The following is a 230,686-nucleotide window of genomic DNA, read 5'->3' on the forward strand; positions in this document are numbered from 1 at the left end:
CTGTTTCTCGTTGTCTTAAAGTGCAAGTCATGGTATGATGCTTAACGTATCTTTAAAACAAAAGTGATTTTAGGCATTAACCTACTGATACTAGCCCACTAAATTAAGTCAGTTTCTTTTTTTATTGGGAGTGGTTATAGTGTGAAATAATGAGCAGCATATTTCTTTTGAGTGAAAAGTTGAAAAGTTTGTAACAAAGCAAACTAGGCGAAAAGTTAAATTTATTTTTTGAAGAACAGACAAAGAGCGAAGCAGCAACAAAGGTAACGTCTGTCTTTTATCGAAATGGAAAGTTTTAAAAATTACAATCGGAATTTTCAGAAGAAATATGAAATATTCTTGTAATACTTCTTTGGTTCAAATGAAATATGAGTATGTTAAAATCAGTTTGTCGTTAAAAAAGGATTAATTTTTTGATTAAATAAAAAATGGAAAAAATCAGTCGGAGGAATTAAGAGTGAAGAAACGCATATTTGCATCATTACTGTTATGTTCATTGGCACTTACAACTATAGTAATTCCAGCAACAGCTTTTGCAGAAAGCATTGATGAAAAGATTCAACAAAAAAACAGTGAAATTTCGAATTTAAAAGACCAACAAAGTGATGTTCAAACACAAATCGCTTCTTTAGAGTCTACTATTACAGATATTCTTGATGAAGGTCAGGAATTAAAAGACCAACAAACAGCTTTGGAAACAAAATCAGCTGAGCTGAAACAAGAGATAGAAGACTTAAACCAACGTATTGAAAAACGTTCTGAAGCAATCACGAATCAAGCGCGTGACGTACAGGTGAATGGTCAAAGTACAACGATCATGGATGCAGTACTGAATGCTGAATCATTTTCAGATGCAATCGGTCGTATCTATGCTGTGTCAACAATCGTGAATGCAAACAATGATTTGGTCAATCAGCAAAAAGCAGACAAAGAATCTGTTGTAGCGAAACAAGCTGAAAATGAAGAAAAATTACAAGAAATTGAAGATACTAAAGCTGAATTAGAAGTGAAGAAACAAGACCTTGTTTCTAAGCAAGCTGATTTAACTGTATTAAAAACTTCTTTAGAACTAGAGCAAGAAAATGCGGAAGGCTCAAAAGCAGTATTGGAACAACAAAAAGCAGCAGCTGAAGCAGAGCAAGCACGTATCGCAGCAGAACAAAAGGCAGCAGCTGAAAAAGCAGCACAAGAGAAAGTTGCTCAAGAAAAAGCAGCTCAGGAAGCACAAGCGTCAAGCAGTGCTTCATCTGAAACAGCACCAAGTTCTGAGGTTGCTGATACAACACCAGTAGCTGATACAACACAAAATACTGAGCAATCAACTGCACCGGAAACTGGTTCAGGGACAGGCTCATCATCAAATAATAACACTGGAACTGGAAATACAGGTGGTTCAGCAGGCGGTAGTACGGGAACTCCTTCTACATCCTCCGATGTAACATTGAATGCGTTGAATTCTTTACGTACATCACTTGGCTTGAATCCAGTAAGCTGGGATGCTGGACTTGCAGCAACAGCTGCAGCACGTGCCGCTACAATTAATAGTAACGGCTGGCAAATTCCTTCTGATCACTGGTCTCGTGGCGATGAAGTAATCGCAATGATGTGGGGAGCCGGTAATTCAGTTATCATGGCTTGGTACAATGAAACAGGTATGACAACTGCTACAGGTAGTGGTCACCGTGATTGGGAAATCAATCCAGCAACAACTCGCGTAGGCTTTGGCTATAGCGGAGACGTGATTGTTGGACATTCAGCATAATTTTAATAAGATATTGAAAAGCAGATTCCTTTGAGGATCTGCTTTTTTTATTGTCTAAAAATAATATGTTGCATTAAGGTCATTACTGAAAGGAGTATACATAGTTATATTATTAACAGATAGTTCTATTCTAAGAAGAATCTTCGTTTTTCTGGATTACTTTTTATAAATAGAACAGGCGGCCTAAGGGAAAATGGTTACTCTTGACATTTTTCTTAAATCTTGATAAACTTAATTTCTTTTAAAACGTAATAATTACGTTTTGTGCAGCTGATCATAAAATCAATAAGAGAAGAAAGGAAAGTGACCATGGCAAAACAATCGAAAATTGCTAAAGCAAACAGACAAAAAGAACTGATCGATCAATATGCTTCTATAAGAATAGAACTGAAGCGTAGTGGCAATCGTGAGGCTTTGGCGAAACTACCAAAAGACTCAAATCCAAATCGTCTGAAGTATCGTGACAGGACGGATGGTCGTCCGCGTGGCTATATGCGGAAATTCGGTATGTCTCGCATCAAATTTCGTGAATTAGCCCATCAAGGGTTGATCCCAGGCGTAAAAAAGGCCAGTTGGTAACAATAACAACTGGCTTTTAGAGAGTATAGAAATGTATTTAATAGGAGGTTCCATATGGAAAAAAACAGATTTGTCCAGTGCCTACCGTAGGCTGAAAAGCCCCAATATCAAAACACGAAAGCGGGCGCTTAAAGTTATTAAAGAATATAAACGAAGTAAGCAGAAGAAAATTATTTTTATGAATTAGGTTGTTTTCTGTTATTTTGGGAGATACAAAATGGCAATAATGGTTTTTTTTCATTTTCTGATTATGCTATTATAAAAGGGAGTTGAGGGGTACAACCTTTCAACTCCTTTAATAATTTATGTTATGAGTATACCGTATCTTTTAAAATACATGTATTGGGTAAGAGAATTAAGGTTTTTTGGCTATGCTATAATAAAACCAACGAAGTACTGGACAGGAAAGGAAAATAGTGTGAAGACAACGATCGAAATCATAGATTCAAAAGCCGATGAGCAAGCAGCGTTTAAAATCCATCAGCTGTCACCGACGATCGAGAAGGTCATTGGAATTTTAAAAGAGGATGAGCTCTTTTTGATCGGTGAAGCAGAAAATGCAATGTATAAGGTGCCGTTTGCAGATATTTTTTATATAGAAGTTGTGGATAAGAAAAGCTTTATTTATACTGAAAAGTTGGTATATCAAAGTGCCGATAAGCTGTATCAGCTTGAAGAAAAACTGACGCCTTTCGACTTTATTCGCGTATCAAAGTCGATGCTGCTGAATGTGGAAGGAATCAAGGCCATCTCCCCATTATTAAGTGGACGTTTTGAAGCACTTCTGATGAATGGTGAACGGGTAGCAATCTCTAGGAAATATGTTCCAGCGTTAAAAAAAGGGCTAGGAATGGAGCGGTGATATGGAAGTCAAAAAGTATTTAAAAGAAGCATTTCGTCTGACCTCATTGATATTTACAACCTTGATTGCAATCAATCTGGTTCTTCAAAATGATGTCGCACACGATGTGCTGGAAGTCATGCTGCTAATCTCAGCAGTTTCCGGTGGGTTGCATTTCTTGCTCAATGATAATGGAAAATATTCAAATAGACGCTTGATTTTCAATCAGCTGTTGTATCTGTTCATTATCTTTTTCCAGATCGCTGTTTGTAATGTTCTTCTTCAGTGGGAACTGGATATATGGGGATTGTTGATGAACTATGTGGTCGTCTTGATCATTTATGCTTTCATTCGATTTGTGATGTATAACAATGATAAAAAAGAAGCCGATGAGATCAATCAATTCATTCAAAAAAGAAACCGAGATAAGTCTTAAGTGACACTTATCTCGGTTTTTTTGCATCTTAGTTTCGTATTTCGACCACTTGGGAAAAGCCCATTGTTTCAGTAAAAACTATCCGTTATAGTTGATTTATCAACAACACGAAGGAGAAAATTATAATGAATGAATTAGTAAAAGTAATGAACTTAGCGAAACAATATGACGGTCAACAGGTGCTGGAAGCAATCACCTTTTCAATCAACGATGGGGAGCTGTTCTCGATTCTCGGTCCGAACGGTGCCGGTAAATCAACTTTGATTTCATTGATTCTGGGGCTAACAAAAGCTGATGCAGGTGAGATATTATTGGATGGTAAACTATTGGATTCAGATTCCACGGAACATAAATCACTGATCTCCGTTGTTTTTCAAAACAGTATATTGGATTCAGAACTGTCAGTCAAAGATAACTTGGTCATGAGAGCGTACTTCTATACCAACAATTGGAAAGCTGCGAGAAAACTGGCAACAGAAAAATTGGCAGATGTACAAGGAAGTCATCTTTTGAACAAACGCTACGGTGTTCTATCAGGTGGAGAGAGACGGAAGGTCGATATTGCCAGAGCCTTACTAAACACACCGAAGCTATTGTTCCTCGATGAACCAACAACAGGACTGGACATTGCTTCTCGTGCCGATATGTGGCGATTGGTTCATCAATTAAAAGAGAAATATAAAATGACCGTTGTTTTGACCACACATTATATGGAGGAAGCCAGAGATTCAGATAACATCTTAATGCTTTCAGCAGGACAGATTGTTGCCTGCGATGCACCGGAACAATTGAAAGCAACCTATAATTGCTCGACATTAGAGGACGTATTTTTAGCCATTGTTGATAAAGGAATGCCCGCAATGGCATAAATAAGAACCTAGAAGTAGCGGACATCGGACCACCAAAAAGAAAGAACTGATCAATGACTTGAGCAGTTCTCACAAAAAAGAGAAGGAGTTTTTATCATGAATGCATTAGTATATAGAGGGTTATTATTGTTTTTCAAAAATAAACAGGCGGTTGTGGGGTCATTTATAGGCGCATTGATTATGATCGGCTTATATGTCTTTTTATTGGGGGATAGCTTAGTCAATCAATTATCTATGCTATCAAATCCACAGCTAGTTATTGATACATGGATGTTGGCAGGGGTTATCGGAATTGCTTCAGCTAGTTCGACTCTAGGCTCAGTGAGTCAATTGATTCGTGATAAGGAGCGTAATGTTTATACAGATTTCATGATTTCACCGGTTTCTAAAAGTAAAATCATGCTGGGTTACTTTTTCAGTACCTTCTTGATTTCAACAATCATTACGTTAGCAGTCATCATTGTTTCTGAATTGTACATCGTCTTTCTTTCAGATGGAGCCTTCTTGTCGTTGCCGAACTTTGGCTTGTTAGCTCTTGCTGGGATCTTAACAGTATTTTGTTCTTCTTCATTTATGTTTTTTGTAGCTAGCTTCTTCCGTCGTATAGACACGTTCTCAACAATGACGTCAATCATTGGTCCATTGCTTGGGTTCCTAACAGGCTGTTATGTGCCGATTGGCAGCTTACCGGAGGCAACACAAAATGTGATTCAATATTTCCCATTAACAAGTGGTGTTGTGTTGATTCGCCGTGTATTGACTGAAAATGCATTTGCATCAGAAAACTCAGAGGCCGTACAAGCAATCAAAGAAGAGTTGGGCATCGTGATGAACTACCAACATGAAATCCTTGTGCCAGTGTTGATCCTTATTGTATCTAGTCTTGTATTTTTAGGCATCGCTCTTTGGAATGTAAAAAGAATTGAAATGAAACGATAAAATAATAAAAATGAATGAGTCTGAACAGCTATTGAGAAATTTCTTGATAGCTGTTTTTTTGGTCAAAAAACTCCTAGTTACGCTAGGAACCGAATAGATTCCGGCGTGGTAATTAAAAAACTCCTAAACGGTTAAGATGATGTTGGTTTCCCGACCACCACATCAAAAAGTTTAGGAGGTATCTTTATGAAAAAAATTAACGAAAGTTTTGCACACGCTGTATAGAAATGTAAGCTTCATTATGTGATTACTTGGTGTTCGTATTTAAACTTTTGGATGCTCTTCTTAAAAAATAGAGAATGCCGCAAAGGAAAAAGCTTAAAATCAGAGCTCCGGCAACCCCGGCAATAATCATTGTGGAAGATAAAGGATTCGGATTTTTTGAAATATTATAGATAATTAGAGCCGTGCTGCAAAGGATCGGAATAAAATAGACTGTCTTTGATTTCTTTTTCGAAAGCGCACAATAAAGTGTTGAAATAAGCATTACGAAACTAACAATAGTTGGAGTATCCATAGGTAAACAACCTCTTTCTTTATTTGATAAATAAATCATACCATTCATCGTTTGCCAATCAAACTTACAATCGATGTAGTGATGCTTACGAGTTGGTAAGGGTTCTGCTATATGGATAATATCAATGCTTGCAGCATATGAGTGGATTAGAATAGTAGCGATAAATATGAAGCGAATAAATATTTTGATGCAAAAAAAGTGAAAAAGATATACGATGATTATATAGAGAAAAATTCACAGATATATTCAGTGGTGATGTAGAGAAGGTTCTACTATATTAACAAAGAGAGCACTCTCAGAAAAGCTTCATAATCATAACAGAAAAGATAAAGGGGGAAAAACAGTGAAAAGAAACCTAAGTAAAAAGGCTGTTGTAATACGATTTGGAATTTTAGGTTGGTTGTTATACACAAAAAATGAGATGAAATTCGAAAGAAATCCTAGATATATTTTTAGATTATACTCACTTTCATTTCTTGCTTTCTTCTCACTAATAGTAATGTTAGTACTATTAGTTTCGGTGAAAACTTGGGTTTTTTTGGAATTATTTTTAGTCTTGCTTTCGTGTTTCTATGGATTTTGGGCATCGAAATATTTTATGCAGTATTTCTAATAAGAGACAGTAGTGTCTTATTAGAAATAGAAACTCTCAAAAAGGGTAAATAGCCAGAACCAATAATGTAATCTAAAATCAAAAACGATTAGTTGAATTCTCAGTGAGAAGAGGTTTATTCATGAAAAAAAATGATTTAGAGATGTATAAGGACTTTATTGACGGCATAGTTAATATAAGTCAACGAAACTATCAAAAAGCAATTAAAAATAAAAAGGCTTCTTTTTTTGACAAGCTTACTCCGGAAGAATTAGACGATTTTTTTGAATTGTTAAATGAACAAAGAATAGGAGGAATCCATGATTTATTAGTGTACTTAAGTGATATGCAAAACTTGGAAGAGTTGGTTTTTATAAAAAATGAGATAGAAATTCCGAAAGAACCATTTGGAACAGAATTACACTATGATTATGTTTCCAGATTAAATGGGGATTCATGGCCGGATGCACTATCTCGGTAATGGATTATACTTAATAGTGGTTATGAATAGTGATCGGATAAGTAAAGCAATTTGATTTAAAAGGAGTCATTCAAAAACAGATAGAACACAGAATCAAGTAAAAAGCTTCCGAACGAATAGTTCTGAAGTTTTTTTATCTAGAACAACACAATAAGCTACCAGAGTACAGTGGAGTAGATGCCGGATATAGCGGTGAAGAAAATTATATGTGTATATCAATTTTTGGATAGATATAGTTATTAGGAGCGGTTCTGGTATTCAGAAAGACTGACAAACTTTTAGAGGCACCGATAAAAAGTCAGGATACTAGAGAATAGAAAGGATTCAGGCTGTTAAAAGAACTAAAAATGTTGTCATATAGGGAAAAGATGCATAAGACTCTATGAAAGTGAAATGAAGGTTTATTGGGAGAGAGTTGAAAGGATGAGGGGCCTTTTATTGCTTATACTTTGTTTACTCAATCGATTTGAAGTATGTGATTGAGAATAAAATAGAAAAAGGTGAAGTAAGATGGCAGTAGAAGGATCAGTTTTAATTTCAGGCTCTCAATGGTTACAGGGAAAAGGGGAAGCAGTATATTCGAATGGAGGAAATTATGGCACCTATTACCAGTGTGTTGAATTGCCACAGCAAAGGTTATACCCTAACAAAGGTTGGCCAAGAGTGTATGCAGCAGGAAATGGCGGAGCACAATATATTCCTGAAGGCTCACCAGGATTAACTAGATATAACCCGGGCTCTAAGTATATTCCGGTACCCGGAGATTTAGTTATCGAAACTGGTGGTCAGTATGGACACGTATCAGTTGTTGATTATACTGACACGGAGAAGGGTATCATCTATGCGGTAGAACAAAATGGCTCAAACAATGGGCGAGTTACTTACAGTTACAACGGAAGCAATTATGTTGGCCTTTCAGCTAGCCGTACTGTTAAATGTATTCTTCATGCACCGGGGAATAGCTTTAAAAACCCAACAACAACAAAAACAGATGGGCGTAATAGTATTTCAATCAGTAAAGGAAAAATTCATTTAGAAGGCTGGCATATTGATAGTCGGTTAAAAGCAGGCTTGAAAAGCTATGTTTTTATCATGAATGCTGATACCAAAGCTGAAATAGCGAGATACCAAATCACTCGGACAGCAAGACCGGATGTAGGTAAAATATACCCTAACATTCCGGAGTCAGGAAATAGTGGGTTTGATATCACTGTTGGAATCCCGGCAGGAGCAAGAGGGAAAAAAATCTATGTCTTATCTCGATACATTACTGCAGATGATAAAACTGTAATCAGTGATAAGCACTTTACAGACAACGTTGTATCAGTTCCTGGTAATCAAACAGATGGACGTAATAGTATCACTGTTAAAGATGGAAATGTTCGCTTAGAGGGCTGGCATGTTGATACAAAAGTAACTGAGGGGCTAAAGAGCTACATTTTTATTATGAATGCAGATACGGGGAAAGAAATCTCAAGAACCGTGATAACTCGTACGTCTCGACCAGATGTAGCAAATGCTTTTCCTGCTATTGCTTTGGCTGAGAAAAGTGGGTTTGATCTCACGATTCCAATTCCAACCGGTGCTAAAGGAAAACGTATCAATGTACTGTCTCGGTACATTACTGCAGATGATAAAACATTGATCAGTGATTTTCACTATTCCAAAAATGTCGTTGCTATTCCGTAAATAAAAGAAGAGATCAGTAGATGATTTATTTACAACCAGAAGGACTATGTTTCAAGTAATAAGAAAAAATCTACGAAAAGTGTACCCATGATTCTTGTTATACGCGAAATTGATTTCCAAATTTTTTCTGACTAGGTAGGAATGACTCTACTTTTTTATACCTACCTAGTTCTGTTTCATGTTGATGGTGCTTATCCGTTGTGAATCAGGAAGCTCTCTCTTATAGTAGAGGAGAAAGGGGAGCTTTTCATGAAAGAATGGTATGAACAGTTACCGGGGCGCTGGCTGATTCAAGCAACAAACTTTCCCATGTGGCTGTCCGAAAAACGCAAAAATCCTTCCATCACTTACGGTTTACTGGCTACTGAACCCGTGACGCTATCTGATAGAGTAGAATATCGGAATCGAAAGGGGAAAACGAAAGTAATCAAGGGTGTGGATAGTGCAGTTGAAAATGGAAAAAACTTTAAATGGCGTGGTGAAGGCGTTCTAGTCGTACTAAGCAGCTACTGGAGCATTGTAGCAATGGAAGAGAACATTTTGATTATTCGTTTTGAAAAATCCTTAGTGACACCCAGTGGTATTGATGTGCTTATTCGAGAAGGGACTAGTATCTGTGATTTGAAGCTGGAATTGAGAGAGTCATTGGACACGTATGGACTCACCATTGAAGAGTTCAGGAGCCTGAGTTGGCTGTAAAAAGAAAAGTACGGAAATTGAATACAAACAGAGTCCTCTTCGAAAGCTCGTTACCATGCGGCTTTCGAAGAGGACTCTTTTATGGTTGAACAAGTTGTTGAATAGACGTTTCCAACGTTTCGATCGAAATAGGAATAATACGTTCTTTCGTCAGTGAATCGGGTGTCAATAGGGCGTGTTCGCACAATACACGAGTGTTTTGGGAGGCGGTTAGAGCTTGTACGTCAGTGGTCAATTCTTTGTATATTGTTGGGCTGATATGGACATGACAAGTGCTGACAGCTTCCAGCGTCTCTTTATAAAGCAGGTATTTCACATCAGAGTCTGTCACGATATAGGTCTGTAAGTGCGTCCGATCAAGCCGAAGGATTCCGCTTATTTCGAGAGTAAAACGACGTAAAAAGCTAGGATTGATTGCTAGGTCATAAGGTAACTGTTTTGTCCAAGCCGAGATCAAGTCGTCCAATTCCCTATATAATTTGACCTGGCAAGGAGTCAAAATATGCGGTTTTCCGGGAATAAAAAGTTGGTAGTTGTCCCATGCTGAACGGATGAGATGAATCAGCGCCCTTTCAAAAGCTTTATTTCCTAAAAAAGCTTGTTGGAAATGCTGTTCAAGCTGATCGATCAGCAGTCTTACATCTTCGTTTTCAACAATAAAGGCTTGATGAAGCCGCTGAAAGTCCTCTTCTAACAAATGGAAATTTGAGAAGGAATAATCACAGTAATTGACGACTGCACCCAAAAATAACAGCTCGTTTTCGCTTACATAGTTTTTCAACTCAGTCTGTTGCCACGCTTCTTGTATGTAGTGCCAAACAGGTCGTTCTGCCAGATATTTGGCAAATTTTGGTGTAAAACCAAGAGCTGTATTTTTTCTTGTCATACTGATGAAGAATCCTAAACGCAGGATTTCCAGATTTTCTTCATCATAGATTCTGTCACAACGACTATTTAGATGGTCAATGAACTGTTCAAAAGCATGGATTGCATCAGGCTGAGGGAGTTTTGCTCGCCAGCCAAGACGTAAAGAGAGTGTCAATTGCAAGAGCCGATGCTCTATTTCAGTAAATAAAGGGGTATGGTTTTCAATAGAGACACCGCAATTGGTAAGAAAGTCTAATACTTGTTTTTTTAGACTATAAGCTTTGCTGACAGAGATGAACTCAGCTTCGGTCAGCTTGATATAGTCAGTATCTCCGTTTAAAAACAGCTCACAGGTTCTTAAAAAAAGCGAATGAGCAGCCAATTTTTGAAGAAGCTGATACAAGGGTATTGTAGGAATAAAATAAATAGAATAGGTATCTTTTTTGCGTTTGGCTTGGATGATATCCTCTACCAGCTCTTTTTTTAGGCAATTGATATCATTGAGTAAGGTTGTTTTACATACGCCGAGCAGTTCAGCAAAGAGCGCCAGATCCAATTCCTTTTTTGTATAGAATTGCTCACATAAAAAAAGCTGGCGCAGGATATTTTTTTCGATATATTCTTCGATCATTCAAATCCCTCCGTCTTGTTTATAGATGAACAATATCAAAAGTATTATGCCATGGATGGTGGGAAAAATCATCAAATAAGATTCAATTAGAAAGAAATACATAGTTTATTTTGTTATTAAAAAGGAAGTTATGGCGAAATAACTAGAAAGTTCCTTGTGAGTAAGAAAACATGAAGCAGGTATTTTTCTTTTGAAGGTGGATGAAAATGGTACAGAAATTTGTAATGTTCGTTTTTTATCAAAAAACTAAAAGCAATAATTCTCTTTTTTCAAGTATTTTTCGTTAAAATACTCGGACAAACCAGAAAATAATTTTCGTTCTTTTTCTGAAATTTTCTGAAAAATCATGCATTTCTTTTTTTTGGTTGAATTTTGCTGAATTTCACCTATGTTATAAAAAAAATTTTCTGATTTTCCTGTTGTATAGTTATTCCTGTGATACGGAAGCAGCAGTGACGCTTTTCGTAACCAAGTGTTGGCCGACACAAAAATAACTTGGAGGGAAGAAACAATGGGTAAAGATATGGATATTAAAGCACTATTTATTGGCGATAAAGCTGAAAACGGAGAAGAATATAAAGAACTGCTGAATAAAATGGTCAGTGAACACTTAGGATGGCGCGAAAATTATGTACCTTCTGATATGGAGGCTATTCGTGTAGAAGACAAAGAGACACCAAAATACAAAGCAACAAGAGAACATATGCTGGAGGTATTAGAAGAAGTCGGGCAACGAATGCGCGCGGGTTCTATTCCTTGGCATTCTGCTGGTCGCTATTGGGGACAAATGAATACAGAAACGCTGATGCCTTCTTTATTGGCGTACAACTATGCAATGTTGTGGAATCCTAATAATGTCGCTTTGGAATCTTCTATGGCGACTTCTCAGATGGAAGCTGAGGTAGGTCAAGATTTCGCTGAGTTGTTTAGCTTGGAAGATGGTTGGGGCCATATTACTGCAGATGGTTCTATCGCCAATCTGGAAGGATTATGGTATGCCCGCTGTATCAAATCGATCCCATTGGCTGCAAAAGAAGTGTTGCCTGACAAGGTAGCTGGAAAATCTGACTGGGAATTGTTGAATATGTCTGTGGAGGAAATTCTTTCTTTGGTAGAGACATTCAGTGACGAAGAGCTGGACAAGGTAAAAGCAGCTTCTTCAAGAAGCGGCAGACACATTCAAGAGTTAGGAAAATGGCTCGTCCCTCAAACCAAGCACTATTCATGGGTCAAAGCGCTAGATATTTGCGGCATTGGTCTTGAGCAAATGGTTGCTGTGCCAGTACAGGAAAATTATCGGATGGATACGAAAGCACTAGAAGAAAAAATCCGCGAACTGACAAGTAAAAAAATCCCGATCTTGGGTGTTGTTGCTGTAGTTGGGACGACTGAAGAAGGTCAGGTCGATAGCGTACATGAGGTCGTAGCCTTGCGAGAACGTCTACGTAAAAAGGGGATTTATTTCTACTTGCATGTGGATGCAGCTTATGGTGGTTATGCACGTTCTATATTTTTAAATGAAGCAGGGGAATTTATTCCATATGATCAGCTGACTGCACTTTTTGCTGAACATGAAGTATTCAATTATCCGGTAGTGATCGATAAAAATGTTTATGAAGGCTTTAAGGCAATTTCAGAAGCAGAATCTATCACTGTTGATCCACATAAGATGGGGTATGTCCCTTATGCTGCTGGAGGAATTGCCATCAAACATAAAAACATGCGGAACATCATCTCCTATTTTGCGCCATATGTCTTTGAAAAGTCTGTCAAAGCGCCAGACATGTTGGGTGCCTATATTTTAGAAGGTTCTAAAGCCGGGGCAACAGCTGCTGCAGTTTGGACCGCTCATCGTGTGTTGCCGCTCAATGTCACTGGATATGGCCAGTTGATTGGTGCTTCGATCGAAGCAGCACAACGCTTCAGAGATTTTCTTGGTCGGTTGACATTTACTGTGAAGGGGAAGACGATCGAAGTTCATCCATTGAATCATCCGGACTTTAACATGGTCGATTGGGTGTTCAAAGAACAGGGGTGTAAAGATCTAAAAGCCATCAATGAATTGAACGAAAAAATGTTTGACTACTCTTCTTATTTAGAAGGAGACGTATACACGAATCGTTTTATCACTTCACATACAACCTTCACACAAGCCGATTATGGAGACTCACCAGTTAGATTTGTTGAAAGTATGGGGATAGAGGTAGAGCAATGGCAAAAAGAAAAACAAGTGACTTTACTGAGAGCTGCAATCATGACTCCATACTTAACAGACGATAAAATCTTTGATTTTTATACTGCAGCGATCACAAAGGCAATGGAAGCCAAGCTGAATGAGATTATTGAATGAAGCATACTCGTATAGACTATAGATTTGTAGAAATGAAGCAAATGCTGCTTCATTTCTACAAAATAATAAGAAAGAAGGAATGAATCATGTCGAATACTAAATCGTCCAATCAGATCTCGACAATGACGTTTATTGGGATGACCTGTGCCCTGGTTGCAAGTGTACGAAATATCCCGGATGTTGCGGCTGCCGGTTGGACTATGCTCTTTTATATGCTTGTTGCTGTTCTGCTTTATGCATTTCCGGTGTCCCTGATTTCCGGTGAATTTGCCGGAATGTTTCCAGGAGTAGGGGGACCCGAGCTCTGGGTTTCCAATTCTTTAGGAAAAAAATGGGGCTTTGTGGTTTCTTGGTTGTTGTGGGTTCAAATGTTTCCGGGAATGGTCATGGTAGCTTCTGCATTGGCTCCTCTATTTGGCAATATTATTGATAATGTCCCATTAGGCTTAAGCAGCAAATTCACACTCGTCGTGATCCTTATTGTTTACTGGGGAATCACATTATTAAACTTAAAATTTGATATGGCGAAGCTTGGCGGAAAAATTGGTGTCTGGTTAGGGTTGTATCTGCCGTTGGCAATCATGTTGGTATTGGGAGTGGCTGCATGGATGAAAATTGGTTTGCTGCCAACGGGTACACTTGGTCATTTTTCATGGGACAAGCTGATACCAGATATGGCAACGGCTAAATCCTTACAGTATTTTACGCCGATCATGTTTATTTTTACAGGGATCGAAATGTCTTCTGTTTATATTACTCGCTTGAAAAATCCAGTTAAAACGTATCTAAAAGGTATTTTTATAGCATTGATCTTCCTCTTTATTGTAAATATATTGAATGCCTTTGTTGTAGCAAACGTGATTCCAAGTGGAAAGATGGAACTGAACAACATCGCTCAATCAATAACTATCTATTGCCAGATACTAGGACTGCCACATTTTATAGTAAATCTATTTAGTCTATTGGTTTTCATTGGAGTAGCTGTACAATTGTCCGCATGGGCTTCAGGTCCGGCCAAAACAGTGGTGGCAAGCGCAAGAAAAGGGTATTATCCACCTAAGTTTCGATTTTGGAAAACGAATAAATTTGATGTGTCTAAAGCAGTTATCCTGACGCAATCAACGATTATTTCTATTTTTGCCTTTTTCTATCTATTGATTCCCGGGGTAAATCAAGCTTTTTTGATGTTAGTCAATGCAACAACCGTTTTATATTGCCTCGTCTACATCATCATGGGAATCGCTTTGCTTAAATTGCGTCAGTTGAAACCAGAGCTTGCGCGGCCTTTTAGGATCGGTAAAAAGGGAAGTCAAGGGAATGCTACAGTTTGGATGACTGTAGGTATTCTATTTGCAACGATCATTATTTCTGTTGGGTTGACCCTAAAGGCAGGTTCTTTGGTCAATCTGATTGCAGTCATAGGAATCACCAGTATCATGTTCCTGATTCCATTGGGCATCGAAAAAATCAGAAAACCGGAATGGGAAAGTGAAGTTGCGCAACAGATGGAAAAAGAAGAGAAGTGATTCTTTTTGTTGCTAAATCAATCGTTGTTTCATCAAGAAAACAATAAGTAAAAGTAGTTGGAGTTGATTTTATGAACGAGATGAGCTGCCCGTTATGCGGGAAAAAATTTACGTATGAAGAAGTCAGGATGATCGATAGACATGTGAAGAAGAAGATGCCCATTGTTTGTCCGTATTGTGATCAGGTAGCAAAATCAAAGCTATCTCATGGTTATTTTGTTACGTACAAAATTTTATAGTCTGAGAACCCAACCTGTCAACGTATTGTAAGGGGTCCTTAATGCTGTTACGATCTGGATGGCACAAATCAATTTTCTCGGTAATAAGATAACTTGATCAGAAAATGAAGGAGAGACCATCAAGTCCAATTTTTTATTGCTTAGAAGTTCCTTAGGTCCCACCGTTTATCCGATTTTAGATATAAAAAAGGAGTGTGATATTGCGTTATGTTTCACACTCTTACTCAATAAAAAGATTGACAGACAGCTGCTCCTTGTCACGATAAGGACAGCTGTCTGTTTTTATATAATGAAAATGTAGTAAATAGACTGTACAAATTTTTAGTGTTTTCTATCAACTAACGTATAAGATAGAAAACACTATTTTTGTTACTGATGATAGATTGACTTGAACTATAACGAAAGTGTAGGTTTATTTTCGCCTGTTACAATGTCATAAAATTGTTGAATGCGTGGCGTTGCTTGTTGTCCTTTATTAGTCACTAGTTGCATGCTGTTGAATAGTTTTCCTTCTTTAAACGGTAAAGCAACAAAATCTTCTTGCTGACTGCATTTATCTAACAATAATTCAGGAAGTACTGTGATGCCAAGATTTCCACGAACAGATTCAAGCAGTGCCTGTGAGTTGATACTAGTCAAAAAGGGCTGAGCTTGCACCTGATGGAGTAGCAGCCAGCTATCTAAGGTCTGGCGGATTGCACTGCTCTTATCACGAAGTAAAAGTGGTTGCTCAAGAAACTCACTGATTTTAATCGTCCTCCGTTTAGCGAAAGGATGTTTTCTTGAGACAATGATTTTCATCTCATAGGAACCAAAGGGAATAGCATCAAAAGCTCGTGGGTTCACGACGCCTTCAACCAAGGCCAAATCAAGCTCATGATTGGCTAAGGCCAGCAAAATTTTTTCTGCAGTATCGATGGTGATCTCTGCTTGGTCGTTGGCGGCGTGATAGGTAGTCAGGATTTCAGGTAGACGTTGATTGGCGATGGTAATGGTAGATCCGATTTTCAAGGGGAGGTTTTTGATACCATCTGCGAAAGCTTCCAGCGATTCATATTCCTCTAAAAAAGCATGGATACGAGTAAAAAAAAGCTGGCCGACAGCATTCAGTTTGATTGATCGTCCCTTTCGATCGAATAACGGTATATGCAGCTCTTCTTCCAGTTCATGAATCGTCTGACTAACAGCAGGCTGTGATAAGTAGAGCAGCTTAGAAGCCTCGGTCATATTTTCCGTTTGAGCCACTACTTTGAAAATACGTAACTGGCGTAGATTCATAGTCTCCTCCTTATTAAAATTCTTCTTCTTTATTTTAGCATATCTTCTTCTTTTAGGTAAAAATGTAAAATAAATTGGAATCGTTTCATTTTATTTGCTATGATAGTAAAGGAGTAGAGGAGGAATAGTATGAAAGCAACGATGAAAGATGTCGCAACACTGGCAGGAGTAGGTGTAGGCACTGTTTCTCGCGTGATAAATGGAGTAAAGGTAAAGGATTCCACAAGAGAAAAGGTTTTTGCGGCAATCAAAGAATTAAATTATGAACCCGATGAATACGCCAGAGGGTTAAAAACAAATAAAAGCAATAGCATCGCGCTTATCTTACCTAAAATCTGGCATCCATTTTTTTCAGAGTTTGCCTATTTCGTTGAAGAAGCGCTAAGTAAGGCAAACTATAAAATGTTTTTATGCAATGCGGACGGGAGTGCAGAGAAGGAGAAAGAATACATTCAAATGTTAAAGCAGAGTAAGGTGGATGGGATCATCGGAATCACTTATTCTGATATTGACCAGTACATTTCATCTAATCTGCCATTTGTCAGTATTGATCGTCATTTCTCTGAAAAAGTGGCTTATGTGACTTCAGATAATTTTGTTGGAGGTCAGATTGCAGCGCAAGAGCTGTTGAGTCGGGGAGCAAAATGTCTGGCATATGTTGGTGGAAACTCTCCATATCCCAATGAAACTAAAAACAGAAATGAGGGGTTTAAAAGCTTCTGCGCCTCTTTAGGAATCGAAACCAAGACATTAGATATGTTGGAGCCCATCGAACATATTGAGCAGCAGCTGGACACATTTTTTATGGAAAATCCTGCTATTGATGGGATTTTTACAGTGAATGATTTTATGGCACTGGACGTGATGAGGGCATTGAAAAGAGCGGGCAAAACAGCGCCAAAAGATTATCAGATCATCGGCTTTGATGGTATACGAATGGCTCAAGAGCAAGAATTTTTACTGTCGACTCTTGCTCAGCCAATAGCAGAAATGGCCCAACAATCTGTTGAGTTGCTAATTAAAATGATAGTAGAAAAGCATCCGCCGGAACGGATCGTTCTGCCAGTCAAATTTATAGAGGGAAACACGACCCGTAAAAAAATCAACTAAACAGTTGATTTTTTTATTGACAGGAAACGTTTCCAGTGCTATTCTTTAGCTAGGAAATGAAACGTTTCCAATTTTTAAAAACTATTTTGGAAACGTTTCAAAAAAGGAAGGGGCTTTTTGAAAATGAAACGAAAATTGATGTTTATTGCAAGTGTGTGTGCGTTGATGGTAGGTGGGATAGTTGGCTGTGGTACAAAGGAGAAGTCTGGTAGTAGTGATCCGGGAGAAATCAAGGTTTGGGTTCAATTTTCAGATGAGACACCGGAAGGGAAAGCCTGGCAAGAAATCGTAGAGGGCTTCAATAAAGAAAATGATGGAAAGTTTAAAGCAGTCACTGAATACATTCCACGTAGCGGCAGTGGAGGTGGTTACGAGGATAAGGTCAATGCAGCAATTACTACGAATAGCTTGCCAGATGTTATCACGTTAGACGGACCGAATACGGCTGCTTATGCTCATTCAGGCGTTTTAGAGCCATTAGATGATTATCTAGAAGATGCTGAGATGGATGATGTATTAGACAGTATTATTCAACAAGGAACATATGATGGGAAATTTTACGCGTTCGGTTTTTCAGAATCCAGTGTCGGTATTTATTACAATAAAGAACTGTTTCAAGCAGCTGGAATTACCGAGAGTGAATTGCCAACCCTAGACAAGCCATGGACTTGGAGTGAGTTTCAAGCGATTTGTAAAAAGTTGAAAGATAAGTATCAAACCCCGGCAATCGATCTACAGTTGGCTTCAGGCGATGAAATGCTGACATACGCATATCTTCCATTTGTCTGGTCGAATGGCGGCAATTTAGTTGATGAGACAGGCAAGATTGCAGAAGGATATTTTAATGATGAAAAAACAGCCACCGCTTTGAACTTTATCCAAGAGCTGGTGAAAAAGGAGTATACCACGATCAGTCCAATCGAAAAAGGCTTTGAAACGGGAAAATATCCAATGCTTTTAAGTGGTTCGTGGACAATGGCTGATTTAGCTGAAAATTATCAAGACGTAGAGTATGGGATCTTGCCTTATCCTGTTTCTGATACAACCAAAGAGTTAGTTTCTCCGACTGGCAGCTGGCAGTTGGGAATGACTGCAAATACAGAGAAAAAAGAAGGCGCTGCGGCATTTATCACATATGCAACCAATACCGAATCCAGTCGAATCATCAGCTTGGGAAATAGTGTGCTGCCTATCCGCCATTCAACCATTGATTTGATCAAGGATGAGGTTTCTGATGGCATGCGTATCCTAATGGAACAAAATCAACAATCCGGTCATGCGAGACCAGTAGTTGTTGCTTATCCTCAAGTTTCAAGAGCTTTTCAACAAGCTATCCAGGATGTCAGCTACTATGAAGAAAATCCCGATATCCAAAAAATTGTTGATGCACGAGCAGCAGAAATGCAACAAGCCATTGATAGTTCATTGAAATAGCCTAAGAGTAACAGTCAGACAAAAGGCTAAAGTTGAGAAAGAGGGGAAACCATTGTGCAGCAAAAATCAAGCTTAAAAGAAACGCTCGTGGGCTATAGCTTTTTGTCTCCGGCGCTCATTCTATTGATTATTTTTCTTGTTATCCCAGTAGGAATGGTCTTTTATTATGCATTTACAGATTATTACCTATTGACGCCTGATGCGAGACAATTTATCGGGTTAGATAATTTTAAACGGTTACTGGGAGATCCAGTTTTTATTAAAAGCATTTGGAATACTGCAAAATTTGTTCTATGGATCATTCCTGTACAATTGGGAGCGGCTTTGGGGATGGCATTGATCATTAATAAGAAGAGAAAAGGGAATATGTTTTTCAAAGTAGCCTTCTTTGCTCCTGTAGTTATGTCCCTCGTGGTGATTTCCATTTTATGGTTATATCTGTTGAATCCTAATGAGGGATTGATCAATACGCTATTAGCCAAAATAGGTATTGCCTCACAGCCGTTTTTAACCAGTCCTAAGCAAGCCATGTATACGATTGTGTTTGTTTCTGCCTGGCAGGGTGCCGGGTATCAAATGCTGCTTTTTCTTGGTGGAATGCAAAATATTCCTCAAGATGTATATGAAGCAGCTGAGATTGATGGTTTTTCAAAATTTCAGCAATTTCGCTATATCACCTTGCCGTTACTGAAGCCAACCGCAATTTTTGTCTTACTTACGACACTGATTTCAGCATTCAAGCTGATCGTTCAGCCGATGGTCATGACGCAAGGCGGGCCAATGGGGTCAACGATGACGATGGTTTATTATATTTACCAGACCGGATTTACTGATCGTCTGGTGGGGTATTCCAGTTCTATTGCCCTTATTTTTACAACAATGATTGGTCTGATAACGATTGCGCAAAGAAAACTTGTGAAGGAGGATGACTAAAGATGACTCGAAAGATTGGTCCATTAATGATTATTGAGTATCTGTTGCTCTTTCTGCTAGCAGCGCTATTTATCTTTCCTATGCTATGGATGATTGTTTCTTCTATGAAACCGGAAGCAGATGTTTATACGAATCTAAGCTCCTTCAAAGCCTTTTTACCGAGCTTGAATCCGGCAAATTGGTTTAAAACCTATCAAGAGGTTATTGAGCGATTTAGTATCGGAACGTATCTCATCAATAGTGTTTTCTATGGGTTAACCTTTGCCTTTGGTTCGATTGTGGTTAATTCCCTTGCCGGTTTTGCTTTTGCGAAAATCAATTTTAAAGGAAAAAAACTTCTCTTTGGCTTTTTACTGGCTTTGTTGATCATTCCTATGGAGACGGTATTGATCCCTCAGTTTACGATCGTTAATTCGTTGGGATTGGTAAATAGTAGATTAGCAGTAGTGCTGCCGGCAATGGCAAGTGTCTTCAATATTTACTTATTTAGAAATTTTTTTATTGCAATACCGGAAGAAATCATTGAATCAGCAAGGCTGGATGGAGCAAGTATCTGGACGATTTTCTTGCGAGTGATGCTGCCTATGTCAAAGCCGGCAATCGCAACAGTAGGGGTACTTTCCTTTATTAGCAGTTGGAATGATTATATTTGGCCATTGATGGTGCTTACGGATAGAAGTAAATTTTCAATGCAGGTGGCTATCACTACGATCAACACGACGCAGCCTGTGTATATCAATCAAGTGATGGCTGTTTTAACGATATCAACGATTCCATTGATTATTGTCTATATCGTGGCGCAAAAATATATTCTTCAAGGACTGGGTGGTTCTGGAACAGGGATAAAATAGAGAGTGGAGGCAGGCAAAAATGGATGCTGTACAAAAGGCAAATCAATATATACGGGAAAAAAGAACGGAGGTGGTCGATGAGTATCGCAATCACTTTCATTTAATGGCACCAGTTGGATGGATCAATGACCCGAATGGTTTTATCTATTTTCGAGGAGAATATCATTTGTTTTACCAATTTTATCCTTATGATAGTGTCTGGGGGCCGATGCATTGGGGTCACGCAAAGTCCAAAGACTTGCTGCATTGGGAAGAGCTGCCGGTCGCATTGGCACCTGGTGAAAGCTATGATAAGGATGGGTGCTTTTCCGGAAGTGCGATTGAGAAAGACGGCAAGCTATATCTAATGTACACAGGGCACACTGTTGTGGGAGAACAGGTAAGACAAGTCCAATGTTTAGCGGTATCGGAGGATGGGATTGTTTTTAAGAAATATGCGCAAAATCCGATCATCGCAGAAGAACATATCGCTGATGTTGCACAAATAGATGATTTTAGAGACCCTAAAGTCTTTCAAAGGGAAGGACATTTTTATTCGGTAGTAGCTGCGAAAACAGCTGAAAGCAGAGGTCAGATTTTACTTTTTGAGTCGGAGGATCTTCTAGAGTGGCAGTTCTCTTCCGTATTGTTGGAGGGAGATGACGAGCAGGGTGTGATGTGGGAATGTCCGGATTTATTTCATTTGGATGGAAAGGATGTTCTGATTCTTTCACCTATTGAAATGGATAAAAAAGGGCTGTCTTATTGGAATACCAGCTCTACCGTGGCATTCATTGGCGCGGTTGATTGGCAAACGGGACGCTTCATAGTAGAAAATCATCATGAAATCGATCACGGAGTTGATTTCTATGCACCTCAAACCTGTCTAGGAAAAGAGGACAAAAGAATCATGGTTGCTTGGATGCAGATGTGGCATCGAACCATGCCGACACATGATTTAGGGCATAAATGGTCTGGCTCAATGACATTGCCTCGGGAGCTTTTCGTCGAAAAAAATAGACTTCTTCAAAGACCTATTCAAACACTCTATCAATCACTGGATATAACGCTTCAAAAAGAAAATCTCGAGCTTTCCGAGCAACCGATCATACTTGAAAAGGTCATTTCTGATCAGACCTATGCAGCGCTTTCTATTGCGATGAATGACGCACAAGAAGTTGCACTCCTATTTGGTCACGGAGGAAATACACTGGAATTCCATTATTCCGCAGAGGAATCACTGGTCACGGTCAGTCGCAAAAACTCCGGCTGGAAAATTAGTGGAAATGAAGAAGAAACATATGATTTTCGCTGCATGCGTGTTCCTTTGGTAGATGGGAAATTGAAAGTGGAAATAGTTCGTGATACATCCTCTATGGAATGGTTCTTTAATGATTCGACTGCCATGAGTTTTACCTTTTACGAAAAATCTAAAGGACATGATTTGATGCTTTCCGCCTCAGACAGAGCAGTGCTCACATCAATTAAAATTGGCGAGATTCAATAACAAGAGGAGGTAAAAGCTATGGAGATTTATGGAGCGATCGAAGCTGGCGGAACTAAATTTGTCTGTGCCGTTGGGAATGCAGCATTAGAGATTATTGAGAAGGTCAGCTTTCCAACTGAGACGCCGCAAAAAACAATAGCTGCCGTCATTGATTATTTCAATCAATACAAAAAAGAGCTGAAAAGTATAGGCGTAGGTTCCTTTGGTCCTATTGATGTCCAGCCTAATTCTGCTGAGTATGGGTACATTACTACAACACCTAAGCTTGATTGGCAATACGTTGATTTTGTCGGGCTATTGAAACGACATTTTGCGATTCCGATTGCCTGGACGACAGACGTCAATGCGGCTTGCTATGGGGAATATATTAGTGGAAAAGGGCAAGGTCTAGCTAGTGTCGTTTACTATACAATCGGAACAGGTGTAGGCGGTGGCGCGTTACAAAATGGCCGTTTTGTTGAAGGCTTCAGTCATCCGGAAATGGGACATATGCTTGTTCGCAGACATTCAGAGGATTCTTTTGAAGGAAATTGTCCTTTTCATAAAAGCTGTTTGGAAGGGATGGCAGCTGGACCGGCCATTGAGAAACGAGTAGGAAAAAAGGGGCAGGAGCTGTCTTCCGACGATCCTTTTTGGCAGATTGAAGCGGAATACCTTGCTCAGTGTGCCTATACGACGACGCTGCTCTTTTCGCCTGATATCATCATTTTTGGTGGGGGAGTAATGCAACAGAGCTTATTGCCTCAAGTTCATCAAGCCTTTGCAGAATTGATGAATGGTTATGTAAAGACGCCACCACTGGAAAACTATATTGTACAGCCAAAGCTAGGCAATGATGCAGGAACGATCGGTTGCCTTGCGCTGGCAAAAAATCAAAGGAATTTGTTATAAGCGAGTGGTTCATTTCTCAATGAGTAATGAACCTCCTTATAACCTTTTACTTATCATGGTTATCTATTATATATATTTCACTAATGAACCACCCTCCGCTATACTTGATAGAGGAGGGTGGTTATGAAGTCATCTTATTTACGTTTATTTGGGTATAATTTTATGATCAGTGCGTTTACCTTTGGTGGCGGCTATGTCACGATTCCGATGATGGAAAAGTATTTTGTCACACATGGAGATTTATCGAAAGAGGAGCTATTGGAGCTTTCAACGATTGCACAGACTTCCCCAGGAGCGATTGCTGTCAATCTTTCAGTTTTAGTCGGTCGACGCATACATGGGTGGAAAGGAGCGCTATTGAGCGGACTGGCTTCTACGCTTCCAGCGTTGATCATCCTTTATTTTGTTTCTTTAGCCTATACTTCTTTTCAGGAAAATCCGATTGTTCGCAGTGTGCTAAAAGGGATGGAAGCAGCAGTTGCAGCCATCATCGTTGATTTAGTGATCGATATGACGCAGGCACTGCAAAATAAGAAAAAAAAGATTCTGCTGGTCTTGCCGATTTTAGCATTTATCGGGAATGCCTTTCTCAACATTCATCCACTCTGGCTGTTGGGCGGTTCACTGCTCATTGTCCTACTGGAAGAAAAATGGAAAGGGCGTGACTAGATGGGACAGCTCTGGCAGTTGTTTTTGAGTTTTCTACAAATTGGCTTTCTAAGTATTGGCGGAGGTTATGCTACGTTACCGTTGATTCAGACCGAAATAGTTGATGGCCGCCATTGGTTGAGCCTACAGGAATTCACAGATATCGTCACGATTTCTCAGATGACCCCGGGACCTTTAGCGGTAAACAGTGCGACCTTTGTCGGCTTGAGGGTTGCTGGCATATCGGGAGCTGTCGTGGCCACGTTTGCTTGTGTAATTTCAGGATGTTTGATTGCTTTAGGATTGGAGCGATTCTTTCGGAGCAATCAGGAAAATCAATTGATCCAGACTGCTTTTTCCGGACTACAGGCCTGTGCTGTTGGATTGATTGCCGGTGCATCACTGTCGATGCTGACACTGGCCTTTGCGGGTACACTGAACTGGTATGAAGTCCAGACAATCGAATGGCTGCCGTTATTATTTTTTACGGTATACTTGATTCTTTTGAGGAAAATAAAAATCAGTCCGATTTTGCTGCTTATGCTAGCAGGGGCAATGGGATTCCTTCTTTACAGATAGGAGTAGAAAACAGGATCGTTGACAGCACGCCAAGAAAAGGGTGCTGTCAGCGATCTTTTCTTTTATAATGGAAAGAAAGACGAAAATAAAAGGAGCAGAGGGATGAGATTATTTAGACCAGTTGGGAAAAAAGAACTTGAATTGATTGAACAAAGCGGCTTCAAGGCATTTCCGCCGAGGCTTCCGGACCAGCCAATTTTTTATCCGGTTGTGATGGAGAAATACGCAGCAGAAATTGCTGGACGTTGGAATACTAAGGATAGTCATTCCGGGTATGTAGGGTATGTGACAAGATTTGAGGTAGCGGATGATTTCATTTGTAATTATAAGATGGAACAAGCCGGTTCACGTTACCATCTGCAATATTGGATTCCTAGTGAGGATTTGGCGGCGTTCAATGAAAATATTATTGGACCGATCGAAGTGATCCGAACATTTAAAGGAGAAAAATACAGCGAAGAGTAAGAAAAAAGTAGGAGGTTGGATGTATGTTAAAGTTGGTCGATCAAGAAAACAGTCAAGAACTGTATGAGTATTATTGTACAAATTTAGTTGGTACAGCCCCTTATTATCATGAAGCTTCTAAGAAACAATGGCTGGAAAGTTTTTATGAGGATCGGGATTACGAGGGAGATAAAAAATATAGTGAGCTGGTTACCTATTGCAGCCAGTCAGATGCGGGCATAATCAATGGCTTTATTCAGTTTGGCGTGTCGAGCTATGGGTACGATGAAGAGGGAGAAAAGTCTTTTGAAACGCGGACAGGAGTGATCCGTCAGCTTCATTTTTTAGAGGGTCAAACAGTGGTAGGACAAAAGTTATTCAAGACAGCAGTCGATTATTTTCAAGAAAGAACCGTCCCTTTATCCTATGCATTTTTTCATGCGCTTGGACTGACTTGTACAGGGAATCACGGAAAGCTTCATGAGTCTATGCCGGAAATAGCAGCGTTGTTGCTAAATAATGGTTTTGGTATCGAGCATACAAATGTTTATTATAAGAAAAATTTGCAGGTAGCGAAAGAAAAAATCGAATCAACGCTTCACATCAAGCGAGCTGTAAAGACAGAACATCATACTCAAATGTTTACTTTTTATGAAAATGAAGAGGCGGTAGGGCAAGCGAATATTGCTTTTTTACCGGAGACTTCAATTACCTATTTAAGATGGATATTTATGTTGGATGATCAGCAAAACAAGGGCTTCGGGACACAAGCACTGCAACTGATTTTTGCGTATCTCTCACAGCAAGGAATAACAGAGCTGCATACAGATACGGCTGATGCAAATAGTCGTGCCCAGCATGTTTACGAGAAAAATGGCTTTCAGCATTCAGGTCTAACACGAAGCTACATGCGTGTATGAGTAAGAGGGAGGAGTCGAAAAAAATGTTGGATAAACTGAGAAATTTTAAAACAGCTAATGAACTGCGACAGGCGTTTCTTTCATGGGCAGCGATCGATATTTTATTGGAAGAAGAATATGCTTATCGTGTCTATGATTGGATTCCTGTTTGGACGCAAGGACAGGCTTACGGAAAAATAGATAATGGTGCAGGAGATGAGCTGATTGCTCTATTTGGCGAAAATGACTGTATTATCAAGGGCTTCGACCATGAATCTGCTCTATCGCCTCATGCGCAGGAAGAATTTAAAATCTACGATGGGCTTTATGAGCAAGCGCCGAAAGAGCTCCTTGAACGACTTTTTGATCCCGCCATCGAGCATGAGCATGTGACGTTTTGTATTTGGCAGACAACCGGTGATGACTGGCACAAGGAAGAGACCGCGATTCCAGAGGGAGAAGATGACGGAGAAGAATTCTTGATGGGTTATTTTCATTCAACTGTTGAGGCACACAGTGATTGGATTAAGGATTACTATGAGATAGAACTTGATCAAAGTCTAGTGCTTCTGTTTCGACATTTCTTTTATCGAAAGCCGATCACGCAAACACTTTTGATTCAGCACGGCTTTGGCGAACAGAAGGAGAGAATTTTTGAAGAGTTGGAAAAAATCGGTTATCCAGTAGAGGAAGCCTAGATAGATGGATATAGGAGTATAAAGAGCATAATAAGATTAGCGAGTGAGCGTGGGACATAGTCTAAGTCCTGCGCTCTATTTGCATCTAAAACCAAATAAATGGTGGACAGAAGCTTCGTGCTTTGGGCTCACCTTTTTTTATTTTTAATGTTCAGTTAATACTTTTTGTGTATACGAGAAAGGTTCGTTCGGTATGCTGTACCTGTGAATAAGACAAGAACCTGTGTTAGGTTTGTCAAAAAAATTTAAAGGAGCAAAATGATGTATTTGCGTATTATTCGAAATGATATCGTGCAAAGCAAATTGATTACAGCAACAACGACGGTGTTTATTACGGTTGCAGCTATATTGATTACCTTAGCGACAGTATTAAGTGTGAACTTATCCGGATCGATCGACAACTTATTGGAGCAGACAAAAAGTCCTCATTACATGCAAATGCATGGTGGCGAAGTCGATAAAGAACGGATGCAGACATTTGCGCAAGAAAACCAATATGTCGATCAATATCAGATCAGTGAGTTTCTAAATATTGAAGGCGCAAAAATTCAAGTAGGAGACTATACGTTTTCCGACAATGTGCAGGATAACGGGATTGCTGTACAAAATAAGGCATTTGATTTCCTGCTTGATTTGGAAAATCAGCCGATTCAGGTCAATCAAGGAGAAGTGTATGCGCCGATTGCCTATGTGAAGGAAGGGCTGATCAAAACAGGCGATGTGCTAGTGATAGCGGGTAAAAAGCTGGTTGTTAAAGGCGCAGTACGAGATGGACAGATGAATTCTAACTTTGCCTCGTCCAAACGATTTCTGGTGAATGAGGAGGATTACGCTGCGCTTGTTTCAGAAGGAGCGCTTGAGTACATCATCCAGTTTCGCTTGAATGATGTAACAAAGCTAAATGAGTTTGAAGCATCTTATAGGGAAGCAGACCTTGAAATGAATGGTCCGGCAGGGACATTAGGTTTGTTCAAAATTATCAATGCTCTTTCTGACGGGATCATGATTGCAATTTTGCTGTTGGTCAGCTTGTTAGTAGTAGCGATGGCTTTTATGTGTATTCGGTTTACTTTGTTAGCGAAAATCGAAGAAGACTTCAAAGAAATCGGTGTGATGAAAGCAATAGGCCTTCCAGTGAAAGAGATCAAAAAAATCTATTTAGCCAAATATACGCTGGTTGCACTAGTCGGAGGCTTACTGGGCTATCTGATTTCCATACCGTTAAGCCGGCGTTTACTGCAAGACATTAAGCTGATTATGGGTGAAAGCGGTAATGAAGGCTTAGGACAGCTAATTGGTATGGCTGGTGTGATAGTACTACTGTTTTTGATTCTTCTCTATGTCTCTATATTGTTGAACCGTTTCAAAAAACTATCCGCAGTAAAAGCAATTCGTGCGAACGGATCGGATGAGAAGACATCCAACCGCAAACCGATCAGGCTGAGCTTCTTCAAGGGTTTATCGATCAATCCGATTATGGGCTTTGTTGATGTGATTAGCCGGAAGAAAATGTATGTGACGATGTTAGTGGTGTTTATGCTGGCATCATTCATCATGATCGTTCCGGGACTTACATATAATACAATGTCATCGGATTCATTTACAACATATCTTGGCTATGGTCAGATGGATATGATGGTTAGCCTGTATCAAGATGAGGAGGCAGCAATCCATGAGGGACAGGTGGAGAAAGTAGTAGGCAGTGATAAAGAAATCGAAGTATACAACGAGATAACAACGAAACCTTTCAAGGTCAAAGGGGATGACGGGACAGACAGCATTTTGACCGTAGAGCTCGGAAACCATAGCAAGTTCCCGGTTGAATATACAGAAGGCCGTGCACCGGTCAAAGAGAACGAACTGGCTTTATCGGTGCTGAATGCGGAAGAATACAACAAGAAGCTTGGCGATACGATCATGCTCGTTCAAAATGGGAAGGAGAAAGAACTGGTTCTGTGTGGCTTCTATTCCAACATTTTTAATGGAGGAAAAACAGCAAAGGCAACATTTACAGATACTACGACAGAAACAATGTGGAAAAGCTATTTTGTAAAGCTGGCAGAGCCGGAACAAGTGAAAGAGAAGCTCGACGCCTATAAGGAAGAGTTGCCCTTTGCTAAAATCTACGATGTTTCACTTTATAAGGAACAGATTTTTGGTCCAACTATCGATTCACTGAAGATGATGGCGATCGGTTCAGTGGCGGTTGCTTTGTTGATTACAGGATTAGTGACGTCATTGTTTATCAAGCTGTTGATTGTCAAAGACAGAAAAGAAATCGCTGCGTTGAAAGCGATTGGCTATACCAACAAAGATATCTCTTCGCAGTACCTTTCTCGCAGCCTCATTGTTTTGGTCATTGGGCTGATAGGCGGCACTGTCTTAGCAAGTACACTAGGCCCCGTTCTAGCAAAAATCATGATGGCGATGATGGGCATGACCGCGTTTGATTTGAGCGGCAGTCTACTGATTTATCTCGGCTGTCCGGTTCTAATGCTTTTAGTAACGATTGTTACAACAAAGCTTGTCAATAAACAGGCTGGTAAGATCAATATCGCAGAAAATTTGAAGGAGTAAAAACAATGGATAAATTATTAACTGGAAAAGGAATCGTCAAAACCTTTGGCGAAGCAGAAGAAAAAGTGACCGTATTGAATGGGGTCGACATAGCTATCTATAAAGGTGAATTTGTTTCGATCATGGGCGCGTCGGGTTCAGGAAAGTCTACGTTGATGTACGCCTTGAGTGGTATGGATACAATTGACGCTGGTGCTGTTGATTTTAAAGGGCAGCAGTTGAATGAAAAGCAAGAAGAAGAACTGGCACAGTTGCGTAGAACTCAGATGGGTTTTATCTTTCAACAGCCGACCTTATTGAAGAACCTTTCGATTTTGGATAATATCGTGTTACCGTTGATGAAGGACAAGCATGGGAAGTCCAATGAAGGAATGGAAAAGGCACAACGCCTGATGGAAAAAGTCGGAATCGAAGACTTGGCAGATCGGCGCATCACACAGGTATCCGGCGGACAGCTGCAAAGAGCTGGAATTTGTCGAGCGTTGATTGGTCAACCGGATATTTTATTCGGTGATGAGCCGACAGGTGCATTGAATTCAAAGGCTGCTCAAGAGATCATGAATATTTTGATTCGGATCAATCATGAGGGAACAACGGTGCTGTTAGTTACACATGATGTGAAAGTAGCGGCTCAAAGTGAACGTGTGCTCTTCATGGAAGATGGTTCCATTACAGCCGAGCTTTTTTTAGGAAAATATGGGGAGCGAAATCTGGAAGATCGGATGGAGCAGGTCAACGCGAAAATGCTGGAGACTGAGGTATAGAACGCTTTGGAAAGCCAAAAAATGATAGGCGTCAAAGTGAAAGAACAAGCAAGTAAAAATAAAGAATAGACAGAGTATAGGATAGACGAAAGAAAGTATATCCTGTGCTTTTTCTATTTTTTAAACAACAGGCTTTGTTTTCATGTAAAATAGGAATGATAAGAAATATAGTCGAAAAAGAACAGGAGAGTATCCTATGAGCTATCATATACTAGCTGTAGATGATGAAAAGGAAATCATCAAGCTGTTGAAATTATATTTGGAACGAGACGAATTAACACTCCATGAAGCATACAACGGAAAAGAAGCCTTGGTTGTTCTCAAAGAAAGACAGATCGACCTATTGATTGTGGATATCATGATGCCGGAGATCAATGGGTTTGAGTTGATCAAACAAGTAAGAAAAGACAGCAATATACCGATCATGGTCATCTCTGCTTGCATAGAGTCTTCGGATCGTATTTTCGGACTTGAGCTGGGAGCCGATGATTATATCGTTAAACCATTTGACCCACTTGAGGTTGTGGCGCGTGTGAAGGCCTTACTTCGGCGTTTTAATACATTAGGCTCAAATCAGGAGGCGGTCACTTCTTTGCTCTCTGTTGGTGAGGTGACGCTGGATCTTCATTCTTGCAGTGTGAGAAATGGAGCCGGGAAAATAGTTGAGCTATCGGCTGTAGAATTTCGAGTATTGAAGCTGTTGATGGAAAATCCCGGCAGAGTTTTCACACGTGAACAGATTTACGAGCATGGGTGGAAGGAAGAAATCGTCAGTGATAATAGCATTCGAGTGATGATGAGCAAGCTTCGGGAGAAAATTGGTCAGGATAAAATCAAGACGATTCGAGGCTTAGGCTATCGATTGGAGAAAGAGGCATGAAGGAGCTTAGGAATGCCATATTAAAACGATTTGTACTTTTCTTTCTGTTACTATCAGTCATCGTTTCCTTACTGGACAGCTTTGCTTTTGAATATGGACAGTATTTTCTAGCTGGAGAACATAGAATATATGCTGTGGTTATTGGAGCAATTTCTCAGATAGTGGCAGTTGCGCTCTTTTCTTATTTATTTTACCGCTCGATCGATAAGAAAATCACGGAAAAAAGCCAGCAAATTGCCAAAGAGCAGAATGTTTTGTTTGCAAATATCGCACACGATTTAAAGACACCTTTGACCAGTATTAACGGCTTTTCAAAGGCGCTTTATGAAAATGTAGCGACTACCTCTGAGGAAAAAGAGGAGCTGGCGCTGATCATCCATCAAAAATCACAGGCAGCCAATGAATTGTTGGATTTAATGTTTCAGTATACCAAGCTGCATTCAGAGGATTTTAAGCTGAAGCAGGAATCACTTGATCTTAACTATTTGTTGAAGGAGACTGTTGCGGAGATATATGACACGATCGAGGACTATTCTATCGAGCTAGAGCTTCAGATTCCAGAAGATACAGTCATTCGTTTGATTGATAAAACAGAGATGAAACGCGTATTTATCAATTTGATTGTCAATGCATGCCGCCACAATCCTGCTGGGACGACCTTGATGATCGCAGTGAAAGAGCATGAGGGACAAATGCTGATTATCTTTGCGGACAATGGTACACCGATTCCAGAGGTTCAACAAGAGCAGCTGTTCAAGCCATTTGTCAGTGAGAATCAAACAGAACGGAATTTTCATGGCAGCGGACTGGGACTGGCGATTTCCAAATCAATTGTTGAGAAGCATGGCTTTAGCATTGGGGTAAAGCATGAAATCGTTGGGTATACCAAGGAGTTTGTCATTACAGTATAAGTGATCTTTGGATGATAATGATGTGGAATGTTCCGTACTATGACGAAAAAGGAGGGGAAATAAATGGAACGTCCAAAAATTAGTAAAAATTTAGATGAGCAGGTGTTTCGAAGCTTTTATTATTTGAAGGAAGAGTTGGTTGCTTTTTGCCGCCAAGAAGGAATACAAACCACTGGTAGCAAGGAAGAAGTGACGAATAGAGTCGCTCATTATTTAAAGACGGGCGAGAAGCTTCGAACACAAGCAAAGCCACGAGCTTCAAATAAGGCAGAACGAAGCATAACGCCTGAGAGCACCATTGAAAGTGATTTTATTTGTTCTGAGAGTCATAGAGCCTTCTATAAAGAACAGGTAGGTGAACGCTTCACGTTCAAGGTTGCTTTTCAAAAATGGCTCAAAGAAAATGCAGGTAAAACCTATCAGGAATCCATTGAAGTATATGAGCAATTGGTAAATGAGGCTAAGACCCGGACTACAACCATAGATAGACAATTCGAATACAATACCTATATTCGTGCTTTTTTTGCCGATAACGCAGGTAAAACGTTACGTGAAGCGATTCTATGTTGGAAACACAAAAAGGCATTGCCGGGGCATAACAAGTATGAAAAAGAAGATTTAGCTGCTTTGAGTAAGTAAAAAGGATAGAATAATGGAATCACTAACGGAAGGTCGAGCCTATTGGTCGGCCTTTTTATATACTAAATCTGTATTTGTGAACGGTTTTGATTTACCTTGATGAAACGATGGAGCGTGTTCAAAAAAACTCTTTATCACTAAGTAATATAAATGGATGGCACTTCTCTAATTTCTTTTTTATACTGTGTTTGTATAGAAAACGTATTCAAAAGAATAGGAGAAATAATATGTCAGAAAACCAAAGATTTCCCCAAAATTTTCTATGGGGCGGTGCGGTAGCGGCCAATCAATGTGAAGGCGCTTGGTTGGAGGATGGAAAACTGCCAAATGTAACGGATACATTAGTAGGGATCATGAATGAACACCCAAGTATCCAATGGAACGAGGAAAAGCAGATTTGGGAATTGGCATTGGAGGATTCATTGCCGTATCTTTCCCATGAAGCAGTCGATTTTTACCATCGTTTTGAAGAGGATATCAAGTTAATGAGCGAAATGGGTTTCAAAGCCTTTCGAACAAGTATTTCATGGGGACGCATTTTTCCAAGAGGGGATGAAGAGACACCGAATGAAGCTGGACTTGTTTTTTATGATCAACTGATCGATACTCTGTTGAAATACGGCATGGAACCGGTCATTACTCTCAGTCATTATGAGACACCTTTGGCTTTGGTAGCGGAGTATGGCGGTTGGTCAGATCGTCGGTTGATTGAATTCTTTGATCGCTATGCAGTCACTGTCTTTCAACGGTACCAAGGGAAAGTAAAATACTGGATGACCTTTAATGAAATCAATAATGCTTTCAGAATGCCTTATGCAGCAGCTGGAGTTGTTTCTTTTCCACCTGAGGACCCGAGTGAGCCTGTAAAGTACCTGTCCCATCAAACGATTTATCAAGCCTGTCATCATATGTTTGTCGCAAATGCGTTAGCAACTAAACGATTAAGAGCAATCGATCCACAAGCACAAATGGGGATCATGTGTAGCTTTTCTGCATTGGCAACCTACCCGTATGACTGTGATCCGGAAAATGTATTTGGGGCCATGCAGTTTAGAAGAAACTCATGGTTTTTCTCAGATGTGATGTGTCGTGGACACTATCCGGGGTACATCAAACGCATCTGGCAGGAAGAAAATAGTGCACCGGAAATTCGTGAAGGGGATTTAGAGCTGCTGCAAAATTACACAAGTGATTATATTGCATTTAGCTACTACCGCAGTGCCGTCTATACAAAAGAAGCGGAAATGCGTGTCGATACAGGCGGTGCCAAAGGGTATGACAATCCATTCTTGAAAGAAAAATCGCCGGAGCCATGGAGCTGGCCCATCGATCCATTGGGACTGCGCTATGTGATGAACGAGCTGACAGATCGCTATGAGCTGCCGTTGTTCATCGTGGAAAATGGACTCGGTCTGGATGAAACACCGGATGAAATGAATCGAATCCATGATCCGGCGCGCTGCCGTTACCTGAAAATGCATTTGGAAGAAATTGCTGAGGCAATCAAGGATGGTTGTGAGGTACTTGGCTATTTATGGTGGGGCCCAATAGATATTGTTTCTGCTGGAACAGGGGAAATGAAGAAACGTTATGGGTTTATCTATGTCGATCGGCATAACGATGGCTCGGGTGATCTTCATCGCTTGAGAAAAGATAGCTTTGACTACTATAAACAAATCATTGAAACGAATGGTGAAAATCTGGAAATCATGATTTAATAATTAGAGAACCTCCCGTTTGAAATAAGAACTTTCTCACGGAGAGGTTTTTCCCTATGCCATGTGCTATGATTCCAGATAGTATATAGGAGTATGTGGGTGTGTTTCTTGGAAGCCATAGGTCGTTGCTGTTATTGTAGCTTTTTTTGAGGGGGATAGTCATGGAACTTAGTAGAAGGCAATTACAGATATTGGTCTTTCTGACGAATGAGCGCGGTTGGCTGACCAGTGAGAAAATCGCCGATCATTTGGGCACGAATAAGAAAACGATTCAGGGAGAAATCAAAAATATCATTGATGGATTTGACGGAAAAATCTTGTTGCAGAGAAACAAACGCAATGGGTATTTTTTAGAGTACATCGTACCGGAGCTGCAGCAGCAAATTGCAGATGAAGTATCCAGACATAAAATTTATTCCAGTATGAATTTCCGGGCGTCTGCAATTGTTACATTTTTAACGTTTCAAGATACATATATCAGTATGCAGAAGCTAGCGGATATTTTCTTCCTATCAAAAACAGCTGTGTCGATAGAAATCAAAACGATTCAACGGTGGACGGAACGCAACCCGAGTGTAGAGTTGGAAGTATCTGCAAATAAGGGACTGAAAATTCATGCGACAGAGAATATGCGTCGGATATTTATTTCGTTGATCGGTACAGAAGCGGTGATCGATCAGGCCAATCTGGCAGTTGAAGAAACGGAACGTTTTCATTTTCTGCTGCCGATTATTCAGCAAGTGCTGGGGGATATATTGATCGAATATGATTACATTATCTCAGGAGAAGACTATCTTCGTTATGCGCGTTTTATCACTCTGACGATCATTCGTGAGGAATCAGATCACCATTTGGAAAAAATCGAGCAGCAGGTGACGATCGTCCCTATTGTCGATCGACTTCTGGAACAGCTGTTAGTCCAAACGGGGCATATGTTTTCGATGAGTGAAAAAAATGCATTAGCGAATCGATTGTTGGAATTGAATTACCTTTATGTTGAAACCTCGGATAATTTGGAAATCGAAAAGAAATTACGAGCATTTGAAGAGCAGTTGCTGAATTTTCTGGATATTTCAACAAGTCACTTATTTACCAAATCAGAATTTTTAATTACCCATATCAAGCAAATGACCATGAGAATTGCTGCCGGGCATAATGTGATGAATCATTTCGCACAGAAGACATTGAAAAAATATCCTTTGGAGACCTATCTTGTTCGTCGTTTCTTTCCGCGGTATTTCAATTTGCGTCCGAACTTGGCCGAACTGTCTTACTTGGTTCTTTATGTTGCAGAAGCTTTAGAACCTTATCGAAGACAGGAGAAGCTGCTTCTGATAAGTAATCAACCGTTCAGTATGCTGAATGCGTTAAAGCGAAATCTTGAAAATGTTTTAGGCAATCGTATTACAACCATTCAAATCGAGCCAACGTATCTTTTTGAGCGTAGGACAGATCAGGTAGAGGAGTACGCTGTTTTACTTTCTACAGAACAGGAAATCTTATTTAAGGATTCTCGATTTTCTTATGTACCGAATCTACTTGATGATACTGAAGTAAAGGAAATCGGTATGAGTGTGATGAAAATGCTGGATTTGTTGGAAGAACAACGAAAGCAGCAGATTTTAGAAGAATGCTTTCCCACTGAAAATCGAATCAATGTCGAAAAAAACTTGGCTGAGGTGCAGACCTTACTTCCTGTCAGTCCGGAGCTAGTCATGTATCCGATCAGCTCGGAGACACTGTTCGCTTGTATGATTCGAGAGGATGCACAAACCAAGATTTTGGAGTATAGCTTGAAAGAGCCGATCACTTATCAGCAAAGAAAGATCAAACAAGTCATCTATGTTGAATATGATCAAATGAGAAAAGATATCCTGCCATTCTTCCATGCTGTTTCAGAGTTATTAGTATAAGAAAAAGAGAGAAAACAGAGTCAAAAAACGATGCCAGCAATAGCTGAGAATCGTTTTTGATTCTGTTTTCTGCTTTTTGAACAGTTTCTCAGTACAAATAAATTCCTTAGTAGTGGGCAAATTCATTGAATAGCGAACACTGATTTTTCCACTTATACTAATAATGAAGAAAACGGATTCATGAGAATGGACTGCAGCTGTTCAAAATGAACCAGATGGAGGAAAACAATATGGATTACAATGAATTAGCAAAAGCGGTCATTGCCGGTGTTGGCGGCGAGCAGAATGTGGATAATGTCTACCATTGTGCGACTCGTTTACGCTTTACTCTTAAAGACAATGCGTTGGCGGATAAAGCAAAAGTGGAAGCGTTGGACGGTGTCATTACGGTTGTCGAAGCGGGTGGGATGTTTCAAGTAGTTATTGGAAATACTGTCAATGAAGTTTATGAAGCACTTGTGAATCAGACCAATCTTGGTGTGGTTTCTGAAGTTTCCGAGTCAAAAGAAAAGCAAGGCATACTTAATGCGTTTATTGATATGATTGCCGGTGTATTTGCACCGACATTGGGCGTTTTAGCTGGAAGTGGATTGATCAAAGGTGTTTTGGCTCTATTCAGCAGCATTGGTGTTTTACCAGCTGATTCAGGCACCTATATCATCTTAAATGCAGCGGCAGATGCGTTCTTCTACTTTATGCCGATCTTTTTAGCGTATACGGCTGCGAAGAAATTCAAGACAGATGTATTTATTGCTATGGTATTGGGTGCTGCACTAATTTATCCAACAATCGTTTCTGCGTATACAGACGGTACAGCCCTTGATTTTCTTGGCTTACCGGTCGTTTTAGCTAAATACACTAGTACAGTGATTCCCGCAATTTTAGCTGTTTGGGTGTTGTCTCATATCGAACGATTTGTACGCAAACGTCTACATGAAAGTGTGCGTAATCTTCTAACACCATTCATTTGTCTGATTGTGATGGTTCCATTGACATTGCTAGTCGTAGGACCGATTGCTGATTTTGCCAGTCAGATGATCGCAAATGGTTACTTAGCTGTTTATAACTTCAGTCCAATTATTTCCGGAGCTGTGATTGGTGGCTTCTGGCAAGTTTTGGTTATGTTCGGTCTGCATTGGGGACTTGTGCCAGTTATGACGAACAATTTGAGTTTTTATGGACGTGATACATTGGGTCCAGCGTGTATGATGGCAGTATCGGCGCAAGCAGGAGCAGTTCTGGGTGTATTTTTGAAAACGAAAAATCAAAAAATCAAAAGCCTGTCTCTTTCAGCATTTATCAGTGCATTATTTGGAATTACTGAACCTGCAGTATACGGAATCACGTTGAAATATAAAAAGCCATTTTATATCGCTTGTGCCTGTGGAGCTGTATTTGGCGGTGTAGCCGGAGCAGCAGGATCAGCTGCATTAGCAGTAGCAACACGTAGCATATTGTCTTTCCCGATTTATATCGGTGAAGGGTTTGTCTGGGTCGTTGCAGGCTACTTCTTGTCTATGATCAGTGCGTGTATTTTGACCTTCTTGTTCGGCTATAAAGATGAAGCTGAGGTACTTGAAGCTCCTACAGAACGAACAACCTTGACGCTTGAAAAACCAGTTGTCGGTCAAACAATCGATCTCTCTGCAGTCAATGATGCAACCTTTTCTAGTGGTGCTTTGGGCGATGGCTTTGCAGTCATCCCGTCAGAAGGTAAGGTGTATAGTCCGGTCAATGGTCGAATAAGTTCGGTCTTTCCAACGAAGCATGCAATTGGAGTGATCAGTGATAATGGAGCAGAAATCTTGATTCACATCGGGATTGATACAGTCAATTTAAATGGGCAATACTTTGATATTCTGATACAAGATGGTGCAGTTGTTCGAGCAGGTGAACAGCTAGCTTCCTTTGATCTTGAAAAAATCAAAGAGAGTGGGTATGATCCAACCACTATGGTGATCATCACCAACAGCAGTCGTTTTAGTAATATTAGTCTCGACGAAGAAGATTATACGATGCAGGCACAGCCGATTGGTTAGGAGGATGGCAAAATGAACAGGTTTCCGGAAGGATTTTTATGGGGCGGTGCAACAGCCGCCAACCAAATAGAAGGCGGCTACGATCAAGGCGGGAAAGGTTTATCGGTTTCTGACGTGTATACCTTTGACAGTTCTCTTCCAAAGGAACAGTGGACAGATCAATGGCATATGATGACACACGCGCAAGTAAAAGAAGCGATGAATCCCCAAAGTACGAAGTATTACCCTAAACGTCATGGAAATGATTTCTATCATCATTTTCGCGAGGATATTCGATTGTTTGCAGAAATGGGCTTCAAATGCTACCGGATGTCCATTGCTTGGACGCGGATTTTTCCTAATGGGGATGAAACACAGCCTAACGAAGCAGGCTTGAAATTTTATGATGAGGTATTTGATGAATGTCTGAAATACGGTATAGAGCCAATGGTCTCTTTGTCTCATTATGAAATGCCTTTATACTTGGCAACGGAGTATGGCGGGTGGCCCAACCGAAAGCTGATCGATTTTTATTTGAATTTTGCCACGACCGTCTTTGAACGATATAAAGAAAAAGTAACCTATTGGCTCACTTTTAATGAAATCAATTGTGTCAAGCATCATCCCTATGTCAGTATTGGTGTTGTGGAAGAAAACCATCTGAATATCGAGCAGGCAAAATATCAGGGCGCACATCATCAATTTGTTGCAAGTGCTTTGGCTACCAAGGCATGCCATGAAATCAATCCAGAAGCAAAAGTAGGCTGTATGATCAGCTACCAACTACTGATTCCTTATTCCTGTGATCCGGACGATGTCCAAAAAACAGTGGAAAGTCAACGTACGTCTTTATTTTTCAGTGATGTGCAGGCAAGAGGCTACTATCCGGCTTATACGAAACGGATGCTTGAAGAAAAAGGTGTCACGCTGCAGGTAGAACGTGGTGATGAAGAAATTATGCGAGAATATCCGGTGGACTTTGTTTCGTTTAGCTATTACATGTCAAGTGCTGTCAGTGCGCATCCGGAAAAATTAGAGGGTGCAGTAGGAAATTTGATTACTGGTGGCATCAAAAATCCGTACTTGCCAAGTAGTGACTGGGGCTGGCAAATCGATCCCAAGGGATTACGGATTGCGCTAAATCAGTTGTATGACCGTTACCAAAAACCACTGTTTATTGCAGAAAATGGGTTAGGGGCAGTAGATGTGGTCAAGGAAGATGGAACGATCGATGATGCGTATCGGATCGAATACCTAAAGCTGCATATCGAACAGATGAAGGAAGCGATCCATGATGGTGTTGAGCTATTTGGTTATACTCCATGGGGGTGTATCGATATTGTCAGTGCCTCTACCTCTCAAATGTCCAAGCGCTATGGCTTTATCTATGTTGATCAGGATGATGAAGGGCATGGAACGAAAGAACGGCACAAGAAAAAATCCTTTGACTGGTATAAACAAGTCATTGCTTCGAATGGAGAAACATTATAATTCGTTTTCAAAATAGACGTACATCTTAGCTGATTTATTCAGTTAAAGATGTACGTTTTTATGATTTTATCCTTTTTAATGGATTCGATTTATAAGCGTTTTATTGGCTTATCCGCTTCCTTCGGGCGTACACTGTATGTTACAGATGTGTAAAGGAAAGGAAGGATTTTTATGACAAGCTTTGAACCAAGAAACAGCGCAGAAGATGAATTGTTGTCTCCTGAGAACAGTGTATTGGTCGTAATCGATTATCAACCAACACAAATCAATTCCATCAATTCCATGGATCGTCATGAGTTGATCACCAATATCACTTCCGTTGTAAAGCTGGCGAAGGGATTCAAGGTGCCGATCATTCTTTCAACAGTTAATGTAGCAACAGGAAAAAATAAGGATACGATTCCCCAAATAAAAGAGTTGCTTGCTGATCAAGTGAGCTATGACCGAACCTCTATCAATGCATGGGAAGACAAGGAATTTAACGAAGCGGTCAAAGCGATCGGCAGAAAGAATATTCTAATCACTGCGCTGTGGACAGAAGCTTGCCTGACTTTTCCGACATTGGATGCATTGAAGGAAGGCTATCAGGTATATCCGGTGGTGGATGCAGTCGGCGGAACCAGTAAAATTGCTCATGAAACAGCACTGAGACGTGTCGAACAAGCGGGGGCCAGACTGACTAGCTTTGCTCAGGTCGCTTGTGAATTTCAACGAGATTGGAATCGGACAGAGACCGTTCCTCAGTTTGTTCAAGGAATGGTTGAACGTGGCGTTTTTCTAAAGCTTGAATAAGAGATGTTAAATAAGAGAACACCTTTGGAACACTCGAAGGTGTTGCAAACTGAAAAGCAGAGCGTTCGATCTCAGTGGTTGAACCTCTGTTTTTATATATGTTGATGTTCTTCTAGTTGCACAGGTGTTACACTTGTGTTAATATGTGTGTAATGAAAAGAATACTGGGAGAGATCAAGTATGGCAACGGATAAGAATCGAGTAATGATCAGTTTAGATGATAAAAACTTGGAAAAGCTGGAGCATTTAGTCGAAGATGCCCGTGATCGCCGAGGGCTGCGCCTAACGAAATCACAGGTGATCGAGCTGCTACTAAATACAGTGGAAACATTTGACGATGTGATGGGAAATATCAAGAACTGAGAGAAAGCAGGAGAGGAATCTCCTTTTCTTTATCGATTGGGTGTTGCACTTGTGAATCACTAGTGAAAGGAGTGAGTAGGATGGTTGTCTATATTCGAGAAACACCGGTTCCGACCGAAACCAGTATCAATAAATATAATGCCATGGTAGGCTTCTATCTGCGTGGAAAAGAGATCGTTCGTTATCAGTCAATAAATGAAATTGTGGAATTGCGGAAAGAAGATATTGTGGTTGATTACATTAAAGAAACTCTGGAAATCTTACAATTGATGGGCGTTGATACAAATTTTGAGGATTATCCTTCGGAGCTTTCAGCATTTTATGGTCGCAATATTCGAAAAGGAGTGCTGGGTGAAATTGCAAATATCCCTGAAAATTGGGGGCAGTTCGTCAAGCCGCTTTTGGCAGATAAGGCTTTTACAGGCAGAGTCGTGAATGGAACGAAGGATTTGATTGGTATCGGACTACCCTTTGATTTTCCAGTTTGGATCAGTGAGGATGTCGCGTTTCAAGCAGAGTGGCGCGTATTTGTACTAAATGGGGAAATTTTGGATGTCCGTCCTTATAAAGGCGATTACCATCACTTGAAGTATGATGCGTCACTCGTGGACGAAGCAGTAGCAGCTTGGAAAGCAAGTCCTAGTGCTTATGTGTTGGATGTTGGCGTTACTTCAGACGGCAGAACCTTGATCGTTGAGGTGAATGACGGGTATGCAGTTGGCAACTATGGCTTGATGCCGATCTCTGCCTCGCGTTTTCTGGAGGCACGTTGGCAAGAATTGACTGCACCGTATTTTGAGAAACATGAAGTTTTGTTGATCAACAAAGAGAAGCATACGTTCTAGACTGGCAGTTCGCTAACCATGAAACGATTCTTAAAATTTGAAAAATGCCCTCTTAACCTTTCTAAGATTTCCGGTTTTTTGGTAAACTAAAGTAAGAGAAAAAATGGATAGTTGTGTTTTACTTGTACCTTGCCTATCAATGATTATATAAATTTTTCTTTTGTAAGAAATATATATTAAAAAAGATGGATCTGGGGTATAATTTTGTTAGCGAGGATTTTGTAGCAGCTTCTGTGCTTTGGTGGATCAACAGTGGAGGGGATCTTATGAAATTGCAAGAAGTCAGAAAAGCATATGGACTCAATCAAAACGTTTTTTATCAATGGCTGATCGAGCAGAAACTGATTGAAGAGACAGAGAAAGGCTATGCCGTTGGCCCCAATGCTCTTGAAGGAATGAGGACCTTAGCCATGAGTTATTCGAATGATACAGGACAGACCATTGACAGAACGCAAGTGACGATCGAAGATACTCAGGTTCCCGAGCTGATCATTCGTTATGAGGAGTCGGGAGTATCAGAGTTGTATACGGATGAAAGTGAAACGTCTGATGAGCCGCGTACCTTATCTGAGCTTGCTTCTAAATTGGCTTGGTCGGAACGAAGAATCAATGTTTTGGAAAATCAGGTCAAGCTTTTGACGAGTCAGATGAAGCTGATCATGACTCATCTAAGAACGAAATGATTGATACGTAGAAATGTTTTAGAAAAAAAGGCAAAAGTACGCTAGTGAATGTAAAAAATAAAAGTATGAAGTGTGCATCCAGTGGATTAGTCAGATTGTCTATGCCACTGGATGCTTCTTTGTATCATTTTTAAGAAAACGTTGACATTTCCAGTAGGGTTCGATAGAATGAAGACGAAAATTAGAAAAAAAATCGAATCATGGCGCTGTAGTCGTGATTGTGAGTATGTTACTGAATAAGTCAGGCAGAACTCAAGAAAGTGTACAAAAAGCATGAGGCTTTTTGTAGGCTTTCTTGGGTTTTTTTTCTGGAAAGGAGGAAAAAATGAAGATCAGTCAAATATTAAATAACAATGTTGCTTTGGTCAAAAGAGGAGGATGTGAGGTTTTTGTTGTATCGAAGGGGATCGGCTTCAGAAGAAAAAAGGGAGAGCAGGTCACCGAGGATGAAATAGAAAAGATGTATATTTTGGATTCGTACGACATGTTGGATCATTTCAGCTATCTCTTGTCTCATTCAGACCCAAATGACATTATTTTGATCGATAGTATTATTTCCTATAGCGAGTCGGAGTTGGGGATCAAAGCGAGTGATTATTTAAGTTTGACTCTTCTGGATCACTTGGAATTCCTGCTAAAACGTGTGGAAAAGAAGCAATTTATTAAAAGTCCGTTGATTTGGGATATCAAACGATTTTATCCAAAACATTTTGAAGTAGGGCTCAAAGCACTGGAAATGATTACAGAGCAGAAAGACATTGAGTTGCCTGAGGACGAAGCTGTTTCACTGACCCTTCACTTTGTAAACATGGAAGAGAGTCGGGAAACGAAAGAAGATCGCATCAAGGAAATGAGAGCCTTGAGTGATATCGTCTCAATTATAGAACTGCATTTTCAGGTCAAACTGGATGAAAGCTCAACGAATTATATGCGTTTTACGACGCACTTACAGTATTTTGTTCAACGAATCATCCGAGGCGAAATCCACGAGGATGAAAAGGAGTCTTTGGATCTGTACAAACAGGTCAGCCAACTATATACAGAGTCATTCAAGGCAGTGCAGAAAATCAAGGTTTATGTCAAATCGCAGTTTGATACGGTGATCACTGTTAACGAAGAAACCTATTTGATGCTGCATATCAATCGAGTGACCGAACGACTGGAGGAAAAATAGATGAGTTATGAAAAATTAAATGAACAAATCATCACACTTGTCGGGGGCAAGGACAATATACAGGCAGTTGCACATTGTGTGACGCGCTTGAGACTGACATTAAAGGATCGGTCTGCTGCTAAAACCGAAGAAATCAAAGAGCTGGATGGTGTTATCGATGTAGTTTCTAATGAGGTTGCTTATCAAATCATCATTGGTACGCATGTGATGGACGTTTATACGGAATTTATGGCAATGCTTGGCTTAACACCGACCGATAGTACACCAAAAGAGAACAAACCAAAAGGGATCAAAGGAATTGCCGGATCGATCATGGTTGTCATTTCTGAAACGATGACCTCGATTGTTGAAGTACTGTTGGCTGCAGGGATTCTGGCAGGGATCATGGCTATTTTCACTTTGACTGGTGTTGTTTCTGCGGATAGTCCGACCTATATGATTTTCGATACGTTACGTGGAGCAGTTTTTCACTTTTTACCGGTTTTTATTGCGGCATCCGCGGCAAAAAGACTACATGTCAACCAATATTTAGCAATGGTACTGGCAGTTACATTGCTGTCTGCTAATATTGATGGTGTCGAAGGGTTATCCATTTTCGGACTTCAGCTACAAACAATTGGTTATGCCAATACATTTATCCCAATCATGTTAGGGGTCTGGTTCCTTGGCTTGGCAGTGAAATATTTGAATAAAATTATTCCGAAGAGTCTGCACTATTTCTTGGTTCCAGTGCTATCTCTGGTGATTACATTACCAATTATTTTAATTATTTTCGGACCAATCGGGACTTGGATCGGTGATGGATTGAATGCCTTCTTCAATTTATTGATGACGACAGTTGGAAATTGGATCGTTGTGGCAATCTATGCAGCAACACAGCCATTCCTGATCGTGTTGGGTGCTGCGAACTTTACGTATCCGATTGTGTTGAATTTCCTTGGCACATTAGGCTATGACCCTATTTTCAATGCAGCTGCTACGATTTCTGATGTGGCCGTTTGTGGTGCTATGGTGGGTTACTTCTTGCGTGCGAGCAAAGGAAAAGAGAAACAAACCTTTGGAACGGTCAGCTTTAGTGCTTTGATGGGGATTACTGAACCGGCTATCTTTGGGGTGTTCATGAAATATCGTCGTCCTTTCTTAGCTGTTATCATCGGTGGCGGCATCGGTGGTACGATCGCCGGCTTGGCTGGTGTCAAAACAATGGGCATGGTTTGGGGCTTAGCAGCAATGCCAACGTATCTAGCTGGTGGCGTAAATAACTTTGTTTGGATGCTGATCAGTGTGGTCGTAGCATTTGTCATAGCTACTGGAGTTGCATATGGCCTTGGGATTCCGAAGGAAAAGACTGTCGATGAAACGATAGAAGAGGAAGAATTGATTGGTCGTAGTAACACACAAGGCTTGAAACAGGCGGGAATTGGTAAAATCGCTGAAGGCGAAGTGATTGCCTTGAGTGAAGTGAGCGATCAGGCTTTTGCTTCCGGCGCTTTAGGAAAGGGCTTGGGCATCGTTCCAACGGAAGAATCAACAACGGTTGTTTCACCTGTGGATGGAACGGTCACTGTGGTGTTCCCAACGAAACATGCGTATGGTATTCGAACAGAGACTGGGATCGAGTTATTGATCCATATCGGCGTGGATACTGTCAATCTGAATGGGCAGTATTTTGAAAGCTTTGTGACACAAGGTCAGAAAGTAAATAAAGGGGATTGCTTAGCTGTTTATGAAGTCGACAAAGTAAAGGAAGCAGGCTTTGACCCAACGATCATGGCTGTTATCACAAATTCAAATGATTACTTAGATGTCATTTCAGGAAATACAACTGACGCGGACGAGCTATTGACCGTGGTCTTTTAACAGGAGGTAGGAAAATGAGTTTACCAAAGGATTTTTTCTGGGGCGGCAGTATTGCAGCCCATCAATGTGAAGGAAGCTGGCAGGCAGATGGCAAGGGACCTGCGATCATGGATTTTGTGACGAAGGGGTCAAAGGATACGCCAAGGGATATCACGGCAACAATCGAAGCAGATTTAGATTATCCTTCACATCAAGGAATCGATTTTTACCATCGCTACAAAGAAGATATCGCTCTTTTCAAAGAGATGGGCTTTACAGCGTTGCGTCTATCGATCGACTGGTCACGGATTTTCCCGAATGGGGATGACGAGCAGCCAAATCAAGCAGGCCTGAATTATTATGGTGCTGTTATCGATACGCTTTTAGCAGCTGGAATCGAGCCAATTGTTACTCTGTATCATTTTGAGCTGCCGATTCATTTGGTTCATCAGTATGGGGCATGGAAAAATAGACAGGTCATTGATTTTTATTTACGATTTTGTGAAACAGTCATGCGGGAATATGATGGCAGAGTCAAATATTGGGTGACTTTCAATGAGATGAATCATATCGATCCAGAAACGGAGCATTCGGATATTTTCACCTATTTGGTTGCCGGACTAAAATATAGCGAATTAACGGATAAAGCACAGGAATTGGCGACTGTTGGCTACAATATGACACTTGCCGGAGTAAAAGCTGTACGACTGGCTCATGAAATAAACGCAAAGAATAGTGTTGGCTGCGTCTTTGGCTTGAATCCAATCTACTCCTACAATTGTGATCCTGAAAATGTGTTGAAGGGCTTTTTGGAAAATGATCGAGACTATTATCAGATTGATGCGATGTGCAATGGTAAGTTCCCTCTTTATAAGCTGAAGGAGTATCAGGCGGCTGGATTGACGATAGATATCACGGAGCAAGACAAAGAGGATTTTGCGAATGGAACACTGGATTTTATCGGCTTGAACTATTATTTTTCTAGCGTAGCGGAACCAAAGGAAGCGATCGAAGGGGAAGCCTCTCTTTTCGGAGGTGTTCAAAATCCGTACTTGGAACAATCCAAATGGGGCTGGGCGATCGATGCGGTTGGTATTCGCTATGTCATGAATTACTTATACCGTAGATATGAACTGCCGATCATGATTACAGAGAATGGCTTAGGCGCACAAGATATTGTAGAGGCTGATGGTCAGATTCACGACGTGTATCGAATCGAGTACCTTGAAAAGCATGTTGAGCAAATCAGAAAAGCGGTCGAAGAAGACCATGTGGATTGTTTGGGCTATCTTGTTTGGGGACCGATCGATCTAGTCAGTGCGACGACCGGTGAGATGAGCAAGCGTTATGGCTTTATCCATGTGGATCTGGATGATAAAGGGCAAGGGAGTCTGGAGCGAAAGAAGAAGGATTCCTTCCATTGGTTCAAAAAAGTGATCGAAAATAATAGTGAAGTAGGAGTGAGAGAGAAATGAAACGAGTGATGAAGTTAGGTGTTGTTGGATTGGCTGTGGGACTATTACTTGCTGGTTGCAGCAGTGGGGAAAAGGGAAAGACAGATGCTTCAGATACCAAAAAAGAAGCAGCATCAGAAACGGTTTTATATTTTGTTCGTCATGGAAAAACGATGTTCAATACAACCGGACAGGTACAGGGCTGGTCCGATACACCCCTGACCGATGTTGGTGTGGAAGGGGCAGAACAGCTTGGAAAAGGCTTGAAGGGAACGACCTTCTCGAAGGCCTATTCTAGTGATATGGGTCGAGCTGTTTCGACTGCTGAATATATACTGGAGAATTCTGGAAATAAAGAAGTGGAATTGACCACGCTATCTGGTATCAGAGAGTGGGGCTATGGCGGCTACGAAGGACGAGACAATTCAGAAATGTGGATTCCGCTCTTTGAGCAGCATGGGTTGACCTTTGATGAGGACTGGACAGATTATGGCGAGCTGACAAGAAAAATGTCTGATGAGGAAATAGCGAATACAATTGCTAAAAATGATAAGACTGGAACAGCAGAGACCTACGAAGAAATCACCGAGCGTACAAAAAAGGCTTTGGATCAGATCATTGAAGAAACCTCTGAAAAAGGTGGAAATGTGTTGATTGTATCCCATGGTAGTGAAATTCCAACGATTTTGGAAATCGTTGCCCCAGGATCTTATCAAGGCGAAGATATCGGTAACTGTAGTGTAACGAAGATTCTCTACAAAGATGGGAATTACACGGTGGAAAGCATTGGGGATAAGAGTTATTTGGGCGAATAAATTTAGTGGTAACAAGGAATGGTTCTATTTGAACAATTGACCACCATCTAGTTATTTTTAAGAGTTTTGACAATCAAACGTCAAAACTCTTTTTTTATTTTTTTGTTGAAAACGCTTTTATAATGTGATACCATCTAATTAAATTGGTGCCAACAAATATAAGTGGAGGAGGATAAATAAAATGAAGGACTCTTAATCGTAGTGGTTGTTGTTTTTACACAGGGCATTTGTGAGACACTTTTCAAAAAAAGAAGAGGTGTAAGAAATGAATAAGTTTAATTCAGTTTTAGAAGAAAAGCTGCTGCCGGTTGCAGCGAAGCTAGGTGCAAACAGAGTTTTGATTGCTATTAGAAATGGGATAACCTTGAGCATGCCCCTTATTATCATTGGCTCGCTCTTTCTGATCATCAGTAATTTTCCCATAGATTCTTGGATCAATTGGTTGTCAGAAACAGGTATTATTGATTATTTGAATAAGGGGACGAACGGTAGTTTTGGTATTATGGGGCTGGTCGCAAGTTTTGGGATCGCGCATAGTTTGGCGGATCAATATGGGGTAGATGGTGTCTCTGCTGGTGTGATTTCCTTGTCTTCTTTTCTGGTTGCAACACCTAATATTTTATCTGGAGACGAAGCACCTGCAGAGGGGATTCCGGTAAATTATATGGGCAGTCGAGGACTGTTCGTAGCCATTGTATTAGGTATTTTTAGTGCACTTATATTTCAGTGGTTTATCAAACACAACATTCAAATCAAGCTGCCTGATTCTGTACCACCGGCAGTGGCGAAGAGCTTTAGCGCCTTGATTCCCGGGGCTGCGATCGTTACGCTGTGGTTGATCATATTTGCAGTATTGGATACAGCAAATATTGGGAATATTCATGATTTGTTACTGAAAATTTTTGGTGGTCCATTGGGAATCTTAGGGGCAACGATAGGCGGAACACTCATCTCCATTTTCCTGAACAGCTCCTTTTGGTTTATGGGTATCCATGGGGGAAATGTAGTAAACAGTATCATCAGTCCAATCTGGTTGATGAATACAGATGCGAACCGAGTGATTTACCAGGCAGACCGTACAGCTGAACTGCCGCACATCATTACCTCTTCCTTTATTGACAACTTTGTTTATATCGGAGGTGGTGGAGCGACGATTGGCTTGGTGCTTGTCATAGCGATTGTTGCATTGAAAAAGAATTCCAGTCAACTGACGAAAACCATGGCGCCATTAACATTGACTCCAGGACTTTTCAATATCAATGAACCAGCAATGTTTGGTTTGCCGGTGGTCTTGAATATTAGTTTGCTGATTCCATTCATTCTGGCACCTATGATGAATGCATTGATTACCTATTTCGCTATGTCGTCTGGTCTGGTAGGAAAAACAGTCGGAGTTGCCGTGCCATGGACCATGCCGCCGATCTTGAGTGGCTTTTTGGCAACAGGTGGACACGCCAGCGGGGCGATTCTCCAAGTCGTACTCATTATTCTGGATGTGTTGATTTATTATCCATTTTATCGGACGGTTGAACGGCAAAATGTACTTGCGGAAAATGAGCTAGATACACAAAAATAATTGAAAATAGTGAGGGATGAAACAATGGTAAAACGATTAATTAGTGCCAATACTTCAGATTTATTAAGCATGACAGCAGCTGAGCTCAAACAAAGCATCAAGGCGAGCGAAGGCAGAACAATTGTCTCAGAGAATGTTGCAGGAAGAGAATCATTGGTTGGGGATATCACTAATGCAGAGGTTGCTCGGGCATTTGGGGCTGATCTGATTTTATTGAATGGCGTAGATGTACTAAACCCCGTGATTTCGGGACTGGCTGCAGAGTCAGAGAAGGAATGTATCGCAGAGCTGCGTCAATTAGTGGGTCGTCCAGTCGGTGTGAATTTAGAACCCGTGGATCAAAACGCCCGAATGGCAGAAGACAAGCTGGATATTCCTGTCGGTAGACAAGCGAGTGAAAAAACATTGAAGGTCAGTGATCAGCTAGGCTTTGATTTTATTTGTCTGACGGGAAATCCGGGAACAGGGGTAACCAATAAGCAAATCAATGAAGCAATCAAACGAGCGAAAGAACACTTCAGCGGTTTAGTTATTGCCGGTAAAATGCATGGTGCGGGAGTGGATGAGCCAGTGGCAGATATTCAGGCGATTCAAAGTTTTGTTGAAAGTGGAGCGGATATTATTTTGGTTCCGGCTGTAGGGACTGTTCCGGGATTTGATACTGTTGAGTTAAAAGAAGTGGTGAAGGTCGTGCATCAAGCAGGAGCATTGGTCATGTCGGCTATCGGTACCAGTCAGGAAAGTTCAGATGAAGAAACGGTTCGACAAATCGCGATTCAAAATAAAATATGCGGAGTAGACATCCAACACATTGGTGATGCGGGATATGCCGGGGTAGCACCGGTTGAAAATATTTTTGCGATGAGCAAAGCGATTCGTGGCGCGCGACATACGATTTCAATGGTGGCTCGTTCTATTCATCGCTAAAAAGGGGACTATAGGAGAATGGTAAGAGCAGCTAGTAGGAAATAGACTTTTCTGGCATAATAGTAAAGAGGATGTGTCCAGAAGACGGTGCATGTACGAATACTATTTGGCAGGGGTGTTTTTGAGTGGCGAAATATCATGAAATTTCCACCGAATTAATTAAAGAAATAGTGGACGGAAAGTATAAAGAGCGAGGAAAGCTTCCGACAGAAAAAGAATTGAGTCTGCATTTTAATACCAGTAGAAATACGATTCGGAGTGCCATTAATTTATTGACGGATGAAGGGTATGTATACAAGGTTCAAGGAAGCGGTATTTATTTGCGTCCCGTCAATTTTGATGAAAGTACAAACTTGAATCTGATCAAAGGATTTTCGAGTGAGCACCAAGAAGAAACGAGCAAAATCAAGATTTTAGATCTGGAAATCATACAGGCGACAGCAGAAATTGCCGAAGAGCTGAACTGTAAGATCGGTGAACCGTTATACTATTTAAAGCGTGTTCGTTTTGTAGATGATGAGCCTGTTCGGGTGGAGCGCTCGTATTATCGACAAGAGATCGTACCTTACTTGGGAAAAGAAATTGCTCGTGAGTCTATCTATAATTATTTGACTCAAAATTTGAAGCTGCAGATCGGCTTTGCAGATCGGAAGATCCAAGCGGATTATCTTTCGAAGGATGACGCTCAGTTATTAGGCCTAGCAGAAAATGATCCTGCGTTGATTGTGAATGAAAAAATCTATTTAGCAAATGGTCAGATTGTGATACTTGGCGAAGGTGTTTTGCACTTCAAAAAAATCTCGCTCTTTTCAAGTGCAAAGAATTTTGACTAGTTGCGAAAGAGCTGGTTGCTTCTAACAGAACAACACCACTAAGAAACAACGACGAGTCTGGGATAGTAAAACATTCCAGATTCTTCTTTTACAAAAAATAAATAAGGAATAACAGAGTCGAGGAGTTCAAGTAAGGTCGAATACTTGAACTCTTTTTTAGCGGCTGCAGCTCAAGAATGTGTAAGGAAAAAATTAGTTGATAAACTGTAGCTATAAGAGTTTTTATGTTATATGAGCTAACGATTTCCATTTCAAACTGAAAAAGATACCATTTTAATTGAAGCGCTTTCGCGTTATCTTATTACCAGAGGGGGGACGTGCATGAGGGAAACAAAAATCATCCAGTATTTAAAAGAAGCGACAGGCTATAGCACAAAATCGCAGCTTGCAGAGCAATTGGATGTGTCGCCTCGCACAATTTCCACAGATATCAAAACAATCAACGAGACATCCAAAAAAGTGGGGTTTCAAATCAGTCACCTACGGGGAGCCGGATATCAACTTGAGATTCTTGATAAACAGCTATTTGATGCGTACTTTAAACAGCTCTTTCAAGAAAAGCGACAGGAACTGTTGAATCCGACAGAGCGCAAAACGATGATTGCTTTGCTGCTGCTATTTGCAAATGAGTATGTGACGATCAACCAAATCTCAGAAACATTGGCGGTCAGTGCTTCCACGATCAAAAAGGATTTACAGCAATTAAAGGAAGAACTAATGGCGAATGAGTTGACCTTGCATGCTAAGCCCTATTATGGCTACAAACTTATTGGTGCTGAAGAAAAGCGACGTTCGTTGATATTGCAGCTGTTGCGTAACGAAGTGCCTAAGCCTCAGCTGACGGTTGAATATGCAGCATTTTTAGAAGCGTTTGATGAGCAAAAATTTAGAAATTATTTAATTCAAATGATTCGTCAGTACGATATCAAGATGAATGATTCTGTACTGGATAACATCGTTCTTCACGTGATTTTACTCAGCTTCAGAATCAAGCAAAGTAATTTTATCAAAGAGGAACTGCACCTGTTTCAAGAAGCTGGCAGCTATGTAGAACTGACAAAGGGAATAACGAGCTATTTGGCTGAATATGAAAATATCCTATTACCGAAAAATGAACAGATTTATTTGAGTCAACAGCTTTATGGCAAGATGCTGGCAGTCCATGAGTTTGCACAATATGACAAGCTATATAGCTACATCAGTCAGGCACTTTCTGAAATTGATGAGAAGTATTATACGATGTTCAACGAAGATCAGGAATTGAAGGATGCGCTGACCTTGCATGTGGCACCGTTATTACAACGTTTGTATACAGGACATCAGCTTGAAAATCCGATTATTGAGGATGTTTACACCCGGTATGCCAATGTATTCACTATCACGTATGAATTTATTCAGCTAATCAGTGATACGATCAACGTGGCTGTAAGTAAAGATGAGATGGGGTATCTGGCAATCTATTTTGCGGCAAGCTTGGAAAAGAAGTCCCAAGAAGAAATCAGACGGTATAAAAAAATCGCAGTTATCTGTGCGACTGGCGGAGGGGCTTCCTATTTTCTGAAGACCAAGCTGGAGCAGATTTTCGTTAATGCAGAGGTTCGAACGTTTTCGGTCATGGAAGCAAACGGCATTGATACGACTGTTGATTTAATCATTTCCACTGTTCCGATTGAATTAGCTGGAAACAGAATACCGATCATCTATACACAAGCGTTATTGACAGAAAAGGAAGTCAAAAAAATTCAAAAGGATCTGTTGCTGATTCAGGAAAATCAAAAGCTGACGGCAGATTTGGATAAGCAACTGCTGACACTTTTTTCTGAGAAAAATTTTTTGATAACGGATACAACAGAGTACCTTTCTTTATTGAAGGCACGTGCTGATCGTTTGGAGGCAACTGGAGAAGCCGATAGCGGTTATACAGAGCTAGTGCTTCAAAGAGAACAGCTCGTGGATACTGTTTATCAGAATGGGATTGCAGGTCCGCACCCAATGGAGGCTCGAGCAATCAAAGAAGGAATCGACGTCATCATGCTTCGACCAGCTGCACATTTCAGAGGAAAACAAATAAAGCTGGTTTTTTTGATCAACATCAGCAATGGTCATTTATTTTTACACAAAGAAATCAGTCGGTTGATGATTCGAATGATCGATGATCAACACTTAGATACTAATTTGGACAAAATCAAAAACTATCAGGATTTCTCCCGCTACTTGAGAGAGATGATCAAGAAAGGATAATCAGAATGAACGAACAGGAAAAAAGCATTTTTCAAATCATTTCAGCAGCAGGCGATAGCAGAGGAGCTGCTTTTGAAGCACTGCGATTTGCTCGAAAAGGGATGTTTGATGAAGCGGATCAAAAGATGAAGGAGGCCAAAGAAAGAAGCATCGCCGCACATGAGGAACAGACCACACTGATAACCAAGGAAATCAATGGTGAAAAAACAGAGACGAGCCTGTTGATGGTTCATGCACAGGATCATTTAATGAATAGTCTACTGGCACGTGATCTGATTGAAGAAATGATCGAAATGTTGAAGGAACAGAAAAAATAGTCTTAGGAGAGGAAGAAGAGGATGAAAACATTATTGGTTTGCGCAGGTGGTTTTTCAACCACAATGATGATGGAGGCAATGAAGAAGGTTGTCAAGGAATCAGCAAAATTGGAGGCAGAGGATTACCCGATGGAAGCCATTGGGGTCGATAAGTTGGATCGTTATATCAACGACTACGATGTGATTTTAGTGGGCCCACAATTGAGTCATAAGTATGACTACATCAAGGGAGAGGCTGAAAAAATCAATAAGCCGACTGTCCTGCTTACTTCGGATATCTACGGTTCGATGGATGGGGCAACGGTAATGAAGCAAGCGATTTTGGCTTATCGTAAAAGTCAGCAAAAATAATCATTCAATGAGTTGGAGGAGAAAAAAATGGAACAACAAAAAGTATCCGCTTTTGATAAGGTCGAAGGATTTATTCGTAAAACCTTGGTACCTGTTGCCAATAAGGTAGACAACAATGTATACTTGACAGCCATCAAAAAAGGCATGGTCGTTTTAACACCGGCCTTACTTTTAGGATCGATTGCAGCAATTTTTCCATCGATTCCAGAATTTATCAAGGTATCAGCTATCCAGAATTGGTTCGATCAATACGGCTATATTTTTGGGCTTTTGTCTAAGGTATCCTTGGGCTTGGTTGGGTTATATGCTGTTCTGGCAATTGCGTATTTCCTGAGTGAACAGCTGAAGCTGTATACGATTGGTTCGATGATTTTAGCAGCAATCGGTTTTCTGTTAGTTGCGATGGATGTGGATGAAAATGGCAATATCATTGCGACGCATCTGGATTCTAAAGGGCTGTTTGCCGGTATATTTATTGCTATTATTTGTGTGAAAATTTATCAGTTCTTTACGAAGCATAAGCTTGTGATCAAAATGCCGGAAGGAGTGCCGGACTTCGTTTCCAGTTCCTTCGAGCTGATTACGCCTACTGCAGCCATTGGTGTTTTGTTTATCACGATTCGAGCAATTACGGATGGAATGACAGGCGGTACCCTACTGCCTCAAGTGATTATGGAGATGTTAGCGCCAGCTATTGGCGGCTTGGATTCTATGTGGGTCATTTATCTGGTCTTGGTTTTGCGTCTGGTCTTCTGGTTTTTCGGGATTCATTCAGCAGTTTTATCCCCAATTTTATCCCCGATTGCCGTACAGTATCTATCTGAAAACATTGCGGCTCATGAAGCAGGCGAACCGTTGACACACGTGATCACGGGCGGAACCTTGTCTGCTTTTGCGAACTTTACAGGGTCAGGTGTAACGATTGGTTTAGTTATTGCTATGTTGGTTAGTAAGTCTTTGCGTTATAAAAAGGTGGGAGCGGTAGCCTTATTGCCATCCTTGTTTGGAATTAATGAGCCTGTTTTGTTTGGTGTACCGATCATTTTAAATCCGGTATTGATGATCCCGTTCATTTTTGGCGGTGCTTTCGTCGGAATGATCCCGATGATTTGCATGAAATTAGGTTTGTTGAATTACCCAATCTTTGATCCACCGTATGTTCCGGTATTTATGGAAGGCTTTTTGACAGGCTTCGATTGGCGAGCAATCATCATTCAGGTGGTTCAAGTTGGTTTATCCTTTGCCCTGTATCTACCTTTCTTCAAAGTGTTAGAGCGTCAAGAATTGGAACAAGAGAAAACAGCGAAAGAAGCAAGCACTGTTATTAGTGAAGAAGATGAAGCTTTGATAGCAGATCTGGATTTTTAAAAGTAGTAACGGTTACACAATGGATTTAGCATCTATTTACTAAAAGCATGGTTGGGAAGAAGCGGTGTCAACAAACCATTTTCTCAGCCATGTTTCATTTAGGAGGCAGAACGATGAAAGCACGTATGAAGCGTCTTAGAGAGCGAATGGCTGAGCAGTCGATCGATTATTTGCTTGTAACAGACAAGGCCAATCGTCGCTACTTATCAGGCTTTACTGGTTCGAATGGTTTCTTGCTTGTTGGGCAAAGTAAAAACTATCTGATTATTGATGGACGCTATACAGAGCAAGCACAACAGCAAGTAAAAGAAAGTGAAATTCTGACTATTTCAGCTTCAAAGAATCAATGGGATTATCTCTCTGAGATTACCTCACATAAAAAAATAGGCTTTGAAGTGGAGACGATTTCTTATACGACCTTTAAAGCATTAGAAGCCAAAGCAAAGGAATCAGGGAGTCAACTCATTGAAACAAAGCGTTGGATAGACGAATTGCGCATGGTTAAGTCCGAGCAAGAGCTTAGTTACCTGAGACAAGCTGCCAAGCTTGCGGATCAAACCTTTGCCTATATCACGACGATCATCAAGCCGGGCATGTCAGAGATTGATGTTGCAAACGAAATCGATTATTACAGTAAACGAATTGGCAGTGAAGGTCCGGCATTTGAAACAATTGTTGCTTCTGGCACTCGTACAGCACTGCCTCATGCACATGCTTCAAAAAAAATCATTCAGGAAAATGAATTGATCATGATCGACTTCGGATGTATTGTCAACGGCTATTATTCAGATATGACTCGGACATTTGCCTTGGGCTTGGTAGACGATACAATAAAAAATACCTATGAAAAGGTACTTGCTGCACAGAAGAAGGCAATTCAAGCTGTTCGTGTTGGAAAGGCTGTGAAGGAGCTTGATAAAATTGCTCGTGATTGTCTTACAAAAGAACAGTTGGGACGGTATTTTTCACATGGGTTAGGCCACGGAATTGGACTGACCTGCCATGAGTATCCAGCTGTTACTAGTGAGGCTGAAGAAGAAATCATTTCGGGCATGGTGTTTACAATAGAACCTGGTGTCTATCTTCCCGAAACGTTTGGTATTCGAATCGAGGATGATGTCTATATCAATTCAGAAGGTGTAGCAGAATGTCTGACACAAACAAAAAAAGAGTGGTTGGTGATTGAATGAAGCTAAAGAAACGATTGATCGAGTTGTCGAACATAGATGGAATTGCCGGGAGAGAAGACGCGGTCGGAAAATATCTTGCCACATCGATTTCACAAAACAGCGAGCAAGATGCATTCAAAAATTATTATTTTGGAGACCTAACTACAGAAAAAAAGAAGATTGCCGTGTATGCTCATTTGGATGAGGTTGGTTTTTTTGTACGAGACATCAATCCGGAGGGCTTCATCTATTTTCAGCCTCTCGGAGGTTGGTGGGGACATGTGATGTTGGGGCAATCCGTTCGTATTACTGCGCGGAAAAACAAGCGTGTCGTTCAAGGAATCATAGGAACGTTACCGGAAGGGTCGGTAATGGGAGAAGCGGTTGTTTCCATTGATAAGATGTATATCGATTTAGGTGTAGAGAGTAGAGAGGAGGTTGCGGAGCTAGGCATTCAGATTGGCGATATGATCACACCGAATACACTTGCCAGTGAAAGTGTTAACGGAAAATATATTATCGGTAAAGCGCTGGATAATCGAGTTGGTTGTAGTGTAATGGCAGAGGTGTTGGATTACTTTTACGAGCACCCATTGTCGCAACTAGAGGTGATCGGTGTAGCCACCGCTCAAGAAGAGGTTGGTACTCGAGGCTCTAAGGTGGCCGCACCGAGAGTTCGAGGCGATATCAATATTATTATTGATGTAGCTAATGGGAAGGATACGCCTAAAGCAGCGGCCAGAAAAACAAGGATATTAGGGAAAGGGCCAGGTATCTGTCTTTATGACAAAACAGCTCTCGCCAATATGGAGCTGGCAGATGCCTTACAAGAGACCGCTGAAGAGGAGCAGGTACCTTGGCAATTTGATCAGCTTACTGGTGGCGGAACCGACGCCGGAGCTATTCAACTCTATGAAGGCCAGCCGACAATCGTTTTAAGTATTCCCGTTCGTTACTGTCATTCGTGGCATTCATTGGTTAGTATAGACGATTGTAAGAACACGATAGCGCTGATTTGTCGTTACATTGAAAAGGTAGAGAGAAAGCTGAGGGATTCAGATGACACACTTTGATCGCATCGTATCAAGGTACGGAACTTATTCAACGCAATGGGACTATGTACAGGACCGTTTCGGAGAGAAAGAGCTGTTACCATTTTCAATTTCCGACATGGATTTTGAAATCCCTAGCGGCACAAAAGAAGTACTCGCCCATGCAGTAGAAAGAGGGCTGTTTGGCTATACGCGTTGGAATCACCATGCCTTCAAAGGCGCTATCCGTAGTTGGTTTCAGCGACGTTTCCAAACAGAACTGGAGGAAGAATGGATCAGCTACAGTCCAAGTGTCATCTATAGCCTCTCGGTATTTATTCAACTGCTGTCAAGAAAAGGCGGGAAGGTTGTCACACTGACCCCTTGTTACGATGCTTTTTTCAATGTACTGAAAGAAAATCATCAAGAGCTACTTGCTGTCAGTTTACAAAGAGAAGCAAAGTTCAGTATTGATTTCAATGAGTTAGAGGAATGCTTTAAAAGAGAAAACCCCGAAATATTTCTGCTGTGTAATCCTCATAATCCGACAGGTAGAGCCTTTACGGAAGAAGAGCTAGGTTGTATGGTCGACCTATGCAATCAGTATCAAGTGGCAATTATCAGTGATGAGATCCATATGGATATTTTGCGAAAAGGAATTTCCCATATCCCGATTCTCGCCCTTAAGGATAAAATCAAGGTTCCTGTTGTTCTGCTATCTTCTGCATCGAAAACCTTCAATAGCCCTGGGTTGGGTTGTTCATATACGATTGTTCCAGATGACCAATTGAGAGAGCAGTTTTTGAAGGTGCTCAAAGGTCGAGATGGTTTGTCCTCTGTTCCTTATTTAGGCATGTTGGCATTACAAGATTGCTATAACAATCAGGAAGGATGGTTGAATGAACTGAATCAATACCTTGATGGAAACTTTCAAGTAATGACTGATTTATTAAAATCAACGGATTCCATCATTTCTTATATACCAGAAGCAACCTATCTTGCCTGGTTAGATCTTACCAATGTTCCCTTTTCGATGGACAAGTTGCAGCAGATTCTTGTTCATCAGGAAAAAGTAGCGATCATGAGGGGCGATACCTATGGAGAAGAAGGCAAAAAGTATCTCCGATTAAATTTGGGCGCACCAAGAGAAAAAATTATTGATGGGCTGGAGCGGTTATTAAGAGCTGTTCAATGAGAGTGGCAAAGAAGTGTGCACCACTGAGAAATACGTGTCAATTTATGGAAACTACTTGTAAAGGTTTATGAGATGCCCCCGTTTTCGCAGAAGGTACCATTATTATATGGTCGTGTTTCCTGCATAACGGGTGTTTTTCTAAGATTCTTTAAATGAATAGACTAAGCCGCGAAGTCCTCCTGTCAGATGGGCTTCGCGGCTTAGTCTATTTATTCACTTTTGTGATCGATTCTTTTTAGCATTTTTTCATAGTATTTTTTTTCAATCGCTGCTTTTATATAGCTCAGCTCATCTTCTTGAGGTAATGGTTGAGTATAAAGAGTCGGAAGATCAATTGAATAAGGAGTGTATGTATCACTAATAAGTAGATCGGCTTGTGTTTCATCTGTCACAATTGTGACTGGCACCATACTGAACTTAGTGACCTTTTCTTGCAAATAAGTCGTCGCTAGATAACCGAGTTTCGAAAAAATATGGATGCGAACGGGCTGATTAAAACTTGTAAGAAAGCTATGTATAAAAAAGGTGTATCCTAAAGAAAATGTAGCAGTAAATCCTTTGGGACTAAATGAGTGAAACAGAGGTTCCGCTGTTATCTCCTCAAAAAAAACATCGATTTTTTTATTTAACGCATCATTTTCTAAAATCACTAAATTATAGTCAGACATTCGACGAATCCAATGAACCTGCCCTTTAAAAACGAAACTTACCGCATGAGCATTGAGTATCACTTGATACATATAATTGAAACCAGAAGAGTCAATGGTCAATTGGAAAAAATCAATAAAGTGGGTAATCCACATAAATGAGATCTTCTCAATCGTAGTTTCAAATTGATCTATAGTATCGGGAATAGTAACCTTTGAAATTATCTGTTGATCGGAGAAAAGCCCCATTATTGAGTTGAAGATGACATAGAGACAGTGCTTTTCGTTGGCTAATAGTTCTTCTTCCAAAGCAAATTCATGAAACAACTGTTCAAATATGTTATTCCAAGAATAAAGAAAATCTGATTCTGCGATAGGAAAAGTTTTAATGCTATCTATTTCGTCTCGTTGAGTAATGTAATTTTTAGCATGTAGTCGAAAGTAAGTAATGGTAAGCCACAGATTAGTAAAAGTAGGATATCTTTTCTCCCCATTGACCGTTAGAAAATTGGGGATGCTTAGATAATTTTGGACATCATTTAACAAGTAATAGTAAAATGTCCGAATTTGACGTTCAGAACCACGAAATTTTTTTTCAGATTTTAAGTCTAAATCAATTTGCAGAACTTGAAGGTGTTCTTTTAGCTGAGGAAGCTTTCGATAGACAGATGGGATACTAATGAAATTCTTTTCAGCAAAATCTTCGATCGAGATAAATTGTCCCATTAGAATCTCGATCATCAATTTGAAATTGATGGATCGTTCATAATACATAGCTTTGAAAGCATTTCTGTCAAAATTAAATGGGACAATTAGTGTGATACTTCCTTGAGAGTCCACCTGTAAATCCAGTTTCACTGGTGCGTTTATCTGTCGATTATCTTCCATAATACGAAGCAGATATTTATGAATAATTCTTCTATCTGTACTCAATTTTTTTGAAAGATAAGCAATTGTCAAATCAGGATTGCTTCGCTCTTTTAGCAAAACAAGGAGTAGATCATAAGCTCGGCTGTCATCCTTCTCAAATAATTTCACCTTAAGACCCCCTTGATAGAAACAATGATAAAATGGTAGAACTTTCTTTTTTACTATATCACAATTTATTTTTGATTGTATAATCGATAAATATAATTATTATCGTTTTTTACATAAAAATATAGGAGAAGTGTTATTGTTTGGCGATTAAAAATAGTATAAATTATTTTGTGGGAGAAAAACTTTAATAGAATGTGGAATGAAACGGTGGGGGAAAGATGTTTTTTTCTTTTATGTAGCGCATTTAAGAGAAATAAAGAGGAATTTATCATGCTGTAAAAAAAATATTTTGTTTTAACTGTAAATTTAAAAATATTTCAATAAAACGATTATATTAACATGATAATGCACTTTGTTTATTTAGTCTACAAGGAAAACAATAATATTTTTTCATTATTTTGCGAATAAATAGAAAAAAATGAGAATTTATTGTAAGAAACAAGCTTTTTTTTACGCCGTCAAAAAAATAGTCAAAAATTGAATGCGAATGAGGGAGATTTTTATGCCTAGAAAAGGTGAGAATATTTACAAAAGAAAAGATGGTCGTTATGAAGGCCGATATATAAAAGCTCGATCCTTGGATGGTCAAATCAAGTATGGCTATATCTATGGGAAAAAGTATGCGGATGTAAAGCAAGAGTTGACCTTGCTCAAAGCTCAATTCACGTTTGCACAGAACAAGAGATTGAATGCTTCAGAAACAGTAAGAAGCTGGATGCTTTATTGGATAGAAACGAGTATTAAAAACCAGGTAAAGTTATCTACATATATGAACTATCGTGGTCATCTAGAGCGTTATATACTACCAAGTCTTGGAGAAAAGCAATTGATTGCTTTACAATCCCAAGATGTTGAACGGTTTATAAAATATCTCTCTTCTCTAGAATTATCGCCTTTGACTATCCGATGTATTTTCAATATTTTAAAAAGCGGGTTAAAAAAAGCACGACTTTCTTCTTATATATATGAGAATCCTTGTGACAATGTCAGTTTACCAAAATTTAATCGAAAAAAGGTGACTGCTTTAGATATCGATACACAAAAAGAGTTAGAGCATTTAGCGTTAGAAAAGGGCTGCTTCGCGATTATTCTTTCCTTATATACAGGAATGAGAATCGGTGAAATCAGCGGGCTGAAATGGTCAGATATTGATTTTAAAAATGATGTGCTTTATGTTAATCAGATTGTTGTACGTGTACCAGTACCAGATCAACACTTTAAAACCAAAGTAATGTTGGGTTCTCCTAAAACTAGAGCCTCTATTCGGGCAATTCCGATTGCACCGAATTTGAAACGCTATTTGAAAACGATCAGAACAAACAAATCTGAATTTGTTATTCCTTGTGGCGACAGTTTTTCAGAGCCGCGAATCATCAACTACCATTTCAAAAAAATCGTGGAACAGATGGGACGCAAAGAGATTCACTTTCATATGCTTCGCCATACATTTGCGACAAGGTGCGTAGAGAAAGGGGTCGATATTGCTTCGCTAAGCATGATTCTCGGGCATTCTTCAACAAAAATGACATTGGATACATATACTGATTCTATGTGGGAAACAAGGAAGCAAGCAGTATCTATTATTGATAAACAGCTTCAAGACAACGATTTCTTCAATAATTTTATGAAAAAAGTTAGCTGACTTATTAGCTGATAAAAGTTGGGCAAATGAGGAAATGACCTCTTGCCCAGCTTTTTTATTATTTAAATAACAAAAGTTCTTTATTTTTTCGCCGTCATAAGCCCCGTCAGTATGGGGCAAATAGATTGCTATTTTAATGAAAATCAGCAGTTTTCTTAAATGCGCTACATTTAAGAAAACTGCTGATAAAAAAGAACGATTAAGGTTCTTAATTGACTTTTTATTTTATATTAATATGTTTTTTTCTGCAAATATTTGACACTGAGAAAAGAAAGGAAAAAAAGCATGTTTACACTTAATTGTATTTCACTTATTGACGAGCCATTAGTAGAAACATACATGAACAAATTCACTCGTTTAGGTTACTGCGTAACAGCAAGTAATTCTTTTTCAGAAATAGAGCAAGAAAAAAATGTGGATGGATTTGTTATTTTTGAAGAGAATTTAAGCAATATCAGTGAAATTTGCAAATGTATGATTGAGTGGAAAAAACAATCAGAAGCATTGATTTGGATCATTCTTTCAGGACAAGAGCCTTTCACGAAAATGATTTACCTGCAGGTAGGTGCGGATGCTGTATTCACTTACGAGTCAGAAATTGAAGAAAATATTTTGACTATATCGAATGCGCTTAAAAGATATAAATCTGCTAAGAAGCTTCGACAAGTAAAACAGTCGGTGGAAGACAATAAGTTACTTAGACTGAATTCGATGAATCTCAGTGCCATCATTGATGGCTCAAAAGAAGTTCCTTTGACCAGAATAGAGTATAAGATCATGGAATTGCTGATGCAAAATCCTAACATCGCTATTTCTTATCAAGAGATTTGCAAGGAAATCTGGGATAGTGAATGCGATCAAAATAAGTTTCGTGTATCGAATGTCATCTTTCATTTAAGAAAAAAATTGGAAGATAATCCAATTGAGCCAAGATTCATAAAGACGATTCGCTCAAAAGGGTATCTGATAAATGTGTAACCTGCTTTGAATTTCGTCTGAGTAAAAAGGCTGCTCATGAAAATTTAAGTTTTGAGGAAGGAGCGTGTATGAAATGGGAACAATAGGGATTGTAAACATAACGGGAGAACTCGATGAAGAATACATAAAATTATTAAAACAGGAAGATTATCAGGTTATATCAATTGAACCGGAAACCAATATAAATACTGTTTCGAAGAAAATTGATGGGGTAATTATTTTTGATGAGGAGCAAAAAAATGTTGGAGAGACATGTAATTTGATTCTAAAAATCAAAAATGCTTCGATTCCGTTTGTATGGACTTTTTCAAGAGAAATTCCAGAAGTGAATCGTTTAGTTTACTTGCAACTCGGGGCTATAGGGAATTTTCATACGGAATGTGAACCAGAGGAGATGAGGCTGATTATTCGAAATACGATGATGAGTCGGAATAACACTAGCACTATAGTTGAAAAGAGTGAAATATCAGATGTAAAAAAAGCAGATTTTGAACTTTTGATCGATAACCGAAGTGTAGTGATTAATGGAGATAATGAGGTCAGTCTCACGAGACTAGAGTACCAACTGTTGGACTTGCTTTTTAGAAGAGAAAGAAAAGCGGTCACCTACGAAGAAATCCATGAGGAAATCTGGGGACAAAAGAAACCATTTTCCCGAGCGCGTATTGCCAATCTCATGTTTCATCTAAGACAAAAAATGGAAATTAATCCACTTCGTCCAAACTATATAAGAACAGTTCGCTCGAAGGGATATATGCTCGACTTAGGGAGTTCCTCAGAAAAGTAATATAGAATTTCATTTCCTGAAATGGCTGGATCAAACACACTATGAAATCTAATGATCTTGTTCCTTTGAAGGGAATTGAAATAGATGTATCTTTATCAATCGGTAAGATACACAAATATTGAGGAAAGGAGGAGAAAAATGAAGCGAATCAAAAGATATTCTGTTTTTGTTGTACTTGCTTTTTTATTGAGTGTGGTTGCTTATCTATCGTTGAACAAAGGCACAATTCATGCATCGGAAGATAAGTATTCGATAAGCGTCGGTGCTATGAAAGATGAAGTAAATCCGATAATGATAGAACTTAAAAATGTGGAAGATGAAATGTTTATTGTTGATTTCCAACATACAGACCCTGTTTCAGAGGAAGCGTTACTAGCAAGTGTCAATAAGGATTTTAGTGGAAAGGTCACCGTTACTGATTTAGACGAAGGACAGAAGCAAGTAACGGTTACTGACGGAAATGGACAAGAAAGTCTAATTTTTAGTCTGAATGTTGGTGGGTATGGTGACAGCAGGATTGTGTTGAAAGATATGAAGAATAACATTTTGTCACAGGCAGCTTATTCCTTTGATGACAAATTGGTTGCCCCTCCAACACAAACATTAACTGCTTATCGGACAAATGAGCGGATAGCATTAAGAAACTCTAAGTCTCATGATCTTCCAACTCAAGATGAAATTGATGCAGCAAATGATGCAGCAAACGCACGATTTGGTTTTGATCCTACAGTAAAAATAGCTACTGTTTCTAACTGGTTGGATTTTTACACAGCCTATAATACAGCAGATGTCACTAAAATTGTCCTATTAAATAATATTCAAAAGGATACATCTGGTTCATCAAATCTGAATGCCCGTTCCACATCAATTGAAATTGATGGACAAGGATATACCTTAAATCTTTCTAGAGGAACAACCGGAACGACAGAAACGCTAGAATTAGCTGATAACGGAACAGCGTTTTTTCATATGCATGATATAAAGATAACGCAATATATCAGTCGTGGCTCATTAGCAGCAGGTGGTGATACAGATGCGTTTATCGGTGGTACGGGAGGCTATGCTTCTCGTGAGGTTCTATCTGGTAGAGCTAATTTTGCGTTCCGTTTTGGAAATGTGACAACGATTACTGAAAGTAAGGGATCATCCGGATCTAATTGGGGAATTCATCGTTTATTAAGAGCGGGTAGAGCTGAAGTAACGATGTATGGAGATAATTCCATTGAATCTGCCTCAGAAAATTTTTATCTGGGTAGCTTAATTGTTGAAGAAAAGACACGGTATTTTGGAGAAATATATAGCAACAATTACTCCGTTGTTTGGTATAGAACAAGTGCTACCTATTCCAGTTCAAATGCAACAGATACTGGAGCGTCTGAAGAAGCAACTATGAAGAAGAATAGTTTTGTTTACTTGAAAAATACAAATGCAAGTTCTTATCGTTATCCAGGATTATATGCAAATGTGAAGGACATTGTTTTGGAAGAAGGCTCTACTTACTCGACCAATTTCCCAGGTAATGCAGTTTCACTTTATCGTGAGGGAGCATCTCTTAGGATCAAAAATGGAGCGACTGGTAACTTCTTAACTTATGAAAATTCAGCAGTTATTCAGTTTGCAAATAAAGACACAAATGTAACTGTTGAACCAGGTGGAAATATCTATGTATCTGGAAATGTGGATAATGGTACTTCAGCAACTTCCAGCAACTCTAGCTCTCGTCTAGGATTGATAGACTTTGTTGGATCAGATTATACACAAGAAGGTCAAGCTCCATATTCTAATATTGCATCAAATACGACGAATAATCGAACCTTTATTATGAATAGTCCTGGGTCCTATGACTTTAATAACAAGTTTAATAATACAGCGAATTACCGTTCCAGGGTATTGGAGCTACAGGATGACAGAGGGTTAAAATTTGAGATTACCGATACAGATGTAGATATTTGGAATACTAATATTTTATCCACTAGCCCATCCAGCTTTTCTTATTCAAAAGTTGCTAGTTTTAGCATTGAAGGAGCTAGTTCTAGTAAGATAAGTAGTTCGAATAGTGCGCTACAGGCAAACTTTACCTCACCGAATAATTTCCGAAGAATTTCTGGGTTTAATGTTCCGCCAACAATCGAATGGTTTCCAGTAACAGATGCTGATAAAGGGTATAAAGTTCGTATTTTAGTTGGGAATATGCCAGATAGTTTTGACAGTGTTTCAGGAGAGATTATTTATGTACCTGTGTATGCCGGAGTTGATCAAGTGCAAGTAACCTTTACAGATTCTAGAGGTAATACGGTTGGACCAATCGGAACCGATGCTAATGGCTATGTAGAAGTAACCAATGCAGATGGAGATTTTAATTTAGCTGATCAAGATATTAAAGCCAGTGCGGTTCGTGGTCCTTGGGTAAGTGAACTTACAACGAATGTGATCGATATCACACCGCCCGAGCCGGCAGAGCTCATAGCAGGAAAAATAACGAACGCAACCAAGCAATTGATTGCTGAAAATCTTGAAGCCAATGCAAAGGTATTCTTAACTATTTCGGGAACAACAGCGAACGCCGGGACGCTTGTCCCTGCTGGAACGGTTGGCGCTGACGGAAAATGGACACATAATTTGTCTGAATATCTAAATAGTGGTGATAGTGTAACGATTTATCTACAAGATAATGCCGGAGAAGCTGTAGCTGGTTCGAATGACACACACGAATTACTTCCAGCTGCACCCTCAACAAACAGCGTAAATGGAAATATCAATCCTTATCCAAACGATTTAAATTATCGTGACGCAACATTTAAAAAAGCAGCAAATTATGTCGTTGAAGATGTCATTCCTGATGACCCGAGTCTTACAAAGTCAGTTATTTCCAGTGGTGGCACAACCACATCTGTTGGTGATACTTTAACGTATACATTAACAGGCAGAAATAACAAAGCTGATTCTGAGGATTGGGGGGATGTTGTGTTAGAAGATACACTGCCGGAAGGTCTGGATTTTGATGCGAATAATCATGGGATCACGATCAAAAAAGTGAATGCTCTCGGAGTGGAAACTGAGGTTCCTCTTGAGACAGATTCCTTTGAGTACAATACAACAACACGTCTCTTAAAAATCAAAGTCGGAAATGTTCCTACCATGAATGGCTTTATTGCAACATTCAAGGTTACTGTAAACAATAGCAAGATTGGTCAAGATATTGAGAATTCAGCCGATGCAAAAGGTTTTTCACCACAAGAGGATAAAAGTCCTTTTGTACCTGGACCGATCGATCCGACTGGGCCGTTTAAGCCAATTAATGTAACAACAGCTAATCCTGTTGGAGTACCTGGTGGAGTGATTCACGGAATATTGAAATTAACTTCCGCACCAAAAGTAATCAACTTCAAAGAACATGCAGTTACAATGAAGGATACCCGTGTGGAAGAACCGGAATTGAGTGCTCCGTTGACTGTTTCAGACAATCGGGGTAATCGAGAGAGTTGGACACTCACAGCTACCTTGACAAAGGAAATGGCCCATGCAAATGATTCATCCAAGGTTTTAAGTGATGCAATCAAGTTCAATAATGGATCAACAGAAAAAGAACTGGATGGATTTGCGACAGTAATCAAGACACACACACACGATAGCGCTGGAGATTATGTCGTAAGTAATGACTGGAGTTCGGGGGGGACAGGAATCAAGCTGGAAGTGCCAGTAGGTTCTGTTAAGAAACTTGGACAATATCAGGCAGAAATCACTTGGCATTTAGGTGACACGCCTTAAACATGGGGAGGAGAAACATGAAAAACAACATCATTCATCTGATTCGACTCTCCATGCTCCTGTTGCTGACTACCGCTTTTACAGCTGGTGCACCAACCAGTATTGCGGCAGAGAACGGTGGAGCAGTCCAAACCAATGGAGTCATTCAGTTTTATGAAGAAACAACGAGTAGTACGACAATACCCAGTACGTCTACCTCAACACCAGTCACAGAGCCGTCCTCTTCGGAGCTGCCAGTCACAAAACCTACTGGGAAATATCCTTCTACAGGAGAATTAGTGAAGAAAAGTCTAGCTATAAGTGGTTCTGTACTCGTTGTCCTAGTACTCCTGTTCTTCTTCTGGAAGCGCAGAAAGGATGAAAAGGAGGCAGGCAGCCGATGAAACAGAAAAGATTTTCAGTAGGATTGCTTGCTCTGGTGTTCTTAGGTGTAATTTATTCTGAGACAACTGCATATGCAGATCCGAATGTCACAAATGGCGGAACTGTAGAATTCGAAGGCGACTATGGGAAAGGCGTACGGGACCCTGAAAATCCTGGAACGATTGTAGATCCCGGTCCTAGTCCGAGTATGGATAGTCCATTACGGATTGAATTTGTCCCGCAATTAGGTTTTGGTCAAAATAAGATCACAAAAGGGGATCGTCTCTATGAGGCGAATGCGCAGCTGTTCTTTGGTGATACAGAGGCTAGAGGGAATTTTATCCAAGTATCTGACTATCGGGGAACTGGTGCTGGTTGGACACTTCAGGTGCGTCAAACGACACAGTTTGAAAATCCAAATACTCTCAACAACAAATTGAAGGGTGCGGTCATTTCCTTTGATAAATCCTGGGTCAATTCGACGTGGGATCTATCAGCAGCGCCAAGTGTATCGAAGGATGTCATTCGAATAGATAATATCGGAGATACTTATACCTTGGCGGAAGCATCCGCTGGGAATGGGCAAGGTACTTGGCTGATTACATTTGGTGCCTCAGGAGAGAACACCAGTAATCAGACGAATACCCTAAGTCCTAGGCTGTCTCCCAGTGGAAAACAGATTTTGGACACATCATTTGAGAATAAGCCTATTTATAAAAACAGTGCAGTTACCTTGTCTATACCGGAGGCAACTAAAATCGATCCGGTACCTTATACTACGGTGTTAACTTGGATTTTATCTGAGTTGCCATAAATGCAACAAACAAACTTAAACACATATTTTAGGAGGAAAACACAAATGAAAAACACACACAAATTATGCGGAGCTGCCCTATTAGCAGTTATTGGTTTCGCAGTAGCAGTACCAAGTGCAACAAAGGCGGATACTTCAGTGACAGAAAAAGGAATCGTAGAATTCGAGAAAGATACAACGAAAGATACCATTACACCACCGGATACTGATGGACCAGTATTGCCTTACCCACCAGTAAACCCAGATCCAGCAGATATGAAAATCGTTGCAGTTACACCTCTGAACTTCGAAAAGCATGCAATCCTTACAGACGGAAGCAGCCAGCCTTACAACGTTAAAGCATTCAACGATGCAAGCTTCGGCGACATGGAAAACTTCGTAGAATTCAAGGATGTTCGTTCTCTTGACGAAAACACATACATTATTGAAGCAGAAATGACAAAACAATTCAAAAAAGGCAATAGCGAATTGACTGGTTCTACAATCAAATACAATAACGTACGTGTTTCTCATAACAACTCTGCAGGTGCAATTGCGCTGGCTCCAGAGAATGTCGTTACTAATCCGCCTGCACTTGAGTTGAATCAAAAGGTTACATTCTTAAATCACACAGATGGAACAACAGGTAAAGGATTTGGACAATACAAATTAGCTTTCGGTAACCGTTCAGTTGCTGCAGGGCAAGTTGGTTCACCACAACAATCTGTTGTTTTGACTGTACCAGGTACTGTTGCAAAACAAGTAGGTACGTACACAGCTGAAATTACTTGGTCAATCACTGCTGCGCCGTAAATCGCAGAGTAAATAAAAACGATAGTGAAGCAATGAGTACCCCCGATACTATCGGGGGCTCATTTCTGATTGAAGGAAGGGAATTTATCTTGAAGAAAAAATGGACAGTGTTACTTTGTTTATTATACATATGTTTAGCAACAGTTTTTGCTACAAAGGTTTACGGTGAAGAGGAGTCGGAAGTTCTTAGTGGCGGCGGCTTCAGCTTTGAAGTAATTCAGCCGGAGAATCAGCGAGACAAAAATAAGGGATACTTCGACTTGCGAATGACACCGGGGCAACAACAGACTGTACAAATCAAGCTAGTCAACCCTACAGACATAGAAACAACTCTGAGTGTGAAATTGAATGGAGCAAAAACGAATAAAAATGGTGTTATTGAGTATGGTCCAAGTACCATTGAAAAGGATGCTTCTTTAAAATATGCATTTGAAGATCTTGTTAAAGCTCCAGATGAAATCAAGATTCCGGCAAAGGGTGAGACAACATTAGATTTAGCTATCACAATGCCAGCAGAAGAATATGATGGTGTGATTACCGGCGGAATTGAGTTGCAAAATCTGAATTCAGATGCAGAAGAAAATCAAACCGGTGCAGTCATTAATAAATATGCTTATTTGATTGGAATGGTTTTGTCAGAGACGGATACCGAAGTATTACCTGATTTGACATTGAATAAGGTATATCCAGAATTGAGTAATTATCGTAATTCGATTTATGTTAATTTCTCCAATACCCAGGCAGTGATTATCAATGATATGACCGTTGATGCACAAATCACTGAAAAGGGCTCCGACGAGGTGCTCTATGATACGAAAGTCGCTTCGATGCGTATGGCGCCTAACTCACTAATCGATTTCCCTATTTCGATGCAGGGTGACCGAATGGTTCCAGGGGATTATACAGCTAGAATCGTAGTGACAACTGAAACAGATCGTTGGGAATGGACAGAGGATTTCAAAATCACAGATGACGACGCAGATAAGTTCAATGGTGAAGATTTGAGTCTACTTCAGGAACAGGGTGTTGACTGGAAACTGATTGCCACGATTGTAGGCGGAGCATTCCTTTTAGTAATTATAATTTTTGTATTGATTCGTCGTTTTAGCAACAAAGGGAAAAAGAAGAAAAAAGGTAACAAGAAGCGACCGAAGAAAAAGTGAAGAATAGATGCGGAGGATAGGTAAATGAGTGTTTTGGATTGGCTGTTTATAGGATTACTGTCAAGTGCTATCCTCTTTCTACTGTTTATGGTATTGACTGGTTTAGGTGCTATCTTGACAGGACGTAACCTAAAGAAGCTAACAAAGAAACGTGTTAAGAATAAGAAGAAACGTAAGAGGTTGAAACGAGCGGTTCAGCAACTCCGAGAAAAACGAAAACGTCAATGGGGCAACGTGTTTCTATTGTTGGTTCTAGCGATTGGCTTTGGTGGAGGGGCGTTCTATGCTCGTTATTACCAAGGTAAAACCTTGAATGAAAGAGACTCTGATGGAGTTGTCCAAGGGTATTATTTAGTGGAAGAGATTTCCGGTCAACTAGATAATATAAACGATGCAGAGAGTACAGCGAAGGTCGTTAGTAATATTAAGGAATTGTCCGGTCGTTTGGCTAGCTATGGATCACGTACGGCAAGTGGGCGATTGACACTAGAAAACCAAAGTTTGTTGAATAAACAATACAGCTACATGATGGAGCTAGGGGTCAATCTGAATGGACAAGCAGATTCCATTTTAGACAGTGAAGAGAAACTTACGGATTTTAAAGAGGATTTGAAACGAGTACAGGACCATCAACAAAAGGTTCTGAAACAATTTAAAATCAATGAAAACTCATTAAAGAAAAATGGGTAGGGACTAGGAATCGAACATGAAAAAAAATGAGAAACGAGCACGAAAAAGGGCAAGAATCTCTGAAACGGCCGAGTATCCGATTATTACTACGAAAGAAAAGAAAGCAAAAAAAAGAAAACGCAACCTGAGTAAGAAGAAGCGGATATCTTCTGTTGAGGATAGTAGGCATTCGACTAAACAAGTAGTAAGGCGGAAACGAAAGAAACGGAAAATAGGGCGTAAGAAAAAAATCAAGAAGACCTTTTTTCAATTAGGTGCTAGCCTGGTTTTGACAGCAGGTGTGGTCTACCTAATTTCCTTGTTTACCTTTACGATTCACCGAACAGAAGGGTATATGATGAATCCGGCAGCAGCTGATGGAGATGTGGTGTTTGTCAATAAACGCCAAGCGATTCGACGTTTTGACTTGGTATTGATTAAGGATGAGGAAGAGGACACTCTTTCTATTCGTCGAGTGATTGGCTTACCGTTGGAACGAGTTTTCTATAAAAATGATGAGCTCTTTATTAATGATGTATATCAAGTTGAGCGCTTCTTAGAGAAGAAGCAGTATGACAGCCATCAGATGGGGATGATACTCACGAAAGATTTCACCTTGTCTCAAGTGATTGGAGAAGAGGTAATCCCCAAAGAAGAGTATTTTGTCTTAGGCGACAACCGAATTTACGCGAGAGATAGCCGGGATTATGGGACAGTCAAAAAGTCACAGATTGTAGGCGTTGTTAAGATGCGGCTCTTCCCCTTTCATAAAATGAGTGGATTGTAATTTCTCGTCGAAAGGAGCTGTTTTAAAGTGCAGAAGAGCAAAAGAAGAAATCAAAAAGGTAGTGCCAGCAATAGACAATACGGGAGAAAGAGACACGTACAGAAACAGATATCTAAAGAGCTGCAGTCATGGTTGATCAATAGTCTGCTGGTGGTGTTTCTTGTGGGTGTTCTCTTTTTTTTATTTGCTTTTCGCAAACATACTGTTGACGGGGTTTCCATGGTTCCCTTTTTGAAAGATGGAGATCGAATTGTAGTCAAAAAAACAAAGGAAGTGGAACGATATGCATTGATTACATTTGAACCAAGGGATCAGCCAGGAGAATCGTTTGTCAAACGAGTAATGGGGCTGCCGGGGGACTTTATCAAAGTGGAGGAAAATACTCTGTACTTGAATAGTAACGACTCTTTTGAAGGACAAAAGGGATTACCTGATGGAACGTTGAAGATTACCATCGCTTCTGAAGTACAGCTGATGTTAGCTGGCAGTAGCGAAATCCCTGAAAATCACTATTTTGTTTTGGGAGACAATCGGGCAAAGTCCAATGATAGCCGCAGCTTTGGATTGATTTCGAAGGAGCAAATAGAAGGGATAGTTGTTTTTCGCTATTTTCCCTTTGCTTCAATCGGTTCACTGCGTTAAACAGTTGGCTGCGGAAATGAATGGAAATTGGAGGAGAAAAGGAGAAGTATGATCAAAAAGAGAATGAAGTTTACAAAAGAAACGGGAGTATGGCTGTTATTAGGATTCACCTTGCCAATTCTAATTCTGATAGTTGTATATGGACTGTTTGGTATTTACCCAGGCAGTACGAAGAGCATCATGGCTAGCGATTCCTTCAGTCAGCTAGGCAATTTCTTTGCTAGCTATAATACCATGTTAAAAGGAGAAGAAAGTATCTTTTATACTTGGTATGCTTCATTTGGGCTGAATTACTGGTCATTTATCTCCTATTATTTAGGGGGGATATTTACACCGTTAGTATATTTTTTTAATAACCAACAAATTCCTGAATTTCTCTATTTCCTAACGTTGTTTAAGTTTGGCTGTTCAGGATTAGCATTCTGTTATTACAGTTTGAAGACCTTCAAGCTGCCGAAGTGGGGGCATGTTGGACTAAGTATTTCTTATAGCCTGATGGGCTTTGCTTTGGCCTTTTCAGAGATGGTGATGTGGTTGGATACCTTCATTTATTTGCCATTGATCATCCTGGGGATTCATCGGATACTAGAGAAACGACAACCAACACTGTTGTTTGTTAGTTATGTCTTGTTATTTATTTCCAATTTCTATATGGCTTTCATGGCCGGGCTCTTTACGTTCCTTTATTTCTGTGCACGAGCACTATTGTTGCAAAAAGGGCAACGAAAACAGCCGATTCTTATGTATCTGACGACCTCCTTATTAGCAGGTGGGGCAGCCATGGCGATGTTGTTGCCCACCATTCTGGATTTGAAAAACAATGGGGAAGCGATGTCGAAGGTACAAACGATCTTGACCGATGGCACTGGTCCATTGGACCTGATTGCCAAGAATTTCGTAGGGGTCTATGATACGACGATGTTTGGGGCAGTCCCTTTTGTATTTGTTGGGTTACTGTCTTTGATCCTCTGTCTGTATTTCTTTGTCAGTAAACAGACCACGAAACGAGAGAAGTTGGTTTATGGCGGTTTATTCGCTGTTCTGATTCTCAGCTTCTATTTGGAGCCGCTGAATCTGTTCTGGCATGGTCTGCACACGCCGAACATGTTTCCATTTCGTTATAGCTTTAGTTTCTCCTTTCTAGTTATTGCGCTAGCTGGCTATGGCTGGGAGCGTTTGAATAAACAGGGGATTGATCGACTGCTAAACATCGTATTTGTTTTAGTGTTGCTGTTTACTGGTGTCAAATTGATTGGTTCTTACAGTGATTTGTATAACTATGTGACCTTGTTATCTTTTGGTGTGACAGTTGTTCTATGCTTTGGTTATTTAGGTCTTCTATTTTTGCAGAAGAAACGTCACACGAAATGGCTAGGACTGCTCTTTGTTCTTGTGGTCAGCGTAGAGGGCGGAGTCAACGCCTACAGTATTATTTCCGGCATCGAAGAAGAATGGTCCTATCCCACTGTTGCACGATACAATGGTTCTTATAAAGATATCAAGTCATTGGTCGATCAGACAAAGTCGGAAAACAATTTATTCTACCGTATGGAGACCTTAGATCCAGTGACGAAAAATGATAGTTTGGCTTATGGATACAGCGGAGTAGCCATGTTCTCCTCCATTCGTAATCGCCATTCGTTGTCGTATTTGCATGATCTAGGCTATCGTTCTTGGGGGACGAACTTACAAATCAACTATTTGAACAACACGTTATTAATGGATGTCATCTCAGGAATCAAATACAATCTGACCAAAGAAGATATGCATAAGTTTGGTTTCACGAAGCAAGCTGAAAGCGGGGAGTATTCTTTGTATGAAAATGAGTATGCGATGCCATTAGGTGTACTGACAGATGAGCAGGTCTATGAAGACGGTAAAGTTCGGAGTCAGACATCTCTATTCAATCAGTTAGCGGAGAAAGACGTCGAGTATTACACCTTTATGGAACCGGAATTAATTGAGTTGGACAATGTGGAGCTGGAAGAATCGGAAGGGTTGGTGACCTATCGGGCAGAGGATGAAAAGAAATATTCTGAAAAGATTGTGACATGGGAAGCTGTGATTCCAGCTGGAAAACAAGCGTACCTCAGCTTATTTCCTTATAACTATGATGATTTAGGTGGAGGAAATATTGAGTTGAAAGTGAATGGTACCAGTCAAAAGACACGAATTAACATGACGGGTCAATATTACGATCTGGGCATGTATAAGGAAGAAACAACGGTAGAATTTTCAGTGACACTTACAGGGAGTAAGGTATTCAGCTTCTTGACACCAGATATCGCTTTGTTAGATAGTAACTTGTTTGAAGAGTCTGCCAAAGCAATTCAAAAAAAAGGTGTTACTTTCAAGGTATCTGGTCGTAGAGCAAAGGCCGAGGTGGTAACCAACGAAGAGCAAGTGCTCTTTACCACAATTCCTTATGATCAAGGCTGGACAGTTTTGGTTGATGGGAAACAGTCAGAAATTCCTCGTTTCAAGGATGCCTTTTTGACGGTGAAAATTCCAATGGGAACTCATAGTATTGAGTTTGTGTATCTGCCACCAGGACTGAAGGTAGGTACAATACTAACCATTGGCAGTGTGCTGCTGTTCGGTGGATACCTGTTTGTCTTAAGCGGCCGCAAAAATGATCCATTTTATCAAGTGACAACAGGAAGTACTATCGGGAATGATCCGAAGCTGATGAAGAAAACAGCGGATAACTTGGATAGTGAAGCAAAGGAAGAGTTGATTTTGCCAGCCGAAACGCAGGAAGATAAAGCGACTCTGGACATATCAACGGCTGTAGAAGACAATGCTGCTATTTCTAAGGATTCCAGCTTTGTTCAAGAAAAGGAACCGGTAGATGCTTCAGAGGAAAGTTCATTGATGACGCGCTTCTCCTTCAGCGAGAATGATGAATTTGGGTTCGCTCTCCACACAGAAACACACTTAAAAAAAGAGCTGTCCTTGGATAGCCCCAAAGAAGATAGGCAAGAATAAGCTCTCTTTGCCGAATCAGACTATGAGACATTCACTTGTTGCGTGACATTACTACAGGTGAATGTCTTTTCCTTTCATTTTTTTCCATTTTCAAAGTGGTAAATCTTTTGATTTGCGAATAGTTTCCACTTTAAAAGTGGAAAAGAAAAATTTTAAGTTGGATTGAAAACGTTTTATAGTAAGTATAGAAGAACAAGGAGGTCATGCTATGCTGAAAGAAAATGATTTTAGTACAGAATTAGATTCTATGGCGATCATTCTGCATGCGGGAAATGCCAAAAGCAGTGCTTATGAAGCGCTGATTGAAGTGAAAAAAAACAACGATGCGTTGTTTGATGAAAAATATGCGGAAGCAAAAGAGGAAATAAAGTTGGCTCATAAGGCCCATGCAGAATTGTTACGCAAGCTGTCATCGGAAGAACGGATGAAGGAAGTAGATTTACTACTTGTACATGCGGAGGGACATCTTTCCTCGACAGATATTGCTGTGGACATGATCGGAGAATTAGGTGAATTGTATAAATGGAAGGAGACGGTAAGCAATGGATAAAGATTTCTTATGGGGCGGTGCAACAGCTTCTTATCAGTGTGAAGGTGCTTGGAATGTAGATGATAAAGTAGAATCAATGTGGGACCATTATCTTCATGAGGCAAACTTAGAAAATGGGGATATTGCCAGTGATCATTACCATCGTTATGAAGAGGACATTCGGATGATGAAAGAGGGTGGTCAGAATTCCTATCGTTTCTCATTGGCTTGGCCGAGGATCATCAAAAATAAAGCCGGAGAAAGAAATGAAAAAGGAATCGAATTTTACCATAAAGTTTTGGATGCTTGTCATAAATATGGGATCGAGCCTTTCGTTACACTCTATCATTGGGATTTACCTCAGTATTGGGAAGAAACAGGCGGTTGGCTGAACCATGAGGTGTGTGCTGCGTTTGAACACTATGCAAAAGTTTGCTATGAAAGCTTTGGCGATAAAATCACGAAATGGACGACCTTCAATGAACCAAAATGGTTTGTAGTCAACGGGTATAAAATCGGCAACTATCCGCCAGGCTATCAGGATACTCAGAAAACGATGCTTGCTGCGTACAACGTTATGTATGCGAGTGCTTTAGGTGTAAGAGCTTTTAGAGAGGGAAACTACAAGGGGCAAATCGGGATCGTTCATAGTTATACCCCTGTCAATGGAGTAGATGATACGATTGAAACCAAGATTGCGATGCGGTATGCTGACAACTATTGCAACAATTGGATTTTAGATACAGCAGCACTTGGTGAGTTTCCGATCGACCTGGTGGCTGAGTTGGCGAAGAACCATGATATCAGCTTTATGCAGGCGGACGAGTTGCAAATCATCAAGAATAATACGGTGGATTTCATTGGACTGAACTACTATTCTCGGACATTAGTCAAACCATATACTGAGGGTGAAACACAGTTGACATTCAACCATAGCGGGAAAAAAGGTGAGAGTAAGGTACTAATCAAAAACTGGTTTGAACAAGTCAAAGACCCGAACAATGAAACAACGGAATGGGATACGGAGATCTATCCGAAGGGGTTGGAAGATGGGTTGATTGAAGCATATCAACGTTACCAGCGTCCGTTATACGTGACTGAAAATGGGATCGGTGTTCGTGAAGATGTGACCGTTGATCGAGTCAACGATGATTATCGTATTTCCTTTATGAATGATCATATCAATGCAATCATGAATGCAATAGATACTGGTTGTGATATACGCGGGTATTATGCTTGGGCACCCTTTGATTTGTATTCATGGAAGAATGGTGTTGAGAAACGCTATGGCATCGTAGCTGTCGATTTTGAGAATAATCAAATTAGAAAGCCAAAAGCTTCTTATTATTGGTTTAAGGAAATCATTGAAAGCCAAGGGGCATTGATCAAGCGTCGTCCGTTCAATTAATAGTGATGCGATCGGCAAGGATCTCTTGTGAGATGTTGAAATAGAAAAGTTGGTGTGAGGAGCAATCGTTCCTCTCAGCCGGCTTATAAGGATCAATTTCACCAAAATAGAAAAGGAGCGGAAAGAAAATGAAAAAAATCATGTTAGTGTGTAACGCAGGAATGTCTACAGGGATTCTTGCAAAGAAAATAGAAGCAGCTTCAGAAAATTCAGTAAAAGTCAGTGCTTATAGTGAATCTGAATACAAGGATTATCTATCTGATGTTGATTTGGTCTTGATCGGACCACAGATTCGCTTTCTGCTTCCGCAGATCGAAGCAGCAGTGAATGTACCTGTGCAGGCAATTTCTCCAGTGAAATATGGCATGATGGATGGCAAGGGTGTTTATGAAGATATCAAAAGCTTGATAGGAGGATAAAAAAATGGGGTTTAGTACATTAAGTGGAAAAATGGATCAGTACATTTCTCCAATTGCTAATAAGTTGAGCCAGCAGCGACATTTGAAAGCGACTAGAGATGCGTTTATGTCCATGCTGCCAATTACATTATTCGGATCGATTCCAATCATTTTGAAGGCTGCACCTGTCACAGATGATACAACGAATGGCTTCATTCTGGCATGGGCTGATTTTGCCGAAAAAAACGGGATGATTCTCAATTGGATCAGCGGAGTTACTTTGAGTGCAATGTCGTTGTTCATCTGTGTTGGGATTACTTATTATCTTTGTCGTCATTATCAAGAGGATATTCTGCGTCCGATGATGTTTGCGATTGCGGGATTCTTAATGTTGGTATTAGAGCCGTTGAAACTGGGCTGGGACGGCAAAGAAGTTGAAATCAGTTTTCTGGATGGTCGCGGAATCCTACTTGCAATCTTTGTCGCAATTGTTACCGTAGAAGGCTACCATTGGATGCGTAAAAAGAATATTGGACGAATAAAAATGCCTGACAGTGTGCCCGCTTCTTTATCAGAGACATTTGCGGCATTGGTTCCCGGTCTTATTTTAATGACATTTTTCTCAGTGATTTTCATTATCTTCCATTCTATGGAAACAACAGCTGTTCAATTTTTATATGATATTATGGCTCCAAGCTTTAAAGCGGCGGATAGTCTGCCATTTACGATCCTAATTATTTTCCTGATCCACCTATTCTGGTTCTTTGGTATCCACGATGCAGCACTTGCCGGGATATTGGGACCGATTCGTGATGGAAATCTGTCGATCAATGCAGCCGAAAAAATGTCCGGCTCTGATTTATCGCATATTTTTACAACTCCTTTTTGGACATATTTCGTCATTATTGGTGGTTCTGGTTCCGTTCTTGCTTTGTCGTTCTTGATGATGCGCTCTCGTTCAAAACAATTGAGCACGGTAGGGAAAATCGGCTTCTTGCCTTCGATCTTTGGAATTTCAGAGCCGATCATTTTCGGAACTCCTTTGATGCTGAATCCGATCTTCTTCTTTCCATTCATCCTAACGTCCGTATTTAACGGGATAGTGACGTATTTATGTATGTCTTGGGGAATTGTTGGAAAAACATTTGCCGTCTTTTCTTGGCAAATGCCGGCACCGATCGGGGCTTTCCTGTCAACTATGGATTGGCGAGCAGTAGTACTGGTATTCGTATTGATCCTATTAAACGGACTGATGTATTATCCATTTTTGAAGGTGTATGAAAAAAATCTAGTCGCTTTGGAAGCTGATTCTGATGCAAAAGCAGAATCAACACCCGCAGCAGAAGCGTCTACAAAAGGGGAATGAAAGAAGGAAGGATGAGGTCAGTAAACAGCTGACCTTATTCCCTATTATTTTTCGGGTGTATTGTTATTTAATTGATGGAAATGGTATACTGTAGAGAGGCGAAAGAGTTTCGGGAGGTAAGTATGAATATCTCAAAAAGGCAAACAGAGTTGATTAAAAAACTAATGGGAAATCAAGAGTTGATGACAGCGAATAGTCTTTCTGAGGCTTTGGATGTTTCCTCGAAAACCGTGCGGAATGATATTCAGCAGATCAATAATATGTTTCAGACATCTGTTATTGAATCGAAAGTAGGGAAGGGGTATTTTGTTCATGATCCTCATCATCATTTAGACAATTTTATGATAGAAAACGAACCACAGAATCTACAATTTGAACTGCTGAATCGGATCATCGACGGACAGGATACTGGATTTTATGAATTAGCGGATGAGTTTTTCATCAGTGAGTCCACTCTCGATCGAATCGTTAAGGAATTGAACCGAGTAATTGCTCAACGCGATGAATCTCTTTGTGTGGTACGTAAGCATAACCGTTTATTGATTGAAGGAGAAGAAGAGCAAAAACGGCAAATTTTCAATATATTTCTCAATCAGGAAATAGAGAGTCATAAGCTAAGCTTAGATAAATATGCGGATTATTTTGAGTTTTGTGATTTGAAGCGACTATCTGGTTTAATTGTTTCTTATCATAAAAAAAATCAATTTGCGATGAATGATTATTCTACGATTTCATTTATTCTTCATGTAGCTGTTTTGATTGAGCGAATCAGTAAAGGTAGTTATGTACAAATTGACCGAACAAAACAAATTGATGCGCGTAGCTATGAACTGGCGAAGCAATTCATTGAAGAATTGGAGAAGGAATTATTGATCGTGATCCCTTCACAGGAGCTTTATTATATTGCTCGCCTTTATTCAGGAAAGTTTATAGTAGCAGATCAAGCAAATGAGGAGCAGTTCGTTGCAGTTGTGGATCATTTACTGACCCATATCGCTCTGGTTTTTCACATTGATTTTTCGGCAGATGAACGAATGAAGGACTACTTGATCACTCATTTATCCGCACTATATAAACGAGCAATACAAAAGCAATATTTAACGAATCCGTTGACGGAGGAAATGAAAAATAAATTTCCTTTTATCTATAATGTCAGTGTTTTTGCGGCTGATTTTATTCAGAAGGAATTGGGCATTACTTTTCCTGATGATGAAATTGCTTATATTGCGCTGCATTTCCTCTCCGCATCGGAAAATATCAGCTATGGGAAAAAACGAAAGCTGTTGTTGATCTGTCCATATGGTGTAGCCAGTCGTCGGCTTGTGCGGAACAAGATGAAAAAAATCACAAAATATTCAATAGAACTGATTGAATCGACTTCAGTGTTTGATGTGGAGGATTTACTGGGCGATGAAATCGACTTGGTTCTATCTACCGAACACCTGACACTCTCAAAAAACATCCCTTTTTACCAGTATGATTCCTTTTTCACGGATGAGGATGTTAAAAATATTCAAGTACTCCTTGATGAACGGCACTCATCTGAATCCATCTTAAATCAATTTTTTAAAGAAGAATTGTTTTTTTCAAGACAAACCTTTAAGAGTCGAGAAGAGGTCATCACCTTCTTATGTAAAAATCTTACAGATCATGGATACTGTAAACCGGATTATTCAGAAAAAGTGTTAAGTCGAGAACAGCTATCCAGTACTTCCTATGGCAACTATTATGCGATCCCCCATGCGATTCAACGGAGCGCATTAAAGAATGCGGTAGCTGTTTGCTGTTTAGAGAAGCCCATTGACTGGGGAGGAAATCGTGTTCGCTTGGTTTTACTTTTAGCGATGAAAGAAGAACGAGACAATTCTTTTGAAGAATTATTTAGTCAATTAGTCAAAATTTTAAGTGAAGGTCGCTTTGTGAAGAAACTATCGAAACAAACGGACTTTAAGACATTTATTGAAATGTGCAAGTGAGTGCAACTGTAAGTCTTCTGATACTTGCATGTGTAATATAAAAAGTAGGTCTTCGTATTTAACAGGTTGAGAAGGCGTTTAACGTTATATCATAAAAACTGAATTGCATGGTCATGCCACGTATTTTTGCTGTTTCCCGTAAAAACAAACAGTAAAAATACGTGGCTTTTTTTGTTTAATATTTTTTATAGTAGGAGGTATATATGGAAAAAAATAAACTGGCTACAAGAAAGCTGCTACCATTGATTTTAAGTATGTCGTTACCACCGATAGTATCAATGGTCGTGCAGTCTTTATATAATATTGTTGATTCGATTTTTGTTGCAAAAATCAGCAATGAAGCATTGACGGCACTCTCTGTTGCATTTCCTGTGCAGAATCTGATTTTAGCTTTATCTGTTGGATTTGGTACAGGAGTAAATGCGTATATTGCGAGAAAAATGGGCAATAAGGAAGTACGAGAGGCAGAACAGGCAGCTGTTCAAGGATTGATCCTTTCGTTTGTTCATTATCTAGTTATAGTGATTCTTGGCTTGCTTTTAGCAGAGCCGTTCATGAAACTATTTTCGAGCAATGAAGTGGTCATAAAGCTTAGTGGTGATTATACACTCATTATCATTCTTTTTAGTTTTGGTCAGAGTATTCAGATCACGATCGAAAAGATTTTGCAGGCGTGCGGCAATATGGTTGCACCTATGCTCTTTCAGCTGATCGGAGCAGTAACAAATATTATTCTGGACCCAATCTTTATCTTTGGTTGGTTTGGTTTTCCAGCAATGGGGATTCAAGGTGCGGCGCTTGCCACGGTAGTGGGTCAGATTTTTGCTATGCTGGCAGCTATAAGTTCATTGGTGTTTCGCAAGCAAGTGCTGTCGATTTCTTTTCGAGGATTGAATTGGGATGGACGAATGCTCAGAGAAATCTATTTCATAAGTATGCCATCATTCCTGATGTTGTCGATAGGTTCTGTCATGGTAAGTGGAATCAATCTGATCTTAAAAGGTATGTCTGAAATTGGTGTTGCGGTATTTGGGATTTATTACAAGCTGCAGTCCTTTGTCTATATGCCAATTAGCGGATTGGCTCAAGGTACCTTGCCTATATTGAGCTATAACTATGGCGCAAAAAATAAGGAGAGAGTATTAGAGACCCTGAAGCTTTCTTTCGTTCTATCAACGATTTTCAGTGTAGCTGGGTCGCTGCTATTTTTATTGCTTCCAAAGGAAATCATGGGGTTATTCACTACCGATGAAGCAGTGCTTTCTGTGGGAATCAGTATGTTGAGGATAATGAGCATGAGCTTTGTTTTCGGTGCTTTTAGTTATATTTTCGCTTCTTATTTTCAGGCAACAGGCAGCAACATTTTTTCTCTAAGCATCACTTTGCTGCGCCAACTCATATTGCTTTTACCCATTGCTTGGCTATTTAGCAAATTAATAGGAATCCATGGTGTTTGGCTTTCTTTCGTGTTGGCAGAAACTCTAGTGGCGGCTCTGGCTATCTATTTATTCAAGCTTGACTATGCTCGGAAAGCCATTTATAAGAAAAAGGCAAGCGCTGATCAGAAGTTGCTATCTATGAATAAAGAATACCAAGAGTAAGCAGTAAAAAATAAGCTATTGTTGATTGACGATTTCTGACTAGTGAAAAAATGGAAAGGATAAAGCGTAAGAATAGGTAAAAATCTGTTCGCCTATTAGTGTGCAAAAAAAGAAAGAAAATTTCTCTTTTTTAGGAAATAAGAACCAGATATGTGTGTATTTGATAAACTCTGAAGACCGTTTAGAATGGGATGAATAGCGAGTAGATCGCAAAATATAAGAAGAATTCGACTTTAGTCTGTTGTACAATGTGGTAGATTTTCCTATGATGAAGGTAACGAAAGAAAAGAGGGCAGGGAAGATGAAAAAAGTATTGGTTATTGATGATGATCGTGAGCTAAGAAGCCTGTTAAAGCAATGCTTGACTAAGGAAGGCTATCAAGTTAAAACTGCTGAGGATGGAGAAACAGGAATAGCACACTCTCAGAACGAAGAATTTCAACTGATTATTCTAGATGTCATGTTACCTAAGCTGAACGGTTTCGAGGTGCTGCAGAAAATCAGGCAGTCTAGTGTAGTGCCTATTTTGATGCTGACAGCGAAGGAACATGAATCGGATAAAGTGTCTGGGCTGCGTTTGGGGGCCGATGATTATTTGACGAAACCTTTTAGTATTCAGGAACTACTTGCACGTATCGAGTCACAGATTCGTCGCTCCACACAGTTTAGCCAGATGGAAGTCAAATCTCAAAATGCCCTGACAGTAGGACTTTTTCGAATAGAGCCTGCGCTTCATTCGATCAAAATCGGCGAAATAATGCTTGAACTGACGGAGTATGAATATCGGTTGCTGTATTTTTTCATGCAACATAAAAACCAGGTATTTACTAAGCAACAGCTATACCAACAGGTCTGGCAAGAGGAATATCTGGATTCAGATAACACGGTGATGGCATGTATTAGTAGACTTCGTTTGAAAATCAGACAGGTAGATCCACAGCAGCAGCCTATAGAAACGGTGTGGGGTGTTGGCTATCGCTTCAAGGTAAAGGAGGCATAAAACATGTGGCAGTATATAAGTATTGCTCTTTTTCTGTTTAGCGTGTCGATAGGATTGCATCATTTCGCTTATCGCAGAAAAATCAAGCACCAGTTGAATCGCATCAAGACCATCTTAGTTGAGTTATCGCATACGGAGCATTCACGGCAAAAAATTGTCTTACCACCTAAGGAGCCGTTGGCAGAAATCGGTTTTTCACTCAATCAGCTTCTTGCTGATAAAAATGACGAGATTTATGAATTGCGCCGTATTGAACAATCACAGCGTACCTTTTTGAACCATCTGGCTCATGATGTACGAACCCCTTTGACTTCGCTGATTGGTTATTTGGAAGCTTTTGAAAAAGGCTATTTAGAGAAAGAAAAACTGCAAGAATATTTACCCCTTGTGCTGAAAAAAGCGGAACAGTTAAAAACATTGACGGATCAGTTGTTCTTCTGGTTTAAGCTGGAAGATAGTCAAGAAGCGTTCACAGATCCAGCTCTTTTGGAGACGCTTGATTTGAATGAGCTGACCAGAGAAATCACGATTCAGTGGCTACCGCAATTTGAACAACAAGGACTACATTATCATATAGAGATCGGAGAAGAGCCGCTGCTGTTTAAAATAGATCCAGTGGCTTATACGCGAATCGTTGAGAATTTGCTGAACAATTGTCTGTTACATAGTCAGGCAAGCTGTCTCTCTCTCAGCTTGAACGCGGAATCAGAGGGAATTAGATTAAAAATCGCCGATGATGGTATTGGGATTTCCAAAAAGGATATGCCTTTCATTTTTCAAAAGCTGTATCGTTGCGACCCGGCGCGCGCTCAAACGGGCTCAGGATTGGGGCTTGCGATTACCAAAGAGTTGGTGCGGCGCTTTGGTGGTAGTATTACGGCAATAAGTGAAGGTCAAGGCTGCGTCTTCGAAATCTATCTCCCTAGTAGCAAACACTCCTCTTAAGTAATGTCAGACTCTACTATGATTTGAGTAAGAACTCTGTAAGATTTGGCTGTTATGCTTGGATTATCAGGAAAGGAGTGACGAAGTATGTCAAAATGGATGATTCAAACGAAGGCGCTGACGAAAGAAATCAATGGGCAAACGATTTTGGATCATATAGCGATTCATATGCCTGTCGGAAAAATTTACGGACTTCTTGGACCGAATGGTGCGGGCAAAACAACCTTGATGAAGCTGATTTTAGGCTTACAAAAACCATCGTCTGGTGCTATCTATTTCATGGAAGACAGATTGTCAGAGAAGAGTACGGAAATTTACACGCGCTCCGGATCGATGATCGAAGAACCAGCATTTTATGGAAATCTAACAGCTGCGGAAAATCTCGCGATACTCGCGGAAATGCGTGGGGTCACACGTTATCGGGCAATTGAGACAGCCTTGGAGGATGCCCGCTTGGATACTGCCGAAAAAAAGAAATTCAAGAATTTCTCAATGGGGATGAAACAGCGCCTGGGGATTGCGGCAGCATTACTCCATGAGCCAGAGCTATTGATATTGGATGAGCCGATCAACGGTCTTGATCCGATGGGCATCAAAGAAATCAGAGAGCTACTGCTGTTCTTAAACGAGAAGCATGGAACGACGATTTTGATTTCCAGTCATATTTTATCTGAAATCGAGCAGATGGTCGATACGATCGGTTTTCTAAATAAGGGACGGCTGGTCGAAGAGGTCAGCTTGCAAGAATTACGAGATAGAAATCGAGACTTTATTCGCGTACGGGTTGATGATGTGAAACAGGCAAGTTTTTTGTTGGAGGAAAAGCTGGATCTAACAGACTTTGAAGTTTCAGAAGACGAGTATCTACACATTTATAGTAAGACTTTAGCTGCCGGGAAAATGGCGGAGTGTTTTGTGAAGGCGGGGATCCTTGTCTCCGAAATTTCGAATCAGACCTTTCATTTGGAGGAATACTTTGGTCAGTTGGTAGGAGGTGAAGGCAATGCTCTCCACAATAAAAATTGAATGTTTAAAGCTGCGACGTTGTTCGCTGGTTTTGGTTTGCTTGTCTGGCAGTTTTTTATTTACGCTTTTAGCAGTGATGAAAGATGTTTTACGCAGTGGACCAGTACAACAAGTGCCACAAAGTGTCTGGATAACTGAAAATATGATGATCAACAATTTTATGGTTACTTTCTTTTTGAGTACGATGTTGTTAGGGTATTTGATCCACAGAGAATATGAAGAACGGACAATAAAAAATTTGCTGGTGACAGGTGTCTCGAGAGAAAAGATTCTGTTTAGCAAACTAATCGTCTGGTTGGTCCTGCACTTTTTCATGTATTTAGTGGCTAGTCTAGTCGTATACTTAGGCTATCGCTCTATTTTCGAAACACAAGAGTTTGCTTTTCTCGATATCTTAGGAAAATTCATGTTGTCAGCCGGAACAGCAGCAGTGGTCATGCTGCCGCTGGCTTGGGTAGGGATAAAACAAAAACAATTATTCTATCCAACGATATTATTTGGGATTCTGATTGCTGTTTTAGCTGTGACAGGAATCACGTTTCCAGATAGATGGCCGGTCATAGTTCCATGGTCCGCTGCGTTTGCATTATCATCAATGGAACTTGGGGCAACGGAACAGACGATTGCCCTCGTATCGGTGGGAGGAACAGGGATTATCGGCTTATTGCTGATGTTCTTTAGCTTTAAGCGGCAAGAGATATAACGTAGGAAGCGAAGAGCAAGACAATCATTCAGCGTGATTGTCCTGCTTTTTTTGTTTAAAGAGTATGAAATTGGAGAGAGACAAATCCGACAGTACGAACCTTAGACAGGAGTTCAGTCACTAGCTTTTAGCGCGTACACAGTTTTTCTGACTCAATGTGTTCTGATTTTTGAATGAATAAAACGCCGAAATTCTTCGAAGGTTGCAATATGTTTGAGTTCAGAATAGATTTCAGGAGAATCAAATAAAGAAATCAACGCTTCATAAATATCAGCAAACAATTGCCGATCCAAATCGTTGATAGCGGCAAGCAAGACGATGTGAACTCTTCGTCCGTTCCAATCGATGCCGCTACTTGAAAGCAGAACACCGATTGTTGTTTTATTGGCATCCATATAAACAGAATGAGGGATAGCAATTGATTCAAAGGCAGTAGAAGACGCATTTTCCCGTTCAAGAACATGTCCATAGAATTCAGAGGTTACGATCCCATCTTCTTCCAGTTTCGCACACATTTCCCTAAGTAGTTCATCTCGCTCTTTCTGTTTATTTGGGATAAAGAAAAACGCTTCATCGAAATATGCGTCGAAATTTTTACTTAAAATTTGCTTTTTTTGGTTCAAACGAATGTTTGCGACTTCTGATACCAATGCTAATCGTTGCTCTTCTGTGTAGAACGGCGCAACGTTGATAACTTTATAGCGCTCGTTTTTTGGTACTGGGATTGTGCTTATCAGCAATTCAAAGATCAAGTCTTCAATCGCTGAAAATTGTGAAACGACAGCTTTGATGTTCAGCTCATTACCAAACTGCTGAGAGAGCTTCGCATACAGTTTTTCATCCAGTCCCATATATTTAGGGCATAGGACTACAGCTTTGATTTTAGAAAAATTTCGTTTTTGTCCCTCCAGTTCTGCACCGATATGTAAAGCAATATAAGCACTTTCATCTTCGTTGATCGTAATGTCAAATCGCTCACTCAGACGGAGGGAAACAAAAATCGCAATATCATAAACGATTGGGTACTCCTTTTTCAACGAATGCAGCATTGGATTTTTCAAATAGGACCCTTGCTTGGCTCTGGAAAAAAGCCCACTCAAATGCAAAGCGAAAGGAACCATAAAGCTCTCACTATTCAAGCTGATTCCAAAGGTTCGATGCACATTTAGAAGGACTGATTCCATGGCGGTAAGGATTTCAGCTCCGGCAATGTTTTCCAGTTCTTTCAAATTATTGGATGGAATGTAATTGACATTTGCCTGAAACAGCATATGAATTTCTTCTTTTTCCAGTTCATTCAAGGTGAGCTGGAAATTTTTTTCGATTTCTTCAATCAAACGAGTGACGAGCATCGCTTTATCCTTTCGAAGCCATGAGCTGAACCAATCGCGCGAAATCAAGGATTGCCCATTTCGAACCGATTCAACAAGAATCAATAAATGTAATAAAAGGTTCATAAAAGCGAACTCATTGATGTGATAGTTCGATTCTTTCATGACCAATTGGATGATCGTAGATAGCTGCAACACATCAGCCGGTTTAAAATTTTGCTCAAGGATTTCCTGATCCATGAACTGGTAAGGCATTTCTTCAAAAATAATATAAGAAATCAGCCGGCGCTTTTCCTTCTCCTCACCTAGGATCAAGATACAGTCATTTTTGATCGCAAATTTCACCTTGTACTTTTCAAAGGTCTTATTCATTCGTGATAGATCGGCTTTCAACGTGGAATAACTGATGAATAGCTCTTCTGCCGTATCAAAAGTATCAAGCTCAGCATTTTCGATCAGTAGTTTTTTTATAATATAAAAAGCACGTTCCTTATAGGTTTGCGGGAGGATTACCTGTTCCTCTTCAGCGTTTAGAAGCGTTCGAGCTATCTGTGGATCGATCATATACCCTGAATTAGACGAGAATATAACAGGTTGACTGCTTATTTTATTTAAATCAGCCACATAGCTTTTGACTGTTCGGACGGAAATATCCAGCGTTTGTGCCAATAATCGGGAAGACAGCGGTTGATCCTGCTGAAGCAGGAGATTGAGTAGTTGCTCCTGTTTTTCTTTCATCTTAGACGATCCCTTTCTATGTATATCTACACTTAGTATAAAGGTTGTGAAAACGATTTTAAATAGAAATTTGCACCGGTGCAGTGCAACTATTCAGTTGAGATAAATAGCTGAAAACGGAATAATCAAGGCAGACAAAGCGACTGGCAGACAAAAGAAACTGGCAGTACAAAAAAACATTCTGGAGGTTATGAAAATGGAAACAATCAATATGCTGTTGTGTTGTGGGGCTGGGATGTCCAGCGGGTTCTTAGCTCAGAAAACAAGAAAGGCTGCTAAAAAAAGAGGGATTTCCGGATCGATCGATGCACGGAGTGAAAGTGAGGCTGCCCAGTATCTAGATGCTATCGACATTTTACTGTTGGGTCCTCATTATGCATCATTCAAAGAAGAAATGACGCAGCAGGCAGCACCACATAAGGTTGTAGTAGATGTGATTCCACAGAATATTTACGGCATGCTAGACGGTGAAGGACTACTGGATTTCGCAATAAGCAAACTAAGTAAGTAAAAAACGAAGGGAGTAATAAACATGAAAAAATTCATGGACTGGCTGGCGAATTCCTTTGCGCCGAAAGCCAAAATTTTGACACAAAAGCCAGCGATAGCTGGGCTGTCAAGTGCAATGCAGAAGCTGATCCCCTTTATCATGACAGGATCGATCGTCTTCTTTTACAATGTGTTTCGCTCTTATTTACCTTCATTGCCTGATTTAGGCAATATCTCTAATTATTCTTTTGGGATGATTGGTCTGATTGCGGCCTTCATGGTAGCCAATCAGTATATGGAAAAATTCAAACACCCGAACTACTCAATTACCGCTGGGATCGTCTCTGTTTGTTCGCTAATGATGTTTCTTCATCCAGTCGGTGCAGAAGAAGGCGTTTATGATATGGGACGGGTCGGTCCTACAGGGATTCTGATTGGTGTAATTACAGGCGCAGTAGTCAGTGTGATTTTCCATTATTTCAGTAAATTAAAGCTACTACAAAACAGTGAATTGCCAGATTTTGTTGTTGAATGGATCAACAATATCATTCCTATTTTCCTGAGCTTGGCACTATGGTCAACATTGATTTTCGGCTTGAAGATCGATATTTTCCAAGTAATTATTGGTTTGTTTGAACCTATTCAGAATTTTGGACAATCGTTACCGGGCTTGATTTTACTGGTTTTGATTCCGGCGTTCTTTTATTCTATGGGGATTTCTACATGGTTGTGGTCAGCGATTCAAAATCCGATTTTCATTGCGGGTATTGCTGCTAATACATTGGCTTTACAACAAGGAACAGACCCGATGAATATCGTAACGAATGAAACGGTTTATAGTATTGGTCTAATTATGATGGGCGGAACGGGTGCGACGCTAGGCTTGAATCTCTTGATGTGTTTCTCTAAAGCAAAAAAATTAAAAACCTTAGGGCGAATTTGTATCGGACCATCTATTTTTAATATCAATGAACCAATTGTGTTCAGTACACCAGTTGTAATGAACCCGCTGTTGATGATGCCGATGTGGATCAATTCGATCGTGGGCAGCTGTGTGATTTGGTTTGCTATGCGAGGTGGATTGTTAAATATACCAGCAGAGTTGATGCAGCTGGCGCAAATTCCAGCACCGATTTCAAGTGTGATTTTGACGAAGGATTTCCGTGCAATTCTTTGGTATGTCGTGTTGTTTGCGATATATATGGGCATCTGGTATCCGTTCTTCAAGGTTTATGAAAAAGAAGTGATCGCTGAAGAAGAAAAAGCGGAAAAAGCAGTACAACAACCGGAATCAGTGGTCGGAGCAGAAGTGGTTTCTTAAAAAAATGAGGTGAAAAGCAGAATGGAAAATGAGCGATTTGAAGAAGTGGAAAATGAACTGATTCCTGTAGCAATGCAGATTATCCTTCATGCAGGAAACGGCAGAACAAAAGCACAGGAAGCCATTAAACATGCGAAAGTAAAAGAGTTTGAAGCGGCTAGAGTCTGTTTGAAAGAGGCTAAGGACAACATTGTACTGGCCCATAAATCGCAGACAGCAGTTATTCAAAAGGAAGCAGCGGGCATGAGCTACGCGCCGTGTCTATTGTTTACACATGCGCAGGATCATTTGATGACGATTTCAAGTGAAGTCAGTATGACGAGAGATTTGATTGATCTATTTGAACTGGCGCTGACACAGTAAAGGGGAAGACGAAGGGGTACTAAAAATGAAGAAGATAAAACTATGGTTGATTCTCGTATTGACTGTTGGATTGAGTCTTGCGGCGTGCGGCTCATCTGCAGCAGAGCAAGAAAAAAGCAGCACCTCTGCATCGACGGAGAAGACCGATGAACCAATCACTATTTATCTGGTTCGTCATGGAAAAACGTGGTTTAACACGATGAATCAAGTACAGGGGTATAGTGACAGTCCGTTAACTGAAATCGGCGAGAAGCAAGCAGAAGCAGTGGGCGAGGGCTTACAGGATATTGTCTTTACATCAGCCTTTTCCAGTGATTTGGCACGTCAAAGAAACACCGCTAAGCTGATTTTAAGCCAAAATGCAGAGAAAGCACCTGAGCTGACAGAGCTTGTCGGTTTTAGAGAAAAAAATTTCGGCAGCTTTGAAGGGCAATCCAATGATGCCATGAACATTGCGGTAGCAGAGGACTTGAAGCTGGACTATCCAACCGATAGTGACGAGCTGTGGAATTTTTTGAAAGAGCAGCTTGGTGAAGAAGAGTTAGCTGACCATATTGCCAAGGTCGATCCGGAACAAGAGGCTGAAACCTATGAAGAAATCAAAGCCCGTGCTGCGGCTGTGATGGAAGAAATGATCGAACAGGCAGAAAAAAACGGCGGCGGCAATGTGCTGGTCGTTTCCTCCGGTGGGATCATTCCCATCATCATGGAGGCAATTGCACCTGGCGAATACAAGGGCGAGAAAATCAGTAATTGCAGTGTAACTACGCTGACCTATGAGGACGGAACATATGCCATTGAAAAAATCGGTGACACGACCTTTGCGGACCAAGTGAAACAATAGACCGTGAGAAATCTGAAGCAGTCCGTTATTGACTCATCCTTCAGTTTTTAATAAAAAGATGAGGAGCGAATATTATGAACAAAGAATTTCCCAAAGACTTCCTGTGGGGAGCAGCAACAAGTGCCTATCAAGTCGAGGGGGCAGCAGAGACAGACGGAAAAGGCTTGTCGCAACAAGATATCATCAATAAAGAAAGAAATGAAAAATTTGGCTTTGCGGATGCCAGTGTAGCTAGTGATCACTACCATATGTACAAAGAAGACATCGCCTTATTCAAAGAGATGGGTTTTACCAGCTATCGTTTTTCGATTGCATGGTCTCGCATTTTTCCAAATGGGGACGATGTTGTCAATGAAGCAGGGGTTCAGTTTTACCGTGATTTAATCAAAGAGTTGAAGGACAATGGGATTGAGCCGATTCCGACCTTGTATCATTACGATTTGCCTTGGGCACTGGTAGAAAAATATGGCGGTTGGCTTTCTCGAGAGGTCGTCAAGGATTTTGAAATTTTTGCTAAATATGTCATCAATGAATTCAAGGATGACATAAAATACTGGATCACATTGAATGAGCAAAGTATCATCGTTCAATATTGGACACAAAAATGTTATGTCTTGCCGGAATATCAAGAGAATAACCAGTTACGTTATCAAATCAATCATCACATGAATCTGGCTCAGGCAACAGCAGTCAAGTATATTCATGAAGTTGGCGGCTTAGCTGGTCCGGCTTTAGGCTATGCTCCGGTTTATGCGAGAACCTGCAAGCCGGAAGACCAATTAGCAGCCCTGAATGCCAATGACTTGAGGAACACCTATTATCTGGATGTTTACTTTAAAGGGTACTACAATGTTGCGGCATTGACCTATTTGAAGCAGGCGGGATTGGCACCGGTCATGGAAGACGGCGATGAAGCGTTCTTTGCAGAAAATATTTCTGATTTCTTTGCCATCAATTATTATGACAGTCAGTGCGCACATGCGTGTCCGGAAGGGGCAGAAAGAAGCTGGTCAGGATATAATCTAAGTGGGAAAAAAGGAGATATGTCTGGATTTGAAACACATCCCGGCTTCTATCAAATGTGTCCAAATCCTGAGTTGCGTACAACAGATTGGGATTGGGCGATCGATCCAATCGGGTTGGAATATGTCTATCGCGATTTATACACGCGCTACAAGATTCCTTTCATGATCACTGAAAATGGTTTAGGTGCCTACGATGAGTTGACTGCCGATGAAAAAGTTCATGACGATTATCGGATCGATTATTTTAGAGAACATATCCAGGCTACAAAACGAGCAATGGACATGGGTGTGGAGGTCGTTGGTTACATGCCATGGTCGGCTATCGATCTGTTGTCAACAAGTAACGGTTATAAAAAACGCTATGGCTTAGTTTATGTTGATCGGACAGACGAAGATCCCAAAGCGTGCAGACGTATCAGAAAAGATTCTTTTTATTGGTATAAAAAAGTTATTGCTTCTGACGGTGTGGACTTGGATTAATGAAAAAACTGTTTCGATATTTGCTATCGATTGTCGGCTCTTCAATTGTTGGAATCGGTGTTGGCTTATGCGTGGTCACTGGATTAGGTGCAGATGCTTTAGGCGTTTTATGGGAAGGGCTGGCGGGGCGACTGCCAGTCTCCGTAGGTCAAGCATCGTTACTGGTCACAGGTCTTTGCTTAGTTGCTGTATTTTTCATCAATAAGAAGGAGCTAGGCTTAGCGACGATCCTAAACCCAATTGCAACAAGTATTTTCACTGATCTGGTTATTCGTCAGTTAGTGATCGAATGGCCCTACTATCTAAAGATTGGTGTGGTCATTGTAGGTATCTCGTTGATAGGGATTGGTTCAGGAATTGCCGCAGCCACTGATACTGGGAAAGAGGGATATATTGCTCTGAGCTTTGCTTTGAGTGATACGTTTCAGGTTGATTTGGCGAAGGTAAGAATGGGGCTCGATTTGATCTGTTTTATGGCGGGTATGCTTCTTGGAGGGAAATTCATGTTGGGACCAATTATAGGTGTTCTCCTAATTGGCCCTTTGTTGAAGCTGTCCAGTCAGTACAGTAGCCAAATGATTCGACCGTTGCTGAAAGTAGAATAATAAAAATCTTGAAAGGCATCTTACGCAGCGTAGTGCTTTTCAAGATTTTTTTGTCTATTTTTTAACTTTCCCGTTTTCTTCGAGAGCAGGTATAGATAGAATGTAGAGGTTATTGTCTTTTGCTCTTTCATCATGTCCTAGAGGGACTCACGGTTCGATACGTGTGAGACTACCTTCAAAAAGCGTTGAAGCTCCTTCATTGAGGTAAACACTTGGTATTCTTCACACATCAAATCGAAGATTTTTATGTCTTCGATCGAGAGTGCGGCAGAAAGAGAACGAATGTAATAATACTCTGCTCGTTCTTGCTTATCCAATATCCGATAATTTTCAGCGATTTCATACAATAGCTCAGGCAATCGAGCTGTAGAATGATGAGATAATACCCAATTTTTACCTGTTACTGCCATTTCCAGTGCCTGTATATGCTTGTTCAAATATTTGTAGTTTTTGCTGGCACTGTAGTAGATGATGGCCAGCTCCGAGGGGTGATCCCGAAAAGCCTGATCGTTGATATTGTTGCAGGCCGTCACAAAGAAAGGCTCGGCCTCCTTGTATTTTTTGTCAAGATGCAAAACTGCGCCGATGGAACCAATCAACAAGGTTTCTGTTTTCTGAAAGATTTTTTTCCTAGTAAGAATTTCATGCAGATTTTTGTCCTTTAATGAGAGTGTTTCTGTTAGCCCTAATTTTAAAATATTCAGAGCTTCCGCATTTTCTTTCAAATGGAAGCAGGTGTAGATTCCTTGATAATACAAAAGCCGTTGACGATCTGTCTTTTCGTAAGCCGCGTGCCAAATTGTTTGGTCTGTCAGCAGTCGATCCATTTTTTCATATTCTCGATTCAACATAAGAAAATTGAGCCGTTGAAAGGCCGTCGTTAGCAATTCTATATGATCGATGGATTTTTCTGTGATATCTTCAATCGATATATTCAGCCTACTGCACAGTTTCAAAAGTACATCGTAAGAAGGCGTTCGTTTTCCTTGCTCGATCAGACTGATTTCTGATTGAGAACAAATCCGTTCAGCCAACTCAGCCTGTGTCCAGGCCTTCTTTTTTCGATAAAATTGGATGTGTTCGCCTATTTTCATATACCCCTCCGGAATATTACAAATGTCATAAGACAATCTATATTGTCTATATTATAATCTATTTAGGATATATTGAAAGTGTTTTCCCCAATATATTGTGAGGTGATAATATGTTTGAAATTCTTTTAATTACGTTATTGGAACTTCCTATCTGGTAGTTTGCCGGAGCATCTCTTTTGATGATCAAAGAGGAAATAGTTGATTTTTGAAGAAAGAACAGTAAAAAAGCAACTAAGAGTAACGATGAGCTTTGGCTTCGGTTGTAGAGGTTGTTGTTTTTGATCGTGTGTGTGGCAAAGCTCAGCGAAGTTTCCAGTCAAATGGAGAGCGGTCTGCCAATTTTTTCATCAAAAGTACCATGAATCTTAAGATTGGACGTAGGCAGTTTACTTTAAACTAAGAGTTTTAAGCTTTATCTTCCTACTTTTAATATATTTGTTTAGTGACGTTTCATGCTATTTCGCTTTTTGAAATAGACATAAATACAGTCAAAAATAAGCTGCGGACAGCTTTGTGTCAACGCAGCCCTCATATTACGTCCATGACTACAGGCTCGCTGCTTTTTGCAGTGAGCTTGTTTGTCTTAGTGAACAAGTGAATGAGAGCGGCTCGCTTTCAAATCGTCCGGTGAATCATAGCAGAAGAGTACTACATATTGTCGAAATAAATACCCAAACCAAGTTGACTGATCAATCCATAGTTCTATTGGCGTTGAAAAAGAGGTGGACAAAAAAACGGGTCCATTCTCTTTTAACTAATGGTACTATAAGAATAACAGTAGAAAAAATGATGGGGCGGAGTGGCCTGGCCTCATATGAATGAGAATAGGAGTAAGGATGGGAAATAAAAAGGAAATACTCGAAAAGGCTGTTAAGTTGATTGATTATCATCGCTTAGGGAGATTAGGCGGGGAGGTCATGCCGGAAGACAGCAATCCTCATTATCCGATAGGGAGTAAAGAAAATTATTTATATTTTACTTTACCGATGGCATTGAATTATCAACGGAATGCTTATAAATTATGGGAAAGTGCAAAAAGCTCAGCGCAGGATTCATTCGTTGCGGATGTATTTATTCCGGAGAAAGTGCTGCTTATGAGCGAAGATGAACTGAGAGCAAAGCTGACAAAGCATAAAATTGCTCTACAAAAAAATAAACAGCCAATTATCTGGCAACGATTGTGTTCGACCTTTCATGAAGATTTTTCAGGAGACGTTCGTAACTTTTTTAAGAAAAATGACTACAGTGTGGCAAAAATAAAGGAGTATATGCTCGCTAACAAGAAGTCTTTTCCTTATTTATCTGGAAATAAGATCATGAACTATTGGCTGTATGTCATGCTTCAATACACGGATGTACAGTTCGAGGATCGATGGAATATTTCCGTAGCACCAGATACAAATGTCATTCAAGGAAGCGTAAAGTTGGGTTTGATAAGTGAAGCAGAAGCAAAAAGCAGTAAAGTTCAGCAAATTACAGCAGCTCGTTGGGAAGAGGTATTTAAAGAGACGGATTACGATCCAATTGATATCCATACTCCGTTATGGCTCTGGAACAGAGGGGATTTTCCTTACTCAACTGATTTTTTTGACTTGTAGCAACGGGTGGAACGATGAAAAATGAGCACTTGGAGGAAACTATGTTTAATCAACTGAAAAAACTATTTACTAAAAATGAACGGACTGAAAAGCAGATAGCAGAGGTGGTGCCGAAATGGACACCCTTTACAGGAGAAAGACTGACGACCGCACATGCAACGTATATAAAAGAAATGGTTGCTGCTGCAGGGAGAGTAGACAAAGAGCGCTCAGTTTTTGGTGCAAGTACGCACAAGTATAGATTGAAACCAGTGCTGTCAATGGCTGAGGTTGAAGCTTTTGAAAAGCGCCATCAACTCACTTTACCGAAGGACTATGTGTTTTTCCTGACACAAGTAGGAAACGGCGGTGCTGGGCCCTACTATGGTTTATCTGCGCTGGAAAAAGTAATCAGTTCTGATGAGCATGCTGCTGCAGTGAGCAATGAAGCGCTAATTGATAAAGCCTTGACCAAAGAAAAATGGAAGCGAATCATGGATGAAACCGAAGAAGATGATGACTTATACGATGAGGCGATGGCTCGTTTGTATGGCGGGATGTTGATTGTTGGGACACAGGGATGTACCTACGATAATCTGCTGCTAGTCAACGGATCAGAAACCGGAAAAATCGTTTATATCGATTGGAATCTTGACTCGGATTACGGTCCATATCTAACAGGAATGCCCTTTTTGGACTGGTATGAACAGTTTTTCAAGGAAATCATTCAAGGCAATAGCACTACTTCGTATGGTTATTACAGGTTAGGAACAGAGGACGAGTTGAAACGTGCCTATCCTACAGCTGAAGATAAGGAAAAGCACGATATTTTAAGAAGCTTGTATCGATTTTCAGAAGTAAAGGAGAGTACGATTGCCTTTATCCAACAAAGAGATAACGAAGAACTGGATGTCTTAAGAGTAGAGCTGCTGTTGAAATTTAATGAGAAAGCAGCAATGACCATGTTTGATAGACTGCTCGATGGCGAAAATATCTCTGCGGCAGTTGCTTGTGCCAGACGAATACCGGATGAGCTGAAAGATGAGTATTATGGAACACTGAAGGATTTGTTACGCAATGAAGAGCTCCAGGATAAAGACAGTTTGATTTTCTTTATGAAGGATTGCGAGTTGTTTCGTGGTAAAGATTTGATTGACTTTGCGATGAATGAATCGGTGGAAGAAGCTGACCGGAAAACCGCAGTCTGGGCTATCAGCAATGCAAAGGATCGAATGGATTATCTCGATAAATTTATTCTTTGGATGGATGAAGGTTCTTATTGGGTCGCTCATGCAGCTCTGCAAGGAATGGCACGCGAAGAACATTCAAAACTAGTCGAAGCTTATTATCGAATGTGGGAAAAGTATCATGAAGATCAGATGATGCGTTCGAATTTAGTGACTGCGTTTAAGAACAATGGGGTTCAGATAGAGAAAGGTAGAGGGGGAAAATGATAGTAATACATGAGTAGAGGTGCATATGGTTTATTATGTGGAAGTAGGTAATTTAGGTATGGGCTCTGTAGTTAAGAACTAGCAGGTGATAATCAGTGTGAACAATAGCTTCTCTCTGGAAAGTTATTCAGATGATAAGTTGATTTTTTTATGTTTAATTTAAATTTTGTTTACAAAATAGCAGAACAACAGTAATAATCGTGTGGTATAATTATTTAAAACGAATAAAGGATAATAAGCAATTATCGTTTAGTGAGATGGACAGGAGATATCTATGGATAATAGGGAATTCTTTGATTTTGATTTTGTTGATAGACTTGAAGAACGTGAGATAGCAAAAAAATTTTTAGAAGAGAGTTCGAGTTCTCCACATGTTCTCTGGATTAGTGGAGACAGAGGAGTAGGAAAAACTTATTTTATTGATAATGTGTTTAATAAAAACATTGAGTGGTTTCTTATTCATGTTGAATCAGAAAAAGATGAAAATGATATTAGTTATATCTCGAATTTCATTCAAAAATTACAGGAAATATCTGGAAATAAATTCATAGACTACATTAAGCTTAATTACTCTTCGTTTGTTGAGACAGGTACAAATATTACAAAAACAATTCTAGATATATACAAGATTCCAGACTTTGGGGTTTCAGATATCGTGTCAAACTGTATTCATGGTTTCATTGACTTTAAGCAGCAACAATATACACTTTCAAAAACTGTAGCAAAGTACATCCAATCTATTATAAAGAAAAAACAAAAAATAATTTTTTGTTTTGATAACTTTACTAGATGTTCGCCTTTGTTGATAGATATTATCGAGATGACGATTATAGAAAATTTATCTAACGATAATCTTCGTTTTATTATATGTACAACAAATGAAGATTTAGAACTGGCTCAGTTTCATAAAAATTTTTTGGTTGAAAAAATACCTAATGTTAAGTTGAATATGGAGCCGTTCAAAAAAAATTATTTTTTTGTTGAAATATTAAGTAAAACTTGTGAAATTGATGAAGAAATAAGAGAGTGCTTGAATACTCTCTTTTATCAGTGCGGAGGATATCCGCAAAGATTCAAGCAAACATTGATCAATTTATATACCAAAAATGGCATTATTTGTAGGGAGAAACCTAAAGCATATTTTTTAGTAGATAAATTTAAGCAATTACTGTTAACAGAAAGTGTAGATTTTGATTATGAAAGCACAACATTTGAACAGAAACTTATTTTAACAATTATGTCTGTCTGGAAGATACCTTTTCCTATAGAAATATTGCAATCATACTTGGAATATCTACTTAACGAATTTGGAAATATAGCGTTTTTAACTAGCTCTGAAAGCGTTAGAAAGTCAATTGCTGATTTGATTAATTTGCACATAATAAAGATAGAGTCTTATTGTAAAACAGACTGTTTAAAATTCAAACATGATTCTTTAAACGAAATAATTCTTGATTTAAATGAAGATATAGTTCAAAAGAGTTATTTAGCATTTTTTAACTATGACTTTCTCGAACAAAAGAGAATCCCAAATCTACAAACAGATTATTGGATGCTGAATTTAGATTACATTCGATCTTTTCAAGCTTATTATAGTAAGCGGAGCAATTGGAAGGAAGTTAATTATGAATACGCAGTTAAGTTATATGGAAATGGGCAGTCTTATGAGGCCTTACAAATATTTAATCGATTAAATGATGAAATAGGAACGATTCCTCCAAGATGGTTGATTGTAATAGCAAAAAATTTACTGGATTGTGGGGAATTCAAACGTTCGGAGGAAATGTTAGTTATCATAGAAGACAGGTATCTAAATGAAATATCTATCAAAGAAAAAATAACTGTTTATTCTATGCTAGCACGAACGAAATGTCATTCTTATGACTATGAACAGTCATTTGAGTTTATTGATACAGCCATTCATCTGTCAGAAATTAACCAACTACCTTTTACTGAGTTATTGACACAAAAGCAATCCATTTTTTTTGTGTCACCAGGAAAGTTCGAAGCTGCAAAAATTATGTTTGAAGATCTTCATGCTCGTGATCTGGATCATCCATCAATGATAGGAGTTTACCAGTCTTCCATGGATTTTTACGAAGGAAGAAAATCTATTGAACTACTAGATAAAGGGTATCAGTTAGCTCAAAAATATGATGAGAATGGTCTGTCTTCTTCAAAAATTCTTCACAATAAAGGGTTTGAACATATTAGATGTTCGGATTTTGATAAGGCTATCTTGTTAACTGAAGAAGCTAGAAAAAATTTTGAAAACACTAGTGTTCATTATCAAGCTTATTCCTACAACAATTTAGCAGTTATTGAAATGATCAACGGGAATTGGCAATCTGCAGTCGAGCATTTAATGAATGCATATGTTTGGAATAAAAATAATTACATCTATAATATCATAAATACAAATTTTTTCGTTTGTTATTCAGCATTAAAAGATAGTAAAGCTGTTGTTTATAAAAAAGAACTAGAGGAATTAATCAGTACTAATTCAAATTTAGATGATAGAATCTACAAAAAGATATTGATCAATTTAGCCATAGATTCAAAAAATAATAATGATTTTTATTCAATGGAACGATATCTCAATCTTTATAGACCTCGCTTTCAAAACGATGTCCCTTCTGGAAAATGTCGTTTTATAAGTCTCTATAATAATTTTTCTAGCGAACAACTTTGTATGCCAGATGTTCCGCTTGAAACAGAAAGATATTATAAAGAAATTGAATTTGAACCATGGTTAACGACTATTACTCATGGGTAAAGTGAAACCTTAATTAATCTATTTAGTATTTATACGTAGAACAGCACTGTTGATAACGGCTTCCAAATAGAGTCTTGCTGGAGTTTGTCTTTTCAGAGATATCAGTCCTAATTCAGATGTTTCACTTAATACTGGATTAGGACTAGCTTCTAGAAAATATAGTTGCTTGTTGTTCAGTCTATAATCAAACCGAGCATAGTCCTTCAAATTTAAGCACTTAAAAATTTTATTACTCATTTTTTTTATATATTCTATTTGGTTTTTTTGGAGAATTTCTTCACCTAAAAATTGTTTTCGTACACCAGTTGCCTTTTCTTTTATGCCTAATACTTCCTTATCAAAATAAGTCTTTCCATTTAAACTGCTGATGATTACTTCTGAAACTAGAAAACTGTCCGAATTTCCAATTACCAAGTTAGTGATATCATAACCTTCGATATATTGTTCAATAAGTATTTCATCAAATTTATTCAATAATTTATTTAGATAATATACAGCGGAGGTAAAGTCAAAAGCTACACTTTCTTGTGTAATACCAATTGATGAACCTTCATTATTCGGTTTTATCATGATAGGGTATTCAATGTCATATTGAGAAAAATCATTCAAAGATCTTATGATATGACCATTTGGAGATGTGATTTCTTGAGAGCAGAGGAACTGCTTTGTATAAGACTTATTCGCAGTCATTAATCGAGTAAATGGATCTGAACCAATGTATGGAACACCTAATATTTCAAGTAGAAATGCTGCTTGTCCTTTTCTGCTTGGTTGTGTTAAACCATCTGAAAGATTAAAGAAAAGGGTGTTTTGATATTCCTTTTTTTCTTTACAGGCTGTTATCAATTCTTCAATCCCACCAAAAAAGAAACTTTCAAAACCCAAACAACGTATTTCTGACAATAAATAGTCAATACTTTTTTTGCTTGGATTGTCATTGTAGATAATATTGCTAATATCACTGGCATTCTCAAACTCATCTCTAGTATTTGCAATGATGGCAATTTTAATATTTCTATGCATAGGATTCACATTTCCTTTTCTAATTGTATTAATGTATACCCATCTATCTTATATATAGAAATGCCTTTATTGTAATCGCAAAATAGGGCATCTAATCCATGTTGGTATTCTTTTTTGTCAAGATGTGCAAAAACAGAAATTGATTTTGATTTTACTTTAGCTAAAAATTCTTTCTTTATAGGTTCATTAAGCTTTTGTTCATAAACATTTTCTGATAGAAATCGCCAACCAGCATTTTCTGCCGATTGGATAAGTTCGTCTATTGCCCAAAATCTTTCTTGATCAATAGAAGAAATACTTGGGAAATATTTTAGCCAGTATTTTTTATTTAGTTGAACGGATGATTCGGTACATATTACCAATTTACATTTAGGAGCTGAGATTCGATGCATTTCATTGAAGAAAGCATTCAAATCGGTAACATGATGGATTACATCTACACAATAAATATCATTAAAAAAAGAATCTTTATAATTTAAAGGATAGTTTTTAAAATGAGAAAAACTGATACATGATTTTTTCTTTTTCGCATTCTCAAGCATTTTTTTTGATGTATCAACTCCGTAAAAATTACACTGATAATTCTTTTCAAGTTCAATCAAATAATTGCCTGTTCCACACCCATACTCAAGAATGTTGTTATCTTTCGAGATATTTAATAAACTACTTAATAAATTATATATTTGAAAGTTAATTGTTCTGTTTTTTAAATATTCATCTGCATACAAATCATAGTTAACTTCATAATTTTTTGACAACAGTTTTCCTCCTGTCCATCTCACTAAACGATAATTGCTTATTATCCTTTATTCGATGTAGAAGAAGTTGACAATGTATATTTTTATCAACGCAAAAAAGTTAACCCATGTCGAGGATGCTTATTCAAGAGTACCTTTTTTTGCATTTCAAGGCTGACGTGGGTATATCTTTCGGTTGTTCTAATTGAGCTATGGCCTAGAATATTTTGAATATATCTACAGTCAACCCCTTCATCTAGTAGTGTTGTTGCAAGTGTATGTCTAAACATATGGGGAGTGATGTGTTGAGAAAGTCCGGAACGGTTCGCCGTGTTTTTAATAATCGCTCGAACAGATTGGTCAGAGAGGCGAGCATTTTTTCTGTTTAAAAAAAGATTTTCACAAGTTGTGAGTCTCAGATTTCGATAAACTAGGTATTTTTCTATTGCAGATAGTACTTCGGTATTGGACAAAAAGAGCAATCTTTCCTTTGCTCCTTTCCCTTTAATAAGGATTTGCTGAGTTGCTAGATTGGTATGTTTTAAAGAAAGGTCACAGAGTTCTGAGACGCGAATACCCGTGGAAAAAAGTAGTTCTAAAATGGCTGTATTTCTGCTAGTAATAAATTTTTGATAATCGCTTAAATTTGCCTTCTGTTCTTCGTTATAAGAGTCGATTAGTAATAGCTCCAAGGTGCTCATAGGGAAGATTCGAGGGAGCGTTGACTCTTCTTTTAAACGAAGCCTTATTTTGTTAAATGGATTTTTATCAATATGCTCCATATACTCCAGATAGGAAAAGTAGGTCTTTATCGAAGCGTACTTTCTCTTTATTGAAGAGGTTTTAAATCGTTTTCCCATATGCTCAATGTAACTTTCAATAGTGCTGCGTGTTATTGTTGAATGGTGGTGTTCTTCTACAAATAAGAAAAATTGATTCATATCAATTTTATAAGCTTTCAATGTTTTTTTGTCCAATTTTTTTTGAAACATACAATAGTCAAAATAGGCGTGCAATAGTTGTTTTTCTATCATGAATGATTCCTCCGAGTCTTAGAATAAAGTCAGTATACTTTTTCTGACAGCATATGGAAATAGCTAAGTATCAGCTAAAATTATGTATGGGTCCATCAAAAAAATTATTGACAGCGCTTGATATCCGTGATAATCTTTGTTTTGTATTGCTGATGTTATTACTTCGGGTAAGCATGCGGCAATGAAAAAAGAAAATTGTTGGATGTTATCACGTTTGTGAGCAGGACCTATTTACATCGCACAGGAGAAGTGCAGGTAAATGGGCTTTTTTTGTAGCTAGTGGGGAATTTTTATGATCATAAAAAGAGTGTTAAATAATAATACAATCATGTCTTCGAACAGCAAGGGTGTTGACGTATTGCTGATGGGACGGGGCATTGCCTTTGGGAAAAAGAAGGGTAGCTCTGTTGATATGGAGCTAGTCGAAAAAACTTTTTTACTTCGAGACAAAGCAACTCAGAATCGATTTACGGAGCTGCTGATTGATGTGCCGATGGAGCATATCCTGGTGGCTGAAAAAATCATCAACTTCGGAAAAATCAAGCTTGGTAAAAATCTGAATGAAATCATTTATGTCAATCTAACGGATCATATTCATTCTGCGGTAGAACGTTACGCAGATGGAACTATCTTAAAAAATCCGTTGCGTTGGGATATTGCGCGCTTTTATCCTGATGAGTATGTAGTAGGAGAAAAAGCAGTAGAAATCGTTCGTAAGGATCTAGGTGTTGCCTTTGAAATCGATGAGGCGGCATTTATTGCGACACATTTTGTCAATGCTGAAATGGATCGTGGTGGTGATTTGGCTTATGAAATCGCGGAGATTACCAAGCAGATAGAAGAAATCATCAAAACGCATTACCGGACAGAGTTTGATGAAGCATCTTTGGACTACTATCGCTTTGTCACACATGTGAAGTTTTTTGCCCAACGCTTGTTGATGAGCGATCATTACGATGACGATGATGCTGAGCTGTTGGATACGTTGAAAAAGAAGTATGAATCAGAGTATGAATGTGCGTTGAAAATAGGAGCCTATGTTAATGATCAGTTTGAGTATGAATTGAGCTCGACGGAACTGCTCTATCTGACTGCTCATATTCGCAGAATCACAAAAAATTTATAATGGAACAGGATTGTTATCCATTTTGGAGCATGACCTGAAGCTGTTACTCTTTTTAAGGGGACAGTTTCAGGTCTTTTTCTATGAGGAGGAAAAGAAAATGAAGTATACAGAATCAGCAAAAAAAATCTTTGAACTAGTTGGTGGTGAAGCCAATATTCGTTCAGTTACCCATTGTATGACTCGCTTGCGTTTTGTTTTAAAGAATGAAGGAACCGTAAACGATGAAGCAGTCAAAGCGGTACCGGGTGTTATGGGGGTCATGAAAAAAGGCGGCCAATACCAAATCATTATGGGAAATGATGTTGCGAATTATTATAAAGAGCTACTTAAGCTTGGGAGCTTTAGTAATTCTGAGGCGGAGCCGGAGGAAAAGAAAAACCTGTTTGAAGCTTTTGTCGATGTGATTTCCGGCTGTATGTCACCGTTGATCCCTGCTATGCTGGGGGGCGGTATGATCAAGGTATTATTGATTATTTTACCGTTGCTGGGCATTTTAGATGAAGAATCGAAGAGCTTTGCGGTCTTGACGTTTTTCGGTGATGCGCCATTTTACTTTATGCCGATCATGTTAGCTTATACGGCTGCACAGAAATTTAAAGTAACGCCTATGCTGGCAGTAACTGTTGGAGGAATCATGCTGCATCCGAATTTTGTCAGTCTGGTTGCTGAGGGAGAACCGCTGAGCATTTTCGGTCTGCCAATTACATTAGCCTCTTATAGTTCATCGGTGATTCCGATATTGATCATGGTTTGGTTGATGAAATATATAGAAGCATTCTTTGATAAGATTATCCCAACGGTAATGAAAAGCTTTATGAAGCCGTTGTTTATCATTGTGATTTCTGGAATTATTGCCTTAGTAGTTGTCGGCCCATTAGGTACTTTTGCCGGAGAAGGCTTGTCTGCGGGAATCATCTGGATTCAAAGTAAAGCCGGCTGGTTGGCACTTGGGCTGATGGCGGCGTTCATGCCGTTGATCGTTATGACAGGGATGCACTGGGCCTTCGCTCCGATATTCTTGATTGCGTCTCCAGTCACACCGGATGTCTTGATTTTACCTGCAATGTTGGCCGCTAATTTGGCACAAGGAGCAGCTGCGTTAGCTGTATCTTTGAAAGCGAAGGATAAAGATTTAAAACAGGTCGCCTTAGCTTCCGGGATCTCAGCGTTACTTGCCGGTGTAACTGAGCCGGCATTATATGGGGTCACATTAAAATATAAGAAGCCCTTATATGCGGCCATGATTTCAGGAGCAATCTGTGGGGTATACATGGGAATCACAGGTCTGGAAACTTATGCTTTCGCAGTTCCGTCATTAGTCGCATTGCCGCAGTTTATCGGTGGCGAAGGAAACGGAAATATCATCAATGCCTGTATCGTTGCGGCAGTATCGATTATTCTTACCTTTGTTTTGACTTGGATTTTTGGCATTGATGAAGAACCTGTTGGGACGGATGCTGTAGATATTGAATTGATTGAAGCTGGAAGCAGCGATCCGAAAAAGATTTTAGCCCCTGTAAAAGGAAAAGTGATTCCCTTAAGCAAGGTCAATGACACTGCATTTTCAAGCAAGGTAATGGGTGAAGGAATTGCCATTTTGCCAGAGTCAGATACAATTGTTGCTCCATTTGATGGTGTCGTATCCGCTGTTTTTCCAACAAAGCATGCAATTGGGCTGACTAGTGAGGCAGGATTAGAGCTGTTGATTCATGTTGGTATTGATACGGTGGAGTTGAATGGACAATATTTTGAGGTGCTTATTGAACCAGAGGCACATGTCAAAGTCGGACAGCCTTTGTTGAAAGTGGACTTTGATGGTATAAAAAAAGCTGGCTATGATATTGTTACACCATTGATTGTCACGAATTCTGATCAATTTATTGAGGTTGTGCCGAAGGATGAAATGGTAGCAGCTGACTATAATGAAGCCGTATTGTATGTTGTATAGCTAGGACATAGCTAAAAAATTCGAATGTCTTTGAACTTTTCGAACACGCTCTAGTATAATGAAAGCGATAGGTGGAGGAGGCAGAACAGCTCTCCTCTGCTTGCCTATAAAGAGAATTGAGAAACAATCTATTTAGTTGAGATAAGAAGAATCATAGTTTACCTATTCGCTGAAAGAAGGAAGGAGAACAACATGAGTAATTTTCCAAAAAATTTTTTATGGGGTGGCGCGACTGCTGCCAATCAATGTGAAGGAGCTTATATCGAAGACGGAAAGGGACTGACCGTTCAGGATGTGACACGCAAAGGCTGGCGAGAGGCACCGTCAGAAGAACCCAAAGAAGACAATTTGAAACTTGTCGGAATCGATTTCTACCATCGTTATAAGGAAGATATTCGCCTATTTGCGGAAATGGGCTTCAAAGTCTTTCGACTGTCGATAGCCTGGGCAAGAATTTTTCCGAAGGGGGATGAACAGGAGCCGAATGAAGCTGGCTTGAAGTTTTATGATGATCTTTTTGACGAATGTCTGAAATATGGGATCGAGCCGTTGGTTACGCTGTCTCATTACGAAACACCTCTGCATCTAACCAGAACCTATGACGGCTGGCGCAATCGCAAAATGATCGCGTTCTTTGAGCATTATGTACGAACTGTTTTTAAACGATATAAAGGCAAAGTGAAGTATTGGCTAACGTTCAACGAGATCAATTCGATCACTCATGTTCCTTTTTTAAGCGGGGGCATCAATACACCAAAGGCTGAACTGAGCCAACAGGATATTTATCAGGCCATTCATCATGAACTAGTCGCAAGTGCCAAAGCTGTTAAAGCCTGCCATGAAATCATACCTACTGCGCAGATTGGCTGTATGATTTTAGGCGTGCCGGTTTATCCGTTGACACCTGAACCAAAGGATGTCCTACAAGCTCTGAAAACAGAAAGAGAGAACTTCTATTTTTCAGATATTCAGGTAAGAGGGTATTATCCAAGCTACACCAAACGTTTCTTCAAAGAAAATGATATTCAGCTGGATATTACAGAAGCAGATAAGGAAGCCTTGACTCATACGGTAGATTTCATTTCCTTTAGTTATTATATGAGTGTCTGTGAATCAGCGGACCCAAGTAAGGAAGCAGGAGAGGGAAATATCATTGGTGGTATTCCTAACCCTTATTTGAAAGCGAGTGAATGGGGCTGGCAGATCGATCCGGAAGGGCTGCGCTACTATTTGAATATCCTTTATGATCGCTACCAAAAACCGGTCTTTATTGTGGAAAATGGATTAGGTGCTGTTGACGAGCTAGTGGAATTGGCGGATGGAACGAAAACCGTAAACGATGATTATCGAATTGATTATATGAATGATCATCTGGTGCAGGTGGAAGAAGCTATCGTGGATGGTGTAGAAATCATGGGCTATACTTCATGGGGCTGTATCGATTTGGTAAGCTTCACAACAGCTGAATTGAGAAAACGCTATGGCTTTATTTATGTTGATCGTAACGATGACGGTAGCGGAACTCTTGAAAGATATAAAAAGAAAAGCTTTGATTGGTACAAAGAAGTCATCGGAACAAACGGTAACAACTTAATCAAATAATAACAGGGACAGACAGAGAAAGTTAAAAATCTCTGTCTGTTTTTTTATAAGCAGCGTTAAGCGTTATGTAAGAAGAACCAGTTTTTTTCATAGCTTTCTGAAAAACGTGACCTTCACAGCAAAGTAAAATCCGTATACTAAGAGTATAGCTAAAAGAAATTACAGGAGGAAAACAAGATGAAATGGCATAAATATACAGCAGATGATGCGATACAAACAGTAAACAGTTCAAGAAGTGGATTAGATAATGAGTCAAGGAAGCAAAAACTGGAGCAAGACGGAAAAAATGTTCTATCAAAAAAAAATCAATTGAAAACATGGCAGAAAGTCGGTAAGCATTTCGTGGACCTGTTGATGATTGTCTTAATGGTAGCCGCTGTGCTAAAAGGAATTACCGGCAGTTACGTTGAGATGGGGATCATTTTGGCAGTGGTTATTATCAACGGCTTGATTGGGTATTTACAGGAGCGCAAGGCGGAAGAATCATTAAACGGCTTGAAGCAGATGATGGGGCAAGAAGCAGTCATTCTTTCCGGCGGTGTCAGAAAAACAGTTGCTTCTGAGGACTTGGTTGTTGGTGATATCGTCCTATTGAAAAGTGGAGATGTTGTACCGGCAGATATTCGTTTGATTGAAACCCATGATTTGGTTATTGAAGAGTCTGCGTTGACAGGAGAATCATTACCGGTTGAAAAGCAAGTGAAGCTGTTAGAGGAAGACACGCCTTTGGGAGATAGAACCAACATGGCATTCTCAGGAACGCTCGTACAGGATGGATCAGGAAGCGGCGTAATTGTTGCGGTGGGAGACGAGACAGAAATTGGGCAAATCAATTCTGCTCTACAGTCTGTACAAAAGCAGACGACACCTTTAATTCGGAAGATGAACCAGTTGAATAAGCAGATATTCAAAGGGCTGATCGGTTTCATTGTCTTCCTAATATTTTTTACTACATTGAGACACGGAATGGATATCAATGTGTTGCTTTCTTCTGTGATCGCCTTGATCGTTGCTGTAATTCCTGAGGGACTACCAGCAGTACTGACAATGATTTTGTCCATGGGTGTAAAGGAAATGGCGGAGGAAAAAGCGATTGTCAAAAGCATGCCGGCAGTCGAAACATTAGGGTCAATGACCGTGATATGTTCGGATAAAACTGGGACATTAACAAAGAATGAAATGACGGTTGTTGATATTATTTTGCCAGAGAAGGCGGAAAAACAAGTAGCTATTGAAACAGCTGAGCTGGATATTACATCTATTATGAACAACTGTCAGGATTTAAAGCTTGACGGTAGTCAATCGGTTCATGAGCTGAGTGGTAATCCAACAGAGTTGGCACTGTTGAAGTTTGTCGATGATAAGGAAGTCCCTTTTTTAGAGAAGAAGGATAAGATCCCCTTTAGCTCAGCATACAAATACATGGCAACAGCTCATGAGCTTTCTACCGGGGAAGAGGTTGTCTTTGTCAAAGGTGCGCCGGAGGTATTGTTGGAGCTGGCACAGCTGACGAATGCAGAGCAGGAATACTGGAAGGGGCAGGCGGCAGAGTTGGCGCAAAAGGGACAGCGGGTTCTAGGTTTCGCAATGAAACATGTAACGAAAAAGCATGAGCTGACACACGAGGCATTGACAGGCTTGACGATGACTGGTTTGGCTGGAATCATTGATCCACCAAAGGAGTCTGCGATTCAAGCGGTAGCCGAAGCTCAACAAGCGGGCATTGCTGTAAAAATGATTACAGGTGACCACAAAGACACGGCGATCGCGATTGGAAAACAAATTGGGTTGAACCATACAGCGTATGCGCTAGAAGGGAAAGATATCGACCATTTATCCGATGAAGAGCTGAAAAAACAGGTGAAAACCGTCGATATTTTCGCCAGAACGACACCTGAGCATAAACTGAGGATCGTTACGGCGTTACAACAAAATGGTGAAGTGGTAGGAATGACCGGTGATGGTGTAAATGATGCCCCCGCATTGAAGAAGGCAGATATCGGTATTGCGATGGGTATCAAAGGGAGCGAGGTAAGTAAACAGGCGGCTGATATGGTTTTGGCAGATGATAATTTTGCGACGATCACCAGAGCCGTCAAGGAAGGCAGACGTATTTTTGATAACCTGAAAAAGACGATCAACTTCTTTTTACCAACTGCTTTGGCCCAAGGGTTGATCGTTATCTTCGCCTTGATGACCAACTTGCCGCTTCCGTTGACACCTGTTCAAATTCTTTGGGTAAATATGGTCACAACAATTACTCTTTCATATGCATTGGGCTTTGAGCCGGCAAATAAGAGAATCATGGAAAGAGCACCACGTGATCCGAAAGCACCGATGCTCTCAGGTTACAGTATTTTCCGGATTTTCTATGTCTCACTATTGATCACTGTTCCGGCGTACTTTATTGCTATGCAAGCGGAAAGTCAACTAGTCCAGCAAACGATGTTGCTACAAAGTATTGTATTGGCACAGGCCTTTTACATGTTAAACTGTCGTGAGCTACTTGACCCATCGATCAACAAGGCAATGTTTAAGAATAAAGCGATCTTTATCTCTCTAGCCTGTCTAGCTGTTCTTCAAGGCGTGGTATTGCTTGTACCGATTGCTCAACAAGCGATTGGCCTGACGACTTTAACTACATCACAACATCTTTCAATTCTTTTGAATACTTTTGGGATCTTCCTAATTGTGGAGCTAGAGAAGCTGATTACCAAGAAAATCAGAAAAAAGAAAGCAAAGGAGGTGATGGCGTAAACCGCAACACACAACACAGGGGAAGTATAGGCTCGTCACAAGTGGCACATGACCAAAACGGGACTCTTGAAGGAAGTTACAGGGAAGGGAAACACACTATTTGCACATAAAACATACGAATGCGATTTATATCGATGAGATTGAGGCTGTGACGTTTTTACATAAAACGGGAAACAGGGGCACGGTCACTACTCACTAAAACGCTCAAGGAAACACACACTTCTTGATAAACAGCATCCATGAAGCTTTTCGTGGATGCTGTTTATTGTTTGAGCAAGCTGCGTTAAGTTCTCCTTGATACAGACTAGTTACTGCATTAAACTATACCAAAGAACTATTCATTAGGGCTAGTAAAAAAGGAGGAAGAAGAGCATGGCATATGATAAAGCAAAATGGCATTTCGAGGCAGAAGATTTTCCAAAGGGAATTGAGATTGAACAAGGCGGTGTACATATGGCATTTTTTTACCGCTGGATGCTGGAAAAGGATTTTGCCGGAGAAGATTTGCTGGATGAGATGATTGAAGAGGTGCAAGGTGTAAAATCAGGCAGTTACAGCGCGCTTGATTTGCTGTTTGAATTTAATGATGGGGTGTTGTTAGCTGAAGATTTTAGTGAGACAGGGGTAATGTTTGCGGATCAATATTACGAAGAAGGTAGTGGATTTGCTCAAAGATATGGCTCCTATTTAACAGATTATGGCATGCTGACGTTGAAGCATAAGGACGGTGTGGAAGACTCGGATTATGGCATCCTGTATTCTGATGACAACTATCAAAAGGTTAAAGCCATTATTGATCAGAGATATCAGGAATTTTTGGTGTTCACAGATAGATAGATCCAATGAACGAATCAATGGATAAGTGGGCTACACTAGAGAACTGGGGGAGAAAGATGGAGCTTCATTATTTAAAAGAGGAGCAGGTCAAAGCTGCTGCTGAGTTGTATATTTCGGTTTTCAGCAAAGCGCCGTGGAATGAAGAATATGACTCTTTTGAACAGGTAGAAACGCTAATCAGAAATTTTATGTCTGAATCCTGTTATTTGAATTTTATCGCAGTTGAAGAGACTGAGGTGATCGGACTTTGTTTGGGCTTGAAGAAGCCATGGATCAAAGGAATCGAATACTATATTGATGAGTTCTGTGTGAAAACAGAGCTACAGGGTAAAGGCATAGGGACTGCTTTTCTAGCTCGGATCGAAGCTGAAATCTTGGGTTTGGGTATGGATGGCATGATGCTGAACACAGAAAAAGGGGTACCGGCAGAGCGCTTTTATCTGAAGAATGGTTTTCATCAGCTTGACGATTTGATTGTACTTGGGAAATAGATAGGACGAAACAGCAGATAGTGTTCACATTCGAACATCGTCTGCTGTTTTATCAATTGTTAAGGTCATCTAACCAGTCTAAAAATAAAAGTGCTGAACCAGCTCGCGTATTTCCTGCAGCTCATTTTGAGTAGGAATCGAAGAAATGTAAACGATTGTTTGTTCATATTTACCAGTCAACGGGTAGTTGGAGAGAATCAAATCGTTTGCTGCTAATTGTGACTTATCCAATTCATCTGAATTGATTGCTTTGAGATGGACCCTATTTCCTGTTAGATCTTGCAATTCTCGAAATAAAAAATTTTTCCATGCGGGTTCTCCCTGAAATAGAAAATAAGCGGTAACCTGTTGTGGTTGAACAAGATAGCGTGCTTCCTGTACCAATAATGTAACGGTATTGACCACATAGTTTGAACGAGGCAGATAAGCCAAATCATAGTATGCAATCTCATCGTAAATTAACTGATAAAGCTCCGGAAATCGTTTGCGGCTGAAGGGAAATAATTCTTGGTACTCCATTAAAAATTTATCTGACAAGCGTCTGGATTCGTAATATTTTAGCAAGAAAAGCACAAGATTATCCAACAAATATGCAGTATTAAGCGCTGGTTGGTTCAGTTTGGCGCTGAGCCGCTGTATAAACTCTTGGCAAGTAGAAAAAAGAACGTCATAGTTTTGTGTCAAGAGTGCTCTCAGCTCATCTGTTGGTGGGACACTGTAATTCCAGCTTTCCATGAACGAGAAAAAAGTAAAAAATGATTCTGTTGGAGTCAATTGTATTCCTTCAGAGAAATACAAGGTTTTCAGCTCTTCATGGAACAGCTGAAAAAGTACATCTTCTTCTTTAAAAGGCATCTTTTCTATCAGACAACCCGTTTTTATGCGGATTGTGTTGATAAAGAACCAACAGGTACCGAATATTTCTTCTGTGTCGACCTTTAGCATCGTCCGATCGAGTCGTCGTAAAAAAGAAGCGTAGTTTGCTTGATGGATGGGGTATTCATCAAAAAAGAAATTGTCATGTGTAAATGGCAGCAATAGCCGATGATAAAAAATTCGGATACTCGATTCCTCACCAAGCCATTGAAAAGCAGCCGAGGATACCTTGATTTTCAATTGAAAATCCTTTAGCTCCTTATTTAGTTTTGAAATATGCCGCTTCAATGTCTCAAATGAGATTCCCTGCTCAAAGAGGAAATTCTGAACTGCAACGTTTTTTGAAGAAAGCAATGCTCTGACGATTTGAATGCTGACTGAATCTTTCATGAAAGATTCCCACACCTCATTGGTTGTTGCATGCTCTGTAGAAGAAAGTGAAAGACCATTATTGCCGTCTGCTTCTAATGACCAGCCTTCTGGCAGTTCCATCCGGAGGCCTTGGATGTCATTGAAAACCGTTCGTTGTGTGGTTTGAATTTGTTCAGCGAGTTGTTTGGCTGTCAGTTGCGGATGGTTGACCAGCTTTTCCAGCAGCTCTACCTTTCTGCGGATATCCTTTTCAGTGATCAGTCGTTTGGCTAGTGAGTACATCAGGGTTTGCCCCTCTCGGTTTAGTTACTCAAATTATACGTTTTTTATTAGATTCCCTCAATCATTAGCTGTTAAGACTACCTTGTATGTGAGCAAATCAGTAAGACTGGTCAGACCTGCTCTGTCATCATCTTGGAATCAATCAATACAAATCAAAATTCCCCGTTTTTCGCATATAAAGTTCCCCGTATTTCAAAGTCACAGTCGTTACCAGGACTAAAAAAAGATTGATGCCCAAGAAATACATGGATTCAGTGATAATACTCTGTCCGGTAATCAGTAGATTACGTAATAGGAGGATCGTGTAAGAGAGTGGAAAAATGGAACCAATAAAGCGAACTATCACCGGAGAAATAGTTAGAGGTACCTTTACACCACTAAAGGCTTCCTGCGGTCCTTCTAAGAACACATACAGAATCGTCCCGTCTCTCAAAATTACAAAAAAACTGACGATAAAAGCGCCCCAAATCAGTCCGCCGGTACTTATCAAAACTGCTGAAAGCAACACTGTTAAAAGCCCCTTGATCGATAGTCCCGTATACCAGAGATTGCCGAAAATGAATAGCAGAAGGAAAAACCAAGCGTTGCCCAAAAGCATAGCGGAGGTTCGGCTGTAGAGCCATTTGAGCTTATTGACCGGCGTCATAAAAATTTGGCTGAGTGTTCCTTGTTGCCGTTCGTAGCCCAGTCGCCACGCACTTTGAACGATATTTTGAAAGAATGTCAATGCACAGTAGCCAATAAAAACAAAATACAATAGCTCTTTTTGAGAATGAATACCGGTAATTTTTAACGATTCGATAGGGAAAAGCTGATAGTTATAGCTCAATTGAATAAAAGAGACGATAGGCCATAGAATCATAGAGAAAAGATAGAAACTGTTGATACTGTCATTCAGGAATGTTCGTCGGAGTTCAGTCTTGAACAAGCTCAGATTTTTCATTGTTCCACCCTGCTTTCTTTTGAAGCCAACAAGGCAGATTCCAAGGTTGGATGGACGATTTCTATTTGTTGCAGGTCTATGTTTTTATCAGAAAAGAAATTGATGATTTTCCGGAGATCCGGCTGATTGGTAAATAAGCGCACTTCCAAAGTATCACTTTGCCGAGCTAATTCAAAGGGTTCGGGCCAAGTCGTTAAATAGCTATCGACAACTTCTTCATCCATGAGCGGCAGACGAAAAACAACCTGTTTCGTTAAGTTCAGCTGGGAGAAGAGTTCTTCTTTCGTTCCGGATAGTAAAATCGAGCCATCATCAATGATATAAATATAGTCACACAGCTCTTCTGCTTCCGCCATATAATGGGTCGTCAGTAAAATACCTTTGCCTTCTTTCTTTGCCAATTGTTTGATTGTTTGTCGCAGCTCCTTGGCAATTTGTACATCCAAACCAAGTGTCGGTTCGTCTAAAAAAAGATAGTCTGGGTTGTTGATTAGGCCTTTGGCAATTTGTAGGCGTTGCTTCATTCCTTTTGAAAACTGTTCAACAGGGATATGGCGTTTTTCCCACAGCTCTAGCTGCTTCAATAGCTGTTCAGATCGCTTAGCGATTTCCTCGGCTGATAGGTCATAAAGGGAACCAAAATATTGTAAATTTTCAATAGCATTCAAACGCCAGTAAATATTCCGTTCGCCTCCCGCTATCATGTTGATTCGTTGCCGTGTTTGTTTTAGCTGGCTGTTGATATCTGTACCATCCAGCAAAATCGTTCCTTCGTCAGGTAGAAGCAAAGTTGTCAGCATTTTTATCAATGTTGTTTTTCCTGCGCCGTTTTCACCCAAAACACCAATGATTTTACCAGGTGGAAGAGTTAGTGACAGATTATTTGTTGCCTGCTTCGTTATTTTTTCGCTTTTGAAAAGTCCTAAGCGTGTCTTGGTTGTGTAGTATTTATAAAGATTGATTGCTTCTAACATGATTTCACTCCTATTCGAAAATGTAGCTGATGATTTTCTGTTCTGTTTTTCTATACCAGTAAAGTCCGGCAAATAAATAAACGAGTGAGCTGCTAAACCCTATGGTGATTAAATAAGGAAGACGAGTATAACTTTCCGGCTGAAAGCAAAGGATTCGAAAGACCTCTAATGCTTGTGTAAGTGGCAGCAGCTCTCCAATCAGCTGTAAAAATTTAGGGAGTAGCTCTTTAGGAAAAGTAATACCTGAAACAAGGTAAATAAGGATGAATAAGGTATTCTGACTGATGTAGGTATCTCGCAATTGGAGCATGATATTGGCCAGAAAGATGCTCATACCAAAGGAAACCCAGACTGTAAAAAGAATACCGGCTAGCCAAGCCCACAGGCGGATACCGGAAAAATCAGCACCCAACAGTTGACTGATTCCCAACAGTGCAGCAAATTCCAAAAGGGTTCGCCATAGCTGTTCTAAAAATACACCGGAAAAATACTGAAAGACTTTATAGGGGGTGATCAGCAGACTCATCAAGGTTCCTTCACGGACTTCGGTAATTAGTGCTCGACCGACGTTCATCAAGGTTGCAACGCCCAGGTTATAAAAAAGGATGCCGATCGCTGCATAAGTAAAATAATGATCGGTGGTCATATAGCCAGACATTTTGGGGCTCACCTGATTGTTGAACAGAAAATTGGCAATCAGCCAAATACTGATCAGCTGAAAAGCAGAGCCTAAAATGCGATTGATAAATAAGGTAAATGGGAAATAGCGGCGGTACATCTGCCAATTTCTACGAATAATTGCAAACAAAAAAACACCTTCTTTAATAAAATTAGACAAACATCTAATTAGATGTTTGTCTAATTTTATTATTTAAGCTGTCGAAAGTCAATGCTCTTTTATCTTCATTTTCTCCAAGTAATCTTGTGTCTGGCGGAGAATCCGTTTATTGATACCAAAAAATTTGGTGTTGCCTTCACGATATTCCATTAGTAGGCCCGCTTCTCTTAGCTGTTGGATATGATGGGAGATAGAAGCTGGACGTATAGCCAAAAGCTCGGCCAGGTCTTTTCCAGAGTAGCTTTTTTGAAGTAGTAGCTCGATCAACTCCAAGCGTGTCTCATCAGCCAGCACCTTTAACGTTTTGACAGCTCGCGCACGAGAAATTTTCACTTCTTCCGGACCGGCAAAGGACACTGGAAAGGTCAGCAGCTGTTTAGAAAAGTCATCTGAATGAGCGATGACTGGAATATGATAGGCCTTGGTCGGAATTAGGACTGCGCTTTTCGGTTCTGGAAAATCAGGCAAAGGCTTACCGGTGACCGTTCGAAGCATCTCTATATAACTCGATTTTTCTGTGAGGGTGGTCAACCAAGTTTGAGCAGCTTGAAATTCTTCTGCTGGAATCGTGATACTTTTCAAAAACGCTTTTTGAGAAATCTCTGTCAGCAGCTGTTCAGCTGTTTGGAACATCTCTCTTGGTGCGTGTAAAAATACTTTAAAGGCAGCCTCATTTTTAAATCCAGAGTAGGCTTTTTCGAAAATGAATTGTTCTTGTTCGATTTCTTTCTTTGACAATCCCGGCAGCATTTTTTTCAACAGCTGTATTGTGGAGAGTTTGTTGATTGAGGCAAAAAAAGACGTCAAATCGTTCTTATCAGGTGCTTCACTAAGAAAATCCCAAAGAAAAAGCATTGGGAAGTACATCTGGTTCTGCTGATTCAGAAATGCTTCATAGCGAGTGGACCAGTCAAGAATCACTTCTTCAGAGAATAGCTCAAAAAGCTCGTCTGTCTTTTTTTGTGCTAAATAGGAAGCAGCAATTGCTGCTTCACAAATAAAGGATTGCTCGATTGTTATTTTCATTGATCTGTTCACTCCTGTAGTGTGTCTATGCAATGCTATTTATCTAATTTGTACCGTGGAATAAAGTCTATTTTTCGGGAACCATTCAATTAAGAGTATAAAGTATTTTTTAAGACATTACTATCTTGGTCATTAGGAAAGTAGGAAAGCATCGTTTGATTATCCTGAAAGACTAGAAGAGTCACTTTTCTTTTTGGGTAAATAGTCTGGAATTCTTTTGAGACCCGTTCAGCAGCTTTCGACAACATGATATACTCGATTCAGGATAAAAAATCATCTGCCTCCTTTTGGTGATGATGTGGGAGCAACGTGAAGCAGCTAGAGAAAAATACTGTAATTTCCTTGAAAAAATTAATTGGTCACAACTTGGCAATAACTATTCGTTATTCTTAGAGTATCAGGAAGCGGATTGGCATTACCACAGCTTCAACGATTGAAAGAATATGTTAGTGAGTAGCTGAAATCAAAGGAGGAGAATATTATGAAAAAAATGGCGCTTTGGAAAAAGCTGACATTGGCAACTGTTGTGATTTGTGGATTGTTTTTCGGTGGTATCACACTTGCTCAAAATTTATCAGAGCAATCTATTCTGGCGGCATCAAACAATCAAGAAACTGAGGAAGAAGCAATAGCAAGAACACAGAAGGAATTTGAGCGGATCGACAAGATGTCTGTTCAAGAATATTATATCGACTACTTAGATTATGATCCTAGGATTATGGCAGACTTTGAAGAAAAATATGCAGAGGATGCTAACGAGGTCAAGATCAAAGACCTTGACAATGAAAAATCCAACTATCTAATGGCGTTGACTTCATTTTATGAGAATGGTGATCAGCCGATCTTGGCAAGAAATGAGCAAAAGGAAAATGGGGAAGTTATTATTGGTGCAAATGGAGAATATGCGTATTCTTTGGAAACTTTATCTGGTGATGTGGCAGCACTATCTGATGCTATTGATTCTACTACGCCGATTATCGAAATTTGCGTAAGACATGGAGTAGATCCGGAAGGGAAAATTCGAGACTTGACCCCTGAGATCATTGTGGAGATCGATCGGAAACTATTCGAGATATCTGATCATCCGAAATAGAAGGTAAAGGAAAGAACATATGAAAACTATTTTGATCGTTGAAGATGAAGTGAAAATCAATCAGCTGATATATAGCAGTTTGACTGCTGTCGGTTATCAATGCTTCCAGGCTCATTATGGCATGGAAGCTCTTGCCGTTTTAAAGAAAGAAGCGGTTGATCTAATTATTTTAGATATCCAATTGCCGGATATTGACGGCTTTTCTTTGATTAAAAATATCAAAGAAATCCCGGTCATCTATCTGACTGCTCGTTCTGCGATTGAAGACCGAGTCAAGGGGCTCAATGCAGGAGCCGAAGACTATATGGTAAAGCCCTTTGCCTTGGACGAGCTGATTGCACGAGTTCAAGTGGTTTTACGACGTTTTGATTCTGAAGAGGATGTTTTCAAATGGAAGGATTTGAGTGTGGATTTTCAAACGTATAAAGTAGCGTTAGCCGGGATAGAAGTCGATTTAAAGCCGCAGGAGTTCAGTTTGTTGGAAGTGTTTATTCGTCATAAAAACATGGCGTTGACACGAGAACAATTGCTGCAATTGGCGTGGGGCTTTGATTATTTTGGCGATGAACGAACGGTGGATGTTCACGTCCAAAGACTCAGAAAAAAATTAAAGCTGGAGCAACAGTTGAAAACAGTCTTTAAGCTGGGCTATAGATTGGAAGTGGAATGAATGCAACTATGGAAAAAGAATTTCTTCTTTGTTGTTATACTTTTTCAAAGCTTGTTATTCGCGGGGTTATTTTTCTTTGTCAGTTACAGTTTCCAACAGTCATTGAGAAAGGAAGCAAGGCAATTTAGACAATGGATAGATGACAGTCAGAAGCTGATTAACCAGATTGTGGAAGATCCTTCTTCCGGACTTGCGAGAGAATTTATTCCTGTCATTCATGAACAACAACAGTTTTACTTTAAAATCACGAATAACGGCGAAGAATTGTTTTCATCGATTCCGGAATATCCATTGATAGAGTATAGTCAAAACAAAGAACAGTTTTCAATCACGAGACGAGCCAGGACGGTTTACCTTGCTTGTCAGAAAGACAGAACGATTGGTGGGGTAAATTTTGAAGTGTCTTTCATAAAAGATGCTTCATCCATTTACTTGGAGCAAAGGCAGAGAGTCATATATAGTTTGTTATTCGGCATACTCTTTTCTCTGTTTCTCAGTACGATCATTTACTGGCAGATGAAAAAGATTTATCGACCGATACAAAACCTTTCTCATGAGTTGCGGACACCACTAACTCTTATTTCAGGCTATTCAGAATATTTAATGCGGATGAAAACGACGGAAGAAGAGAAAATGATGATGAGTCAGGAGATTTTTCAAGAGTCCCAGCATTTGCAAGAGGTGATAGAGCAGTTATTGATTATGGGAGATTTGACCGAAGATGAGCTTCAAATGGAAAAGCTTCAATTGAGTGAGCTGATCCATAGTTTGAGTCATAACTATCCTCAGTTAAATGTTTCTATTTTTGAGGAAGCGGAGATTCAAGGCAATCGTGTCTTACTATTGCGGCTATTTGATAATCTTCTGGATAATGCTTCTAGAGCAGCTGAGGAGCTGGAGGTTCAGCTGCGAATCTCAGGAAAAGAAGTGGAGATATCAAATCCGGGAACACAGATTCCAGAGAGTCAATTGAGAAAAATGAATCGTGGGAAAAAGCTGACCCAAGCTGAGTACGAAGGATCAGGGCAAGGATTTCTAATTTGTCGAGAGATTGTCTCACTTCATCAGGGGAAAATAACTATTCAGTCAGATGCACAGAAAATCATTGTGCGGATTATTTTTTAGCTAAAAAGAAGTTCAGCTAGTCAGCTGGAGCAGGTGTGTGCAATTTTGTACACACCTGCTTTTTTCTTGTTCATAGAAAAGAGCAACGGCTAATTTCTAACCAAGTGTTAATAAAATAACAATTTTAAGAAATAACTCACAGAATTTTCTCAGAGATATAATGTATGATATATATCACTATGGTAGAATGATTCTATCTTTTAATTGGAGGCTATTCATGAAAAATACAAATCGAAAAATGAAAAAAGGGTTAGTTGAACGGATTGGTGCGGCCTTGCCGGAGTCGAATTTACTGTTTCTTATTCTTATTGGCATTATCATCATTATCAGCTTTATTGCACAAGGGGAGTATGCAGGCGTTCAGGAAGGAACGTCCTATGAAGTAAAAAATCTGCTGTCTTTTGAAGGGATCAGATGGCTATTGTATAACATCATTGAAAACTTCCGATCGTATCCGCCGCTGGGAATCGTGATCGTCGGAGTGATCGGTTTTGGTTTTGCGGAAAAAATTGGTTTGTTGGGAACCATCATCAAAAAAGTGGGCCATTCCACGCCGGAGAAATTCATTTTGCCGGTTATTATTTTTGTGGGGATCAACTCATCGATTGCTTCTGATGCAGGGTATGTTGTGTTGGTGCCTTTAGCTGGGGCACTTTATGCAGGACTGGGAAAAAATCCATTGATTGGGATTTGCGCAGCGTTTGCGTCGGTATCTGCCGGCTTCGGTGCGGCATTGATTCCAACACCCGGAGATGGCTTGTTGGGAGCAATCACACAAAACGTTGTGGAAGAGACGATGGGGCAAAAATTTGAGTTTAATGCAGTCACGATGAACTTGGTTTTCATGATTGTTTCGACCTTCTTTTTAACTGTCCTGTTGACAGTCGTAACCAATCGATTCATTGAAAAACGTGCCCAACATCATGAAATCGTGATTCCAAAAGAGGATGCAATCGAGGTTGGTGAGCTGACTGATAAAGAACGCAGAGGATTGAAAGCTGCGGGGATCGCATTAGTAGCGGTACTAGTAGTTTTTGCTGTGATGTACTTTACAGGTATTCTACAAAGCTATGAGTCAGTCATTGATGAAGCTGGAACGATCAAAACCTTCAATCCGATTCTGGATAATATCATCGTTATCATGATTTGCCTTTTCCTTTTTCCATCAATCGCTTACGGACGGACCGTAGGAGCAATCACTTCAGGCAAAGAATATATTCAGGTCACTACAAAAGCAATGATGGACATGGCGTACATTATGGTCTTTGCAATTTTTGCCGGAAATTTCTTAGCGATTTTCTCTTATTCCGGTTTGGATAAATTCATCGCGAATCATGGGGCGCAAGGACTGATCAGCTTGAACATTCAGAATGATTTTATTTTGATCTTGCTCTTTATCCTGTTATCCGCTTTTATCAATCTGTTTATGGGCTCAGCAAGTGCGAAATGGACGTTGCTGGCACCGATCTTTATCGTGATGCTGGACAGTGCGTCAAATGGCAGTTTGAAGCCTGATGTCATTCAAGCAGCGTATCGTTTGGCGGATTCATCGACGAATATCATCACGCCGTTGATGACTTACATGGGTGTTGTATTAATTGCGGCGAAGAAATATTCACCGAAATTTGAAATTGGTGATTTAATGTCGATTATGACCCCTTACTCACTCAGTGTTTTAGTGGGGTGGACGATTTTCTTCCTCGGTTGGATGCTGACAGGATTGCCATTTGGGATATAAAAAACAGAAATTTTATTATTGATATGGCAAAAGTACGACTGATTATTCGGATGTTTAGGAAAACAGTATAAAGGCTGTGAAAATACACAGTATTATGTTTCAAGGTTTTGCTAAAACACAGAAAATTTGAGGCCTTGGAGTGTAATGTTTTGTTGTAGCTATAGGTTTTAATAGTAATTATAATAGCCTAAAGCGAATGGTTAAAAAAACTGTTGACGCTTTCAAAAAAATGAGTTACACTCTTCTTAACAAAATATCAGGCGTGTAACTACGTAATAGTAGGCATAACCGAATTGAATCATTCTCATAAGAGAGTGGTTTAGTTCGGTTTTTTTTGTTAAGAAAATGGAGGCGAAAAAAATGGATGAGAAAAGAGTCGCAAAAGAAATTGTAGAAAACATTGGGGGCGCAGAAAATATCTCTCATTTGGAACATTGTTCGACAAGATTGAGATTCACTTTAGTCGATGATAGTAAAGTGAAAGAAGAGGCAATTAAAAATATTCCGGGTGTTCTAGGACTTACACGGACTGCTCAGACGCAAGTCATCATTGGTAGTGCTGTGGTGGAGGTTTATCAAGAGGTGCAAAAGTTGCTATCAGGGACGGCTCCTGTTAATAGTACCGGGCCTAAGAAAAAACAAGATTGGAAAGCTGTTGTCTTGGATTTTGTCATTAGCATCTTTCAGCCATTGATTCCTGCAATTGCCGGCGGTGGGATTCTAAAGTCACTATTAATGCTGTTAAATCTAATTGGTATTTTAGACAAAGCAACACCAACCTATCAAATTTTGACATTTGTAGGGGATGCACCGCTTTATTTCCTGCCACTACTTGTGGCGATTACAACAGCCAATAAATTAAAGGTCAATAGCTTAGTTGCTGTCTCTGCCGTAGGAGGGTTGCTTATTCCGGGGTTAACAGCGATGATGGCAGAAGGGACAGCATTCGTTGGTCTACCAATCCAAAATATCAACTATGCGTATCAAGTGTTTCCAGCCATTCTTTGTGTACTTAGCTATTCTGTTTTGGAAAAATTCTTTACGAAAATTAGTCCGAAAGTAATCAGAAGCTTTTTTGTTCCGATGATGTCTTTACTGGTCGTTGTACCTTTGACTTTGTTAGTTCTTGGCCCTATCGGTTTTACTTTCGGTCAAGGGTTTGCTAGTCTGATCATGGCTATCTTTACTCGATTTGGTTGGATTGCAGTGGCTTTATTAGCGGCATTTTTACCATTCATGGTTGTAACAGGAATGCACAAAGCGATGATTCCATATGTAATCACCTCTTTAGGAGAAACTGGAAAAGAGCTAATTTATAATGCAGCCTCTTTGGCACATAACATTGCTGAAGCAGGAGCATGCTTTGCAGTTACTATTCGAACAAAAGATAAAGGCTTGAAAGCAACAGCTGTTTCTGCGGGTATCTCTGCTTTATTTGGAATAACAGAGCCTGCTTTATATGGTGTTACCATATTGCACAAGCGTGTTTTATATGGCGTAATGTTTGGTAGTCTTATAGGCGGTGCAACATTGGGGATTTTAAGTGTAGAAGCGTATGTGGCTGTAGGGCCTGGAATAGCTAGCTTATCAATGTTCATTTCAGATACACTGCCGAATAATTTGATGTATGCTGTAATCGGTTTGATCGTATCATTCATTTCCTCTTTCTTAGCAGTTTTTGTACTATGGAAAGAGCCCGTTAGTGAAGACGCTGAAAAAGTCGTTGATAAAAATGAAGTGATTTTTAAATCTCCGGTTGAAGGGCAAGTGATTTCGCTGTCAAAAGTGAATGATGCTGTATTTTCAAGTAAGATGCTGGGCGACGGTATTGCCGTTATTCCCGAAAAGGGCGAGCTTTATGCTCCGGTTAATGGAACAATCAAGATGGTTTATAATACCAAGCATGCGCTTGGGATGGAGACGGATGATGGTGTTGAGATTTTGTTCCATATTGGTCTTGACACAGTAAATCTTGAGGGGAAACATTTTGAAAGCTTTGTGACAGAGGGGCAGCGCGTGACGCAAGGTGAACGGCTGGTAGCATTTGATCTTGAAGAAATCAAGAAATTAGGGTTTGATCCAACCACAATGATTGTTATAACAAATCCGAAAAATATAAAGCTGACTATAGCTGCCGGTGAGCAAGTAACGAAAGAAGAACAATTATTTGTGATCGAAGGGATGGGTGAACATGCACTTGCGTAAAGATTTTTTATGGGGAGGCGCTATTTCGGCTAATCAGGTCGAAGGTGCTTGGAATAGTGATGACAAGGGAATGTCAGTAGCAGATGTGGCAGTTTTCAAGCCAAGTATAGATGTAAAAGATTACAAGGCACATAACACTATAACGAGTGAAATGATTGCTGATGCAAAAAATGATCCGGAAACAAAATGGTATCCGAAACGCCGAGGGATCGATTTCTATCACAGGTATCAAGAGGATATTCAGTTATTTGCTGAAATGGGTTTTAAGGCTTTAAGAATTTCGATTGCCTGGACTCGGTTATTTCCAACAGGAGAAGAAGAGCAAGCGAACGCTGCTGGTATTGAATTTTATAGAAATGTATTTGAAGAGCTGAAGAAAAATAATATCGAACCAATTGTTACCCTATCACATTATGAAATGCCATTGGCCTTATCTGAAAAATACAATGGTTGGGTAGAGAGAAAGCTAGTGGATCTTTTTGTAAAGTATGCGGAAGTCTGCTTTAAGGAATTCGGCAGCTATGTAAAATATTGGCTGACTTTCAATGAAATCGACAGTGTAGGTCGCCATCCCTTTATAACAGCAGGAATCGTTGAAGATCAATGTATCGACTATTCTTTAGAGGAGGCTGTTTATCAAGCGTTGCATCATCAATATGTTGCGGCAGCTTTGGCAACAAAACGGTGCCATGAAATAATTCCGGGGAGTCAAATGGGCTGTATGTTAACCAAATTGACCACCTACCCAACAACCTGTAAACCAGAAGATGTGTTGCTGGCACTAGAGAGTAATTTGAACAATTATGCACACGCCGATATTCAAATATTTGGGAAATATCCTCAACTGTATGAGCAACAGTTAAGGAATAAGGGCATCAAAATCATTAAAACTGCTATAGATGATCAGATTTTGGAAGAAAATACGGCAGATTATCTAGCCTTTAGCTACTATATGTCACGTACAGAATCTGCTGATTCCAATAGAGAGCAAACGGCAGGAAACACGATAATGGGGGTGAAAAACCCTTATCTTCCGTCAACTGAATGGGGCTGGCAAATCGATTCAGTTGGGTTAAAAATATCCTTATTAGAGTTGCAGGACCGCTACAATGTTCCTTTGATCATTGTGGAAAATGGTATGGGCGCGAAGGATGAATGTACGTCTGACGGAGAGATCCATGATACTTATAGAATTGATTATTTAAGAAAGCATATCAAGGAGATGGTGGAGGCGGTTGAATTAGGAGTGGATTTATTTGGCTATACTAGCTGGGCACCTATTGATTCAATCAGTGTTTCTACTTCACAGATGAGTAAACGATATGGTTATATTTATGTTGATCAAGACGATCTGGGAGAAGGCACCTTGGAGAGAGTAAGGAAAGAATCATTTTTCTGGTATAAAAACGTCATTAGTAGCAATGGTGAAGTCTTGGAATAGGAGGGTGACTATGATTATCAAAAAAATCCTGAACCCTAATACCATTCTAGCGGTGGATGATGATCAGCAAGAGTTTGTATTTTTTGGAAAAGGAATTGGCTATAGTAGAGAATTGGGGCAGGCTGTTGCTGATGAAGATGTGAATCGTGTCTTTATTCCTGTAGACAATTTACAAATGCAAGAATACCTGCGTCTGTTTGATTCTATACCAGCTGTTTATTTTGATATTGCTCAGCAAATTATAAAGAAAGCCGAAGAAGTATTGGGAACAACGCTTAATACAAGTGTATTCTTTACCTTGAGTGACCATTTGAACTTTGCCGTTGAAAGACAAAAGAACGGGTTGAATATCCTAAACCGAGTATATTGGGAAATCAAAAACTATTACCCGATGGAATTTTCAGTTGGTGAGTTTGCGTTGAAACTGTTGAAGCGAGAGTTAGGTCAGGTATTGCCTCCAGAAGAGGCAGCCAATATCGCTTTTCATGTCATCAATGCTCAAAATGTCGGCTCATCTACAAGTAAAGGGATGGAGTATGCCAAGCTAGTAGGTGGAATATCGGATATCGTTAAATATGAGCTTGGAATAAATTTTGATCGTGAAGATGTACATTATCAACGTTTTATTACACACCTCAAATTTTTTGCAGAGAGATATTTTGAAGGGAAAATGATTACAGAAAACGATGCAGGCCTATTTGAACAAATTGCACAGCTATATCCCAAAGCACTAACCGTTGCTTTTAATGTCAAGGATTATGTGGAGCTGTTGAACACTGAGAAGATTACCAAAGAGGAGATTGCATATTTGACTGTTCATATCAATCGACTAATGTGTAACAAAAAAATCGATGAGAAATAATAGATTAAATATGTGACTAGGGTATTTAAGTTTATCCATTAAATTTTGAGTCCTCCTGATTAAAAATTAGGTGGTAGGTTGGTAGAGCAGAGCCATTTGATAAAAAGAATAAAATGAGGCTCAGCTAAGCGTATCAATTGCTTCTTTTCACAACTTTAAGCATACTTTAGTTGTGAGGAGGAGATTAGAATGATAGAAGCATATAAAGAATATTGGAGTAACATAACGGTAATGGATGCAAGAGCAACTAGAGGGCAATATTGGTGGCCTCAAGTGCTGAACTATCTTGTATTATTCATCTATGGTATGATCACGAATATTTCTCAGTATTATAATTTTGAGACTCAGGAATTTATCAAGCTGAATATCTACGCCTTTATCTTTATGGGGCTGACCTTCGCAATTTGGCTGGCGAATTTTACCGTGCGTGCGCGTCGTCTGCATGATACGAATCGTAGTAACTGGTGGGTGTTAGTTTATCTTATCCCATTATTTGGACCAATCATCATGTTTGTTTTCATGGTATTGCCAAGCAAATCTTATTCTCGTTGGTCTGTGAATCAATCAGAGCTGTCTTAAATTGAATTTATTAAAACCAACATTGACCTGCTTCCTTTTTTATAAGGAGGCAGGTTATTTTCGGCGTCAAAAAATACACGCTTGCTTCCTTCGAGAAAAAGTCCTATTATAAAAGATGACCGTACAAATTTTTGTGGAGGAAAAAAATGGCAGCCAAATACCAACAAATTGCGGATGAGATTCGCACGAAGATTTTAAATGGAGAATACCCAGTAGGCTCTGTTATACCACCGGAGCTGAAGCTGCAGGAAATCTGCCAAGTCAGCCGCCACACGATTCGCCAGGCGATTGCTTTGTTGGCGAATGAAGGCTTCCTTCGTAAGGAAAAGGGATCAGGTACATATGTGGATGATCGTTTTATGACAAGAGAGGCTTCGGAGAAACGGACAAAAACGATTGGTGTAATAACGACCTATCTTTCCGATTATATTTTTCCGTCCATTATACGCGGCATTGAGGAGACTCTTCGAGAAAGCGGCTATTCCTTGTTACTGGCAAGTACTGGAAACGATCCACAGCAGGAACGAAAATGCCTGGAAAGCATGATTGCTCAACAGGTAGATGGATTGATCGTTGAGCCGACTAGAAGCAATCAATACAATCCGAATTTATCCTACTACCTGTCTTTGAAAGAGTCTGGCGTACCTGTAGTGATGATCAATTCTCACTACGAGGAGCTGGACATTCCTTATATTAGTCTGGACGATGTCAAAGCTGGTTTTACTGCGACCAATTTCATGCTGGAACAAGGGCTGGAAGAGCTTGCACTGATTGTAAAAATCGATGATTTGCAAGGCAAGCTAAGGATGAAAGGGTTCATCGAAGCCTTTGAAAAGAAAAAGCGGATGTTTGATTCAGCAAATATTTTTACGTATACAACAGAGGAAAAGGAGCAAGTTGTTACACGGATTGCTAAAAAGCTCTTAGAAAAGGACAATACGATCCAAGGAATTGTCTGTTACAATGATGAAATCGCCAATTCTCTCGCACAATACCTATCTGCTTCTGGTAAACAGGTACCGGAGGATTTTTCGATTATTGGACAGGATGATTCCTATCTGAGTACAGCGGGTGAAATCCCATTAACGACCATCAGCCATCCAAAGGAACAATTAGGTCGAGATGCTGCGCAATGGATGATTCGAGCGATTGATAAGAAAATTTTTGGTGAGAATATTCTTTATGAGCCAGAAGTGATCGAAAGACAGTCGACAAAGAAACTTTGAAAAGAGGAGTGGCGCTTTTTAGCGATAACTGGGAAATATAGAAGGACAGAAGCAAATCCAATTGCTTCTGTCCTTTTGTTCGCTTGAAAGTTGAACGGTCATTTCTGCTTTTCGAGTTGTCTAGTTGTTCAAACTAGCTCCTTTCGACAATAAGTTCAAATTGTCTCATGGTAAAGAACACCATGTGTCAATTCGAAGCTTTTCTAGCTGTCTAGCAGAACAGCCCAACTTCTTCGACAATAAGCCCCCTTGTCTGCACTGGTAAAGAACACCATTGAGCCAAGTGGTCTTATTGCTTGAAAGTTGAACGGTCTGTTCTGCTTTTCGAATTTGAACAACTTTTCTGGATGTCTAGCTTCACGAGCTAGCTCCTCTCAACAATAAGATAAAACATGTCTCATGGTAAAGAGCACCATGTGCCAGTTTTGTCTTATTGTTCGGGAGCTGGGCAAGCTCGTGAAGCTTTTCTAGCTATAAAAAACTTTGATCTTGATGTCTTGGTCGTAGTTTCCGAAGCCGCGTCCGAATAGGGTGCAGCCGCCGACGTTTTTGGCGTCTTCTTTGACTTCCATACGTAGATGCCACGTGTCTTCGTTGCTTGGGATATCTGCGATGGTGATATCAGAAAGAGAAACACCGTCCATGTTTGTCAGATGCTTCGTGATGCGGATCGTTTTCAGTAGTCCGTATTGATTTAGATTATCGGGATACCAATCCGGTGTATATTTACCTCGGATATCGGCAAAATCTCCCGGGCTTGTCCAAGTCCCTAATTCCACCCCATTCAATGTAAATGTGATGTCAGAGGGCCAGTTATCGTTGGCAAAGGGGAATTCAGAAGAGATTTCCATTGAAATTTCCAGCATTTCCAATTTTTCATTTTCAGAAAGAAAATTTGGGGTCTGGTATTCCACAAAGCCCTGCGTGAACCAGAGGATTCGTGCATCCATTCTTCTGGCATCCATAAAGTATTTTGGTTCATCAACATCGCCAATAAACTCATTGATTGTTGCCAGCCCACAGGTTGGTTCAATCAAGTAATTTGTATAATGACCCACAGGAATAAAGGTTTCCTTAAAGTCAAAAGCATTGAATATTTTTTCCGGAAAGTTGATATCGATTTTATCTACTCGTAGACTGGAAATTTTCTTTTGCCCAACTTTTTCAGTTTTGATGATATTGGCTTCCTCTAATTTTTTGATGTGCATAGTAATGATTGCACTGCTTAATCCAAGAGCAGTTGCTAATTCTTTGACGCTCATTTTATTTTTTGACAGCAGTTGAATAATATTGATCCTTACTTTACTAGCTAACGCTTCGTATACAGGTAAGGATTCTTCGTTGACTTCTAATTGCATAATGTCACCTCACGACCTTTAACTTCTATCTCTATATCTTAGCATATATGTTAATTATATAAAATGATATTCTGTTAGTCAAACTATAATTAATAAAAACGTTAATTATAAATGCAAATAATTTTAGTTATTTAATATAAATATTATTGACAGCGTTTGCAATATGATTTATTATTTAGGTAAATATTAAAGGAGGGCTGGTTTTGAAAGCTAAGTTGTCGATTAATAAGCATTTTTCTATTTCTGAAGTAGATCCTAGACTATATGGTTCATTTATTGAGCATATGGGTCGAGCGGTTTATGAGGGGATCTATCAACCGAATCACCCGTCAGCAGATGAAAATGGTTTTAGAAAAGACGTTTTAGAACTGGTAAAGGAATTGAATGTGCCGTTAGTACGTTATCCCGGCGGAAATTTTTTATCTGGGTATAACTGGGAGGATGGCGTTGGACCTGTAAGTGAACGACCAAAACGCTTGGATTTAGCTTGGCGAACGACCGAGACAAATGAGGTGGGCCTGCACGAATTCTATGAATGGGCCAAAAAAGCGGACACAGAAATCAATATGGCGGTCAATCTGGGAACTCGGGGAATCGATGCTGCAAGAAATTTAGTGGAATACTGCAATTATAATGGAGAAAGCTATTGGAGCGACCTGAGAAAAGAAAATGGATTGAACGAACCGTTGAACATCAAGACCTGGTGTCTTGGCAATGAAATGGATGGTCCTTGGCAAATTGGTCATAAAACAGCGGAAGAATACGGACGGCTGGCAGCTGAGACAGCTAAAGCCATGAAGCTGGTCGATGATTCGATTGAGTTGGTTGTTTGCGGTAGCTCCCATAGTCACATGCCGACATTTGGTGAGTGGGAACTGGAAGTTTTAGAGCATACTTATGACTATGTCGATTATCTCTCATTGCATCAATACTATGGAAACCAAGAAGACGATCTTGAAAACTATCTTGCGCGTTCATTGGATATGGATGAATTTATCACAGGTGTCACGGCTATGTGCGATGCGATAAAGGCGAAAAAGCATAGTAAAAAGCAGATAAATCTTTCATTTGATGAATGGAACATTTGGTATCACAGCAATGCGCATGATGAGAAAGTTAAGCCTTGGCAAATCGCACCACCACTACTTGAAGATCATTACAATTTTGAGGATGCTCTTTTACTGGGATGTCTGTTGATCACGTTGCTAAAGCATAGCGACCGAGTGAAGATTGCTTGTTTGGCACAGTTGGTCAATGTCATTGCACCGATCATGACCAATCCCGAAGGGGAAGCGTGGAAGCAGACTATTTTCTATCCGTTCATGCAGGTATCAAACTATGGTAGGGGAACGGTTCTACAACCGTTGATCGAATCGGAGACCTATGCGACCAAGGATTTTGAAAAGGTTCCTTATCTTGAATCGATTGCTGTATTGAATGAAGAAGAAAATGAATTAGTCATTTTTGCTGTCAATCGAGGACGTGAAGCGCTGGATTTTGAAATCGGTTTCGGTGATCTGGCTATTGAAGCAGTCGCAGAATTTTCTCAGCTAAGCGGATTTGAAATCAAAGAGGTAAACACTGAGCAGGATGGGCGTATCAAGCCTGTTCCTTCAGAGGAATATACAATGAATGCTGCTGGTATCACCTGTCAATTGCAACCGTTGTCTTGGAATATGATCAGATGCACACTGAAATAAAACAAGAAAATTCAAGGGGGATTTCCAAATGAGATTTAAAAAACTTTTATTAGGGTCAATGGCACTTGCCTCAGCAGGACTACTGGCAGCGTGCGGGGGAGGTAAATCAGCTTCCGAAGGTGATTCAGGAGATGCAGTCACGTTGACTTTCTGGAACGGTTTTACTGCTTCGGATGGTGAAATATTGCAAGATATCGTAGATGATTTCAATAAGAGCAACGATAAGAATATCACAGTTGAAATGGATGTGATGACTTGGGCAAACTTGAATGAAAAACTGCCGCCGGCAATCTCATCTAAAACAGCACCGGATTTCATTGCATTGAATTATGCGGATTTTGCCCAATATGTAGAAAATGGCGCAGTCCAAACATTGGATGATTTTTGGAAATATGACGGAGTAGATAAATCAGACTTCACCGAAACGGCGGTCGATTTAGGTGTAGTCAATGAACAACAATACTTTATCCCGATGCAGGTACAGGGGATGTACATGTATTGGAACAAGGATTTATTTGAAAAAGCCGGACTGGACACGGCAGAGCCGCCAAGAACATGGGAACAGTTGACAGAGATGGCTCCGAAGCTGACAGACAGCGGTGCGAATGTATCAGGCTTTGTTTTTAATAAGGATGGTACTGCACCTCTATATAACTGGATGCTTGCGAATGGTGGAAAGCTAGTTAGTGATGATTATACAAAATCAGAGTTTGATTCTCCTGAAAATTTAGCAACCTTAAAAGCGATTCAAAAAATGATTCATGTCGACAAAACTGGACCGGAATCTATTTCCGGAGCTGAAATGGATAACTTGATGAATGCCGGACAATTAGCAATCGAGCTGAATGGCCCTTGGCTGAACAATGGATTGAAAGCCAATGAAATCAATTACAGTGTGACGACCCTACCTCAAGCAACAGAGGATGGTGAAAAATCAGCAATCCTTGACGGTGTAGGTTATGCGATCCCTGCAAGTACAGACAGCAATAAGAAGGAAGCAATTTATGAGTTCCTGAAATACTGGAATACGACTGAAATTGGTAAAAAATGGAGTGTGGAAAATGGCTTCCCTGCCTATCTAAACTCTGTAGCAGAAGATGATGAAGTGAAGAATAACGAAATCGTTTCTGAACTTTCAAAACAAATGGACTATGCAGAACCATTCTTACCGGGCTTCGCAAAAATTGCGGCTATTAATAATGACATCATCAACCCGTTGATTGAAAAATTATTGGCAGGCGATGATCCGGAAAAATTGATGAAGGATGCTGACAAAGCAATCAATGACTTGTTGAGTCAATAAGCTTTATGCTTTGTCCCGTTAAATAATGAGAAGCGAGACAGGAGTACTTGGACAGTTTTGAATAATAGGTGAGTGTTTGTGCAGGACCCAGAGTACTTCGAGGATCGGAGGACAGAGAACTGTCCTGCATGAAAGGATTATTCCAAGCGAAAGACTCCTGTCTCTGTTTTATTCATAATCTTTTAAAGAGAGGTGTACACGTTGAAATCATTAGCCAGATATTGGAACAGACCCAGTCGAGCAGCCTATCTGTTTTTAGCACCATCCTTTTTGATTCTTTTAATGTTTACGGTTGTTCCATTGTTAGGAACCTTTGCCATCAGCTTTACTGATTTGAATATTTTCTTTACAAATCGAAATATCGTTGGTCTCGATAATTTTATGCGCATCTTCAGCGACGAACGAGCAATCAATTCACTGATACATACCCTATATTTCACGATACTGGAAACACCTTTGCAGATTATTGTCGGCCTATTTGCGGCTGTGATTCTGTCAAAAAATACCAGATTCAACAGATTTTGCCGATCTACTTTCTATATACCGGTCATCTGTTCCTTGACCTCTATAGCCATTATATTCTCCATGCTGCTGGACCCGAATGTCGGCGCTATTCCTTACCTGTTTTCTCAAGTAGGTTTGCCGATCCCTCAGTTTTTCAGAGATCCTACCTTGGCAATGCCAACTGTGGCAATCATGACTGTGTGGAAAAACTTTGGGGTAACGATGACGATCCTGTTGACAGCGATTCAAGGGATTTCACCGTCACTTTATGAGTCTGCTGAGATGGATGGTGCCACGAATCGTCAACAGTTTTTCAATATCACGTTGCCGCAAATCGTCCCTTCACTGGGTTTTTGTATATTGACGAATTTGATTGGTTCAATGCAGGTATTTGACCAAGTGTATGTAGCAACTGCCGGAGGTCCGCAGTTCAAGACAGAGACGGCTGTACAGTATATCTACAGTCGTGGGTTTACGGCGCCGTATGAACTTGGCTATGCTTCAGCGCTGTCGTCCATTTTATTCGTGATCATTGCGGCGATAGCAATTTCTACCAATCTGTATATGTCGCGTAAAGAAAAACAAATGAAGTAGGAGGGAAAACGAATGGTAACGGAAAGTACACTTGTAACGGTAGAGAAAAAACGAAAAAAAGTCAGTGTGAAAAAAGTTCTGAGTACGATTGGCATGATTTTGGTCCTGTTGATTATTGCCTTTCCTTTTCTTTGGCTGATCATCTCCTCCTTCAAATATGAGAAGGATATCATATCTTTTCCACCGAAAATTTTTGCAGATAACTATACATTGGATAACTATATTAAGGTCTGGTCAACGATCCCGTTGCTGGACTATATCAAAAATACAGTGATCTTTGCTGGCGGTACAGTGATCACCTCGATTTTCTTTGACTCACTGGCAGGCTATGCCTTTGCTCGGATGCACTTCAAAGGAAAATCTGCGTTGTTCTATTTTGTTCTGCTAACCATGATGATTCCGTTTCAGGTCTTCATGATCCCGTTATTCATCGAGGTCAATTTATTGGGAATGCTGGATACGTATGCCGGATTGATCATTCCAAGAATGACGACAGCTTTTGGGATTTTCATGATGCGTTCTTTCTTTATTACATTACCGGCTTCTTTGGAAGAAGCGGCACGAATCGATGGCTTGAATGAATTTGGTATCTTCTGGAAGATCATGCTGCCTTTGAGCAAGCCGACATTACTTTCATTGGCGATCTTCACATTGATGAATAGCTGGAATGACTTACTGTATCCGCTGATTCTAACAAGTAGTTCTAAAATGCGGACGCTGCCAGCCGGATTAGCGCTGTTCTCAGGGCAGAACATTTCGTTTTATGGACCGGTTATGGCAGGAACGGTGATTTCTATGCTGCCATTGTTGATCATCTACATTTTTGCACAGAAATACTTTGTTCAAGGAACCGCAATGTCAGGCATGAAGGAATAGGGTGAGCGCAATGAAATTGGTTGAAACGAAAATCTATGCACAGCTGATCGTACTTTCAGATTATCTGTTACTTGGTCTGCTTTGGGTGATTGCTTCTTTACCGATCGTGACCCTTGTGCCGGCATCAACAGCTGTTCTGTATGTGATGAAGCAGTGGCAGGGCGGAACGACCGGAAGTATTTTTTATCACTTTTTCACTGGGATCAAAAAGCATCTGGTTGTTAACATGTTGCTGAGTGCTCTGACCGTGGCTATTCTTGCTGCCGCGAATCTATTGTTGCAGGAAAACAGCCAGTTGTTGCTGATCAGCGGCTATGTTGTTTCTATTATCTATTTGATGTTTTTACTTTCGTGGATCGATAATTGCAGTCAGTCAGAAAAGCAATCCGCTTTTCGACTATTTGAACAAAGCTCGCTAGATGTAGTGGTTGCATTTGCAGGAAATTTGCTGGGCACGATCCTGATTGTTCTTTTTACACTATTGGTCTTTTTGTTTCCGCCATTTATTTTCCTCTTTGCCGGGGCTGTGTGGAAACTGCTCCAGCTTATACTATCTAGAAAGCGCAGGGTGATCGAATGAATGAATCAAGAATAAAAATACGGCAAGATTTTTTGGTTGGCGACATCAGCCCCAGACTTTTTGGCTCGTTTGTTGAGCATATGGGTAGTGTTGTCTATACAGGAATCTATGAGCCGGGACATCCCGAAGCAGATGAAAATGGCTTTCGCTTAGATGTTCTTAAGTTGATTAAAGAGTTGAATTTGGGCGTGATTCGCTACCCCGGTGGGAATTTTACTTCTGGCTATGATTGGCTTGATACGATTGGTCCGGTAGAAAATCGCCCTAAAAAAATCGATTTGGCCTGGCGCGGTATCGAACCGAACACCTTTGGCATCCACGAATTTTTTGAGTGGCTGCAGCATACACAAGCAGAGCCGATCTTTACTGTTAACCTTGGAACGAAAGGGATCGACGATGCACGGAACATCGTTGAGTATTGCAATTTTCCGAAGGATTCTTATTGGAGCGATTTGCGCAGGGAAAATGGCAAGGAAGAACCATTTGGCATCAAGCTCTGGTGTCTGGGGAATGAATTGGATGGCCCTTGGCAAATAGGTGCAAAAAGTGCCTATGAATATGGACGATTGGCAAATGAGGCATCGAAGGTCATGAAGTTGGTAGACGATTCAATTGAAACGATCTTAGTCGGCAGCTCAACACCACGACTTGCGAGTTATCCAGAGTGGGATCGAATCGCGCTGGAACAAGCCTATGAAACGGTGGATTATCTGGCGTTGCATAATTATATCGATAAGTACGACGAAGATGATTTGACGAAGCCGCCGAAAAATGAGCGGGATGATACGCCGATTTACTTAGCGAAATCGTATCGTTTTGATCGTCAGATCGAAGAGGTCGTTGCCGCCTGTGATTATGTAAAGGGGTCTCTACGAAGTGAGAAAACCATGTATCTGGCTTTTGATGAATGGAATGTTCATTCTCAACCGGAAAAAATGCATGAAGATTTTCAGGTAGGAAGTCCAATCGACTGGTGCTACTTTACAATGGAGGATGCGCTTTTGTTCGGCTCATTGGGTTTGTCGATTTTACGACATGCGGATCGAGTGAAAATTGCCTGTCAGTCCTTGCTGGTCAATACGATTCCGTTGATTTTAACGGATGCTGAGGGCAAAGCTTGGTGTAACCCGACCTACCATATCATGGCTCACCTTTCGAATTATGCGAAAGGAAAGGTTCTGAGACAAACCTTTGAAGGTCCAACCTATGATTGTGAAAAAATAAAAAACGTTCCATTTGTGGATAGTGTGATCGTTGAAAACGAGGATGAGTTGGTCGTGTTTCTTGTAAATAGACGAGATCAAGCCCAGACAGTCAGCTTGGATCATGACTTTGACTTAGTAGAACATGGCGAGCATATTGTACTGAAAAGCGATCAGCTTTCAGATAAAAATTTGCGGGAAACACCAGACAAAATCGTTCCTGAAACCAAGAATATCACGTTTTTAGAAAAGCAACGACTGGTTGTTTCCGTTGAAAAGTATTCATGGAATGTAATCAAAATAAAAAAGGGTTGAGGAAGGCTTATGACAGAAAAGACGACATATAAAAATCCAATTGTTATCGAGCGGGCAGACCCGTGGATCTATAAGCATACAGATGGCTTTTACTATTTTACCGGTTCGCTGCCTGGCTATCAGGCAATTGAGCTGCGAAGAGCAAAAAGTATCAACGAGCTTGAAGAAGGAGAACGAGTGCTTGTCTGGCATGCGCCGGAGACAGGCTTAATGAGCGAGCTGATCTGGGCACCGGAAATCCATTATATCAATAATCGGTGGTATATCTATTTTGCAGCTAGTGATGATGCACAGCTGCGGGATCGGCACCACCACCATCGGATGTTTGTGATCGAGAATAAAAACGTCGATCCAATGAATACGGAGTGGATCGAAAAAGGACAGCTGGTAACAAAATTTGACAGCTTCAGCTTGGACGGCACCGCCTTTCAGCACAAAGGGAAGCTCTATTACGTCTGGGCGCAACAGGACCCGCGTATTCCGGGAAATTCGAATCTCTATATTTCTGAAATGGAGAACCCTTGGACCTTGAAGGGCGAGCAAGTGCTTTTGTCGATACCGGAATATGCCTGGGAAAAAATCGGTTTTTCTGTGAATGAGGGTGCAGCAGTACTTATCAGAAATGGTAAGGTGTTTATCACCTATTCAGGAAGTGCAACCGATGAAAATTATGCGATGGGGCTATTATGGGCGGATGAAGAGGCAGATTTGCTGGACGGGTATTCTTGGCATAAGTTGTCCGAACCTGTTTTTGTGACATCGGAGAAAAACGGTCAGTTTGGACCGGGGCATAATTCGTTTACTAAGAGTGAGAACGGAGAAGAGGATGTATTGATTTACCATGCTCGTCCGGAAAAGAACAAAGCGGGCGATCCGCTGGATAACCCGAATAGACATGCCAATGCGCAAGTTTTTTCTTGGGATGAAAACGGCTTTCCGGTGTTTGGTGAACCTATAGGCTATACAAAAACGATCTAAGCGGGTGAACAGATGATAAACATAGTGGATCAAAAAACAGGACCGATGATCAGCAGGTATATTTACGGGCATTTTGCTGAGCATTTGGGACGCTGTATCTATGATGGGCTTTATGTTGGGAAGGATTCGAGTATTCCGAATAAAAATGGCATGCGAACAGATGTGGTGGAAGCGTTGAAGGCCATTCAGATCCCTGTATTAAGGTGGCCAGGTGGCTGCTTTGCGGACGAATACCATTGGAAAGATGGGATTGGCGCGATTGAGGAACGCAAGAAAATCGTCAATACCCATTGGGGCGGTGTGACAGAGACCAATCACTTCGGAACACATGAATTTTTTGAGCTGATCGATCAATTAGGCTGCGACGCATATATCAATGGTAATGTCGGCAGTGGAACGGTTCAGGAGATGCAAGAATGGGTCGAGTATATGACGATGGCCGGTGAATCACCTATGTCAAGTCTCCGCCGTGAAAATGGCAGAGAGGAGCCTTGGGCGGTCAAGTTTTTCGGTGTCGGCAATGAATCGTGGGGCTGCGGCGGCAATATGCGGCCGCACTATTATGCGGATTTATATCGTCAATACCAGACCTATGTACGTCAGTATGACAAAGAAAAAATTTATAAGATCGCTTGTGGCCCGAATGTGGACGATTATGAATGGATGGAAGAGGTCATGAAGAGTGCCGCACCATTTATGGATGGGATCAGCTTACATCACTATGCCTTGACTGGTGCTTGGGAGGAAAAAGGTCCGGCCTTGAATTTTGTCGAAGAGCATTGGTGGTCGCTGATTGAAAGTGCGGAGAAAATGAATGAACTGATCACGAAGCATACTACGATCATGGATAAATATGATCCGGAAAAACGAATAGGACTGATTATTGATGAGTGGGGTTCTTGGTTGGCGGTCGAGCCGGGAACAAATCCAGGATTTCTTTATCAGCAAAATACAATTCGTGATGCTATGGTAGCAGCTATTACCTTGAATATTTTCCATGCGCATGCAGAGCGGGTACAGATGGCGAATATTGCCCAAACGGTAAATGTACTCCAAGCAATGCTTTTGACAGAAGGCGCTGCAATGGTAAAAACACCGACTTACCACGTATTCGATTTGTATCAGGTTCATCAGGATGCTCAGTATGTAGATAGTTATGGTCAAGGGAGTAAGAACCTCTCCTATACGATTTCCAAAAAGGGCAATCAGTTGAACCTCTCTATCTGCAATTATGCACTTGAAGGCAACCAGCGCATCGACTTTCAGCTAGAATCATTGGTAAAAGGAGTCCAGTCGAGTCGCTACATATGTGGAGAAAAGATGGATAGCCACAATGATTTTGAGCATCCGGAGGACATTGTGATTATTCCGTTTTCCGATTATAAAGTGGATGGACGTGTGCTAACTGTAATGATTCCGGCTAAAGCTGTTTTGACGATTCAGCTGGAGCTGGCAGATTAAATGGGCTGCGTTCGTTGTGAGCAGCAGCAGGCAGCACAAGCAGTGGACGTTGAGCAATTGATCATGGAACAGCTTGCGTTAGAGCCTATGATTGTATCAGCGGAGATAAGGCAGCAGCGAATGAATTGTTGTGAGAGCTGTTCTATGCGTGTCAACGATACCTGCACAGGCTGCGGCTGCTATTATAAGTTCAGAGCATCGCTACCTTCAAAAAGGTGTCCAATCGGCAATTGGTAGTTATTTTTAAAAGTACGTACAAATGTTTTTTAAATCAATTTACATGTACGTACAAAAATGCTATAATTCTTCTTGAAGGAAACATTCTTTCAAGGAGAATTTTTTTTAGGAACAATTGAAAACGTATACAGGAGGATCGATATGGATACGAAAACAGCAAAAGAGTCGGTTATTCAGGGAAAAACATCACTGGGAATCGAGCTTGGCTCAACGCGAATCAAGGCAGTGCTGATCGATGAAAAGCAGCAGCCTATCGCTTCGGGGAGTCATGAGTGGGAAAATCAATTGATCGATGGTATTTGGACATACAGCTTAGAGGAAATCTGGAACGGATTACAAACTAGTTATCAGGCGTTGAAGGTAGATGTTCGAGAAAAGTTTGATACGGAATTAACGAAAATCGGCGCGATCGGGTTTAGTGCAATGATGCATGGCTATATGGCATTTGATCAGTCTGGCGAATTACTGGTTCCTTTTCGCACGTGGCGAAATTCAATTACCGCTGATGCTGAAAAAGAACTGACTGAGCTGTTTCATTACAACATTCCACAGCGTTGGAGTATTGCTCATTTGTATCAAGCGATTTTAAATCAGGAAACACATGTTAAGGATGTTGCGTTCTTTACAACATTAGCCGGCTATGTCCATTGGCAGCTGACGGGTAAGAAAGTACTGGGCGTTGGTGATGCTTCCGGAATGTTTCCGATTGATCCAAAAATAAGAAATTATGATGAACAGATGCTTGCTATTTTTGATCAAAAAGTGGCGGAGCATCAGTACCCTTGGCAACTAAAACAGATTTTACCAGAGGTGTTGGTTGCCGGAGAAGCTGCCGGGATATTGACCGCAGAAGGTGCTAAGCTACTTGATCCATCAGGTAGTCTGGAAGCAGGGATTCCACTGTGTCCGCCGGAAGGGGATGCCGGAACTGGGATGGCGGCGACGAACAGTGTAGCCGTACGGACAGGGAATGTTTCTGCCGGTACTTCTGTTTTTGCGATGATCGTCTTAGAAAAAGAACTGAAAAAGGTTCATCCGGAGTTAGATATGGTAACCACGCCAGCTGGCGATCTTGTAGCGATGGTTCATGCAAATAACTGTTCTTCAGATATCAATGCGTGGGTCAATATTTTCCGAGAATTTGCAAAAGCAAGTGGTTTTGAAATCAGTACTGAAAAGCTATATGAAGTACTGTTCCGACAAGCGTTGACGGGTGATCCGGATTGTGGCGGCTTATTGTCTTATGGCTATTTCTCAGGAGAGAATATCACACATATGCCGGAAGGTCGTCCCTTATTTGTACGGACACCTGACAGCAACTTCAATTTAGCTAATTTTATGCGTGTTCATTTATTCTCTGCCTTTGGTGCTTTGCATATGGGAATGGAAATTCTTGTTGAGGAAGAACGGGTAGCGATCGATAAGGTACTGGGACATGGCGGTATTTTCAAAACAGAAGGTGTGGCACAGAAAATTCTGGCGGCAGCGATGAATACCCCTGTTTCTTTGATGGAAACGGCTGGCGAAGGTGGTGCTTGGGGGATTGCTTTACTAGCCGATTATTTACAGCACGCTACATCTGATTTGAGCTTAGCTGATTATTTAGATCAACAAGTATTTGGGCAAAATGAAGGCGTTGAAGTAGCGCCTGATCCAGCTGATGTTGAAGGCTTCAATCTTTTCATGAAGCGATATGAAGCGGGTCTGCCGATTGAAAAAGCAGCAATTGAATTTTTGAATTAGGTCAATAAAGTCTCGTTAGTAATGAAACAAGGAGGGAACCAAATGCTGGAAGCATTGAAGGAAGAAGTTTTTTACGCCAATCTGGAACTGCCAAAACAAGGACTGATCAAATATACGTGGGGCAATGTCAGTGGAATCGATCGGGAAAAAGGCTTGTTTGTTATCAAGCCATCCGGGGTTGATTATGAAACGTTGAAGCCGGCAGATATGGTGGTCTGTGATTTAGAAGGTAACGTGGTTGAAGGAGCAATGAATCCTTCGTCCGATACACCGACCCATGCTGTTCTTTATAAAAAGTATAGTGAAATTGGTGGAATCGTCCATACTCATTCGACTTGGGCGACGATTTGGGCCCAGGCTGGATTGGATGTGCCAGCGATGGGGACGACCCATGCAGATACATTTTACGGCAGCGTTCCATGTGCGCGTTTTCTTACGCAAGAAGAAATCGATAACGGGTACGAGAAAGAAACAGGAAATGTCATTATTGAGACCTTTGAAAAACGCAGGATCGATCCAATGGAAGTTCCGGGTGTTCTCCTACACGGGCATGGGCCATTTACATGGGGAAAAACAGCGGACAGCGCAGTGATGAATGCAGTCGTTTTAGATGAGGTTTGCAAGATGAATCTTTTCGCTCGTCAGTTGAATCATTTTTCAGAAGAGCTGCCTCAGCGAATTTTAGATAAACACTATTTACGTAAGCATGGCAAGGATGCCTATTACGGACAAAAATAGACAACGAAAACAGGAAAAACAGTCAGCACAAATCATTGCTTAGACCAACAATCAAAAACAGTTGGCAGAAGATAAGGACGACCGTTGACTTAAAAAAGAACCCCATAATAGAAAGGAAGAAAGAGATGTTAACAATCGATCAGAAAGAATTTTGGTTTGTAGTAGGTTCGCAACACTTATATGGAGAAGAAGCGTTACAGGAAGTACGAGCGCACGCAGAGGAAATGGTCAAATCTTTGAACGACAGTGGCACTTTACCTTACCCAATCAAACTACAGGAGTTAGCTGTGACTCCGGACACCATCACGAAAATCATGAAAGAGGTCAACTATCGGGATGAAGTAGCGGGTGTGATCACTTGGATGCATACATTTTCACCTGCGAAAATGTGGATACGAGGAACAAAATTATTACAAAAACCGCTCCTTCATTTGGCGACACAATACAATGAAAGTATTCCGTGGCAAACGATCGATATGGACTTTATGAACTTGAATCAGGCGGCACATGGAGATCGAGAGTACGGTTTTATCAATGCCCGTTTGAAAAAACAAAACAAAGTAGTGATTGGTTATTGGAAACGCTCAGAGGTTCAAAAGCAAATTGCTGAATGGATGGATGTAGCGGTTGCCTTCAATGAAAGCTTCAATATCAAGGTTGCTCGTTTCGGTGATAATATGCGAAATGTGGCCGTGACTGAAGGTGACAAAGTGGAAGCTCAGATTCAATTTGGCTGGGTTGTTGATTATTACGGTATCGGTGATTTAGTGCAATATGTAGATGCGGTCAAAGAGGAAGAAATCGATGCGCTGTTCGAAGAATACAAAGAAGTATATGACTTCGACTATGGTGATTATGCACAGGATAAATGGGAAGCCCATGTCAAGGTTCAGGCTCGTCAGGAAATCGGGATACGTCGTTTCCTTGAAGCAGGTAACTATAATGCATTCAGCTCAAACTTTGAAGACCTGTACGGCATGCAGCAGCTGCCGGGATTGGCTGTCCAACGTTTGATGGCAGAAGGTTATGGTTTTGCCGGTGAGGGTGACTGGAAAACAGCAGCAATCGACCGTTTGATGAAGGTTATGGCTAGAAATGAAAATACTGGCTTTATGGAAGATTACACCTATGAGATGGCTGCTGGACAAGAAGCAATTCTTCAATCACATATGATGGAGGTCGATCCAAGCTTAGCAAATAATAAACCGAAAATCGTTGTTTCACCGCTTTCTATGGGTGATCGCGAAGATCCGGCACGCTTGGTATTTGATGGAAAAGCAGGAGCGGGCGTCGTTGTTTCTATGGCAGATTTTGGCACACACTACAAACTGTTGATCAATGAGGTTGATCTGTTTGAACCAACAGAAGCGGCACCGAAATTACCGGTAGCACGTGTGATGTGGAAACCGAAACCAGATTTCCATGAGGGAATCAAATCGTGGATCGAAACAGGTGGTGGTCACCATACTGTTGTGTCCTTGAATCTGACATCCGATCAGATCGAAACATGGGCGAAGTTGGTTGATTTGGAATATGTAACAATCAAATAGCTTTAACAATGGCGGGGATGTTCGGTGATAGACGGATACCCCGTCATTTTTTATATAGAAGGGAAAGGAAGAGCGGCTGTGCAAAGTGCCAAATTTGATACAGCAACTTGTCTAAGGCGATTGGTTGGTTAAGCCCTTTCATTTCTTTTTGTTGTATAATTACCTTAGTAAAAAGAGAGAGGACGGAAAATATGGAAATCATCAAAAAATCATTCGGTAAGAATGCCCAATTGTTTATCCTGAAAAATGATAGAGGAACAGAGTTGGCTGTGTCAGACCAAGGTGCTCGTGTCGTGTCCTTAAAAGTTATGGTGGATGGGGAACTGCGTGAGACGATTTTAGGTTTTGACTCAGCAGAGGAATATCTGGAAAAAGATCCATACATCGGTTCATCTGTTGGTCGGTTCGCAGGAAGGATCAAACACGGAAAGTTTTCAATCGATGGTGACGAATACCAAGTAACGATCGATCCTGAAACAGGGCATAATCTTCATGGCGGCTACGGCTTTGATAAATATACTTGGCAAGCCTCAGAAGAGGTAAAACAAGACCGCGTATCTGTCATTTTTACTTTAGAAAGTAAAGATGCGGATCAAGGCTTCCCTGGCAATCTGTCAGTAACAGTCAAGTACAGTTTAACTAGTGAGAATGAATGGGTCATCCATTATTCTGCGACAACAGATAAAGCGACGATTTATAACCCAACAAATCATGTCTATTTCAATTTGACAGGTGACCCCTCTCAAGCAATCGATGATCATATCCTACAAATGAATGCCGATCGCTATGTAGAAGTGACAGGAGAGGTTATTCCGACAGGAAAGCTTGTTGAAGTAGAAGGAACAGTCTTTGACTTTACCAAAGGCAAAAAAATGTCAGAACTTTTCGCAGGCGTTGCTTCTGAATCAAGTGGTATCGATGGCTTGGACCATCCGTTTATTTTAACGACTGAAGCCCCTCAAGCGACATTGATTTCTCCTGATAAGAGAGTGACGATTGAAATGACCACAGATGCACCATCCGTGGTGGTCTTCACTGCTAACTTTGGCGCTGGAGGTCCGGAGTTGCATGGGAAGAAGCTTGCTGATCACGGTGGAATCACAATGGAAACACAAGTACCGCCTGGCGTAACAGATTATCCTGAATGGGGTGATGTGGTTCTGAGACCGGGAGAAGTTTTTGAAAGCGAAACAGTTTTTAAAGTGCTTGTGGAAGAGTAAAGTACCCTGTTTTCAGCAAGATTATATTATGAAAAAGTGCAGAACCGTGAGACTATTAAAAATCTCACGGTTTTTATTGAGAAAAAAATTGAAAATGGAAATTTTTTTCGGAAGGAATGATATGATATTCATCTGAAAAAATCCTAGTTGAATATTTTAACTGAAAATCATTAAGAAAAAAGTAAAGACCTTACGTTCCTTTTAGTTTTTGAAAAGAATGGGATATTCGTCTTTTTTAATTGTATATATTTTGTCTTTTTTACAAGAGTAAAAACTTGTTATAAAAGGCATACTTATTTTTTCTTTGTTTTTTTATCAGATAGACGTAGCATGACTTTATTTTCAAAGAAAATAACTATTTTTTTGAGTAATGACTATAATTTGTAAGAAGTCAATAGTATACTTATGAGATAATAGAACGGATTCCCGAACAGTTATTATTTCAATAATAGGACATGCCTGAAGAAATCTAGTGATGAATATCTTTATGGTCATTATGGATTTCATCATCAGAAAAGAGAGTTTCGTAGAACTAGTTTACTTTTATTAAAATGCAAATACCTTTGATCTTTTCAGGATTCTCTAGTTGATTTTCTGAAAGTATAATAAAAAAAGGAAAAATAGAGAAGGAGGGAAGCTATTTTTATGAAATCAATGCCTTGGTTTTGTTGGGTGCTTTTTAGGTGTGATTTCGTTAGCTCAGAATGTATGTAGTCTCTGATTCATTATGTTGTTGGAAAAAGGAGAAAGTATGAACAAAAAAAATTTAAAGGAAAGAACAAGTCTCGGATTGTTTTTAACAGAAAAGAAATTTTATGCATTGTTTTGCTTCTTGATCATCGCACTCACCTATTGGCCTAAAATTGTATTTGAAAATTATTCTATCGATACGGAAGATTTTATAGCTAATGGTAAAGAAAATGGCTTCATGCAATGGTTATCTATTGGTCGTTATGGGTTGTTTCTGATGAAACAATTTATTACCGGCTATGAGTTAAATATAAGGGTTGCCAATGTTGTGACATATACTATTTTATGTGTAATAGTGATTTATTTAGGCTACATATTTTTTCAAGTTTGTGGTGGGCTGTCCGCTTCGGAGCTAAGTGTTATTCCGTTATTGTTCAGTACCTCAGCTATTTTACTTGAGCAGTTCAACTTTGTTTTACAAAGTGTGGAAGTTGCATTTTCTTACTTGCTCATTTTTTTATCTGTCCATTTGATTTATTTGTCAACTGAAAGAAAAAATGGCGCATATTTAATAGGCAGTGTGCTTTTTTGTGTTATGGGCTTCTCTGTGTATCCCTCGAACTATGTCGCATTTGTCGCTTTTTCTATCATGGTGATTCTGTGTTTGCTGATCAATATGGCGCAGCTTAGTTTTACACAATACTTGATTTTTATTTCGCCATACGTAGTAGTTTTTGTTGTCAGTCTTATTTTGAATAATCTTCTATTTCAGTTGTTTCTTACTCTTTATGATGCGCCTAAAATAGATTATGTAGAATCAGGAATTATTTGGGGTAAAAAACCTCTTGGAAAGATCTTTGAAGGGATGGGGACTGAACTTGAAAAAATTTATCTTTCTCCTAATAATGTGTATTATACGTATGCATTACCTTTAGGAATCATTCTAACGATTTTTCTGTTACTTACCAGAACTAAAAATCGATTATGGCTAATGTTTTCAGCCTTAGGATTATTGCTTGTAAGTAATGCCAATATCTTTGTTCTCGGTCAAATTGGACCTGTGCGTACATTGGCTCCTGTTCTACCGCTGTTTACAGCATTTCTCTATCTTTTTGTATCTCATCGGATATCAAAATGGCCTGTTAAAGTAGCTGTTTTTTGTTTCGCGATATTCTTTGGGGGTATACAGATGAAGCAAACCAATCATTTTGGCATACAGGAAAAGAACAAATTTCAAGAAGAGGTAGCGTATGTTCAACAAATAACGGATAAACTAAAAAATCAAGGAGTAACCGATCTATCGGCGTATAAATTAGTTGCTTTGGGTGCAAAACATTTTCCTGTGGATGATGAAGATTACCAAGGCGATGTGCTGGGAAAAAGCTTTTTTGAATGGGATCATGGGTCGTCTATTGGTTCAAGCGGTCGAATCGGAGGATTCCTCAACACTTTAGGATATAAGGTACAGAAAATTAATGCAAAGGATTATAAAAAGGCACAACAGAACGTGCAGGAGCAGCCGATGCAAGTAGATGACGTAAGGGTAGTTGATGATTTGATTATCATAAAAATAAGTGGTTAATAAGTAGTAAATTTAGGCATGCGAATCAGCATGTCTTTTTTTATTGGGCTACATATCCTTCCTGTGATAATAGTCATGCAACAGAATATAATAATTATTGAATTCTTGAAATGAATGATAAAATACTTTGAAGTTGAAAAACTAGTTTTTAAGTTTGTTTTATATTGCATTTATCTATTTGCTATCTTAAACTAAATAAAAGGGGTGTTTTTATGGCATATCATACGTATGAATTTTTGCGAAAACGTCGAAATGAACCTAAATGGCGGGACGCCTATCTGGCTGCAAGAAACAAACGGATTATTCTATTTTTGGTAATGGGGAATTTACTATTTTGGGGTGCTATTGCATGGAGATACATTGAGAACAACGACATAGATATCATGAGTTATATTGAAAAAATGAAACAGGCGATTACGAATGTTTTAGAATAGCTATTTTTATAAAGTGCTGGAAAGATTTCAATAGCAGAGTAAAGTGATGATAGTATATGAGGATTCGATTTAGTAATGAATACTATAAGAATTTTGAGGTATATAAAACCGGGAGATTATTAAAATCTCTCGGTTTTTCGGCTTTGTTTCAAAGGGTGTGTTATGCTAGTAAAGAGGAGCTGAGGATATGGCATATATTGATTCGTTAAATGAATACTTAGAGTTTTACGATAAAAATGGCTATTTACAAGGGAATCTTCTGGTTTTAGACAAGGGAAAACCGATTATTCAGAAAAGTTATGGGCAGGCATCGATTGAATGCGGTATTGAAAATAGCTTGAAAACAAAATTTATGATTGGTTCTTTAACAAAGGCGTTCACTTCTATGTTGGTTTTTATTCTTCAAGAGGAGAAAAAGCTGAATATCAATGATTCGATACAACAGTATATACGTGATTTTTCAGATAGTTCGCAAACAACTATCTATCATTGCTTGACCTGCACAACAGGGATTCCTGACTTTACATCATGCCCTGATTTTTGGGATAAGGACATGCGACTGACTAAAACTCTAGATGAGATGATTGATTGGATCGATAAGCAAGAACGATTGTTTGAAGTGGGGACACAACATGCCTATTCTTCTTCTGATTATCTTGTATTGACGAAAATCATCGAAATTGTTACCGAACTCTCTTATGAAAAGGCTTTACAGCGGTATATTTTGGAGCCATTGGGGATGGCAGACTCAGGGTGCCTGAATGAGCAAGAAATTGTTCGTGGTTTAGCGGATAGTTATAGCTATTGGGGGTCAGAAATCAAGACGGTCAAGACCAATCTATCCTTTCCGTTAGGGGCGTATGGCATGTATTCTACGCTTTCAGATTTACAAATTTGGAATCAAGCGGTACAGGAAAATCAATTGATTGGTGAAGACAGTGCGCTGAAAATGTTTGAACCGTTTCAGGAAACCTATGCCTGCGGCTGGGATATTGGGCTTCTAATGGGTCAAAAATACCGACAGCATATGGGAATCATTGATGGCTTTTTCAGTTCGATCAAGCAATTTCCGGAAAAGGAATTTACTGTGATATTCCTGAGCAATCAAGCAGTATTACCTGTAACAGCTATTACAAAGCAACTAGCTGAGATTCGTTTTGGGAAGAAATATACGGCACCAATAGAAACACCCGCAGTATTATCAAGCGAACTGCGAGAGGAATTGGTTGGTAAATACGTTGCAGAAAATAATAGTGGTTCTTTTGAAATCATCTTGGAAAATGGCACTCTTTATTTACAGATAGCTAAAAGATATGATGTCTTGTATAAGTTTGGGTTGTCCTTGCTTGAATCGGCATCAGGCTCTCGTTTTCTTCGAGCAGATAAAATCGATGAGACGTTGAGAATAACCAAGAATGCGTTGATTTATAAGGATGTAGATGGGGTTCTGTCTCAATTTCGAAAAGTATAATATCAAGCAACTTTACTTTTTAATTCATTCACTTATTTTTAGTAAGCATATTATTTTACTTACTAAAAATAAGTGTGTATAGTAAGGCTATACTAAAAAATTAAAAAAGTAAGGGAGCAATTATCATGAAATTTGGGATTATCTTAGGAAGTACAAGAGAAGGACGCGTAAGTCCACAGGTTGGAGCATACATAAAGAAAATTGCGGGTGAACATTCTGAGCATGACTTTGAAATTGTTGATGTGAAAGAATACGATTTACCATTTTTAGGTACAGGTACACCAAATCCAGCCTGGAATAAAAAAATCGATGAATTAGATGGCTATGTATTTGTCGTTCAAGAATACAACCATGGAATGGCGGCTTCTTTGAAGAACGCTTTAGACAGCGCACGTGACGAATGGTTCAACAAGGCAGCTGGAATCGTCAGCTATGGTTCAGGTGGCGGAATCCGTGCGGCAGAACAGCTTCGCATGGTATTAGCTGAACAAAAGATAGCGGATGTGCGTACCAATCCAGCATTCAACTTATTCACTGATTTTGAAAACTTCTCAACCTTCAATCCGGGTGCACATATGGAAGCTGGTGTGACGGACATGCTGAATGAGCTGATCGAGTGGTCTAAAGCGTTTGAAACGATTCGTGAAACGGCAGCTGTTTAATTTTAGTAAATCTCTTGCAAAATGACATCTGTTCAGTTAAACTGTTTATCAATCAGATATTTCCCTTGGGGGAGTAACCAGCAGCAAATTTTGTTGCGATAATATCAACAGTAAGTCAATCATGAAAATGGTTTTCTGGTATTATATGAAATGGTGAGACCTAAGACAAGTAGCTTTTCTCTTGTCTTAGGTCTCTTTTTTACTTAAGATGAGGGAAAGACACTGGAGATATCAGAGATGTAAATACATTGGAGGGTCATAGAAGTGGAAGAAAAACAGGAGAGTCAAAAAAGTAGGACTTACAAGCAAAGTATCACAGAGGTATTTAAAGAAACAAAGAGTACTGAAAATGGTCTCTCGTCAGCAGATGCTGCAGAACGTCTAAGAACAAACGGCTACAATCAATTGGCAGAAAAGAAAAAGAAATCCAGCTTGCAGCTGTTTCTTGAAACATTCAAGGATGCGATGGTTATTGTCTTGCTGATCGTTGCTGTTGTTCAGATGGTTATGGGTGCTTATGTTGAATCATTAGTCATTTTTATCGTACTACTGATGAACTCAGTCGTTAGTGTGATTCAGACGAAAAAAGCAGAGGGCTCCTTAGAAGCTTTGAAAAATTTGTCAGCGCCCGATGCACGTGTCATCCGTGATGGCAAAGAACAGACCATTGCGGCAAAAGATTTAGTAGTCGGTGACGTATTTTCCTTAGAAGCTGGGGATTATGTGCCAGCGGATGGTCGTCTCCTAGAAGCGAGTTCATTGAAGGTCGATGAAGGGATGCTTACAGGTGAATCGACATCAGCTGAAAAAGAAGTGACGGAGATTGAAGGGACAGTGCCTGTTGGCGATCGAGTGAATATGGTTCATAGCGGAACGATTGTTACCTATGGTCGAGCGAAGGTTTTAGTTACGGCGGTTGCCGGACAAACCGAAATCGGTCAGGTTGCCGGTTTACTGGAATCGACAGATGAGCACAAAACACCTTTACAAAAAGGGTTGGACAGCTTTAGTAAAAAGCTAAGTTTGGCAATTTTAGCTCTCTCCTTAGTTATTTTGGGGATTCAGTTGGCTCGTTTGTTTATGGGTGACCAATCAGGCGATATGACGGAAAGTGTCGTGCAAGCCTTCATGTTTGCTGTAGCAGTAGCCGTAGCGGCTATTCCAGAAGCCTTGCAGTCTATCGTGACGATCGTATTGTCTATTGGAACAAAAACGATGGCGAAAAAGAATGCGATCATTCGTAAGCTTCCGGCAGTAGAAACCTTAGGGTCAACCAGTATTATTTGTACAGATAAAACAGGAACCTTGACGCAAAATAAGATGACGGTCGTTGACTACTATCTGCCAAATGGCGAAACGGGTGACTTTAATCAAGAGCCGTCTAGCTGGTCGCTGGGGGAAAAACGGTTAGTGGAGATCAATGTATTGGTAAACGATGCAATTATTGCAGAGGATGGCAGTAAGCTGGGTGATCCTACTGAGGTAGCGTTGATCGATTTTAGTGAAGCCAATAATCAAAGCTATCGTGAGATTCGTGAGACGTACCCACGTCAAAATGAGCTTCCTTTCGATTCAGATCGTAAACTGATGTCGACAGTACATGAAATTGATGGCGAACGACTACTGATGACAAAAGGTGGTCCGGATATTGTGTTTGATCGCTGTGACCGAGTTTTGCTAGATGGTGAAGTGGTACCGATGACTGAAGCACTTCGTCAAAAGTACCAAGAACAAAACGAGCTATTTTCTACTCGTGCTTTGCGTGTACTGGCATTTGGCTATAAACCGTTGGATCAACAGGAAATTACGTTTGATGATGAAAATGGGTTGATATTTGCTGGTCTTGTTGCGATGATCGATCCGCCGAGAGAAGAGGTCTTTCAGGCGATTGAAGAAGCGCATTCAGCCGGAATCAAGACGATCATGATTACTGGTGATCATAAGACGACAGCGGTAGCGATTGCTAAAGAAATCGGGATTTTTAAAGAGGGTGACATGGCATTGACTGGTACAGAGCTTGATGAGTTGAGTGAACCACAGCTTGTCGACGTGTTGAAAAAAGTCAGTGTGTATGCACGTGTTTCTCCTGAGAATAAAATCAGAATTGTGCGCGCATGGCAAACGATGGGGCACATTTCAGCGATGACAGGTGACGGTGTGAACGATGCACCGGCTCTGAAACAAGCAGATATCGGTATCGCAATGGGAACCGGTACAGACGTTGCGAAAGATGCGGCAGCGATGGTTCTGACCGATGATAACTTTGTTTCGATCGTTAGTGCTGTAGAAGTTGGTCGAAATGTCTTTGATAACATCAAAAAATCAATTGCTTATCTGTTTGCCGGAAACCTGGGAGCAATCATTTCGATCATCTTTGCCTTGATCGCTGACTGGTCTAATCCATTTACTGCGCTTCAACTGCTGTTCATTAACCTAGTCAATGACTCGTTACCGGCAATTGCATTAGGGATGGAGAAAGGCGAACCAACGATCATGAAACGTCAGCCACGTGATCCGAATGCGGGTATTTTTACTGGGAATACCTTGATTTCAGTGACGTATCGGGGCATCTTGATTGCGGTAGCTGTAATTGTTGCACAATGGCTTGGTATGCAGCATTCTGCTGAAATGGGTGTAGCAATGTCCTTCTCAACATTGATTTGGTGTCGTACGCTTCAAACAATGCCGGCTCGTTCAAATACGCAGACAGCCCTACAAGCTGGGTTCTTCTCGAATCAAATGGTCTTACTGGCTATGTTGGTTTGTGCGGTTTTATATAGTGTTACGTTGATTCCGGGCTTGAGAGAAGTCTTTGCTATTCCAGCGGCCTTTGGCTTAGAACAAATCATGATTTGTATTGGGTTAGCTCTGGGCGCAACAGTCTTGATGGAAGCAACAAAACTGATTTTAGTGGCGTTCAAAAAAGAAGGCGCTGAATAAGAGCGTCGTAAATAGCCAAAAAGAAGGAAGAGGTTGGGACCGAAGTGTTCAGCTTCAAGCACCAGGTAGGTACTTTTCATCATCTGTTCTGCTCGAAAGAGCAGTCACAGTGATTCTAAGCAATAAGGCGGAATTCACGAAAATGACAAGAAACACGGAATGTTTCATTCCGATGTTGATTGATTCCTACTTGGTGCATCATCACAAATTTTTGTTGACCAAGTAGGTATTGTTCATCATCTATTTTGCGTACAAACTAGTGATTCTCAACAATTTCGACTTATTGTCGAAGAGCCTTGAAACACAGTGGTTTACCACTGATGCATTCTCGCTTGTGGCTCGTCGCAGTTTAGGGCCTACGAGTGTTGAGCGGACATCGACGCAGCTCGCTGCTAGTAGTTGCTGCCTCTGCGGTTACTCGAGGCAAAGCAGGACACTTGGACCGCTTTTCTGTCCCACCGTTTATTCGGTTTTAGGTGTATAGAGGTGTGTGGGATTGAGTTATGTCCCACATCCTACCACTTTATTAGGTAAGTAAAAGTGATCGATAGACACTGTTCCCCTTATTGTATTAGACAATGGAAGGAGCAGGTAAATCGATCACTTATTTTGTGTTGAACAGCTAGGCTACGGATGCTTTAACCATAAAGTTGGACGGACACCGCCCGTACAACGACCATCACTGATATTACCTTTTAAGATATTGTTTCCTTGAATGCCTATGTTTCCATCTGTCCCATGAATGTAGGCAGCCTTTACATTTACACGACCGGGAGAGCGCAGCCACCACCATTCACCGTCTTTGTCCAATAGCTTGGCTAGCCGCTTGCTGTTATTCGGGTCCTTTCTTTGAAACCAGTAACGCTGATTTTTTCCTGGCCGATAGAGGTTTGTGCTGCTGTCACCGAAATACATACAAGCAACTTCTTCAAGGCTTAACAAGAAAATATGATCTTCTGTCTCTTCACCACCTGTTGTGTTATACCATTCGTTATTCGGATTTTTATTGGTGACCGGAAGGATTCTAGCTTTATCGGCCTCACTGAAGGCATCGTAAAAGGAACCATTCAAATAGCTTCGTAATGCACAGCCTGCCCATGTTATTTCTGTATAGGCATCGTGATACGAGCGTTGTTCAATGATCGTATCAGTAATGAGCAAGAGGGCATCCTTTTTGTTATCTAGTATTTGCCATGTAAATCCACCAAAATTCAAGCTGGAACCGATTGTGTATTCTTTCATCTTACACCTCACTTTTCTTTCCAATAATCGTAGCCTATTTTTCTCGTATAGGAAAGAGCAAATCGAGCTGTAAACGATTCATATCAGAGTGATGTGTTTGGATGAAATTATAGAAATTTAACGTTTCCTCAAAGCCTTGGCCATAAACCGTTTCAGGCGATTCCCAACGAGGCGATCCCCAGTCGTTTTCATATAGCTCGCTTGTCTCCACCCATTCTTTAAGCCAACGCCAATCCGAAAAATCCCAAGAACGAAGGACATGAGCTGCATACAGGCCGCCGCTAAATGCTCGTTTCACGAGTGGTGCCGGTATGTCCAGATCATCTGGAACAGATACCCACGTTTCGTATCTATGCGAACCTTCCCCTACGGCAGTAGCACCTTCAGAACAATCGAAGCCAAAGCTTCGAGCATCAGGTTTCAATGTCAATAAATCCGTGTCAGCGATAAATTGACTGATCATCCCTGCCGTTTTCCCCTCACAGCCTTCTCCTGAGGCATAAGCTGCTGCAATCGTCATTGGTGGCAAATAAATAATACGGACATCCTTATCCTCTAGCTTGTTTAATTTTTCGCTTGCTGTGTTCAAATCATTCATGGATGGTTCCTCCTTTGATTTTTTTAATTGATTATCTGAAAAGGAAAGTGAGTTTACTGCAGAAAGCAGTGCCTCATCGCCAAGCAACTTTAGTTTTACATCAGCTTTTTCCTTTATCTCCTTTGTGAAGCGTTCTAAGATGTCTTTTACTGTAGAAAGCGCTGTGATTTCTTTATCGAGTTGATCGATATTTTGTCTGAAAATTTCAACAGTCTGAATCGCATCAGAATTGTTGAGTATATGGATGATTTGTTTTACCGGAATCCGTAATTTACGTAGTAAGATGATTTGTTGTAATCGAAGGATGGTTTGCTCGTCATAAACACGATAGGCATATCCTTCCTTTCTTTGGCTTTCCAGTAAACCTACTTGCTCATAATAGCGCAGCATTCTTGTGGATACCCTATATTCCTTTGATACCTGACTGACTTTTTTTAGTTCCATACTCAACCTCATCTCTTTTTCTTTCATTCCATCATAAAGTACGACATGGTGTTTGTGTCAAGACGTTTTCATTTTTTCAAACTATTAGGATTATAAAAATATAAGGAGTTTCCAACAGAAAATTTACTGTTTCGATACGGTGAGTTACCAGTGAAGTTCGTGTAGCTTTTCTTAATGTCTAGCTTCACGAGTTAGACTTTTCGGTAAATAGATAAATCCATTGCAAAGATAAAGAGCATCTTTGAATGGATTTCCTAATTTACTTAAAGTCTGATCAAACTCGTGTAGCTTTTCTTAATGTCTAGCTCCACGAGTTAGACTTTTCGGTAAATAGATAAATTCATTGCAAAGATAAAGAGCATCTTTGAATGGATTTCCTAATTTACTTAAAGTCTGATCAAACTCGTGTAGCTTTTCTTATAGGTATAAAGATTGTATAAAGAAAAATGAAAAACCTTGAGACCGTCTTTAGATGGCAGATGTTATTCTTTTTGAAAGAAGGAGCTGGATAGCATGGAAATCTTTTTAGGCATGATCGGTATAGCAACAATGGTGTATTTATTCTGGTATTTATTCAAGGAGGGAGAGCAATGAACAGTACAATGATCAGCGGTGGTGTGTTTTTACTGACACTGTTACTTTTAGCAATTCCTCTGGGAAAATATATTTCTGAAATTTTACAAGGTAGGACGCCACGGTATGTCCGTTTCATCCAACCAATAGAAAAATTAGTATATAAAGGGATTGGTAACGCTGCGAGTGGAAACATGTCAGCGAAAAAATATTTTTTATCGATAGTGTTCCTTTCGTTCTTTTCAATAATCAGTCTTTTTCTTTTACTTTTGACGCAGCAATGGCTGCCACTTAACAGTCAAGCTGTATCAGGGATGTCAGTCACACTGGCATTGAATACAGCTGTCAGTTTTGTGACGAATACCAACTGGCAGGCGTATGCAGGGGAAGAAGCACTCTCTTTGTTTTCTCAAATTTTTGGGTTAACGGTGCAAAACTTTCTCTCTGCTGCCGTTGGAATGGCGGTATTGTGCGTGCTGATTCGGGGCTTTGTTCAGAAGAAAGAAAAGGGGCTGGGAAATTTTTGGCAGGACGTGACACGTGGCATCCTTTATATCCTGCTGCCGCTATCATTGATTGTTTCGCTGCTGCTGATTTCTCAAGGAGCAGTTCAAACTTTTTCAAGTGGTACGGCGTATGAAGGACTAAACGGGCAATCGCTGTGGTTGCCATTAGGGACTGTAGCAAGCCAAGTAGCGATCAAACAATTAGGAACGAATGGTGGGGGCTTTTATGGTGCCAATGCCGCACATCCTTTTGAAAATCCGACAGTACTCAGTAACTTTATAGAGAATATCAGTATCCTGCTGATTCCGGCAGCGCTAATTATTGCTTTTGGCTTCTGGATCAAGGAATGGAAGCAAGGGCGAACGATTGCGATTGTTTCTTTCCTGTTTTTAACGGTGGGATTCTTAGTTATTGCAATCAACGAATTTGCCAGTCCAGATTTTCTTCATGTGTTGACTATGGGGAATATGGAAGGGAAGGAAGTTCGTTTTGGTATCGATTGGTCTGCGTTGTGGGCAGTCAGCACGACCGCAGCCTCGAATGGATCGGTAAATAGTATGCTGGATAGCTTTACGCCATTGGGTGGATTGGTTCCGATGTTCATGATGCAGCTGGGAGAAATTATTTTCGGTGGTATCGGCAGCGGGCTTTACGGAATGCTGACATTTATTTTGCTCACGGTTTTTATTGCTGGGTTATTGGTCGGTAGAACACCGGAGTATCTTGGGAAAAAGGTCGAGCCATTTGAGATGAAGATGGCAAGTATCGTCGTTTTAACACCGTTGCTTTTGACGTTGTTTGGTGCCACTGCGCTTGTTCTTCATCCCGCTGTTTTCTCATGGCTGACCAATCAAGGCGCGCATGGCTTTTCCGAAGTTTTGTATGCTGCGACGTCATTGGCAAATAATAATGGGAGTGCCTTTGGGGGGCTACTGGCAGATACAGATTTTCTGAATAATTTGGGTAGTTTATTGATGCTACTGTCTCGTTTTTTACCAATGGCAGCTGTCATTTTCATGGCGGGAAGCTTTAGTCGAAAACAACAAAGTGCTATTAGCGAAGGAACCTTATCTACAGTAAATCCTGTATTTGTGACAATGCTGGTCATTGTTATTTTAGTTGTTGGTGCATTAAGCTTTCTTCCGGCGGTTGCGCTTGGACCGATCGCTGAGTTTTTTCAAAATAGATAGGCAGGGATAATAATGGAAAAAAATAAGACTATATGGGCGTTGAAGGAAGCAATCAAAAAGCTGGACCCACGGATTCAGATAAAAAATCCAGTGATGTTTGTCGTCTATCTAGGGGCAGCAGCATCAACAATCTTGATTTTCTCTGAACCGAACGTGCCTCGCTGGTTTACAATTGCGGTTGCTTTTCTGTTGTGGCTGACCTTGATTTTTGCCAATTTTGCCGAGGCGATTGCTGAAGGTCGAGGCAAAGCACAAGCAGAGAGCTTGAAGCAAGCGAAAAAGGATGTTCTGACGTATAAGATAAAAAATATAGAGGATGTAAAAAAGAATCAGCTGATTGAAATTCGTTCCTCTGATTTGAAAAAAGAAGATTTGGTTTATGTTCGAGCGGGTGAACAGATTCCAGCGGATGGTGACGTTGTAGAAGGGGCTGCTTCTGTTGATGAAAGTGCGATCACCGGAGAGTCAGCGCCGGTGATCCGAGAGTCGGGGGGCGACCGAAGTGCTGTAACAGGAGGAACAACGGTTGTCTCCGATTATCTGATTATTAAAGTCACTTCTGAAAATGGGCAGTCTTTTTTGGATAAAATGATTGCCATGGTTGAAGGTACTCAGCGGAAGAAAACACCCAATGAAATCGGACTGCAAATCCTTTTGATCATGTTGACGATTATTTTTCTGGGTGTGTCTCTTTCATTGATTCCATTCACTTCCTTTGCCAGCACGCTGGCAGGCTCAGGGGAAGCCATATCGGCGGTCATCGTGATTGCGTTGCTGATTTGTCTAGCTCCGACAACGATTGGTGCGTTGGTCTCTTCTATTGGGATTGCCGGAATGAGTCGGCTGACAAAGGAAAATGTGATTGCCATGAGTGGTCGGGCGATTGAAGCAGCCGGAGATGTGGATATTCTACTTCTGGATAAAACTGGAACTATTACTTTAGGCAACCGACGGGCAAGTGAGTTCTTACCGGTCGCGGGTGTCTCAGAGAGAGAGCTGGCCGATGCTGCGCAATTGTCTTCCTTGGCTGATGAAACAGCAGAAGGCCGGAGCATCGTAGTTCTTGCGAAAGAAAAATTTGAGATTCGTTCAAGAGAATTGGCTGGTGCAGAGGTGACATTTATTGAGTTTACGGCAAAAACGAGAATGAGTGGTATCGATTATCAAGGAGATCAGATTCGCAAAGGTGCTGCTGATACGATCAAGCAGTATGTGCTGAAGCATGGCGGCAGCTATCCGGAGGAATGTGATTTGCTAGTGGAGCAGATCGCTAAGGCTGGTGGAACCCCGTTAGTTGTTGCGAAAAATCAACAGGTCATGGGGGTAATTTATCTAAAGGATATTGTGAAAAATGGTGTGAAAGAACAATTTTCCGATATGCGGAAAATGGGTATAAAAACTATCATGATCACAGGAGACAATCCATTGACCGCGGCTGCAATTGCCGCAGAAGCTGGTGTGGATGATTTTCTAGCTGAAGCAACACCGGAAAATAAAATGACGATGATTCGTGATTTTCAGGAACAGGGACATTTGGTTGCTATGACAGGTGATGGTACCAATGATGCACCCGCATTGGCGCAGGCAGATGTTGCTGTTGCGATGAACACAGGCACACAAGCTGCCAAAGAAGCCGGCAATATGATCGATTTGGATTCGAGCCCAACCAAGCTGTTGAAGGTAGTACAAATCGGCAAACAGCTTCTGATGACACGCGGCGCACTAACGACGTTTAGTATCGCGAATGATATTGCAAAGTATTTTGCGGTTATCCCAGTGCTTTTTTACAGTATTTATCCAGAGCTGACCGCATTAAATGTCATGCAGCTGACTAGTCCGGTGACAGCAATTCTATCTGCAGTAATCTATAATGCGTTGATTATTGTTGCGCTGATTCCATTAGCGCTAAAAGGCGTTCCCTACAAGGAAAAACCAGCCAGCCGTATTCTAAGAGATAATCTGTTGCTTTATGGATTGGGTGGTATTATTGCACCGTTTATTGCGATCAAGGGAATCGATCTACTGTTGACGCTGATTATTTCTTAAGAAAGGAAAGAGACAAATGAAGAAAGAGATTTTAGGAAGCTTACGCTTTTTTCTGATAATGACACTTCTTTGTGGAGGGTTCTATACGTTCGGTGTCACAGGGATTGCACAGCTCTTTTTCCCTTACCAGGCAAATGGCAGTATGCTGAAAGAAGATAATAAAGTAACTGGTTCAGCACTGATTGGACAGGAATTCACCGAAGCGAGATATATTCATGGCCGACCGACAGAGGTCAGTCAATTATCTCCATACTCACCGCAACTAAAAGAAAAAATCGAGAAAAGAACAACGGCTATCAAAGAAGAAAACAATGGAGCGAAAGAAGTTCCAGCTGATTTAGTTATGGGATCAGGCAGTGGCGTTGATCCACATATTTCATTTGAAGGTGCCATTTATCAAGCCAAGCGAATTGCCGATAGCAGAAACGTCGAAATAAAACAGATCAATGATATAATTGAGACAAATAAAGAAACAGATCGACTGACAGGTAATGAGTATATTAATGTATTGGTAGTAAATGCGGCACTTGATCAGTTAACATAGGGAGGGATTTGATGGAGGAGGAACGTGTAAATCCGGAAAAATTACTTTCAGCGTTTGATAAAGAAAATTCTGGGATCGGCAGACTCAGGATTTTCTTTGGCTATGCTGCCGGAGTAGGGAAAACCTACATGATGTTGAAGGAAGCGCAGGAACAGCTGGAGACAGGAAAAGACGTGCAAATCGGTTATATTGAACCGCATGATCGACCGGCAACACTTCGTCTCATGGAAGGATTACCAGTGATTCCTACAGTAAAATCCATTTATAAAGGTATTTCTCTTGAGGAGCTGGCTGTTGATCAAATCCTTGATGTTCACCCGGATATCGTATTGGTAGACGAGTTGGCGCATACAAATAGTCCAAGCTCACGGAACAGAAAAAGATACCAAGACGTAGAGGAACTTCTGAATGCAGGCATTGATGTCTACACAACAATGAACGTTCAACATTTGGAAAGCTTAAATGATATTGTTGAAGAAATCACCGGAATCACGGTTCAAGAAAAAGTACCGGATAAACTATTGAAAAATGCGTCATGGAAAGTGATCGACATCGAACCAGCCGAGCTAATTGACCGTTTAGCGGCTGGGAAAATTTATTCAGATACAAACAGTAAAAGAGCGTTGCAAAACTTTTTCACAGAAGAAAAGCTAAGCTTTTTAAGAGGATTGGCGATCCAGCGAACCTCTGACCACATCAACCAGTGGTCATATTCAAAAAATCGAAAGGTAAAAATCCAGACAAAGCTGCTGACGATCGTTGATGAAGAATACCCTAAAATGAGTGAACGGTGCATTCGTTGGACTTCAAGGTTAGTTCAGGGCTTGAATGCAGAGTGGATCGTCCTGCGATTGAAATCAGATTCAGAAGAGCTAGATACGAGCAGTGACAGTATTCTGGAGCTGGCAGAGAAGTTAGGTGCCGAGACGGTATCATTGGAGAGCGAAAATTTCATTGATACTGTGGTCGAGTATGTCAAGCTTCTGAGTATCACAGACATTGTAATGGGGAAGAATCTACAAAAGACATGGATAAACAAGCTGTTTATTGAAGACACAGAAGACGTATTACTGAAACGACTTCCCTTTGTGGAAATACATCTTATTCCATACAAGGAAAAGCGAAAGCAGACACCGATCAAAAGTCTACAGGAATACTTTCAAAGTCGTACCAAGGATTTTATTGTTTCCATCAGTGCAGTCGTTGGTGCAACCATTGTTACTGAATTGATGCAATATTTACATTTTGGTGATCAGAACTTGATGCTGATTTATATTCTTTTTGTTGTGATCACTGCACGAGCGACGACAGGCTATTTATGGAGCTCACTGACCGCTGTGTTTTCTGTTCTTACCTTTAACTGGTTTTTTGTAGAACCATTGTATTCATTGACGGTTTACAAACAAGGCTACCCACTCACTCTTGTAATTATGTTGATCGTGTCGCTCTTGATCAGTAATCTTGTTGGACAAATTCGACGAAAAGCACGGGTATCTATGGAGAAAGAGCAGCAGTTTGAAATTCTTTATGAGCTGAACAAGCGTTATGTAGCAGCCTCTGAGGTAGAGGATTTATATCGTTCAACGGCCAGCTATTTGTCTGCTCTGTTGAATCGGGAAGTCCTCGTTTATGACGCGACAGGAAAACTAAACAGCTTTCGCTCACCGGAAAAAAAGAAACGACTTCTGGGAACCAAGGAAGAACACGCAGTCGCCTTTTGGACTGGACGAAATCAAAAGGAGGCAGGCTTTGGAACAGACACATTAACGGGTGCCAAAGGCTTTTATCTGCCCGTTGTATTTGAGAAGAGAACCAAAGCTGTCTTAGGTTTGGAAAGAAGTGCGCAAAAAACGATCGATAACAATCAATTGAATTATCTGCGTTTGATAGCCGCACAGCTGGCAACTGCGATCGAACAAATGGAGCTGCAGGAAGAAAAGCAGAAGATATTAGTTGATACGGAAAAGGAACGTGTGCGTGGGAACTTACTACGAGCAGTCTCTCACGATATCCGAACACCGCTCACAGGGATTTCAGGATTGATTGAAACGATCATCAATGATGAAGCAACCAGTGAGATAACTGCAGCTACCCGCATCAAGCTGTTGAAGGATGTGCAAGATGAGTCCAAATGGTTGATTCAAATGGTAGAGAATTTGCTGTCGATCACAAGGATCAGTTCAGATACGACGGCACTCAACAAGACAGAAGAGCCGATAGAAGAAATTGTATCTTCGACGATTCGCAGAGTGCGAAAGGTTTATCCAAAGGTCAATTTAAAAACGAAGCTGCCGGAAGAACTCATCTTTCTGTCCGTTGATCCAATTCTGATCGAACAAGCATTGTTTAATCTGATTGATAATGCTGTCCGTCATGGCAAGGCAACCGAGCCAATTTATATTTCAGTTGAAAATCAGGATGATCAGGTCATTTTTTCTGTAAAAGATCACGGTATTGGGATGAGCAAGGAGCAGTTTGATCGGATATTGACTAACTTGACCACAGAGAAAGAAAAACCAATTGATTCTAAAAACGGCTTGGGGATTGGTTTGACGATTGTGAAGACGATCATCAAAGCTCATCAAGGAACATTTCATGTAGAGAATAATGAACAGGTGACGAAGTTTATTTTTACCATACCCAAACAAAGGAGGAGCCCGAATGAGAGCGAATATTCTGGTGATTGAAGACGATGGGATCATCGCAGAGTTCATACAGGTGGTTTTGGAGAGAGAAAGATATACCGTGTTTCAAGCAGATTCTGCAATGAATGGAATCACTCTTTTTCAGTCACAGGAAATCGATCTGATTTTATTGGATCTGGGGCTTCCTGATATGGACGGGATGGAGCTGTTGAAAATTTTACGTAAGCAGTATCAGACACCAATCATTGTCATCTCCGCAAGAGACAATGAGATAGGAAAAGTTGAAGCACTAGATAACGGCGCGGATGATTATGTCACGAAACCATTTGGGACACAGGAGCTGCTGGCAAGGATTCGAACTGCCATGAGGCATTCTGAAAAAACGGTCAAAGGTAGCCAGTCATTTGTAAATAGCCAGCTTCTAATTGACTATGAAAAGCATCTGGTACAAAAAAATGACCAAGAGATTCATTTGACGAAAAATGAATTTCTGTTACTCAAAGTATTGAGTGAAAACATTGGTAAAGTTGTTACGTACAAACAGCTGATGCGTGCATTATATGGGCCATTTGCTATGGGTGATACACAGGTTCTTCGTGTGAACATGTCGAATATCCGCAAAAAAATCGAAACAGACCCCGTTGAGCCACAATATATTCTGACGGAAATCGGCGTGGGGTATCGGATGAAGGATCTACGAGAATGAGCAAATAAACAACGGTGAAGCGTGTCATTAAATAATCTGGTTTCTGTATATAAGAATGGATGACCACTTGTTATCTAGAAGTTTGGTCAAAACCTTATGTACAGGAACTTTTTTGCTTGTCCTAAGACATATGATTGTGAAATATTCTTCGAATTGGCTATACTTTTCTTGAGCAAAGTATTGATGAGAAGAAATCAGAGTCAGAGGTGGAGCAGGATGATAGAAGAAACGGATAATAACAATAAAACAGGATGGCTGCTAGCGGGGATCACGATTTTAATTGGGCTTGGGTACCAGTTTATTCCTGGAGTCCTTCCTTTTGGAACGACGATCGGCATTTTTTGGAATGCTTTATTATGTGGAATAGCTGGTTATTTGATGCTAAAGGATCGTTTCACAGAGCAGTTTAAACATTTTAAGTGGAAGACCTTGGCTTGGGGCTTACCACTGACTTTTATCGTAGGGATTTTAAGTGGCGTTATTTATCAGCAGCTTTTTGGTGCTGCGTCTCAAAATTCTATTGGTGATGTGATCACACTACAGATGATTTTTCTTCAAGTCCCCTTTATGCTGATAGGAGAAGAACTGTTGAGTACCAACTTGATTTTGGGGTTGGAAAAAGCGGGCATTTCTTTTCGTTGGGCGAGTCTTATTTGTAGTGTACTGTTCGCTTTATGGCATATTCCTGCTTATGGGTTGAATATTGCTCAGTTATTGATCACATTGATGCCGATTCGTTTGGTCTTGAACTATATCTGGAAAAAATCAGAAAGTGTCTGGGTCAGTTGGATCTGTCACTTCTTGTATGATTGTTTAGGATTCGTCCAATTTTTCATGAAATAATAGGAACTGGCAAAGAGGTTGGGCCAGAAGTGTTCAGCTTCAAGCACCAAAAGTAGGTACTTTTCATCATCTGTTCTGCTCAAAAGAGCAATCACAGTGATTCTAAGCAATAAGGCGGAATTCACGAAAATTACCTCATCACAAATTTTTGTTGAATTTCGACTTATTGTCGAAGAGCCTTGAAACACAGTGGTTTACCACTGATGTTGAGCGGACATCGACGCAGCTCGCTGCTAGTAGTTGCTTCTGTCCCACCGTTTATTCGGTTTTAGGTGTATAAAGGTGTGTGGGATTGAGTTATGTCCCACACCCTTTTTTTTACGGCATTTGTTTTACGCTTATATGTTAAGGCATTCAAAGTATAGTAAGCCATCTGTTAATTCGTAAGTTTGAAAAAAATATACCTGACCCAATCTGGATTGTTTCAAGCAAAGGTTTACGATACAATGAATGAAATCAATGAACAAGTTAGCGTTTGGAGGGATGACTATATGGGCGTAAAATTAAACGAATTGTTAAGGCTGCCATCGTTACGAGAGGCGGAGGTTGTTACTGGAAAAAACAGTCTGGAGAAATCAGTGACCTCGCTTTCTTTTTTAGAGGTTTCTGATATGGATTTTTTCTCAAAAAACATTCAAGTCGGCGAGGAATATTATGCGGGAGAATTGTTGATCGGTTCATTTTATTCCATAAAGGATGACCGAATGAAGCAATGTGAAGCAATCAGACATCTACATGATCTTGGTGAAATAGGTATCATTCTCTATTATGTCGGCATCATCCTTCCTGAGCTTGCTCCTGAGGTGATTGAGTTGGCGGAAGAGCTGAATTTCGTCATCATTCAGATGCCGCCAAATGACAGTTCCTTGCGATACAATGAAGTTATTATTGAAATCATGTCAGTCATTTTGGCAAATGACCCCTCTGAGAATATTTTGAATGAGGTATTGGAGAAGGTTTCTCTTTTACCGGAGCATCTTAGAAGTGTGGAAATCACATTGAAAATATTATCTGATCTTTTGAGAACAAACATTGTTTTAGCAAATGCTGATTATGAAATCATCAATCAAATCAAATGGCCGCGAAATTCTTCACGAGAACTGCCGATTTTACTGAACAGCTATCTAGAGCAGCCAAAGCGTGAGGCGGTATTTTATACAGAGGAGCTGGCAATTTACCATCGAGAAGTGTTCCATAAAGATAATGGGCTGTTGAACCTATTTCTGCTCAAAGAGAATGGGGAAATCACTGATTTTGACTGTGAACAAGCGGTGGAACTTTTGCAGGTAGCATTAAATCTGTGGGGCAGAAAACACGGAGAAATCAGTGAGTATGCCCTTGTTCAGGCGATCATCAACGATGAGAGTGAGAAGATGTACCGGTTGGCAGGTATTTTATCGATCGATGTTCATTCGATTCAAATGCTGTGGTTGATTCAATTAAAAAATATTCGAATGGAGAAGAGCATTCGCGAGGAATTGGCTGATCATGTATCCAAGTATTACCAAACCTATGTTATCCAATTTATTGATAATGGGATCGTTGTTCTTTTGGGAAAATATCGGAGAAATCATTCAGAGTTTGAGATCAGTCGTGAGTTTTTAAAAGAAACGAGTTTCAATAACGAGCTGAAAAATATCGTTGTCTGTCCGAAAATGAGAAATACGACGGATGTCCGTAACACCTACCAACTGGTAAATAATGTTCGTCCGATGTTGAAACGGGTATTTCCAGAGAAAAAAACCTTTTCGCTAATCGATATCAAACAGGCATCTCAAGTCATGGCAGTAATGAAAGCAGGAGAACAGGAGCTTTCTGAGCACCTACTGATTCTTGACCCCATTTTGGAAAATGACGAATACTTAGAAACACTCTGTTGTTTTCTTTTAGATGCAGATGGTGATTTTCAGCACTGCAGCGATCTCTTGTATATTCATAAAAATACCGTGAAGTATCGAATAAAAAAAATCAGTGAACAACTTGGATGTGATGTCACTCGGCTTTCAGAAGCTTATGAGTGTTACAAAGCATGTGTCCTGTTTCGATTGATTCATCAGTGATGAAAGAATTTCCAGAATTTTGGCTATTATGACAAAATTCTGGCTATTTTTTTTCATTTTGAAAAAGACGCTGTTGCTCTCCCTTCGATATAATTGTGAAAATGAGGGAGGAAATAGGTATGAAAGAAAATGAAACAAAGCAATCATGGGCAAGTCTGGCGTTTGTTTGGGCCGGTGCAATGATCTGTGTTCCAAGTCTGATCATTGGAGGGACACTGGTTGCAGGGATGTCTTTTGGTCAAGCAATCATCGTTGGTACGATCGGGTATAGTATCATCGTCTTATTTATGATTCTACAAGGAATACAGAGTGCAGATTTAAAGAAGCCGACTGTAAGTGTTGCTTCTCAAGTATTTGGAAAAACAGGTTCGCAGAAAATCATTTCAATCATCCTGGCTATTGCTTGTCTAGGGTGGTTTGGGATTCAAGCAAATGTCTGTGGTCAGGCCTTCAGCAACTTTTTAAAGGTATACAGTATCGAGTTACCTGTTCAGTTATCCTCGTTGATCTGGGGAATAATCATGCTCCTTTCAGCATTGTATGGCATCAAGATATTGAATCTGCTCAATTATATTGCGGTACCGGTGTTAGTGGCTGTCTGTATTTATGGCGTTACTGTTTCATTGAGAAGTACGAGTCTGAGTGAGGTCCTTTCTTTTCAAGGGACGGGTGATTTATCTTTCTTTTCAGCGCTTTCTGTAACGATTGGCTCATTCGCTCTGGGGGCCGTGATTGCTGGGGATTATTCCCAGTATTCTGAAACGCGAGGCGATGTGATGAAGGCGGCTATTTTAGGGATTTTACCCTCTGGTGTACTGATGATTGCTGTAGGAGCAATCCTGACTGTTACGGCTGGAACCGCAGATATTACTGAAGTATTTATGGGTCTGGGTTCACCGATATTAGGTGTCACAGCCCTCATTCTTGCAACTTGGACGACCAATGCAGTGAATGCTTTTTCAGGAGGTCTGGCCATTATCAATGTATTTGATATTCCAAAGGAAAAAGAAAAATTGGCTGTGGCAGCTGCCGGTGGGATCGGTACTTTATTGGCAGTTGTCGGCATATTGAATTATTTTGTTCCGATCATGTCGGTACTTTCTGCAATGATTCCAGCAGTGGCTGGTGTGATGATCGCCTCTTACTGGATTGTTCAAAAAGGCGATGCAACGCGTTGGCAGCCGGTTGAAGGGATGAATTGGTTAGGGGTGATTTCTTGGATGATCGGCGCAATCATTGCTGGAATACCAGTGATCGTCAGCTTCTTCCCAAGTCTCCCGCAGCTGCCAAATCAGCCGTTGATTGGGATCGTGATCTCTTTTTGTGTTTATCTAGTAGGACATAAATGGTTTGCAAAGCAGTCGTCTGGTCAACAGACGCAGACGACTTCAGAAGTGGAGGAATAGAAATGCGTTATTTAAATGAAGAGGCAATAGAAAATATTGCTGTTGGTGCGGCCTTTTTGGGAACTGGCGGCGGCGGCGATCCATATATAGGAAAGATGATGGCTTTATCAGCTATTAAAGAGTATGGGCCGATTCAATTGATTTCAGTTGAAGAGATTGCAGCAGAGGACTACTTTATCCCGGCAGCAATGATGGGAGCCCCTTCAGTAATGGTAGAAAAATTTCCAAAGGGCGATGAATTTGTGCGTGTCTTTGAAAAGCTAGGTAGGTATTTGGGTGTCGAGAAAATTGCAGGTACTTTTCCGATGGAAGCGGGAGGTGTGAACTCGATGATTCCGATCGTTGTGGCTGCAGCACTTGGCTTGCCGTTGGTTGATTGTGATGGGATGGGCAGAGCGTTTCCGGAGCTGCAGATGACGACGTTCAATTTAGCGGGTATTTCAGCTACTCCAATGGCCATCACAGATGAAAAGGGCAATATCGGTATCATGGAAACCATCGATAACAAATGGACCGAGCGGTTGGCTCGTGTACAGACCGTTGAGATGGGTGCCAGTGCTCTTGTCAGTATTTATCCATGTGAAGGGCACGAACTAAAAAATCATAGTATCACGAATATCGTCACGCTGTCTGAGCAAATCGGAGCAGTGATTCAAAGCAACGAAAGAGATGAGCAGGAGAAGCTTAAACAATTGTTGACGCTTATTAACGGTATTCAACTGTTTGAAGGGAAGATTACAGATGTTTTACGAAAAGTAGAAGGCGGCTTCAATTTTGGACAGGCCTGTATTGAAGGGTTGAATGAAGATGCTTCCTCAAACATGACTGTCTTTTTCCAAAATGAAAACCTAATCGCTGAAAAGGATGGTCAGCCGGTTGCGATGACTCCGGACTTGATTTGTATGGTGGATTTGGAAACTTTGATGCCGGTAACAACAGAAGCATTAAAATACGGAAAACGGGTTCGAGTACTAGCGTTGCCGAGTCATCCTAAATGGCAGACAGAAAAAGGGATAGAAACTGTTGGACCAAGATATTTCGGCTATGATTTGGACTATGTTCCTTTAGACGTATTGAACAATGGGGGGAACGCGCATGTATAGAATCGGTATTGACGTTGGTGGAACAAACACTGATGCAGTGATCATTGATGAAAATTTAAACTTGATACATGGTGTAAAAATGCCAACAAGCGAAGACATCCAAACTGGAATAGAACAGGCGCTGCATCGTGTCGTGAAAGAAGCTGGAATCGATCCAGCTAAAATTACTCACGCTATGCTTGGTACAACACAATGTACCAATGCAATCGTCGAACGGAAAAAGCTGGCAAAAGTAGGCGTTCTACGCTTAGGCTATCCTGCGACAGCATCGGTCCTTCCATACACTGCTTGGCCGGAGGATATGACAGAGACATTAGGCGGGGAGTATGCTCTGGCGCATGGCGGGTATGAGTATGATGGACAACCATTGACTGAGCTGAAGGAGCAGGAAATAAAAGAGATTTTGATGGGCTGGAAAGGAAAAATAGAATCATTGGCAATCGTGGGTGTTTTTTCATCCTTAAAGAATGATCAGGAATTTCAAGTAGCGAAATGGGCGGAAGAAATTCTTGGGGAGGATATCCCTGTTTCCTGTTCGTCTACGATTGGTTCAGTGGGTCTGATTGAGCGCGAAAATGCAACGATATTGAATGCTGCGCTAAACAAAGTGATGGTGACAGTCAGTAACGGATTTGAGCAGGCGTTGGCGAATGAGGGCATCTATGAAGCAGCAGTCTATTTATGTCAGAATGATGGGACGCTGATGTCCATTGATTATGCACGTAAATTCCCGATTTTGACCATTGCTTGTGGTCCAACTAACAGTATTCGGGGAGCTTCCTATCTAGCTAAATTAAAGAATGCCATTGTATTGGATGTGGGCGGAACAACCTCTGATTTGGGCGTACTGGCAGATGGGTTCCCACGCGAATCTTCTTTGGCTGTAGATGTGGGCGGTATTCGAACAAATTTCAGAATGCCGGATATTATTTCAATTGGCCTTGGTGGCGGCAGTATTGTCAGAGAAAAGGATGGGCAGATCACGGTTGGTCCGGATAGCGTCGGTTATAGAATCACGACAGAAGCCAAAGTCTTTGGCGGTAGTGTGACTACAGCGACAGATATTGCTGTACGTTTAGGCAAAGCAGATGTGGGTGATGCATCATTGGTTGAGGATATTCCTTTAGTATTTGCAGAAGAGGCCTATCAAAAAATCAAAACGATGACAGAGGATGCTATCGACAAAATGAAAACAAGCTCCGGTGATGTAGAGCTGGTTTTAGTTGGTGGCGGAGGCATCATCATACCTACTGAGCTGAAAGGTGTTTCAGCTATTTATTGGGATGAGCATGGAGGCGTAGCTAATGCAATCGGAGCCTCTATTGCCCAAATAAGTGGGCAATATGAACAAATCTATATTTATTCCCGACTTTCGAGAGAAGACAGCTTGCAAGACGCGCAGGAAAAAGCTTCACAGCAGGCAGTTCTTGCTGGAGCAGTTGAAACTACGATCGAATTAGTTGAAATCGAAGAAACACCGTTAGCCTACCATCCGGAGAACGCTACACGTTTACGGATAAAGGTAGTAGGGAAAATGGATGAGTAATTCTGTATAAGAGAAGAAAAGCTGGGTGACTTTAACGACTTTTTCAGATTCTCTATTTTTCTAATAATTGATGAACGAAAGGGACAGAGCTTTTGCTGATCAAACAGCAGCTCTGCCCCTGTTCTGATTAGTAATGCTTCGTGTATTTGTATTAGGGTAAAGTGTTTTCTATTACTGCCTGTTTGATGGTTCTTTTTATCAAAAGAAGAAAGTAGATGGAAAGTCCAACGGCAAGCAACCGTCCAATTGCTTCACCCAACCAAAATGCATTAGAAGAGACCACTTGCAGTAAGAGGTAGGTAGAGCTGACCTTAATCAGTAAATCACCGATATTGCAAAGCAGATATGCCCGCATCTTCAATGCACTTCTTAAAATACTCTCGTTCATAAATTTGAAAACAGTCAGAAACAGAGTCCCGATAGAGAAGAGTAAATAGGTATTGAAAAAGTGAAAGCCGTCTGGATACTGTTGGCTGTCAAAAAAGAAGTTACACAGTTGCTCAGAAAACAAAAAGAAAATGAGGCTGACTAACACTGCATAAATCAGTGATACCTTTGTAAGAAAGCGGTAAGTTTGATTTAATTCACTATACTTTTTCCCAGCAAATAGTTGAGCAGAAAAAATCGACAGTGTCTGGGCAAAGCCGGAAATCACAATCCGAGAAATAGTTAGTACCTTTGTCACGGCGATAAAGCCGATAATGACTTCATTACCAAAGCGATTGACAAAGGACTGCAAAAAGACGGAGGACAAGGTAACCACAAATTGTTGAAAAATTGAGGGTACAGCGATCGTACTGATTTCCTTCAGTTGAATCGGATCAATCGAAACAGTTAAACGAAAATAGGGATTGGCTAGGCTTTTTTTATAAAGAAGCAATAAGCTCACACACATTATTATACCTTGCGCAAGAATGGTCCCTAAGGCTGCCCCAGCAATGCCTAGATGAAAGCCAAGGATGAACAGCAGGTTGAACAGGACATTTAATAGGGAAGAAGATAAAATCAGGTAGAAGCTCTTTTTGGCATCACCAAGACTGGTGATCATTGCTCTGGAAATATCATAGACATAGATAAACGGCACACCAACCAAATAGATGAAACAATAGGTATTTGTCAGTTCTAACAACCTTTTCGGTACATTCATGAGATCGAAAAGTACGGGCAGAAGGAAAAAACCTACAACAGCCAGAAAAATTCCCAGTACTGCACCGAAAACGATGAGGGCTGTCGTTCCTTTTGCTAGCTTCTCCTGTTCATTTTTTCCGATATAGCGAGAAAAAATGATTTCAACTGCCAGCTCAATACCACCGGAAATCACAATAAACAACAATAAAACAGTTCCGGCATTGCCGACTGCCGCCAGTTCCTCCGCACCGATAAATTGTCCCACGATGATCATATCGGCAACATTATACAATTGCTGTGTTAATAGACTACCGATCATTGGCAGAGAAAAGAAAAATAGTTTTTTATTTAACGTATTATTTTTTATGTTCGCCATGTCGCTCACCTCTCTATTTCTTGCTATACTAGTTATAAAGTATTCCCTTAGGGCATAGTCAAGAGGTGGGAAAATGAAAGAGGAATATACAACAGGAGAATTTGCGAGGTTATGCAAGTTATCAAAGAAAACATTGTTTTACTATGACAGGATCGACCTAATAAAACCGATACGCGTAGATGAAAATGGCTATCGTTTTTATCAGCTCTATCAATGCGATCAGATCAGTACAATCAAGCTGTTTCAGGAAATCGGTCTGTCATTGAAGGAAATCAAAGCAATTTTTCGACAGCAGGATTTGTCTTTGAAATCTGCGATACTTCACACACAAAAAGCGGCTCTGGCAGATAAAATCGAGGAACTGATAGATATGAAGGTCATGCTGGATTTTCTCACAGCCCGCTTTGATCATTTTCAAGAGATAGGAACGGATCAGCTGTACGAGGAAATTGTTTCAGAGGATGAGCAGTATAAGGTGTTTGATAAAAGTGGTGAGTCAGTCTCAGTCAATTATTTGAATTATGGCTATCAATATGGGGTGCTGTTTCAGCGAGATGATTTGCCAAAAGGGGAAGAAATCCCACGACACTCCTATGTTTTTCAGCGAGCAAAGGAAGAAGAAGCCAATTTTATCAAGCCAAAAGGAGTATATCTGAGTAAACTCTATTTGCTAAGGAATGAAGAAATCATGACGTGTATTCCAAAATTTCTACAAATGATCGATCTGTCTAAAACAGAAGGACCATTGTATCATGAGGATTACTGTAGTGAGGTTGCAGGATATCCGGATAAGTTTGTGATCAAGCTGTCGATGAAGAAGAAATAAATGCTTTCGAATCTATAATAGCAGCGCTAAAAAACTGGTTGAAATAAGTAGACTTAGGGAGCTATAAAAAAATGCCACTGTCTTCAAAACGAAGGCGGTGGCATTTTTACTATTTCTCCAAATAACTGAAATCTGTCAGCTCGTCATAGGTATATTCCTTGTCGATCTGACCTTTTTCTTTTGTCCATGAAATGATCTTTTCAAATTGGTCTTTTGGCACTTCCTGAGCATAAGGGTATTTCTCGGTTTGTTGATCCAAATACTGGCTCATCGCGTCAGGGAATTGATACGTAGATAAAATGTCGGCGTATTCACTAGCTTTGTGTTCGTTCATATAGTCGATGGCTTGATTATATGCTGTGTAAAAAGCTGTGACATCCTGTGGTCTTTCACTCAAAACTGCATCTGTAAATTGGAGCGTACCACCTTTGATCCCTTGTGCTTTGGAGCTTCCAAGAACAATCGCTCCTTGCTGCGCAAGCATACTTGCTTGAGGTTCAGTATAAACTGCGCCATCTACCTGATCGCTTAGTAATGCTTCGGAACGGGCGGAAAAGGAAGGGATATCAACAATTTCATAAGTGAAATCATTTTCCTTCGCGAATTCATCCATGATATATTCCAAAATGAAGTTGGGAACCAGTGTCACTTTCTTTCCGCTTAGTCCACTCATTTCTGTGATGCCGGATTTTGGAGAAGCTAAAATTTTGAAATCTTCCAAAATATCTGAAGTGATTGTTAGGTCGATACCATTCTTTTTAAAGGTCGCTTCCGTCATCACATCGCTGATTGTACCATCGAGTTCTTTTGCTTGAATCGCAACATTTCGATCATTTGGTGAAGTGAAGGATTTAATGTCTACAGTCAATCCTTGCTTTTCAAAGAACCCTTCTTCTTTCGCTAAAATGATTGGGATTGCTGATTCAGCGGGCAAAATACCGACTGTCAGAGCTTTGTCTGTAACGGTCGCTTCAGTACTTTCAATAGTAGAGCTGCTAGATGTCGTATCATTTTTTCCACAGGCACTTAAAACAGCCAAGCCTAGTAAAATAAGTGCTCCGGCAGTAACTAATTTTTTCATTTAATTTTCCTCTATTTTCATCATTTTTTTGAATGTTTCGATCGGTAATGTATAGGGAATCACGTCACGGTTCAGCTCTAATGGAGCAGTTTCGCGAGTATTGATTCCTGGTTTTGTGGTAAATGCAAGTGTGAAATCCAACTCTTTCAATACGGAGACAGTCTGTTGGTCATACAGGCCAAAGGGATAAGCAAAAACATCCGTAAGCTCTACGTAATCGTTGCATGCAAGGATATCTTCTTTGAAACGTTCCGGGCTTTCCCACATCGGTCTGGACTGAGTAGTTCCTCGGCGTTCATGAAAATGAGTCGTATGATTCGCATACTCAAAAACATCGATCATTTCAGTTAGTTCTTGTTGACTGAGAACTTTGGAGACCTCTGGCTGATAAACTGAGGGCGTCTGAAACAGCCAACCAGCTGCTACAAATACTGTCGCTTGGAATCCGGCCTCCTTCAATATAGGGTAAGCATACTCCTTCATAGACTGGTAACAGTCATCGAAGGTCAATAAAACAGATTTTTCTGGCAGAGGCTCTCCCTTTTCATAAAATGCACGGACTTCTGAAATACGCAAAGAATGAAATCCCTCTTGCTTAAGATAGTTTATTTGTTCCTTAAAAAGAGGTAAACTATCAAAAAGAGGCAATGGCAACGCATCTTCGTAGCCATCAGCTACAACAATCGGCCGCTGTTGCCCATTCAGTTCCTCCACAGGACGAATCTCGTGGAATACAAGTGTTCTAAACACTGCTTTCACCTTACTTTCTTCAATTAATACAGCTAAAAGTATACCATATCTTGTAGGAACTTGAAGAGCTGTGGCGAGTGCTGCCTAGGAAAATCATTGGTTAACGCAGATAAAAATGAACGGATGATACAAGACAACAGTGCATCAAGCCAAAAACACTTCTATGACGATAGATTATAAAATTTTGACAATAGCGGCTACTAGGCTTTCCATACAAGACCTAGTTAGCCCTAAAGGAGAATGAGGATGGGAATTAGACTGGAAGAGGTGTCCTTCAGCTACGGAACAGAGAAAATCATTGAACAGATAAATACCACATTTGAAAAGGGGAAAACCTATGTGTTACTTGGACAATCAGGCGTTGGCAAAAGCACGCTGCTGTCCTTGTTGAAAGGATTTCAACAACCAAACTCCGGACAAATCGTTTACGAACAGACCTCACAGGAACAGGTGGAGGTGGTTTTTCAGGATCATCAGCTTTTCCCGTGGCAAACGGTTTTTCAGACAGTTGAAATGCCGTTGAAAATAAAAAAAGTGCCGAAAGCTGAACGCAAAATAAAAGTGGAAAGTCTGTTGAAGGAGCTGGCGTTGACTGATCATAAAGCTAAACTTCCAAGTCATTTGAGTGGAGGACAAAAACAACGGTTGGCAATGGCGAGAGGCTTGGTTACTGAACCGGATTTTCTATTATTCGATGAACCGACATCCTCTCTTGATCCAGAAACGAAGGAAAAGGCACAAGCTTTAATTTTGTCTGAGCAATCAAAACGAAAAAATACAGTACTAACAGTGACACATGATGTTGAAGAAGCTGCTTTTTTAGGAGAAACGATTTTGATTATGACAAATGAAGGACTATCCATTTATGAGAATCCGACCTTTCATCAGTCAAAACGCCGTGAATCGGTGGGATTTTATACCTTCTGCATTGAGCTTAGACAGCTCTTGAAAGCGAGGGATGAAGAATGAAACAAAAAAAGGGCACTTCGTTGGTTGTGGGGCTGGTACTGTTATTCCTTTTCTGGCAGCTTTTAGTGATTATGACAAATAATCGTGCTGTTCCTGAGCCTCTTGCTACTTTAAAAACGGGCTGGGAAATGAAAGGACTGTTGCTTTTACACACTGGGGCGAGCAGCTTGCGAATTACCGTAGCTCTACTTCTATCATTGCTCATCGGTGTTCCTTTAGGGATCATTTTTAGTCGCCGATCCTTAGCAAACAAGCTTTTAGGTCCTTTAATCTACTTTTTATATCCTTTGCCAAAGGTCGCTTTTTTACCGGTTTTCATGCTTTTTTTTGGTCTGGGGAATGTTTCAAAGATCTTATTGATTTTTTCAATCATTTCTATTCAGGTCATTGTGTCGATTCGAGACAGTGTGAATGAAATACCGGAAAGCTACTATCTTGTGATGAGAAACTACAACAGTAGCAAATCACAAGAACTAAAATTTTTAGTTTTACCGGCATTATTACCTGGACTGTTGTCCAGTCTGCGGATCAGTACAGGTATTTCATTGGCCTCGCTCTTTTTCGCAGAAAATTACAATACAACATATGGCCTGGGGTATCTAATTTTGAGTGCCTGGTCAAAGATGGATTATGAAGAGATGTTTGCTGGCATTTTGATGATCGGGGTGCTGGGCTATCTCATGTTCAGCGGCTTTGATTATCTGGAACAACGTTTTTGTCGATACTAGAATCGTGTAGAGTGTTGAATGGTAAAAAGGAGTAGACGGACTATTATGAATATAATCTCATTATCAGAGACAGAACCTTCTCCCTATGAAATAGCAATGTCAAATGGTCTGACTGCAGTGTTGATTACGACATTTGGGTTAAGTGCTACTAGCTTGGCCCAGACCGAAACACAAAAACAGCTGACTGTATTTGTACTTGAAAAAGACCAAAGCTGTGTTGGGCGAGGAACGGTTGGTTTTGACCTATCTGAACTGAGCGTAGAACATAACTCGAATCCTACGCTCACCCTGTATCTAGACACGAATAAACGGTGGGCCAGAAGCAACTTCTTCGACAATAAGCTAAAATTCAGCAAAAATTTGTGAAGCAATTTTCGTGATTTCCATCTTATTGCTTGAAGCTTAACACTTCTGGCCCAACCTCGACCTTTGAACAGGACAAGAAATTTCTTGTGCAAGCATTATCAGCGGTCAAACAGGAAATTGGCTGGCAAACGCTAGACTATGAGCCGACAAAAAATATTCTCTTTCCTATAGTCGATCAGCTGATCCTATTGGTCAATGAGCTGACGGAGGAAATGGTCGATAAAGAGGCTGGAATGGAGTGGATGGCAGCGGCAGAAATGCAAGATCCTGTGAGAGTAGAATTTCCGATTTGTGAGAAGCATCAACTATTTCTAAGCTTATATGGCTGTCATGCTTGCAATGACAAATAAATCTGAACAAAAATTGTTCTTTGAAGACATATATCTGAGCTATTTTATAAGAAAAATAGCGAGTTTCATTTTTATTGCTATGATATAATAAAGCTGTAATCATCGTGAGTAGTTTCAAATAGAAAAGGGGAAGTAAGAATGAGGAAAAAGGTTGTTTGCCTTGTTGGTTTGGCGTTGTTTTTAACAGGCTGTACTCCGTTGAACGATAGACAGGATGAATCTGAACAGAAAAAAGAATCGTTGTTAGAGGTTTTTGATCAGGCTGTGGATGAGGCAAAGAAAGATTCCAGTGAAGCGAAAGAAAAGACCAAAGAATCGACAACTGCTTCAAGTAGTTCGACTGCAGAGACAGTGGAAAGCTCTGCACCGGCAACAGCGGTTCCGACAGAACCGACAATCGATAAAAACAGCTATCCATTTGGCGTATCGATGATGGATATCACTGCGACAGGAGTATTTTCAAAAACAGGGATGAATATCCCGCAGACAATCATGCTGTCTTTTGTTACTGAATCAAGTGGTACAGTTGCGTTAGTAAGCAACGGGGGACGAACAGAGTATTATACAGCGCAGTATAAATTGATACCGACTACAGCTATTCGTGTGTTTTCTGCTGGGAGCAACGATGTTCGTACCGTGAATGTCAATACGGAAATCGTGATTGACTATCTGGCAGGCAGTCATGGTGGTTATGATGCCGGAAATTTTTACGTGTTTACCAACTCTAGTGGCACACTTTCCTTGGCAACACCTAATTACGCTGGAAATGTCATGGCAACGGAAAGTGATGTTATGTTGGAGTATTTACCTTAACTAAAGCTATGTTAAAAAAACTGAACTACCCGAAAGTTGTTTGCAAACTTTGAGTAGCTCAGTTTTTTATATACTGTTTTTCGTTGTTAATCAATAATCAGCATATCATTTTCATCAAAGGACCAGTTCTTTCCATAAGCAACTTCCCAATAATAGCCGTCCAGGTCTCTGAAATAACCGCTATAGCCATCCCAGCCTTCAGGTTTTTCAGGTGATTTGACAATGTCACCCCCGTGTTGTTCGACAAGAGTAAAAAATTGATCTACTTCCTCTTTAGATTTCATATTGATTGCTAGTGTCATGCCGTTGAAACCGCCGGAACTGAGGGTAGGAGGATTTTCCTTATTGATATCTTCTGCTAAAAATTTCAAGGGAAAAAGCTCTAGCTTTGTTCCTTGTGTATCGAAAAATACGATTGGCGGAGCTTCTGCAGTTTCGTGAGTTTTGAAGCCCAGTGCACGGTAGAATTTTAAGGCGCGTGCCATATCGCGAACGCCCAGACAAATCAGATTGATTCTATTCATTTCCTTCTCTCCTCGTTGTTTTTATGAAATAAAGAATGGTGCCTAAAAAATGTTTTTGAGACAGGTGACTATTCTTGAGATGGACTAGCTGCATTCGTGTTCTTTATTGTGTTTTTATATACTGGTTGCATCGTTCAGTTCAAACAGGTTTCCTTCGGGATCCCTAAAATAGACACAGGTCATTTCCCACTCTTCGATAAACTGTGGCTCGCCTAAGAATTCTACCCCTGTGGCTTTCAAGCGTTGATAATCTTCTTCTAAATTGCTGGATGGAATCACCCCAACCACTGTATCCGGCTGTGATTGGTGTATGGGCTGTTTATAGCCGGCAAACATAGTCATATTTTCGCCTGAGAAAATTGCAAAACAAGGCGGTGCATCATTAGCTATGGCAAATGACGTGTAAGGGCCGTTACGATCCCCCCAGACAGAAGCTAAACCTAGTTTCTCTGTATAGAAGTCGAAGCATGCGCCATAATTTTTTCTTACTAGAATACGCGTACTTAGTTTGTCAAAATGCATTCTCTTACCTCCGTTTTTTTATTAGCTAATCAAAAAAGACGATTATGATGCTATTCTCTAGATAGAAGTTTTTTTGCATCACCTGATTTTGAAAACCTTTTCTTTTATGCTAACATAAAAATTAAACCTTGAACAAGCGAACAGATAAAAATAGAAGAATGAAAAAAGAAAGAATTTTTTCAACTATTATGTTTAAAATGTTAAGTATATTTATATTAGAAAAGTATTGAAACGTTAATATAGTCTTAATAGCTGAAACTAGCTATTGCTTTCATGCGTGTTACAAAGTAGAATTTAATGGAAGTTGAAATTTTTATTAGTTGTTTTTTAGTAAAGCAAGGAGGAAATAGTTTGTCAAAAGGGAAAAAAATAGTATTGATTGTTACAGGTGTTGTTGCGGTTTTGGTTATTGGAACAATGGCTATAGCTGCTAAACTGTATTCTGATATTTCAAAAACAGCCGCGAAAACGTATGAGACAGTTGAACGACAACAACCGGCGGAAACCAAAAGAGAAGAAGCCGCTGATTTACAGAAGAAGGATTCGTTTTCTGTTCTATTGATGGGGATCGATACAGGTGCAGATGGTCGTGTTGAAAAGGGCCGATCAGATACAATGATGGTCGCAACAGTCAATGCTGATGACAATAAAACAACAATCGTCAGTATTCCTAGAGATACGTATACAGAAATTGTTGGCTATGGTACCTCAGATAAAATCAATCATGCTTATGCCTTTGGTGGAGCAGCAATGTCCATGGATACAGTTGAAAAAATGTTGAATATCCCAATCGATCATTATGTCTCTATCAATATGGAGGGACTGAAAGAGCTTGTGGATGCAGTCGGCGGAATCAGTGTCAGCAATACATTGGAATTTACACAGGATGGCTATACCTTCAATGTGGGAAAAGTTGATTTAGATGGAGATCAAGCACTTTCTTATTCTCGTATGCGTTATGAGGACCCGAACGGGGACTACGGACGTCAGGAACGTCAAAGAAAAATCGTTGATGCGATTGTAAGAAAAATGCTGTCATTCTCTGGTGTTTCTCAGTATCAGGGCGTGTTAGATACTCTTAGTGAGCATGTGAAAACAGACTTGAGTTTTGATGATTTGAAAACTATTGCACTTGATTACCGCTCAGCTTTAGGGTCTGTTAAGCAGGATCAGTTGAAAGGTGACGGCTTCATGCAGGATGGTGTTTCTTATCAGGGTGTTAGCGCAGAAGAAATGCAGCGCGTTCAAACAGAACTGCAAGGACAACTTGGCTTAGCTGAATAAGGACCAAAAAGAATCAGGCTCTGACTCATGTTTCTAACAACGTGCAGTCGAGTCTGATTTTATTCTTGCGCATAGTATGCACGAACGCTTTTTGGAAATGCATGGTTTGACTAAAATTGAAAGAGATGTGAATGGTTTGACTATATTATTTATCATAGAAGATGGTCTTAAAACAACCTTCTATTTGTATGTACTGAGAGAGGGAAAGAAGAGACTGATACGATTTTCTCCGGATCTGTTACTCGCAGATGGGGAAAGCATGGCACAAAAATTTATCACATTATCGATGGAGGAGCTACTAGTCCTTTTTGAAAAACTAGCGAATCTGACCATCAAGAATTATGTTGTTGGCAGTAAAAAAGAAATTGTTGGATTTTTATTGCGTGAGGAACAGAGCATAACTATCAATAACTCGCAAGCCTTCGTTTATGAAGCTGAGGAAATTACCTTTAAGCAAGGTAAAATGGTTGCAGATAGACGGACATTAGAGGCGTTTATCAGTTATCAGGTAGATGAAGGGAATGCGCAGGGGATATATGAAAGACAAGAGCATGTGTTGCGTTTGCTAAAAAATGATCTACTTCGTGATAAGCGAATTACTGCAATGCCTAAACGGTTTAATCAATTGAAAAAGCTGATACGGACGAATATTGGTGTGTCAGACTTACTCAAATTTTTCAAAGCATATAAAGAGCGAGGGCAAGAAAAAACACAACGACTGACTGTATCTGCTGGAGAAGCAGCGCAGGATAGCTGGGTTAAGGAAATCAACCAGTTTTTGTCGGAATAACATATGATTTGTATGGTTCTTAGATGATTTTTGTTGGGTAGAACGTTCTTCAACTTTGTTTGGTCCGTTATATGAGAAATAAAAAGGGGGGAGAATATGCAAGGAAGAAGTAGGAAGCGCTATGCTGTTTTGACGATTGTCGTGATGGTTTCAGGCCTACTCTCAAGAAAAGCAGTCTTTCTATTTCCGGAGGTTGTGACTACCTATCTAGGGGATGCACTGTGGGCATTGATGATTTTCTTTGGTCGGATATAGTTGCGTATACGCTTGGCACATTTGGTGGGGCGTTGATAGATAGGGGCTTGATTCGATTGGATAGGCGTAGAAAGTAATGAGCTTTTAATTCAATAAACACTTCCCAACAAACAGATAACAGTTTTTGTTGAGAAGCGTTTATTATTGAATTTTTGTTGAAAGAATGGTTAAGATCATCGTAGCGACTTCTTTTGGTTCAAGATAGGAGTAATTTTTCAACCAATTTTCAATCAAACCGATCGTTCCATCCACGAAATAAGTAAAATACAGCTCTAATTTATCCGGCGAAGAATCTCCGAAAATCAAAGCAAAATTCTCTAAAGCTTCAGGTTTGACCTTACTGAGCATCGAGCCGATCAGCCGACTGTCACTTTTACTGCTTAGAATAATTGTGCTGGCGTCCTTGTTCTCACTCAAAATCATAAGGATATTGACCAACCAACTGTCCAGCGCATTTTCCTGAATACGTATGTTTCCCATAATATCTTCAATTAAATCATCCTCGATCCTTTGAAACAGATCATAAGGATCAGTATAATGTTTATAGAAGGTGCCACGGTTGATATCGGCGGCTTCACAGATTTCTTTAACTGTGATTTTTGCCAATTCTTTTGACTGTAAGATTTGAAGAAACTCTTCTCGAATCACTTTTTTGGTATACAGAGTTCGACGATTATTTGGCGTGCCGACCATACTACCCCACCTTTCATCTTATTAAGTGTACATATTTTCATTTTCTGTTTATTTAATGACACAACGGACAAAATTGCGTCTTGCTCGAAAGTTACGCAATTAGTATACTAACAACATGTTAAAAAATCAACATCATGTCTAGTTAATCAAAATCGAAAGAGGGATCACGATGAGTTATGTTGAAGTAAAAAATGAATATAGACGTTACAAGATGGGGGAAACCGAAATTGTAGCGAATAATGATATTACTTTCTCTGTAGAAAAAGGAGAACTGGCTGTTATTTTAGGACCAAGTGGTGCCGGAAAATCAACCGTTCTAAATATATTAGGCGGTATGGATTCCCCAGATGCTGGTCAGGTAATCATTGATGGAACAGATATCGCACAATTTTCTGATAAGCAGTTGACCGGATATCGGAGAACAGATGTCGGTTTTGTTTTTCAGTTTTATAATTTGGTCCCTAATCTAACAGCGAAAGAAAATGTAGAGCTGGCAACAGAAGTATCGCCAAATGCTCTGGACCCTGTTGAGGTGTTGACACAAGTAGGATTGGAGCATCGCTTGAATAATTTTCCATCCCAACTATCTGGGGGGGAACAACAGCGGGTATCGATTGCGAGAGCACTGGCAAAAAATCCGAAACTATTGTTATGTGATGAACCGACAGGAGCCTTAGATTTCGAAACAGGGAAGCAAGTACTTAAGCTATTGCAAAATGCCAGTAGAAAACAGGGCAACACAGTGCTTCTCATCACCCATAACTCTGCGATTGCTCCGATTGCAGATCGAGTGATCCATATCAATGACGCGAAAGTTCGTTCAATCGAAATCAATGAATCACCGATGTCGATCGACGATATCGTATGGTAAGGAGTCGTTTGAATGAAGAATAAGACGTATCTAAAAGCAAGCTTCCGCGAAATATGGCAGTCAAGAGGTCGCTTTATTGCGATTATTTTGATCATTCTTCTAGGGACCTTGTTGTATGTTGGTGTCAAAACAACAGGACCGGTTTTGAATTCATCTGGCAGCGACTATTTAGAAAAACAACAGCTAGCGGATATGCAGATCATTTCTACAGGTGGTCTGACAGAAAAAGATGAGTCATTATTGGAAGAAATCCCAGATACGATTGTTGAATCAGGCTATCAGTTCTTTTATGCAGATGAGGAAAAAGGAGAAGTTGTCCACGTTTTTTCTTATGATGAAGTACAAAAGCAAAATCAGTTGGTTCTTGAAAAGGGACAGCTTCCTAAAAAGGAAAGCGAATTGGTCTTGGATGCCGCTGCTGAAACGCTAGGTTATCAGATAGGTGATACGTACACAATTGATGATCCGGATCAGCTGGACAAAAAGGAATACACTATCGTTGGTTTTGTGAACTCACCGATTTTTATCAGTAATAAAGACCGTGGCATGACAAATGTGGGGGATGGCAATGTAGATTATTTTGCCTATGTTCCTGTAAACAACTTTACTTCAGATGTCTTTGGTGTTCTGTATGTGACTTTTGAAAATGTCAAAGGATTGAATACCTATGGTTCTGAGTATAAAGAGTTGATGCAGAAAAATCAGGAGTTGGTAGAAGAGAAATTTAAGGCGCGTCCAAAGCAACGACTAGAAGAGCTGAGAAGCATGATCGAGGAAGAAATTGCTCCGGCGAAAAAAGAGATTGCAGATGGTCAAACGCAAATTTCTGATGCTGAGGAGCAATTGACTACTGCACAGACGGAATTAGACCAGCAAAAACAATTACTGGCACAGCTGCCGGAAGTTCAAGCTGCTGCAGCTTTAGAGCAATTAAATGAAGCACAGGCAACCCTTGATGAAAACAAAAAGGAATTGGCTGATCAAAAGTCAGCGCTGAGCGATGCACAAACTGAAATCAGTGATGCTGAAAAAGAAATGGCTGATTTGAAAACACCAACTTATCTCTTCAATCAGCGAACAGAAAATATTGGCTTCCAGGATTACGGCGATCTTTCTGATCGAATTGCGGCAATTGCCAATGTGTTTCCAGTCTTCTTTTTCTTCATTGCTGCGTTGATCACTTTTACTACGATGACACGAATGGTAGAGGAAAACCGTAAAGAGATCGGGACACTGAAAGCATTAGGATATAGTCGTTACGAGATTTCTCAGAAATATGTCATTTATGCCGTACTGGCGGCTGTTATCGGCGTCGCTCTTGGTGTGGTCATTGGGACAAACACGATTCCAAGAATTGTGTTTGACCTTTCGAGTGATCAATACAATTTCCAAAAAGTCAGTGTGTTCTATGAATGGCAACCGATTATTCAAGCAGGACTGGCGTTTCTGTTTGCCACATTAGGCTCAGTGATCATTGTGTTGATAAAAGAGTTGACAGAAAAACCATCCGCACTTTTACAGCCGAAAGCGCCCAAGCCCGGCAAGCGAATTTTCTTGGAATATATCACACCATTATGGTCAAGAATGAGCTTCAATCAGAAGGTCAGCTACCGCAATTTGTTCCGCTATAAATCGCGGATGATCATGGCGATCATCGGGATTGCTGGTTGTACAGGACTGATGGTGGCGGGATTTGGGATTAAGAACTCACTTGAGGCAGTGACAGATAAGCAATTTGGTCCGATCATCGATTATCAGGCAGTCGTTACTTTAGATGAGGGGACATTTGAACAGACAGAAGCGATTCTTGAAAAGGATACGAAGATAAACAGCATTTTACCAGTTATCAATGAAGTATTGGAACTGAAAAAGGCAGGACAGGCAACGCAAAGCGTGACGTTGACTGTTCCGGAAGAAGTGTCTGATTTTTCTTCTTATCTTCATTTGACTACAAGCGCCGGTAAGCCAATTAAGCTAACAGATAAAGGAGTAGTTATTTCTGAAAAATTGGCAGCGTTGTTTGATATAGAAGTTGGCGACACGCTGACCTTCTATGATGAAGATCAAAATGAGCTGGAGATGCTCGTTCAAGCAATCGCTCAAAACTACCTTGGGCATTTTGCCTATGTCACCCCAGAGTATTATGAAGAAGTGACTGGGCGCGACTATCAGAATAATTCATTCCTGCTTAAAACAGATTCGATGACCACCAAAGAAGAAAATAAATTAGCAGAGCAGCTCCTGGCAACCGATGAAGTGAAGAACACTAGCTTTTTATCATCTCAAATCGAGACACAGAGAGGGATGATCAACAATCTTGATCCAGTTGTTCTAATCTTTGTTGTTCTCTCTGGTTTATTGGCTTTCGTTGTATTGTATAATCTGACCAATATCAATATTTCTGAACGAGTGAGAGAGCTTTCTACAATCAAGGTTCTTGGTTTCTTCGACAAAGAGGTGACGATGTACATCATTCGTGAGAATATCATTTTCACATTGCTGGGAATCATTGTGGGTTATGGGATTGGGTATATCTTAACAGGATTTATCATCCGTCAGGCATCGATGGAAAGTATTATTTTCCCACTAGTCATTCATTGGCCGGCCTATGTGATCTCCGCAGTACTAACGATTACTTTTACAATTATTGTGATGCTCGTTACTCATTTCAAATTAAAACATATTGACATGATTGATTCGCTGAAGGCGAATGAGTAATAGTGTAACTAAAAAATAATGAGAAGAACCCTTCACTTTGACACGATAAAAAGGTCAAAATGAAGGGTTCTATTGTTTCAAATAATTTTTGCTTAAGCCTGAGTAACATAGCAAATGATGAGCAGTTGTGTCTGTTCGTGTTAAAACAACGCTAGCAAAATCAAAAGCAACGTAGTGACACTCGTGATCGCAATCATCCATTGTTCATCTCTCAAGGTACTTTGATAAGGACTTTCTTCGGCTCTGGCATCAACAACAGGTACTGTTGGGTAGGTGCTAGTCAGTAATTTTCTATAGGCTGCAGCTGCAGGTGTTAAAGCAACAGTGGTATTGATTGTTTTTGCTTCTAATTTTTTCTTGAGCTCATCAAGAGATATGACCTCCCAATAAATTGTTGGGTATTTTCGCATTAATTTGCGAAGGTCTTCATAGGTGTAAGGTGGACGATCGTCGTTAATAGGCATATCCTTGACTGCGATGGCCGGAGCTTCTGCCAGTACATAACCTGTGCTCATATTGAAAACAAAACCTGGTGGAGCCATTGATTTCGCAAATTGCTCTGAAGGGACATCTATCAGCTGAATCGTTGGCTGCCATTCTTGAAGCTGCTTTAAGAATTTTTTCGTCAGAGCAGTTACCGCAATTGCTTGATATTCTTGAATCGTCTCTTCTGTCAGTTCAAAAAATGCTTTTTTCTCCCAAGTAAATTCACTGTATTCCAACAGCAAATAATTTCTCAAACGCGGCAGATAGTTTTCGTCCCGCAAGGTATACTGAATCGTATTGTTTTGCTGGATTGACATGGTCAATATAATTCCCTTTTTCATAGTAGAAGTATTCTCCTTTCCAACTATATTAGCGCTGAATAATTGCATCTTGAAGAATGAAACCGACAATGATCAATACGAGAAAGCCCAAGCACAAATAGACACCTGGATCAGCCATGTTCTCTCCTTGACTGTAAATATTTGATAGTCGGTTTGTTTTCTTCAAGGAAATCGCCGTGATCAGAAATCCGCCGAGTGCGTAAAAAATCATAAAGCTGATTTTTTCTTCTCTTAAGATAATTTGTAATACGATTGATAGCAACGACCAATAAAATAACAGAAAGGCAAATTTTCTGGTTGGAGCTGGTTTCGGATTAGGGGGGATCGGTGGCGTAATCATAGGTACTGATTCTCCTTTCAGTAATTCATCCAGTGTTGTTTTATACAGTTCACTAAGCATGATCAGATTCTCAAGATCAGGCTGATTTTTGTCATTCTCCCAACCGGAAATGGTTTGGCGACTGACATAGATTTTTTCCGCCAGCTGTTCTTGTGTCAGGTGATGCTCCAAACGTTTTTCTTTTAAGTTATTCCCAATAGTCATCCTCTTTCCTCCTTGCCCTCAGTATACTAAATCTCGTTTCCGATGTCGTGAAAATGCAAAAGAATTATAGGTAAAAGCTGTTTGACATGCTGATAAATCAACGTTTTATAGAATTTAAAGATGATATAGACTATTTTCTGCTATCACAATAAATTGATTTCTTATAGCCAATTTCTATGGAAAAGAACAAACTTAGTGTCAAAGGTTGAATGGATCATTTTTTTTGAAATAAAAAAAGAGCTGGATAATAGTATACCTCAGACCCGATTGCTATCTATTTACTTCAATTAAAGAACATACTTGTTGATAATATGAAAAATAAATCGAAAATATATTAAATATTAAAAATATCTCATAATGTAATTAATTATACAAAAATAAAAATATAATTATATGATTCTCTATGATACACTCATATGCGATTGCTGTAGCAGAATGATGAATTAGAAAACACATGATCGAATGAGCTTCTTGCAATTTAGCGGATGGTGAGAACAGACTGTTTATTAAAGGATTGTCAAAAAGGGGAGGGGTATTAGTAGAAAAAAAAGCTGCTGAAAGTGACAATAAGCCAGATTCAGAAGTCTTCCATGATAATAAGCATAATGAATATTTAAGTTATAGTTATATCCCATATATAGGATGAGAAGTTCCTAATCATAAAAAAATAATACGCTATATAGTTTCTTGTAACTCAGCATTACAAGAAAACAAAAAAAGTTTTTTCTGCGATATATCCAAAGTATAATTCATAATTATTTAAGAGTCTATATAATAAATGATGAATATTTATCAATTTTTTGGTTTTTTCGCAAAAAAAATGAGAAAATTTTTCTATTTTTTACTTATTGTCAGGTTATTTCGAGATATTTGATTTCTTGACAATGGATAAGTCGTCAAATAAGTCGTCAAACAGGGGTGCAAGTATGAGCAAAAGAGGAGAAAATATTTATAGAAGAAAAGACGGAAGATGGGAAGGACGGTACAAAAAATCAAGAAATAGGGAAGGTCATATTATCTATGGTTACATATATGGAAAGAAATACAATGAAGTTCGGAAAAAGCTCTTGGAAAGAAAGGTATATTATCCGGAGCAGACAGGGGATATTTTTGCCGGTTCTCTCTCCGAATGGCTTGATCATTGGCTTTATGTTGCCATCAAAAACAAGGTTAAGTTATCGACCTGGACAAGCTATGAATCAAAGATTAGAAACCATATCAATCCCTTTTTAGGTAAAATAAAGCTTCAATTAATAGAAAGAAGACATATAAGTACCTTTTTGCAGGAGTTGTCAACACGCCAATATTCTGAAAATACCATAAAAAATATTTTTACTATACTCAGCAGTAGCTTGAATTATGCTGTTGAAAATGGTTGCTTGATAAAAAATCCATGTAAAGGATTATCGCTTTCTTCCCGAGGAAAGCGGAGAGATATCCGAGCGTTGTCCATGGAACAGCAGAAAAAGATAGAGGCATTGGCATTTAAAGAAAATGATTGCTCGGCTGTGATTATCAGCTTAGCTACAGGAATGAGAATTGGAGAAATAAGCGCATTAAAGTGGACTGATATTGATTTTGAGTATGAGATCATCAATGTAAACCATACGCTACAAAGAATTCCGGACCCAAACAATCGAGGGCAAACAAAGGTTATTATCGGTAGTCCTAAAACAAAAAGTTCACTTCGGAAAATACCTTTAGCAAAAAACTTGAAAAAGTATTTACTTGAAAGAAAGAAATTTAGTGACTCAGACTATGTGGTATGCAGCAATCATCGGTTTGCAGAACCTAGGGTCATTAATTATCGTTTAAAAAAATTAATAGAAAAGACAGGAATGGAGTCCTTTCATTTTCATACATTGAGGCATACGTTTGCTACTAGATGCATAGAAAACAATATAGATGTCTCATCATTGAGTCGATTGCTTGGTCATACATCAGTAAAATTGACTTTAGATACTTATACAGATTCCTTATGGAAAAAAAGAAAAGAAGCAATGGAAACAATCGATAGTTTACAATTCAAGCAGCTATAAAGAAAATTTCAAGCCGTCAAAAAAATCGTCAGCCAATACGTCATCTCGCTATCTCATTATGAGGTAGCGGTTTTTTCTTGTAATGCTGAGTTACAAGAAAAAATTTTTTAATAGTCTATCTTTCTAATAATAAATCAATTGCAAAAAAAATAAAATTATATTGATCGTATAGGTAAAAAGGAGGATTTGAGATGTACAACATAGGTGTTAACCAAGTAACGGAAGAGTTTGAGCATACATACATAGAAGATTTAGATAAGGCTAAATGTCACCTAGTTCAAGTGGATGCAGAAAACATAGAGACAATGATCAAGGACTTAGATGGTGTCTTTCTAAAAGAAGATGCCAATCAAAATATCGGAAAAATCTGCGGTTTAATTATGAAGATCAAAGAGAGGTCCAACTCCCTTATATGGGTACTGTCGGAAGGACCTTCTTCTATTCAAAAAAAAGTTTATCTCGAATTAGGAGCAGATGGGGCTTTTACAGTGGAAGATGAACCGGAGGTAATAAACCTCATAATAAAGAATTCACTAAATAGATATCGAAAAGTAAAAAAGGAAAAGAAAATGACTACTAGCTTTGATTGTGTACCGGGAATCGAACTAAACTTGGATACGCTAAGTGTGAAATTTGAAGGATGTTCAGAGGATATATCACTGACCAGACTAGAGTTTAAATTGATGCAGCTGCTTTATGAAAACTATCAAAAAGGTGTTTCTTATCAACGGATTTATGAATATATGTGGGGATGTCCATACAACGATAATAAGTATAAAGTAGCAAATTTAATTTTTCATCTCAGAGCCAAGTTTGAGAAGGTAGGCATAAATCCAATGCTTATCCGAACTGTTCGATCACAAGGCTATATGCTGTCTAATTTGTAAACAACCAAAAATGAAAAGGGATTTTGTTTTTATCCGCAACTAATTGGATTGATTAAGCCAGTTGATAGTCGAAGCTTCTCTTGGATAAAAAGGAGAGAGAATCGCTATTCGCATGCTATAGATGCTCTGCGTATAGGGAACAGGTGGGGGAACAACCGGAGTTATCTGTTTTCTATTTGAAGGGGGGGATGCAGGTTTAATAAAGACAAGGGGATTTGTTGTCAGAGAGGATTCTCTTGTACACCAATAAAAAAGAAAGGAGGTAAAAATATGATGAAAAAAAAGGTCTTTTTTATACTTAGTGTACTTTTTAGTTTAGTGATTTCTTTCATAAGTCCTATGGAAGGAAATGCCTATATCGGTATCTATCCAGAGCCTGCTCCTGTAACAGCTGCAGCAACGCCTCAGGAAGTTAAAGACAGTAAAATCAATGTATTAGATGCGTTTAACTTTCCGGGAGTTTGGTATGCGACTCCGAATGGAACAGATAAGTATAATGCGAATTACGCTTTTTTAAGTGACACGCGTGACAATGTAGCAGTTATCTACAACAGTTTCACTTACAACCAGAAAGGTCAGATGTGGTATAACGAAAAACTGGATTTGAATTATCCTTTTGAGTTTGAAAGCTATGTGTTTGTTGGCGGACGAACCTTTAACTCACTCACACCATGGTCTGGGGCAGGGAATGGACTAGTATTTGTCATGCAAAATGACCCAGCCGGAAATGCCGCAATCGGTGGTCGCGGCGGAGGAATCGGTGTTTGGCCGCAAGCTCGTGGAACCTTTAACTTCAACATGATCTATAACGCTGTTGGGATCGAATTGGATACAACGTATAACGCATTGTCAACAGGGAATTATCGAAATGATTTCGACCTTAGATTGAGAAACCAATTGGGGCTTGCATCTGCTGATCATACGTATCCTCATATGGCTATGGCAACAACGAAAACTACCACAGCAGGCTATGGGACGACACAAATCAGTCAAGCCTATGATAATTTTACGCACATCGGACCTACGTTGCCTACAACGACAGGTAATCCATCTGTTTCCGGATCAGAAGCTAATTCATGGTTCAATCAATGGATCAAGTTGAAAATTTCCTGGGAGCCTAATGGGACGCCTGGTGATGCCGCATCAATTACTACTGGGAACCTAAGTTATACATTTGGACCTGTAGATGTAAATGGGAATAAAATTACTTATCCCACTCAGACTTGGTCAAATATTGATATCGATGGTACATGGAACAGTGCAAACGGCGGTACTTCGTGGAACCGTCAAGTATATTGGGGCTTCACCGGAGCAAGTCGATTAGCCAACAATGGTTCCTATGAAACGACTGGAACGATAGCAGAAAGTGCGTCAAATCCTGCGGCTGTTGCAATCACAAAACTTCCAGCTGAGCCGGAGATCCTAGTAGACAGACAGGTGATCAATACTACTGCCGGCGAAACAGAAAGTGATTATGCCAGTTTTAAAACAGCTAAAGTAGGCGATATTCTTCAATATAAAGTGGAAGTCGCAAATGATCCTATCCCTAGTCATCAGATTCGTTTGAAAAATACGCTTGTGACGGAAGATTTGGAGTCCAACAGTTATGTTGCCAGTTCATTCCAGTATTCAAGCAGCAAATCAGGGACAACTTCACCAACACCAACTATTAATGGGAATAACTTTACTTTTACCGATGCAGTAAACGAGTATCTCCCAGGAGAGAGCTTTACGTATACCTATCGGGTACGAGTTGGGGCGGATACGACAGAGTTCATTAATGATGTTTTACTCGGAAGTACTTATTCCAGTACGACTAATTATGGTGAAACAAATGTAACCGTGATTCCAGAAGGTCTTGCTGTGACTAAGACAGTAAGTGAGAATAATCCCAAAGTTGGTGAAATCGTAGATATTATTTCCACTTCAACCGTGGATTCTGGTGTGATGCTGTTTAAGGATTTTACAGATACTATTCCAGCTGGCTACGAGCTAATTCCGAATACGACTAAATTTGTGATTACTCATAAAGATAGTACGACAACGGAAGAAACGCTCTCAGACAGTGATGTTTGGAGGGGCTCTAGTACGCTTGGTTATTCGCTTTCGATTGAAGAAAGTCAACTAACAAGTAGTCAAAGCAAAGAGCTATATGGGGGAACGACAAGCAATAATTCGTTTTCTGTCAGCTATCAAATCAAACCGATCGAATCAAGCAAAGGCGCTCAAAATGTTTCACTGTCTCAATCCAGTATTTCCGGATGGAACAAGGTGAATAGTATACAGGGGAGTCAGACGTATTCAGCAACGTCCAATGATGTAAAAATCGATGTATTAACGGATATCATCATTTCTTTTTATGATTCATCAGATGTGTTATTGCCTGCATCTTATATAGACAGCAGTGACCCTAAGTTTGATGCGACAAATCCGGTAACTCTCTATTACAACACAGGTGACAGTTATGACTTAACAACTATCGTTGACGGGATATCTGCCCATTTATTTTCTGATTACTATTTAACATTGTTTGAAGTTGATGGTGATGCAGTATCGTTAACAGATATTTCAGGAACAATCAAAAAAGCTGGGAATAAGATTGATCTTTATTATTCACCTGATGGGTCTGTCACAGTGACCTTTGTCGATCGAAATGGTGACGAGCTATTGACACCAGTCATTATTGACGACTATTCAGCTGGTCAAACGATCGATTTAACTGATTCTGTGCAGGGGGCAGATGTTTTGACAGCGATTCAGGCAGTTGAAAATAATCGTTATCAACTATTTAAACGTCCCGATAATGAAAAAAATGTGCCGGTAACAAGTGCAGGCACAACGGTAACTTATACATTTGATGGAACATTGTCGATTTATCAAGCACCAAAGATGATTGATTTCGGTGTTGAGAACGTTGTTGGAAAGGATATCCGTGTGGATACACCAGATTATGACCAAGATTTTATTATTTGGGACAATCGCTATCAACGTACAAATTGGTATTTGACAGCGGAGCTAGATACACCATTGACCAGACAAACAGGTTCAGGCACCGTAATTCCAGATGCGATCCGTTATCGGAAAGTCAATGATGATCCAACGAGTGAAGTGATCCTGAGCTCTGCAGCGCAAGAAATCGTCGATCGTTCTCAAAGTGCTGATACGTATAACATCTCAGACGAATGGCGTGCAGGAAACACAGGATTTAAATTGGAAGCTCCAGCAGGTTCAGTCAAAGGTTTGGGTGAATACCAAGCGACAATTTTATGGGTACTGAGTGATACACGATAGAAAGAGAGGGAAAACATGCGGAAAAATAAAATAGTTTTGTGCGTGCTTGTGGTACTCTCCTTTCTTTCGTTGACTCCTCTTGCAGCTTCGGCGACAAGTGAGAAGGAATCCGAAAAATCTGTGAGCGTACAGACAAATGGTGCCATCACTTTTGAATCTGAAAAAACGATAGATTCCAGCACCTTGCCACCGACCAAGACAGACCCGACTTCAGATTCGACTTCGATGGTGGAAAAGCCAACAGGAGGCACGACAAAGCCAGGCGGCAGCTATCCGTCAACAGGGGAACTGGTGAAGCGGGGCGTGACTATTGCTGGTGCGGTATTCATAGTACTTGCGGGACTTCTCTTCTTTTGGAAACGTAAGAAAGAAGAAGAGAAGGAGGGGGTGAACCGATGAAAAAATGGACACTACTCTCCACCGCAGTCGTCAGTTGTCTCTTGTTTGGGACAGGCTATGCAGTGACGCAAGCTGATGCTACATCAGGTTCGGGTAAAGGAACAATTGAATTTGAAATAGAAGACAAACAACAGGTATATGATCCCGAAAATCCAGGGAATGTTGTTGATCCGGGGGAGTCTCCAAAGACGGAGGGGCCACTTAGAATTGATTTTGTTCCGCAATTTCAATTTGGAACGAATAAAGTAGCTAATGCAGATGCCGTCTACTCCGCATATGCGCAACTATTCAAAGACAATACCAGCGCCAGAGGAAACTTTGTTCAGGTATCTGACTTTAGACCAGAGAGCTCTGGTTGGGAGTTGTCTGTCAAGCAAGAATCTCAGTTTGTTAATGGAAACGGGAAAAAACTGGATGGCGCAGTGATCTCATTGGATCACTCATGGACAAGTTCAGTTAGCGGTTCTGCCGCGGCTCCAACAGTTAAAAAAGACGTGATCAACATGAGCGTTGGAGAAAGTCAGATTCTTGCAACGGCAAAGGCCGGTACAGGAGAGGGAACTTGGGCAGTGAACTTTGGTGCTTCAGCAGCTAATTCTGTCGGACAAAAGGACACATTAACTCCATTGCTTGGAGCGGATGGCAATCCGGTTCTTGACAGTAATTATGGAAATAAACCTGTCTACTTGAATGCAGCTGTTGGGTTGACTATTCCGGGAAGAACCGTAAAGGAACCTGGGACCACTTATAGAACGGTGATAACTTGGAGTCTATCTGAGTTGCCATAAATAAAACAAAGAAATTTAGGAGGAAACACACATGAAATCAACTTACAAATTAGCTTCTGCAGCTTTGCTAGGTGCATTAGGACTTGGCTTGGCAGTAGCATCAGAAACAAAGGCGTACACACAAGATGAAACAGGCAAAGGTAAAATCGAATTTACACAAACAATCAGTGAAAATGAAACAGGTGAAATCACTTCACCACCAGATACAACTGAACCAGATATCACTATTGATGAATCAGATGTCATCACAGGTACAGAAGAACTGCAATTGCGTGTTATTACGTCAATGGATTTTGACAAGCATGAATTAGTTGCGACAGATACAGCAGCAAAAACTTGGCCAGTAAAAGCTTATTCAGCTGACAAGCTAGACGGAACAGGGAAATTCGACATGCCTCACTTCGTACGTTTCCGTGATTACCGTGCAGAAGATGGAAAAGAAAATACGTACAAAATCTCTGCAGCAATGACGAAAGAATTCACGAACGGTACAACTAAATTAGGTGGAGACTTGAACTACTCAGCTGTTCGTTTGACTACAACAACAAATGCGGATACTTTACCTAGCCAAGCAGTGGTAAAACCAACATTTAAATTGGATAGCGACGGAAATGAAGTAGAAGTTGTTAAACAAAACGAAGCAGGAAAAGGTTATGGTTTGTTCGACATCATGTTTGGTGAGTACGACCAAATTACAGCAGATAAAACAATGGATTCAATCAAACTAGATGTACCGGCAAACACGAAAATCGTAAAAGGAACATACACTGCAGAAATCACTTGGACACTTTCAGATACTATCTAATTTGTGCTAAGTAGATTCTATGAAACGAGAAATCACCGATTTCGGTGATTTCTTGTTTAACAGTGAAGAAAGGACAAGTAAAGTGAAAAAAATATATAAATCCAGTCTAGTCATTTTATACATAATTAGTTTATTTACAGCTGTGCCATTGTTTGGTTATGCAGAAGAAACAGGAACTGATACTACAGTGGAGTCTACTGATAGTGGTCCTGCTTTCAGCTATGAGGTGATCCAGCCGGAGAACCAAGTCGATCCTTCGGTAGGGTACTATAATCTGAAATTGGCACAAGGACAGAAACAGACGGTTCAGATTCGTTTGAGCAATCCAAGCTCAGTCGAGGTTACGGTAGAAGTTGCATTGAATGGTGCCGTTACAAATAGTGGTGGGGTCGTTGAATACGGACCAAACAAAATAGAGAACGATGCCTCCTTGAAATTTCCGTTTGCAGAAGTTGTTTCTGCTCCAGAAGAGGTGGTACTGGCACCGAGAGAAGAAAAAATGCTGGATATCATCATACAAATGCCGGAAACATCTTTTGAAGGCTATATCTCCGGAGGGATTCGTTTAATGCGTAAGGGTCAAGAAGAAGAATCAGACTCAATGGTCGTCAATAAGATTGCTTATATGGTTGGGATGCTTCTGAGCCAGCAAGATCCGGCAGACATAGAAAATATAGCAGAAGAAATGACCTTCAATAAAGTTTATCCTGCGACGGCAAATTATCGTAATGCGTTCATCGTCAATTTTTCCAATAGCCAACCAATCTATGTAGATGACATGACGGTTGAGGTTCAAATCAGTAAAGAAGGCAGTGCTGAAGTGCTCTATGATGCGAAGAAAGCACAAATGCGAATGGCGCCGAATACGATGATCGATTTTCCTGTAGAACTAAATGGTGAAGCACTGATACCAGGTGACTATCGAGCAAAAATTTTGGTGAAAAGCGGCAAAGGCGGCAAGTGGGAGTGGGATGAAGCCTTTACAGTAACCGATGAAGAAGCAGAAAAATTGAATGCACAAGATTTATCTTTGGTGCAGGAACCAGGCGTAAACTGGCAATTGGTCGCTCTGATCGCCGGTGGGGTCCTAGGTGTACTTCTTGTGATTTTTCTGATCGTTCACTTTGCGGGAAAGAAAAAGAGTAGAAAGAAGAGTAAAAAGAAAAATGGAAAGAAAAAATAGACTGAACGGCCGCTGAGGAAAGGAGAATTAGTTATGGGGTTGGAACTACTGGACTGGCTGCTGATCGGCTTGATAGCTGCGACAGTGATTTTCCTCGCGTTACTCCTTGCTTATCTGGTTGGATTTTTCTTTACAAGTCGTAAGTTATCTGTGGTAAAAAAGAAACGGCCAAAGAAAAAGAAAAATCGAAGAAAATGGGCAGGTCAGATCAGGAAAATAGAACAGAAAAAGAAAACATATATTAAACTGATCCTTTTATTCCTCTTTCTGAGTGGGCTTTGCGGTGGTGGTGGATACTATACCAAATATTATCAGATGACGAATCTTGCAGAGAAGGATAAAGAAGCATTGGTGCAGGGATATTTTCTGATGACCACGATAGAAGAGCAATTGAATGAAGCAACAGAGACAGACAGTCCTAAGAGAGTGCAAGGAACGGTGTATGATTTATCTGCACGATTGGCGAGCTATGGTGCCACAACACCAGATGGCCGCTTATCTAAAGATGGGTACTTACTATTGAAGCGCTTATATCAATCTATGAAGGAACTGGGCTTGATCTTGACTTCAGTAACAGAGGAAACTATTCAAAAACCGGAAGCTATAGAAGAGTACATGGGAGATATCCAAAAGGTCAAGGCACATCAGAAAAAGGTCTTTGAACATTTTCGTATAAACGAGTCTTCCTTGAAACAAGATATGTAAGAGAGGATTTTCAGCAGATGAAACAGAACAAACAACCATCGGCAGAAAATGGCAAGAAGCACAACCGGACCTCAGGAAAAAGAAAGAAAAAGCAGGTTGCTCGGTCTTCCGACAAAGGGAAGCGGCAATCTGCGGGGTCTGAGAGAAAGAAGCGGAAACCGACAGGTAAAGCGGCGAGACAAAACAGACCCCAAAAGAGAAAAGGTAGAAACCGGCGTTGGCGATCTTTCAAGAGTGTTCTTGTAGAGCTGACGCTTGTCTTGTTTATATTCTGCCTTTTATTGATTCCAGTATTTCGGTTTCTGATTGTCCTACCTGAAGCTGGTGGGTATGCAATGAGCCCAACGTTGCAAGATGGTACACGAACACTCGTCTATCGGCAAGGAAAAATCAAGCGATTTTCTTTGGTTTACTTTACAGTGCCACAACGCAGAGATGGCACAAAAACCATTCGCAGAGTGATCGGTCTTCCAGGAGAACGTGTGGAATATAAGGATGAACGCTTATTTATCAATGGGGAAGAAAAAGTCGAACGTTTTTTGGCTAGTGAATTGTTGTTGGCACAGGAGGAAAAGTACAGGTTGACTGAAGATCTTTCATTGAAAGAGATACTGGGTACAAAAGAAGGGGTCATTCCTCAAGGCTTTTACTTAGTTCTCGGAGACAATCGTGTTTTTTCCGTAGATAGTCGTGAATATGGACTTGTTTCAGAAAAAGAGATCATTGGCGTTGTCGCATTGACTTTCTGAGTGAAAGCAACCAAAAAGCTATAGAGTCGATGCGACAGAACGAAAGCTACATAAAGATTGTATGATCATCTAGCTATAATTATGACAAAAAATAGGATGAGGACACAGTGAATACGAAGAAAAAAACGATGCATCAAGCAGAGAAAAGTAATGGAACTGCTGAGCGAATGCCAAAGAAGCGACGGAAGAAAAAACCATTGACTACTAAAAAGTCAATGATTAAAAGCAAGCGTAGACAATCAAGAGTACGTAAAAATAGGTCAAATCAGCTGTCCAACCAACCCTTTTTTAAAAAATGGAACAATGGATGGAAAAAAATTTATTCTTACCGTGAATGGCTAGTGCTTTTGTTAATGATTTGTGCGTCTATCTGGCTTTTTATCACCTACACGGTTCATCAGGTTTCCGGAGACTCGATGGCACCGACATTGGCTAACAAAGAACGGATCGTTATTCGTAAAACAGACCGGCCGAATCGTTACGACATCATCACGTTTGTTCCAAAAGACAAGCAGGATGAGAATTATGTAAAGCGTGTTATTGGAATACCGGGGGATGCCTTTTATATCCAAGACAATCGACTGTATTTATTCCCTTCAGGCTCCGAGTTCTCAGATATCGGAGAGCTGCTGTATTCTAATAACCTGCCAGACAGCACCATCAGTTTCTATCTAGCAGAAGAAGTCGGAAAGCAATTACTTGGGCAGAATAAGATTCCAGAGGATGCCTATTTTGTTGTAGGGGATAATCGTCGAAATTCGACAGACAGTCGGGCCTTCGCTTTTATTATGAGGGACCAGATAGAAGGGGTATTGTCTTTTCGACTGTATCCATTCAATAGTTTTGGTGTCGTACATTAATCATTAAGTAAATGGAGAAGAACGAATGAAATCAAAAATGATAGAATTTATAAAACAAAAGGGCCTATTATACGGTTTGTTCAGCTTTTTGATTCCTATAGGAGTCATGGCCATCGCCTATTACGGGATTGATGTGATTCCGGCACAGGGACATCGCTCGATCTTAGCCTCGGATGCTTATTCACAGTATTCGATGTTTTTCGGCGGCTTCAATAATTTGGTTCAAAATGGGGAAAGTTTGCTGTTCAACTGGTATGCCTCATTAGGATTGAATAATGTAGCATTTATGTCGTATTACTTAAATAGCCTATTCACACCGTTGTCTCTGTTTTTTGAAAATAGTCATATGGATTATTTTATGTACTACCTGACACTAGTGAAATTTGGTTGCTTAGGACTAAGTTTTTGGATTTACGCATTACAAACATTCAAACTCGACAGATGGAAACAGTTAATCATGGCTGTTAGCTATGCACTGATGAGCTTCTCTGTGGCCTATTCAGAGATCACGATGTGGTTTGATGGCTTGATGTATCTGCCCTTGGTGATTCTGGGGATCAATCGTTTGATGGACAAGAGAAAGCCGACAGTACTCTTTGTCTTTTATTTTTTATTGTTCATCTCTAATTTTTACATTGCTTTTATGATCGGTATTTTTTCCTTTCTTTACTTCTGGGCACGCCTATTTATTCGGCCACGAGTTTATAGACGCAGTGTCTGGCTATATTTGGTGACTTCGTTTGCAGCTGGTGGAGCCTCTATGCCAATCATCATCCCAACTATTCTAGATATTACCAGCAATGGGGAAAGTCTGACAGAAATCAATCGATTGTTTACCAAAACAGCGGCACCTCTGAGTATTCTTATCAAAAATATGGTTGGGGTGTACGACTCGACAAAGTACGATATGGTTCCATTTATTTATGTAGGAACATTGTCGCTTTTGCTGTGTATTTTTTTCTTTCTTACGAAGAAAATCAGTCGGAGAATCAAGCTAGCCTATGGCAGTGTACTAGGCTTCATTTTTATCAGCTTTTACATTGAGGCATTGGATTTACTGTGGCAAGGCTTGCACGCACCGAATATGTTTCTTTTTCGCTATAGTTTTACATTTTCCTTTGTTGTGTTGATGTTGGCCGGGTATGGTTGGGAGAAGTACTCGAAAGAAGATTTTTCCCAAATGGCACACATTATTGCAACGATTTTTATTCTTTTTTTGGGAGTGAAAATCTATACGAACTTTAATGAGGAACAATATGGTTATTTCTATTTAAGCAGTCTTTTCTGGAGCGCAATTGCCTTAATCAGCTTTCTCGGTCTATTTTGGTTACAGCAGAAACAGAAATTACCGCGAATAAGTAACGCATTAATGGTGGGGATCGTAGTTGTCGAACTATGGGCAAACACAACAGGACTTGTCGTAGGGATACTTAACGATTGGACATACCCTAATTATCTTGGTGTTACTAATGTTTATGATGATATAGAAACCTTGGTAGACTATACGAAAAAGGAAAATCCTGATAATTTCTATCGAATGGAAAACCTAACGCCAATTACAATGAACGATTCTTTTTTATTTGGCTATAGCGGTGTTTCCATGTTTTCCTCCATTCGTAATCGTCATTCCTCTCAGTATCTGGATAAGCTGGGTTTTCGCTCAAAGGGCACGAACTTGAATATCCTGTATGCAAATAATACGCTGCTGATGGACAGTCTTTTAGGAGTAAAATATAATCTATCGAAACAGGAAGATTCATTGAAGTTCGGCTATCAGGAGGTAAAAACTAGTGGGAAATATACCCTATTTAAGAATAACTATGTCTTGCCTTTAGGTATCTTGACAGATGATTGGATTTATCAGGATGGAGCTGTAGAAAATCAGACCAAGCTGATTAACCATCTAGCCGGACAGGATGAAAATGACTCAATGTTTACCTTTACAGATGCAGAAGTGGTTGCTAGTGAAAACACTGTATTTGATTCTAAGCACTTAGAAACGAATAATCTTGAAGTTGTTACGTATACGAGAGAAGATGAGGAGGAGCCGATGGAAATCACCTATAAAGTGGCGGTTCCTGCAAAACAGCAAGCATATTTGACTCTTTATCAAGCGGAATCGGATGGTGTGATCGGTGCCCCCAATATGAAAGCCGAGGTTAATGGAACGACGCACTCCTGGATGTTCGGCAGAGTAGGCCAATACATTTCTTTAGGATACTATGAAGAGGCTCAGACGGTACAGGTGAAGGTGACCTTTACGTATTCAAAAGAATCAGATAAAGAAAAATCAATGATTCTGTTAAAACCTGATGTTGCGTTGATGGATACAGATCAATTTGTGTCAACGGTAGAAAAGATACAGAAAAAAGGAGTAGAGATCGATGTTAAAGGACGCAAAGCCTCTACCTCCGTTGCGTTGAAAGAAGATCAAATTTTGATGACGACGATTCCATACGATAAAGGCTGGAAAGCCTACGTGGATGGGAAAGAGGTAGCGATTCCAACCTTTAAGGATGCGTTTTTGACTATTCCGTTGACTGCCGGGAAATATACGGTTGAACTGGTGTACTTCCCTTATGGGATGAGGCTGGGGCTCTGGATTGCTGGTGGCAGTATTCTGCTATTTGGTGCTATAGTGTTCTGGTTGAAGAAAAAACGACAGGATGAGCCGCAACTGATTATGGATATAGCTGAGGAACATAAGGCAAGCAATCCAGGGGATAAGCAGCATGGTTCAGGTGAAAAACAAGAGAGAGCTATCGAACGTCTGATCGATCAAAACGATGTATCTAAAGAAGAAGCATCGGAAAAAACAGAACAACAAAAATCGCTGCTAACAGAGTTTACTTTTTCTCGGGGAGAGGATGAGTCAATCTCATTTAAACTATCTACAAGTGAAATAAAAGAAAAGAGATCGATGGAAGAACAACCTTTAGATGACGGAAAAGATACAGATGCATAGGTAAAATACAAAAGACTTGGTTCATTTGGAATGCCCACAATTAATAGTTTAAAATACTCATTTTTTGAGTGGACAAGTATAACTCCTTCTTTTGAACGATTATCTTTCTACTGTGGCTCTTTTTTTCACTCCGTCAACATGCTAGAATAAAAAGGTAGAGTAAAAATGACAGAGATGATAGCGCATGCGATCGTCCAGATCGATCTGATGGTGAGTCACCATCGGAGAGGAATAAGGGATTATATTCACTGTAAGCTGATCAATGTACGCCCGCACATTTCATGTGCTTCCGCCTTCGGCTTTGTACATCTCACAACTTACAGTATCGAATTTTTGTGTCGTCTCTGTCGTTCTTGCTTATTCGAGCATAAGGAAGCATGGAGTAGGAGACTGCTTATGAGTAGGGATATATGGAAATATATAACAGTAGAACAATGTAATGAGTTCTTGTTGTCATTTCAACTGTTGGGTGAAACAACGCTTTCGAATAAGGAACAAATTACTTGTTTATACAGCCTCAGCAATACTCTTGAAAAACATTATGAACAATATACACTAGTGAAAAGTAATGGTGGGACAAGAAAAATCACGAAGCCGGATGAGCGCTTGAAACTGGTTCAGAAAAATATTTTAGCCAATATCTTGTCCCAACGAAGTGTGTCAATCTATGCGACTGCTTATCAAAAAGGCGTTGGATTGATTATGAACGCACAGCCGCATACGGAGAAACAACAGATTTTGAAACTGGATATTGAAGATTTTTTTGATAGTATTTCTTTTTCGCAGGTCTATGCGTATGGGTTTCCTCGTAGCTATTTTCCAAAAGCTACAGCAGGATTATTAACCAATCTCTGTTGCTACAATCATTGCTTGCCTCAAGGAGCGCCGACCTCTCCGATGATTTCCAATCTAGTTTTAAGAAGCTTTGATGATTCTATTGGTCAGTGGTGTGTGGAAAAAGGAATCAGCTACACTCGCTTTTGCGATGATATGACATTTTCCGGTACATTTGATGCTACAACAGTGAAAAATAAGGTACAGGCCTTTTTAGTTGAGCTCGGATTTTCGCTCAATAAAAAGAAAACTAGAGTGATTTCCAAGCATGAACAACAAACAGTAACCGGGATTGTAGTAAATGAGAAATCTCAAGCGCCAAGAACCTATCGAAAACAGCTGCGCCAAGAAATCTATTATTGCATGAAGTTTGGTGTTTCTTCACATATAGCACGTAAAACGGCTGTTGCTCCGCACTTGATTGAGCAGAGAACGATTGAAAATTATCTGCTTTCGCTATTGAGTAAGACCAATTTTATTTTGCAGATCAATCCTTTGGACGAAGAATTTCTACAGGCTAGAACACAGCTGAAAGTTCTCTTGACTGAACATCGTCAAGTATACAGATAAATAAATGTATAAAGAAAAATGAGAAGTGGTTGAACCATTTCGTGAACTATAAAAATCAAAAACAGGCCTACCAATCATGTGCAAACGATTGGTGGGCCTGTTTTATTTTGGGAAAGCAATTCCAAACTGCTAAGCCCAAGTAAGCTTTCGCTTTAGAATGTATAAGCTAAAACACTGAGCACGACAAGTGTAAAGAAAATGGTGCCGATCATCATAAGTTCAAATTTTTCTACTGTTTCTTTTTTAGAATGTGATTGCTCATCAATGAATGTAAGCTCAGGAAAGGTAACAGATAGATACTTTTTGAAAGGTTGCGTGTAGGGAGTGAGTGCGACAATGACCTCACTACTATTTTCCTCTAAAAGCTCTTTGATCTCTTGAAAAGAAACGATTTCCCAGGAAATATCTTTCCTTGATTCTGTGACGTGTCGAAGCAGGTCGTCCGACAGAGTGGCTTCGTGAGTTGTTGTCAGTTGACTTGATAGTTGGAAATCAATTTTGTCCATGCTTGTTAGAACATAACCCTTCATAAGATACCTCCTTTTATGTGAAGCTTGTCGAAGTAGCTACTGCGAAAATAAGTACGATAAGAATGACAACCGTGTAGAGTATTTTTTCAGATACAGCTTCTAGCTTTTTCATGTATAGTGCGTAAATACCCAGAATCAGCAGTGAAAGAACCGCATAAAAAATGACCACTCCATTGTTGTTTATTTTATGAAAAATAGCGAAGATCACAGTGGTTAATGAAACGATAAATAGAACAACTGTGCTGTTTCTGGCGTATTTTTGCCTCTGTTGATTTGCTTCTTTTTGCATCGTAGAATCAATTGCTTTTTTGAGAATCAACTGCTCTAAAGGAATCTTGTATAACTCGCTTAACATAATCAAATTGGAAATATCTGGAAAAGTCTTATTATTTTCCCACTGTGAAATTGCTTGACGAGAAACGAAAATTTTATTGGCTAATTGCTCTTGTGTCAGGTGATGCTCTTCTCGTTTTGTTTTTAAATGAGCACCAATATCCATTGTGTCCATCTTTGTCCTCTTCTCTTTTTCAAATTTTCCACACCCTTATTCTAAAATAAATACTAAGAAAAGCAAAGAAAGTATGGCTTTCTTCCTTGGTGTTAGTAGGTTTCTTGAACAATTGAAAGAATTGGATTGATGATACACTTCTCTATTTAAGAAAGGATAATGAGTACGATGGACCCTGTGAAGTTAGTTTTAATCGTAAAATGAGACTGGCAAAGTAGCTGATTGTATATCAACTTGCCTGTCGAATACGATAATCTCGCCCACTGAGTTATCACTGTATCTGAAACGTTCGGAGTTATCTAAATAGTTTTAAATGTAATCTATATTATTTGGTTGTTCACAATCACAGTAGCCGACTTTTCAGTGGGATGAAAAGCATTTTATTTATTGCCTTAATAGAGTCTGAAATCGAGCTGAATGAAAAAGATAAAATAACTGTTGAATCTAATTTTTTGATATCAGAAGGTTATTTAATACACAAGGGAAATCGCTATTGTTGCATCTGTAATTACATGATTTTTTCAGTTTCAATAGAACACTTATAAAAAGAAATACAATACAAATATCCTGTATTTATTAAGAAGAGATAAAGAAAGGATTAAGGAAAGGTAAAGGTTTTATTTTATTTACTCAGCCGTTTTTTAACGAGATGAAATGGCTGCGGCCGACTGTTATGATGATCAATAAAAATAACATGAATTATTTTTTTCGAGTACTAGTCATCGGCTTAATATTTGGACGGTTGACTTCTTTTTGCTAACACTTTATAGTCGTGAAGAATTGAATGACTTGTTAGGTGAGGCTCCTATACAAACACAGGCTGCTGCTCAGATTTGTCGAAAGACAGTAATGGGTAGAACAGGGATTGCCGAATTAAGGCTTTTCAAAAAGCAGCTAAAAGCACCGCTTTTTACGTTGTATAGTGCTAAAACTCAACGAAGAGAAAACTGAACGTAGCTGAAGACGGTATAGAACTGTCTATTCAGCCATGCCTTCATTTCCCAGCACTTTCGTTGATCCTTTATGACGAAAGTGATTTTTTATTTTTGCAGAGGATTTTTGAATAGAAGAAGGGGATGGAACAAAAGTGTGTAATTTCCCTCGCCTGGTTTATCAGAAGAAACGGGTCTTGTTAATGCCGAAAACAAGTTTTTCATTCAACGGAACGTTCATAAATAATTGGAAAGAGAGGAAGTTAGAAATGAAGAAAAGATGGCAATGGCTGATTGTTTGTCTACTTTCCCTGTTTTTGGCTGCTGTACTATTTTTTTGTTACTCTGTCATTAATTTTCATAAAGGAAAAAAACAGTCTCAGCTACAAGTAAATACCAAGAAGAATGAATCCTTTTTAGGGGATGAACGCTCAGAAACCGGAGAAATCACTGTTTTACTGATCGGAGATGATGGTCGGGAGGATGATGAAGATGGTGGGAGATCGGATACATTAATGGTGCTCAATTATGATACAACAAAGAAGGAGCCAAAGGTCATCTCAATCATGAGGGATGTATACGTGAATATACCCGGAGTTGGCATGGACAAAATCAATGCTGCGTATGCTTATGGAGGAGCAGCATTGACAAAGGAGGTCATAAACGATTCTTTTGGGCTGCCAATCAATTATTACGCAGCGATAGATTTCAAGATATTTAACCAACTGATTGATGATTTTTTCTCCGAGGGAGTCCAAATTGATGCTGAAACATCATTTGAACTAGATGGTGTAGAAATAAATCAGGGAGAGCAGCTTATGGATGGTTATAGCTTGCTGCAGTATGCCAGATTTCGTATGGATGGTGAAGGAGATTTTGGCAGAGTACGGCGTCAGCAGCAGGTTGCAGACAGCTTGATCAAGCAAGCAAAAAGCGGACTGCCGATTGCAAGATTGCCTCGTTTGCTGGGAGCAGCAATTGGATATGTCGATACCGATCTTCCTTATGATGTTTTATTGGATGTTGGGAAGAATTTCCTGTTTGGACAGATTGGAGAGCTTCAGACTTTATTAGTACCGGTGGAAGGCAGCTGGATGTTCAACGATTACACACCGTCCGGCAGTGTCTTGGAGATTGATACAGTAGAAAATCAATTAGCAATAGAGACCTTTTTGCGTGTCGGAGAAGCACCATGAAGCAGCTGACAAAAAGAGTCTATTTGGATTGGTATTTGTTTCTACCCTATTTCGTTTTATGCGTGGTGGGAATTCTTTTAGTGTATAGTGCAAGTTCTTATCAGTTGATGCTTAATGAGTTGAGCATAGGAAGCAAGGGGTGGAAGCAGCTTTCTTCTTTTATTATTAGTATGATCTGTTTATTTTGTGTTTATCGAGTGAAACTATCGATTTTTAGAAGCAAAGGCTTTCTTTTTTTATTGATGATTCTAACTATTTTTCTTTTGATTTTTACTTTAAGCAAAGGAGTAACCGCCGGTGGAGCTGTTCGCTGGATAGATCTGGGATTCATGATTTTTCAACCATCAGAGCTGGTCTCACTGACATTACTTCTCTATTTGAGTAGAGTTACGTCCAATCGTCCGGCAGACTGGCCATTTTCATTTCACTATTATAAAAAAGCAATCGTTCTTTGCTTGCTTCTTATTGTTTTGGTAAGTTTGCAACCTAATCTTGCCGCTGGAGCGATGATTTTTATACTAGTTTTATTTATGCTACTTGCAAGCGGCTTGTCTCCATATTTTACTATTCTTCCAATCGTTGGTTTCATTGGTGTTAGAGAAGGGCTAAGTCGCTTGTTGTTAAGCGGATCAGTTGACTGGCTGCCAGATAAATTTGCTTATCTGGTCACGCGCTTCAAGGTAATGGAAAATCCGTTTATCGATCCAACAGGAATTGGGCATCAGTCAGCTAGTGCCTATTATGCAATCTATAATGGTGGTCTGTTTGGCCGAGGTCTAGGTAACGGAATTCAAAAAAAGGGGTTTTTGCCTGCATCAGATACAGATTACATTTTTGCAACAGCTATTGAAGAATTAGGGTTGCTTGGCGGGTTACTGCTTCTTTTTCTGGTTTTTTTCATGATTATTCGACTATATCAACTCTCTATTCGTTCGAAGAATCTTTATAACTCTCAATTGTTTCTTGGTTGTGGCACAATTTTGCTATTACAAGTGGCAGTGAATGTTGGCAGTTTATTAGGCTACATCCCACTGACGGGTGTGACGTTCCCCTTTTTAAGTTATGGCGGTTCAAGTCTTTTGATACTGAGCATCACTTTGGGACTAGCCTTGAATGCTCGAGCAACGGAGCTAAGGGAAGAGGGGCTGAAAAGAAAGGGAGGAAAACGAGATGAAAAAAGAGCAAAATGACTGGCTGAATTATGCCTTGTTGTTGCCTGTTTTTTTACTGGTTATTGTCGGTTTTTTTGCGCAGTATGGAGCATTTGAAGCAGATGTAACAGTTGTTGAATCCTTTCCTTTATTGCGTAAACAATTTTTATGGACCATTCTGGGGACCATTTGTATGCTGGTTACATTGTGGATTCCTCTACATGTTTTATGGAAAGCAACACCCATTATTTATGGTATGAGTCTACTGTTGATGCTGTTATTGGTTCGATTTCATGATCCCGTTATGGCATCGATCACGAATACTCGGCGATGGTTAAGGTTGGGGCCAGTGACTTTCCAACCTTCAGAGTTCATGAAAATAGGCTATATTTTAGTACTTGCCATGATTATTACTGCGGACAGAAGAAAAATCGATTCCTCGAAAACAGTGATGCGAGCAGACTTGGAACTATTGTTCAAGATGATAGCGGTGAGTCTACCTGTCTGGGGCCTGATGTTCTACCAAAAGGATTTTGGAACGAGCTTGGTATTTCTTTCTATTTTTGGAGGGATGTTGATTGTTTCTGGTTGCTCATGGAAAATTTTAGGAACAGGCTTTGGACTATTTTGTCTGGTAGGCGGTGGTGCGATTTTACTTATTTTTACAGAGTGGGGACAAAAGTTACTTAAGCTAGTTCATTTTCAACCCTATCAGTTTCAGAGGGTAGAAGTTTGGCTAAATCCATTTGACTACGCGGATGGAATCGGCTATCAGCAAGCTGGTGGAATCACAGCTATCGGTTCAGGTGGTATGCTTGGAAAAGGACTGACGAATCTTGAAGTCCATGTGCCGGTTCGGGAATCTGATATGATTTTTACTGTAATAGGTGAAGCGTATGGATTTATTGGCTCCGCCTTATTGTTACTACTATTTTTCTATCTAATCTACCAAATGTTGGTGTGCACAATGAATGTGAATAAAGAATTTTATGCATATGTAACAACAGGCGTGATTATGTATTTCTTGTTTCATATCATTGAGAATATTGGTGCAGCAGTTGGTTTGCTTCCGCTAACTGGAATTCCGTTACCATTTCTGAGTCAAGGAGGAACTGCCTATGTGGCTAATTTTATTGCTGTAGGTCTGGTGCTATCTATGTATGGACAGAAGAAACTATGTAGGAAACAGCGTTTGACTGTACAGAAAGTGAATGTCAAAGGTCAGTGAGGGTTAAGTGGGGAGTGTAACGAATGAAAGTGATAAGAAGGGCGTGTTCCAATCCTCTTACCACTTTCATTTATGTATAGGTATCGGTCCTTTTTTTCAGAGTCTAAGGACACATATGTCGCCAGCTAAGTATTTTTTTAGTTTTTTTCCTGCAATTTCTCGTTTTAAATCGCAGTCTGGACAGAAAATATAGCTGACTGTGTTGAGTGTAAACAAAGGTTTTTCAAACAGAATGAATTTTTTTTCGATCCGGTGTGCTTTAAACGTAACTGAATTTTTACACTGAGCGCATTTACGTCGGATACTGGTATCTCCCAGAGCAACCTTGATCCTTTTAAATTTAAACATGATAACTATCTCCTTGGAATTTTTTTGCAGTCATTAGAATAACAAATAAATAGTAAGAGTTCAACCTGAGATTTTTCGGAATAGAGAAAAAATCCAACAGTTATTGAGTTTTGATAGTATTATTAAATATTTCACAGATTTAGGGGTGTTATTATATAACGAAAGTTATAGTTTGCTGTCTATAAATTTCTCTCTTTTGCACCCAGAATGGTGGGCATTGATCAAAAAAGGTGCAGTAACAGACTATGGGAAAAGTAAGAAAATATAAAAGAGGTATAAAGGAAAAGTGGAGATATGTTGCTACTGGTTTGCATCGTCTATTTATGCAGGAACGTATCACTCGTGTTATCATGAACCGACTATTATAATAGAAAAAAGGATGTGATGAGAGGGATTATGGAGATCAAACTAAATGTACTGATTGAAGAAGATCGAACGACGATTCAGTTTGGCAATGAGAGCGGGACAATTGAAATCATAAAAAAAGAAAACGAAGAAATCGTGACGAAGCAGCCGGCCGTTTGTTTTTTGCTAAAGCAACGAGCAATAGTTGACATCATTCGGACCAACGAAAAGCTATTAGTTGATAAGGAAGACTTTGATGAGGTAATAGCTGTTACTCCCTCTTGGGAGATCGAGTTGCCATATCTGGAACAGTTTTTGATTGTAGAAGCGAGAAAGAATGGACTGCCTTTGGAGGGAAGCCTGGACGAAGTGAAGGTTCCCGGCAATCGAAAAAAGACAGTGGCTGCTTACGGTGCTCAGCTTCTACAGGTTTTACAGGTCTTTGGTTATAAGTTGAAACCAATAATACAACCGGAAGTAGCGAAGGAAAGTAAGTCAAAGTCGACAAAGGCGAGACATCGTTGGAGTAAAGCTATCAGTGAAATCGAATTTTTCATAGATACGAGAGAAAGCAAAGCAACTGTATTGTGGCAGAAGAGAAATGAAATGCTTCTAAAGGCCGGCGCGCAAATGATGCCGTCAGCACCTTTGAATAAGGACGGCTCTTTAGGATTTGCTGCGAAGATGGGAGAAAAAATTCGAGCAGACCATGCCGGTCAAATAAAGGAGTTCAAAACGACTGAAGATGTCATTTTGAAAAGTGTCAACGAGGTTGGCTTGTTTTTATACTTTGGTGGTACCAACAGCTGGCTGGAAATGGTGGACAAAGAGGGAAAAACGATCAATGAATGGACAGTCATTGACTAGCGTAGCAACAAATCTGATAACGTAATAAAAAGTGATAAGAAAACAGGTACACTACCTGCTCTCTTATCACTTTTTCTGGCTCATAATACCAAGTTCTATGCTTCTATTCAGTTTTTGTTCTGCCACTTATTCAATCCTAGACTGTGCTGAAACTTAGTATTAACATAATTATTTATCGTAGCAAAAAAAGAGTTACTAAGGCCAATAATGCCGGACCGCCTTGCTTCAAAATAATCGACTTCGAGCTGGTCAAGCCGCCATATAGAGCCACGACGACAATAATAGTCAGAAAAACAGCCGACATTTCTAAGGGTGCCGAAGCAAAGAACAGGCTATAGAATAGTCCTAAAGCCAACATGCCATTATAAATGCCTTGATTCTTTAATAGGACAGAAATCGTTGGCGTACGCAATTCATCTGTTGAGACACCAAAGGTTTCGGCTGTTTTTTGAGATGTTGTCGCAATCGTTTCCAGATACATGATGTAAAAATGCTCAAGAGCAACGATTCCGATTAATAATGTAGGAATCAATGAAAGAGACATAGGCTCACTCCTCTAAATTATTTCCAGGTCGTGAAGGTTTCCGGATTGAGACGGAAGGATTCATAGCCTGCTTCTGCTGCTTTGCCGATGGAAAGGATCAATACTGGAACATAACGTTCAGGATCAAGGTCAAAGGCTTTAGCCAACTGATCAGCTTCAAAGCCGCCGATCGCATTTGTATCGTAGCCATGCGCACGTGCTACCAGCATCAGTTGCATAGCGAAAAGGCTGCTGTCGATTTTGATAACATCGTTCATTTTTTCTTTTGAAAAGCTTTGGTAATAAGGGAGAATCGCAGCCAACTGTTGGTCTCTGACTTCGGCGGGCATTTTGCCAACTTCTACGGCAGTGTTATAGATTTCTTCTCCATATTCGTAACATTTCAAGTCGCCGAAAATCAAGATCATCGCAGAGGATGTTTCGTTTTGGTTGGTGTTAAAACGAATTAATGGTTTCAAGGTTTCTTTTCCTTCGTCTGATTCAACGATTACAAAACGCCAAGGCTGCATATTCACAGAGGAAGGGGCAGTTGCTGCTTCCGCAAGCATTTGCTGCATTTCTTCTTTAGATATTTTTACGGTCGGATCATACGCACGTACAGAACGGCGGTTTGTTAATAAGTCTGAAAAATCATTGTTTTTAAATAGTGTCATTGGATAGGTTCCTTTCTTTTTTCAATCGCTTTTGAGACAGCTTCTGCCTGTTGGTTGAAGTCTGTTAAAAATTGCTGAAAGAGCTGAAGCTGTTCGGTAGTGAAGCCGTTAAACAAGCTTTTGCTTAGCTTTGCCTTGTCAGTGTCACAGGAATGGAGGGCCTCTTTTCCGAAGTCACTTAGGTGAACGATGACCTCTCTTTTGTTATCAGTATTTCTTTCCCGAATGATGTAGCCTTTCTCCTCCAGAATTTTTAAGTGTCTGGTGATTGCTGCTTGATCAATTTTCAATTTATCTTGAAGCGTCCGCTGTGTCACATAATCCTGTTTTTTCAACTGGATCAATAATTCATAGCGGGTCAAACTAATCATCATTTGCGTTTCAAAAAGCTGAGTAATATGTAAGTCCGCTTGCTTCAATAAGAAAAAAATATCACTGAAATTTGTATCGCTGGTCATGTTTTTCCCTCCCTTCAATAAATGACATGTCAACAATTGATACGTCATATTATAGTCCTGTCTGTTTTTTTGTCAAAATATTTAGCTTATAACATGAAAATAGGATGAATCATCCAGATTAAATAATGAAAAAGGGATTGTGTACTATTAAGCATAAGAGAAGTAAATACAATCAAATATAGTGATGAATAAATAATTTTTAGCTTGGAAATACCATGAGAATAAGTACTTGAAAAATAACAAAAGTTTTTTCAATATTTTCCCTTGACCTTTTCCAGTACTTTGTCGTAGAATAGTTAGGCAACGAACTATTTGTGAGAGGGATCATTATGAGCAGAAAAACTGCACTAAGAATCAAAATGCTGTCCAATGAATTGAACAGAAAGGTTGCAGAGCTTCTAAAAGAAGAAGGCGAGCCTTCTTCGGCAATTCAGATGCGTGTACTGAATTATATCCATCGAAAAAACAATGGGAATGAACCGATTTATCAGAAGGATCTTGAACAGGAGTTTGATATTCGACGCTCGACTGCAACAGGAATTTTGCAGCGAATGGAGAAGCGCGGATTGATCGAACGGACAAGCTGTAAGGAAGACAATCGCCTGAAGGCGATTTTTTTGACGTCAGCGGGTGAACGTCAGGTAAGTGAGAATATCAGTAAATTGGAAAAGTTTGATGATTTGTTGATTGACGGGATATCAGAAAAAGAGCTCGAAACATTTTTCAAGCTGTTAGACAAACTGTCTGAAAACAGCAAAAAGATAGCAACTAACAAGGAAGGTAGGCGAGATGCATGATAAAAAAATTACTTGCTAATGTAGGTGAGTATAAGAAAGAAAGCTTGATTACTCCTCTTTATGTAACAGGAGAAGTGGCATTGGATATTATTATTCCGTTGATCATGGCGATGATGATCGATAAGGGAATAGAAAAAGGCGATACACAAGCGATTTTGATGTATGGTGGCCTATTGTTTATTTGTGCAGTGATTGCTCTATTTTTTGGCGCAATGTCCGGTCGTTATGCTGCGATAGCTTCCGCTGGATTCGCCAAAAATTTACGTGGAAACCTGTTCTCTAAAATACAGGGATTTTCCTTTTCAAACATCGATCGTTTTTCTACATCGAGCTTGATTACGCGGATGACAACCGATGTAACGAATATCCAAAATGCGTATCAAATGATTATTCGTTTGCTCGTACGCAGCCCGTTGATTTTCATTTTTTCTCTAGCAATGGCATTTAAGATCAACCAGGATTTATCGATTATTTATTTGGCAGTAGTGCCGTTTCTTTTAGTTGGGCTGGCATTGGTCATTTATTTTGCCCACCCGATTTTTGAAAAAGTTTTTCGTATTTATGACAAGTTGAACAATGTTGTCCAAGAAAACTTGCAAGGAATTCGTGTTGTAAAATCTTATGTTAGAGAAGATTTTGAAGATGATAAATTTAAAGATGTGTCAAAAGATATCTACAAGAACTTCTCTCGAGCGCAGAGTATTGTTGCTTTCAATAACCCGATTCTGCAATTTGCTGTGTATACATGTATGTTGTTGATTTCATGGCTGGGTGCGAAATTTGTAGTTGGCGGCACCTTATCTACCGGGGAATTGATCAGTATGTTTACGTATACGATGCAGATTCTAATGAGCTTGAATATGCTTTCTATGGTATTCGTTATGGTGATTATTGCTCGTACATCTGCGGAACGTGTGACGGAAGTATTATCCGAAGAAAGTGATCTAAAGAACAATGATCATCCACTATATGATGTACCGAACGGAACCGTAACCTTCAAGGATGTTTGCTTTAGCTATGCGAACGATCCGGAGAAACTGGCTCTGATGCATGCGAACATGACAATCAAAGCGGGTGAAGTGATAGGTATTGTCGGTGGTACTGGTAGCTCCAAGTCAACGATGGTGCAGCTGATTCCACGGCTATACGATGTGACTGAGGGAATGGTTGAAGTCGGCGGACATGATGTTCGTGAGTATGACTTGAAAACCTTGCGTGATCAGGTCAGTATGGTGCTTCAAAATAATGTGCTGTTTACTGGAACGATCAAAGAAAATCTACGTTGGGGAAATGAAGATGCGACCGATGAGGACTTGGTCAGAGTCTGTAAAATTGCTCAGGCTGACAGCTTTATTCAGGAGTTTCCGGATAAATACGACACGATGATTTCTCAAGGTGGGAACAATGTTTCCGGTGGACAGAAACAGCGTTTGTGTATTGCCAGAGCGTTATTGAAGCAGCCGAAGATATTGATTATGGATGATTCAACTAGTGCGGTAGATACGAAAACAGATCGTTTGATCCGTGAAGGGATGCGTAAAGAAATTCCCGGAACAACGACCTTTATCATCGGTCAACGTGTCTCATCTGTTCAAGATTCTGACCGAATCATTGTGATGGACAAAGGGTTGATCGATGCGATCGGCACACATGATGAATTATTGGCAACGAATGAAATATATAAAGAAGTTTATGAATCTCAACAGAAAGGATTTGGTGAAGATGATGCGTAATGATCCGAAGAAAGGCGCTCGTGGGCCTCAAAATCCTTTAAAAACGTTAAGACGTCTGTTTTCTTATATGGTAAAAAAATATAAGGTTCAGCTAGTTCTGGTGATGATTTTCATTTTGCTTAGTACCTATGCGAACGTGCGTGGCTCTTTGTTTTTACAGGTCGTAATTGATGACCATATCACACCACTGTTAGGGCAAACAAATCCGAATTTTTCCGGTCTGTTGAAAGCCATCACGACAATGGCATTTATCTATGTGACAGGGATTATTTCAAATCTGCTGTATAACCTGATCATGGTGCGTATCAGTGAAGGCACGCAAAAAGAAATTCGCGATCAGATGTTTACGCATATGGAAACTTTACCAATAGGCTATTTTGATTCCAATTCAGATGGCGATATCATGAGTCATTTTACGAATGATACAGATACACTGCGTCAGATGATTTCTCAAAGTATCCCGAACTTGTTGGCAGCCGTTGTCAGCTTTATCAGTGTTTTCATTGCGATGTTTTCAATCAGTGTGCCGCTGACGTTGATCGTGATCGTTTCCGTTGGATTGATGATCTTGACGATTCGTACGATTGCCGGTCGAAGCGGGAAATATTTTGGAAAACAACAGAAAGACTTAGGGCGAGTAAATGGCTATATCGAAGAAATGATGCACGGTCAAAAGGTCGTTAAGATTTTCAATCATGAGCCGACAGTTATTAATGAATTTAATGAAATCAATGAGTCGTTGCGTGAAAGTGCGACGCAAGCCAACAAATATGCCAACAGTTTGATGCCGATCATGATGAACCTGTTGAATATTCAATATGTGCTGTTAGCGATCATTGGTGGATTATTCTCTGTTTATGGTATTTCCGGTTTGACGATTGGGATGATTGCTTCATTCCTACAATTGAGCCGCTCGCTGAATATGCCGATCAGCCAGGTGTCACAGCAAATCAATTTTGTGATCATGGCTTTGGCCGGAGCAGATCGAATCTTTAAGCTTCTTGATGAACAATCAGAGGTAGACGATGGCTATGTTACGTTGGTCAATGTGACTAGAGAAAATGGTCAGCTCGTGGAAAGTGAAGCACGTACAGGTATTTGGGCGTGGAAGCACCCTCATGAAGATGGAACCGTCACTTATACAGAACTGACAGGGGATGTTCGTTTTGAAGATGTATCCTTTGGTTATGTTGAAAATAAACGTGTCTTGAAGGATATTCAATTGTATGCGGAACCTGGCCAAAAGGTTGCCTTTGTGGGGGCAACAGGTGCTGGTAAAACAACGATCACTAATTTGATCAATCGCTTTTATGATATTCAAGAAGGAAAAATTCGTTACGATGGAATCAATGTAAAGAAAATCAAAAAGCATTCCTTGAGACGTTCACTTGGAATCGTCTTGCAGGACACCCATTTATTTACGGGAACGATTCGTGAGAATATCCGTTATGGGAAGCTGGATGCAAGTGATGAAGATGTCATAAAGGCAGCACAGCTGGCAAATGCAGAAGTTTTCATCAACAATCTGCCGGATAAATATGATACAGTGCTTACTGGTGATGGGGAAGGTTTATCTCAAGGTCAACGGCAGCTGTTGGCGATTGCCAGAGCAGCAATTGCTGATCCTCCAGTTATGATCATGGATGAGGCAACCTCAAGTATCGATACTCGTACAGAAAAGCATGTACAAGCCGGGATGGACCGTTTGATGAATGGCAGAACAGTATTTGTTATCGCTCATAGATTGTCAACGATTCAAAATTCAGATGTAATCATGGTTATGGACCATGGACGGATTATTGAGCGAGGCAATCACGACGATCTGTTAGCAGAAAAAGGCGTATACTACCAGCTGTATACAGGTAAAGTCGAGTTGGATTAAAGGAAAAATAAAACTGACCGGATGGGTAAGTTCTGGTTTTCAAAGGCTGATGGATTTTTAGTTGCTTTTGAAAGTCAGGAACTAACTTCCGGTCTTTTTTTGTTGCCGACGACTCATGGATACTATAGAAAGGAAATATAATGCAATCAACCCAAAGTGGAACTCCTAGTGTAACGGCCTGGCTGAGTCAGTGTATTCAGCTTTTTAATTTTGAAGGACAAACAGATTCGTGTAAGAGAGAGGAGTGTGTATGCTTTCTCAAAATTTTTTTCCGGTGCTATAATTCGATTGAAGAGAAGGGTGGTCAGGTTATGACAGAACATCAATCAAATGGGATGTTTGCGGTTCTCGCTGCATTAGGGGCAAACATTCTAGTGGCTATCAGCAAGTTTATCGGCTATGCGTTTAGCGGAAGTGCAGCGATGCTTAACGAAAGTATCCACAGTGTCGTCGATTGCAGTAATCAGATTTTGCTGTTATTCGGCAATAAGCGAGCCGGACGTGGTCAAAGTGAGCTTCATCAGTTCGGAGAAGGGCGCGCGAAGTATTTTTTTAGTACGATTGTTGCGACCATGTTGTTTTTTGGTGGTGGCGCGTTAGGTGTGATGGAGGCGTTTCAAAAGTTGTTGCATCCTTCCCATGATGTAGAAAATCCATGGTTGGTCATTGGAATCTTGGTTTTCGGGATGATCGTTGAAGGAAGCTCTTTGAGAATCGCTGTGAAGGAAATTCGGGTATTGAACACAGAGAAGCTTTCCTTACTTAGATTTCTGCGTGAAAGTCGCCATAGTGAGATATTGATTATTTTCACAGAGGATTTTTGTGCAGTCATTGGGTTGCTTGTAGCTCTTATTGGAACCATTCTGACGATGGTTACTGGAATAGCTGCATTTGATGCGATCAGTGGTCTTTTGATTGGGCTGCTATTAATGTTTGCGGCGATTTTTCTAGCCAAAGAATTTTACAGCTTGATCATTGGAGAGAGTGTGACCGCCAGTGATCTAGTAAAAATCAGACAAGCTTTTGTTCGTAATGAAGTGGATCGCTTGATCGATATCAAAACGGTTCATCTAAGTCCTTCAGAAATTCTGGTGGCTGCCAAAATCGATGTGGAGGATATCTATGAAGATGTCGCTTATGATGTTGTGAATAGCATCGAACGGGAAATACGGCGGGTGCTTGAGGATAAAAAAGTATATATCTATATTGAGACGGATAAATATGATCCAAATTATCGGCGGGAATGAAATGGATAAGCTGAAACAGATGTCTTTTACCATGAAAATAGGTTTATTTTTTTATTCTTTACTCAATTAGCTGTGGAATGAAAATAGAAAGGAAGAAGATACATGAAGAGTCCTAAAACAGATGGGTTTAAAGCATTAAGTGATTTTCTTTCTTCACTGAAAATTAATTTGTATTCAGGGGTTACTGGCGGAGGTGTGATTCATTTCTTAAAATATTTGGGCCCTTATAAAGGGAGCGAGAACAGCGATTCGCCTGCGTTCTTTACTCTCAGTGAATATGCCGCCGGTTTCACCCCTTTAGGATATTATCTTGCGACGGGTCAGGTTTCTGCTGCTGTAGCGACAACAGGAGCCGCTACTAAGTTATTAGCCTGTGGTCTTAGTGATGGGAAACTCCATGATATTCCTTCGGTTTATTTGTTTCCTGTATCAAACATTTCTCATGCAGAAGACGAGGCTTTACAAGATACCTCTATTTATGGGAGTAACATTGTTCAGCAATTGCGAGCAGAGTTTCCGGAACAGGTTTTTCTTTTAGATAATGTCTTTAACTTTAAAGAACAACTAAAGAATGCGGAGCAAGTCTTGATGTCTCGAAAGCCAGTCGTCTTTTTATTGGATAATGAGACGATGATGTTACCCAACTATGAAGCCGTACAAACGACTACTTTCGAAGAACCAGATGATATAGAAGAGATAAAAGTCTTTTTAAAGCAGTTTAAGGAAAAAACTGATGGAAAACGAGTGATTTTGCTTGTTGGAGAAGAAGGGATACATGATGTTGGTATTCGTAAACTCACAACAGCAGTTTGTAAGGAGTTGAAGGCAGCTGCAGTTTGGAGTATGAATGGTGGGAATTGTGTGGAAGCCGATAATCCCTATGGGTACGGGTATATTTCTTTTGGTGGAAATGATCGAGCTCTGGATTTATGGTCTTCTATTAGTGAGGAAGACGTAGTACTTTGTGTTGGAGCTTCACCTGATGAATACACAACAGACCTTAAGAAAATAAAAGCTAACGATGTTTTTTTCATAAATAATATCCCTAATGCCTATGGTCAGATTCGCGGGAGCTTTCAACATGGCGTGGCTCATAATGTGTATCAGATCAGTGCGCCGATAACTGAAGTATTGCAGTCGCTTATTAATGAAGGTCATTACGCAACTGTTGCTTGCCCAAAAGCTCCTGAAAACCTGAACGATCGAGATATCCTACCGCCTCGAAAAGGTTTCGCCGATATGGAAAAAGTCTACAAACGCCTTTACGATTGGTGGCAACCAGATAGTTTGATTATTAGCGATGTCTGTCTTGTTTATAAAGACTATCAATATGTGACCCAAAGACCTAATGAAAATATTACTTATTTTTCCTTCTACAGAGGGTCTGCAATGGGTGGAGCCTATGGCGTTGCAGTAGGTGCAAAACTGGGTGCACCAGATAAACGCGTCTATTTATTCAGTGGAGATGGTTGTTTTAGACTTTATGGAGGAAGTTTAGAAGAAGCTAAAAATTTAGGCATTGTTTTATTTTTAATTAATAACCAAAATTACTCCATTGTTTCTCAAGGTCTGCCTAAAATTCTTCCCGATGTCAAACCTGAGCGTTACCATGATGATTTAAATGGCCTCGATTATTGCAAAGTAGCAGAGGCATCTGGCTGGTTGAGTTATTCTGTCGCGACGGATTTAAGTAATTTTGATGAAATCTTGTCAGAAATAGAAAAAAATGAAACGCGCTCTATTCTTGTCAATATACCAGTAGATCCAGAACAAATTTTAGGTCAAAATCCACGGGTTCGTAATTTATAAAAGGAGGGCATCGTATGGATAAAAATGAGCGGTATAAATTGCTTGAACTGCTTGAACAGTCTTATGAACATTGGACGAAAGGAAGACAATTTCCTGTTCCCAGTCAAGAAAAGCAAAGGTATGTCTGGCTGGATGAGCAAGCACCTTTTGGATTGCTAGTTCAAAATACCAAAGAAGATCCGACCTTTATTTATGCCAATCAAAAGGCACAGGATATTTTCGGTTATACCTTGTCTGAGTTTTTAACGACTCCTTCAAGAAAAAGCGCGCCTACTGCAAATCAGGAAGATCGCAAACAAATGTTGCGAGACGTAGAAAAAACTGGGATTTCTGATAACTATAAAGGAACCAGAGTGGATCATCAGGGGAATTTATTTGAAATATCTAAAGGGAGTATTTGGAAAGTCCTGGATGATTCAGGTAAGACAGTCGGTATAGCTGCGATGATTTTTGTGGATGCTCCGCCGGTAGTATAAGCAAACAGAGCAAACTTTACACGGAAAGTTTGCTCTGTTTCTGTATCTATTGCAAGATATAAACAATCTGAACTGATTAAGCGTCCATGATAAAAGAAATACAAAAAAACTTTGTTATAGAGATATTCAGGATAATTAAGAGTTATTTATAAAGTTTGGATTTACGATGATAGTGAAGTACGACCAAAGATTGGAAATTAGAGCGAATAAAGTAATTAAAGAATAAGCAAAACAGAACGGTAATAGAAACCGTTTTCCCAAAATAATAGTTATTTAATTGTTTTATAGAAAAAAGTAGTTGATTTTATTTTAGAAAACGCTTACTATGGAATTAAGGAAACCGGTACCCAAGGAGTGAATGCAAGTGAAAGAAAATATTACGATTTCAGATGTTGCGGCCCAAGCGGGTGTGTCGAAAGCAACGATTTCCAGATATTTGAATGGCAAGTACAATCATATGTCTGAAAAAACAAAAAAGAAAATCGAGCTGGTCATTGCTGAACTGGACTATCGTCCAAGCAAGCAAGCGCAGCAGTTGAAATCCAAAAAGAGTTCCTTGATCGGTATCATTGTAGCAGATATAGAAAATCTTTATTCCTCTTATCTCATCAAGGCAGTGCAAGAAGTTTGTCTGGACAAGGGCTATCAGATGATCATCATGAGTACAGATAATTCACTGGAGGAAGAACAACGAGCCTTGGTTCAGCTTTTAGATCAAAATGTGGAAGGCATCCTACTCCAACCAGTAGCGACGCAGCTGGAAAGCTTTTCTCTTTTAACAGAAACCAATATCCCTGTGGTATTACTAGATCGTTCGCTGAATACCTTCAAATGGACGACTGTCCGTTCCAATAACTATGGCATTACGAAACAGTTAGGTGAGTTGATTGCTGAAAAAGGGTATGAAAAAATTGTTCATGTAACGGAACCACTGGACAATCTAAGTGTTCGGCTTGAACGATATGAAGCAATGAAGCATAAAGCTATGGAACATGGGATGGAAATAGAGATCGTTGAAATTCGAAAAAACGAACAGCGAGTAGCAAACTATCTACAGCAGCACACATTGGATAAAAAAATGGCCTTCTTTGCGGCAAACGGGAATGCACTCTACGAAGTGATTGCCACGCTTCAAAAGGAAAATATCCAATTCCCTGAGCAATGTGGTGTTTGCGGATATGACGATTGGTTTTGGGCAGAATTGATTACGCCGGGAATCACAACGATCCATCAAGATTCACTAAAAATTGGAAAGCGTTCTGCCGAAATATTGTATGAAATCATTGCAGGTGAGCAAATCGAGGAGCAAATCGAGATTCCATCACAATTACATATTAGAGGTTCTTTATAAGAGCTTCTTTTTAGTCCTTTTGGAAACCGGTTTCCAAAAAGGGGATAGATTAGAAATGGAGGGCAATAAATGACTGAGATTTTTATTAACACGATCGTAAAAGAAGAGGCAATGACTCAAATAGAATTTTTAAAACAATTGGCGGCACTGCAACTTCCAATCAAGGGCGTCGAAATCAGAAGAGAGATGCTTTCAACCGTTCGTGAAAAAAGAGAAGAAGAGTTGAAAGTAATTGCTGAGCTGGCACAAAAAAATAGCTGGGTCATGATGTACTCTGTACCTGAATCGCTCTTTTTAGCAGAAGGTATCAATCCTGATTTTTCGATTTGGATTAAGGAGCTGCAAGCTTTTAACGGAGAATCGATGAAAGTAAATACAGGAGACGTAGCAAGTATCTCGTTAGCAGATGGATCAACGTTGAAAGCAGCATTGGATAAAGCCGGCATTCGAGTGACGATTGAAAACGATCAGACACTTGAGAATGGGACCTTTGCAGCAACGCAACAGGCGTTACGTGAGATTCAAGAGGCTGACCTACCTATTGGTTATACCTTTGATGTAGGGAACTGGTTAGTAATGGATGAATCTCCGGAGAATGCGTATCAGCAGTTGAAGCAAGCGATCGATGTGATCCATTTGAAAAATATGAATGAGCAAAAGCAAGCGGTCCTTTTAGACTTAGGAAAAGCGGACTGGCCACTATTTGTAAGAGGTCAGAAAACTGTGGTACTTGAATATCCAATGAAATTGTCTGAAATAGAAAAAGAAATCGAGCGAGTGACAGAGGAGGGAAAGTAAGTGGGAAAAATCGTAATGATTGGCGAACCAATGGCGATGTTCGTTGCTAAAACAGCTGGCAAGCTCAAAGATGTCCGGGATTTTCAGATGTTTACGGCAGGCGCAGAGGTCAATGTATCAGTGGGAGCGGTCCGACTGGGACATGAGGTGGAGTATATTACCCAGCTAGGCAAAGATCCATTTGGGGAATACATCCAAGAATATCTGGAGCAGGAAGGAATCGGTACTTCATTTGTTCAGACGACGGCAGAATTTCCGACAGGCTTTCAGCTAAAGAATAAGGTAGCGAAGAATGATCCGGAAGTCGTTTATTTTAGAAAAGGGTCTGCCGCATCGCATTTAGGAAAAGAGCTAGTAGAAAAAATTGATTTTTCAGATGTGGATATTTTTCATGTAACGGGTATTTTTATGGCATTGAATGATACAACCTATGAATTGATTAAAGCCTTGATCAAGAAAGCTAAAGAGCAGGAAACCTTAATTACCTTCGATCCTAATTTACGACCAACACTTTGGGCGAGTCAGAAATTTATGGTCGAGCGAATAAATGAAATCGCTTCCCACGCGGATTATGTGCTCCCGGGAATTGGCGAAGGCTTTATCCTGACAGGCTATGCTGAAAAAGAAGAGATTGCCGATTTTTACTTGGACAGAGGTGCGAAGGGTGTCATCGTTAAGGCAGGATCGAACGGTGCTTATGCAAAGTGTATACAGGAAGACGGTCGTATTTTTGAACAAAACAGGTATGGCTTTAAGCTGGCTCAAGTAGTAGATACTGTTGGAGCAGGAGACGGCTTTGCAGTTGGTGTGATCACTGGGCTGTTGGAACAGCTTCCGATGGAGGATATTTTGACACGAGCGAATGCGATTGGCGCGATTCAAGTCAGTCACATTAGTGATAATGAGAACCTCCCAACACGGGAAAAGCTGGCTGCATTTATTGACGGATATAAAACAAATGGAGGGATAGTGTGAAAACTAATCCATCTAGGATAAGAAGCAGTCCAATAAATAAAGCGCACACCAAATAAACGTCAAAAACGACAGGTCCGACGATAAAAAAGTTATTTAGATGAGTGGTGCTAAGTCTTTTCTAACAAAATCATCTGGTAATAAACCTTCTGAAATGAGTAGTTTGGTTGCTTGTTTAAGAGCTTTATCTTTCTGCTTTTGAATAAGATTGTCTGGCATGTCAATCTTATACAAGTCAGTCGGATTCCAAACTTCTCCAGTCGAAAGCATATGGTAAATAGCTGTAAGCATCATCCGAGCGATTGCGATGATCGCGCGCTTTTTACCTCGTCGTTTATAAATACGCTCATATTTTAAACGGTAATAGGGATGCTTCTCTTTCGCTTTTACCGCAGCGTGAGCACACTGGACAAGTGTTGGTTTTAAATAAACGCCAGCTCGAGAGATGCGGACAGATTTCTTTTTACCAGCAGATTCATTACTACTAGGAGAAAGTCCTGCCCAGCAACATAATCTTTTTGACTGTGAGAACTGAGACATATCAATGCCAATTTCAGAAATAATTTGGATAGCTGATTGGCGACGAATCCCTGGAATCGTCTCTAGTAGTTGAATAGCTGGTTCGTAGGGTTCAACCATTTGGTCCAATAGGTAATCAAGGAAGCTAATCGAGTGATCAAGGTAAGTTTTGTGTTCTTCAATCAGTTGAATTCGAATAATCTGTTCATTTGTAAAAGAGTAACCTTCAATTGATTGGATGAGCTCCTGTCCTTTAGGCTTCATGCTTCCATGAAGCAAGTCGAGCACATGATTCGGATCAAACGCTTTACTTGAAATCAAATAATCTCGGACTCTCTTAGAGCTGACACCAAACATGTCAGAAACTACAGAGTCCATGGCAACATTACCAACGGTAAAGGCATTTTGAAGTCGATTTTTCTCGCTAGAACGATGACTGACTAATCGGGTCCGATAACGAGTAAACTCACGCAAGACTCGAACATCTTTTTCAGGGATAAAACTGCCTCTTACCAATCCCATACGGAATAGTTCGGCAATCCATTTGGAGTCCTTCTTATCATCTTTGTTTCCTTTTACTGCACGAACCCATTTGGGGTTCGCAATCGTGACGTTCATCACGTCTTCAAGCAAATTGGAAACGGGGACCCAGTACTTACCGGTACTTTCCATACAAACATCGTAGCACTTGCATTCTAACAGCCAGTCTTTCAATGCCAGAATCTGGTTGTTAAAAGTTGAAAATCGTTTTTTCTGATAATGCGGCGTTAATTCGCCAGCTTTCGTGGTGATGACGGTAGCTATTAAAAAGCTTTTGTGCACATCAATACCACAACAAACGGGATAAACGACTTTCATGATTCTTCGCCCCTTTCTATAAGTAGCGGAGAGGCAGTGACTGGCCGGGGCAGCATTTAACAGAAGTTGTTAAAACAATGATTAGTGTGCGGACTCTAACGTTCCACTCATTTGTGCTTGAATGCCCTGGCCTTACACTGGTTAGAATACTGGTTTAAACCGGAGGTTTCCTACAACTTACCTCACCGTGCTTTGTAGTGTGCCTCTCCTAGTTCCATTATAAACTGAAATCCGCATCAGTTTTCATTACTATTTGACTCGATGAGCGGAGCGAGTCGAGATGGAGGTTAGAATGAAGATTCAAGTAGCAATTGATCGCGTACCACTGGCGAAAGCCAAGGAGCTGACGGAGACGTTGAATACCGCTGATATTGTAGAAATCGGCACCTCTTTGACGAAGGATTATGGCTTAGCTTGTGTTCGAGAGCTGCTTCCTTACAAAGGAGCAGCCAAGCTATTGGCAGATATTAAAACGATTGATGAGGGAGCATATGAGTTCCGTCAGTATTTTGAAGCAGGAGCAGATATTCTAACTGTGATGGGTGCAAGTGCAGTGGCAACCCTAGACAGCTGTTATGAAGTTACACAGGAGTATGGCAGAGAAATGCTAATCGATTTGCTGGAATGTTCAGATGAAAAAATTGCCAAGATCAGTCACTACCCTAATGCAATCTACTCGTTACATTTTTCCAGCGATGCCGGTGGTGAACACGATGTGGTGGCAGAGCTTCAACGTTTTACACAAAAATTCCCTACTATTCAACGACTGGCGTTGGCTGGGGGCTTGACGGAAGCATCCTTGAAAGATTTAAAAGCTACGCCATTGGAAATTGGAATAATCGGTGGAGCAGTAACGAAAGCGGATGATCCTGAAATGGCATTGAAAAGAATAATCGAGGTGATACGGGTATGAAGGAAATGACTCAAATTTTAGATGAAATACATGAAGTGATCGGTCGGGTAAACGAAAAACAATTGGTAACAGTTATTCAGCAGATTCAAAAAAATAAACGGACATTTATTCTAGGTGAAGGACGTAGTGGCTTACAAGGAAAAGGCTTTGCGATGCGGTTGATGCACCTTGGGTATCCGGTCTATGTGATTGGCGAAACGATTACACCTTCTATTCAAAAAGGGGATCTGCTTATTGCTATCTCAGGTTCAGGGACGACAGGAAACATTGTCCAACTGGTGGAGAATGCAACGAAAAAGGGAATTGATATTGTTGGGATTACCAGTGAACCGACATCACCGTTGGCTCAAGCTGCGAAAGAACAACTCATCATACCGGGAGCAACGAAGACCGGCAGTGGGATTCAATCGATTCAGTTATTGAGTAGCTTGTTTGATCAAACCCTGCATATCACACTGGATTATGTTTGCTTGATGATTAGTAAACGAGACCATGTAAGTAACGAGGATGCGAAAAAGCAACATTCAAATATGGAATAAAGGAGCGAAAAAAATGGACTTTATTATTGGCGTTATTTTATTGATTACCTATTTTCTATTGATTCGTTTTGCTGCTAAAGGCGGAAACTTGATGGTCGGATTTTTTGTTATGGCAATTATTTGGGTATTCTTCAGTATTATCGGTGGACAGCTGACCTGGGATCAGGCGATGGTCGATGTATTCCAAGGCGGACCGGAAAGCTGGGGAGCAACAGCAGTTATCGTAATCTTCGGTAGCTGGTTTGGTCGAATTCTGATCGAGACGGAAATCGCTTCAAGCTTGATTAAAAAGACGGTAGAACTCAGTGGTGAGAATCCTTTATTCACAACGATTCTACTTTGTGTAGTAACAACATTGATCTTCACGTCAACTTTTGGAGCAGGTGCGGTTGTGGCAATCGGTATTATCGTGTTGCCGATCCTAATGTCTCTAGGTGTACCCAAGCCGTTAGCCGTAACCTCTTACTTAATGAGTGTCGGTAGCGGAATGTATGTGAATATCGTGTTGTTCAAGCAAATGCAGGGGATTTTTACAGAGTATCAATACGATTGGAATTATCTGCGTTTTGGCTTCACAGCGTTGGGTGTTCAGCTCTTAATGGTCATTCTGATGTTGATTTTCGGACTAAGAAAGAAACGCACCTATAATTGGGCAGCTGTTGCAGCGGATATCGAAGAACCAAAAGAAGTGCCCATCTATGCGCTGATCACACCTGTCATTCCAGTAGTATTGGCAATCTTCTTCGGTTGGCAGCCGATTCCGGCTTTTATCGTAGCGTCTCTATACGCACTGGCTGTCTGTGGCAAGTTACCAAATTACAAGGATGGTACTCGATTGATTACACGTACCTTTTATGAAGGGGTTGTCGATGTAGCTTCTCTGTTAGGCTTCTTGTTTATTTTACCAATGTTCAACAAGGCTTCCGGTATTGCTGCACCATTCTTCCAAGCTGTAATCGGTGACTTCATTCCGACAAGCACGTTGGTATTGGCGATTGCTTTTGCCATTTTGATTCCATTCGGGCTGTTCCGCGGGCCATTAACAATTTTTGGTGCAGGAAGTGCGACAGTTGGGATTCTGATGGGCATGGGTGTTTTCCCAGTAGCATTACTTTTCCCACTGATGTATATTCCAACGATTTCAATGAACCTATCTACTTGTCCAACGCAATCATGGAACCTGTGGGCGCTTAACTACTCTAAAGTAGGAGCAAAAGAATTCATGATGACCGGTGTTCCATGGGGCTGGCTGGCAGGAGCAATCAATGTCATGATCTGTTACTTCATGTTTGGTTGATAAAAAACAAGCAGAAGAGTGACAATCAAAAAGGCCGGAAGACCGTTGGAAAAATGAAAGCGGAGAATAATTACTGAACCATAAAAGATAAATGAAGGAACGACGGATATAGCATATTGATTGAAGCAAGAACGAGAATAGGCACAAGGAGGAAGAAGAATGAACAGAGCAGTTCGAGTAGGAATAGATGTCGGCGGCACCCACACGAAGGCTGTTGCAATCGACAATGACACATTTGAAATTTTAGGAATCGGCTCAGTGAAAACGACCCATGATGATGTATTGGGTGTATCAGCAGGAGTGGTTCATGCTTTTGAAAAGTGTTTGAATGAAAACAATATCGGACCGGAAGAAGTCATGTTCATTGCCCACAGCACCACACAGGCGACGAATGCTTTGCTAGAAGGAGACGTAGCAGTGACCGGTGTTATTGGTATGGGAAATAGTTTTTTAGCGAAGAGACAGTCTGTCATCAAGGATATTATTTTAGATGAAACAGGTAAAAGAAAAATCGTGACCCACAATAAATATATCCCGTTGAAAAAATTTGATCAGACCGTGGCGAAGCGAACAATTGAGGAGCTAGTCGGGGAAGGGGCGGAAGTGATCGTTGCCTCAAAAGCTTTTGGTGTAGACAACAAACGGGAAGAAGAAGCGATTGCTACTATCGGTAAAAGTATGGATATCGAGGTTTCTCAAGCGAGTGATATCAGTAAGATGTACGGACTATCTAAGCGGACACGAACAGCGGTGATCAATGCTTCAATTTTACCGAAAATGTTTGAAACCGCTGACAGTACCGAAAACAGTGTACGACAAGCAGGGATCAAAGTTCCCTTGATGATCATGCGTGGCGATGGCGGGGTAATGGATATCAATGAGATGCGTAAACGTCCGGTATTGACCATGCTGTCAGGACCGGCTGCATCGACAGTTGGTGCATTGATGTATCTGAAGGCATCCAATGCGATTTTCTTTGAGGTTGGTGGAACAAGTACAGACATTGGGGTCATCAAAAATGGACGCCCAATGATCGATTATTCTGTGGTCGGTGGACACAAGACGCTGATTAGCTCACTGGATGTACATGTCTCCGGTGTAGCCGGCGGAAGCATGGTACGAGCGGATGGCCAGAGTGTTGTAGCGGTAGGTCCTCGTTCTGCCCATATCGCTAAATTGCCATATGCAGCATTCTCCAAGCCAGAAGAAATCATCGATCCAAAAGTTATCAGAGTGCAACCGTTGGAAAATGATCCGTCTGATTATATTGCAATTGAAGGCTCAGATGGGAAACGCTTTGCAATCACAGTTACTTGTGCGGCCAATGCCTTGAAATTGGTAAAAGAAGGAGATTATTCATTCGGAAGCTATGAAGCCAGTTATAAAGCAATCAAGGCGTTGTCTGATGAACTGAGCCTGTCTGTTGAGGAAGCAGCAACACAGATTATGGACAAAGCATCTGATGTGGTAATTAAGGTTATCAACTTCCTTGCAGATAAGCACAAAGTTGAACGAAGTCAGATTTCCTTAGTCGGCGGTGGCGGCGGAGCAACCTCTCTACTGCCTTATACAGCCAAACGAATGGGCTTAGGCTATGACATTGCAAAGCACGCAGAAGTTATTTCTTCCATTGGTGTTGCGTTAGCCATGGTTCGGGACGTAGTGGAACGGGTAATCCCGAATCCGAATGCGCAGGATTTAGAAGATATCCGAAATGAAGCGATTCAATCCGCTACAAAATCAGGCGCCTCTCCGGAAACCATCGAAGTACAGATGGAAATCGATGCACAGACCAATAAGGTTCGAGCAATTGCAACAGGATCGACCGAAGTGAAAACCACTGATTTAGTAGCAAAAGTGGATGAAGCAGAAGCTAAAGCCTTAGTCGCAAAATCGATGCAGACGCCAGAAGCACAGGTATATCTAGTGGAAGAAAATGAATTTTTCTATTGCTTTGGTACCATGAAAAATGATCAGCAGGAATTGCGGATCATTGATAAAAAAGGATTTATCAAGATCCAACGGGGCGATGGCGAAGCAGTGAAAACCACAGTCGGCGGTATTCGTAATGTTGTCGACAAGTATTGGGAAGACCTCGCTGTATATAAGAGTGATATCAAGCTAGCTCCAGACATCTATCTTTGTATCGGTGCCAAGGTAGTCGATTATACGGGCATGCTTGAGCTTTCTCAGCTTCATATGGTAATGGATACAGAACTGATGCAGCACGGAGGTAGAGAAGAAGTTATCGTCGTCGGCGCAAGGAATAATCTGTAATGGATGCCTATCGTAGGAAACTCGCCCAGACAACGGAGCAGCAATTTATTACTATTGCGTGCAATAGAGATCGGATCGGCAGGCGATTGTCAGAAGAAAAACAAGAAAAACTTTGCCAGCTGGCTCAGGCTGAAGGAGAACGGCTTGGTAAACAACTGCGACAGGATTTTCCGGAAATGCGTCCTAGCGAAATTGCCGAAGTATTTGGTGTAACGGTATCGTATAAAGAATATACGATTCACGAAAGCTTTACATCTATCGGCTATTTTGAAGTACCGAATCAAATCGTGGTGAATAAAAAGTTAAAAGAAAAAGATGCCTACTTTAAAGAGCAAAAGTTGCCCGAGATGCAATTTGATCGATGGAAGGAAATCGTTATTGCCCATGAACTGTTTCACTATATTCAAGAGCAAACACCAGAGCTATTTGTCAATCAATACCGCGTGGAGCTTTGGAAGCTGGGACCTTACCATCATCAAAGTAGTTTTTCTCTCTTGGGGGAGGTTGCCGGTATGGCTTTTGCAAAATCTTTGCTGGATTTACCATTTTATCCTGGAGTGATTGAATGGTATCTGCTGTACGCTTATTTTCCTGAAAAGATGAAGCAACAGGCAGAGATGCTTTTATAAAATACAAGAAATTCTACTCTGACTTTTTCAGGGATGTTCTAGTAGTAAAATCTCAAAAAAAGGTAGAGTTGCAGTTCCCAATCGTTGTTGGCTGGGAACTGTCTTGGTTGTTGCCTAAGAATCAATAACAGGAGATAATAGATGAATCAAAATGTTTTTAGAAAGGATGAAGAGATGTTTACAGCAAATGAACACCGTTATGACAGTATCGACTATCAAAGAAGCGGGAAATCAGGTGTCCTACTTCCGCCTGTCTCTTTGGGATTATGGCGTGGACACGCGCTTTCGACCCATGAGAAAACCAGAGAACTGGTTCTCGCTGCTTTTGATCAAGGAGTGATTCATTTCGATTTAGCGAATAATTATGGTCTGACACCTGGCGATTCAGAAAAGGTGTTCGGAAAAATCATGACAGAGGATTTGGCTGGTTATCGGGATGAACTGGTTATTTCAACCAAAGCAGGATTTTTGATGGGGCCAGGTCCGTATGGTGAATGGAGCTCGAAAAAATATATCACTTCTAGCCTAGATAACAGCTTGAAACGTATGAATCTAGACTATGTAGATATTTTTTATACCCATCGCCCTGATCCGAATACACCATTTGAGGAAACAGCAGAAGCCTTAGATTTGATCGTTAAACAAGGGAAAGCTTATTATATTGGGATTTCCAACTACAATACAGCAGAAACCAAAGAAATGATCCGTCTGTTCAAAGAACGCCGTACGCCATTCATTATCCATCAAATGTCTTATAACATGCTAAATAGAGAAGCGAGAGATACAGGATTACTGTCATTATTAGATGAGTCCGGTGTTGGAGGGATTGCTTATGGCCCATTAGCAGAAGGTTTATTGACAGACAAATTTAGCTGCCATATTCCAGATGATTTTCCAATCCATCGAACGAATAAGCAATTATTGGCAGGCGCAGCTCGAGTAGAAACACAAAATCGCTTGGAACAGCTTCGTCAAGTGGCAGAACAACGAGGACAAACTCTGTCGCAGCTGGCATTGGCTTGGTTGTTGGCACAAAAAGCTATTACCTCTGTTGTTGTGGGAGCCACGCAGCTGCATCACTTTGAAGATAATCTAAAAGCTCTAGATAATCTGATGTTTTCAGAGGAAGAAATGACTGGTATTGAGACGATATTGAAGTCTTAAAAATAGGAACAGCTCACGAATGAAGAAATTCAAGTTGTGAGCTGTTTTTATTTGTCTGCTGGTATCGTTTTTTCCATCACATCATAGCAGAGGTAGTCTCCGTTTTTAACTGAAATACAGTGAGAGTCAACTTCTCGATAGTTTCGATTTAAATAAATTCGCTTGGATGGCAGAGAGGCATCGAGGAAGATTTGATGACTATGTGAGGCAATAGTCATTTCAGCGAAATCCAGTAAAATACGGCCGTAGCCATGTCCTTGATATTCAGGTAATACAAACAAACGACCAATCTCATTATCTTTGAGCGTCACTGTGCCACAAATTACCTCTTTTTCAATTACATATACTTGCTTTTCTGCTATATCTGCTGCAATTGTTTCAATACTGTGATGTACAAGAAAAAACGCAACGGCTCCTTGAGGATAATAATGGGGATAAATTTCTTTAATTGTTTTGTGCACGAGTTTTTGTATGGTTTGAGCGTCAGTTGGTAGAGCTTG

The 230,686-nt window shown here is 40.2% G+C and carries 198 protein-coding genes and 1 riboswitch (1 of these 199 only partly in view); of the genes, 167 read left to right on the top strand and 31 right to left on the bottom strand.

Features of this window, described 5'->3' with window-relative positions; all coding sequences use genetic code 11:
• The first annotated feature begins 457 nt into the window (after positions 1-457).
• From A5888_RS16385 to A5888_RS16430, 10 genes are all read left to right on the top strand, one after another.
• The gene (locus A5888_RS16385) at positions 458-1,762 is read left to right on the top strand and encodes a PcsB-like coiled-coil domain-containing protein (RefSeq protein ID WP_086350582.1); all 1,305 of its coding nucleotides are present in this window, start codon (positions 458-460) and stop codon (positions 1,760-1,762) included.
• 309 nt (positions 1,763-2,071) lie between these two features.
• Positions 2,072-2,341, top strand: a complete 270-nt coding sequence (gene rpsN, locus A5888_RS16390; RefSeq protein ID WP_086350584.1) for a 30S ribosomal protein S14 — start codon at positions 2,072-2,074, stop codon at positions 2,339-2,341.
• A 31-nt stretch (positions 2,342-2,372) separates the two neighbouring features.
• Entirely contained in the window at positions 2,373-2,528 is a 156-nt protein-coding gene (locus tag A5888_RS16395) for a putative metal homeostasis protein (protein WP_339101716.1), read from the top strand.
• 231 nt (positions 2,529-2,759) lie between these two features.
• On the top strand, positions 2,760-3,203 hold the full coding sequence (locus tag A5888_RS16400) for a LytTR family DNA-binding domain-containing protein (RefSeq protein ID WP_086350585.1): 444 nt from the start codon (positions 2,760-2,762) through the stop codon (positions 3,201-3,203).
• A gap of 1 nt (position 3,204) precedes the next feature.
• Positions 3,205-3,618, top strand: coding sequence for a DUF3021 family protein (locus A5888_RS16405; protein ID WP_086350586.1), 414 nt, complete (start codon positions 3,205-3,207; stop codon positions 3,616-3,618).
• A 125-nt stretch (positions 3,619-3,743) separates the two neighbouring features.
• Positions 3,744-4,487, top strand: a complete 744-nt coding sequence (locus A5888_RS16410; protein WP_086350587.1) for an ABC transporter ATP-binding protein — start codon at positions 3,744-3,746, stop codon at positions 4,485-4,487.
• 96 nt (positions 4,488-4,583) lie between these two features.
• Positions 4,584-5,426: an ABC transporter permease gene (locus tag A5888_RS16415; protein ID WP_086350588.1), complete on the top strand. Its 843-nt coding sequence runs from the start codon at positions 4,584-4,586 to the stop codon at positions 5,424-5,426.
• Between the two features lie 1,251 nt (positions 5,427-6,677).
• Entirely contained in the window at positions 6,678-7,016 is a 339-nt protein-coding gene (locus A5888_RS16420) for a DUF6547 family protein (RefSeq protein ID WP_339101719.1), read from the top strand.
• Between the two features lie 510 nt (positions 7,017-7,526).
• Positions 7,527-8,705, top strand: coding sequence for a CHAP domain-containing protein (locus A5888_RS16425; protein ID WP_086350591.1), 1,179 nt, complete (start codon positions 7,527-7,529; stop codon positions 8,703-8,705).
• Positions 8,706-8,954: 249 nt separating this feature from the next.
• Positions 8,955-9,404, top strand: a complete 450-nt coding sequence (locus tag A5888_RS16430) for a hypothetical protein (RefSeq protein WP_086350592.1) — start codon at positions 8,955-8,957, stop codon at positions 9,402-9,404.
• A gap of 79 nt (positions 9,405-9,483) precedes the next feature.
• On the opposite strand, the gene A5888_RS16435 is transcribed toward A5888_RS16430, so the two are convergent.
• Positions 9,484-10,902: a DNA-binding protein gene (locus A5888_RS16435; RefSeq protein WP_086350593.1), complete on the bottom strand. Its 1,419-nt coding sequence runs from the start codon at positions 10,900-10,902 to the stop codon at positions 9,484-9,486.
• Positions 10,903-11,413: 511 nt separating this feature from the next.
• Here A5888_RS16435 and tdc point away from each other — a divergent pair.
• The 3 genes from tdc to A5888_RS16450 all read left to right on the top strand — a co-directional run bounded on the left by tdc (position 11,414) and on the right by A5888_RS16450 (position 15,017).
• Positions 11,414-13,252: a tyrosine decarboxylase gene (gene tdc, locus A5888_RS16440; protein WP_086350596.1), complete on the top strand. Its 1,839-nt coding sequence runs from the start codon at positions 11,414-11,416 to the stop codon at positions 13,250-13,252.
• Between the two features lie 86 nt (positions 13,253-13,338).
• Positions 13,339-14,778: an amino acid permease gene (locus tag A5888_RS16445; RefSeq protein WP_339101723.1), complete on the top strand. Its 1,440-nt coding sequence runs from the start codon at positions 13,339-13,341 to the stop codon at positions 14,776-14,778.
• 71 nt (positions 14,779-14,849) lie between these two features.
• The gene (locus A5888_RS16450) at positions 14,850-15,017 is read left to right on the top strand and encodes a hypothetical protein (protein ID WP_170924873.1); all 168 of its coding nucleotides are present in this window, start codon (positions 14,850-14,852) and stop codon (positions 15,015-15,017) included.
• A 393-nt stretch (positions 15,018-15,410) separates the two neighbouring features.
• Here A5888_RS16450 and A5888_RS16455 read toward each other — a convergent pair whose 3' ends face one another.
• Positions 15,411-16,295: a LysR family transcriptional regulator gene (locus A5888_RS16455; protein WP_086350590.1), complete on the bottom strand. Its 885-nt coding sequence runs from the start codon at positions 16,293-16,295 to the stop codon at positions 15,411-15,413.
• A 129-nt stretch (positions 16,296-16,424) separates the two neighbouring features.
• Here A5888_RS16455 and A5888_RS16460 point away from each other — a divergent pair, with 129 nt between their 5' ends.
• The 38 genes from A5888_RS16460 (at position 16,425) to A5888_RS16645 (ending at position 58,152) form a co-directional block, all read left to right on the top strand.
• Positions 16,425-17,405 (top strand): LacI family DNA-binding transcriptional regulator, encoded by a 981-nt coding sequence (locus A5888_RS16460; protein WP_086350594.1) that lies wholly within the window; start codon positions 16,425-16,427, stop codon positions 17,403-17,405.
• A 123-nt stretch (positions 17,406-17,528) separates the two neighbouring features.
• Positions 17,529-18,839: an ABC transporter substrate-binding protein gene (locus A5888_RS16465; RefSeq protein WP_086350784.1), complete on the top strand. Its 1,311-nt coding sequence runs from the start codon at positions 17,529-17,531 to the stop codon at positions 18,837-18,839.
• Positions 18,840-18,890: 51 nt separating this feature from the next.
• Complete coding sequence (locus A5888_RS16470) at positions 18,891-19,772, top strand: carbohydrate ABC transporter permease (protein WP_422389754.1); 882 nt, start codon at positions 18,891-18,893, stop codon at positions 19,770-19,772.
• A gap of 2 nt (positions 19,773-19,774) precedes the next feature.
• Positions 19,775-20,623 (top strand): carbohydrate ABC transporter permease, encoded by an 849-nt coding sequence (locus tag A5888_RS16475; RefSeq protein ID WP_339101726.1) that lies wholly within the window; start codon positions 19,775-19,777, stop codon positions 20,621-20,623.
• A gap of 19 nt (positions 20,624-20,642) precedes the next feature.
• Complete coding sequence (locus tag A5888_RS16480; protein WP_086350598.1) at positions 20,643-22,109, top strand: glycoside hydrolase family 32 protein; 1,467 nt, start codon at positions 20,643-20,645, stop codon at positions 22,107-22,109.
• 18 nt (positions 22,110-22,127) lie between these two features.
• Positions 22,128-23,000 (top strand): ROK family protein, encoded by an 873-nt coding sequence (locus A5888_RS16485; protein ID WP_086350599.1) that lies wholly within the window; start codon positions 22,128-22,130, stop codon positions 22,998-23,000.
• Positions 23,001-23,123: 123 nt separating this feature from the next.
• Positions 23,124-23,669, top strand: a complete 546-nt coding sequence (locus A5888_RS16490) for a chromate transporter (RefSeq protein WP_086350600.1) — start codon at positions 23,124-23,126, stop codon at positions 23,667-23,669.
• Positions 23,670-24,227 (top strand): chromate transporter, encoded by a 558-nt coding sequence (locus A5888_RS16495; protein ID WP_086350601.1) that lies wholly within the window; start codon positions 23,670-23,672, stop codon positions 24,225-24,227.
• Between the two features lie 102 nt (positions 24,228-24,329).
• Positions 24,330-24,692, top strand: coding sequence for a hypothetical protein (locus A5888_RS16500; protein WP_086350785.1), 363 nt, complete (start codon positions 24,330-24,332; stop codon positions 24,690-24,692).
• 23 nt (positions 24,693-24,715) lie between these two features.
• Positions 24,716-25,591 carry a GNAT family N-acetyltransferase gene (locus tag A5888_RS16505; protein ID WP_086350602.1) on the top strand — a complete coding sequence of 292 codons (876 nt, stop codon included), beginning with the start codon at positions 24,716-24,718 and terminating at the stop codon, positions 25,589-25,591.
• Between the two features lie 23 nt (positions 25,592-25,614).
• Complete coding sequence (locus tag A5888_RS16510; RefSeq protein WP_086350603.1) at positions 25,615-26,268, top strand: hypothetical protein; 654 nt, start codon at positions 25,615-25,617, stop codon at positions 26,266-26,268.
• A gap of 261 nt (positions 26,269-26,529) precedes the next feature.
• On the top strand, positions 26,530-28,845 hold the full coding sequence (locus tag A5888_RS16515) for an ABC transporter permease (RefSeq protein ID WP_086350604.1): 2,316 nt from the start codon (positions 26,530-26,532) through the stop codon (positions 28,843-28,845).
• 5 nt (positions 28,846-28,850) lie between these two features.
• The gene (locus tag A5888_RS16520) at positions 28,851-29,609 is read left to right on the top strand and encodes an ABC transporter ATP-binding protein (protein WP_086350605.1); all 759 of its coding nucleotides are present in this window, start codon (positions 28,851-28,853) and stop codon (positions 29,607-29,609) included.
• Positions 29,610-29,805: 196 nt separating this feature from the next.
• Positions 29,806-30,489 carry a response regulator transcription factor gene (locus A5888_RS16525; protein WP_086350606.1) on the top strand — a complete coding sequence of 228 codons (684 nt, stop codon included), beginning with the start codon at positions 29,806-29,808 and terminating at the stop codon, positions 30,487-30,489.
• Positions 30,486-31,400, top strand: a complete 915-nt coding sequence (locus A5888_RS16530) for a sensor histidine kinase (RefSeq protein ID WP_086350607.1) — start codon at positions 30,486-30,488, stop codon at positions 31,398-31,400. The genes A5888_RS16525 and A5888_RS16530 overlap by 4 nt, the downstream gene beginning before the upstream one ends.
• A 63-nt stretch (positions 31,401-31,463) precedes the next feature.
• The gene (locus tag A5888_RS16535; RefSeq protein WP_086350608.1) at positions 31,464-32,039 is read left to right on the top strand and encodes a DUF6434 domain-containing protein; all 576 of its coding nucleotides are present in this window, start codon (positions 31,464-31,466) and stop codon (positions 32,037-32,039) included.
• A 227-nt stretch (positions 32,040-32,266) separates the two neighbouring features.
• Positions 32,267-33,757, top strand: a complete 1,491-nt coding sequence (locus A5888_RS16540) for a glycoside hydrolase family 1 protein (RefSeq protein ID WP_086350609.1) — start codon at positions 32,267-32,269, stop codon at positions 33,755-33,757.
• Between the two features lie 161 nt (positions 33,758-33,918).
• Positions 33,919-35,670: a helix-turn-helix domain-containing protein gene (locus A5888_RS16545; RefSeq protein WP_086350610.1), complete on the top strand. Its 1,752-nt coding sequence runs from the start codon at positions 33,919-33,921 to the stop codon at positions 35,668-35,670.
• A gap of 230 nt (positions 35,671-35,900) precedes the next feature.
• Positions 35,901-37,709: a beta-glucoside-specific PTS transporter subunit IIABC gene (locus A5888_RS16550; RefSeq protein ID WP_086350611.1), complete on the top strand. Its 1,809-nt coding sequence runs from the start codon at positions 35,901-35,903 to the stop codon at positions 37,707-37,709.
• Between the two features lie 12 nt (positions 37,710-37,721).
• The gene (locus A5888_RS16555; protein WP_086350612.1) at positions 37,722-39,179 is read left to right on the top strand and encodes a glycoside hydrolase family 1 protein; all 1,458 of its coding nucleotides are present in this window, start codon (positions 37,722-37,724) and stop codon (positions 39,177-39,179) included.
• Between the two features lie 171 nt (positions 39,180-39,350).
• Positions 39,351-39,971: a hydrolase gene (locus tag A5888_RS16560; RefSeq protein WP_086350613.1), complete on the top strand. Its 621-nt coding sequence runs from the start codon at positions 39,351-39,353 to the stop codon at positions 39,969-39,971.
• A gap of 180 nt (positions 39,972-40,151) precedes the next feature.
• Entirely contained in the window at positions 40,152-40,334 is a 183-nt protein-coding gene (locus A5888_RS16565) for a CopG family transcriptional regulator (protein ID WP_086350614.1), read from the top strand.
• 80 nt (positions 40,335-40,414) lie between these two features.
• The gene (locus A5888_RS16570; RefSeq protein WP_086350615.1) at positions 40,415-41,179 is read left to right on the top strand and encodes an ATP-grasp domain-containing protein; all 765 of its coding nucleotides are present in this window, start codon (positions 40,415-40,417) and stop codon (positions 41,177-41,179) included.
• A 266-nt stretch (positions 41,180-41,445) separates the two neighbouring features.
• Complete coding sequence (locus A5888_RS16575; protein ID WP_086350616.1) at positions 41,446-41,862, top strand: hypothetical protein; 417 nt, start codon at positions 41,446-41,448, stop codon at positions 41,860-41,862.
• A gap of 325 nt (positions 41,863-42,187) precedes the next feature.
• The gene (locus A5888_RS16580; protein ID WP_086350617.1) at positions 42,188-43,036 is read left to right on the top strand and encodes a PRD domain-containing protein; all 849 of its coding nucleotides are present in this window, start codon (positions 42,188-42,190) and stop codon (positions 43,034-43,036) included.
• Positions 43,037-44,896 carry a beta-glucoside-specific PTS transporter subunit IIABC gene (locus tag A5888_RS16585; RefSeq protein ID WP_086350618.1) on the top strand — a complete coding sequence of 620 codons (1,860 nt, stop codon included), beginning with the start codon at positions 43,037-43,039 and terminating at the stop codon, positions 44,894-44,896.
• Between the two features lie 14 nt (positions 44,897-44,910).
• Positions 44,911-46,350, top strand: coding sequence for a glycoside hydrolase family 1 protein (locus A5888_RS16590; protein ID WP_086350619.1), 1,440 nt, complete (start codon positions 44,911-44,913; stop codon positions 46,348-46,350).
• Entirely contained in the window at positions 46,347-47,144 is a 798-nt protein-coding gene (locus tag A5888_RS16595) for a histidine phosphatase family protein (protein ID WP_086350620.1), read from the top strand. The genes A5888_RS16590 and A5888_RS16595 overlap by 4 nt, the downstream gene beginning before the upstream one ends.
• A 265-nt stretch (positions 47,145-47,409) precedes the next feature.
• Positions 47,410-48,720, top strand: coding sequence for a PTS cellobiose transporter subunit IIC (gene celB / locus A5888_RS16600; protein WP_086350621.1), 1,311 nt, complete (start codon positions 47,410-47,412; stop codon positions 48,718-48,720).
• Positions 48,721-48,744: 24 nt separating this feature from the next.
• On the top strand, positions 48,745-49,647 hold the full coding sequence (locus A5888_RS16605; RefSeq protein WP_086350622.1) for a PEP phosphonomutase: 903 nt from the start codon (positions 48,745-48,747) through the stop codon (positions 49,645-49,647).
• A 125-nt stretch (positions 49,648-49,772) separates the two neighbouring features.
• Positions 49,773-50,480, top strand: coding sequence for a GntR family transcriptional regulator (locus A5888_RS16610; protein ID WP_086350623.1), 708 nt, complete (start codon positions 49,773-49,775; stop codon positions 50,478-50,480).
• Positions 50,481-50,801: 321 nt separating this feature from the next.
• Positions 50,802-52,721 carry a BglG family transcription antiterminator gene (locus tag A5888_RS16615; protein ID WP_086350624.1) on the top strand — a complete coding sequence of 640 codons (1,920 nt, stop codon included), beginning with the start codon at positions 50,802-50,804 and terminating at the stop codon, positions 52,719-52,721.
• 5 nt (positions 52,722-52,726) lie between these two features.
• Complete coding sequence (locus A5888_RS16620) at positions 52,727-53,038, top strand: PTS lactose/cellobiose transporter subunit IIA (RefSeq protein ID WP_086350625.1); 312 nt, start codon at positions 52,727-52,729, stop codon at positions 53,036-53,038.
• Between the two features lie 21 nt (positions 53,039-53,059).
• Complete coding sequence (locus A5888_RS16625; RefSeq protein ID WP_086350626.1) at positions 53,060-53,389, top strand: PTS sugar transporter subunit IIB; 330 nt, start codon at positions 53,060-53,062, stop codon at positions 53,387-53,389.
• Positions 53,390-53,416: 27 nt separating this feature from the next.
• Positions 53,417-54,757, top strand: a complete 1,341-nt coding sequence (locus A5888_RS16630) for a PTS sugar transporter subunit IIC (RefSeq protein WP_086350627.1) — start codon at positions 53,417-53,419, stop codon at positions 54,755-54,757.
• A gap of 113 nt (positions 54,758-54,870) precedes the next feature.
• Positions 54,871-55,947, top strand: a complete 1,077-nt coding sequence (locus A5888_RS16635) for a M24 family metallopeptidase (RefSeq protein WP_086350628.1) — start codon at positions 54,871-54,873, stop codon at positions 55,945-55,947.
• Positions 55,944-56,999, top strand: coding sequence for a M42 family metallopeptidase (locus A5888_RS16640; protein WP_086350629.1), 1,056 nt, complete (start codon positions 55,944-55,946; stop codon positions 56,997-56,999). The genes A5888_RS16635 and A5888_RS16640 overlap by 4 nt, the downstream gene beginning before the upstream one ends.
• Positions 56,986-58,152 (top strand): MalY/PatB family protein, encoded by a 1,167-nt coding sequence (locus A5888_RS16645; RefSeq protein WP_086350630.1) that lies wholly within the window; start codon positions 56,986-56,988, stop codon positions 58,150-58,152. The genes A5888_RS16640 and A5888_RS16645 overlap by 14 nt, the downstream gene beginning before the upstream one ends.
• A 209-nt stretch (positions 58,153-58,361) precedes the next feature.
• Here A5888_RS16645 and A5888_RS16650 read toward each other — a convergent pair whose 3' ends face one another.
• Positions 58,362-59,837 carry a helix-turn-helix domain-containing protein gene (locus tag A5888_RS16650; RefSeq protein ID WP_339101737.1) on the bottom strand — a complete coding sequence of 492 codons (1,476 nt, stop codon included), beginning with the start codon at positions 59,835-59,837 and terminating at the stop codon, positions 58,362-58,364.
• Positions 59,838-60,339: 502 nt separating this feature from the next.
• Here A5888_RS16650 and A5888_RS16655 point away from each other — a divergent pair.
• The 22 genes from A5888_RS16655 (at position 60,340) to A5888_RS16760 (ending at position 86,182) form a co-directional block, all read left to right on the top strand.
• Positions 60,340-61,479, top strand: coding sequence for a tyrosine-type recombinase/integrase (locus A5888_RS16655; protein WP_086351192.1), 1,140 nt, complete (start codon positions 60,340-60,342; stop codon positions 61,477-61,479).
• 285 nt (positions 61,480-61,764) lie between these two features.
• Positions 61,765-62,457, top strand: a complete 693-nt coding sequence (locus A5888_RS16660) for a winged helix-turn-helix domain-containing protein (RefSeq protein ID WP_339101739.1) — start codon at positions 61,765-61,767, stop codon at positions 62,455-62,457.
• A 73-nt stretch (positions 62,458-62,530) separates the two neighbouring features.
• Positions 62,531-63,244 carry a winged helix-turn-helix domain-containing protein gene (locus A5888_RS16665; RefSeq protein ID WP_086350633.1) on the top strand — a complete coding sequence of 238 codons (714 nt, stop codon included), beginning with the start codon at positions 62,531-62,533 and terminating at the stop codon, positions 63,242-63,244.
• A gap of 138 nt (positions 63,245-63,382) precedes the next feature.
• Positions 63,383-67,012: a WxL domain-containing protein gene (locus A5888_RS16670; protein ID WP_170924875.1), complete on the top strand. Its 3,630-nt coding sequence runs from the start codon at positions 63,383-63,385 to the stop codon at positions 67,010-67,012.
• Between the two features lie 17 nt (positions 67,013-67,029).
• Positions 67,030-67,395 carry an LPXTG cell wall anchor domain-containing protein gene (locus tag A5888_RS16675; RefSeq protein ID WP_249274544.1) on the top strand — a complete coding sequence of 122 codons (366 nt, stop codon included), beginning with the start codon at positions 67,030-67,032 and terminating at the stop codon, positions 67,393-67,395.
• Positions 67,392-68,189: a WxL domain-containing protein gene (locus A5888_RS16680; protein WP_086350635.1), complete on the top strand. Its 798-nt coding sequence runs from the start codon at positions 67,392-67,394 to the stop codon at positions 68,187-68,189. Before A5888_RS16675 ends, A5888_RS16680 begins: the two co-directional genes overlap by 4 nt.
• A 45-nt stretch (positions 68,190-68,234) precedes the next feature.
• A complete protein-coding gene (locus A5888_RS16685) occupies positions 68,235-68,981 on the top strand; it encodes a WxL domain-containing protein (protein ID WP_170924876.1) in 747 nt (248 codons plus the stop codon).
• Between the two features lie 89 nt (positions 68,982-69,070).
• On the top strand, positions 69,071-70,144 hold the full coding sequence (locus A5888_RS16690) for a DUF916 and DUF3324 domain-containing protein (RefSeq protein ID WP_249274545.1): 1,074 nt from the start codon (positions 69,071-69,073) through the stop codon (positions 70,142-70,144).
• 24 nt (positions 70,145-70,168) lie between these two features.
• Positions 70,169-70,834, top strand: a complete 666-nt coding sequence (locus A5888_RS16695) for a hypothetical protein (RefSeq protein WP_086350638.1) — start codon at positions 70,169-70,171, stop codon at positions 70,832-70,834.
• 16 nt (positions 70,835-70,850) lie between these two features.
• Positions 70,851-71,600, top strand: a complete 750-nt coding sequence (gene lepB / locus A5888_RS16700) for a signal peptidase I (protein WP_086350639.1) — start codon at positions 70,851-70,853, stop codon at positions 71,598-71,600.
• A 27-nt stretch (positions 71,601-71,627) separates the two neighbouring features.
• A complete protein-coding gene (lepB, locus tag A5888_RS16705; protein ID WP_249274547.1) occupies positions 71,628-72,242 on the top strand; it encodes a signal peptidase I in 615 nt (204 codons plus the stop codon).
• Positions 72,243-72,290: 48 nt separating this feature from the next.
• Complete coding sequence (locus A5888_RS16710; RefSeq protein ID WP_086350640.1) at positions 72,291-75,230, top strand: YfhO family protein; 2,940 nt, start codon at positions 72,291-72,293, stop codon at positions 75,228-75,230.
• Between the two features lie 208 nt (positions 75,231-75,438).
• Positions 75,439-75,780, top strand: coding sequence for a PTS lactose/cellobiose transporter subunit IIA (locus A5888_RS16715; RefSeq protein ID WP_086350641.1), 342 nt, complete (start codon positions 75,439-75,441; stop codon positions 75,778-75,780).
• On the top strand, positions 75,773-77,167 hold the full coding sequence (locus A5888_RS16720; RefSeq protein WP_086350642.1) for a glycoside hydrolase family 1 protein: 1,395 nt from the start codon (positions 75,773-75,775) through the stop codon (positions 77,165-77,167). Before A5888_RS16715 ends, A5888_RS16720 begins: the two co-directional genes overlap by 8 nt.
• 128 nt (positions 77,168-77,295) lie before the next feature.
• Complete coding sequence (locus A5888_RS16725; protein ID WP_086350643.1) at positions 77,296-77,586, top strand: PTS sugar transporter subunit IIB; 291 nt, start codon at positions 77,296-77,298, stop codon at positions 77,584-77,586.
• A gap of 4 nt (positions 77,587-77,590) precedes the next feature.
• Entirely contained in the window at positions 77,591-78,931 is a 1,341-nt protein-coding gene (locus tag A5888_RS16730; RefSeq protein ID WP_086350644.1) for a PTS sugar transporter subunit IIC, read from the top strand.
• A 122-nt stretch (positions 78,932-79,053) separates the two neighbouring features.
• Positions 79,054-80,907 carry a BglG family transcription antiterminator gene (locus tag A5888_RS16735; RefSeq protein ID WP_086350645.1) on the top strand — a complete coding sequence of 618 codons (1,854 nt, stop codon included), beginning with the start codon at positions 79,054-79,056 and terminating at the stop codon, positions 80,905-80,907.
• A gap of 203 nt (positions 80,908-81,110) precedes the next feature.
• Positions 81,111-82,508, top strand: a complete 1,398-nt coding sequence (locus A5888_RS16740) for an MATE family efflux transporter (protein ID WP_086350646.1) — start codon at positions 81,111-81,113, stop codon at positions 82,506-82,508.
• Between the two features lie 301 nt (positions 82,509-82,809).
• A complete protein-coding gene (locus A5888_RS16745; RefSeq protein ID WP_086350647.1) occupies positions 82,810-83,508 on the top strand; it encodes a response regulator transcription factor in 699 nt (232 codons plus the stop codon).
• A gap of 3 nt (positions 83,509-83,511) precedes the next feature.
• Positions 83,512-84,453 (top strand): sensor histidine kinase, encoded by a 942-nt coding sequence (locus A5888_RS16750; protein ID WP_086350648.1) that lies wholly within the window; start codon positions 83,512-83,514, stop codon positions 84,451-84,453.
• Positions 84,454-84,540: 87 nt separating this feature from the next.
• A complete protein-coding gene (locus tag A5888_RS16755) occupies positions 84,541-85,479 on the top strand; it encodes an ATP-binding cassette domain-containing protein (protein ID WP_086350649.1) in 939 nt (312 codons plus the stop codon).
• On the top strand, positions 85,457-86,182 hold the full coding sequence (locus A5888_RS16760; protein WP_086350650.1) for an ABC transporter permease: 726 nt from the start codon (positions 85,457-85,459) through the stop codon (positions 86,180-86,182). Before A5888_RS16755 ends, A5888_RS16760 begins: the two co-directional genes overlap by 23 nt.
• Before the next feature lie 152 nt (positions 86,183-86,334).
• Here A5888_RS16760 and A5888_RS16765 read toward each other — a convergent pair whose 3' ends face one another.
• Entirely contained in the window at positions 86,335-88,251 is a 1,917-nt protein-coding gene (locus tag A5888_RS16765) for a BglG family transcription antiterminator (protein ID WP_086350651.1), read from the bottom strand.
• A 196-nt stretch (positions 88,252-88,447) separates the two neighbouring features.
• On the opposite strand from A5888_RS16765, the gene A5888_RS16770 reads away from it, so the two are divergent.
• The 6 genes from A5888_RS16770 (at position 88,448) to A5888_RS16795 (ending at position 93,378) form a co-directional block, all read left to right on the top strand.
• On the top strand, positions 88,448-88,762 hold the full coding sequence (locus A5888_RS16770) for a PTS sugar transporter subunit IIB (protein WP_086350652.1): 315 nt from the start codon (positions 88,448-88,450) through the stop codon (positions 88,760-88,762).
• Positions 88,763-88,783: 21 nt separating this feature from the next.
• On the top strand, positions 88,784-90,061 hold the full coding sequence (locus tag A5888_RS16775) for a PTS sugar transporter subunit IIC (protein WP_170924877.1): 1,278 nt from the start codon (positions 88,784-88,786) through the stop codon (positions 90,059-90,061).
• Positions 90,062-90,082: 21 nt separating this feature from the next.
• Entirely contained in the window at positions 90,083-90,424 is a 342-nt protein-coding gene (locus tag A5888_RS16780; RefSeq protein ID WP_086350653.1) for a PTS lactose/cellobiose transporter subunit IIA, read from the top strand.
• A gap of 25 nt (positions 90,425-90,449) precedes the next feature.
• A complete protein-coding gene (locus A5888_RS16785) occupies positions 90,450-91,268 on the top strand; it encodes a histidine phosphatase family protein (protein WP_086350654.1) in 819 nt (272 codons plus the stop codon).
• Positions 91,269-91,342: 74 nt separating this feature from the next.
• Positions 91,343-92,773 (top strand): glycoside hydrolase family 1 protein, encoded by a 1,431-nt coding sequence (locus A5888_RS16790; protein ID WP_086350655.1) that lies wholly within the window; start codon positions 91,343-91,345, stop codon positions 92,771-92,773.
• Complete coding sequence (locus tag A5888_RS16795; RefSeq protein WP_086350656.1) at positions 92,773-93,378, top strand: YczE/YyaS/YitT family protein; 606 nt, start codon at positions 92,773-92,775, stop codon at positions 93,376-93,378. Before A5888_RS16790 ends, A5888_RS16795 begins: the two co-directional genes overlap by 1 nt.
• A 137-nt stretch (positions 93,379-93,515) precedes the next feature.
• Here A5888_RS16795 and A5888_RS16800 read toward each other — a convergent pair whose 3' ends face one another.
• On the bottom strand, positions 93,516-94,472 hold the full coding sequence (locus A5888_RS16800) for a helix-turn-helix domain-containing protein (RefSeq protein WP_086350657.1): 957 nt from the start codon (positions 94,470-94,472) through the stop codon (positions 93,516-93,518).
• Between the two features lie 836 nt (positions 94,473-95,308).
• On the opposite strand from A5888_RS16800, the gene A5888_RS16805 reads away from it, so the two are divergent.
• From A5888_RS16805 to A5888_RS16815, 3 genes are all read left to right on the top strand, one after another.
• Positions 95,309-96,070, top strand: a complete 762-nt coding sequence (locus tag A5888_RS16805; protein WP_086350658.1) for a hypothetical protein — start codon at positions 95,309-95,311, stop codon at positions 96,068-96,070.
• Positions 96,071-96,111: 41 nt separating this feature from the next.
• The gene (locus A5888_RS16810) at positions 96,112-97,503 is read left to right on the top strand and encodes an SMI1/KNR4 family protein (protein WP_086350659.1); all 1,392 of its coding nucleotides are present in this window, start codon (positions 96,112-96,114) and stop codon (positions 97,501-97,503) included.
• A gap of 274 nt (positions 97,504-97,777) precedes the next feature.
• Positions 97,778-100,279, top strand: a complete 2,502-nt coding sequence (locus tag A5888_RS16815; protein WP_339101744.1) for a hypothetical protein — start codon at positions 97,778-97,780, stop codon at positions 100,277-100,279.
• Positions 100,280-100,297: 18 nt separating this feature from the next.
• On the opposite strand, the gene A5888_RS16820 is transcribed toward A5888_RS16815, so the two are convergent.
• The 3 genes from A5888_RS16820 to A5888_RS16830 form a co-directional block, all read right to left on the bottom strand.
• Positions 100,298-101,302: a hypothetical protein gene (locus A5888_RS16820; protein WP_339101745.1), complete on the bottom strand. Its 1,005-nt coding sequence runs from the start codon at positions 101,300-101,302 to the stop codon at positions 100,298-100,300.
• Positions 101,303-101,307: 5 nt separating this feature from the next.
• Entirely contained in the window at positions 101,308-102,060 is a 753-nt protein-coding gene (locus tag A5888_RS16825) for a class I SAM-dependent methyltransferase (RefSeq protein WP_339101746.1), read from the bottom strand.
• Between the two features lie 86 nt (positions 102,061-102,146).
• Positions 102,147-103,073 (bottom strand): tyrosine-type recombinase/integrase, encoded by a 927-nt coding sequence (locus A5888_RS16830; protein ID WP_339101747.1) that lies wholly within the window; start codon positions 103,071-103,073, stop codon positions 102,147-102,149.
• A 292-nt stretch (positions 103,074-103,365) separates the two neighbouring features.
• Here A5888_RS16830 and licT point away from each other — a divergent pair, with 292 nt between their 5' ends.
• The 6 genes from licT to A5888_RS16860 all read left to right on the top strand — a co-directional run bounded on the left by licT (position 103,366) and on the right by A5888_RS16860 (position 111,834).
• Positions 103,366-104,199, top strand: a complete 834-nt coding sequence (licT, locus tag A5888_RS16835) for a BglG family transcription antiterminator LicT (RefSeq protein WP_086350662.1) — start codon at positions 103,366-103,368, stop codon at positions 104,197-104,199.
• 97 nt (positions 104,200-104,296) lie between these two features.
• Entirely contained in the window at positions 104,297-106,147 is a 1,851-nt protein-coding gene (locus tag A5888_RS16840; RefSeq protein WP_086350663.1) for a beta-glucoside-specific PTS transporter subunit IIABC, read from the top strand.
• A 192-nt stretch (positions 106,148-106,339) separates the two neighbouring features.
• Positions 106,340-107,749 carry a glycoside hydrolase family 1 protein gene (locus tag A5888_RS16845; protein WP_086350664.1) on the top strand — a complete coding sequence of 470 codons (1,410 nt, stop codon included), beginning with the start codon at positions 106,340-106,342 and terminating at the stop codon, positions 107,747-107,749.
• Between the two features lie 177 nt (positions 107,750-107,926).
• Positions 107,927-110,506 carry an HAD-IC family P-type ATPase gene (locus tag A5888_RS16850; protein ID WP_086350665.1) on the top strand — a complete coding sequence of 860 codons (2,580 nt, stop codon included), beginning with the start codon at positions 107,927-107,929 and terminating at the stop codon, positions 110,504-110,506.
• A gap of 372 nt (positions 110,507-110,878) precedes the next feature.
• Positions 110,879-111,343 carry a hypothetical protein gene (locus tag A5888_RS16855; RefSeq protein WP_086350666.1) on the top strand — a complete coding sequence of 155 codons (465 nt, stop codon included), beginning with the start codon at positions 110,879-110,881 and terminating at the stop codon, positions 111,341-111,343.
• 56 nt (positions 111,344-111,399) lie between these two features.
• Positions 111,400-111,834 (top strand): GNAT family N-acetyltransferase, encoded by a 435-nt coding sequence (locus tag A5888_RS16860; protein ID WP_086350667.1) that lies wholly within the window; start codon positions 111,400-111,402, stop codon positions 111,832-111,834.
• A 78-nt stretch (positions 111,835-111,912) separates the two neighbouring features.
• On the opposite strand, the gene A5888_RS16865 is transcribed toward A5888_RS16860, so the two are convergent.
• The 5 genes from A5888_RS16865 to A5888_RS16885 form a co-directional block, all read right to left on the bottom strand.
• Positions 111,913-113,364 (bottom strand): helix-turn-helix domain-containing protein, encoded by a 1,452-nt coding sequence (locus A5888_RS16865; protein WP_086350668.1) that lies wholly within the window; start codon positions 113,362-113,364, stop codon positions 111,913-111,915.
• A 142-nt stretch (positions 113,365-113,506) separates the two neighbouring features.
• Entirely contained in the window at positions 113,507-114,307 is an 801-nt protein-coding gene (locus A5888_RS16870) for a hypothetical protein (protein WP_086350669.1), read from the bottom strand.
• Positions 114,304-115,281: an ABC transporter ATP-binding protein gene (locus A5888_RS16875; protein ID WP_086350670.1), complete on the bottom strand. Its 978-nt coding sequence runs from the start codon at positions 115,279-115,281 to the stop codon at positions 114,304-114,306. The genes A5888_RS16870 and A5888_RS16875 overlap by 4 nt, the downstream gene beginning before the upstream one ends.
• Positions 115,282-115,291: 10 nt before the next feature.
• Positions 115,292-116,089 (bottom strand): ABC transporter permease, encoded by a 798-nt coding sequence (locus tag A5888_RS16880; protein WP_249274549.1) that lies wholly within the window; start codon positions 116,087-116,089, stop codon positions 115,292-115,294.
• A 78-nt stretch (positions 116,090-116,167) separates the two neighbouring features.
• Positions 116,168-117,145, bottom strand: a complete 978-nt coding sequence (locus A5888_RS16885; protein WP_086350671.1) for an ArsR/SmtB family transcription factor — start codon at positions 117,143-117,145, stop codon at positions 116,168-116,170.
• 481 nt (positions 117,146-117,626) lie between these two features.
• On the opposite strand from A5888_RS16885, the gene A5888_RS16890 reads away from it, so the two are divergent.
• The 9 genes from A5888_RS16890 to A5888_RS16930 all read left to right on the top strand — a co-directional run bounded on the left by A5888_RS16890 (position 117,627) and on the right by A5888_RS16930 (position 128,084).
• A complete protein-coding gene (locus A5888_RS16890; RefSeq protein WP_086350672.1) occupies positions 117,627-118,238 on the top strand; it encodes a hypothetical protein in 612 nt (203 codons plus the stop codon).
• Between the two features lie 19 nt (positions 118,239-118,257).
• Entirely contained in the window at positions 118,258-118,908 is a 651-nt protein-coding gene (locus A5888_RS16895) for a response regulator transcription factor (protein WP_086350673.1), read from the top strand.
• On the top strand, positions 118,909-120,033 hold the full coding sequence (locus A5888_RS16900) for a sensor histidine kinase (RefSeq protein ID WP_086350674.1): 1,125 nt from the start codon (positions 118,909-118,911) through the stop codon (positions 120,031-120,033).
• Between the two features lie 217 nt (positions 120,034-120,250).
• Entirely contained in the window at positions 120,251-121,771 is a 1,521-nt protein-coding gene (locus tag A5888_RS16905; protein WP_170924880.1) for an AbgT family transporter, read from the top strand.
• A 360-nt stretch (positions 121,772-122,131) separates the two neighbouring features.
• Positions 122,132-123,976: a beta-glucoside-specific PTS transporter subunit IIABC gene (locus tag A5888_RS16910; RefSeq protein WP_086350676.1), complete on the top strand. Its 1,845-nt coding sequence runs from the start codon at positions 122,132-122,134 to the stop codon at positions 123,974-123,976.
• Positions 123,963-125,417 carry a glycoside hydrolase family 1 protein gene (locus A5888_RS16915; RefSeq protein WP_086350677.1) on the top strand — a complete coding sequence of 485 codons (1,455 nt, stop codon included), beginning with the start codon at positions 123,963-123,965 and terminating at the stop codon, positions 125,415-125,417. The genes A5888_RS16910 and A5888_RS16915 overlap by 14 nt, the downstream gene beginning before the upstream one ends.
• A 10-nt stretch (positions 125,418-125,427) precedes the next feature.
• On the top strand, positions 125,428-126,279 hold the full coding sequence (locus A5888_RS16920) for a PRD domain-containing protein (RefSeq protein ID WP_086350678.1): 852 nt from the start codon (positions 125,428-125,430) through the stop codon (positions 126,277-126,279).
• 189 nt (positions 126,280-126,468) lie between these two features.
• Positions 126,469-126,858 carry a DUF805 domain-containing protein gene (locus A5888_RS16925; RefSeq protein WP_086350679.1) on the top strand — a complete coding sequence of 130 codons (390 nt, stop codon included), beginning with the start codon at positions 126,469-126,471 and terminating at the stop codon, positions 126,856-126,858.
• A 146-nt stretch (positions 126,859-127,004) separates the two neighbouring features.
• Positions 127,005-128,084 (top strand): GntR family transcriptional regulator, encoded by a 1,080-nt coding sequence (locus A5888_RS16930; protein WP_086350680.1) that lies wholly within the window; start codon positions 127,005-127,007, stop codon positions 128,082-128,084.
• A 467-nt stretch (positions 128,085-128,551) separates the two neighbouring features.
• Here the strand turns inward: A5888_RS16930 and A5888_RS16935 are convergent, their stop codons facing one another.
• Entirely contained in the window at positions 128,552-129,442 is an 891-nt protein-coding gene (locus tag A5888_RS16935; RefSeq protein WP_086350681.1) for an ArsR/SmtB family transcription factor, read from the bottom strand.
• A gap of 284 nt (positions 129,443-129,726) precedes the next feature.
• Between A5888_RS16935 and A5888_RS16940 the strand changes: the two genes are divergently transcribed.
• From A5888_RS16940 to A5888_RS17025, 18 genes are all read left to right on the top strand, one after another.
• Positions 129,727-131,142: an alpha-N-arabinofuranosidase gene (locus A5888_RS16940; RefSeq protein WP_086350790.1), complete on the top strand. Its 1,416-nt coding sequence runs from the start codon at positions 129,727-129,729 to the stop codon at positions 131,140-131,142.
• 28 nt (positions 131,143-131,170) lie between these two features.
• Positions 131,171-132,445: an ABC transporter substrate-binding protein gene (locus tag A5888_RS16945; RefSeq protein ID WP_086350682.1), complete on the top strand. Its 1,275-nt coding sequence runs from the start codon at positions 131,171-131,173 to the stop codon at positions 132,443-132,445.
• 201 nt (positions 132,446-132,646) lie between these two features.
• The gene (locus A5888_RS16950) at positions 132,647-133,543 is read left to right on the top strand and encodes a carbohydrate ABC transporter permease (RefSeq protein WP_086350683.1); all 897 of its coding nucleotides are present in this window, start codon (positions 132,647-132,649) and stop codon (positions 133,541-133,543) included.
• Between the two features lie 12 nt (positions 133,544-133,555).
• Complete coding sequence (locus A5888_RS16955; RefSeq protein ID WP_139843907.1) at positions 133,556-134,419, top strand: carbohydrate ABC transporter permease; 864 nt, start codon at positions 133,556-133,558, stop codon at positions 134,417-134,419.
• A 10-nt stretch (positions 134,420-134,429) separates the two neighbouring features.
• Positions 134,430-134,999 (top strand): DUF624 domain-containing protein, encoded by a 570-nt coding sequence (locus tag A5888_RS16960; protein ID WP_086350792.1) that lies wholly within the window; start codon positions 134,430-134,432, stop codon positions 134,997-134,999.
• The gene (locus A5888_RS16965) at positions 134,996-136,516 is read left to right on the top strand and encodes an alpha-N-arabinofuranosidase (RefSeq protein WP_086350684.1); all 1,521 of its coding nucleotides are present in this window, start codon (positions 134,996-134,998) and stop codon (positions 136,514-136,516) included. Before A5888_RS16960 ends, A5888_RS16965 begins: the two co-directional genes overlap by 4 nt.
• A gap of 9 nt (positions 136,517-136,525) precedes the next feature.
• Complete coding sequence (locus A5888_RS16970; protein WP_086350685.1) at positions 136,526-137,494, top strand: family 43 glycosylhydrolase; 969 nt, start codon at positions 136,526-136,528, stop codon at positions 137,492-137,494.
• A gap of 12 nt (positions 137,495-137,506) precedes the next feature.
• On the top strand, positions 137,507-138,955 hold the full coding sequence (locus A5888_RS16975) for an alpha-N-arabinofuranosidase (RefSeq protein ID WP_086350686.1): 1,449 nt from the start codon (positions 137,507-137,509) through the stop codon (positions 138,953-138,955).
• Positions 138,956-139,192 (top strand): DUF6171 family protein, encoded by a 237-nt coding sequence (locus A5888_RS16980; RefSeq protein WP_086350687.1) that lies wholly within the window; start codon positions 138,956-138,958, stop codon positions 139,190-139,192.
• Positions 139,193-139,333: 141 nt separating this feature from the next.
• Positions 139,334-140,935, top strand: coding sequence for a xylulokinase (locus tag A5888_RS16985; RefSeq protein ID WP_086350688.1), 1,602 nt, complete (start codon positions 139,334-139,336; stop codon positions 140,933-140,935).
• A 42-nt stretch (positions 140,936-140,977) separates the two neighbouring features.
• Positions 140,978-141,673 carry an L-ribulose-5-phosphate 4-epimerase gene (locus A5888_RS16990; protein ID WP_086350689.1) on the top strand — a complete coding sequence of 232 codons (696 nt, stop codon included), beginning with the start codon at positions 140,978-140,980 and terminating at the stop codon, positions 141,671-141,673.
• Between the two features lie 125 nt (positions 141,674-141,798).
• The gene (araA, locus tag A5888_RS16995) at positions 141,799-143,223 is read left to right on the top strand and encodes an L-arabinose isomerase (RefSeq protein ID WP_086350690.1); all 1,425 of its coding nucleotides are present in this window, start codon (positions 141,799-141,801) and stop codon (positions 143,221-143,223) included.
• A gap of 191 nt (positions 143,224-143,414) precedes the next feature.
• On the top strand, positions 143,415-144,443 hold the full coding sequence (locus tag A5888_RS17000) for an aldose epimerase family protein (protein WP_086350691.1): 1,029 nt from the start codon (positions 143,415-143,417) through the stop codon (positions 144,441-144,443).
• 751 nt (positions 144,444-145,194) lie between these two features.
• The gene (locus tag A5888_RS17005; RefSeq protein WP_170924918.1) at positions 145,195-146,715 is read left to right on the top strand and encodes a glucosyltransferase domain-containing protein; all 1,521 of its coding nucleotides are present in this window, start codon (positions 145,195-145,197) and stop codon (positions 146,713-146,715) included.
• Positions 146,716-146,927: 212 nt separating this feature from the next.
• Positions 146,928-147,149, top strand: coding sequence for a hypothetical protein (locus A5888_RS17010; protein WP_086351171.1), 222 nt, complete (start codon positions 146,928-146,930; stop codon positions 147,147-147,149).
• 187 nt (positions 147,150-147,336) lie between these two features.
• Positions 147,337-148,620, top strand: coding sequence for a serine hydrolase domain-containing protein (locus tag A5888_RS17015; RefSeq protein ID WP_086351170.1), 1,284 nt, complete (start codon positions 147,337-147,339; stop codon positions 148,618-148,620).
• A 125-nt stretch (positions 148,621-148,745) separates the two neighbouring features.
• Entirely contained in the window at positions 148,746-149,282 is a 537-nt protein-coding gene (locus tag A5888_RS17020) for an NAD(P)H-dependent oxidoreductase (RefSeq protein WP_339101748.1), read from the top strand.
• Positions 149,283-149,546: 264 nt separating this feature from the next.
• The gene (locus A5888_RS17025; protein WP_086350693.1) at positions 149,547-152,222 is read left to right on the top strand and encodes a cation-translocating P-type ATPase; all 2,676 of its coding nucleotides are present in this window, start codon (positions 149,547-149,549) and stop codon (positions 152,220-152,222) included.
• 627 nt (positions 152,223-152,849) lie between these two features.
• Here A5888_RS17025 and A5888_RS17030 read toward each other — a convergent pair.
• On the bottom strand, positions 152,850-153,464 hold the full coding sequence (locus A5888_RS17030; RefSeq protein WP_086350694.1) for a DUF6273 domain-containing protein: 615 nt from the start codon (positions 153,462-153,464) through the stop codon (positions 152,850-152,852).
• A gap of 34 nt (positions 153,465-153,498) precedes the next feature.
• On the bottom strand, positions 153,499-154,506 hold the full coding sequence (locus A5888_RS17035) for a MerR family transcriptional regulator (protein ID WP_086350695.1): 1,008 nt from the start codon (positions 154,504-154,506) through the stop codon (positions 153,499-153,501).
• Positions 154,507-155,096: 590 nt separating this feature from the next.
• On the opposite strand from A5888_RS17035, the gene kdpA reads away from it, so the two are divergent.
• From kdpA to A5888_RS17085, 10 genes are all read left to right on the top strand, one after another.
• Positions 155,097-156,776, top strand: coding sequence for a potassium-transporting ATPase subunit KdpA (gene kdpA / locus A5888_RS17040; protein ID WP_086350696.1), 1,680 nt, complete (start codon positions 155,097-155,099; stop codon positions 156,774-156,776).
• A gap of 12 nt (positions 156,777-156,788) precedes the next feature.
• Positions 156,789-158,822 (top strand): potassium-transporting ATPase subunit KdpB, encoded by a 2,034-nt coding sequence (gene kdpB, locus A5888_RS17045; RefSeq protein WP_086350697.1) that lies wholly within the window; start codon positions 156,789-156,791, stop codon positions 158,820-158,822.
• Positions 158,823-158,838: 16 nt separating this feature from the next.
• Positions 158,839-159,366 (top strand): K(+)-transporting ATPase subunit C, encoded by a 528-nt coding sequence (gene kdpC, locus A5888_RS17050; protein WP_086350698.1) that lies wholly within the window; start codon positions 158,839-158,841, stop codon positions 159,364-159,366.
• 11 nt (positions 159,367-159,377) lie between these two features.
• On the top strand, positions 159,378-162,053 hold the full coding sequence (locus A5888_RS17055; RefSeq protein WP_086350699.1) for a sensor histidine kinase: 2,676 nt from the start codon (positions 159,378-159,380) through the stop codon (positions 162,051-162,053).
• Positions 162,028-162,717 (top strand): response regulator, encoded by a 690-nt coding sequence (locus A5888_RS17060; RefSeq protein ID WP_086350700.1) that lies wholly within the window; start codon positions 162,028-162,030, stop codon positions 162,715-162,717. Before A5888_RS17055 ends, A5888_RS17060 begins: the two co-directional genes overlap by 26 nt.
• A gap of 216 nt (positions 162,718-162,933) precedes the next feature.
• Positions 162,934-163,560: a CPBP family intramembrane glutamic endopeptidase gene (locus A5888_RS17065; protein WP_086350701.1), complete on the top strand. Its 627-nt coding sequence runs from the start codon at positions 162,934-162,936 to the stop codon at positions 163,558-163,560.
• 491 nt (positions 163,561-164,051) lie between these two features.
• Complete coding sequence (locus A5888_RS17070; protein ID WP_086350702.1) at positions 164,052-165,620, top strand: PucR family transcriptional regulator; 1,569 nt, start codon at positions 164,052-164,054, stop codon at positions 165,618-165,620.
• Between the two features lie 119 nt (positions 165,621-165,739).
• Complete coding sequence (locus A5888_RS17075) at positions 165,740-167,026, top strand: cytosine permease (RefSeq protein ID WP_086350703.1); 1,287 nt, start codon at positions 165,740-165,742, stop codon at positions 167,024-167,026.
• 2 nt (positions 167,027-167,028) lie between these two features.
• Complete coding sequence (locus A5888_RS17080; protein WP_086350704.1) at positions 167,029-168,129, top strand: DUF917 domain-containing protein; 1,101 nt, start codon at positions 167,029-167,031, stop codon at positions 168,127-168,129.
• Positions 168,122-169,675: a hydantoinase/oxoprolinase N-terminal domain-containing protein gene (locus tag A5888_RS17085; RefSeq protein ID WP_086350705.1), complete on the top strand. Its 1,554-nt coding sequence runs from the start codon at positions 168,122-168,124 to the stop codon at positions 169,673-169,675. The genes A5888_RS17080 and A5888_RS17085 overlap by 8 nt, the downstream gene beginning before the upstream one ends.
• Before the next feature lie 151 nt (positions 169,676-169,826).
• On the opposite strand, the gene A5888_RS17090 is transcribed toward A5888_RS17085, so the two are convergent.
• Positions 169,827-171,179 carry an MATE family efflux transporter gene (locus A5888_RS17090; protein WP_086350706.1) on the bottom strand — a complete coding sequence of 451 codons (1,353 nt, stop codon included), beginning with the start codon at positions 171,177-171,179 and terminating at the stop codon, positions 169,827-169,829.
• A 73-nt stretch (positions 171,180-171,252) separates the two neighbouring features.
• Here A5888_RS17090 and A5888_RS17095 point away from each other — a divergent pair, with 73 nt between their 5' ends.
• Positions 171,253-172,005 (top strand): MerR family transcriptional regulator, encoded by a 753-nt coding sequence (locus A5888_RS17095; RefSeq protein ID WP_086350707.1) that lies wholly within the window; start codon positions 171,253-171,255, stop codon positions 172,003-172,005.
• Positions 172,006-172,114: 109 nt separating this feature from the next.
• Here the strand turns inward: A5888_RS17095 and A5888_RS17100 are convergent, their stop codons facing one another.
• Together A5888_RS17100 and A5888_RS17105 are read right to left on the bottom strand one after the other, a co-directional pair.
• Entirely contained in the window at positions 172,115-173,086 is a 972-nt protein-coding gene (locus A5888_RS17100; RefSeq protein WP_086350708.1) for an ABC transporter substrate-binding protein, read from the bottom strand.
• On the bottom strand, positions 173,087-173,836 hold the full coding sequence (locus A5888_RS17105; RefSeq protein WP_086350793.1) for a polysaccharide deacetylase family protein: 750 nt from the start codon (positions 173,834-173,836) through the stop codon (positions 173,087-173,089). It lies immediately after the preceding gene.
• Between the two features lie 246 nt (positions 173,837-174,082).
• On the opposite strand from A5888_RS17105, the gene A5888_RS17110 reads away from it, so the two are divergent.
• The 5 genes from A5888_RS17110 to A5888_RS17130 all read left to right on the top strand — a co-directional run bounded on the left by A5888_RS17110 (position 174,083) and on the right by A5888_RS17130 (position 177,062).
• On the top strand, positions 174,083-174,805 hold the full coding sequence (locus A5888_RS17110; protein ID WP_086350709.1) for an ABC transporter ATP-binding protein: 723 nt from the start codon (positions 174,083-174,085) through the stop codon (positions 174,803-174,805).
• The gene (locus tag A5888_RS17115) at positions 174,802-175,533 is read left to right on the top strand and encodes an ABC transporter permease (RefSeq protein ID WP_086350710.1); all 732 of its coding nucleotides are present in this window, start codon (positions 174,802-174,804) and stop codon (positions 175,531-175,533) included. The genes A5888_RS17110 and A5888_RS17115 overlap by 4 nt, the downstream gene beginning before the upstream one ends.
• 45 nt (positions 175,534-175,578) lie before the next feature.
• Positions 175,579-175,899 carry a hypothetical protein gene (locus A5888_RS17120; RefSeq protein ID WP_086350711.1) on the top strand — a complete coding sequence of 107 codons (321 nt, stop codon included), beginning with the start codon at positions 175,579-175,581 and terminating at the stop codon, positions 175,897-175,899.
• Positions 175,900-175,985: 86 nt separating this feature from the next.
• Positions 175,986-176,249 (top strand): hypothetical protein, encoded by a 264-nt coding sequence (locus A5888_RS17125; protein WP_086350712.1) that lies wholly within the window; start codon positions 175,986-175,988, stop codon positions 176,247-176,249.
• Between the two features lie 138 nt (positions 176,250-176,387).
• On the top strand, positions 176,388-177,062 hold the full coding sequence (locus tag A5888_RS17130; protein WP_086350713.1) for a hypothetical protein: 675 nt from the start codon (positions 176,388-176,390) through the stop codon (positions 177,060-177,062).
• Positions 177,063-177,148: 86 nt separating this feature from the next.
• Here A5888_RS17130 and A5888_RS17135 read toward each other — a convergent pair whose 3' ends face one another.
• Both A5888_RS17135 and A5888_RS17140 read right to left on the bottom strand, forming a co-directional pair.
• Positions 177,149-177,586 (bottom strand): VOC family protein, encoded by a 438-nt coding sequence (locus tag A5888_RS17135; RefSeq protein WP_086350714.1) that lies wholly within the window; start codon positions 177,584-177,586, stop codon positions 177,149-177,151.
• Positions 177,587-177,700: 114 nt separating this feature from the next.
• Positions 177,701-178,108: a VOC family protein gene (locus A5888_RS17140; RefSeq protein WP_086350715.1), complete on the bottom strand. Its 408-nt coding sequence runs from the start codon at positions 178,106-178,108 to the stop codon at positions 177,701-177,703.
• 297 nt (positions 178,109-178,405) lie between these two features.
• Here A5888_RS17140 and A5888_RS17145 point away from each other — a divergent pair, with 297 nt between their 5' ends.
• From A5888_RS17145 to A5888_RS17155, 3 genes are all read left to right on the top strand, one after another.
• Positions 178,406-179,392, top strand: a complete 987-nt coding sequence (locus tag A5888_RS17145) for an LCP family protein (RefSeq protein ID WP_086350716.1) — start codon at positions 178,406-178,408, stop codon at positions 179,390-179,392.
• Between the two features lie 106 nt (positions 179,393-179,498).
• Positions 179,499-180,182 (top strand): hypothetical protein, encoded by a 684-nt coding sequence (locus tag A5888_RS17150; RefSeq protein ID WP_086350717.1) that lies wholly within the window; start codon positions 179,499-179,501, stop codon positions 180,180-180,182.
• Positions 180,183-180,278: 96 nt separating this feature from the next.
• Positions 180,279-180,437 carry a hypothetical protein gene (locus tag A5888_RS17155; protein ID WP_170924881.1) on the top strand — a complete coding sequence of 53 codons (159 nt, stop codon included), beginning with the start codon at positions 180,279-180,281 and terminating at the stop codon, positions 180,435-180,437.
• A 141-nt stretch (positions 180,438-180,578) separates the two neighbouring features.
• On the opposite strand, the gene A5888_RS17160 is transcribed toward A5888_RS17155, so the two are convergent.
• Complete coding sequence (locus A5888_RS17160; RefSeq protein ID WP_086350718.1) at positions 180,579-181,130, bottom strand: TetR/AcrR family transcriptional regulator; 552 nt, start codon at positions 181,128-181,130, stop codon at positions 180,579-180,581.
• A gap of 169 nt (positions 181,131-181,299) precedes the next feature.
• Between A5888_RS17160 and A5888_RS17165 the strand changes: the two genes are divergently transcribed.
• Together A5888_RS17165 and A5888_RS17170 are read left to right on the top strand one after the other, a co-directional pair.
• The gene (locus A5888_RS17165) at positions 181,300-182,001 is read left to right on the top strand and encodes an ABC transporter ATP-binding protein (RefSeq protein WP_086350719.1); all 702 of its coding nucleotides are present in this window, start codon (positions 181,300-181,302) and stop codon (positions 181,999-182,001) included.
• A gap of 12 nt (positions 182,002-182,013) precedes the next feature.
• Positions 182,014-184,719 carry an ABC transporter permease gene (locus A5888_RS17170; RefSeq protein WP_086350720.1) on the top strand — a complete coding sequence of 902 codons (2,706 nt, stop codon included), beginning with the start codon at positions 182,014-182,016 and terminating at the stop codon, positions 184,717-184,719.
• Between the two features lie 140 nt (positions 184,720-184,859).
• Here the strand turns inward: A5888_RS17170 and A5888_RS17175 are convergent, their stop codons facing one another.
• Both A5888_RS17175 and A5888_RS17180 read right to left on the bottom strand, forming a co-directional pair.
• Complete coding sequence (locus A5888_RS17175) at positions 184,860-185,546, bottom strand: hypothetical protein (protein WP_086350721.1); 687 nt, start codon at positions 185,544-185,546, stop codon at positions 184,860-184,862.
• 28 nt (positions 185,547-185,574) lie between these two features.
• Positions 185,575-186,090 carry a helix-turn-helix transcriptional regulator gene (locus A5888_RS17180; protein ID WP_086350722.1) on the bottom strand — a complete coding sequence of 172 codons (516 nt, stop codon included), beginning with the start codon at positions 186,088-186,090 and terminating at the stop codon, positions 185,575-185,577.
• A 926-nt stretch (positions 186,091-187,016) separates the two neighbouring features.
• On the opposite strand from A5888_RS17180, the gene A5888_RS17185 reads away from it, so the two are divergent.
• The 12 genes from A5888_RS17185 to A5888_RS17240 all read left to right on the top strand — a co-directional run bounded on the left by A5888_RS17185 (position 187,017) and on the right by A5888_RS17240 (position 202,165).
• Entirely contained in the window at positions 187,017-188,129 is a 1,113-nt protein-coding gene (locus A5888_RS17185; RefSeq protein WP_086350723.1) for a tyrosine-type recombinase/integrase, read from the top strand.
• A 191-nt stretch (positions 188,130-188,320) separates the two neighbouring features.
• Positions 188,321-189,016, top strand: a complete 696-nt coding sequence (locus A5888_RS17190) for a winged helix-turn-helix domain-containing protein (protein WP_086350724.1) — start codon at positions 188,321-188,323, stop codon at positions 189,014-189,016.
• A gap of 270 nt (positions 189,017-189,286) precedes the next feature.
• On the top strand, positions 189,287-192,307 hold the full coding sequence (locus A5888_RS17195) for a lectin-like domain-containing protein (RefSeq protein ID WP_086350725.1): 3,021 nt from the start codon (positions 189,287-189,289) through the stop codon (positions 192,305-192,307).
• Positions 192,308-192,349: 42 nt separating this feature from the next.
• Positions 192,350-192,706 (top strand): LPXTG cell wall anchor domain-containing protein, encoded by a 357-nt coding sequence (locus A5888_RS17200; protein ID WP_339101749.1) that lies wholly within the window; start codon positions 192,350-192,352, stop codon positions 192,704-192,706.
• Entirely contained in the window at positions 192,703-193,494 is a 792-nt protein-coding gene (locus A5888_RS17205; protein WP_086350727.1) for a WxL domain-containing protein, read from the top strand. The genes A5888_RS17200 and A5888_RS17205 overlap by 4 nt, the downstream gene beginning before the upstream one ends.
• 31 nt (positions 193,495-193,525) lie before the next feature.
• Complete coding sequence (locus A5888_RS17210) at positions 193,526-194,299, top strand: WxL domain-containing protein (RefSeq protein ID WP_086350728.1); 774 nt, start codon at positions 193,526-193,528, stop codon at positions 194,297-194,299.
• A gap of 82 nt (positions 194,300-194,381) precedes the next feature.
• Positions 194,382-195,482: a DUF916 and DUF3324 domain-containing protein gene (locus A5888_RS17215; RefSeq protein ID WP_339101750.1), complete on the top strand. Its 1,101-nt coding sequence runs from the start codon at positions 194,382-194,384 to the stop codon at positions 195,480-195,482.
• A 33-nt stretch (positions 195,483-195,515) separates the two neighbouring features.
• Positions 195,516-196,187, top strand: a complete 672-nt coding sequence (locus tag A5888_RS17220) for a hypothetical protein (protein WP_086350730.1) — start codon at positions 195,516-195,518, stop codon at positions 196,185-196,187.
• 17 nt (positions 196,188-196,204) lie between these two features.
• The gene (gene lepB / locus A5888_RS17225; protein ID WP_086350731.1) at positions 196,205-196,936 is read left to right on the top strand and encodes a signal peptidase I; all 732 of its coding nucleotides are present in this window, start codon (positions 196,205-196,207) and stop codon (positions 196,934-196,936) included.
• A gap of 107 nt (positions 196,937-197,043) precedes the next feature.
• Entirely contained in the window at positions 197,044-197,796 is a 753-nt protein-coding gene (gene lepB, locus A5888_RS17230) for a signal peptidase I (protein WP_086350732.1), read from the top strand.
• A gap of 25 nt (positions 197,797-197,821) precedes the next feature.
• Positions 197,822-200,761, top strand: coding sequence for a YfhO family protein (locus A5888_RS17235; protein ID WP_086350733.1), 2,940 nt, complete (start codon positions 197,822-197,824; stop codon positions 200,759-200,761).
• A gap of 396 nt (positions 200,762-201,157) precedes the next feature.
• The gene (locus A5888_RS17240) at positions 201,158-202,165 is read left to right on the top strand and encodes a reverse transcriptase family protein (protein ID WP_339101751.1); all 1,008 of its coding nucleotides are present in this window, start codon (positions 201,158-201,160) and stop codon (positions 202,163-202,165) included.
• A 152-nt stretch (positions 202,166-202,317) separates the two neighbouring features.
• Here A5888_RS17240 and A5888_RS17245 read toward each other — a convergent pair whose 3' ends face one another.
• Both A5888_RS17245 and A5888_RS17250 read right to left on the bottom strand, forming a co-directional pair.
• Entirely contained in the window at positions 202,318-202,695 is a 378-nt protein-coding gene (locus tag A5888_RS17245; protein WP_086350735.1) for a hypothetical protein, read from the bottom strand.
• A gap of 13 nt (positions 202,696-202,708) precedes the next feature.
• Positions 202,709-203,203, bottom strand: a complete 495-nt coding sequence (locus A5888_RS17250; protein ID WP_086350736.1) for a helix-turn-helix domain-containing protein — start codon at positions 203,201-203,203, stop codon at positions 202,709-202,711.
• 781 nt (positions 203,204-203,984) lie between these two features.
• A riboswitch (M-box (ykoK) riboswitch) is annotated at positions 203,985-204,153 on the top strand.
• Between the two features lie 251 nt (positions 204,154-204,404).
• Here A5888_RS17250 and A5888_RS17255 point away from each other — a divergent pair.
• From A5888_RS17255 to A5888_RS17270, 4 genes are all read left to right on the top strand, one after another.
• Positions 204,405-205,331 carry an LCP family protein gene (locus A5888_RS17255; RefSeq protein WP_086350738.1) on the top strand — a complete coding sequence of 309 codons (927 nt, stop codon included), beginning with the start codon at positions 204,405-204,407 and terminating at the stop codon, positions 205,329-205,331.
• Positions 205,328-206,521, top strand: coding sequence for an FtsW/RodA/SpoVE family cell cycle protein (locus A5888_RS17260; protein WP_086350739.1), 1,194 nt, complete (start codon positions 205,328-205,330; stop codon positions 206,519-206,521). The genes A5888_RS17255 and A5888_RS17260 overlap by 4 nt, the downstream gene beginning before the upstream one ends.
• Positions 206,502-207,710, top strand: a complete 1,209-nt coding sequence (locus tag A5888_RS17265; protein WP_086350740.1) for an FtsW/RodA/SpoVE family cell cycle protein — start codon at positions 206,502-206,504, stop codon at positions 207,708-207,710. Before A5888_RS17260 ends, A5888_RS17265 begins: the two co-directional genes overlap by 20 nt.
• Before the next feature lie 744 nt (positions 207,711-208,454).
• Positions 208,455-209,270: a hypothetical protein gene (locus tag A5888_RS17270; protein WP_086350742.1), complete on the top strand. Its 816-nt coding sequence runs from the start codon at positions 208,455-208,457 to the stop codon at positions 209,268-209,270.
• Positions 209,271-209,442: 172 nt separating this feature from the next.
• On the opposite strand, the gene A5888_RS17275 is transcribed toward A5888_RS17270, so the two are convergent.
• From A5888_RS17275 to A5888_RS17285, 3 genes are read right to left on the bottom strand one after another with little or no spacing between them, the layout of a single operon-like run.
• Positions 209,443-209,814 carry a DUF1304 domain-containing protein gene (locus tag A5888_RS17275; protein WP_086350743.1) on the bottom strand — a complete coding sequence of 124 codons (372 nt, stop codon included), beginning with the start codon at positions 209,812-209,814 and terminating at the stop codon, positions 209,443-209,445.
• A 17-nt stretch (positions 209,815-209,831) separates the two neighbouring features.
• The gene (locus tag A5888_RS17280) at positions 209,832-210,467 is read right to left on the bottom strand and encodes a nitroreductase family protein (RefSeq protein ID WP_086350744.1); all 636 of its coding nucleotides are present in this window, start codon (positions 210,465-210,467) and stop codon (positions 209,832-209,834) included.
• Positions 210,464-210,925 carry a MarR family winged helix-turn-helix transcriptional regulator gene (locus tag A5888_RS17285; protein WP_170924884.1) on the bottom strand — a complete coding sequence of 154 codons (462 nt, stop codon included), beginning with the start codon at positions 210,923-210,925 and terminating at the stop codon, positions 210,464-210,466. Before A5888_RS17285 ends, A5888_RS17280 begins: the two co-directional genes overlap by 4 nt.
• Before the next feature lie 329 nt (positions 210,926-211,254).
• On the opposite strand from A5888_RS17285, the gene A5888_RS17290 reads away from it, so the two are divergent.
• From A5888_RS17290 to A5888_RS17330, 9 genes are all read left to right on the top strand, one after another.
• The gene (locus A5888_RS17290; RefSeq protein WP_086350746.1) at positions 211,255-211,722 is read left to right on the top strand and encodes a MarR family winged helix-turn-helix transcriptional regulator; all 468 of its coding nucleotides are present in this window, start codon (positions 211,255-211,257) and stop codon (positions 211,720-211,722) included.
• A complete protein-coding gene (locus A5888_RS17295) occupies positions 211,719-213,455 on the top strand; it encodes an ABC transporter ATP-binding protein (RefSeq protein WP_086350747.1) in 1,737 nt (578 codons plus the stop codon). The genes A5888_RS17290 and A5888_RS17295 overlap by 4 nt, the downstream gene beginning before the upstream one ends.
• Positions 213,445-215,337 (top strand): ABC transporter ATP-binding protein, encoded by a 1,893-nt coding sequence (locus tag A5888_RS17300; RefSeq protein WP_086350748.1) that lies wholly within the window; start codon positions 213,445-213,447, stop codon positions 215,335-215,337. The genes A5888_RS17295 and A5888_RS17300 overlap by 11 nt, the downstream gene beginning before the upstream one ends.
• Before the next feature lie 311 nt (positions 215,338-215,648).
• Entirely contained in the window at positions 215,649-216,584 is a 936-nt protein-coding gene (locus tag A5888_RS17305) for a cation diffusion facilitator family transporter (RefSeq protein WP_086350794.1), read from the top strand.
• Between the two features lie 102 nt (positions 216,585-216,686).
• Positions 216,687-218,393 (top strand): thiamine pyrophosphate-dependent enzyme, encoded by a 1,707-nt coding sequence (locus tag A5888_RS17310; protein WP_086350749.1) that lies wholly within the window; start codon positions 216,687-216,689, stop codon positions 218,391-218,393.
• Between the two features lie 14 nt (positions 218,394-218,407).
• A complete protein-coding gene (locus A5888_RS17315) occupies positions 218,408-218,869 on the top strand; it encodes an MEKHLA domain-containing protein (protein ID WP_339101752.1) in 462 nt (153 codons plus the stop codon).
• 364 nt (positions 218,870-219,233) lie between these two features.
• The gene (locus A5888_RS17320; RefSeq protein ID WP_170924885.1) at positions 219,234-220,220 is read left to right on the top strand and encodes a LacI family DNA-binding transcriptional regulator; all 987 of its coding nucleotides are present in this window, start codon (positions 219,234-219,236) and stop codon (positions 220,218-220,220) included.
• 69 nt (positions 220,221-220,289) lie between these two features.
• The gene (locus A5888_RS17325; RefSeq protein ID WP_086350752.1) at positions 220,290-221,018 is read left to right on the top strand and encodes a sugar phosphate isomerase/epimerase family protein; all 729 of its coding nucleotides are present in this window, start codon (positions 220,290-220,292) and stop codon (positions 221,016-221,018) included.
• Entirely contained in the window at positions 221,019-221,993 is a 975-nt protein-coding gene (locus A5888_RS17330) for a sugar kinase (RefSeq protein WP_086350753.1), read from the top strand.
• A gap of 93 nt (positions 221,994-222,086) precedes the next feature.
• On the opposite strand, the gene A5888_RS17335 is transcribed toward A5888_RS17330, so the two are convergent.
• A complete protein-coding gene (locus A5888_RS17335; protein ID WP_086349540.1) occupies positions 222,087-223,367 on the bottom strand; it encodes an IS110 family transposase in 1,281 nt (426 codons plus the stop codon).
• 292 nt (positions 223,368-223,659) lie between these two features.
• Between A5888_RS17335 and A5888_RS17340 the strand changes: the two genes are divergently transcribed.
• The 6 genes from A5888_RS17340 to A5888_RS17365 all read left to right on the top strand — a co-directional run bounded on the left by A5888_RS17340 (position 223,660) and on the right by A5888_RS17365 (position 230,186).
• A complete protein-coding gene (locus A5888_RS17340) occupies positions 223,660-224,280 on the top strand; it encodes an orotidine 5'-phosphate decarboxylase / HUMPS family protein (protein WP_086350754.1) in 621 nt (206 codons plus the stop codon).
• Complete coding sequence (hxlB, locus tag A5888_RS17345) at positions 224,277-224,819, top strand: 6-phospho-3-hexuloisomerase (protein WP_086350755.1); 543 nt, start codon at positions 224,277-224,279, stop codon at positions 224,817-224,819. Before A5888_RS17340 ends, hxlB begins: the two co-directional genes overlap by 4 nt.
• A gap of 13 nt (positions 224,820-224,832) precedes the next feature.
• Entirely contained in the window at positions 224,833-226,116 is a 1,284-nt protein-coding gene (locus A5888_RS17350) for a citrate transporter (RefSeq protein ID WP_086350756.1), read from the top strand.
• Between the two features lie 159 nt (positions 226,117-226,275).
• A complete protein-coding gene (locus A5888_RS17355) occupies positions 226,276-228,393 on the top strand; it encodes a hydantoinase/oxoprolinase family protein (protein WP_086350757.1) in 2,118 nt (705 codons plus the stop codon).
• Positions 228,393-229,022 carry a hypothetical protein gene (locus A5888_RS17360; protein ID WP_086350758.1) on the top strand — a complete coding sequence of 210 codons (630 nt, stop codon included), beginning with the start codon at positions 228,393-228,395 and terminating at the stop codon, positions 229,020-229,022. The genes A5888_RS17355 and A5888_RS17360 overlap by 1 nt, the downstream gene beginning before the upstream one ends.
• A 141-nt stretch (positions 229,023-229,163) precedes the next feature.
• On the top strand, positions 229,164-230,186 hold the full coding sequence (locus A5888_RS17365) for an aldo/keto reductase (protein WP_283160603.1): 1,023 nt from the start codon (positions 229,164-229,166) through the stop codon (positions 230,184-230,186).
• A 47-nt stretch (positions 230,187-230,233) separates the two neighbouring features.
• On the opposite strand, the gene A5888_RS17370 is transcribed toward A5888_RS17365, so the two are convergent.
• On the bottom strand, positions 230,234-230,686 hold the 3' portion of the coding sequence (locus tag A5888_RS17370; RefSeq protein WP_086350759.1) for a GNAT family N-acetyltransferase. The gene runs 12 nt beyond the window's last position; the window shows 453 of its 465 coding nt (coding positions 13-465); the start codon falls outside the window, past its right edge; its stop codon occupies positions 230,234-230,236.

Origin of the sequence: Enterococcus sp. 9E7_DIV0242, assembly GCF_002140975.2 — a bacterium.
GTDB lineage: Bacteria > Bacillota > Bacilli > Lactobacillales > Enterococcaceae > Enterococcus_L > Enterococcus_L clewellii.

What these genes read in the sequence shown, in the direction of transcription:
- A5888_RS16730 (WP_086350644.1), top strand. Translation starts at nt 77,591, where the DNA reads ATGGGGTTTAGTACATTAAGTGGAAAAATGGATCAGTACATTTCTCCA.
- A5888_RS16590 (WP_086350619.1), top strand. Translation starts at nt 44,911, where the DNA reads ATGAGTTTACCAAAGGATTTTTTCTGGGGCGGCAGTATTGCAGCCCAT.
- A5888_RS16460 (WP_086350594.1), top strand. Translation starts at nt 16,425, where the DNA reads ATGAAAGCAACGATGAAAGATGTCGCAACACTGGCAGGAGTAGGTGTA.
- A5888_RS17270 (WP_086350742.1), top strand. Translation starts at nt 208,455, where the DNA reads ATGGAGATCAAACTAAATGTACTGATTGAAGAAGATCGAACGACGATT.
- A5888_RS16410 (WP_086350587.1), top strand. Translation starts at nt 3,744, where the DNA reads ATGAATGAATTAGTAAAAGTAATGAACTTAGCGAAACAATATGACGGT.
- A5888_RS16490 (WP_086350600.1), top strand. Translation starts at nt 23,124, where the DNA reads ATGAAGTCATCTTATTTACGTTTATTTGGGTATAATTTTATGATCAGT.
- A5888_RS17335 (WP_086349540.1), bottom strand. Translation starts at nt 223,367, where the DNA reads ATGAAAGTCGTTTATCCCGTTTGTTGTGGTATTGATGTGCACAAAAGC.
- A5888_RS16435 (WP_086350593.1), bottom strand. Translation starts at nt 10,902, where the DNA reads ATGATCGAAGAATATATCGAAAAAAATATCCTGCGCCAGCTTTTTTTA.
- A5888_RS16585 (WP_086350618.1), top strand. Translation starts at nt 43,037, where the DNA reads ATGAGTTATGAAAAATTAAATGAACAAATCATCACACTTGTCGGGGGC.
- A5888_RS16770 (WP_086350652.1), top strand. Translation starts at nt 88,448, where the DNA reads ATGGAAACAATCAATATGCTGTTGTGTTGTGGGGCTGGGATGTCCAGC.
- A5888_RS16750 (WP_086350648.1), top strand. Translation starts at nt 83,512, where the DNA reads ATGTGGCAGTATATAAGTATTGCTCTTTTTCTGTTTAGCGTGTCGATA.
- A5888_RS16525 (WP_086350606.1), top strand. Translation starts at nt 29,806, where the DNA reads ATGAGCTATCATATACTAGCTGTAGATGATGAAAAGGAAATCATCAAG.
- kdpA (WP_086350696.1), top strand. Translation starts at nt 155,097, where the DNA reads ATGAACAGTACAATGATCAGCGGTGGTGTGTTTTTACTGACACTGTTA.
- A5888_RS17210 (WP_086350728.1), top strand. Translation starts at nt 193,526, where the DNA reads ATGAAATCAACTTACAAATTAGCTTCTGCAGCTTTGCTAGGTGCATTA.
- A5888_RS17000 (WP_086350691.1), top strand. Translation starts at nt 143,415, where the DNA reads ATGGAAATCATCAAAAAATCATTCGGTAAGAATGCCCAATTGTTTATC.
- A5888_RS16935 (WP_086350681.1), bottom strand. Translation starts at nt 129,442, where the DNA reads ATGCAATTAGAAGTCAACGAAGAATCCTTACCTGTATACGAAGCGTTA.
- A5888_RS16915 (WP_086350677.1), top strand. Translation starts at nt 123,963, where the DNA reads ATGCACTTGCGTAAAGATTTTTTATGGGGAGGCGCTATTTCGGCTAAT.
- A5888_RS16940 (WP_086350790.1), top strand. Translation starts at nt 129,727, where the DNA reads ATGGGTCGAGCGGTTTATGAGGGGATCTATCAACCGAATCACCCGTCA.
- A5888_RS16545 (WP_086350610.1), top strand. Translation starts at nt 33,919, where the DNA reads ATGGAACTTAGTAGAAGGCAATTACAGATATTGGTCTTTCTGACGAAT.
- licT (WP_086350662.1), top strand. Translation starts at nt 103,366, where the DNA reads ATGATCATAAAAAGAGTGTTAAATAATAATACAATCATGTCTTCGAAC.
- A5888_RS16765 (WP_086350651.1), bottom strand. Translation starts at nt 88,251, where the DNA reads ATGAAAGAAAAACAGGAGCAACTACTCAATCTCCTGCTTCAGCAGGAT.
- A5888_RS17365 (WP_283160603.1), top strand. Translation starts at nt 229,164, where the DNA reads ATGAATCAAAATGTTTTTAGAAAGGATGAAGAGATGTTTACAGCAAAT.
- A5888_RS16820 (WP_339101745.1), bottom strand. Translation starts at nt 101,302, where the DNA reads ATGCATAGAAATATTAAAATTGCCATCATTGCAAATACTAGAGATGAG.
- A5888_RS17190 (WP_086350724.1), top strand. Translation starts at nt 188,321, where the DNA reads ATGTACAACATAGGTGTTAACCAAGTAACGGAAGAGTTTGAGCATACA.
- A5888_RS16785 (WP_086350654.1), top strand. Translation starts at nt 90,450, where the DNA reads ATGAAGAAGATAAAACTATGGTTGATTCTCGTATTGACTGTTGGATTG.
- A5888_RS16735 (WP_086350645.1), top strand. Translation starts at nt 79,054, where the DNA reads ATGAATATCTCAAAAAGGCAAACAGAGTTGATTAAAAAACTAATGGGA.
- A5888_RS16495 (WP_086350601.1), top strand. Translation starts at nt 23,670, where the DNA reads ATGGGACAGCTCTGGCAGTTGTTTTTGAGTTTTCTACAAATTGGCTTT.
- A5888_RS16900 (WP_086350674.1), top strand. Translation starts at nt 118,909, where the DNA reads ATGCAACTATGGAAAAAGAATTTCTTCTTTGTTGTTATACTTTTTCAA.
- A5888_RS17280 (WP_086350744.1), bottom strand. Translation starts at nt 210,467, where the DNA reads ATGACACTATTTAAAAACAATGATTTTTCAGACTTATTAACAAACCGC.
- A5888_RS17325 (WP_086350752.1), top strand. Translation starts at nt 220,290, where the DNA reads ATGACTGAGATTTTTATTAACACGATCGTAAAAGAAGAGGCAATGACT.
- A5888_RS16930 (WP_086350680.1), top strand. Translation starts at nt 127,005, where the DNA reads ATGGCAGCCAAATACCAACAAATTGCGGATGAGATTCGCACGAAGATT.
- A5888_RS16800 (WP_086350657.1), bottom strand. Translation starts at nt 94,472, where the DNA reads ATGAAAATAGGCGAACACATCCAATTTTATCGAAAAAAGAAGGCCTGG.
- A5888_RS16715 (WP_086350641.1), top strand. Translation starts at nt 75,439, where the DNA reads ATGCTGAAAGAAAATGATTTTAGTACAGAATTAGATTCTATGGCGATC.
- A5888_RS17055 (WP_086350699.1), top strand. Translation starts at nt 159,378, where the DNA reads ATGGAGGAGGAACGTGTAAATCCGGAAAAATTACTTTCAGCGTTTGAT.
- A5888_RS16570 (WP_086350615.1), top strand. Translation starts at nt 40,415, where the DNA reads ATGGTTGTCTATATTCGAGAAACACCGGTTCCGACCGAAACCAGTATC.
- A5888_RS17095 (WP_086350707.1), top strand. Translation starts at nt 171,253, where the DNA reads ATGAAAGAGGAATATACAACAGGAGAATTTGCGAGGTTATGCAAGTTA.
- A5888_RS17155 (WP_170924881.1), top strand. Translation starts at nt 180,279, where the DNA reads ATGCAAGGAAGAAGTAGGAAGCGCTATGCTGTTTTGACGATTGTCGTG.
- A5888_RS16405 (WP_086350586.1), top strand. Translation starts at nt 3,205, where the DNA reads ATGGAAGTCAAAAAGTATTTAAAAGAAGCATTTCGTCTGACCTCATTG.
- A5888_RS17070 (WP_086350702.1), top strand. Translation starts at nt 164,052, where the DNA reads ATGGGCGTAAAATTAAACGAATTGTTAAGGCTGCCATCGTTACGAGAG.
- A5888_RS17295 (WP_086350747.1), top strand. Translation starts at nt 211,719, where the DNA reads ATGATAAAAAAATTACTTGCTAATGTAGGTGAGTATAAGAAAGAAAGC.
- A5888_RS16905 (WP_170924880.1), top strand. Translation starts at nt 120,251, where the DNA reads ATGAAAAATACAAATCGAAAAATGAAAAAAGGGTTAGTTGAACGGATT.
- A5888_RS16945 (WP_086350682.1), top strand. Translation starts at nt 131,171, where the DNA reads ATGAGATTTAAAAAACTTTTATTAGGGTCAATGGCACTTGCCTCAGCA.
- A5888_RS16625 (WP_086350626.1), top strand. Translation starts at nt 53,060, where the DNA reads ATGAAAACATTATTGGTTTGCGCAGGTGGTTTTTCAACCACAATGATG.
- A5888_RS16815 (WP_339101744.1), top strand. Translation starts at nt 97,778, where the DNA reads ATGGATAATAGGGAATTCTTTGATTTTGATTTTGTTGATAGACTTGAA.
- A5888_RS17075 (WP_086350703.1), top strand. Translation starts at nt 165,740, where the DNA reads ATGAAAGAAAATGAAACAAAGCAATCATGGGCAAGTCTGGCGTTTGTT.
- A5888_RS17020 (WP_339101748.1), top strand. Translation starts at nt 148,746, where the DNA reads ATGAAATTTGGGATTATCTTAGGAAGTACAAGAGAAGGACGCGTAAGT.
- A5888_RS16725 (WP_086350643.1), top strand. Translation starts at nt 77,296, where the DNA reads ATGAAAAAAATCATGTTAGTGTGTAACGCAGGAATGTCTACAGGGATT.
- A5888_RS16710 (WP_086350640.1), top strand. Translation starts at nt 72,291, where the DNA reads ATGATCAAAAAGAGAATGAAGTTTACAAAAGAAACGGGAGTATGGCTG.
- A5888_RS16505 (WP_086350602.1), top strand. Translation starts at nt 24,716, where the DNA reads ATGTTAAAGTTGGTCGATCAAGAAAACAGTCAAGAACTGTATGAGTAT.
- A5888_RS17065 (WP_086350701.1), top strand. Translation starts at nt 162,934, where the DNA reads ATGATAGAAGAAACGGATAATAACAATAAAACAGGATGGCTGCTAGCG.
- A5888_RS16475 (WP_339101726.1), top strand. Translation starts at nt 19,775, where the DNA reads ATGACTCGAAAGATTGGTCCATTAATGATTATTGAGTATCTGTTGCTC.
- A5888_RS17220 (WP_086350730.1), top strand. Translation starts at nt 195,516, where the DNA reads ATGGGGTTGGAACTACTGGACTGGCTGCTGATCGGCTTGATAGCTGCG.
- A5888_RS16895 (WP_086350673.1), top strand. Translation starts at nt 118,258, where the DNA reads ATGAAAACTATTTTGATCGTTGAAGATGAAGTGAAAATCAATCAGCTG.
- A5888_RS16860 (WP_086350667.1), top strand. Translation starts at nt 111,400, where the DNA reads ATGGAGCTTCATTATTTAAAAGAGGAGCAGGTCAAAGCTGCTGCTGAG.
- A5888_RS16415 (WP_086350588.1), top strand. Translation starts at nt 4,584, where the DNA reads ATGAATGCATTAGTATATAGAGGGTTATTATTGTTTTTCAAAAATAAA.
- A5888_RS16595 (WP_086350620.1), top strand. Translation starts at nt 46,347, where the DNA reads ATGAAACGAGTGATGAAGTTAGGTGTTGTTGGATTGGCTGTGGGACTA.
- A5888_RS16745 (WP_086350647.1), top strand. Translation starts at nt 82,810, where the DNA reads ATGAAAAAAGTATTGGTTATTGATGATGATCGTGAGCTAAGAAGCCTG.
- A5888_RS16515 (WP_086350604.1), top strand. Translation starts at nt 26,530, where the DNA reads ATGTATTTGCGTATTATTCGAAATGATATCGTGCAAAGCAAATTGATT.
- A5888_RS17245 (WP_086350735.1), bottom strand. Translation starts at nt 202,695, where the DNA reads ATGAAGGGTTATGTTCTAACAAGCATGGACAAAATTGATTTCCAACTA.
- A5888_RS16540 (WP_086350609.1), top strand. Translation starts at nt 32,267, where the DNA reads ATGTCAGAAAACCAAAGATTTCCCCAAAATTTTCTATGGGGCGGTGCG.
- A5888_RS17255 (WP_086350738.1), top strand. Translation starts at nt 204,405, where the DNA reads ATGAAGAAAAGATGGCAATGGCTGATTGTTTGTCTACTTTCCCTGTTT.
- A5888_RS17115 (WP_086350710.1), top strand. Translation starts at nt 174,802, where the DNA reads ATGAAACAAAAAAAGGGCACTTCGTTGGTTGTGGGGCTGGTACTGTTA.
- A5888_RS16640 (WP_086350629.1), top strand. Translation starts at nt 55,944, where the DNA reads ATGAAGCTAAAGAAACGATTGATCGAGTTGTCGAACATAGATGGAATT.
- A5888_RS16425 (WP_086350591.1), top strand. Translation starts at nt 7,527, where the DNA reads ATGGCAGTAGAAGGATCAGTTTTAATTTCAGGCTCTCAATGGTTACAG.
- A5888_RS17145 (WP_086350716.1), top strand. Translation starts at nt 178,406, where the DNA reads ATGGAAGTTGAAATTTTTATTAGTTGTTTTTTAGTAAAGCAAGGAGGA.
- A5888_RS16455 (WP_086350590.1), bottom strand. Translation starts at nt 16,295, where the DNA reads ATGAATCTACGCCAGTTACGTATTTTCAAAGTAGTGGCTCAAACGGAA.
- A5888_RS17005 (WP_170924918.1), top strand. Translation starts at nt 145,195, where the DNA reads ATGAACAAAAAAAATTTAAAGGAAAGAACAAGTCTCGGATTGTTTTTA.
- A5888_RS16660 (WP_339101739.1), top strand. Translation starts at nt 61,765, where the DNA reads ATGTTTACACTTAATTGTATTTCACTTATTGACGAGCCATTAGTAGAA.
- A5888_RS16430 (WP_086350592.1), top strand. Translation starts at nt 8,955, where the DNA reads ATGAAAGAATGGTATGAACAGTTACCGGGGCGCTGGCTGATTCAAGCA.
- A5888_RS16985 (WP_086350688.1), top strand. Translation starts at nt 139,334, where the DNA reads ATGGATACGAAAACAGCAAAAGAGTCGGTTATTCAGGGAAAAACATCA.
- A5888_RS17300 (WP_086350748.1), top strand. Translation starts at nt 213,445, where the DNA reads ATGATGCGTAATGATCCGAAGAAAGGCGCTCGTGGGCCTCAAAATCCT.
- A5888_RS16480 (WP_086350598.1), top strand. Translation starts at nt 20,643, where the DNA reads ATGGATGCTGTACAAAAGGCAAATCAATATATACGGGAAAAAAGAACG.
- A5888_RS17355 (WP_086350757.1), top strand. Translation starts at nt 226,276, where the DNA reads ATGAACAGAGCAGTTCGAGTAGGAATAGATGTCGGCGGCACCCACACG.
- A5888_RS16955 (WP_139843907.1), top strand. Translation starts at nt 133,556, where the DNA reads ATGGTAACGGAAAGTACACTTGTAACGGTAGAGAAAAAACGAAAAAAA.
- A5888_RS16855 (WP_086350666.1), top strand. Translation starts at nt 110,879, where the DNA reads ATGGCATATGATAAAGCAAAATGGCATTTCGAGGCAGAAGATTTTCCA.
- A5888_RS17175 (WP_086350721.1), bottom strand. Translation starts at nt 185,546, where the DNA reads ATGAAAAAGGGAATTATATTGACCATGTCAATCCAGCAAAACAATACG.
- A5888_RS17195 (WP_086350725.1), top strand. Translation starts at nt 189,287, where the DNA reads ATGATGAAAAAAAAGGTCTTTTTTATACTTAGTGTACTTTTTAGTTTA.
- A5888_RS16885 (WP_086350671.1), bottom strand. Translation starts at nt 117,145, where the DNA reads ATGAAAATAACAATCGAGCAATCCTTTATTTGTGAAGCAGCAATTGCT.
- A5888_RS17260 (WP_086350739.1), top strand. Translation starts at nt 205,328, where the DNA reads ATGAAGCAGCTGACAAAAAGAGTCTATTTGGATTGGTATTTGTTTCTA.
- A5888_RS16520 (WP_086350605.1), top strand. Translation starts at nt 28,851, where the DNA reads ATGGATAAATTATTAACTGGAAAAGGAATCGTCAAAACCTTTGGCGAA.
- hxlB (WP_086350755.1), top strand. Translation starts at nt 224,277, where the DNA reads ATGAAGGAAATGACTCAAATTTTAGATGAAATACATGAAGTGATCGGT.
- A5888_RS16510 (WP_086350603.1), top strand. Translation starts at nt 25,615, where the DNA reads ATGTTGGATAAACTGAGAAATTTTAAAACAGCTAATGAACTGCGACAG.
- A5888_RS16980 (WP_086350687.1), top strand. Translation starts at nt 138,956, where the DNA reads ATGGGCTGCGTTCGTTGTGAGCAGCAGCAGGCAGCACAAGCAGTGGAC.
- A5888_RS16910 (WP_086350676.1), top strand. Translation starts at nt 122,132, where the DNA reads ATGGATGAGAAAAGAGTCGCAAAAGAAATTGTAGAAAACATTGGGGGC.
- A5888_RS17305 (WP_086350794.1), top strand. Translation starts at nt 215,649, where the DNA reads ATGACAGAACATCAATCAAATGGGATGTTTGCGGTTCTCGCTGCATTA.
- A5888_RS16720 (WP_086350642.1), top strand. Translation starts at nt 75,773, where the DNA reads ATGGATAAAGATTTCTTATGGGGCGGTGCAACAGCTTCTTATCAGTGT.
- A5888_RS16395 (WP_339101716.1), top strand. Translation starts at nt 2,373, where the DNA reads ATGTATTTAATAGGAGGTTCCATATGGAAAAAAACAGATTTGTCCAGT.
- A5888_RS16645 (WP_086350630.1), top strand. Translation starts at nt 56,986, where the DNA reads ATGACACACTTTGATCGCATCGTATCAAGGTACGGAACTTATTCAACG.
- A5888_RS17180 (WP_086350722.1), bottom strand. Translation starts at nt 186,090, where the DNA reads ATGACTATTGGGAATAACTTAAAAGAAAAACGTTTGGAGCATCACCTG.
- A5888_RS17250 (WP_086350736.1), bottom strand. Translation starts at nt 203,203, where the DNA reads ATGGACACAATGGATATTGGTGCTCATTTAAAAACAAAACGAGAAGAG.
- A5888_RS16565 (WP_086350614.1), top strand. Translation starts at nt 40,152, where the DNA reads ATGGCAACGGATAAGAATCGAGTAATGATCAGTTTAGATGATAAAAAC.
- A5888_RS17170 (WP_086350720.1), top strand. Translation starts at nt 182,014, where the DNA reads ATGAAGAATAAGACGTATCTAAAAGCAAGCTTCCGCGAAATATGGCAG.
- A5888_RS16965 (WP_086350684.1), top strand. Translation starts at nt 134,996, where the DNA reads ATGAATGAATCAAGAATAAAAATACGGCAAGATTTTTTGGTTGGCGAC.
- A5888_RS17350 (WP_086350756.1), top strand. Translation starts at nt 224,833, where the DNA reads ATGGACTTTATTATTGGCGTTATTTTATTGATTACCTATTTTCTATTG.
- A5888_RS16780 (WP_086350653.1), top strand. Translation starts at nt 90,083, where the DNA reads ATGGAAAATGAGCGATTTGAAGAAGTGGAAAATGAACTGATTCCTGTA.
- A5888_RS16970 (WP_086350685.1), top strand. Translation starts at nt 136,526, where the DNA reads ATGACAGAAAAGACGACATATAAAAATCCAATTGTTATCGAGCGGGCA.
- A5888_RS17060 (WP_086350700.1), top strand. Translation starts at nt 162,028, where the DNA reads ATGAGAGCGAATATTCTGGTGATTGAAGACGATGGGATCATCGCAGAG.
- A5888_RS16675 (WP_249274544.1), top strand. Translation starts at nt 67,030, where the DNA reads ATGAAAAACAACATCATTCATCTGATTCGACTCTCCATGCTCCTGTTG.
- A5888_RS17160 (WP_086350718.1), bottom strand. Translation starts at nt 181,130, where the DNA reads ATGGTCGGCACGCCAAATAATCGTCGAACTCTGTATACCAAAAAAGTG.
- kdpC (WP_086350698.1), top strand. Translation starts at nt 158,839, where the DNA reads ATGAAGAAAGAGATTTTAGGAAGCTTACGCTTTTTTCTGATAATGACA.
- A5888_RS17265 (WP_086350740.1), top strand. Translation starts at nt 206,502, where the DNA reads ATGAAAAAAGAGCAAAATGACTGGCTGAATTATGCCTTGTTGTTGCCT.
- araA (WP_086350690.1), top strand. Translation starts at nt 141,799, where the DNA reads ATGTTAACAATCGATCAGAAAGAATTTTGGTTTGTAGTAGGTTCGCAA.
- A5888_RS17275 (WP_086350743.1), bottom strand. Translation starts at nt 209,814, where the DNA reads ATGTCTCTTTCATTGATTCCTACATTATTAATCGGAATCGTTGCTCTT.
- A5888_RS16420 (WP_339101719.1), top strand. Translation starts at nt 6,678, where the DNA reads ATGAAAAAAAATGATTTAGAGATGTATAAGGACTTTATTGACGGCATA.
- A5888_RS17205 (WP_086350727.1), top strand. Translation starts at nt 192,703, where the DNA reads ATGAAAAAATGGACACTACTCTCCACCGCAGTCGTCAGTTGTCTCTTG.
- A5888_RS16555 (WP_086350612.1), top strand. Translation starts at nt 37,722, where the DNA reads ATGAACAGGTTTCCGGAAGGATTTTTATGGGGCGGTGCAACAGCCGCC.
- A5888_RS17310 (WP_086350749.1), top strand. Translation starts at nt 216,687, where the DNA reads ATGAAGAGTCCTAAAACAGATGGGTTTAAAGCATTAAGTGATTTTCTT.
- lepB (WP_086350731.1), top strand. Translation starts at nt 196,205, where the DNA reads ATGAAACAGAACAAACAACCATCGGCAGAAAATGGCAAGAAGCACAAC.
- A5888_RS16925 (WP_086350679.1), top strand. Translation starts at nt 126,469, where the DNA reads ATGATAGAAGCATATAAAGAATATTGGAGTAACATAACGGTAATGGAT.
- A5888_RS16665 (WP_086350633.1), top strand. Translation starts at nt 62,531, where the DNA reads ATGGGAACAATAGGGATTGTAAACATAACGGGAGAACTCGATGAAGAA.
- A5888_RS16485 (WP_086350599.1), top strand. Translation starts at nt 22,128, where the DNA reads ATGGAGATTTATGGAGCGATCGAAGCTGGCGGAACTAAATTTGTCTGT.
- A5888_RS16685 (WP_170924876.1), top strand. Translation starts at nt 68,235, where the DNA reads ATGAAAAACACACACAAATTATGCGGAGCTGCCCTATTAGCAGTTATT.
- A5888_RS16805 (WP_086350658.1), top strand. Translation starts at nt 95,309, where the DNA reads ATGGGAAATAAAAAGGAAATACTCGAAAAGGCTGTTAAGTTGATTGAT.
- A5888_RS17290 (WP_086350746.1), top strand. Translation starts at nt 211,255, where the DNA reads ATGAGCAGAAAAACTGCACTAAGAATCAAAATGCTGTCCAATGAATTG.
- A5888_RS16465 (WP_086350784.1), top strand. Translation starts at nt 17,529, where the DNA reads ATGAAACGAAAATTGATGTTTATTGCAAGTGTGTGTGCGTTGATGGTA.
- lepB (WP_086350639.1), top strand. Translation starts at nt 70,851, where the DNA reads ATGAAAAAAAATGAGAAACGAGCACGAAAAAGGGCAAGAATCTCTGAA.
- A5888_RS16975 (WP_086350686.1), top strand. Translation starts at nt 137,507, where the DNA reads ATGATAAACATAGTGGATCAAAAAACAGGACCGATGATCAGCAGGTAT.
- A5888_RS16755 (WP_086350649.1), top strand. Translation starts at nt 84,541, where the DNA reads ATGTCAAAATGGATGATTCAAACGAAGGCGCTGACGAAAGAAATCAAT.
- A5888_RS17340 (WP_086350754.1), top strand. Translation starts at nt 223,660, where the DNA reads ATGAAGATTCAAGTAGCAATTGATCGCGTACCACTGGCGAAAGCCAAG.
- A5888_RS17185 (WP_086350723.1), top strand. Translation starts at nt 187,017, where the DNA reads ATGAGCAAAAGAGGAGAAAATATTTATAGAAGAAAAGACGGAAGATGG.
- A5888_RS16575 (WP_086350616.1), top strand. Translation starts at nt 41,446, where the DNA reads ATGAAATTGCAAGAAGTCAGAAAAGCATATGGACTCAATCAAAACGTT.
- A5888_RS17085 (WP_086350705.1), top strand. Translation starts at nt 168,122, where the DNA reads ATGTATAGAATCGGTATTGACGTTGGTGGAACAAACACTGATGCAGTG.
- A5888_RS17130 (WP_086350713.1), top strand. Translation starts at nt 176,388, where the DNA reads ATGAGGAAAAAGGTTGTTTGCCTTGTTGGTTTGGCGTTGTTTTTAACA.
- A5888_RS16810 (WP_086350659.1), top strand. Translation starts at nt 96,112, where the DNA reads ATGTTTAATCAACTGAAAAAACTATTTACTAAAAATGAACGGACTGAA.
- A5888_RS16615 (WP_086350624.1), top strand. Translation starts at nt 50,802, where the DNA reads ATGAGGGAAACAAAAATCATCCAGTATTTAAAAGAAGCGACAGGCTAT.
- rpsN (WP_086350584.1), top strand. Translation starts at nt 2,072, where the DNA reads ATGGCAAAACAATCGAAAATTGCTAAAGCAAACAGACAAAAAGAACTG.
- A5888_RS17140 (WP_086350715.1), bottom strand. Translation starts at nt 178,108, where the DNA reads ATGCATTTTGACAAACTAAGTACGCGTATTCTAGTAAGAAAAAATTAT.
- tdc (WP_086350596.1), top strand. Translation starts at nt 11,414, where the DNA reads ATGGGTAAAGATATGGATATTAAAGCACTATTTATTGGCGATAAAGCT.
- A5888_RS16535 (WP_086350608.1), top strand. Translation starts at nt 31,464, where the DNA reads ATGGAACGTCCAAAAATTAGTAAAAATTTAGATGAGCAGGTGTTTCGA.
- A5888_RS16450 (WP_170924873.1), top strand. Translation starts at nt 14,850, where the DNA reads ATGAACGAGATGAGCTGCCCGTTATGCGGGAAAAAATTTACGTATGAA.
- A5888_RS16670 (WP_170924875.1), top strand. Translation starts at nt 63,383, where the DNA reads ATGAAGCGAATCAAAAGATATTCTGTTTTTGTTGTACTTGCTTTTTTA.
- A5888_RS17080 (WP_086350704.1), top strand. Translation starts at nt 167,029, where the DNA reads ATGCGTTATTTAAATGAAGAGGCAATAGAAAATATTGCTGTTGGTGCG.
- A5888_RS16500 (WP_086350785.1), top strand. Translation starts at nt 24,330, where the DNA reads ATGAGATTATTTAGACCAGTTGGGAAAAAAGAACTTGAATTGATTGAA.
- A5888_RS16875 (WP_086350670.1), bottom strand. Translation starts at nt 115,281, where the DNA reads ATGTTAGAAGCAATCAATCTTTATAAATACTACACAACCAAGACACGC.
- A5888_RS16760 (WP_086350650.1), top strand. Translation starts at nt 85,457, where the DNA reads ATGCTCTCCACAATAAAAATTGAATGTTTAAAGCTGCGACGTTGTTCG.
- A5888_RS16920 (WP_086350678.1), top strand. Translation starts at nt 125,428, where the DNA reads ATGATTATCAAAAAAATCCTGAACCCTAATACCATTCTAGCGGTGGAT.
- A5888_RS16580 (WP_086350617.1), top strand. Translation starts at nt 42,188, where the DNA reads ATGAAGATCAGTCAAATATTAAATAACAATGTTGCTTTGGTCAAAAGA.
- A5888_RS16795 (WP_086350656.1), top strand. Translation starts at nt 92,773, where the DNA reads ATGAAAAAACTGTTTCGATATTTGCTATCGATTGTCGGCTCTTCAATT.
- A5888_RS17110 (WP_086350709.1), top strand. Translation starts at nt 174,083, where the DNA reads ATGGGAATTAGACTGGAAGAGGTGTCCTTCAGCTACGGAACAGAGAAA.
- A5888_RS16620 (WP_086350625.1), top strand. Translation starts at nt 52,727, where the DNA reads ATGAACGAACAGGAAAAAAGCATTTTTCAAATCATTTCAGCAGCAGGC.
- A5888_RS17315 (WP_339101752.1), top strand. Translation starts at nt 218,408, where the DNA reads ATGGATAAAAATGAGCGGTATAAATTGCTTGAACTGCTTGAACAGTCT.
- A5888_RS16740 (WP_086350646.1), top strand. Translation starts at nt 81,111, where the DNA reads ATGGAAAAAAATAAACTGGCTACAAGAAAGCTGCTACCATTGATTTTA.
- A5888_RS17035 (WP_086350695.1), bottom strand. Translation starts at nt 154,506, where the DNA reads ATGGAACTAAAAAAAGTCAGTCAGGTATCAAAGGAATATAGGGTATCC.
- A5888_RS16680 (WP_086350635.1), top strand. Translation starts at nt 67,392, where the DNA reads ATGAAACAGAAAAGATTTTCAGTAGGATTGCTTGCTCTGGTGTTCTTA.
- A5888_RS17090 (WP_086350706.1), bottom strand. Translation starts at nt 171,179, where the DNA reads ATGGCGAACATAAAAAATAATACGTTAAATAAAAAACTATTTTTCTTT.
- A5888_RS17030 (WP_086350694.1), bottom strand. Translation starts at nt 153,464, where the DNA reads ATGAAAGAATACACAATCGGTTCCAGCTTGAATTTTGGTGGATTTACA.
- A5888_RS16840 (WP_086350663.1), top strand. Translation starts at nt 104,297, where the DNA reads ATGAAGTATACAGAATCAGCAAAAAAAATCTTTGAACTAGTTGGTGGT.
- A5888_RS16870 (WP_086350669.1), bottom strand. Translation starts at nt 114,307, where the DNA reads ATGAAAAATCTGAGCTTGTTCAAGACTGAACTCCGACGAACATTCCTG.
- A5888_RS16845 (WP_086350664.1), top strand. Translation starts at nt 106,340, where the DNA reads ATGAGTAATTTTCCAAAAAATTTTTTATGGGGTGGCGCGACTGCTGCC.
- A5888_RS17285 (WP_170924884.1), bottom strand. Translation starts at nt 210,925, where the DNA reads ATGACCAGCGATACAAATTTCAGTGATATTTTTTTCTTATTGAAGCAA.
- A5888_RS16635 (WP_086350628.1), top strand. Translation starts at nt 54,871, where the DNA reads ATGAAAGCACGTATGAAGCGTCTTAGAGAGCGAATGGCTGAGCAGTCG.
- kdpB (WP_086350697.1), top strand. Translation starts at nt 156,789, where the DNA reads ATGGAAAAAAATAAGACTATATGGGCGTTGAAGGAAGCAATCAAAAAG.
- A5888_RS17360 (WP_086350758.1), top strand. Translation starts at nt 228,393, where the DNA reads ATGGATGCCTATCGTAGGAAACTCGCCCAGACAACGGAGCAGCAATTT.
- celB (WP_086350621.1), top strand. Translation starts at nt 47,410, where the DNA reads ATGAATAAGTTTAATTCAGTTTTAGAAGAAAAGCTGCTGCCGGTTGCA.
- A5888_RS16605 (WP_086350622.1), top strand. Translation starts at nt 48,745, where the DNA reads ATGGTAAAACGATTAATTAGTGCCAATACTTCAGATTTATTAAGCATG.
- A5888_RS16695 (WP_086350638.1), top strand. Translation starts at nt 70,169, where the DNA reads ATGAGTGTTTTGGATTGGCTGTTTATAGGATTACTGTCAAGTGCTATC.
- A5888_RS16790 (WP_086350655.1), top strand. Translation starts at nt 91,343, where the DNA reads ATGAACAAAGAATTTCCCAAAGACTTCCTGTGGGGAGCAGCAACAAGT.
- A5888_RS16655 (WP_086351192.1), top strand. Translation starts at nt 60,340, where the DNA reads ATGCCTAGAAAAGGTGAGAATATTTACAAAAGAAAAGATGGTCGTTAT.
- A5888_RS16445 (WP_339101723.1), top strand. Translation starts at nt 13,339, where the DNA reads ATGTCGAATACTAAATCGTCCAATCAGATCTCGACAATGACGTTTATT.
- A5888_RS16830 (WP_339101747.1), bottom strand. Translation starts at nt 103,073, where the DNA reads ATGATAGAAAAACAACTATTGCACGCCTATTTTGACTATTGTATGTTT.
- A5888_RS17235 (WP_086350733.1), top strand. Translation starts at nt 197,822, where the DNA reads ATGAAATCAAAAATGATAGAATTTATAAAACAAAAGGGCCTATTATAC.
- A5888_RS17240 (WP_339101751.1), top strand. Translation starts at nt 201,158, where the DNA reads ATGAGTAGGGATATATGGAAATATATAACAGTAGAACAATGTAATGAG.
- A5888_RS17120 (WP_086350711.1), top strand. Translation starts at nt 175,579, where the DNA reads ATGAATATAATCTCATTATCAGAGACAGAACCTTCTCCCTATGAAATA.
- A5888_RS17135 (WP_086350714.1), bottom strand. Translation starts at nt 177,586, where the DNA reads ATGAATAGAATCAATCTGATTTGTCTGGGCGTTCGCGATATGGCACGC.
- A5888_RS16890 (WP_086350672.1), top strand. Translation starts at nt 117,627, where the DNA reads ATGAAAAAAATGGCGCTTTGGAAAAAGCTGACATTGGCAACTGTTGTG.
- A5888_RS16630 (WP_086350627.1), top strand. Translation starts at nt 53,417, where the DNA reads ATGGAACAACAAAAAGTATCCGCTTTTGATAAGGTCGAAGGATTTATT.
- A5888_RS16990 (WP_086350689.1), top strand. Translation starts at nt 140,978, where the DNA reads ATGCTGGAAGCATTGAAGGAAGAAGTTTTTTACGCCAATCTGGAACTG.
- A5888_RS17010 (WP_086351171.1), top strand. Translation starts at nt 146,928, where the DNA reads ATGGCATATCATACGTATGAATTTTTGCGAAAACGTCGAAATGAACCT.
- A5888_RS16960 (WP_086350792.1), top strand. Translation starts at nt 134,430, where the DNA reads ATGAAATTGGTTGAAACGAAAATCTATGCACAGCTGATCGTACTTTCA.
- A5888_RS17015 (WP_086351170.1), top strand. Translation starts at nt 147,337, where the DNA reads ATGGCATATATTGATTCGTTAAATGAATACTTAGAGTTTTACGATAAA.
- A5888_RS17100 (WP_086350708.1), bottom strand. Translation starts at nt 173,086, where the DNA reads ATGAAAAAATTAGTTACTGCCGGAGCACTTATTTTACTAGGCTTGGCT.
- A5888_RS16550 (WP_086350611.1), top strand. Translation starts at nt 35,901, where the DNA reads ATGGATTACAATGAATTAGCAAAAGCGGTCATTGCCGGTGTTGGCGGC.
- A5888_RS16865 (WP_086350668.1), bottom strand. Translation starts at nt 113,364, where the DNA reads ATGTACTCACTAGCCAAACGACTGATCACTGAAAAGGATATCCGCAGA.
- A5888_RS16775 (WP_170924877.1), top strand. Translation starts at nt 88,784, where the DNA reads ATGAAAAAATTCATGGACTGGCTGGCGAATTCCTTTGCGCCGAAAGCC.
- A5888_RS16560 (WP_086350613.1), top strand. Translation starts at nt 39,351, where the DNA reads ATGACAAGCTTTGAACCAAGAAACAGCGCAGAAGATGAATTGTTGTCT.
- A5888_RS16530 (WP_086350607.1), top strand. Translation starts at nt 30,486, where the DNA reads ATGAAGGAGCTTAGGAATGCCATATTAAAACGATTTGTACTTTTCTTT.
- A5888_RS17165 (WP_086350719.1), top strand. Translation starts at nt 181,300, where the DNA reads ATGAGTTATGTTGAAGTAAAAAATGAATATAGACGTTACAAGATGGGG.
- A5888_RS16850 (WP_086350665.1), top strand. Translation starts at nt 107,927, where the DNA reads ATGAAATGGCATAAATATACAGCAGATGATGCGATACAAACAGTAAAC.